Source organism: Novosphingobium sp., from assembly GCF_030696665.1.
In the GTDB taxonomy this organism is placed as follows: domain Bacteria; phylum Pseudomonadota; class Alphaproteobacteria; order Sphingomonadales; family Sphingomonadaceae; genus Novosphingobium.
Map to the genome: position 1 here is coordinate 57672 of NZ_JAUYRV010000028.1, position 192647 is coordinate 250318.

Below are 192647 nucleotides of genomic sequence, written 5' to 3' on the forward strand. Positions count from 1 at the left end.
AGTTTGGCGGGGCGTTCGAAGCCGGGATGGACCGGTATGAGGTGGGGCAGAAGGTGTTCCGGGGCATGGCCCGCAACGACGGGCTGATCCTGACCCACCCGGAGTTTCAGGATGACTTCCGCGAGATCTATGAGAAGTCGGTTGCCGCACTGCCACAGGAAGAAGCGCCGCCCGAGCGCCTGCACATCGAACGGCTGCGCCGTGAGGCGATGAAGGCGGCGGAGGCTGGGCAGATCATTCGGCTGGATGACCTGACGTAACCTTGAACGATGTCGCTCCCCCGCGCAGGCGGGGGCCTCGGGCGTGTTACGGAACGTTGGCGTAAACGGCCTGAGGCCCCCGCCTGCGCGGGGGAGCGGTTGAGGGAAGACGCGCTTTGGTGCGGGTGCTGCCAAGGCGCTTGCAGCCATCCGCCGCCCCGCTATCGTCCCGCCCGGACGGTCAAAGCGGAGAGTGCCCCATGTGCGACGAAATCACCGAACAGGAAAATGCCCTCTGGCTCAATCGCCGCCAGTTCGCCAGCGTTGGCGCGGGTGCTGCGGCGTTTGCTGCCCTGCCCGGCTGCGCCACCACGGCGGCTGACGGCAAGACCGCAAGCCGCACCGTTTCCATCGACACGCCCGATGGCAAGGCCGATGCGTTCTTCGTCTATCCAACCAAGGGCAAGCACGCTGCCGTTATAATGTGGCCCGACATTGCGGGCCTGCGCGATGCCTACAAGACGATGGGCACAACGCTGGCCGAAGCGGGCTATGCCGTGCTGGTGGTGAACCAGTATTACCGTTCCAGCCCCGCCCCGATCCTCAACTCGCTGATGGAATGGCGCACGCCCCCGGGGCAGGAAAAGCTGAAGCCCATGATCGCCGCGATCACGCCTGCGGGCACCGTGTCGGATGCCAGCGCCTTCGTGAAATGGCTCGACATGCAGGCAGAGGTCGACACGAAGAAGAAGATTGGTTCGTGCGGCTATTGCATGGGCGGCCCCTTCACCGTGCGCACCGCCTTTGCCAACCCGGAACGCGTAGGCGCTGCCGCCTCGTTCCACGGCGGCGGTTTGGTGGGCGATGCGCCCGATAGCCCGACCAGCCTGCTGGCAAAGACCAAGGCCGCCTACCTTATCGCCATCGCCAAGAACGATAATGAGCGCGCGCCAGACGACAAGGTGAAGTTCCGCGCGGCTGCCGATGCGGCAGGGCGACCTGCGGAGATCGAGGTTTATCCCGCGCAGCACGGCTGGTGCACGCTGGACGCACCGGTCTATGACAAGGTGCAGGCCGAGAAGGCATGGGGGCGGATGCTGGCGCTGTACCAAGCCAACCTCTGACGCTGCAAGGCGCGCAGGGGCAGGAACTTCTTAACCATATTTGCCTTAGGCTTTTCCCGTATCTGGTGGGGCTACGGGCAAAATGGGCACAGAAAAGCCGAAATTTGAACTTTTCCGACAGTTTTCCGGAAAGTTCGCACTGTTCTGGGTGATCCTGCCCAATATCTGCGCCATCGCCATGTGGCCGGTGGGCGGCCCATCGGCTGCGCACGGCATATTCGCTTCCGGCCTGCTGGCGATCCTGTTCTGCACGGTCGACCGTGTATGGGTGCGGCGGGTGGGGCTGGCTATATGCTTTGCGCTCAGCACGCTGCTGTTCATTGCCAGTTCGTTCAATCTGGAATTGACCAAGGCGCTGTCCTCACTTGTATATCTGAGCGAGTTGAACATCGGCACGTCGCCCGAATATGTGGCGGCAGCGCTGCTGATCGTCGTCGCACTGCTGGCGGGGCTGAAATTCGGCGCGCACGTGCCTAGGCTGGCGCTGCCGGGGCAGAAGCTGATGGCCCTTGCCCCGATCGCGCTGCTGGTCAACGTCGATATGGTCGCCACTGCGGGAACGCGCGGCTCGTACAAGTCCTCGGCCCCAGCCGATGCACCAATCGATTCCGCCGTGCTGCGCAACCAGATCTCGCCAAAAAAGATTGCTGCGCGCCATCTGGTGGTGATCATGGTGGAATCGCTGGGGACGCCCAACAACGATTACGACCGCGCCTTGTATGAAAAGGCATGGGGCAATGGGCGCTGGTCCGGGCGCTATGACGTGTCGAGCGGAACAACCACCTATTACGGATCAACCACCAATGCCGAACTGCGCGAATTGTGCGCGGTCTGGTCCGATTATCAGAGTTACGCGTTCGGGAAACCGGACTGCTTGCCCTGGCAATTCCGCAAGGCCGGGTTCGATACGACCGCGATCCATTCCTTCTCAGGATCGTTTTTTGATCGCCAGACCTGGTATCCCAAACTGGGCTTTGAACGGCGGATCTTCGAACCGGAACTGCTGGCAATGGGGGCTGCGAAATGCGGCGGCGTGTTTGGCGGGGTGTGCGATACCGACATTCCGCACCTGATCGGCGACCGTCTGCGGCAGGCAGGGAGCAAGCGCCAACTGGTCTACTGGCTAACGCTCAATAGCCACTTGCCGGTTGCAGCGGATGAGAGCCTCCACACTCAAACCTGCAGCACCGGCGATGCGCAATGGGATGCCAAGCGGCCAATGCTGTGCCGGGTCTATGCGATACACCAGAAACTGGCCGATGCAGTGGCCGCCGAAGTGATGCGGCCCGACTTTCCCGATGCCGACATCCTGATCGTTGGCGATCACATGCCGCCCTTCTTCCAACGCGACATGCGCACGCGCTATGACGACCGGCACGTGCCGTGGATCATGCTGCGCCGTCATCATCAGACGGCAGCGCCGCGTAGCTGAAACGTGAAGCACCCTCGTCTTCAGAGGAGGGGGCTATCTACCTCAATTCTTTGCCCCCCCGATCAAGATGGGGTGCAATGCTGCCATATCGAGATTGTCGATACAGCCTGCGTTTATCGCAAACTTGTCCGGTAACTTGCGCATCCGGTGGAAGGTGTAACACCCACATATCGAACAAAAATAGTGGATCGCCACACCGGTGTTGAAACTGTATTCGGTCAAGATCTCCCGCCCGGATGCGATGTCGAAATCAGACTCGTCACAACGCAACATGATGGAATTGCGCCGCCTGCACATCGAGCAGTCGCATTGGACCGAATAAGACGGATCGCACTTTACCGAAAAGCGCTCTGCCCCGCAGTGACAAGCCCCGCTAAAAGGTTGAAGCACGATGGTCGCTGTGTTGCACGTTCACGCCCCCCGCAGCATTTCGGCGTTCTCTTCAATCATCTGGCGGACCGAGCGCGCCATGCGGCCAGTGAGCCGCTCCACATCATCGGTGCAGAGTTCGAGGAAGCCTTCACGGATGGCTTGGCCAAAAGTGACCATGTCGTCGCTGTTCCACGGGATGCCGTTGACTTCGGAATCGTCCACCGGGCGGCGGGGAATGCCCATCGCGTCGAACATCGCATATTGGCCTTCGTCGTCCAGCGAGACGTATTCCACCGGACGGCCAGTGACTTCGGCCATGATCGCGGAAACTTCCTCGAAGGTCTGAAGTTCGGGACCGGTGATGTTGTAGGTCTGGTTTTCGTGACCCTCGCCGGTCAGCACGGCGACGGCGCTTTCGATGCAGTCATCGCGCCAGACCATCGCCTCGCGGCCCTGCCCTGCGTTTGAGAACCACTTGCCGGTTTGCATGACGCCGGGGCCGGCCATCAGGATCATGGCATCGGCATAGTGGGCATCGCGCAAGCAAGTCCACGCGCAGCCGCTGGCCTTCATCAGGGCTTCGGTTTCGATATGATCGTGCCGCACTTCGGCTGGGTTGGCAGGATCGTCTATGCCGATGAAGCTGGTGTAGACGATGTGCTTCACGCCATTGGCCGCCGCCGCATCAATCGCCGCCTTGTGCTGCACCACACGCGCGCCGACGCGGGTGCCGGAAATCAGCAGCATCCTGTCCGCGCCTTGCACGGCTGCGGCCAAGGTTTCCGGCTTGTCGAAATCGCCATAGCGGACAGTGCAGCCCTGCGCGGCGCGGTCTGCCAGCTTCTCGGGCTTGCGCGTGATCAGGATGAGGTCGGCAGCGCGACCCTGCGCGATCAGGCGGTCGGTCACGCCCCGGCCATAGTTGCCCGACGCTCCGGTGATGACGATACGGGTCATGTCAATTCATCCTGCTGAAAGTCCCTGCGCCCCCGCAGAGGCGGGGGCCGCAGTCGGTTTACGCCAGCGTTTCGTAACAGCACCGAGGCCCCCGCCTTCCGGCTTTGCCGGAAGTTTATCCTGAGCGACCGGCCTGTCGGTCAGTCGAAGGGCGGGGGCGCAAACCTGTTCTCGGCGCCCCTGTTCTAAACCAGCGCGTCCAGCTGAGCCTGCGGCACCCACCAGCCGTGGACTTGCGGGCGCAGGCGCGTGGGGATGTGGACCTTGGCCACCGGACCCGCTCCGATGTTTCCGGCATCGACCACCCATGCTTCATGGATGAACTGGTTGTCGCCCACCTGCTGGTCCATGATGAACACCAGCCAGCCGTCCTTTGCGGGATCGGCGGCGGGCACGTGGACCGGCTCGTTGAACCCCGCCATTGGCGGCAGGGCGAGTGCGTTGGTGACCTGCGGCGTTGGCGTATCCAAGCCATCCAGCCGGAGCAGCATGTTGAAGCTGACGCCCACGGGGCCTGCAAACAACGGCGGGCCTTGAAGTTCAGGGTTCATCGAAAGAATGAAACCGGTCTTGTAGGGACGGCCTTGCAGCTTGGCGGGGATCACCGGGAAATCGCCGGGCGGGCCGATGATGGTTTCGACCACCTCGCCGCCATCGGCCTTCGGATCGACAGTCCAGCGGGTAAGCGCGCCGAACACGTCCTGCGGCTGCATGTAGATGCCCGAAGGTTCGCGGATGAAGGCAAAGGCGTTGGTGCTGTTGAGACAGGCATCGAAGTGGAGCATGCCATCGGCATCCTCCCACGCGTTCATCATGTGGTAGGAATGGCAGCCCTTCGGTCCCTTGAACCACTTGATTTCAGATACATCGCCATAGCGCGGCATCACGCCGAGCCATGAGTCCAGCTCCGGCTGATGGTGCCAGTGCTCCCCGCCTGCCTTCAGCCGATCGAGGTCCGCCGTCGTCGGGTAGATGGGGAACAGCGCGTAGTTCTGGCTGATCGTGAAATCGTGCATCATCGCGCAATAGGGCGCGTCGAACCACTGTTCGGACTTCAGCGTGCCATCAGGCGCAACCACGCAATAGGCAACCTTGGTGGAAGCCTGTCCATCCGCCTCGTAGCCGTAGAAGAACAACTCGCCTGTGACGGCGTCGATCCGCACGTGTGCGGTCATCGTCTCGCTCTTCAGCGCGCCGCCGAAATCATAGGAGCCGAGCGTTTCCAGCGTCTTGGGGTCGACGCGGTAGGGGCGGCCGTCTTCCTTGGCCATCAGCATCCGGCCAGCGTGCCAGACCGGCGTGGTGTTGGCCACGGTGCGGTCTGTGCCCTGCACCTCAGCGTCATCGGTGAAGGGGTTGCGGTACTTGCCGAACAGCGCCGTTCCGGCAGCCTTTTCCGCCTTGTAGCGCGCGGTTTCGACGTATTTCTGGATGAAATCCGCCGTGCCATCGCCATTGAAAGACAGGCGGCTGACCATGCCATCGCCCGACAGGGTGTGGTCGTTTTCAAACTTGGGCGGGAACACCGGATCGGGCACGGCGCGATAGAAGCTGCCCCGCACTTCGGGCGGAAGTTCGCCTTCCACCTTCAGCCCGCGCAGGTCTGGCACTTCCCCGACCGGTTCGTTCGCACCCATGAAATAGATCGTCTGCGGAAACGCGCTCATGACCTTGCCTCACCCTATCAATTGTTATTGTTTGTGTAGCACCTCGCGCAGGCAGATCAAGCCCACCAATAGGCCGTCGCGCGCATTTCTATGCTGACGCGTGGCGGTGCATCGGCGGGGCAATCGGGCAGATCAAACGCAACGTGCGGCACGTGATGCGCACGGGTTGCATCGCTGTCGTTGGTCTTGAACAGCACCGCTTCATCAATCCGCATGTTGGGAAACCAGTGCCAGCGATGTGCGGGATTGTGCGCGACGACCAGCCCTTCGAACGACCATTCGGGCTTACCCGGTTCATCGAACACGGCTTCGGCAGCGATAAGGTCTTCCGCGCCAATGCTGCGCGCATCGCAGAACGCCAGCGGCACGTCCTGCGGCGGGGCGGAAATGGCACGCCACACGTTGTAGTGGGCGCAACGCAGGAAAGCGCGCCCGTTCGCGCCACGCTCGCCGAATTGCTGCGCCGTCGCATCAGAAATGTCGATGTGGGCAAAGCGTGCGGGCATCGAGTTGTTGAGGCTGCCCGCCTTCCCGCTGCGTTCGGAAAAGCGCAGCAGGCCCGGCGCGCCGACATGGACGAAATCGGCACCGGTCTGGGCCTGCACCAGTTCTTCGATCTCGCGCATGTGGATGCGGGCCACCTGATCGCGGTCAGCAAAGTCGGTGACGGCGCTGCTGTGCGCGACGATCTGGAAGCCTTCGCGGTCAATCGTCGTGCCAGCGGCGCGGGCATCGTGCATCGGCATGGGGGTGGGCACAATTTCCACCTCGTCGCGGTCATGCGCATTGGCGTAGTAGCGTGGCCGGGCGAACTTGCGGCCTGAATAGGCAATCAGCGCTTCCATCATACTCTCCTTTGACGGCCTGCATTGCGCGGGTCCATACCTGCCCACCCCCCCCTCCCGCCTGCGGGAGGGGGGGGAACAGGCGCTTCTCCTGCCCTCCCGCCTGCGCGAGAGGGCAAAACCGGTGCTTTCTTCTCCCCTCCCGCAGGCGGGAGGGGTCGGGGGTGGGCGCGGGGCATGCGCAACACCACCCCCAGTCACAAACAGCGTCAGATCAAAGCTTGCGCCCGATCAGCTCCTTCATGATCTCGTTGGTGCCACCAAAGATGCGCGTCACGCGCGCACCCCGCCATGCGCGGGCAATCGCATATTCGTTCATGTACCCTGCGCCGCCATGAAGTTGCAGGCACTTGTCCATCACTTCCCACTGCAGTTCGGTGTGCCACAGCTTGGCCGCTGCACCTTCTTCGGCGGTCAGCTCCTTCTTCAGGTGCCGTGCCAGTGCCCAGTCAAGGTGCGCCCAGCCCACTTGCAGCTTGGTCTTGAGATCGGCCAGCGTGAAACGCGTGTTCTGGAAATCAAGGATCGGCTTGCCAAACGCTTTGCGCTCACGCGTGAATTCCACCGTATCGTCAAACGCCTTCTGCGCCGATGCTTGCGCGCTAACGGCAATGGACAGGCGTTCCTGCGGCAGTTCGCTCATCAGGTAGATGAAGCCCTTGCCCTCTTCGCCCAGGCAATTGGTGATCGGCACGCGCACGTCTTCGAAGAACAGTTCCGAGGTATCGGCCTCGTCCTGTCCGATCTTGTCGAGATTGCGCCCGCGCTTGAAGCCTTCGCGATCGGCTTCGACCAGCACGATCGAAACGCCTTTCCACGCCGGTTCGATGTCGGTGTCTGTCTTGCAGCACACGAGGATCAGGTCGGCGTTCTGGCCATTGGTGATATAGGTCTTGGACCCGTTGATCACGTAATGGTTGCCGTCCTTCTTGGCCGTGGTGCGCATCCCCTGAAGATCGGACCCGGTGCCCGGCTCGGTCATCGCGATGGCGGTAACCACCTCGCCTGAAACCATCAGCGGCAGCCACTTCTTCTTCTGCTCGTCCGATCCATACGTGATCAGGTAGTTCACCACGATGTCTGATTGCAGCGAAAATCCGGTGGTCACCCGGCCGTAATAGGCGCTCTCTTCATCCACGATGGCGTTGTAGCCGAAGTCGAGTCCCAGCCCACCAAATTCCTCGGGCACGGTCGGGCACAGCATGCCAACGGCACCAGCCTTGGGCCAAACGGATTTCGGTACGATCCCTGCGTCGGCCCATTCCGCAGCATGGGGTGCGATTTCGTCCTGCAGAAAGCGGCGTACACTGCTGCGGAAAGCTTCGTGGTCTTCGTTATAGGCTGAGCGTGGAATCAGATCGAGCGACATGGAAATTCTCTCCCGGCATGGTCTTGTTGCGCACAGCCTATGCGCGACGCGGCCACCCGGTCAACGAGAATTTAAGCGACTGATTAATGCCCGATGGTGTAGGCGATCATAGCGCTGCTCAGAGGCGTAAATCACCTAAATTCATAGACTTAGAACTCACCACCCGTCAGCCGCTGGCACACCAGATCCAGCTGATCGAGATTCTTGTAGCGAATCGTCACTGCCCCGCTCACCGGATCGGCGTCTGGCTGGATCGTCACTTTCAGGCCAAGGAAGTCCTCAAGATGCTGCTGGATCGCTGAAAGGTCGGCTGCGCTCACCGAATCCTTCCCCGCCCGTGCCTGCCGACGCGTGCCTTCCGGGCGTGCGGCCTTGCGCACCAACTTTTCGACATCACGAACCGACAGATCCTTGGCCACCGCCTCGTGCGCCAGCTTGATCGGCTCCGGCGCATTGATCAGCGCGCGGGCGTGTCCCATCGAAAGCTCGCTGCGCACCACCATGTCCAGCACTTCGTCGGGCAGGCCGAGCAGGCGCATCATGTTGGCCACGTGGCTGCGCGATTTGTCGACGAACTTGGCGATGTCGGTCTGGCTCAGCCCTTCGCTGTCGGCCAGACGCTGATAGGCGCGTGCCTCTTCCACCGGGTTCAGGTCTTCGCGCTGCAGGTTCTCGATCAGTGCCAGCGCCGCCACATCGCGGTCATCCAGCTTGCGGACGATGGCTGGGATCTCATGGATCTGCGCTTTCTGCGATGCCCGCCAGCGCCGCTCACCCGCGACCAACTGATAACGCCCACCACCCAACGGTCGCACAACCACCGGCTGGATCACCCCACGCGCCGCGATGGACTGCGCCAGTTCCTCCAGCGCCTCTTCATCAAAGTGTCGACGCGGCTGGTCGGGATGCGGCTCGATCGAGGCGACGCTGAGCATGGCCAAGCCGCCATCACGCGCAACAGCAGCCTCGTCGCCCGAAACCGAAATTCGCGCAATCGGCTCCTCGCGCCGCACTTCGCCCATCAGCGCGCCAAGACCACGCCCAAGACCAGTCCGCCGCGCCGGAGCCTTCACTGCTGAATCTTCGCCGCTCATGCCGCTTTCCTCCGTTCGGGCAGCCGGCCAATCAGCTCGCGCGCCAACTTCATGTAGGCCTGCGATCCGGGGCAGGCATGGTCATAGATCAGCGCCGGAAGCCCGTGGCTCGGCGCTTCGGACAGGCGCACATTGCGCGGGATCACGCTCTCAAACACCAGATCGCGCAGGCAGGATCGCACGTCGTCTGCCACCTGATCGGTCAGACGGTTGCGCCGATCATACATGGTCAGCACGATACCAAGAATGCCAAGGTCCGAATTGAACCGCTCCTGCACCCGCTCCACCGTTTGCAAAAGCTGGCTCAGCCCTTCGAGCGCAAAAAACTCGCACTGCAAAGGCACCAGAATCGAATCCGCCGCCGTCAACGCATTGAGTGTCAGCAGCCCCAGCGAAGGCGGGCAATCGATCAGGCAGATGTCGTGCCCGGTATCGCCATTCAACACCTTGCGCAGCCGGTGCGTGCGGTCCTCGACGCTGACCAGCTCAACCTCGGCACCAGACAGGTCCACGGTGGCTGGCACAATGTCCAGCCCCGGAATTCGCGTCGTCATCATGCAGTCCGCAACTGCCGCCTGATCGATCAGCAGATCATACGATGACCGCTCGCGATCGCCTGCCGAAATGCCGATGCCGGTGGAGCAATTGCCTTGTGGATCAAGGTCCACCAGCAGCGTTTTCCAGCCTGTGGCGGCGAGGGCGGTGGCGATGTTGATTGCGGTGGTTGTTTTCCCCACCCCACCTTTCTGGTTTGCGACTGCAATGGTGATCATGTTCGCTTACCCTGAATGGCGTGTGCTTGTTGACGAAGCACGCGCGGGGGAGATGGTTTTGCGCCGAGGACGCGACCGGTGATGATCCCTGCCTGGGCATCGGTGAGCGAGTGTTCCACGTGGAACAGGTGATTCCATGATTCGGGGAGCATCTGCAATTCTTGCGCCGCCCCTGCCCCTTTCGGCAACAGCCAGAGCGTGTCGGGTGTGGAAAAGCGGACGGAAAGATTCACGAGTTTGTCCAACGGTGCAAAGGCGCGAGCGGAAATGACTGCATGTGGGTTGGACGGAAGATCCTCGACGCGGGAGAGAATGACGCGGACGTTGGCCAATTCCAGCGCATCGGCAGCGCGTTGGAGCCATTCGGTGCGCAAGCGGCGGGAGTCGACAAGAGTGACGGGGCGGTCCGGGTCTAGCGCTGCAATGACGATGCCGGGGAAGCCTGCACCGGTTCCGAGGTCGATCCATTCGCCTTGGGGAAGTGTTTCACGTGAAACATATAAAAGCTGCGCTGAATCAACGATATGGCGGACCCACACGTGCGGCAGGGTGCCGCGCGCGACGAGGTTCTGGCGCTGGTTTTCTTCAAGCAGCAGATCGACCAGTTGCGACAGCCGCGACATGCGGGAGGTGTCCACGCCGAGCGTATCGCGCAGCCATCCCTGTGCTTCAGCTTCGGTAACGAGCAGGGTCATGCGGCGATCTCGGCGTTTGCACGGCGACGTGCGTGGACAAGCAAGCTGGCGAGTGCTGCGGGGGTGATTCCGCCGATCCGCCCGGCAGCCGCAAGGGTCTCCGGCTGGGCCTTTTCGAGGCGTTCGACCATTTCACGTGAAAGGCCGGGGACGTCTGCAAAGGGAAAACCTTCACCGAGCGGCACTGCGTCCGATGCGCGCAAGTCTCGCAGCTCTGCATCTTGCCGGGCGAGGTAAGGCGCATAGGCGGCGTCTTCCTCTACTTCCTCGGCGAGGAGCGGATCGAAAGCTTCGTCACCGATCCACGGCTTGAGCGCCGCGAGACCGACTTCGGGGAAGCGCAGCCATTCATGCAATGGGCGGCGGGAGCCATCGGCGCGGACGGGCATTCCGGCGCGGTTGAGTTCGGTTGGTGTTGCCTGTTGCGCCAACGCGCCTTCCAGCTTCTCGCGCTGTGCCAAGCGTTGGTTGAACCACTGCGTGCGCTCGTCGCTGATGCAGCCGACTGCAAGGCCGAGCGGCGTCAGGCGCGAAGAGGCATTGTTGGCGCGCAGGCGCAGGCGGTATTCCGCGCGGGCGGTGAGCATCCGGTAGGGTTCGCTTACGCCGTGCAGCGTCAGGTCATCGACCATCACGGCCATGTAGCTGTTGGCGCGGTCAAGCTCCGGCGCTTCGCGGCCCAGCACATTGGCAGCGGCATACATCCCGGCGATCAGCCCCTGGGCGGCAGCTTCCTCATAACCGGTCGTTCCATTGATCTGGCCGGCGCAATAGAGGCCGGGGATAGCTTTGACTTCAAGGCTGCGGCGCAGCGCGCGCGGGTCAATATGATCGTACTCCACCGCATAGCCGGGGACAGTGATTTCGGCCTGCTCCAGTCCTTCCATCGAGCGGATCATTGCGATCTGCACATCGGTGGGGAGCGAGGTGGAGATGCCGTTGGGGTAGACGAGTGGGGTGTCCAGCCCTTCGGGTTCAAGGAACACCTGGTGCCCGTCGCGGTCTCCGAAGCGGTGGATCTTGTCTTCGATGGAGGGGCAATAGCGCGGCCCTTGCGCGCCGATGGCACCCGTGAAAAGCGGCGAGCGATCCAGCCCACCCCTGATGATATCGTGCGTGCGCGCGTTGGTGCGGGCAATGGCGCAGAACACTTGCGGCAGTGGGCGCGCAGTGTTGAGCGGCGACATGGTCCACAGGTCTGCGTCACTCGGCTGTTCGGGCAGACGTGCCCAATCGATGGTGCGGCCATCAATGCGTGGCGGGGTGCCGGTTTTCAATCGGGCCATCGGCAGATCAGCAGCGCGGAGTTGCTCGGCAAGTTTGTGCGCCGAATCTTCACCGATGCGGCCACCGTCCATCCGCTCTTCGCCACGGAACAGACGCCCGCCGAGGAACGTACCGGTGCACAGCACGACCGCCCTGCCCGTCAGCCGCGTGCCATCGGCAAGATCGATCCCGGCGACTCTGCCGTCTTCCACGTGGAGCGCAGCAGCTTCCCCGCCGATCAGTGTGAGGTTCGGCTGGGCCGCAATCATCTGCTGGATCGCGGCCTTGAAGCGTTTGCGGTCCGCCTGAACGCGCGGTCCTTGCACTGCGCTGCCCTTTGAGCGGTTCAGCATGCGGTAGTGGATCGCGCCTGCGTCTGCAGCGCGGGCGATGAGGCCGTCGAATGCGTCGACCTCGCGCACAAGATGGCCTTTGCCGAGTCCGCCAATCGCAGGGTTGCAGCTCATTGCGCCAACGGTTGCTGGATCGAAAGAAACCAGCGCGGTGCGCGCGCCCATGCGCGCTGCGACGGCAGCTGCCTCGACGCCGGCGTGTCCGCCGCCGATCACGATGATGTCGAACTGGTGCATGGATGCGCGATACGCGACTTGGGGATTCGCGTCAAAGATTTGGATGGGGTGTTTCACGTGGAACGGTTGGGGGTGGGTCTCGTCATTCCCGCGAAGGTGGGAATCCAGTTCCAACGGTAGCGGGCTGGATTCCCGCCTTCGCGGGAATGACGAATTTTGGTAACTGTTTCACGTGGAACACTTGGCGCGAGGGTGGCCCTCCACCATCCTGCGGATGGTCCCCCTCCCCGTTCCGGGGAGGAACTATTTGCCGATGCAGAATTTTCCGAAGAGGGTGTCGAGCATATCTTCGGTGCTGGTGCGACCGATCAGGGCATCGAGGGCGCGGCGGGCGAGGCGGAGGTTTTCGGCGGCGAGGAGCGGGTCGGGTTCGGTGGTGGCGTGGTGGAGGCTTTCGGCCACGTCGCTGAGCAGGGTGTGTTGGCGCTGGTTGAGCGCGGCTTGTCCCGGCGCGGGGAGTGATTGGCGGGCGTGGGCAATGAGCGCCTCGCGCAGTGTGGGCAGGCCTTCGCCGGTTCGGGCAGAGAGGTGGAGTGCCTTTGCGGATTTGCGCGCGGCGGTTTCATCGTCTGCTCGCGCGGAAACTTCCCACAAGGGGCGGCTGTCTGGCCCTTCACCTTCCGGGCCGAGCCAGAGGATGAGGTCGGCGTCTTCAGCGGCAGCTCGCGCGCGGGCTATGCCGATGCGTTCGATCTCGCCGGCGCCTTCATCGCGCAGGCCAGCGGTATCGACGAACACGAAGGGCACGCCGTCCAGCGCGCAGGCGTGTGTGAGCACATCGCGGGTGGTGCCAGGTTCAGCGGCGGTGATGGCTGCTTCCTGTTCTACCAAGGCGTTGAACAGGGTGGACTTTCCGGCGTTTGGTGGCCCGGCAAGAACGACGCGGAAGCCGTGCTTCAAGGGTTCGGCGCGGGGGCGGGTGAGCCACGCTTCGAGACTTTGGGCGAGTGTGGTGCAACCGGCGGTGAAGCCGGTAGGGAGTGTCTCCTCCCCATCCCCCACATCGTCCTCGTCCGAGAAATCGAGTGCGGCTTCGAGGCGCGCGGACAGTTGCAGCAGGGTGGTGCGCCAACCTTCCACTTCACGTGAAAGCACGCCTTCAGCCATCGCGAGGGCGGTGCGGCGTTGCAGTTCGGTTTCGGCGGAGAGCAGATCGGCAAGGCCTTCGGCTTCGGCCAGATCGATGCGGCCATTGGCGAATGCGCGGCGGGTGAATTCTCCGGGCTGGGCGCGGCGCAGGCCGGGGATGTGTGTGAGTGCGGCTTCGACGGCGGCAACAACGGCACGCCCACCGTGGAGGTGGAGCTCGGCACTGTCTTCCCCGGTCGCGGTGCCGGGACCGGGCAGCCACAGCACCATTGTGCGATCAAGGTGCGTGCCGTCTTGCGGATCGGCCAAGGTGGCGAGCGTGGCACGACGCGGTGTAGGGCGTTTGCCGGTGAGCGCGGTAAGCGCCGCACCTGCTTGCGGGCCGCTGATGCGGATGACGGCGATGCCAGCGGGCGGTGGGCCGGAAGAGAGGGCGAAGATGGTGTCAGTCACCCCTCTCCCCTACACCGTCAGATGCGAAACGTCAGTCCTTTGGCTTCTTTGAACCAGCGCCGCTCATCGCACCCATTGCGCTTTGTTCCATGAAGTTCTGGAACATTTTCAGGCCGATTTCGCCCATCGGGGCGATCTGTTTGGCGAAGGATTGCAACTGGTCGATATTGCTGACGCCTTGCATGGCCTTGGCGATATTATCGACATAGACATCATTCGCCTTCGACACATCGGGCAGGCCAAGGAAGCGGCGGGCCTCTTCCGGGGTGCAATCGACTTCCATTGTAACTTTCATTGGTGAATCCTTGCAGGCATCCCGGGCGTGGGGCGTAGACTGTCATGCACGCTTGGCAAAGTCCATGCTGGCGACCAACATGGCAATCGACCAACCCCTTTGAATCACAGGGTGAACGACGTTTTTGGACAATGGATTGCGCCTGATCAAGGTTGGTGTGGGCGCGCTGCCCTAGGCAGTAGTAGAGAAACGGGAGAATGGCGATGAAGCTCGGTCTGGCAGCGTGGCACCGGTATATGTTGAGTGGCGATCCGGCGCTGCTTGATGAGTTGGTGGCCGATGACGCGGTGTTTCATTCGCCCGTGGTGCATACGCCGCAAGCCGGGCGCGAAAAGGTGCTGATGTACCTGACGGCGGCGGGACAGGTGTTTGGCAACGGCACGTTCCGCTATGTGCGCGAACTGGTGGACGGACCGGAAGCGTGCCTGGAGTTCGAGTGCGAGATGGACGGGTTGAAGGTCAACGGCATCGACCTGATTCGCTTCGATCTGGAAGGGCGGATCGTGGACTTCAAGGTGATGGTGCGGCCGCTCAAAGCCATCAACAAGGTATGGGAGCTGATGGCGGTGCGGCTGGAGAATACGTGAAAAAAGCCCCGGGTTTCACGCCGGGGTTTTTTGCAAGACATTGATTTCAGTGGGAAATCAGCCCCAAAAATCAACCGTCGTAGTCGGCACCCAGCGAGGTGTTGCGCACTGGCGCAGCAGCTGTGATGCGCAGAGCTTCGGCCGACTGCGAGAGCGAGCCGATTTCATCGACTTCATCATCGTCATCCGGAAGGACGCGCTGGAGCGACTGGATCACGTTTTCCTTGAGCACGGCAGGACGCACGGTCTCTTCGGCGATTTCGCGCAGGGCGACGACGGGGTTCTTGTCACGATCACGGTCAATGGTGAGTTCCGCGCCACCCGAAATCGCGCGGGCGCGTTCGGCTGCGATCAGGACGAGATCGAAACGGTTGGGAACCTTGTCGACGCAATCTTCGACGGTAACGCGCGCCATCCGGGCACTCCGATATGCAAAAGGATCTGGAAAGAGCCGCAGCTAGGCCGGGGTTGTGGAAAAGTCAAGGATTCGTGGTAGTGAGGTTATTCATCCAGGGCGCCGGTTAGGCGAAACTTTGCATATTCAACGGCCTTCTTGGAAAAATGATCAGGATAAGCAACCACGGCTGCTTCAAGTGTCCAATCCTTAAGTCCTTCGCGCACCATTCGTTTGTATCCTGTCTTCGGATCAGAAGTAGATACCAAGTTCTCCAAAACCTTTGGCGAACGATCTGGATACCACATGCCCATGAAGGCCGTCGGGTGGTATCCGACAGCTTGAGCGCGCCGGATTCCCTCTTCTACAAAATCGTTTAAAGTCATTGGCTGCTCTATGTTCATTCGTCATCGTTGCCGTAAGCAGCGCGCAGGTCGTCCGACGCCAGATCGGAGAACCGGGTGATGCGGGCTTCGAAGCGCAGGCGCACTTTGCCGGTGGAGCCGTGGCGCTGTTTGGCGACGATCAGTTCGGCAAGGCCGAAGACGCGTTCCATTTCGGCCTGCCAGGCGGCGTGGGCTTCCTGCGTCTTGGCGTCGTCGTTGCCTTGGGGGACTTTGGGTTCCTTGGCGGCGACGTAGTAGTCTTCGCGGAACACGAACCAGACCATGTCGGCGTCCTGCTCGATCGAGCCGGATTCGCGAAGGTCTGACAGCATCGGGCGCTTGTCGTCGCGCTGTTCGACCGCGCGCGAGAGCTGCGAGAGCGCGATGACGGGGACCGCCAGTTCTTTGGCCAAGGTCTTGAGACCGCGCGAGATTTCGGAGATTTCGTTGACGCGGTTGTCGCCCGAGCGGCCCGAGCCTTGGAGGAGTTGGAGGTAATCGACGACGATCAGGCCGATGTCGTGGCGGCGCTTGAGGCGGCGGGCGCGGGCGCGAAGGCTGCCGATGGTGAGTGCCGGGGTATCGTCGATAAACAGCGGCAGTTCGGCGAGGCGCTGGCTGGCGAAGGACAGCTGCTGGAAATCCTCGCGGCTGATGCGGCCCATGCGCAACGCTTCTGAGCTGATGCCCGATTGTTCGGCAAGGATACGCGTGGCGAGCTGGTCCGCGCTCATTTCAAGGCTGAAGAAGGCTACGCCCGCGCCGACCGAATCCTTGAGCGTGATGCCATCGGCCATGTCGCGGCGCAGGCGATCGGCGGCGTTGAAGGCGATGTTGGTGACGAGCGAGGTCTTGCCCATGCCGGGGCGTCCGGCGAGGATGATAAGGTCCGAATCGTGGAGGCCGCCGATCTTTTCGTTGACCGAGGTGAGGCCGGTGGTCTTGCCCGAGATGTGGCCGCCCGAGAGCAGGGCCTTTTCGATCATTTCGAGCGAGGCGCGGGTGGCGGTGGCGAAGCTTTGCGCCTCGCTGCCGGTCTGCGCGCCTTCGGATACGGCGTAGAGTGCGGCTTCGGCTTTCTCCACCTGTTCGAGCGGGGCGACCGAATCGCTGGTGTCGAGCGCGCCTTCGACGAGATTGCGGCCCACGGTGATCAGTTCGCGCAGCAGGGCGAGATCGTAGATCTGTTCGGCCAGTTCGCGCGGGTTGAGCAGGCCCTGACCGTCCGACGTGAGTCGCGCGAGGTAGGCGACGCCGCCCAGTTCCTTCAGCCCCTCGTCGCTTTCGAAATAGGGCTTGAGCGTGACCGGGGTGACCACCGCCTTGCGATCCACCAGGGTGTGGATGCGTTCGAACACGCGGGCGTGGACGGCGGCGAAGAAGTGTTCGGGCTTTAGCGGGGTCTGCAGTTCTTCAAGGATGCGGTTGTCGATCAGGACCGCGCCGAGAAAGGCGGCTTCCGCCTCGACGTTGGAGGGGAGCGCGCGAATCTCGGTGGGTTCGCGGGTGAGGATGGCTTCGCTGGCGGACATGGGCGCATAGTGCCCCACCCTGCCCCGCACGGCAATTGGCACTGGGTGTGGATAGCGGGGATGAGCGTCCTTTTATCCCGCCAGCATGATGCGGTTGCGGCCTTCCTCCTTGGCGCGATAGAGCGCTTCGTCGGCGGCTTTGAGCGCATCGCGGGGGTTGGCGAAGGCGAAGACATCGGCGATGCCGCCGGAAAAGGTGATCTGGCCCATCGGTTCTTCGGTGGAGCGGTTGATGAAGTGGCGGGCGCCGAAGTTTTCGCGCACGGCATCGAGCTTGTCGAAAGCCTCCTGCGGGGTCTTGCCGCGAAACAGCATGACGAACTCCTCTCCGCCCTGCCGCGCGACGTGGCAATTGTCGTTGGTGATACGGGCGAGCGAATCGGCGATGGCGCGAATCACGCGGTCTCCGGTATCGTGGCCGTGGGTATCGTTGACGCGCTTGAAGTGGTCGATGTCGCAGAAGGCGACGCAAAGGTTCTCGGCTTCCTGCCGGGCTTCGCGGAAGTGGCGATCAAGCAGGCCTTCAAACGCGCGGCGGTTGGGCAGGCCGGTGAGGTGATCGACGTCGGCATCGTGCCGCGCCTTTTCCAGTTCCTTGCGCAGCTTCTGCGTTTCGGCCTCGCTGCGCTGCATTTCCGAGGCAAACTCGTTGCCGCGTGCGATCATTTCGGACGCAATCGCTTCGAGCGCGGCGACCATGCTGGCGGGGTCTGCCGAGGCGGGCGCGGATGATACCTGCTGTGCGATCTGCGAATTGTAGCTTTCGGCAGCGGCGTGGGCCGAGCGCGTGGTCTGGCTGAAGCTTTCGAGTGAGGTTTCCAGCGCGCCGACGATTTTCTTGACGCTTTCCTGCAGGCCGTCCGCAGTGCGGTTCTGATCGAGCCAGTCCTGCGTGATCGGCTGACCGGACTTGCGGCGATCAAGCAGCTTTCGCGCCAGTGCGGGATCTTCGCCCGAGAAGGCGGAATGTGCGGCCATGAGGTTGCTGGCGGTTATCGAAAGGCCGTTGCCGAGAAGGAAATCGGAAATCTCCTGCATCAAAATGGCGTGGGCTGCATTCAGCGGATGTGCAGGCGAACGTCCGGCTACCCCCTCGCCCTGTTCCGCGCCGGCCTCGGATGAATCATCCGTTCCCTTGCTGCTGCCGAACAGGCGAAAGAAGCGTGACCCTCCTTCGAACTCGATTCCCACTTTAGCCTCCGTCTGGTGTTTCCCGTATGCCTTTTAGGGTGTGGGGGCTGAGCCTGTCTGGAAAGCGGGATAGGTAGATTTACCATGATGCGGCCGAGATTGGCCCGATCTGGGCCGAACGCTGCCCCTCTTGCTTGCGCAGCGCGTGTCTGCAACACAGGTGGCCTGATGGCTGACCCGCGCATTTCGCATATCGAGCTGGACGATACGACGATCATCTGGCGCAATGCCGATATCGAGCAGGAGCGGCGCATTGCGATCTTCGATCTGATCGAAGAGAACACGTTCAAACCGCTGCGTGCGTTCGAGGCTGGGCATCACGGCCCTTATCGGCTGAAGCTTTCAGTGGACGACGGACGATTGGTGCTGGCGATTTCCGGCGAAGATGGCACTGCGCTGGAGACGGTGATTCTGGGCCTTGGGCGGTTCCGGCGGCCGATCCGCGAATATTTTGCGATCTGCGACAGCTATTATCAGGCGATCCGCAAGGCTACCGCCACCGAGATTGAAACCATCGACATGGCGCGGCGCGGCATTCACAACCACGCCGCCGATACGCTGCTGGAACGGCTGGAGGGCAAGATCGAAACCGATTTCCCCACTGCCCGGCGGCTTTTTACCCTGATCTGCGTGCTGCATATCAGGGGCTGACAAAAAACCGGGGCGCGAACTTCAAAAGCATGGCCAAGCAACCAAACAGGACACGTCCGAGCGGCGCGCGCCCGGCGGGCAAACGCAGGAGCAGCCTGAAGCGTCGGCTGCTGGCGGTGTTGCTGCTGGCGTTGCTGATTGCGGGCGGATTCGGCTGGTGGAAAGCACGCACATGGCTGCCTGACCGCAAGGACTTTCCGGTGCAGGGTGTGTGGTTGAGCGATGATGATGGCGCGGTGGATTGGCGGTTGCTGCGGGCGACTGGCGCAGACTTTGCCTATCTGACGGCAAGCGAGGGCACAAATGTGCGCGATACTGCCTTTGCCAGCGGCGTGGCAGGGGCGCGCAGCCGGGGCATGCAGGTGGGCGCAGTGCACGTTTATGACCTGTGCGCCCCCGCCGATGCGCAGGCGGCGAATTTCGTGACGCTGGTGCCGCGCGACGAGGCCATGTTGCCGCCCGCCATCCGCATCGACATATCATCGCGCACCTGCCCCGAAGTTCCCGGCGAAGCGCAGATGCAGAGCGAACTGACCACGTTCCTTAATCAGGTGGAAAAGCACGCCGAAAAGCCGGTGATCCTGATGGTGTCAAAATCCATCGAAAAGCAGTTCCACCTTGCCGCGCGGATTGATCGGAATATCTGGGTGGAGCAGGATTTCCTCGAACCCGCCTATGCCGGGCGGCCCTGGGTGATGTGGACTGCCAGCAGCCGGTTGCGGCTGAATGCGGCGAACACGCCCCTGCATTGGGTGGTGGTGCAGCAATGAGTGATGAAATGATCGCTGACAGGCGTGAAGAGCTGATCGCGGCAGCGCGCGGGGCAATGGGCAGTGCCTATGCGCCCTACTCCGGCTTTCACGTGGGCGCAGCGCTGCTGTTCGATGATGGCGCGATTGTGACGGGAGCGAACTTCGAGAACGCTTCTTATGGCTTGTCGCTCTGTGCCGAGACGGTGGCTTGCGCCAGCGCATCGCAGGCCGGGCGGCGCGGCGGATTGCTGGCCGTGGCCGTGCTGGGCGGCATGGGCGGTGCGGTGGAGGCGGCAATCAGCCCGTGCGGGCGGTGTCGGCAAGTGGTGAACGAACTGGCCGCGCTGGGCGGCACCGATCCGCTAGTGTTGTGCGTGGGCGCGCAGGAAACGGTGGAAATGCGGCTGTCGGTGCTCTTGCCCAATGCGTTCGGGCCTGCGAATCTGGCTTAGAGGTTTCGGGGTGATGCTTGCGCTGCGCAAGTGCCCACCCCGCTGCGACTAAGGCTTGCTACGCAAGCCCAAGTCTCGCGGCCCTCCCGCCTGCGGGAGGGCAGATGATGGGGTGGTGTTCTTCCCCCCTCCCGCAGGCGGGAGGGGTTGGGCTTACACAGACGTATCAAGGGAGAGCCAGTTGGCCATTCTTTCCGACAAGTGGATCCGCGAAAAAGCGCTGAACGAGGGGATGATCGAGCCTTTCGTTGAAACGCAGCGCCGCGATGGCTGCATCAGCTACGGGCTTTCGTCCTATGGCTATGATGCGCGGGTGGCGCGCGAGTTCAAGATCTTCACGAACGTCGATTCGGCCATCGTCGATCCGAAGAATTTCGATGGAGCCAGTCTGGTGGACCGCGAGACCGACGTCTGCGTGATTCCGCCCAACTCTTTTGCGCTGGCACGCACCGTGGAATACTTCCGTGTGCCGCGCGATGTGCTGGTGATCTGTCTTGGCAAAAGCACGTATGCGCGCTGCGGCATCATTGTGAACGTGACGCCGCTGGAGCCGGGCTGGGAAGGCCATGTGACGCTGGAATTTTCCAACACCACGCCCCTGCCCGCCAAGATCTATGCCAACGAAGGCGCGTGCCAGTTCCTGTTCCTGCAGGGCAACGAGCCATGCGAGGTGAGCTATGCCGACCGTGCGGGCAAGTACATGGGCCAGCGCGGGGTGACGTTGCCGAAGTTGTGAAAGGGGCAGGCTTGCTTCCCAAAACCCTCGTCATTCCCGCGAAGGCGGGAATCCAGATCCGGCGGTTGCGCGCTGGATTCCCGCCTGCGCGGGAATGACGAAGTTTGGTGGGTGGGCTGCCCGATCTGTTCCAGGCCGTCACTCCATCTCTTAACCCCGCGCTTAAATCCGGTTGCATTCGCCCCTGACTTCGCCAAGCTTGCCTGCACAACAAAAAGCAGGCGGAGAGGCAGATGGACAAGGCAGAGAGACCCTATGATATCGTCGTCTATGGGGCGACGGGGTTCACGGGGCGGCTGGTAGCGGAATATCTGGCGCGGCATTACGGGCAGGAAGGGCCGCGTTGGGCAATGGCCGGGCGCTCTGCAGCCAAACTGGCCGAAGTGCGGGCGCTGATCGATGCACCGAAGAACACGCCGCTGATTGTGGCCGATGCCGCCGATCCGGCCAGCCTTGCAGCGATGGTGGAACAGACGCGCGTGGTGGTGACCACGGTGGGACCGTACCAGCTTTACGGCGAGCCACTGCTGGCGGCGTGCATTGCGGCGGGCACCGACTATGCCGATTTGTGCGGTGAGCCGGTGTGGATGCGCCAGATGATCGACAAGTATGGCGATGCGGCGGAGCGGTCGGGCGCGCGGATCTGCTTCTCCAGCGGCTTTGATTCGATCCCGTTCGATCTGGGCGTGCTGATGCTGCAGAAGGAAGCGGTAGCCCGGTTCGGACGCCCTGCCCCGCGCGTGAAAGGCCGGGTACGCGGCGTGAAAGGTGGTGCTTCGGGCGGCACAGCGGCAAGTTTGAAGGCGACGCTGGCGGCGCTGGGCAAGGACCATTCGCTGATCCCGCTGATGCAGAGCGCGTTTTGCCTGACGCCGGGCTTTGAAGGGCCAGCGCAGCCTGCGGGCAACACGGTGCAGCATGACGATGCACTGGGCAGTTGGGAAACGCCGTTCATTATGGCGGCGATCAACGTGAAGAATGTGCATCGTACCAATGCCCTGCTGGGGCATCTGTGGGGCACCGACTTCGTCTATGACGAGATGGTGCTGACCGGTCCGGGCGAGCAGGGCAAGGCGATTGCCGAGCATATGGCCAAAACGCCGACGATCGGCCGTCCCGATGATCCGCTGCCGGGCGAAGGGCCATCGCCCGAAGAGCGCGAGACCGGGTTTTACGACCTGCTGTTTGTGGGCGAAATGCCCGATGGGCAGGTGGTGCGGTATGGCGTGAAGGGGCGTTACGATCCGGGCTATGGATCGACGAGCCGGATGATCTCTGAAACCGGGATTGCGCTGCTTTCCAGCGATGCGGCGGGCGTGATCGGCACTCCCGGAGCGATTCTGGGCGAGGCGCTGGTTGATAGGCTGCGTGCGCACGCGGAGATCAGTTTCGCGGTGGAGTGAAATGCAAAAAGCCCGCCTGCCATACAGAGGGTCTGGTGGCAGGCAGGCTTCGCTTTGACAGCTCGACCGTGCGGGGGCTGATCAGTCTGCCAAGGCGTAGGCTTCGGATTCGGCGGCGATGAGGATGTCGGCGAGCATCCAGTAGGCCTCACCCCAGGCGGCGAGCACTTCGTCAGTGGCGACTTCGGCCCCCACCACATCGCGAATCGCCGGCAGCAGCGCTTCGGCCACGTAGGGGTAGTGTTCGGCCTTCACCCCGCAATCAACATGGCGCTGAACCATGCGGCCAACGGCTGGGCCAAGGTTCTCCAACTTGTCGATGTTCTTGGCATAGGCGAGAATCGCGGCGGCCAGACGGCGTGGCTGTTCGCCCGATTCCTGCGCGGCCTGATCAAACATGGCCTTCACTTCATCGTTCTGGAACAGGCGCTTGTACATGGCGGTGGTGATGGCCAGCCCATGCTTTTCGATCACCGGGGCGGTGGCTTTGACGATGGTGCGGGCGTGTTCGGAAGCGGTGCGCATTGGGGGATCTCCAATCTGGTATTCCAAATACCGGTATTTGAATTGCTTGATTTAGGCAAGCGGAAATCCGATAGTCGCGCGATGCAACTGACCCAGCACACCGACTTTGGCCTGCGCTTGCTGATCGTGCTGGCGCGCAAGGCCGCGCCGGTCAGCCTGCCCGCGTTTTCAGCCGATCAGGGCCTGAGCTATCACCATGTCGCCAAAGTGGCGCAGGGGCTGGTGCAGGCGGGCTTTGCGGTGTCGCAGCGTGGGCGCAGCGGCGGGATCGCGCTGGCGCGGCCTGCGGGCGAAATCGGCGTGGGTGATGTGGTGCGCAAGCTGGAGCGCGGCTTGCGGCTGGCGGATTGCGGCACGTGTGCGCTCAGGGCCAATTGCGGGCTGAGCGGGGTGCTGGCCGAGGCGCTGGACGCGTTCATGGCGGTGCTGGACCGCTATACGCTTGCCGATGTTTCGCGCGAGGGGGTGCCTGCCTTTGCGCCCTGGGCAATGTTGCCGGTTACGCCGGGGTGCGCGGTTACTGGCTCTTCCTGAGCGCAGCAACGCAGGACGCGCGATCAACCTCGCGGCCATCGCCGCGCCGGGCGTCGGCATAAGTGGCGATGGGTTTGCTGCTGCCGGTTTGCGGGTAGAGGTAGATGTCGAGGATGCAGGCGGTGCCGCTCCATTGAAGCTTGCGCGCGTCGTCCTCGATCACATCAAGCCGGGGTGTGCCGAACACGCGGCCAAGCTGCAGCGCATCGGCGCCGATCACGCCTTCAAGGCCGGGAACCATCTGGAGCTGGGCTGAGGGCCGTTGGATCGGACCTGGGCGTGGCACGGTGGTGCGGGCGGGCGGGGTGGAGCGGACTTGCGCGGTCTTGCCCGCAGGCGCGGCCCCTCCCCCTCCGCACGAGGCGAGCAGCAGGGCGGCAGGCAGGGCGAGGATGGCGGGGCGCATGATCACGCTGCGGGGATGCAGCGTGCTTGGGGGGCGGTCAACTCGGTTCCGCACGGCACGGCGCGGTTGCGGGGCGTTCCGGCGCTTGCTGCGCACTCTTGCTGCACTGCGGTGAAAGCGCTAGGCCGTCGCGCGACTTATCTCGACTTTGGAGCCAATCCCGTATGTCCGAACCGCTTTACGACGTCATCGCCATCGGCAACGCCATCGTCGATGTGATGGCCCCTTGTGACGATGAAGGCATCGAAAAGCTGGGGCTGGCCAAGGGCGGCATGACGCTGGTGGATACCGCGCGGGCGCAGGAACTGTACGATGCAATGGGGCCGGCGCGCGAGATTTCGGGCGGATCGGCGGCCAATACGCTGGCGGGCCTTGCCGCGCTGGGGGCCAAGTGCGCTTTCATCGGACAGGTTGCCGACGACCAGCTGGGCGAGGTTTTCGCGCACGACATCCGTGCAGGTGGCATTGCTTTTGATACAGCGGCGCGTGCGGACGAGCCGCCGACGGCACGCTGCCTGATCTTCGTGACGCCCGATGGCCAGCGCACGATGAACACGTTCCTGGGAGCTTCGCAGTTCCTGCCTGCCGAGGCGCTGGACGATGCCACCATTGCGGCAGCCAAGGTGCTCTACCTCGAAGGCTATCTGTGGGACCCGGAAGAGCCGCGCAAGGCGATGCGCCGCGCGATCTCCGCTGCCCGCGATGCAGGACGCAAGGTGGCGTTCACGCTGTCGGATGCCTTCGTGATTTCGCGCCACGGCGACGATTTCCGCGCGCTGATCGCCGATGGGCAGATCGACATTCTGTTTGCCAACGAACACGAACTGGCCGCGCTGACCGGGATCGAGGATTTCGACGCCGGTCTGGCCGAGCTTTCGGCTAAGGTGCCAACGCTGGTGGTGACGCGCAGCGAAAAGGGCGCGCATGCCGTGAGCAATGGCGAGCATGCCCACGTTCCCGCTGAGCCGATTGCCAAGGTGGTCGACACCACCGGCGCGGGCGACCTTTTCGCGGCCGGGTTCCTGTTCGGCTATGTGCGCGGCAAGCCGTTGGCTGAAAGCCTGACGATGGGCGCGGTTTGCGCGGCGGAAGTGATCTCGCACTATGGCGCGCGGCCTGAAGCCGATCTCAAGGAATTGGTGGCCAAGCGGCTGGGGTGAACGCGGTTGTTCGGCTGACGCCGAATGCCCACCCCCGACCCCTCCCGCCTGCGGGAGGGGGGAGTGTGCGTCAGGCCTGCTGGATATAGACCCTCATCGCGTCGGCTTCGGCTTCGATCTTGTCGAGCCGGTGCTTCACCAGATCGCCGATGGAGACGAAGGCGACCATGCGGCCTGCTTCAACAACGGGCAGGTGGCGGAAGCGGCGTTGGGTCATCAGGGCCAACGCTTCCATCACCGTGGTCTGCGGGCCGACGGTGACGACCGGTGCGGTCATCATGTCGCGCACTTTCATGTGCAGGGCGGCTTCGCCGTGTTTGTGCAGGCAGCGGATCATGTCGCGTTCGGAGAAGATGCCGGCAACGCCGCTGGCGCCATCGTTGACCGGCAGCGCACCGATGCGGTGGCTGGCGAGCATGTCTATCGCATCTGAAACCTGAGCGTCGGCAGAAACGCTCCACACTTCGCCGCGTCCGGCAATGACTTGGGCAATGGTCATGGCATCCTCCGTTGAGGTGCGGCCGGTATGCCTTTTTGGCGTCTTGCCTGCCGCCTGTCTCCCGCCGCAATCATGACAGCTTGCGGCCTATTGTCAAAGCCGTTGCAAGCTCCATTTCCGATGGGCAAAGGACTCCGACGATGCATGGCCAATCTCCCCTTGATGATCCTGAAAACGCGCGCTTTGCCTGGGCGCGCTATCGCACGATCATGAAAGGCATGGCGGCGTTCAGCACGGTAGTGGTCGGCGTGGCGCTGGGGGTGCTCTATTTCCAGATCGGCTTCGTTTCGATCCACCTCTATATCGCCAGCGCATTGGGCATCTGGCTGACGATCATGCTGATGGCGGCATTGATGGGGCTGGTGTTCCTTTCCAGCGGTACCGGCCACGATGAATCTATCGAAGATCGGCTTGGCGACGAATGGAACCGTTGAGGTTGCGGCGGTTCATGCCTATCTTGTGCGCATGAGCGAAACACAGGTCACCCTAGCCGCCAACGCCGCCGCGCGCGTTTCTGCCATCGCGGCCAAGCAGGGCAAGCCCGCGATCCTGCGCCTGTCGGTTGAAGGCGGGGGCTGTTCTGGCTTTCAGTACAAGTTCGGCTTGGCCGATGCGCCGGAAGAGGGCGATACGATTGCCGAGACTGATGGTGTGCAGTTGCTGGTTGATGACGTGAGCCTTGGCCTGCTGGAAGGCAGCGTGGTGGAATATGTCGAATCGCTGGGCGGCGCTGCGTTCAAGGTAACCAATCCCCAAGCAGCTTCTGGCTGCGGCTGCGGGTCGTCCTTCGCGATATGATTGCGAGGTGGCTGTTTGCTGCAAGGCCTCTTTTGCCGTCACCCTGAACTTGGTTCAGGGTCCATTTGTCACGACGGACTGCGGCTTGTTCGGCACAATGGATCCTGAAACAAGTTCAGGATGACGAAGACCTGTAAACCGCCACATATCTTCAGAGTGCAAGATCGCCATGCTCAAGATCGCCAGCTTCAACATCAACGGGATCAAGGCCCGCTTGCCGCGCCTGCTCGAATGGCTTGAGGAAACGCGCCCAAGCGTCGCCTGCTTGCAGGAGATCAAGACGCAGGACGAGGGCTTTCCCGCCGCCGAGTTCGAAAAGATCGGCTATCACGCGATCTGGCACGGGCAGAAGGGCTTCAACGGTGTGGCGATCCTTGCCGATGGGCAAAAGCCGGTTGAAGTGCAGCGTGGCCTTGCCGGAGAGCCGGAGGATGAACACTCGCGCTATCTGGAGGCCGACGTTTTCGGGCTGCGCGTGGTGTGCATCTATCTTCCCAACGGCAATCCGCAGCCGGGGCCGAAGTTCGATTACAAGTTGCGCTGGATGGACCGGCTGCGGGCGCGGATGAACGCGATTGCGGCGGAGGAAGTGCCCGCGCTGGTGATCGGCGATTACAACGTGATCCCTGAGGACAAGGACACCTATTCGGTCAAGGCGATGGCCGATGATGCGCTGATGCAGCCCGAATCGCGTGATGCCTACCGCCGGTTGCTCAACGATGGGTGGACCGATGCGATTGACACGCTGAACCCGCAGGGCGGGGTTTGGACCTTCTGGGACTATCAGGCGGGTGCGTGGCAGCGCGATCATGGATTCCGCATCGATCACCTGCTGCTGTCGCCCGAACTGGCCGACCGCATGGCGAGCGCGGGCGTGGACAAGGAATATCGCGGGCGCGAAAAGGCCAGCGATCACACGCCGGTGTGGGTGGAGTTACGCGCCTGAGCGCCGTTCGTCGCATCTGGTGAACGCTTTGCAGAATCCACGGTGGCATACGCGCCTTGCTGTGCAGGGCGTCACCGAACGTTCATGCATGTTCGCCCAGACGGTGGACTACCGATATTCAGATGAAAGCTTCCTCATGGGCCTGTTCAAGCCTGACTTTTTCCGTTCGCTGGCCTTCGGGTTCCTGATGGGTGCTGCCGTGATGGCGGTAACTTCGGGGACGACCGCACTGGCCACGCCGGATACCGAACAGGTTTCGAACTAAGATGCGCCGCCCGGTCCTCTCCGCGATGGTGGCTCTGGGGATCGGCACGGCTGCAGCCCAGCAACCGGCCTTTGCCGAGGGCACGATGGCCACGCCTGCCGCCGCTGTTGAAGCGCGCGAGGAGCCGGGCAAGAAAACCGCCATTTTTGCAGGCGGGTGCTTCTGGGGCATCGAGGCTGTGTTCAGCCATCTGAAAGGCGTGAGCAGCGCCGTTTCAGGCTTTCATGGCGGTGAGAAGAACACCGCGCGTTATGACGTGGTGGACAGCGGCAAGACCGGCCACGCCGAGGTTGTGCGGGTGACCTATGACCCGACAAAGATCCGCTACGATCAGTTGCTGCGTGTGTTCTTTGCGGTGGGCGCAAACCCCACCCAGTTGAACTATCAGGGGCCGGATCATGGCACGCAGTATCGCAACGCGCTGGTGCCGATGAGCGTGGAGCAGAAGCGCGTCGCCGCAGGTTACCTGGCGCAGTTGAAGCGGCTGGACCTGTGGAAGCAGCCGATTGTGACGGCGGTGGAGCCTTACAAGGCATTCTACCTTGCCGAGGGCTATCATCAGGACTTTGCCGCCAACAATCCCGACCACGGCTATATCCGCCGTTGGGACGCGCCCAAGGTGCGGGCGCTGAAGACGATGTTCCCCGATCTGTACAAGCCGACGTTCACGCGGAACTGATTTGCGGTTCAGGGCGCGCATGCCTATCTAGGGCAGATGGCAACGCAGCATCACCACCATCGCGACCTTGAAGGCGAAACGCTGGTTACGGCGGCGCGCGATGCGTTGATCGAATCGGGCGAACAGTGGACCGATATGCGCGCCGACGTGTTCGACGCGCTGGCCGGGTGCGAAAAGCCCGCGAGCGCTTATGACATTGCCGAACGGGTGGGCAATGCGCGCGGAAAGCGCGTGGCGGCCAATTCGGTCTATCGCATTCTTGACTTGTTCGTGCGCACCAATCTGGCGCGGCGGGTGGAAAGCGCCAATGCCTATGTGGCGAACAGCCATCCGGGGTGCCGGCACGACTGCATCTTCCTGATTTGCGATCTGTGCGGCAAGGCCGTGCATAACGATGACGACAAACTGACCGGCGCGTTGCGGCTGGCGGCGCAGGCGGCAGGCTTTGCCGAAGTGCGCCCGGTGGTGGAGATTCGCGGCCATTGTGCCGAGTGTGCCAGCGGGGACTGAATGCAGCGCTGCTTGCGGGCGCGCGCTGGACGAATAGGCGGGGCCGTTTGGCATGATCCTGTTCGACACCGCCAAAGCATCGGTGTAAGGGCCAAGGGATGAATTCAGAACCGGCAACGCCGCTGCTCGACACGGTCAAGACACCTGACGATCTCCGCAAGCTCGCGCCATCGCAGCTTCGCCAGCTTTCGGACGAATTGCGTGCCGAAATGATTTCTGCCGTCGGCACTACCGGCGGGCATCTGGGATCAGGGCTTGGCGTGGTCGAACTGACCGTGGCAATTCACTATGTTTTCAACACGCCTGATGACAAGCTGGTGTGGGACGTGGGCCATCAGGCCTATCCGCACAAGATCCTGACCGGGCGGCGTGACCGTATCCGCACGCTGCGGCAGGGCGGGGGGCTTTCGGGCTTCACCAAGCGGAGCGAGAGCGAATACGATCCGTTCGGCACTGCACATTCCAGCACATCGATTTCCGCGGCGCTGGGCTTTGCCATCGCCAACAAGATCTCGGGCCGCGCGGGCAAGGGCATTGCCGTGATCGGCGATGGCGCGATGAGCGCGGGCATGGCCTATGAGGCGATGAACAACGCTGGCGCTGCGGGCAACCGACTGGTCGTGATCCTGAACGACAACGATATGTCGATTGCGCCGCCAGTGGGCGGGCTTTCGGCCTATCTGGCGCGGCTGGTATCGTCGCGTCCGTTCCTGGGTCTGCGCGATATTGCGCGGCGGCTTGCGCGCAACTTGCCGCGTCCGCTGCATCAGGCAGCGCGGAAGACTGACGAGTTCGCGCGCGGCATGGCGATGGGCGGCACGCTGTTCGAGGAACTGGGCTTCTACTACGTCGGGCCGCTGGATGGACACAACATCGACCAGTTGATCCCGGTGCTGGAAAACGTGCGCGATGCTGCCGAAGGGCCGTGCCTGATCCACGTGGTGACGCAGAAGGGCAAGGGCTATGGCCCGGCCGAGCAGGCGGCTGACAAGTATCACGGCGTCCAGAAGTTCGATGTGGTGACCGGCGAACAGGTGAAGGCCAAGCCCGGCGCGCCCGCTTATCAGAACGTGTTCGGTGAAACGCTGGCCAAGCTGGCCGACACCGACCCCACGATCTGCGCCATCACGGCGGCGATGCCCAGCGGCACCGGCGTGGACAAGTTCGCCAAGGCGCACCCGGACCGCACGTTCGATGTGGGTATTGCCGAGCAGCACGCGGTGACCTTTGCAGCGGGCCTTGCGGCAGAGGGCATGCGCCCGTTCTGCGCGATCTATTCCACCTTCCTGCAGCGCGCCTTCGATCAGGTGGTGCATGACGTGGCGATTCAGAACCTGCCGGTGCGCTTTGCGATTGACCGGGCGGGGCTGGTGGGTGCCGATGGGGCGACTCATGCCGGATCGTTCGACGTCACCTATCTGGCCACGCTGCCCAACATGGTGGTGATGGCTGCGGCTGATGAGGCCGAACTGGTCCACATGACCTATACCGCCGCCTGCCATGACAGCGGGCCGATTGCGTTCCGTTATCCGCGCGGCAATGGCACCGGCGTGCCCCTGCCCGACGTGCCGGAGCGGCTTGAGATCGGCAAGGGCCGCATCGTCCGCACGGGCAACAAGGTTGCGCTGCTGTCGCTCGGCACGCGTCTGGCCGAGGCGCTGAAGGCGGCGGACCAGCTTGAGGCCAAGGGGCTATCGACGACGGTGGCCGACTTGCGCTTTGCCAAGCCGCTCGACACTGATCTGATTCGCCAGCTGATGGCCACGCACGAAGTTGTCGTGACGGTTGAGGAAGGCTCCATCGGCGGGCTGGGCGCACACGTGCTGACGATGGCGAGCGATGAGGGGCTGACTGACGCTGGCCTGAAAATCCGCACGATGCGCCTGCCCGATGTGTTTCAGGATCACGACGCGCCGGACAAGCAGTATGACGTGGCGGGGCTGAACGCGCCGCAGATCGTCGATACGGTGCTGAAGGCGCTGCGGCACAATTCTGCGGGTGTGAGCGAAGCGCGGGCCTAGCGGCGTTCGCGGAAGAAGGTGCGTAGCATCGCAGCCGCCTCGGCCTCGCCCATGCCCGCATAGACCTCAGGCCGGTGCAGGCAGGTGGGTTGGTCAAAGATCCGCCCGCCGTGCTCTACAGCGCCGCCCTTGGGGTCGCTGGCGGCATAGTAGACGCGGGCGATGCGGGCATGGACGATGGCCCCTGCACACATCGCGCAAGGCTCAAGGCTGACCCACAGGTCGCAGCCTTCAAGCCGCTCCTGCCCCAGCGCGATGGCGGCGGCGCGAATCGCCAGCACTTCGGCATGGGCCGTGGGATCGCACATGGCTCGGGGCTGGTTATGGGCAGTGGCGATGACCTTGCCGTCCTTGACCACCACCGCGCCAATCGGCACTTCACCTTCATCCGCCGCGCGCTGGGCTTCATCAAGCGCCATGCGCATCGGTTCGGGCAGGGGCCAGCGGGTCATGGTGCGGGGTATATGAGGGTGAATGTCGCTTTCAAACTCCGAATCCTTGACTTCACCCGGTGAATCGATATGAGCCGCGCCTTCCCGATAAGTGTTATCGAACAACCGAAGCGAGTTTTAGCCATGTCGCGTATCTGCGAACTGACCGGTAAGGGCCGCCAAGTCGGTCACAACGTAAGCCACGCCAACAACAAGACCAAGCGTCTGTTCCTGCCCAACCTGCAGAACGTCACGCTGATGAGCGAGAAGCTGGACCGCAGCTTCAAGTTCCGCGTTTCCACGCATGGTCTGCGTTCGGTGGAACACAACGGTGGCCTCGACAACTGGCTGCTCAAGCAGTCGGACACCAAGCTGTCGTCGCGCGCCCTCAAGGTGAAGCGCGAGCTGGCCAAGGCTGTCGCTGCCTAAACCTTCTTCCCGCAAGGGACTGAACATCGATAGGCCCCCTGTCCCAAGCGGACCGGGGGCTTTTCGTTCGTCTGTGATCAGTGCGGCAGGCGCGCCATATCCAGCCGCAGCTTCATCAGCCGCGTTTCCTGAATGGCAGAGCCGTTCTCGTCGGAAAGCAGCCACACTTCCGGCCCGGCAGGCGTGAGTTTCACGACCATCGCCTCATAATTCTCGCGCAGGGCCGAGGTATCGATCCGCGCGAGTTCCTGCGCCTGCCAGGGGCGTTTGGGATCGAGTTTAGCCGGATCGGCCAACACCAGCCGTGATTCGAAATGTGGCGGGATCAGCGAAAGCCGTCGCGTGAGGATCAGCAGCCGCCCATCGGGCAGCGGGGCCATGTCTACCGGATCAAAGCCCACCGGCAGTTCGATGCCGAATGGCTGCGGCTGCGACCGGTCGGGCGTATCGGCAAACACCAGCCCCAGATGCAACCCGCCGCGCCGCGCGCCGCAAGTTTCGCACAGCAGCATCCAGCGCCCGTCCGTCAGCCGTGTCATTGCCTCTGGCCCGCCGTTGACCGGCCAGTCCTTGAGAGCCGGAATCGGCACGAATGCGCCCTTGGCGCGGTCGGCATCAATGCGGATCAGGCCGTCTTCATCCTCAAGCCCGAACCAGATGCTGCTATCGGGGGCGAGAACTGCCGATTCGATGTCGAAAACCTCCCAGTCGCCGTCTCGTTTCCGCTGGTAGATTGCCCGACGGATGCCAACCTGCTTCGCCCTGGGAATGTCCGGCGTAGCCATTCCCGGCGGAGTGAAGCGCACCCGCATGTTACGGTCCGAGAAGGCGAGGAATTGGCCGGTGCCCACGTCGATCATTGCAGACCAGCCACCGAACCGTGAATTGGGGCTGGTCATCCGCCACAGCCCTTCCAAGCGGAAGGGGCCGAGGCCGGTTACATCACCAGATGGCCCCACTTCATCAGCAGAAGGGGCGATATCGACAAAGCGCACCATCTGCTGGTGATTGCGCGACACTTCCTGCCACCCCCATGTGGTCCACAGGAGCGGTATCAGCAGGACGATAATGGCAAGCCCCCGACGCACCGGCAGGGGATTGCACGGGCCGAGTGGCCCTCATATGCGCAATTCATCCGTTTCGGTTGTTTCGAAGGAAGGCGCGCTCAGGCCGCTGGTATGAACTTCAGCGCCAAGCCATTGATGCAATAGCGCAATCCTGTGGGCGCAGGACCATCGTTGAACACGTGACCAAGGTGCCCGCCACACTGGTTGCAATGCACTTCGGTGCGCGACATCCCCAGTGAACGGTCAGTCGTGGTGCCCACCACGCGCGGCAGCGGCTTCCAGAAGCTTGGCCAGCCGGTGCCGCTTTCGAACTTGGTGGAGGATGCAAACAGCGCCGTCCCATCGGCAGCGCAGGTGAACACGCCCTTGCGCTTTTCCTTGTTCAGGGGTGAGGTAAAGGGCCGCTCAGTCCCTTCCTCGCGCAGAATGTGGAACCTTTCGGCCCCCAACTGCTGCCGCCACTCCGCGTCAGTCTTCGTAATCGGGAAGGTGCCCTTGGCCGCAGGTTTGGCGCTGCAGGCCGAGGCCCAGGGCATGACCGCGCCAGCGCCCAGCAGGGTGAGGAAACGGCGGCGATCAGATGTGTTGACGGTCATAAAAAACCTCGGATGTCCTGCCGACAGGCCAGGAGGCAAACCTCGGGGGGCGGCGGCCCACCGGCAGGACACGGCCCAGTCTAGACCCGCCCTGCCCCGTCAATCGTGACCCACATCATAGCACGCCAACCTGTCTGCAAGATTACCGCCTTTGCGGTTACCGCTTTTCAAGCATGACTTCCATCTTGCGGAAGCCGTGGACGAAGTTTGCCCGCACCCGTTCAACATCGCCTACCACACGCACGCGCATGCGGCGTTCGTGCATTTCTTCAAGCAGGATGCGCAGTTGCAGTTCGGCCAGACGCGCGCCCACGCAGCGGTGAACGCCATATCCGAACGACAGGTGCCGCCGCGCATTGGGCCGGTCGACGATCAGCTTGTCCGGGTTCTCGAACACGCTCTCGTCCCGGTTGGCCGAAATATACCACAGGATCAGCTTCTCGCCCGCCTTGATCTGCTGCCCGAACAGGTCTGCATCGGCCGTGGCGGTGCGGCGCATGTGCGCCAGCGGGGTGACGAAGCGCAGGCATTCCTGCACCGCATTGGGGATCAATGCGGGATTGCCTTCAAGCAGTTCGCGCTGGTCTGGGAACTGGTCGAGCGCGTGGACGATGCCCGACATGGTGTTGCGCGTGGTATCGTTGCCGCCCACGATCAGCAGCACCAGATTGCCCATGAATTCCTGCGGACTCATGTGGTTCATGGCTTCGGAATGAATCATCATCGAGATCAGGTCGCCCGAAGGTTCGGCGCGCATCCGTTCGGCCCACAGCCGCTGGAAATAGTGCGCCATCTCGCCCAGAAAGCCAAAGCGCGTATCGGCCAGATCCCGCGCCAGCGTCAGCTCCACATCGCCTGCCCAGTCTGACCAGAACGTCAGCAGGCGGCGGTCCTTCCACGGAAAGCCGAACAGCAGCGCCAGCATGCCGGTGGTCAGCTCGATGGAAACCTTGTCCACCCAATCGAACTTTTCGCCCCACGGCAGCGAATCGAGCACTTCGCCGGTGCGCTGGCGGATTTCAGCTTCCATCGCGGCCATCTTGCCCGGCGTGAAAGCGGGCGCCACGGTGCGGCGCTGGCCGGTATGGTCGGGCCGGTCCATTGCAATGAACATCGGCAATTGCCGTTCTGCCAGCACCGCCGGATCAACGTCTGACGGGGGATCGCCAATCGTGATGCCGCCATATTGCCACGAGGATGAGAACAGTTCGGGCAGCGATTCCACGTGCTGAATCGCCTTGTGATTCACCACGTTCCAGTATGGGCCATAGGGTGATTCGGGCACGTAATTGACCGGGGCTTCTGCCCGCATCTGCGCAAAGATCGGCTGCCAGCGATCCTCCATGTAGATGTCAGACCGGCTGACGTCCCATTTGTGGCTGTGTGCGGCGGCGCTTTGCGGATTGTCCCGCAACCACGCGCTGAAAGCTTCAATCGCGGTGGGCGAACTGCGGTAGGTGAATTGCTGCGCTTCGGGTGCAAGCTGCGTGGCCATTGGCTATCCTCCGTTAGGGGCCGCGTTGCTCACGCGGTCCTCCTCACGCTGATAAGCTGCCACAACCTACATTAATGTCAATAAGCCTTTGCACGTCGCAAGCGCGACCAGATGCTCCGCTTGGCGGTTGATGGCCCAGACTTCATCACGGTGCGGCGGAACAGTTGCGCGCCTGCCCGCACGATCACGATGACCCACAGCACCTGCCAGCCCAGCGCCACCACGTGCGGCCACACATCAGGATACTGCGCCGCCCGCGCCAGCATGGCGTAAGGCGAACTCACCGGGAAAATGATCGAGGCCCAGTCGATCCACGTGCCCGGCGATGTCAGCGCAAAGCTGGCAAAGAAGAACACCATCAGCTGGAACATCGATACCGGCATCGACAGCGTCTGCACCTCGCGCACGGTCGTCGCCATGCCGCCGATGGACAGGAACAGCGATCCCATCAGCAGATAGGCCATCGCGAAATAGAGGAAAGCCAGCGTCAGGAACAGCGGCCAGCCGACTGCCGGGACCGACATCGTGGGCAGATTGCGGGCGCCTGCCAGTACGATGGCACCGCCCACGCCGCCCCAGACCGCAATGCCGACAAGGCTGACGGCGAGCATGGCAAACAGCTTGCCCATGAACATCGCGTCCATCGGGATCGCGGCGGCCAGCACTTCGATGATCTTGTTGCCCTTTTCCTCGACCAGGTTGGACAGCACCATGCCCGCCAGCAGCATGGTCAGCAGGAACAGCATGACCTGCGCAGCTTGCGCGGTATAGATCTGCCCGGTCTTCACCTTGGCGACCGATGTGGTGACTTCCTCCACCGCTACTGCGGGATAGTCTGTCGGTGTGGCCGAACGCGCTCGGGCGGCAAGGTTGGATACCACGCCTACCCACTGCCGCGCCCGCTCACCCGGAGCGGTGAGCAGTGGCTTTTCCAGCGTGCCGCCAAGCACGGCGGAAACCGGGCGGTCGCCGTCGGCCAGCGCGGCGCGTGCATCGAATGTTTCGCCGGGCGCGATTTCGCGCAGGACCACGATCTCGGGGATCATCCCCGGCACGCGTCCTTGCAACTCTGTGCGCGCACCAAGCATCGCCCGCGAATCATCGGCGCTCATGGCAAGGCCGATGGTGGGGCGTTCCACGTTCTGCTGCACTTTGCCGCCGATGCTGCCTGCAAGCCCGCCAACCAGCACTGGAAACACCGGGCCGATCAGGAAGAAGATGAAGGTCTTGGAAAAGACCACAGCCACAAAATCACGCCGCGCAATGACCATCGCGGCGCGCAGCTTTTCAGCAAATCCGCTCATTTCGGTTCTCCCGCGCTTTCTTCGAGCGCCTTGGCCGCAGCCTCGCCTGCAATGGCGACGAAAGCATCGTGAAGCCCTGCGCGTTCGATGGACAGGCTGAGGATGCCCGCATTGCCTTCGATCAGCGCGCGCAGCAGCGGCTCCACACCGGTTTCGGGTAGAGTGAAGTGCCAGAACGCCCCTTCGTGCCGCGCATCGGCTGGCAAAGCCGCACGCCACACGCCATCCTGCGCGCGCGTTTCCAGCCGCACTTGCGGGCGCAGCCGGTCTCGCGCCACGTCCACCGGCCCGGCAAACGGCACTTTGCCGCCGGCGATGATCGCCACTTGGTCGCACAGCCGCTCGGCATGGGCGATGACGTGGGTGGAGAAGATCACCGTCGTGCCGCGCGCGGCCAGATCGCGGATCATCCGCTCCAGCTTGCCTTGGTTGAGCGCATCGAGGCCCGAAAACGGCTCGTCGAACACCACAAGATCGGGTTCATGCACCAGCGTGCCGAGAAGTTGCACGGTCTGTGCCATGCCCTTCGACATCTGCCGGATCTGCCGGTCTGCGGCATAGCCAAGGCCGTGCGCCTCCAGCAGTTCGCGCCCCTTGCGCCGCCCTTCCTTCAACGGCACCCCGCGCAATGCGGCAAGGAAGCCGATGGCTTCATAAGCCTTCATCGCGGGGTAAAGCCCGCGCTCTTCGGGCAGATAGCCGATGCGACGCGCCACATCGGTAGGGCGTTCATGCCCCAGTACGCGGCGATAGCCCTGATCGGGGTCGATGATGCCCAGCAGCATGCGCAAGGTGGTGGTCTTGCCTGCGCCATTCGGCCCGAGAATGCCGTAGATCGATCCCTTGGGCACCGAAATATCCACGCCATCAACGGCGGTAAAGCCGTCAAACCGCTTCACCAGCCCGCGCGCTTCGATGGCGAGTTCCGTCGAAGCAACTTCTACGCCGCCTGCGTCAATCCCGTTGCCTGTCAAAGGCCACTCCCCTAACTCAATCTTCACAGATCACGGCCCCGGCATGATGGATTAGACTCACATGTCAACACACCCGCCGTCACCCTGAACTTGTTTCAGGGTCCATTTCTTACCCACCACGGACAGAGTGTGGCGGCAGGATGGATGCTGAAACAAGTTCAGCATGACGGCTGATAAAGATGACAGCGCAAGGTCACTCCCTAGCGGCTGCGCATGAACGAGCGGGACAGCAAGTTTGGTTAACGGCGCGGTAGAAAGTCTGGAAGAACGACTGAAAGCCGAAGCCGCGCGCCTCGGCTTTGCTGCGTGCGGTTTTGCGTCCGCCGCCGACGATCCTGTGCTGGCCGAACGGCTGGAGCAATGGCTGGGAGACCAGCACCACGGCACGATGGAATGGATGGAAACCCGCCTCCACCACCGGCGCGGTCCGCAATCGCTATGGCCCGAAGCGCAAAGCGTGATCGCGCTGGGCATGAGCTACGCCCCCGCCGCCGATCCCCGCACGCTGGAAGACCACCCTGACCGGGCGCGCATCTCGGTCTATGCTCAGGGCGGCGATTATCACGATGTCGTGAAGCGCAATCTCAAAGCGCTTGCCCGCTGGCTGGTGGCTGAAGCACCGGGCGCACAGGTAAAGGTCTTCGTCGATACCGCCCCGGTCATGGAAAAGCCGCTGGGCCAACTGGCGGGCATCGGCTGGCAGGGCAAGCATACCAACCTCGTCAGCCGCACCCACGGGTCATGGCTGTTCCTTGGCGCAATCTACACCACGCTGGATCTGATGCCAGACCAGCCCCACGCAGACCGCTGCGGTTCCTGCACCGCCTGCCAGAGCGCCTGCCCCACACAGGCTTTTCCAGCGCCCTACCAACTCGATGCGCGGCGCTGCATTTCCTATCTGACTATCGAACACAAAGGTCCGATCCCGGACGAATTCCGCGCGGCCTTGGGCAACCGTATCTACGGCTGCGACGATTGCCTTGCCGCCTGCCCGTGGAACAGCTTTGCCGCTGCCGCACAGGCCAACCGCGCCTTCCTGCCCCGCGCGGAGCTGACTGCGCCAAGGCTGGCCGAACTGCTGGCGCTGGACGATGCCACGTTCCGCAAGGTGTTCAGCGGCAGTCCGATCAAGCGCATCGGGCGGGACCGATGGGTGCGGAACTGCCTTTATGCCGCAGGCAACAGCGGTGATGCCGCGCTGATTGCGCCGGTCACTGCATTGCTGGACGATCCTGACTCTGCCGTGGCGGATGCCGCACGATGGGCCTTGGAGCGGCTTGCCTAAGCCAGCATTTCCTTCAAAGGCACACCCGCGTCCGCCAGCATTTCAGGCGCGATGTGTGCGCGCGCTTCGACCAGCTTCTTGCCCTGCACATAGTCCTTGACCATGTTCACGCAGTCGAGCGCAATCACCTTGCCGCCCTTGAGGTAGACTACCGAGAACGACCGCGTGGCCGGATCGCCGCGCAGCACCGCGTTATCGTGGCCGGTGGAAAGGCCGACGGTTTGCAGCTTGAGATCATACTGGTTCGACCAGAACCACGGCGTGGCCGAATAGGCCACCGGTGCGCCACAGATGTCCTTCGCCGCTGTCGTCGCCATGTCATTGGCGTTCTGCACCGATTCCAGCCGGATCACTGCACCGTCGGCGAAATCGTTGGCATGGGCTGCGCAATCGCCGATGGCGTAAACGTCGGGCAGCGAGGTGCGGCAGAATTCATCCACGTCCACGCCATTCCCGCCCGCAGCCCCGGCGATCAGCAGCGGCCCGATGCAGGGCACGATGCCGATGCCCACGATCACGATGTCGGCGGGCACGATTGATCCGTCCTGCATTTTCACGCCGGTTACTTTGGTGCCGTCGCCCTCGATGCAGTCCATCGCTGCGCCCGTCCGCAAGTCCACGCCATGCGCGCGGTGTTCTGCCTGATAGAATTCCGAAAGCGCCTCTCCGGCCACGCGCGCCAGCACGCGCGGCAGCGCTTCCAGCAGCGTGACCGAGACATCGAATTTGGTCAGCACCGCTGCGGCTTCCAGCCCGATGTAGCCGCCACCGACGACCACAGCGCGCTTTGCCCCAGCATCAAGCTCGCGCATCAGCCTGTCGGCATCTTCCTTGGTGCGCACGGAATGCACGCCGACAAGGTCAGCGCCCATGCATGACAGCCGGCGCGGATCGCCGCCGGTTGCCCAGATGAGCTTGCCGTATTCGATCTCGGAACCATCACCAAGCTTGACCGTGTGCGCCGCCGGATCGAGTGAGACGACCTCGCTCGACAGCTTCATCTCGATGCCCTTGTCCACCCAGAACTGCGCCGGGCGGATGCAGATGCGTTCGAACGTCTTCTCGCGCGCCAGGTATTCCTTGGACAGCGGCGGACGCTCATAGGGAATCTCCGGTTCACGCCCGATGACCAGCACGCGGCCTTCAAAGCCGTTCTGGCGCAGCGCAATCGCTGCCTGCGCACCGCCGTGCCCGGCCCCCACGATGATGACGTCTGCGTGTTCCATGCGAATCCTCCCAGTTTCCATCTGCCGTTTGGCCAAAAGCGCCGTAGCGTCAACCGACCAGCGTCAAAAAGACCATCGCTGCCAAGCAAAGATCGTCGCTTGCACGCACGCCAAGCTGCGGTATGCTATATACCATAACACAAAACTGCCGGGAGTTGGGACACGATGCGCATGAAAGCCGCCAGAACCATGATCGCAGCCTCGTTGGCCGCGCTTTGCCTGCCCGCCAGCGCGGAAGGTCCGCCGCCGCTGCCGCAGGATCCGGTCATCGCCATGCGCCAACACTGGCTCGATGCCGACATCAACAGCTACAACTTCCGCAATTCGGCGCAGATCTTCGAAACGCGCACTGTCGCCAAGGGCGAACAGGTCTGGCCACTCGCCACCGGTCCTGCCGCCGCGATGCCCGCCGATTACGATGCATGGGCGCGCCGCACCTTCACCAACGCATTGCTGGTGATCCACGATGGCAAAGTGGTGTTCGAGGACTATCGCAACCGGACTGTGCCCGAGGACCGCTTCATCTCGTTCTCGATGGCCAAGACCATCACCGCCCTGTTGGTCGGCCTTGCGCTGGAAGATGGCAAGATCGGCTCGATCGATGATCCGGTCAGCCAATACGTGCCCGAACTGAAGGGCGGCGGGTACGAGGGCGTTTCGATCCGCCACCTGCTGCAGATGCGCTCGGGCGTGGCCTATGAAGAGCGCTACGATTTCGGTGCGAACCCCAGCCTCGCCGCGCTGATCCACATGAACGCCATCGTGGCCAACAAGGAGCGCTTTGCCGACCGCGCGCGCACCGTCGGCAAGGCCACCGCCCCCGGCAGCCGCTTCAACTACGCCACACTCGATACCGCCGTGCTCGGCTGGGTGCTGGAACGCGCCACAGGTGAAAAACTTGCCCCTTACATGAGCCGCCGCCTGTGGCAGCCGCTGGGCGCCGAGGCCGATGGCTTCTTCATCGCCGATGGGCCGGAAGGAGTGGGCCGCGAATTGTCCGGCATGGGTTACAACGCCCGCCTGCGCGATTTCGGGCGGATCGGGCTGATGCTGTTGAACAAGGGCAAGGTTGACGGGCGGCAGGTCGTGCCTGAAAGCTGGGTCACGCAGGCCACCACTATGGTGCCTTTCGATCCCACAGCGGCCAAGCCCACCCGCGATGCCTATGGGTTCCAGATCTGGAAGCTGGACGCAGAACCGGGTGCCTATTCCGCCATCGGCCTCGCCGGACAGTTCATCTATGTTCACCCGGCCAGCAATACGGTGATCGTCAAGCTCAGCCACTTCCCCAACCCGGAACCCGCAGGCGTGGTGGACGAGACGGTCAAGGGCTTCCACGCCATCATTGCCGGTCTGAAAAAGTAGCCGTCAAACTTCGATAATCGTCGCTGCGAGCCGCTCCACTTCGGCGCGGTCGTGGCTGACGTAGAGGATCGGCAGGCCCACTTCATCGCGCAATCGCTCGATCACGCGCAGCACGTCCTCGCGTCGCGCGCGGTCGAGGCCGGTCAGCGGCTCGTCCATCAGCAGGAAGCGCGGATTGCTTAGCAGCGCGCGCCCGATGGCCACACGCTGCGCTTCCCCGCCCGAAAGCGAGCGCGGCCAGCGGTCGAGCAGATGCGCGATGCCGAGAAACTGCGCCGCGTCTTCCAGCGTCATCAGGCCTTCGCCGCGCATCCCATAGGCGAGATTGGCGCGCACCCGCAGATGCGGGAACAGCCGCGCATCCTGAAAGACATAGCCCGCGCGCCGCGCCTGCACCGGCACGTCAACGCCGCTCGCGCTGTCGAACAGCACTTCGCCGCCCACCGCCACGCGCCCAGCATCGGGTTTCAGCAGCCCAGCCACCATGTTCAGCACCGACGTTTTGCCCGCACCCGAAGGCCCGAACAACGCGGTAAGTCCACCGCCTGTCTGAAACCCACAGGCCACCACGGTATCGCCAAGCCGCCGTTCCACCGCCACGTCAAAGGACATGCGTGGCCCTCCCCATACGCCGCGCCATCACTTCGGACACGACCAGCGCGGCGAGCGAAAGCAGCACCGAAACGACTGCCAACCGCGTCACCACAGCCTCTCCCCCCGGAACCTGAAGTGCACTGTAGATTGCCAGCGGCAGCGTCTGCGTTTCGCCGGGAATGTTGGAAACAAAGGTAATTGTCGCCCCAAACTCGCCCAAGGACCGCGCGAACCCCAGCACTGCACCCGCCACCACGCCCGGCAGCGCCAGCGGCAAAGTCAGTGTGCAGAACACGCGCCAGCGCGATGCACCCAGCGTCATCGCCGCCGCTTCCAACCGCAGATCTACCGCCTCAATCGAAAGCCGCATGGCCCGCACCATCAGTGGCAGCGCCATGACCGCCGCCGCCAGCGCCGCCCCGGTCCAGCGGAACATGAATGTCACGCCCAGCGTCGCCTCGAGCCAGCGCCCCGCCGGACCCTGCGGCCCGAAGGCCAGCAGCAGCAGCCAGCCTGTGACCACCGGCGGCAGCACCAGCGGCAGATGCACCACGGCATCAAGCAACACCAACCCCGCAAAGCGCCCGCGCGCCAAGACCCAGGCCAGCGCGAAGGCCAGCGGCAGGCACACCCCCACCGCCACCGCGCTGACTTTCAGCGAAAGCCAGACGATGCCCCAGATGTCAGGCTCCATCACCGACCGCCAAACCCGCGCCGCGCCAGAATCGCCCGCCCCTCGCGCGAGATCAGGAACCGCCGAAACGCGTCAGCCTCACGGTGCGCCGAAGCCTTGAGCAGCGCCACCGGATAGGTAATCGGCGGATGGCTGCCAGCCGGAAACACACCCACCACGCGCACGCCCTTCGAAGCTCTTGCATCGGTCGCATAGACGATCCCCAGCGGCGCAGCCCCGCGTTCGACCAGAGCCAGCGCAGCGCGCACATTCTCCGCCGCCGCCACCCTGCCCGCCACGCCGTTCCACACGCCGAGCGAAATCAGCGCCTCGCGCCCATAACGCCCTGCTGGAACCGCCGCCGGATCGGCCATCGCCAACCGCCCGTTGCCCAGCGCCCGCGCCAAGGGAAACCCGCGCCGAATGCCCAGTGTGACCTTGCTCGCAGCAGGCGCAATCAGCACCAGCCGGTTCTCGGTCAACCGCGCCCGCGTGCCCGCGCGCAGCAGGCCCTTGCCCTGCAGATACTGCATCCACTCTTCGTCAGCCGAGGCAAACAAATCGGCCCGTGCGCCAGCCTCAACCTGTCGCGCCAACGCAGAGGACGCAGCAAAGGACAACACCGGCCGCGCATGACCCTTGGCCGCCCAGCGATCCGCTGCATCGTTCAGCGCTTCCTGAAGGCTCGCCGCCGCCAGCACCAGCGGCCCGCGCGTCTGCGCTGCCACCGGGGTTTGGCCCGCCGCCATCAGAACCAGCGCCATAACAGCGCGGACAAGACCTCTCATGCAATCTCCGGCAAGCTATGTCCGGGCGTATATAGTACAAACGCGCCCCGACCAAGCTGTCTTGCCGTCCAAGCCGCCTTACCGCCCCAGCAACGTCCGCGCCTGACTTGCCACTTGGGCCAGCATGGCAGGTGCCACAGCCGGAGCCGCCTGCGCCCGTGCCACCAAACTGCGGAATTGCTTCACCGCCGCCGCATTCGCGCCCAGCCAGTCGCCCACGAACGTGTCGGGCGAAACGCCGTTTGAACGGGCCAGAAAGTCCAGCCGCATCTGTTCAAAATCGCGCGACAGCCCGGCCACCAGCAGGCGTTCCCACGGATCGGACGGGTTCATCCGCCGCGCCGCCTGTTGCGCCCAGTCCAGCCCGAGCGTTGCACCAAGATCGGCAAAGGCCCCGGTCAGCGCGGCGGCATCCACGTTCAGCTCGCCCGCCAGATGGGCGAGTCCCACCGCACCGTCCATATCGTAAAGATGCACCAGCCGCGCCGCGATGGCCGCAGGGGCACCGGCTGTTGCCAGTTCATCGGCCATCACCCGCGCCTGTTCCTGCGCTTCACCCCGCAGCAATTGCGCCGCCGTGTGCGAAAGCAGGCCCACGCCGCCAAACAGATCCTCGATCAGATCGCCCGGCTGCATCGAACCGTGCCCGGCACGCAGCACATCGGCAATATGCCCGCGCAGGCCCTGCGCCGTCCGCTCGAACAGCGCCAGTCGCAGTGTTTCAGGCATATCCGCCGTATCAAGCATGTCCCAGGTCTTGCGCAGATCCAGCAACCGCTCCGCCGCCACAAACGCCGCCGAAATCTGCGCCAGCGAAACGCCTTCCTCTTCGCACAGTTCGAAGGGCATGACCGGGCCAAGCCGGTTGATCACGCGGTTGGCCAGCTTGGTCGCGATGATCTCGCGGCGCAGGCGGTGGTGCGTGATCTCGTCCTCAAAGGCTTCCTGCATCTGCGGCGGGAAGGCCGCGATCAGTTCTTCCTCCAGCACCGGATCATCGACCACGGTGCTTTCCTCAAGCTCCCGCTGCAGCACCAGCTTGCTGCTGGAAAGCAGTACCGCCAGTTCGGGCCGGGTCAGCCCCTGCCCTGCCGCGGCACGCCGGGCGAGGTCTTCCGCGCCCGCCAACCCTTCGGTCTTGCGGTCCAGGTCGCCGCCCTCTTCCAGCACGTCGATCAGGCGTGACCACGATGGCATCGCCGCCGCCCCGCCGCGCTCGGCAATGGACAGCGCCAAAGCCTGAAGCCGGTTATCCTCCAGCACCAGATGCGCCACGTCCTCGGTCATCGACACCAGCAGTTCGACGCGGGCATCCTCGGTCAACTTGCCCGACCGCTTCGCCGCCGCCAGCGCGATCTTGATGTTCACTTCGTTGTCCGAACAATCGACGCCTGCCGAATTGTCGATGAAGTCGGTGTTGATCCGGCCGCCGTGGAGGGAAAATTCGATCCGCGCCGCCTGCGTGGTGCCCAGATTGGCCCCTTCGCCGATCACCTTGGCGCGCACTTCATCTGCCGAAACACGCACCGAATCGTTTGAAGGGTCGCCCACGTCGACGTTATTCTGGGTGCTGGCTTTCACATACGTGCCGATGCCGCCGAACCACATCAGGTCCACTTGCGCGCGCAGGATGGCGGTGATCAGCGAATCCGGGTCGATTTCCGCCACGTCCAGATCAAGCATCGCCTGAATCTCAGGCGAAAGCGGAATCGCCTTCATCGAACGCGGAAAGACCCCGCCGCCTGCGGAAATCAGGCTCTTGTCATAGTCGTCCCAGCTGGAGCGTGGCAGCGCAAACATGCGCGCGCGTTCGTCCCAGCTCTTGGCCGGATCGGGTTCTGGATCGAGGAAGATGTGGCGGTGATCAAACGCCGCCACCACTTTCAGTGCCTTGGACAGCAGCATGCCGTTGCCGAACACGTCGCCCGACATATCGCCGCAACCCGCCACACGCACCGACTCGCTCTGCACGTCCACGCCCAGTTCCAGGAAGTGCCGACGGACCGAAAGCCATGCGCCCTTGGCGGTGATGCCCATTGCCTTGTGATCGTACCCCTTCGATCCGCCGCTGGCGAACGCATCGTCGAGCCAGAAGTCGCGTGATTCGGCGATGGCATTGGCCACGTCAGAGAAAGTCGCCGTGCCCTTGTCCGCGGCGACCACGAAGTACGGGTCTTCGCCATCGCGCACCACCACGGCATCGGGATGGACCACCGCGCCTTCGACGATGTTGTCGGTCAGCGAAAGCAGCGTGCGGATGAATACCTGATAGCTGGCCTTGCCCTCGGCCAGCCAGCCTTCGCGGTCGCGCACGGGATCGGGCAAGTGCTTGGGATAGAAGCCGCCCTTGGCCCCGGTCGGCACGATCACCGCATTCTTCACGCGCTGTGCCTTCATCAGGCCGAGCACTTCGGTGCGGAAATCGTCGCGCCGGTCGGACCAGCGCAAACCGCCGCGCGCCACCGGCCCAGCGCGCAGATGGATGCCCTCAACGCGCGGCGAATAGACGAAGATTTCGCGCCACGGCAGCGGCTTGGGCAGGCCCGGAACCATTGCGGAATCGATCTTGAACGCCAGCGCCTCAGCCGCTGCAGGGGCAAAGGCATTGGTCCGCAGGATCGCACCCACCAGCGCGCGGAACTGGCGCAGCAGGCGGTCGTCGTTGATCGCGGCCACCCCGGCAAGGCCCGTCTTGATGCGCTCCTCAGCCTCGGCAAAAGCCGCATCGCGGTCACCGGTGACTGCCGGATCTTGGCGCGCCACGAACGCATCGATCAGCCCGCGCGTCACGGCAGGCGCGTTCTTCAGCGCTTCCACCACGGTCGGAATGCCAAAGGTCATGCCCGCCTGCCGCAGATAGCGGTAGAACGCGCGCAGCCAGTTGGCCTCGGTCGCAGTAAGGCCCGTGGCGACGATCAGGCGGTTGAACGCATCGTCCTCCGCCGCGCCATTCAGCACCGCCGCCAGCGATCCTTCGATGGATTCGGCGCGCGCCAGCAGATCGTCCACCGATGTATCCACCGGGTGCGAAACGAGGAAATCGTGGATGTAGCCCAGACGCCCGCCATCGAGCGGCGTCGGCATTTCTTCCAGCACGCGAAAGCCAAAGTTTTCCAGCACCGGCACCGCATCGGACAGCACGATGGCCCCTTCGCGCTGATACAGCTTCAGCCGCAATGCCAGTTCGCTGGTGTTGCGATGCAGGCGCGCGGCGCGGCGTGGGGCCTTGCTGCCCGAAAGCGTGCGCAGCACGCGGATGTCGCAGGCGGCCTCGGCTGGGCCGGATGCATTGCGATAGGAAATCGGGAAAGCATCGGCATAGCGCGCGGCGATGGCTGCGGCGCGCGAGGGTTCCTCGGTTGCCGCAAGTTCGGTTTCCACTGCGCCTGCCCAGCCGCGCACCATCGATTGCAATTGCAGGTCCAACGCATCTTCATCGACAGGGGCGTCTTGTTCGCGCACATCCAGCACAAAGCGCAGCATGGCGAGCGTGCTGCCGTCGACTTGCAGCGCCCAATCAAGCACTTGCGCGCCTACAGCGCTTTCCAGCATGGCCATGATCGAAAGCCGCACTTCGGTGGACAGCACATCGCGCGGCAGCCACACGAACGCGAACATATGCCGGGCCAACGGCGCTTCCACCAGCGCAAGGCGCGGGCGGGGGCGGTCCACCAGGCTCATCGTCGCGGTGACAACGCGCTCAAGATCGGCCTCGGCGAATGAGATCAACAGATCGTGCGGCAGCGCGGTCAAAGCATGGACCAGCGCCTTGCCGGCGTGGCCGTTGGGGGAAAATCCGAACTTGTCCATCAGCTCGGAAAGCTGTGTGCGCAGACGCGGAATGCGGTCCGGCGCAGCGCCCAGCGCGGCGCTGGTCCACACGCCCGCGTGGACGGAAAGCGCCACCACCGTGCCGCCCTCGATGCGCGGCACGATGAACAGGTCCAGCGGCACGCGGCGATGCACATTGGCGATGCGGTTCGCCTTGACGATCAGCGGCGCACGGCCCTTCCCGCTTTCAAACCACGCAAACGCGCGGGCATAGGACGAGGCGGCCAACAGGCTGCGGTCGCTCGCGCGGCAGATGCCTAGCGGCTTTTCCTCAGTGCCATCGCGCAGGCGAGTCACGCTGCCCAGTTGCGTGAGCATCCCGTCGGCCAGCCAGCGCAGCAGCGCCGCGCCTTCGGGATCGGCCAGCCCATCGGCATCGGCGCGCATCGCCGCCTGCATCATCGGCCAATCGGCGACGGCGGCGCGGACATCGGCCAGCGTTTCATCCAGCGCGGCAATCAGCGCGCGACGCTGGCGCGCATCGGCGCGTTCGGTTTCGAGGTAGACGATCGATTCGCGGCGCTCTCCGCTGGCATCGCCTGCCGGAAGATCGGTCAGCTTCCCTTCGGCATCGCGGCGCACGGCGGTGACGGGGTGGACCAGACGGTCGATGGTCAATCCTTGCGCAGTGATCGCAGAAGTAATTGAATCAACCAGGAAAGGCATGTCATCGTTGATGACCGCAATGCGCAAATGCCGCTCGGCACTGCCGGTTCCGCTGACGCTTTCGATGGCAATGGCCGGATCGCTGCCCTTGCGGATGGCAGCGGCCCCGGCAGCGAAGCGGGCGGCTTCGGCAAGGCGCGCGTTGTCGAAATCGCGGGCTTCATCGGGCAGCAGCGCTGCGGCGAAGCGCTCGGCGAGGGCGAAAGCGAGTGTGTCGGCGGGTTCGGACACGGTTGCGGATGTTGACGCCATGACGTTTTTCCGGCTCTCCAGCGAGAGAGGATTGTTACCCTCTCTTGTAATTATAGAATACAGTCTTGTATCATTGTTCCACATGCTAATCCAGACGGCGCGAAGCGACAAGTCCGGTTCACTGGCGTGGACGGCTTAACCTGCGGTTGTAACCCTTAGGGCGGATAATGGTGCCGCAGCGTTGCGTTTGCGTGTCGTGTTGTGCGCCCAAGTGCAGTTAGGTGCATCTAGGTGCTGTTCAGGAATGCACCGTTTCGCGGGCCGCTTCAGCCGTCAGCCGCAGCGATTTCAGCCGCGCCGCCTGATCGAAAATCGATGCCGCAGCAATCACTTCGTCCGCCCCTGTGCGTTCCTTGAAGGCATGCAGCCCCGCCCGCACCGTCGCTACCGTGCCGCAAGTGCTGACCTGCCGCACATGCTCCAGCATGGCGACCGCCTGAGGCGGGAGCGAATCGCGATAGCCGGGCACCGGCGGCCTAAGCTTCCCCGGCGTTCCGGTGCGCAGTGCAACAAAAGCCTGATCCATCGACGAGGCAAGCAACTGCGCTTCCTCGTCGGTATCGGCGGCCACCACGTTGATCGCGGCGGCGCAATAGGGCGCATCGAGGAACGCGGAGGGCTGGAACCGCTCACGGTAAATTTTCAGTGCTGCATCAAGGTGATCCGGCGCAAAGTGCGATGCGAAGGCATAGGGCATGCCGAGCATCGCGGCGAGCTGCGCACCGAACAGGCTGGATCCCAGAATCCACATCTGCACCTTTGCGCCCTTGGCCGGATAGGCCTGCAGCGGCACCCGCGCATCGCCTGCAAACAGGGCCTGCAGTTCCACCACGTCCTGCGGAAAGTCCTCTGCGGCTCGGTTCGTGTCCTTGTGCAACGCGCGCATGATGCGCTGGTCGGCACCCGGCGCACGGCCCAGCCCAAGGTCTACGCGGCCCGGAAACAGCGCGTCGAGCGTGCCGAATTGTTCAGCGATAACAAGGGGGTTGTGGTTGGGCAGCATGATCCCGCCCGCGCCGATGCGGATGGTTTTGGTGTCCCGCCCGATATGCGCCAGCGCGACGGCGGTGGCCGCTCCGGCCAGACCTTCCATCCCGTGATGCTCGGCGACCCAGTACCGTTCGAACCCGCATTCGTCGGCTACGCGTGCCGCTGCGGCAGAATTGTCGAGCGCTTGCCGCGCCGTCCCACCCTCGACCACGCTGACCAGATCGAGGATGGAGATTTTCATGGGTTGGGCTTTTCGGTTGTTGGAGAAGTACTTGATGTAGGCGCAGGCCCCAACTGTTCAAGGTAGCTTTTTGCAACCTTTCCTGCCTCGCCCTCGCCATCCACGGCCACGACCGATTCCCACGATTTGCGCGCGGCCTCATCCCGGCCTGAAAGCACGGCGATCACGCCTGCTTCAAGCCCGATGCGGGGATCGCGCGGATCGTATTTGCTGGCGATTTCAATGTCACGCTGGGCGCGGGGGAGATCGTCCGTGCGGCGCGCCAGTGTGGCCGAAAGCAGCCAGCCTTCAGGCGCTTCGGGCGTAAGGCGATGCACTTCATCGAGCGCCGAGGCTGCCTCGGCGTTGCGGGCCAACGCCACCAATGCGCGCGACCGGTCGAGCTGGATTTCGGCCAACGCGGGATAGTCTGCGCCGCCCTGTACAGCCACCGCGCGGTCCAGCCAGCCCAGCGCATCCTCCGGCTTTCCGGCGGCGAGCGCTGCGTTGCCCGCCATGCCCATCAGCGGCACGGCGGCCACTTCCTGCTCCTTCGGCACGCCCGCGATGGCTTGCGCAAAGGCTTCCAGCGCGCCAGCGAAATCGCCCGCGTTCGAGCGCAACATGCCAAGGCACTGGTTGGCGCGGACCTGCTGGCCGGTGTCGCGGCTTTCGCCCAGCCATGTCTGCACTTCGACCATCGCGGCATCGGGATTGGTCTTTGCCTTGGCAAGACAATCGGCAAGGCGGTCCTGTTCAGGCAAATCGGGGCGCTCCAATCCAGCCGCGCGTTCTGTCTCGCGCTGCTGTTCCGCGCTGCGGCGGCGCGGGATGGGCAGGTCCGAAGGGCGCATCGGCATGGTGGCCGGGCCGATCTGCATGAGCGAGGCCTCCTGCACTTGTTCCATTGCGAACAAGGGGGGCGGCAGATCGATCATGGGCGTCCTATCCTTCAAGGTCGGCAAGTTCGCGCAAGAGCAAAGCAATATCGACCGCACGCGAAAGCCGGTGATCGCCGTCCTTGATCAGGTGGACCTGCACATCGGCTGAACGCAAGGCGCGGGCGAGGCGCAGCGAAATGTCCCACGGCACATCGGCATCGGCCTGCCCGTGGAGCAGCCGCACCGGACCATCGAAAGCAATTTCCCCGCCCAACCGCCGGTGCTTTTCGCCATCGGAGAAGAACCCGGCATGAGTCGGCGTCGGCTCCGGCCCATAAGGATTGTCCTCATGGATCGTGCGGCCCGATGCGAGTTCGATCCGCTGCGACTGGGAAAAGCCCCATTCGGTGAAATCGGGCGCGGGCGCGATGCCGACGAGGGCCTTGGCGCGTTCACCCAACGCTTCGGCAATCAGCAGCATCAGCCAGCCGCCCATGCTGGAGCCGACCAACTGGACGGTTTCGATGCCCAGATGATCGATCAGCGCCACAACCTCGTCCCGCCACTTTGACAGGCGACCATCGGCAAAATCCCCGTCGCTCTGCCCGCAGCCGGTATAGTCGAGCAAAAGGCAGGCACGGCCCCTGCGCTGCGCCCATTCCATCACCGCCTGCGCCTTGCTGCCCGCCATGTCGGACATGTAGCCGGGGAGGAAGACCACTGTGGGAGCGGTGCCGGGCAGGTGGCGAAAGGCCATCTGCTGGCCCGAGGGCAGGGTGAAGCGGGTTACGTCGGTCATGCCCCCAGTCATGGCGCGGGGGCTGCGCGGGGGCAACAGGCAACAGAGTAATGACTTCGCAGCGAATCCTCGCTAAACACCCCAACATGGCACTGCGCACCACCCGCACACCAACCACTACCCCCGCGAGCCGGGGGCGGTCGCTGCTGGCATAAAGCCTGCCGCGATGCCGCCGCCCGGTTCGGGTGAGTTTGTGCATCGCCTCCCGAACCGACTTCAAATCCGATGCGCGCCCTTTCGGTGGCTGCGTTCCTGTGGCAAGGCACCGGCGAAATCGCGTTAGCCAGACCGCTTTAGAGAGTCCTGCATGTCCGAACTGCTGAAGATCACACTGCCCGATGGTTCCGTGCGTGAAGTTGCGCCGGGGAGCACTCCGGCTGATATTGCCGCTGCGATTGGTCCCGGTCTTGCCAAGGCGGCGCTGGCGGCGAAGGTGGATGGCGAACTGGTCGATCTTTCGCGGCCTTTCACGGCTGACGCGCAACTGGCGCTGGTGACGGCGAAGGATGAGGCTGAGGCGCTGGAACTGGCGCGGCACGATTTTGCGCATATTCTGGCCGAAGCGGTGCAGGCGCTGTTCCCGGGCACGCAGATCACGTTTGGGCCGAGTACGGACGACGGATTCTATTATGACTTTGCGCCTGCGGACCGGCCCTTCACCGAGGAAGATCTGCCCGCGATCGAGGCGCAGATGCGCAAGATCATCGGCGCGAACAAGCCGCTGCGGCGTGAAGAATGGAGCCGCGAGCAGCTGATTTCGCGCTGGAAGCAGCAGGGCGAGAGCTTCAAGGCGGAATGGGCGGCGGAACTGCCGGGGGACGAGCCGCTGACGGTTTACTGGTCGGGTGATGACTGGCTCGACATGTGCCGGGGGCCGCACTTGCCTTCGACTGGCAAGCTTGATCCCAATGCCTTCAAGCTGACGCGCGTTTCGGGAGCCTATTGGCGCGGGGACCAGAACAACGCGATGCTATCGCGCATCTATGGCACGGGCTGGCTCAACAAGAAGCAGCTTGATGCGCACATGACGCGGCTGGAAGAGGCGGCCAAGCGTGACCATCGCAAGCTGGGCAACGAGATGGACCTGTTCCATCTGCAGGCCGAGGCGCATGGATCGGTGTTCTGGCATCCCAAGGGCTATCTCATCTGGCGCGAGCTGGAAGCCTATATGCGCCGCGCGATCGATGGTGCGGGCTATCGCGAGGTGAAGACTCCGCAGGTGATGGACGCGCGCCAGTGGGAGCAGTCTGGCCACTGGGGCAAGTATCGCGAGAACATGTTCGTGATCCCCGATGAAGTGCCGAATGTGGATGACGAAGGCCCGGTTATCAGCGGTGAGGCCGACTGGATGGCGCTGAAGCCGATGAACTGCCCGGCGCACGTGCTGATCTTCCGGCAGGGGCTGAAGAGCTACCGCGATCTGCCGATGCGGCTGTATGAAAACGGGTGCTGCCATCGCAACGAACCGCATGGCGCGCTGCATGGGCTGATGCGCGTGCGGCAGTTCACGCAGGACGATGCGCACATCTTCTGCCGCGAGGACCAGATCGTGGACGAAGTGCAGGCCTTCTGCGAACTGGCCGACCGCGTCTACAAGCACTTCGGCTTTACCTATTCGATCAAGCTGGCGCTGCGCCCGGAAAAGCGCTTCGGCACCGAAGAGATGTGGGACATGGCCGAGAGCGAGTTGCGCGCCGCCGTGGTGCGCGCGGGACTGGCGACTGAGGAATATGGCTGGGAAGAACTTCCCGGCGAAGGCGCGTTCTATGCGCCCAAGCTGGAATGGCACCTGACCGATGCGATTGGCCGCACCTGGCAGGTCGGCACGATCCAATCCGATCGCGTGCTGCCCGAGCGGCTGGACGCGAACTATGTGGGCGAGGATGGCGAGAAGCACCGCCCGGTGATGCTGCACCGCGCGATCTTTGGGTCATACGAACGCTTCATCGGCATTCTGATCGAGCATTTTGCCGGGCGTCTGCCGGTGTGGCTGGCGCCGGTGCAGGCGGTGGTGGCGACCATCGTTTCGGATGCGGATGACTATGCAACAGAGGCGCTGGCCAAGCTGAAGGCGGCGGGTATCCGCGCCGAGAGCGACCTGCGCAACGAGAAGATCAACTACAAGGTGCGCGAGCATTCGGTGGCCAAGGTTCCGTACCTGCTGGTGGTGGGCAAACGGGAGGCCGAGGAAGGCACCGTGGCGATCCGCATTCTGGGCGAGCAGCATCAGAAGGTGATGCCGCTGGACGAGGCGATTGCCTTGCTGCGCGGTGAGGGCCTTGCGCCGGATCTGAAGTGAGCTTTTGAAGCGCTCGGCTGACCTTTCGCATCCTACCCGGCACGGGGAGGGGGACCATGCGCAGCATGGTGGAGGGGGTTATCCGCCACGCGCCGTGTTTTGGGGAGAACCCCCTCCACCACCCGTCGGGCGGTCCCCCTCCCCGTGCCGGGGAGGATGATGCTCGGCCTTCCCATCCTGTCGCTTGCACTGTGCGCGCTGGCGGCATTCGTTGCCGCCTTTGTGCGCGGGCTGGCGGGGTTTGGCATGGCGATCCTGCTGGTGCCGCTGATCGGGCTGGTGATCTCTCCGGGGGAGGCGGTGGTCGTCTCCAACATGCTCGGGTTGCTGATCGGGCTGGTCGGCGCGCGCAAGGTGTGGAACGCGGGCGAGAAGAGCGCCGGGGTGATCGGTGGGACCGCGATGCTGCTGACGCCGGTGGGGCTGCTGGTGCTGTTCGCCACGCCGCCGGGGCTGGCGCGGGTGCTGATTGCGGGGGTGGCAATTGCGGCATTCCTGCTGGTGCTGCTGCCCGCCAAGCCGGGGCACGCGCCCGGTGCAGTGGAGACCGGGTTGACCGGGGCGGCGGCGGGGCTGCTGACGGGCTTTGCCGGGATGCCGGGGCCGCCGGTGGTGCCATACTACTTGCGCCGTCCGATCCCGCGTGAAGTGGCGCGGGCTTCGATGCTCACGGTGTTTCTACTGACCTCGATTGCCAGCACGGTGGCGGCTTTGGCGCTGGGGCTGGCTTCGTGGCGCGATGCGTTGTTCGCGCTGCTGTTGTTCGGGCCGGTGCTGGCGGGCAATCATCTGGGCAGCATGGCCTTCGGCAAAGTGAGCGATGCGGCGTGGCGGGGGTTTGTGGGATTCCTGCTGGCGATGTCTGCCTTGATGGCCGTAGTGCGGCTGATAACGCCAAATTAAGCGCTTTCCCGTATCTCATCGTTCGATTGGACGCTTGAGGGACCGACACGCATGACCTTGCACTTCCGCGCTCTGGCCGCACAGGCCTATGAGGACAGCGCGATCTCCGCACAGGAAATTATGGCGCTGCGCCGCGCCGCGTGGCCCGATGGCAAGATCGATCCCGAAGAGGCCGAGGCGATCTTCATTCTGAACGACCAGATCGAAGCGCCAACACGCGAATGGTCGGACTTCTTCATCGAGGCGCTGGTGGAGTTCGTGGTGAACACCGCCGCGCCCAAGGGCCACATCTCGGTCGAGAATGCACGCTGGCTGATCGAGCGCGTTTCGCACGATGGCAAGGTGGGCAGCCTGACCGAGCTGGAACTGCTGGTGCGCGTGCTGGAAAAGGCCGAATCCGCGCCTGATGGGCTGCGCGTCTATGTGCTGCAGCAGATCGAGCGCGAAGTGTTGACCGGTGAGGGGCCGACGCGTGATGGCGGAATGCTCGATCCCGGCAGCATCACGGCCGCCGAATGCACGCTGATTCGCCGCACAGTCTTTGCTTCAGGCGGGGACCGTCCTGCGGGTGTGAGCCGGCGCGAGGCAGAGATGCTGTTCCGGCTGAAGGACGCCACGCTGGGTGCGGACAATGCGCCTGCGTGGGAGCGGCTGTTCGTGCAGGGCGTGGGCAACTACCTGCAGGGCTGGAACGGCGCGAAAGGCCTGACGCGCGAGCGCGCAGCCGAGCTGGAAGCGTTCATGAATGATCGCAGCAGCCATATCGGCAAGTTCTTTGGCCGCATGGCCCGGACCGATGTCAGCAGCTTTGCGCAGGCGCTGCGCGACGTGGGCTTTGGCCGCAAGCAGCCTGAGCGCGACGTGTTTGGCGAAGCTGCGCAGGATCACGCGGTGACCGATACCGAAAGCACGTGGTTGCAGGCGCGGATCGATGCGAACGATGAGGTAGACGCGCTGGATCAGGCTCTGCTGAAGTTCCTGGCTGAGGCCTAAACCGTAAAGCTTTCACCGCAACCGCATGCACCCTTGGCGTTGGGGTTCTGGAACACGAAACCGGCGGTGAAATCGTCTTCCTGCCAATCCATCGTGCTGCCGATCAGGTAGAGCACCGAGGCGCTGTCGATGAAGAACAGGCCGCCGGGGGTTTCGATCTTTTCGTCCAGCGGATCGGCCTGCGTCACATAGTCCACCGAATAGGCGAGGCCCGAGCAGCCCCGGCGCGGGGTGGACAGCTTTACGCCGATCGCGCCTTCGGGGGCGGTGTCCATCAGGTGCGTGACGCGCGCCTCTGCGCTGGCCGTGAGGATCACGGCGGCGGGGCGGGGGCGGCGGACTTTCACTTCGGTGTTCATTTCAAAATCTCCCCCCTCCCGCAGGCGGGAGGGGTCGGGGGAGGGCCTGTTCAATATAGGGATGGTTCGGGCCGCTGCCCACCCCCAACCCCTCCCGCCTGCGGGAGGGGAGCTACTACAACATTCCCAGCTCAAGCTTGGCTTCGTCGCTCATCTTGGCAGGATCCCACGGCGGATCCCAGACGAGATTGACTTCAGCATCGCGCACGCCGGGCACTGCCGAAACGCGCAGTTCCACTTCGCCGGGCATCGATTCGGCGACCGGGCAGTGCGGGGTGGTGAGCGTCATGTTGACGGTGACATCGGCATCGGGGGACACTTCGACGCCGTAGATCAGGCCGAGGTCATAGATGTTGACCGGAATTTCGGGGTCGAAAATCTCTTTCAGCGCATTGACCACGCCTTCGTAGATATCGCCGCCTGGCTCTGCGGGAGAAACGGGCTCGGGCTTGGCCGCAAGGAAGCCTTCGAGATAGTCGCGCTTGCGTTCGAGTTTGTCGGCAGCCGATTCCTCTGGTGCGTCTTCCACGAAGGCACGCTTGGGGGCGGCAACCGCTTCCACTTCCTCAACCACGAATTTGGATTCGTTCTCGCTCATCCGAAGATCCTCTTGGTCCTCTCGATGCCGCGCACGAGCGCGGCAATATCGCTTTTATCGCTGTAGATGCCGAAGCTGGCGCGCGCCGTGGCGGGCACGCCAAGGTGCGCCATCAGTGGCTGCGCGCAGTGGTGCCCGGCCCGGATCGCCACGCCTTCCTCGTCCAGAATGGTGCCCAGATCGTGCGGGTGGACGCCTTCCAGCGCGAAGCTGAGGATGCCGGCGCTGTCCTCTGGTCCGAACAGGTGGATGGAATTGAACGCCTGCAGCGCTTCGCGGGCCTTGGCCACCAGCGCGCACTCGTGCGCATGGATGGCGCGCAATCCCAGCGCTGTGACGAAATCGGCTGCTGCGCCAAAGCCGATGGCTTCGACGATGGCGGGCGTGCCGGCCTCGAACCGCTGGGGGGCGGGAGCATAAGTCGTGCGTTCGAAGGTGACCTTGTCGATCATCGCGCCGCCGCCTTGCCACGGGGGCATGGCGTCGAGAATCTCGGCCTTGGCCCAGAGAGCGCCGATACCGGTTGGGCCATAGAGCTTGTGCGCGGAGAAGACGTAGAAGTCTGCATCCAGCGCCTTTACGTCCACGGTCAGGCGGGCGACCGACTGGCAGCCATCAAGCAGGATCTTTGCGCCGACATTGTGGGCGAGCGCGACGGCGCGGGGCGCATCGAGGACCGAGCCGAGCACGTTCGAGACGTGCGCGAAGGACACCAGCTTGTGCGCAGGCGTAAGCATCCGTTCTGCTGCATCGAGATCGATCAAGCCGTCTTCGGTCAGCGGGCAGACGTCGATGTCCACGCCAGTGCGATCACGCAGCATCTGCCAGGGCACGATATTGGCGTGGTGTTCGAGCGTGGATATGAGGATGCGGTCGCCCGCCTTGAGGTTCTGCTGCCCCCACGTGTGCGCGACGAGGTTGATCGCCTCGGTCGCGCCGCGGGTGAAGACGAGTTCGTTTTCCTGCCCGCCGATCAGCGTGGCAACCTTGCGGCGCGCGGCTTCGAAGGCCAGCGTCATGTCGGCCGAGCGGGCATAGACGCCCCGATGGACGGTGGCGTAATCGCTGCCGAGCGCGCGGGTCATGGCGTCGATCACGACTTGCGGTTTTTGCGCGGTGGCGGCGGTATCGAGGTAGTGCCAGCGGGTGCCGTCAGGGTTGACGAGGCCGGGCCACTCTGCCGCTTGCTCCCCCGCGAAGGCGGGGGCCTCGGGAGAGGTGGCGCTTGATTGCCTGAGGCCCCCGCCTTCGCGGGGGAGCAGGGTGGTGTTGGTGGCGGGCTGCGTCACAGCATGGCCTCCAGCGCCTTTAGCGCGGTGTCGGTCAGGGCTTCCTCGTCCGCCGCACCGACGAAAGCTTCGGCGATGAAGGCTTGCAACATCAGCTTCTTGGCCTCGGCAGGCGGGAGGCCGCGCTGGGCGAGGTAGAACAGGCTTTGCGGATCGAGTTCGCCCACGGCGCAACCGTGCGCGCACTTCACATCGTCGGCGTAGATTTCGAGTTCGGGCCGCGCATTGGCGGTGGCAGTGCGATCGAGCAGCATCGCGCGGATCGATTGCGAGCCGTCGGTGCCGATGGCCCCGCGCGCCACGGCCACTTTGCCGAGGTAGGTGCCGGTGGCATGGCCAGCGAGAACCGAGCGCACGACTTGCGTTGAAATCGCGTCAGGTTCTGCGTGGATGACCTGCGTGACGACTTCCACCGTCTGGTCACCGCCTGCAATCTGCGCTGCGCCGAGGTGGAACTTTGCTGCCTTGCCCAGCGTGACGGTTACGGAGAGGCGGCCATAGGCGGACCCGGCGTTGAGCAGGCGCAGGTCAAATTCTGCACCGTCTTCCAGCGTGATGGCAATGTCTTGCGCGGTGTCGTTCGCGCCATCGAGGATCACCGCGAGCGCGCCATGCTCACCCGCTGCAACACGGATGTCCTGCACAGGCACCGGCCACAGCGGTTCCAGCGCGGTAAGATCGGCGTAGCGGTACGCCTCGTCCCGGCGCGTTGGCAGGGTGACCGCCTGGGTCATGCCGCCACGGCCTCATAGCCATGCTCTTCGAGTTCGAGCGCCAGTTCCGCGCCGCCGGTCTTGACGATGCGGCCACCGGCAAGGACGTGGACGAAATCGGGCTTCACGTAATCAAGCAGGCGCTGATAGTGCGTGATCAGCAGCACGGCCTTGTTTGGCTTGCGCATGATCGCGTTGATGCCTTCGCCGCAAATGCGCAGCGCATCGATGTCGAGGCCGGAATCGGTTTCGTCGAGGATTGCCAGCTTCGGATCGAGAATGCCCATCTGCACCATCTCGGCGCGCTTCTTTTCACCGCCCGAAAAGCCGACGTTTACCGGGCGCTTGAGCATGTCCATGTCCATGCGCAGCAGCGCGGCCTTTTCTTTGGCGAGCTTCAGGAATTCGCCGCCGGAAAGCGGAGCTTCCCCGCGCGCCTTGCGCTGGGCATTGGCAGATTCGCGCAGGAACTGGACGAAGGAGACGCCGGGAATTTCGACCGGATACTGGAAGCCGAGGAACAGGCCAGCGGCGGCGCGTTCGTGCGGTTCGAGGTCGAACAGGTCCACACCATCCAGCGTGGCGCTGCCGCCGGTCACTTCATAGCCGGGACGCCCGCCGAGCGTGTAGCCCAGCGTGGATTTCCCCGCGCCGTTCGGCCCCATGATCGCGTGGATTTCACCCGCGTTGATGGTGAGCGACAGGCCCTTGAGGATCTGCTTGTCGGCAATGGTGGCGGAGAGGTTCTGGATGTTGAGCATGGTCATTTCTCTCAGTCGCGAGCCCGGGTGTAGGGGGTGCGCTGCGGACGCGCGGCGGAGCGCGAGTAGCTGGGGCGTTGCGGGCGGGCGGCGCGCAACTCGTCGTAGCGGGCCTTCATTGCTGACAGCAGGGCGCGGGACGCGCCTTCAGGGTCGGCCAGCACTTCGGCGGCGTCATAGCGGATGACTTTAAGGCCGACGGCGGCAAGGCTGGCATCGCGGCGCTGTTCGATCTCGGGGTTTTCGTCACGGTTGAGCGCGACCACCAGCTTGAGCGGCTGGCTGGCGAAATCGACGATGGCCGAGCCGATCACGGCAAAGCGCTTGAACTTGAATTCGCCCAGGTCTTCCTTGGCCAGTTCATCGGCCAATGCGGTATGCGCAGCGTCTGGATCGCGACGCATTTCGCGCGCGGTATCGTGGATCGAATCGAGGCGCGAGCCGGAAATGGCCCAGCCGCGACCCTTTTTCTGGATCTTCGGCGCGTCGGCGCGCTCGCTGGCGGGGCGCAGGGTGAGGGTCTTTTTCATTCTGCGTACGCCTTGCCATTTATATCTTCGTCACCCCGGACTTGATCCGGGGTCCCGCTTTTTGTTTCGCCCGCTGCGAGAGGAAGCGGGACCCCGGCTCGGGGGCCGGGGTGACGGTGGAGGGTAGCGAAGCGCATTAGCCCACGCTCCCCTCAAGCGAGATGCCGAGCAGCTTCTGTGCCTCGACCGCAAATTCCATCGGCAACTGCTTCAGCACGTCACGCGCGAAACCGTTGACGATCAGGGCGACGGCGCTTTCCTGATCCAGCCCGCGCTGCATGGCGTAGTAGAGTTGGTCGTCGCTGATCTTCGAGGTCGTCGCTTCGTGCTCGATCGTGGCGCTGGGGTTGCGCACTTCGATGTAGGGCACGGTGTGTGCGCCGCAGTCTGCGCCCAGCAGAAGGCTATCGCACTGGGTGAAGTTGCGCACGCCTTCGGCCTGTGGGGCCACGCGGACGAGGCCGCGATAGGTGTTGTTCGATTTGCCCGCAGAGATGCCCTTCGACACGATGGTCGAGCGGCTGCCCTTGCCGTTGTGGATCATCTTGGTGCCGGTATCGGCCTGCTGGTAATTGTTGGTGACAGCGACCGAGTAGAATTCGCCCACCGAATCCTCACCATTCAGCACGCAGGACGGATACTTCCACGTGATGGCAGAGCCGGTTTCGACCTGCGTCCACGACACCTTGCTGCGCGCACCCTGGCAGAGAGCGCGCTTGGTGACGAAGTTGTAGATGCCGCCAAGGCCATCGGCATTGCCGGGATACCAGTTCTGGACGGTGGAATACTTGATTTCGGCATCGTCCATCGCAACCAGTTCCACCACCGCGGCGTGGAGCTGGTTTTCATCGCGCATCGGCGCGGTGCAGCCTTCTAGGTAGCTGACATAGCTGCCCTTTTCGGCCACGATCAGGGTGCGTTCGAACTGGCCGGTGTTTTCCGCGTTGATGCGGAAATAGGTGGACAGCTCCATCGGGCAGCGCACGCCTTCGGGGATGTAGACGAAAGTGCCGTCCGAAAAGACCGCGCAGTTGAGCGTGGCGAAGTAGTTGTCGTGCATCGGCACGATCTTGCCCAGCCACTTCTTCACGAGGTCAGGGTATTCGCGGATCGCTTCGGAGATGGAGCGGAAGATGACGCCTGCCTGTTCCAGCTCCTTGCGGAAGGTGGTGGCAACGCTGACAGAATCGAACACCGCATCGACTGCAACCTTGCGCGCGCCTTCGACGCCAGCGAGCACTTTCTGCTCTTCCAGCGGAATGCCGAGCTTTTCGTAGATGCGCAGGATTTCGGGATCGACCTCGTCAAGGCTGCCGAGCTTGGGCTTGGTCTTGGGTGCAGCCCAATAGTAGGCGTCCTGATAGTCGATCGGCGGGACGTTCAGCTTGGCCCAATCGGGCGTGGGCATGGTCAGCCAGTGACGATAGGCCTTGAGCCGCCATTCGAGCATCCACTCCGGCTCGTCCTTCTTGGCCGAGATGTAGCGGACGGTATCTTCGGACAGGCCCTTGGGGCCGTATTCCTGCTCGATGTCGGAAGACCAGCCGTGTTCGTAATCGGCTGCTCTTGCCGCTGCATCGTGCGCGGCCTGATCCTTGAGTTCTACGTTATCAGTCATGCCATAACCTCCGCCCCCAAGGCCGCAGTTGCGGCAGGACGGGACAATTGGGTGAGCGGGATTCCGGCCAGCGCACCGCGCAGCGCGGCGTCGACCGCAGGCCAGTGCGGACGGACGGTGCACGCGCTTTCGAGCGTGCAATCGTGGCGCCCATGATCGCTGCAGGGGGTGAGCGCAATAGGGCCTTCGACGGCCTCCACAATATCGGCGAGCGTGATTGCAGCGGCCGGGCGGGCCAGCTTCAGCCCGCCATGTGCGCCGCGCACCGCCTTGAGCAGACCTGCGGCGGACAATTTGCTGACCAGTTTCTGCACGGTGGGGGCGGGTAGGCCGGTTTCATCGGCCAGTTGCTGGGCCGAGACGCGCGCGTGTCCGCAATGGCGCGCGGCGGCGCTCATCGTGACGACGGCATAATCGGCCATGCTGGAAAGGCGCATCGGCGGGTGTCCCGGATTGACGATCTGTAAATCAGACCGAATCGTTCCGGTTATCTAGGCGCGGGGGCGGCAAGGTGCAAGAGCGGCCTTTATGGCTGGGGAGAAGGCCAAAAAAAGGGCGGCCGCGCTCCACAAAGGATCATCGGCCGCCTTGAAGTCGAGAACCCAGCACATCGCTGCACCGAGCCCTTCGGGTCGCAGCGCCTTCCTAGGCAGAAGCCCGGTTCAAGAATTGTATGGATTCGACAAATTCGGTGGCATTGTGGCAACAATCGCCGATCATTCAATTACAATTGCCGTCATTTCCGACAGATTCGAACTTGGCCCCCGGCACAATACGTCGCAAAGATGCAACACGGGGTGTGCGTACGGCCTTATGGATCGCGTGCCGGACTGACCCCGATTCGCTTCGACATCCTTCACCAGTTCGCAGAACCGGAACCGTTTGACCGTGACGCCTTATTCGCTGCTGCGCCCGCTGATTTTCCGCATTCCTGCCGAGCCTGCCCATCGCCTGACGATCAAGGCCCTTTCTTTGAGCCACGCTGGGGGCACCAAGGCTCCGACCCCGAGCCTTGCGCAGCGGGTGGCGGGGATCGCCTTTCCCAATCCGGTCGGCATGGCTCCGGGTTTCGACAAGAACGCCGAAGTGCCCGATGCGATGCTGGGGTTGGGCTTCGGCTTTGTGGAAGTGGGCACGGTCACGCCGCTGCCGCAAGAGGGCAATCCCAAGCCACGCCTGTTCCGATTGGTTGAAGACCGCGCGGTGATCAACCGCATGGGATTCAACAACGAAGGCGCGCAGGCAGTGGCGAACCGGCTGGTGCGGCGGCGTGAGATCGGGCCGCGCGGCCTGCCGGGCATCGTGGGTGTGAACATTGGCGCGAACAAGGACTCGGTTGATCGTATCGCCGATTATGCGCAGATGACGCGGCTGATGGCGCCGCTGGCGTCCTATCTGACGGTCAATATTTCCTCGCCCAACACGCCCGGCCTGCGCGCGTTGCAGGATGAAGGCGCGCTATCGGCGTTGCTGGATGCGGTGATCGAGGCGCGGGGCAATATCAATGTGCCGATCTTCCTGAAGCTTGCACCGGATCTTGAACCTTCGGACATCGATGGGATTTGCCGGATCGCGCTGGAAAAGCAGTTGGCTGCGCTGATCGTATCGAACACCACGATCACGCGCCCCGCGCTGCAATCGCGCCATGCCATTGAAGCAGGAGGGCTTTCGGGGGAGCCTCTGCGTGAGCTGGCGCTGCAACGCTTGCGTGATTTCCGCAAGGCGAGTGGCGGGGCGATTCCGCTGATCGGCGTGGGCGGCATCGCCACGGTTGACGATGCCTGGGCACGCATCCGTGCGGGCGCGAACCTGATCCAGATATACAGCGCGATGGTCTATGAAGGGCCGGGGCTGGCATCGCGGATCGTGGCCGGCCTTGAAAAGAAGGTGCGCGAAGCGGGCATGACGTCCATTGCCGAGGCGGTCGGCAGCGAATAGCCTTGGGCGCATGACATTACTGCGCGCCTTTCGCTTCCTGCCCGTTTCCGCTGTCCTGCTTGCCGGGGCCTGCGTTCCACCGCCGAGTGCTTCGGTGGCTCCGCCCAATCCCGCGCCGGTCGGCTCAGCGGCTGATGGCGTGCCGGTGGATGGGCCGGGGCTGGTTTCAGCTGCCGATGCGCGCGCGGCTGAGGCGGGGGTGCAGATGCTGCGGCTGGGTGGCAGCGCCACCGATGCGGCAATTGCCACGATGCTGGCGCTGACGGTGGTGGAGCCGCAAAGTTCCGGTATCGGGGGTGGCGGGTTCCTTGTTTTGGGCGATGCTGCGGGCACGGTTGAGACGATTGACGGGCGGGAAACCGCACCAAAGGCGGCGACATCGCAGTGGTTCTATGTCGATGGCAAGCCGTTGGTCTGGCCGGATTCGGTGATCGGTGGGCGCAGTGTGGGCGTGCCGGGCAACTTGCGGCTGGCAGCGATGGCGCACAACGAAAAGGGCAAGATCGCGTGGCGCACGCTGTTCCAGCCCGCGATCAGGCTGGCGCGCGAGGGCTATGCCATCACGCCGCGCATGCGGGCGATGTTAAGCGCGGCGAGCAGGACCGGCGCATTCGACCCGGCGGCACGGGCGCTGTTTTATGACGCGGCAGGAGAGCCGCTGCCGGTGGGCACCGTGGTGCGCAACCCAGCGCTGGCGGCGACGCTGGAAAGCATTGCCGCGCGTGGGGCGGACAGCTTCTACACCGGCGACAATGCGATGTTGCTGGCGAGCAAGGTTGGCACGAGTCCCAAAAATCCATCGCCGCTGACCACGGCTGATCTGGCGGCCTACAAGGCGGTTAAGCGGCCGCCGGTGTGTGGGGAATACCGCAAGTACCGCGTATGCGGGATGGGACCGCCGAGTTCGGGGGCGACCACTGTGTTCGCCATCCTGAAGCAGATCGAGCGGTTCGATATGAAGGCACTTGGCTCGACCAGTCCGGTGGCGTGGCACCTGATCGCCGAATCACAGCGGCTGGCCTATGCGGATCGCGAACAATATCTGGCCGACAGCGATTTCGTGCCGGTGCCGCTGGCCGGGCTGACCGATCCTGGCTATTTGGCCGGACGCTCGGCGCTGATTTCTGAAGGCGCGACGATGGCCACGGCGCTGCCGGGCAAACCTGCGGGCGCAAAGCTGGCCTTTGCGCGGCCCGGCCACCAGGAAGAACACGGCACCACGCACTTCGTGACGGTGGACCGCTGGGGCAATTCCACCAGCTACACCTCCACCATCGAAGGGCCGTTCGGATCGGGGCTGATGGTGGGCGGGTATTACCTCAACAACGAGCTGACCGATTTCAACATCGTGCCCGACAAGGACGGCAAGCCGACCGCAAACCGCGTGGAAGGCGGCAAGCGCCCGCGCAGTTCGATGGCGCCGACGCTGGTCTATGGCCCGGATGGAGCGCTTCGCCTCGCCGTGGGTGCGGCGGGCGGCACGACAATTCCAGCGCAAGTGGCCAAGGCGATCATCGGCGTGATCGACTGGGATTTGTCCGCGCGTGATGCGATTGCGCTGCCGGTGATCTATGCACCGGGCAATGCGGTTTCGGTGGAAAAGGGCACCACGTTGGAGGCCATGATCCCGGCTTTTCAGGCGCTGGGCCATGTGCAAGTGACGGCGCGCAGCCCGTCGTTCAAGGCGAACGCGATTGAGCGGGTGCGCGTGGGCGGCAAGTGGGTGTGGCGCGGTGCGGCAGATCCGCGTAGCGAAGGGGCGGCTGTCGCACCTTGACGTGATGCAACACAGGTTGCCGTAAGGGCAGCGCGCCACTAGGTTCCAGTGCAACCATCAGGAGCGGCCAGCAACGGTCGCCCGAAACGCAAATGGGCCGAGGAACCAGACGTGCAGCTTTCCGATTTCGCAGGCTTTCCCAATCTTGTTGCAATGTTCCTCGACCGCGCAGGGCATCGCGGTGACAGCCCGTTCCTGTGGGCCAAAAAGCAGGGTGCTTGGGCTTCAATCAGCTGGGCCGAGGCGGCACGGCAGGTTTGCGTGCTGGCCGAATCGTTGCGCATGCTGGGGCTGAACCCCGGTGACCGTGTGGCGCTGGTATCCGAAAACCGGCCCGAATGGTGCATTGCCGACCATGCGATCATGGCGGCAGGGCTGGTCACTGTGCCGACCTACATCACCAATACCGAGCGGGATCACCTGCACATTCTGGAGAATTCTGGCGCGCGGGCGGTGATCGTATCGACCGCCAAGCTGTCGCAACCGCTGCTGCCTGCGGCACTTTCGGCACCTGGGGTGGAGCACGTGATCGGCATGGAGCCGCTGCGGCAGATGCAGGCCGGGAAACTGGCGTTCCATGATTGGTCCGCTTTGACTGAAGGCGATGGCGCGGCGGCGCGGCGCGCGGTGGATGCGCGTATGGCGGGCGTGGGGCGGAACGATCTGGCCTGCATCATCTACACCAGCGGCACCGGCGGCAGCCCGCGCGGGGTGCGCCTGCACCACGGTTCGATCCTGTGCAATGTGGAAGGCGCAGCGTTCATCCTTGCGGAGGATCTGGGCTGGGGTGAGGAAGTGTTCCTTTCGTTCCTGCCGCTGTCCCACGCCTATGAGCATACGGGCGGGCAATATCTGCCGATCGGCATGGGCGCGCAGATCTACTATTCGGAAGGTCTGGAAAAGCTCGCCTCGAACATCGAGGAAGTGCGTCCTACGTTGATGGTGGTCGTGCCGCGCCTGTTTGAGGTGCTGCGCACGCGGATCATGAAGCAGGTGGAAAAGCAGGGTAAGGTTGCCAACTATCTGATGGACCGCGCGCTGGGCATTGGCGGACGCAAGGCCGCCGGCAAAGGCCGCATCGTTGATCTGCCGATGAGCCTGATCCTTGATCGCACGCTGCGGCCCAAGATCAAGGCGCGGTTCGGTGGGCGGATGAAAGCGATGGTTTCGGGCGGGGCACCGCTCAATCCCGATGTCGGCGTGTTCTTCGACGCGATGGGGCTGACCATGCTGCAAGGCTATGGCCAGACCGAGGCAGGGCCGGTCATCTCGTGCAATCGGCCGAGGGCGGGCATCGGGATGAACACGGTCGGCCCGCCGATGAAGGGCGTTGAGTTGAAGATTGCCGAGGACGGTGAAATCCTCGTTCGGGGCGAACTGGTGATGCACGGCTATTGGCAGAATGAGGCCGAGACTGCCCGCGCCATCCCCAAGGAAGGGCCGAATGCGGGCTGGCTGCATACCGGTGACATCGGGCATCTGGATTCCAAGGGCCGTATTGTGATCACCGACCGCAAGAAGGACATGATCGTCAACGACAAGGGCGACAATGTCTCTCCGCAGAAGATCGAAGGCATGCTGACGCTGCAGCCCGAGATTTTGCAGGCGATGGTGAGCGGCGACAAGCGGCCCTATATCGTTGGCCTGATCGTGCCCGATCCCGAGTGGGCGCTCGAATGGGCGCGCGCGCAAGGCGAGACGTTTGATTTCAGGGCCTTGCAGGATTTGCCGGCGTTCCGCAACGCAGTGCGCGCGGCGGTGGACCGGGTGAACAAGGAGCTTTCGGTGATAGAGAAAGTCCGCCAGTTCGCCTTTGCGGATGAGGCGTTCAGCATCGATAACGAGGAAATGACGCCGAGCTTGAAGATCCGGCGGCACAAGATCCGCGAGCGTTATGGCGCGCGGGTGGACGCGCTTTACAAGGCCTGACCTTCATCCTCCCCGCAGGCGGGGAGGTGGCAGCCGCAGGCTGACGGAGGGGCTTCTCCACAGAGTGCAGCGTTTCAGGCATGGCCCCCTCCACCACCCTTCGGGCGGTCCCCCTCCCCGCTAGCGGGGAGGATGAAAGTCAGCGTCCCGCCATTGCCTTTACCCGCGCCAGATAGGTCCGGCCGATACGCTGCAGCGATCCGTCCAGCAGTTCTGCCGACCACACGCCAAGGCCATCGTGCTTCAGCCCGGCGATGCGATCACGCCGCACGATGGTGGAGCGGTGGAGGCGGATGAAACATTCGGGATCAAGCCGGGCCTCCAGCCCTGCAATGGTGTGGAGCATCATGTAGCTGCGCCCTTGCCCGTTCTGATGGCCGACGTGGAGCCGCACGTAATCGCGCTCGGCATCGATGCGTTCAAGGTCGCTCGCTGCCACGCGGATCAGTTCGGAGCGGTGCGGCACCCAGAATTCCTCGATCCATTCGCTGGCGGGTTTTTCCGGGGTGAGCGGCGTTTCGGGCGGCGCGGCGCGGCGGGCCTGCGCGCGTTCGACTGCGCGCTCCAACCGCTCCTGCGCCACGGGTTTGAGGACATAGTCCACCGCGTCGCAATCGAACGCTTCAACCGCGAAATCATCGTGGGCGGTCACGAAGACCACGGCGGGGCGGTTGGCCTGTCCAGCCAGCGCGCGGGCCACGCCAAGGCCATCGACTTCGGGCATGGTCATGTCGAGCAGGACCAGATCGGGGGTCAGTGCCGCGATCAGGCGCAGCGCCGCAGCGCCATCGCTGGCGGTGCCCACCACCTGCAGCGCAGGGATGCGCGCGCACAGGATCTGCATGCGTTCAACCGCAAGCGGTTCGTCATCGACAATCAGCGTCCGCATTTCGTCCCCATCAGCATTCATTTCGCACCACCGGCATGGTCAGCACGGTGGCGTATCCGCCCGCCGGAAGCGGGCCGCTTTCCACTTTCGCCTCGTCGCCGAAGCGGGCGATCATGCGGCTTTTCACGTTTTCCAGCCCGATGCCGGTGCTGCCGCTGGCAAGGCCTTCGCCCGGTCCGTCGTCCGCCACGGTGAGGATCAGAAAACCGCCCGCCTCGCGCGCGGAAATGCGGATCGTGACCGGGCGGATTGTGGTGGAGACGCCGTATTTGATCGAGTTTTCGACCAGCGGTTGCAGGATCATGCCCGGCACGCAGGCGCTCATCAGATCGTCAGGCACATCGAATTCGCAGCGCAGCCGTTCGGGGAAACGCACCGCCTCGATTTCAAGGTAGTGGCGCTGCAACGCGATCTCGTCTTCCAGCGGCATGTCGGTGGTGGGATCACCGGCAAGGCTGTGGCGATAGAAACGGGAGATTGACTGGATCATCTTCTCGGCCTGTTCAGCGCGCCCGACCATGACCAAAGCTGACAGGGAATTCAATGTGTTGAACAGGAAATGCGGGTTCACCTGATAGCGCAGGGAGCGCAGTTCGGCGGCCTTGGCAGCGCGGCGATATTCGCCCTCGCGGTACTCCGCCGCGCGCAACTGTTCGCCATTGCCAAGCGCGAGGTAGAGCGCGGCCCAGGCGATCAGGAGGAAATAACGGCCCAGCGCCACATCGGTGAGTTGCCGCCACAGGCCTTCCTTTTCCACCAGTTTGCGGATCACGGTGACCTTGCTGGCGGTGGCGAGTTCTTCGGTTTCAGCAGCGGGCAAGCTTGCGGAGGGAGCGGGCACAGGCGGGGCGTTTGCAATCGCAGCCTTCGTTGCGGCTGATGCTGCAGGCGATCTCGCTGGTCGGGGAGATGATGCCGCATCAGGCTCTCGCGGGTCTGGTGCAATACGTTGCCGCGCAGCCTCTGCACGCGCCTGTGCCAGCGCGACCCTGCGCGCGACTTCGGCCTGACGGAGTGCGATCTGCGCGTCGCGGCGGGCAATGTCTCGAAGTGCCGTTGCATCGGAAATGGCGGGCGGCGCGGGAGGTACTGCGCTTGCGGCAGGCTGCGGTGGTTCAGGCGGGACTGGTGGTGCTACCAGCACGCTTGCGATTTCCCCATCGCCATCCACGCGGTAGATTTTGCCGCCGGTGCGCAATTCGGAGCGGCCATCGGCATATTGCCGAATGACCATGCCGGGTTGGGTGATCACCGTGCTGCCATCGGCATTGCGCACGATTCCGGCGATGCGCAGCGCGGCCTCTGCCCGGTCTTCGGTGAACTGCTCGATTTCTGCAAGGTCGTCCTCGTCCAGCAGCGGATCGGACGCGGGTGTGGGCGCGGCCTTTGGAGAGGGAGCAGGCGGGGGTTCGCGCCAGACGCGGGGCTCTGCGGGAGCGGGCGGGGCGGGGGGAGGCTCGGGGGGAACGAAACCTTCGTCGAGCACATCAACCAGCACGTTCCCGGCCATGTCGCGCCGGATCTTTACCGAGGGAACCTTGCTTCCATCAGCCGCCGTATCCTCATCAGAAGACGGCGCACCTTCGCCGTCTTCCTCATGCGCCAGATTTTCGAGCATGCGCTTTTCGACCGGGGCAAAGGCCCACTGGTTGACGGCGGCCAGCGCCAGCGCGGCGGGCAGCATGATCACCAGAGCCGCTCCACCACGCACGACCAGCGACCGTGCATCGAAGCGGCGGAGCAGGGGCCAGCAGGCGACGGTGACGATGATCCCCGCGCCCGTCACCAGACCGCGCCGCCACAGCAGATCGGTAAAGTCGCCCAGTTCCACCACCAGCCCGCGCACGGTGATGAGCACGAAATAGCACAGCCACAGCGCTGCGGCCGACAGGACTACCTGCCGGGCCGGTACGCGCGGGATTCCCGGATCGATTTGCGACGACGTCATTGGCGGGAGCCTAAACGCGAACCGCCCGACGCACCAGAACGGTGGTCGGGCGGCGTTTGCTGTTCATCGAAGCGAAAGGTTAGGCGGGAAGAAGGCCTTCTTCAGCAATCTTCTTCTTCCACACCAATGGCGCGGACTTGTGGACGTTTTCGCCCTCGCTATCGACGGCCACGGTCACCGGCATGTCCTCAACCGTGAATTCATAGATCGCTTCCATGCCAAGGTCTTCGAACCCGACGACTTTCGATTCCTTGATCGCGCGCGCAACAAGGTAGGCCGCGCCGCCGACCGCCATGAGGTAGGCGCTCTTGTGATTGGCGATGGACTGCGTCGCAGCGGGGCCGCGCTCTGCCTTGCCTACACTGGCAAGCAGGCCGAGGTCGAGCATGAGGTCAGAGAAGCTGTCCATGCGAGTGGCGGTGGTGGGGCCTGCTGGGCCGACCACTTCTTCGCGCACAGGGTCGACCGGGCCGACGTAATAGATCACGCGGCCCTTGAAATCGACCGGGAGTTCTTCGCCCTTGGCCAGCATGTCCTTGATGCGCTTGTGCGCGGCATCGCGGCCCGTCAGCATCTTGCCATTGAGCAGCAGACGGTCGCCCGCTTTCCAGCCCTGCACCTCGTCCTGCGTCAGCGTATCGAGATTGACGCGCTTGGCAGCCGAATCAGGTGCCCAATGGACCTGTGGCCATTCGTCGAGCTTTGGCCGTTCGAGATAGCTCGGCCCGGACCCGTCAAGGCTGAAGTGTGCGTGGCGGGTGGCGGCGCAGTTGGGGATCATCGCCACGGGCTTGCCCGCAGCGTGGCACGGCGCGTCCATGATCTTCACGTCGAGGATGGTCGAAAGCCCGCCGAGGCCCTGCGCGCCGATGCCCAGCGCATTGACCTTGTCGAAGATTTCGATGCGCAGCTTTTCGATATCGGTCTGGGCCCCGCGCAGCTTCAGCTGGGCCATGTCGATCGGCTCCATCAGCGCCTTCTTGGCCAGCAGCACGCAATGTTCCGCCGTGCCGCCGATGCCGATGCCGAGCATGCCCGGCGGGCACCAGCCAGCGCCCATCTGCGGCAGCATCTCGATCACCCAGTCGGCAATCGAATCGCTGGGATTCATCATCTTGAACTTGGACTTGTTTTCGCTGCCGCCGCCCTTGGCCGCCACATCGACGACGATCTTGTTACCCTTGACCATTTCCACGTGGAGCACGCAGGGCGTGTTGTCCTTCGTGTTGCGGCGGGTGAAGGCGGGATCGGCCAGCACCGAAGCGCGCAGCTTGTTGTCCGGGTTAAGATAGGCGCGGCGCACGCCTTCATCGACCACGTCCTGCAGCGAGAGGTCGCTTTCAAGGCGGCAATCCTGCCCCCACTTGATGAAGACGTTGACGATGCCGGTGTCCTGACAGATCGGACGGTGGCCTTCGGCGCACATGCGGCTGTTGGTGAGGATCTGCGCGATGGCGTCCTTTGCCGCCGGGCCTTGCTCGGCCTCATAGGCGTCACCCAGCGCGCGGATGTAGTCCATCGGGTGGAAATAGCTGATGTATTGCAGCGCATCGGCAACGCTATCGATCAGGTCTGCTTCCTTGATCGTCACCATTTCGGCCATCCGGAAATCCCTCCAATGCCTGAGAAACTGCGAACGCCCCTTACGCGTCGACAATCGACATGCAAATCCCTTGGAAACAGCAAGTCGATAATCTACAGGCTCTTGCCAGAGATCAATTGTGGGAACCGACATCTTGTCAGGCTCCCGTCTGGAACATGAGGGTTGCAATGACCGTGGTTGAAGACCGCCCGGCTGCGGATGAAATGCAGGTTGCGCGTCGTGCGATGATCGATAGCCAACTGCGCGTCAGCGGCGTCAACGCGCCCGGCATTCTGGCCGCTTTCAACGGTGTGCGGCGCGAGGATTTCGTGCCCGATGATCGCCGCGCTGTGTCTTATATGGATCGCGCCGTGCCGTTGGGCGAAGGCCGGTTCCTGTCGCCCGCGCTGACGTATGGCCAGATGCTTGAAGCGGCTGGGGTGGTGCAGGATGATAGCGTGCTGGTGCTTTCGCCCAACGGTTATCTTGCGGCGTTGACGGAAAAGCTGGCTGGCAGCGTGACCCGCGCCGACGCGCTGGGTGTGGCGCAGGGTGGCCCCTACTCGCTGATCCTGATTGATGGCGCGGCTGAGGTTCTTCCCGAATCGCTGGCGGCATTGCTGGCCGACGATGGCCGCGTGGTTACCGGGATCGTGGATCGCGGCGTGACCCGCCTCGCCATTGCGCGCAAGGTCTTGGGCAAAGTCATTGCCACCCCGCTGGGCGATGCCGATTTCGCGGTGCTCCCTGAATTTGCCGCGCCGAAGACGTGGAGCTTCTGAGCCTCATGCCAAAATACAAGGCGCTGCGCCTGCTGCTGGTGACCGGCGCTGCCGCTCTGGCGACAACCCCCGCGCTCGCCGATGACCTGCGTGAGGCGCTGACCAGCGCTTACAATACCAACCCGACGCTGCAGGCAGCCCGCGCCACCCAGCGCGCGACGGATGAGGGCGTGCCGATTGCGCGCGCGCGTGCCCTGCCAAGCCTGTCTGGCCAGGGTAGCTACAATCGCACACTCAAGGCCAACCCCAACTCGTTCCTGATCACCGACTGGTCGACCAGTGTCGATCTCAGCCTGCAGGTTCCGGTCTATTCGGGCGGGTCGGTCAAGAATTCGATCCGCGCTGCCAAGACTCGTGTCGAAGCAGGGCAAGAGGATTTGCGCGGCACTGAATCGGGCGTGTTCAGCGAAGTGGTTGCGGCCTACATGGACGTTATTCGTGATGGAGCGATCGTCGGATTGAACCGCAACAATGTTGAAGTTCTCTCAGTGAACCTTTCGGCCACCACCGACAGGTTCGATATCGGCGATGTAACGCGCACAGACGTCGCCCAGTCCAATTCCCGCCTTGCACTGGCCCGCAGCGATCTGCGCACGGCCGAAGCAAACCTGCAGTCCAGCCGCGAACGCTTCATCCAGGTGGTCGGCAATCCACCCGTCGATCTCGCACCGCCGCCGCCCCTTCCCGGGCTGCCCGAAACGCCGGACGATGCGGTCATCTTCTCGCTTGAGAACAATCCTGATCTTCTTGCCGCGCGCGAACGAAGCAAAGCTGCGGCTTTTGACGTGAAAGTGGCGGAAGCCGCGAAGAAGCCGACCGTTTCGGTTTCGGCCAATGGCAGCCGTCAGGAATTCAAGGGCAGCTTTCTGGGCACCAACGAAGTGCTGCGGCAGGCTAATACCACGGCGCAAACCGGCGTGACGCTCTCGGTTCCGCTGTTTCAAGGCGGTGGTCCAGCTGCCCAGACCCGACAGGCACAAGCCCGCGAATCCGCAACGCTTGAACAGGAAGTTGGCGTAGAGCGTCAGGTCATAGCCGCGGTGCGCTCGTCGTTTGCATCATGGCGCGCCGCGAACGAAATCATCGCGATGAACCAGACGGCGGTCGATGCTGCCGCGCTCAGCCTTGAAGGCGTGCGGGCGGAAAATTCCGTAGGCAACCGCACCATCCTGAACATCCTTGATGCCGAACAGGAACTGCTGCGCGCGCAAGTGCAACTCGTTGCCGCGCGCCGCAATGCCTATGTGGCAGGGTTCAACCTGCTGGCGGCGATGGGCAAGGCCGATGCCAACGATCTCGGCCTTGATGGCGGGGCGTTGTATGATCCGCAGGTCAACTATGAACGGGTGCGGGGCCGTATCTGGGATTGGGACCGTGACCCTGATCCGAAGGCCGTCTCAACGCGCACCGTTGACACGCCTGCACAGGATGCGACAATCCAGCCTACGCCGAGGCCCTGAGGGAATCGGTGCAACAGGGTTTGTGGGGGTAGCAGTTTCGATGCGTCAGGCCGGTGAACCGTCCGTCGAGGAAATCCTCGAATCGATCAAGAAGGTGATCGCGCGCGATAATCGCGCCGAGGCACAGACCCGCGCCCGTTCTGACCAAGCCCGCGTTGATCCTGCCCGCGTTGAACTGGCCCGCGCTGAACTGGCCCGGTCTGCGCCCCGCGCAGAAGTGCTCGAACTCACTGAGACCGATGAGGAAGACGACGCCGATACCGGCGGTCTGGTTGCCGATGCTGCGGCTGCTTCGATGCGTGAATCGCTGGCGGCGCTGTCGATGCTGGCCCAGCCCGGTGTTGCTCCGCAGATTGTTCGTTCCGGTGAAACCTCGCTCGAAGGGCTGGTGCGCGAACTGTTGAAGCCCATGCTGGCCGAGTGGCTGGACAAGAACCTGCCTGCGATGGTTGAAAAGATGGTTTCGGCAGAGATCGCCCGGATTGCCGGGAAACGCGGGTGAATTAGCGGTTTGCGCTGCACGCTTGTGGCGCTAATCCGGTTTCCATGAAAACCAACTCGTTGTTCTCGGCGGCAGCCATTCTTGCCGTCGCATTCGCCGCTCCCGCTGTTGCCCAGCAGGCCGCGCCATTCTCTCCGCAGGATCTGGTCACGCTGAACCGCCTTGGCGGCAGCGCGATTGCGTCCGATGGCAAGCTGATCGCCTATGTGGTCACCACCACCGATCCGGTGAGTTACAAGCGCACGCCTGCGCTGTGGGTGCGTAGTGCCGATGGCAAAGGTGAACCGCGCCGCATCGACACCGGCGGCAGCGCGAGCGACCCGGCATTCGGCCCGGACGGCGCGCTGTATTACCTGTCAGACCGCAAGGTGGGCGAGGCTGAGACCACGCAAGTGTGGAAGGTCGATCCTGCCAGCGGGGTGACCACGCAAGTTACGGCTTTCAAGGCCGAAGTTGCGGGTTTCGAGCTGTCCCCCAACGGAAAGCGCATCGCGGTGTGGGGTGATATCGCGCGCACCTGTTCGATGTTCGGCTGCCAGAGCGATGGCAACACAGCGTTGCCCGGTCCCGGCACCGGGCGGCACTACAAGGACGGCGCGGGCTTTGTGCGGCACTGGGATGCATGGGAAACACCGGGCAATTACAGCCGCGTCTTCGCGTTCGATCTTGGGGCGGATGGCAAGGTTGGTGGCGAGGGCAGGGCGGCTGACGGTCCGGTGGGGACACTCACTGGAGACAGCCCGAACAAGCCCTTTGGCGGCGGCGAGGATGTGGCGTGGGCGGCAGATTCGCAGTCGCTGTTCTTCGTGGCGCGGCAGGCTGACCGGAATGAGCCGACCTCGACCAATCTCGACATCTGGCATTCGAAGCTGGATGGCGGCGCGCCGACCAACCTGACTGACGCAAACAAGGCCACAGATAATACGCCCGCCCCATCGCCCGATGGCAAGTGGCTGGCCTATGCCGCAATGGCGCGCCCCGGTTACGAGGCCGACCGGCTGGTGGTGAACCTGATTGATCTGAAGACCGGCACCCGGCGCGAACTGACCGGTGCATGGGACCGATCGGTCGCGTCGCTGACGTGGACGCCCGATGGCAAGGCGCTGATCGCCACGGCGCAGGATGTGCTTGATAACCCCGCGTTCCGCATCGATCCGGTGAGCGGCAAGGTTACGCGGCTGGTGCTCAATCCGGGGCGGGAAGGGCACATCGGCGGCGTGGTGCCGCTGAATGATGGTCGCCTGCTCTACACGCGCGATTCGCTCGATGCTCCGGCAGAACTCTATATTGGCAAGCCGGGCAAAGCGGGGGCGCGGCTGACCGATGTTGCAGCCACGACGCTCGCTGCCCGTGCGCCGGTCGTCACGCAGCGCTTCAGCTTCAAAGGCGCGGACGGCGATACGGTATGGGGCCAGATTACCAAACCGAACTGGATCAAGGGCAAGATGCCCTCAATCCTCTACGTCCACGGCGGGCCGCAGGGTTCTTATAATGACAGCTGGTCAAACCGCTGGAACCCGCGCGTCTGGGCGAGCCAGGGCTATGCCATCGTCTCGATCGATTTCCACGGATCGACCGGATACGGGCAGGCCTTCACCGATGCGATCAACCGGCAGTGGGGTGGCAAGCCGTTGGAAGATCTGCAGAAGGGCTTTGCCGCAGCGATTGCGCTCGATGCGCAGATTGATGGCGACAATGCCTGTGCGGCGGGCGCGTCTTATGGCGGCTACATGATGAACTGGATCGCCGGCGTCTGGCCAGACCGGTTCAAGTGCCTTGTCCAGCATGACGGCGTGTTCGATGCCCGCGCGATGGCCTATGAAACCGAAGAGCTGTGGTTCGACGAATGGGAGCATGGCGGGCACCCCTATTACGAAGCGCCCGAAGAGTTCGAAAAGTGGAACCCGGTGAACCACGTGGCCAAGTGGAAGACGCCGATGCTGGTCATCACCGGCGAGAAGGACTTCCGCATTCCTTATACCCAAGGACTGGCCGCGTTCACCGCATTGCAGCGCCGGGGCATTCCGTCCGAACTGCTGGTCTTCCCGGATGAGAACCACTGGGTGCTCAAGGCCAAGAACTCGTTGCAGTGGCACCAGACTACGTTCAACTGGCTGGAGCGCTGGTTGAAGAAAGACGGTAAGTGAGCTTCACTCCCGACGAAATCCTGCAGGCTGAAATCGCGCTGGCCAAGCTGGGCGGTTTCAACCCGCAGCGCCATATCCTGCTTTGCGCCGGGCCGGACAAGGACAAGTGCGCCCCGCGCGAAGTGGGGGACGAGGCCTGGAACTACCTCAAGAAGCGCCTTGGGGAACTGAAGCTGGGCGGCGCGCAGGGCGTGCTGCGCAACAAGGTTGGCTGCCTGCGCGTGTGCCTCGTCGGGCCGGTCGCGGTCGTCTATCCCGACAACGTGTGGTATCACTCTTGCACCCCGCCGGTGCTGGAGCGGATCCTGCAGGAACACGTGATCGGCGGCATGCCGGTGGAAGAGTTTCAGCTGAAGCCGCCTGTCTTGGCGGGCTGACGGTTATCCCCGCATCGCGCGGTAGACACTGGCGGCGCGGCGGATGTGCGTGTTGGCCAATGCGCGCGCCCAGTCTTCATCGCGGGTTTCGAAAGCTCTGACCAGATCGCGGTGGTCGCGCTGGCTCTGCTCCATATCCGCGCGGGCATATTGTTCTGCCGTGCGGTGGACGACGATCTGGCTGACCACAAACTTCATCAATTGCGCCAGCCGTTCGGATTGTGCAGCAGCGAGGATGACCGCGTGAAAATGGCGGTTGCCTTCGACAAAGCCCGAAACGTCCGGCCCGTCGGTGTCGGCAATGGCGCGATCGATGAAATCGCAGTGCGCGCGCAATTGTATGATCTGTTCGTCCGAGATCAGCCGTGCAGCACGGGCGGCGCAGTGGCTTTCCAGCATGGCGCGCAGGCTGAACAGTTCTTCCTCGTCCTCATCGGACCAGACCGGCACGAAGACGCGGTTGGTGTCCGAACGCTGGAGCAGCATTTCGCTGACCAGTTCTGCGATGGCCTCTCGCACCGGCGTGCGGGACAGACCGCATAACTGCGCGAATTCATCTTCAGTAACGAACTGCCCTGCGGGAAAGTGCCCCGATAGAATCCCAGCGCGAATCTTGCGGTAGGCTTCCTGCGAGGCTTTGGACACGGCTGCTCCTGTATCAATCGGGAGGGTCGCGCATCCGCGCCCCTCCCCCGTCCTCTCATCAGAACGTTGCGCCCACTTCAACCCCGATCAGGCGGCGCGCGCCCGGCGTAATGAACGATCCGCCGAATTCAATCGCCGGAATGGCCTCGGAAATATAGCGGCGGTCCAGCAGGTTTTCAGCAAACACGGCAATGCGATAGCGCTCCAGATTGATCCCCGCGCGCAAATTCAGCACACCAAAGGCATCGCGCTGCGCCACGTCATAACGGGCATTGCCCACAAAACCGGGAGCTGCCAGCGCCGAGATCGGCAGCAGAGCCGAAAAGATCGTCGGCCGCTCCTGATCCTGCACCGAATGGAACCACGTTGGCCCGGTGATACGATAATCGGCGCGGAACAGCAGCTTGGCGCTATCCGTCAGCGGTGCGTTGATTTCGGAGCCGAGATTCAACGTCCAGTCGGCGGTGTAAGGCGATTTGTTGCCAACGGTGTAGGGGCGCGAGGCGTTCTTCTTGATTTCGCTGTCGGTGACGTTGAACGAGCCGAAGACCTTCCAGCCATCGACGATCTTGCCCGTCAGGTTGATCTCCGCACCCTTGATATCGACACGGTCGATGTTCGATACCACGCGCAGCAGGCCAAAGCTTCCGACAAAGAATTCGAAGAACTGCAGGTCCGTGACTCGGGTGTAGTATCCGGCCAGATCGAAGGTGATCCGCCCGTCCCACAGCTCGCCTTTGACGCCCGCTTCGAACGCGCTCGACCGCTCCTTGCGGTAAAGGTCGTTGATCGTCACGTCGGCGTCGATTGTGCCCGGTGTCACGCCATCGTTGAAGCTGGCGTTGACCACAGCAGACGAGCCTTGGTTGTTGAAACCGCCCGATTTGAAGCCAATGCCCCAGTTGGCATAGATGTTCAGGTCAGGTGTCGGCCGGAAGCTGAGCGTAACCTTGGGCTGGAGCTGTTTGAACGTGGCGTTCTTCGCCACGAACGGACCGAACGCGAGGCCCGGATTGATCGGTCCGCCGGTGAACGGGTCCAACACATTGGGCACGAGCGAGTTGGCAGCGCGGTCCTCGATGTCATAGCGCAGCGCAAGTCCGGCGGTGAACTGGTCCGATGGCTTCCACTCGGTGGAACCAAAAGCGGCATAGACATTCGTGCTAAACTTGTCGGCCAGAAGCAGCGAGGTCGGATTGGCCGAATTGGGCGCGTTATAAAGCTGCTTGATCACGCCTTGCCCGGTGTCGGCACCAAGGCTGACGCCGGTCTTACGGTCGATATGCAGGTAATAGGCACCCAGTTGCCAAGTCAGCGGGCCATCGGTGCTGGATAGCAGGCGCACCTCGGCGCTGATGTCTTCCTGCTGGCGCAACTGGTACTGCGTGCCGTCGCAGGTCGTCGGGCTGTAAGGACCGAAGGTGGAGCCGTTGGCAGGGGCAAAGATGAACGGCACCGGGATGGCGCCGATGCCTCCCGGCGGATTGACCGGGAAGCCGGTGAGCGCCGCCGTGCTGGCAAAGCAGCTGTTCACCGAACTGGCAACGGCGGGGTTGGCGGCGCTGATGAAGCGCGCAAAGTCTGCCGACGTTCCATCGGCGACCAGGTCTTGGTCGGTATCGGAATAAAGCGCCCAAGCGGCCACTTTCATGCCATTGCCGAATTCGTGGTCCAGCTTGATCGAGGCGTCGATGCTCTTCTGGTCGTTGGTGGCGCGGATGTTGTTGTAGAAGTTGAAGGGGTGCTTGTTCACGTCCTCGTAGAATGCACCACCGAACAGCGGCAGGTGGAACGCGGCGTTGAACGGCAGCGAGGCGCCCTTGAACTCGGCATAGCGAGCCTTCACGTCAAGCTGCGTCGACGTGCCCTGCCCGAGCATCACGCGGCCATCGACGGCCCAGTTTTCCTTGTCGTCGACCGTCTTGGTGTTGTTCAGGAAGGTGTTGCGCCACCAACCGTCGGTGGTGAAGTAGTAGCCTGAGAGAACAAAGCCAGCGTTCTCGCCCAGCGGTCCGGCGATGTGCGCGGTCGCCTCATAAGTCGCCTCGTTGGCGTAGGAAGCGCGCAAGCCACCGGTCAGCGTATCGGTGGGCTTCATCGTCTGCAGCACGATGGCACCGGCTGCGGCGTTGCGGCCATAAAGCGCGCCTTGCGGGCCTTTGAGGATTTCGACCTGCGTCAGCGTGCCCTGCGGCTGGTTCAATTGCGCGGTGTTGGTCTTGAGGATGCCGTCAACGACCAGCGCAACCGAGCTTTCGGCATCGCGCGCGCCGTTGATGCCGCGAATGTTGATCTGGGTGTCACCCGCCTCGGCGGTGCCGGTAACGATGGTGACGCCGGGGGTGAGCTGGGTAAAGTCCTCGGCCTTGACGGCGCCGGTGTTTTGCAACGCGCTGGCGGTGAGGACCGAGACGGAGGCCGGCACATCTTGCAACCGCTCATTCTGGCGGCGGGCGGTGACGATGATGGCATCGCCCTCTTCCTGAGCGGCGGCGGTATCCTGAGCGGATTCCTGCGCAAAAGACGGCGTGGCCGCAGCCAGCAGACCGAGTGCAGCGGTATTCAGCAGAAAACGGTTGGCACGCATTTTCAAACCTCCCTGATGGTTCGACGTCGCTGGTCTGGTTACGACCTGATATGGTTTCCGCGCACGCTTGGGCTTTTGCCCCCCTCTTGACGCACGCTTGTGACGCAGGCAGCTTATTGTATACAAAGCATCTGGGTCAAGGCACTTGCAAACATGCACTATCGGGTATGTTTCGGGGGTGTAGGCATTGAACGCAGAGTTTTTTTGAATACCAAGTGAGACGGAAAACCATGATTCCCGACCGAACGCACATCCTTTGTCGAGCACGGCCATGAGCCCGCCAATCAGCCGCCGGGCGATCACGTTCGTCGAGGTTGGCCCGCGTGACGGGCTGCAGAACGAGAAGACGTTGATTGGGACGGCGGACAAGCTGGAACTGGTCCGGCGTAGCATCGCAGCGGGTGCAAAGCGGATCGAGGTGACCAGCTTCGTCAATCCCAAGCGCGTGCCGCAGATGGCCGATGCCGATGAGGTGTGCGCCGGACTGCCGGACGTGGAGGGGGTGAGCTACATCGGCCTCGTGCTGAATGCGCGCGGAGCGGAGCGGGCCATTGCTACAGGCCGCCTGCACGAACTGGGCGCGGTGTGTGTTTCAACCGATGGCTTTGCGATTGCCAATCAGGGCCAGACCAGCGACGAATCAGTTGTCGCGGCCAAGGCCATCCTCGCGATGGCAAAGGCTGCCGGGGTGAAAGGGCAGGCAACCATCGGCGCGGCCTTTGGCTGTCCGTTTGAAGGCGAAGTCAGCCAAGACCGCGTTGTGGCAATGGCTATGTCGCTTGCACAAGCCAACCCCATCGAAATTGCACTGGCTGACACGATTGGCGTGGCTGATCCGGCGCATGTGTCGCGCCTTGTGCGCCGCGTGGTGGAAGCCATCGGTCCCATCCCGGTGCGCGTCCATTTCCACAACACGCGCGGCACCGGCATCGCCAATGTCTGGGCGGCGATAGAGGCAGGGGCCACGGTGGTGGACGCTGCGCTGGGCGGCCTTGGCGGTTGCCCCTTTGCGCCGGGTGCGGCGGGCAATGTGTCTAGCGAAGACGTGGTTTACATGCTCCACCGCGCCGGGGTTGAAACCGCCATGGACCTGCCCGCGCTGATCGAAGCCAACCATTGGCTTGCCGAAGTGATGGGCCGCAAACTTCCCGGAATGGTGGCGCAAGCGCCAGCCTTTCCGAAACCTGTTCAGGAGTAACAACAGATGGGTTATCGCCTTGGCGTGGATGTGGGCGGCACGTTTACCGACCTTCTGCTGTTCGACACGGCATCGAGCGCGTTCTGGCGGCACAAGACGCCATCAACGCCGCACGACAGCTCGGAGGGTATCCTGAACGGCGTCACCGCGATCTGCGCGAAGGCGGGGATCGGGGCAGGGGACATTGACTATTTCCTGCACGGCACGACCGTTGCGACCAACGCCGTGCTGGAAGGCAAAGGCGCACGGGTCGGCCTCGTGGCGACCGAGGGCTATCGCCACGTCATGCAGATCGCGCGCAGCTTTGTGCCGGGAGGCCTTGCCGGATGGATTGTCTGGCCCAAGCCGCAGCCGCTTGCCGCGATGGAAGATACAGTGACGATCAAGGGCCGCATGAGCGCTGACGGCGCGGAAATCCGGCCTATCGACGATGCTGACATCCGCAGCCAGCTTGGCCTGCTGAAGGCCAATGGGGTGGAAGCTCTCACCGTTAGCCTCATCAACGCCTATACCAACGGCGCGCATGAAAAGCGCGTGGGCGAACTTGCTGCCGAAATCCTGCCGGGCCTGCCCGTGTCACTCAGCCACGAAGTCCTGCCCGAAATGCAGGAGTACGAGCGCACGTTGACCACCGTGGCCAACGCCGCAGTCCGCCCGATCGTGAGCAAGTATGTGTCGAACCTGCGCTCGCGCCTTGCCGATGCGGGAATGAACGGAAAGCTCTCGCTGCTGCGCTCAGACGGCGGGCTGATGAGCGCGCAGAAGGCTGAGGAGCATCCGGTCAACATCCTGATGTCTGGGCCTGCGGGCGGCGTCACCGGCGCGATCTGGGTGGGTCGCAATGCGGGCATCAGGAATATCCTGACGCTCGACGTTGGCGGCACGTCCACTGACGTTGCCTTGATCGAGAACCTTGAAGCGCGCCGCCAGCGCACGACAGAGGTGGGCCATCTTTCGGTTCGCGCCTCGGCGCTTGATGTGAAGACCGTGGGCGCAGGCGGCGGGTCCATCGCCTATGTGCCCGAATTGACCGGCGCCTTGCGCGTCGGCCCGCAGAGCGCGGGTGCGGTGCCGGGGCCAGTGGCCTATGGCAAGGGCGGCACGCTACCGACAGTGACCGATGCGAATGTGGTGCTGGGCTATCTGCCTGAGAACCTGCTGGGCGGCACCTTCAACCTTGACCGCGAAGGTGCCAAGAAGGCCGTGCAGACCATTGCCGATGCACTGGGCATCGATCTGATGGCTGCAGCGCGCGGGATCATCGATATCGTGAACGAGAACATGTTCGGCGCGCTGCGCATGATTTCGGTGCAGCAGGGCTATGACCCGCGTGACTTTGCGCTGATGGGCTTTGGTGGAGCAGGTCCGCTTCATGTGAACGCCGTGGCGCGGCTTATGGGGTCATGGCCTGCAATCTCGCCGGTCAGCCCCGGCGTGCTTTGCGCGCTGGGCGATGCGACAACGCGCATGCGCACCGAAACCGCGCGGTCATTCAGCCGCCTTGCCAGCCAGACCGAAGCGGCGGATCTTGTCGCGATACTTGAGGAAATGGCGGCGCAGACCCGCGCCGAACTCGTGGCAGATGGCGTGCCGGAGGATGAAATCACCAGCGCGTTCGAGGTCGATGTCCGTTATGCAGGCCAGGCCTTCGAAGTGCCGCTGACGATCACTGCCGACGTTCTGAACGCCGATGGCATTGCCGGAATCCTCGCCCGCTTCGATGCAGAGCACAAACGCCTGTTCACTTTCAACATGGAAACCCCGCACGAGATCGTGAACTTGCGCGCGGTCGCTATGGGCCGTGCGCTTGATCTGCCCGCAGCGGAACTGGAGAAGGGGGACGGCAACCCGATTGCTGCAAAGATGCGCGACCACGTGCTGTGGATGGACGGCCGCGAGCAGCCTGCGGTGATCTATGACCGCGCCAAGCTGCGCGCCGGAGACGTGATTCCCGGCCCCGCCATTGTCTGTGAAATGGATTCGACCACGCTGATCGAATCCGGCTGCACCGGCATTGTCGACGCTGTCGGCAACATCCTGATCAACTTGAAGTGAACGGCCTTCCCCCTCCTTCGTTCGACACGAACGGGGGTTGGGCAGCAATTGATGGAGCATTCTAATGCCCGCACAGATCATCCAGACCAACGAAACGCCCTTCAACCGCATCCCCATCGATCCCGTCACGCTCGACATCATCGAGAACGCGCTGCGCAATGCGCGCATCGAAATGGACGCCACGCTGGTGCGCACCGCGATGTCTCCGGGCATCCGCGAACAGGGCGATGCTTTCCCCCTGATCGCCGATCACACCGGCAAGATGATCGTCGGCCAGTTCGGCAGCTTCATCGGCGGCTTCCTCGATAACTATGCGGGCACGCTTGAAGACGGCGACATGATCTTCCTGTCCGATCCCTATTCGGTCGGCGGCGCGGTCAGCCATTCGAACGACTGGCTGGTGCTGCTGCCGGTGTTCAAGGACGGACGCCTGATCGCCTATACCTCGATGTTCGGCCACCAGTCCGATATCGGCGGCAAAGTCGTCGGCTCCATGCCGATCAATGCGCGGTCGATCTTCGAAGAAGGCGTGCGTATCCCGCCGGTGAAGATCTGGAAGAAGGGCGAATACAACGAAGACCTGATCCGCCTCGTCATGCACCAGACGCGCAAGCCCGATTGGTGCGCGGCCGATCTCAATGCGCTGATCGCCGCCTGCCGCGTGGCAGCGCGTCGCGTGGTGGAAATGGCCGAGCGCTTTGGCGATGACGTCTATGTCTCGGCCACGCAGGAACTGCTGGCGCGCAACCACCGCGCGATGAAGGCGCTGATCGGCATGGCCATCGCCGAAGAGCCGGTCAGCTTCGAAGACTACATCTGCGATGATGGCATGGGCTTTGGCCCTTACAAGATCAAATGCACTATGTGGCGAGAGGACGGCCGGGTGGTCCTCGACTTTGCAGGCACCGATCCGCAATCTGTCGCCTCGATCAACTTCCTGCTGAACGAGAACATGTTCAAGATGTTCTTCGGCATCTACATGATCATGGTTTTCGATCCGCAAATCCTGTTCAACGACGGGTTCTATGATCTGATCGACGTGCGCATCCCCGAAGGATCGCTGCTCAAGCCCAAATTCCCTGCCGCGCTATCTGGCCGCACCCATGCACTGGGCCGTATCTTCGATATTCTGGGCGGATTGCTGGGGCAGAAGACCCCGGAATTCCTCAACGCCGCCGGGTTTTCGTCCAGCCCGCACCTGTTCTACTCGGGCAATGACGAACGCGCGGGCAAGAATGCCGAATGGTTCCAGCTGTTCCAGATCGGCTTCGGCGGCATTCCGGGGCGTCCGATGGGCGATGGGCCGGATGGTCACTCGCTGTGGCCGGGCTTTACCAACGTGCCCAACGAGTTCCTCGAACGCTACTTCCCTATGGTGATTGAGCGTTATGAATGTGAGCCGGATTCGGGCGGCGCAGGCCTGCATCGCGGCGGGAACGGCATTCGCATGACCTACCGCTTCCTGTCCAAGGGCACCATCGCGATCCACGATGACCGCTGGTTCGTGCCGCCGTGGGGCGTCAACGGCGGCGAGCCAGGTGCGCGGGCGCGCAAGATCCTTGAAAAGCCCGATGGCACGCAGACCATTGTTGGCAACAAGGTGGAAGACCTTGAGGTGGAAGCCGGTGACATGCTGCACTTCATCACGTGGGGCGGCGGTGGCTGGGGTGATGCGTTGGCGCGCGATCCGGCGCTGGTCGGGCTTGAGATCCGGCAGGGGCTGATCACGGCACAAGGTGCGCGGGCCTATGGCGTGATCGCTAATGACCACGGTGTGGTCAATATCGAAGCGAGCGAGGCACTGCGCGCGGAAATGCGCGAGGCTCGCGGTGAATTGCCGCTGTTCAATTATGGCCCGGGCATAGAAATGCTGCGTGCCAATTGTGAAGCGGAAACCGGCCTGCCTGCGCCGATCCAACCCGAATGGCCGCTATTGGAAGCGGCGGAGTGAAGATGATGCCATCACGAAATCCCGGGACTGCACACAATCCCGGTGCCCTGCGCGATATTCGCGTCCTTGAACTGGGCCAGCTTCTGGCCGGACCCTTCTGCGGACAGCTGCTGGGCGATATGGGCGCCGATGTGATCAAGGTGGAGCCTCCTGTGACCGGCGATCCCATGCGCGATTGGGGGCAGGGCGCAGAGAAGGTGCAGTGGGAAGTGATCGCCCGCAACAAGCGCTCGGTCAGCGCCAACTTGCGCGTGGCCGAAGGTCAGGCTCTGGTGAAGAAGCTGATCGCCCATGCTGATGTACTGATCGAGAATTTCAAGCCCGGCACGATGGAAAAGTGGGGCCTTGGACCCGATGTGCTGCTGGCCGAAAAGCCCGATCTGATCATCGCGCGCATGTCGGGCTATGGCCAGACTGGCCCCTATTCCAACCGCGCAGGCTTTGGCGGCATTGGCGAAGCGATGGGCGGCTGGCGCTATATCGTGGGTGAGCCGGACCGCGCGCCTTCGCGCATGGGCGTGTCCATCGGCGATACGCTGACCGCCACTTATGGCTGCATGGGCGTCCTGGCCGCACTGCACGAACGCGCGCAAACCGGACGCGGGCAGGTGATCGACGCTGCGCTTTATGAATCCGTGCTGCAGGTGATGGAAGGCCTCGTCCCCGAATATGACCGGACGGGCTTCATCCGCGAACGCTCAGGCTCGGTGCTGAAAGGCATTGCCCCGTCGAACGTCTATTCGTGCAAGGACGGCGAGTTCATGATCGGCGCGAACAAGGATTCGCTGTGGAAGCGGCTTGCCAGTGCGATGGGGCGTGAGGAACTGGGCGATGATCCGCGCTATGCCACGCACATTGCACGCGGCGAGAATCAGGACGAGCTGGACGTGTTGATCAACAACTGGACCAAAACGCTCACCATCGACGAGGTCGACGCGTTGATGATCGAACATTCGATCCCCGCAGGCCGCGTCTATCGCGCACCTGATATGCTGGAAGACCCGCACTTTCAGGCGCGTGAGGCCATCATTGAGGTTGAGACCGAGCGCTTCGGTCCGCTCAAGATGCAGTCCAGCTTCCCCAAGCTTTCGCTTACTCCCGGATCGGTCCGCCGCCCGGCCCCGTCAAAGGTCGGGCAGCACAATGCCGAGATCTATGGCGAGCTGCTGGGCCTTGGCGAAGCGGAACTGGCGGAGATGGAGGGCCGGGGCGTCATCTGACGCGCCGGCTTCACGGTCATTCGAACCCGATCTTCTTCATGTAGTTGGCGCTGCCGGTGATCGCCACGATCAGGTCATCGGCACGGTCCTGCTCAACGAAGAAGTGTTCCACGCCTGACTCCTTTGCAGCGGCGATGATGCCCGCCATGTCGAGCGAGCCATCGCCGAGATAGGTGAGGTGCGGGAACATTGAAATCCAGTCGGAAGGCGCGCCGCCGTCTCCGGCAAAGCGGTGCTGCCCCTTCATGTCCTTCAGGTGCATCATCCGGTAGCGCCCCTTGTAGCGCGCCAGATAGTCCTTGGGATCGGCACCGCCAGCCGTGGTCCAGTAGGTATCCATTTCAAAGAACACGTGGGCCGGATCGGTCGCATCAAGCAGCGTGTCGAGTGGCACTTTGCCATCCACCGGCACCAGACCATAGCCGTGGTTGTGATAGGCAAAGCGGACGCCGTGGCGGGTTGCATCCTCGCCGATGCCGTTGAACAGGTCTGCGGCGCGCTTGTAATCGTCAACCGTGGCGCGCTGGTCCGCCGGGAGGCTGGGCAGCGTCACATAGGTTGCGCCAAGTGCGCGTGCGGCTTCTGCCAGCGGTCCCATGCGCGTTTGCAGCGTGAACAGGTCGGTGTGCATCGACGGCACGGTCAGGTCATGCTCTGCGAACACGGCGTTGATCTGTGCGGTGCTTTGCCCGAAGAAGCCGCTGCCCGAAAAGCCGACCATTTCTGCGGTCTTTTTCCAGCCTTCGATCTGGCGCGGATCGCTGAACGTGTACGGCCCGTAGGTTTCAAGCTCACGATAACCGAGGCCCGCAAGCATCGCGATGGTGCCCTCAAAGTCCGTGCTGAGCATCTTCGCGACGGACCACAGCTGGATGCCGAAGCGGCGCTTGCCGTCCATCGCGAAGGACGGTGCGACTTTCATCGCGGCGCCAGTGATGGCGGCAGCGCCCGCAGCGCCAAGGAATGTGCGACGGTTCATGCGTTCAGGCTCCCGGTCATGCGCATTGTCTTGCGCTGTCTGACCGGACATTGACCGCAGGCACGTCCTGCGGTCAAGGCCTTACGTTCAAGCCTCGGCTTCTTCGCGCTCAATCTCGCGCCAGCCGATGTCACGGCGGCAGAAGCCTTCGGGGAAGCTGATGGCGTCAACCGCTGCATAGGCTGCATCGCGCGCCGCCTTCACGCTTGGGCCTTTTGCTGTCACGTTCAGCACGCGTCCGCCATTGGCAGAAAGCACGCCGTCCGCCGATAGCGTGGTGCCTGCGTGGAACACTTTCGCTCCGCCTGCCTCCGCTGCCGGAATATGGTCAATCCGCCCGCCCTTCTTTGGCGTGCCGGGATAACCCTGCGCGGCCATGACCACCGTCATCGCCACATCGCCCGAAAACCGTGGAGGCTGGATGCTCGACAGCTTGTTGTCGGCGCAGGCCAGCAGCAGTTCCACCAGATCGCTCTCCAGCCGCATCATCAGCACCTGGCATTCGGGATCGCCGAAGCGCGCGTTGTATTCGATCAGCTTCGGTCCCTGTTCGGTCAGCATCAGGCCCGCATAGAGCACGCCTGAATAGGACATGCCTTCATCCGCCATCGCCTTCACCGTGGGCGCAACGATCTGGGCAATCGCCAGTGCTTCCAGCTCAGGCGTCAGCACGCGCGCCGGGCTGTAGGCTCCCATGCCGCCGGTGTTGGGACCGGTATCGCCATCGCCCACGCGCTTGTGATCCTGCGCCGAACCGAACGCCACAATGGTGGCGCCATCGGTGAGCGCAAAGAAGCTCGCTTCTTCGCCGGTCAGGAATTCCTCGACTACCACTTCCGCGCCGGCAGACCCGAACGCACCGTCGAACATGTCGTCAACCGCGGCCTCGGCCTCGGCCATGCTCATCGCCACGACAACGCCCTTGCCCGCCGCCAGCCCATCGGCCTTGATCACCACCGGCGCGCCGAATTGTTGCAACGCTGCGCGTGCCTCTTCCAATGACTTCGCCCGTACATAGCCCGCCGTCGGGATGTTGGCGCGCGTACACAGATCCTTGGTGAAGCCCTTGGACCCTTCAAGCTGCGCCGCCACCCGGCTCGGCCCGAACACCGAAAAGCCTGCCGCCCGCAGCGAATCCGTCAAGCCATCGACCAGCGGCGCTTCCGGCCCTACCACGATCAGCCCAACGCGATGGCTCTCGCAAAAGGTCACCACTGCCGCATGATCGGTAAGGTCCAGCGCAACGATCTGTGCATGATCGGCGATGCCGGGGTTGCCGGGGGCCGCATAGAGCTTGCCCGCCAGTGGCGATTGGGCCAGTTTCCATGCAAGGGCGTGTTCGCGCCCACCCGATCCCAGCAGCAGGATATTCATGGCATTCCCTTCCGCGCCTTATGATGACGACGATGCAAGTGGCTCGGGCGGGCTAGTAGCGAGGGAATCGGCTGGCGACAACGCTCCGGCGCTTTCCATCTCCGAGATTTCGGCACTGCTGAAGCGCACGGTTGAGGATCGTTTCGGCTTCGTGCGCGTGCGTGGAGAACTTTCAGGCGTCAAACGCGCAGCATCTGGCCACCTCTATGTCAGCCTCAAGGACGAGAGCGCGCGGCTGGATGGTGTGATGTGGCGCGGCAATGTGCAGCGCCTTGGCTTCCGGCCCGAAGACGGCGTGGAAGTGATCGCCACCGGCAAGCTGACGACTTATCCCGGCCGCTCGAACTACCAGATCGTGATTGATCGCATGGAGATCGCGGGCGAAGGGGCGCTGCTGGCGCTGCTGGCCAAGCTTAAGGCACGGCTTGAGGCCGAGGGGCTGTTCGACCCGGCTGCCAAGAAGCCCCTGCCTTTCCTTCCGCGCGTGATCGGCGTGGTCACATCGCCCACCGGCGCGGTGATCCGCGATATTCTGCACCGTTTGTCCGACCGTTTCCCCACGCGCGTGGTCGTTTGGCCTGTCTTGGTGCAGGGCCAGGGGGCAGGCGCGCAGATCGCCAACGCGGTGCGCGGCTTCTCGTCCTTGCCCGAGGGCGGCGAGATACCCCGCCCTGATCTGGTCATCGTCGCACGCGGCGGCGGCTCGATCGAGGACTTGTGGTGCTTCAACGAGGAGGAGGTCGTCCGCGCCGTGGCGGAATGCACCATCCCGATCATCAGCGCCGTGGGGCATGAGACCGACACCACGCTGTGCGATTTCGCCGCAGACTTGCGTGCGCCCACCCCTACTGCGGCTGCCGAACTGGCGGTGCCGGTGCAGGCCGAACTCGCGGCCTTCGTTGCCGACCTGAATGCCCGACAGCGCCGCGCGCTGGCCCGGCAGCTGTCGCAGGCCAAGGAGCGGCTGGCTGCCCGCAGTGACCGCCTGCCGCAACCGCAGGCGCTGCTGCAAGGTCAGGCCCAGCGCGTTGACGATCTGGGTGAGCGCCTGCGCCGCGCCCTGCTCCATCGCACCGAAATTGCCGGATCGCTGCTGGCCCGCCATGCCGGAGCGCTGCGCCCGGCCATGCTCACCGCGCGGCTGGAGCGAGAGGCCGAACGCCTTGCCGCGCGCCGGTTGCGGCCCGAAGTGCTGCTCCAGCGCATCGAACACGCGCGGGGCAAGGTTGTCGCGCTGGACCGGTTGCGCCTGTCGCTTGACCCTGAAGCACCGCTGAAACGCGGCTATGTGCTGGTGACGGATAGCGAGGGCCAGTTGGTCAAAGATCGCGGCACCGCTGCCAATCGGCCCAGCCTTACGCTGAAATTCGGTGATGGTACGCTGGACGTCAGCACCGGCGATGCGCCTCCGCCCGCACGCCCATTACCAAAGCCGCGCCCACCCGCGCCGCGCGCCGGACAGCAGGAATTGTTCTAGGCGCGTAGAGGCGCTACATTGCACTCATGTTGATGTCCCAATCCGGCCGCCTTGCGCGCCTTCACTACCTCCCCGGCAGCTTCCGCCAGCTTTCGGGCGGTGATCATGTCCTGTGCGCGGTGAGCGGTGTGCAGATCCCGCTTGACGCTTTGCGCTACTGGTGCGCCCAACGGCAGGAGGCCTATGCCACGGCGGATATCTCCACGAAGCGGCACCTTGAAGGGTGATCGGGCAGGGATGATCCTCCCCCGCCGCCAATTCATTGCCGTGTCCGCGTCGCTGTTGGCGGGATTGTCGCTCGGCAATACTCCAGCCCGCCCGATTACGCTCGAACCCGGTGGCCGGATGACGCAAGGCGGCTGGCTGCGCGGGCGGCTTGCACCCGGCGCATCCGCGCTGGCGCTCGATGGCAAGGCGGTGCCGTTCGCCCCGGATGGCGCGTTCCTGATCGCATTTGATCGTGACGCGGGTGCTTCGGCGCAACTTGTTGCCACTTTCGCCAATGGCAAACCGGTTGCCGAAACGCTGACCATCGCGCCGCGCGCATGGAACATCGAACACATCAATGTCGCGCGCAAACCCGGCGGCGTGACCGACGAAGCCTATATGCGCCTGCGCAAATCCGAACTGGCGCGCATCGGCGCTGCTCGCAGCCACGATAGCGGCGCGCAAGGGTGGCGGCAGAACTTCGTGCGCCCTGCCCCCGGCCGCCTGTCGGGCCGTTTCGGATCGCAGCGCATCTATAAGGGTGAGCCTGCCGCCTACCATTCGGGCCTCGATATCGCAGGTGGGGCGGGAACGACCTATGTTGCGCCTGCCGATGGCGTGGTGATCCTTGCAGCGGCGGACAAGGCATTCAGCCTCGAAGGCCACCTGCTGATGCTCGATCACGGCATGGGGCTGAACAGCGCGTTCCTGCACAGTTCCGCGCTGCTGGTGAAGGAAGGCGACTTCGTCAAGCAGGGCGATCCCATCGGTCGTATCGGCGCTACGGGCCGTGCTACCGGGCCGCATCTGCACTGGTCGATCAAGTGGGGCGGGAGTCGCCTTGACCCGCTGCTCTTGCTCAACCCGGCCATCTGAACCTTCGCATCACGACGCGGCTTCGCCGCAACAACATCCGTCCAGACGCAAAAAGGGGCGCCGAACCTTGGTTCGGCGCCCCTCCTTATTTGGTCTTCGTAACGGATCAGAAGCGGAACTGAGCCGAGATGAAGAAGTCGCGACCAAGCACGTCGAAAGTGCTCGGGTAGGTGTTGGCCTGCTGTGCGTTGGAACCGATAACCGGCGGTGCCTTGTTGAACAGGTTGTTCACGCCCATGTTGATGGTGGCGCCTTCGGTGACTTCAGCCGACAAGCTGAGATCGAAGACGTTGTATGCACCGATGCGATCAACGATGAAGTCCGTTGCATCATCATCGTCATCGGTTGCACCAACATGACGCCAGCGTACCGACGTGGTCAGCGGGCCGTCGATCCAGCTCAGACGGCTATTGGCCTTGAACTTCGGAATTGGGTCGCCGCAGTTCAGGCCGAACTTGCCAGCGCACTGCACGTTGTCTTCCGGCAGATCAACCAGCGGAGTAAACGTGTACTTGTCGGTGTAGGTCGCCAGGAAGTTGAAGGCGAGGCGCGATTCTTCGCCGAACATGCCAAAGCCCATGCGGGTGGCATAGTCGAGCTGGAAGTCGACACCGCGTGTCTCCAACGACGCCAGGTTTGCATTGTTGGCGCTGACCACGAACGGAGGTCCAGAGATGATACCTTGGCTATCGCGGCTGATAAGGCCGCAAATGGCGCTGTTGGCATTCTGGATGACGTTGTAGCACAGGTTGAGGATGTTGTTGACGCCACCACCGGCAGTCGAGATCGACTTGTCGATGCTGATGTCATAGAAATCGACCTGCAGCGTCAGACCGCGAACGAAGCTCGGCTGAATGACGACACCGGCCGTCCAGGTATCCGAAACTTCTTCGCTCAGGTTCGGGTTGCCACCAAAGGCACCCTGAATCTGGGCGTTGGGCTGAAGCGCCAGACCGGTCCCGACCGACGAACCTGGTACGCCCGTTGCGATGCAGAGATCGCGAATGGTCGCATTGCTGGCCGACGATGCAAGCGAGCACGGATCGGTTGCCGCCGGGAAGCCGACCGACTGGCCACCGAACAGTTCACCCACGTTAGGTGCACGGATGGCGCGCTGGTACTGGCCACGGAACGTGATGTCACGAACCGGTGCGAAGCGGACGCCGGCCGAATAGGCCCAAACGCCGCCAACGGCTTCAAGCGAGTAGTCGGAGTAGCGCACTGCACCATCAATTTCCAGACGGTGGATGAAGCCGTCCTGGATCAGCGGCACCGAAAGTTCACCGAAGAATTCGGTCGCGGTGTAGCTGCCTTCGGTGGGCTGACCGGCGTTGAAGCCAACAACGTCACCTGAGGAAAGCGCAGTATCAGGGATGAACTCGCTGCCCATCTGACGCCATTCGGTGCCAACTGCGAAGCGGATCGGTTCGTTCGACGTACCGAGCTTGAACAGATCACCAGTGATGCTTGCCTGTGCAACCTGCAGTTCCGAGATCACAGTGTTCTGTGCCAGAATTGCGATCGAGTTGAGGCACGAGTCGCTCAGCTGTTCAAAGCCGAACACGTTGCAGGTGCCGTTGCCAGCCAGACGCGTGAAGGCGCTGCGCGAGACGTTGCCTTCCTGGATCTGCGAGTTCCGGGTGCGCGAGTACATGTAGTACGCATCGTAGCGGATCGAGTCGGTGATATCGCCACGCAGACCGCCCAGAGCGCGGAATGCACTGCGATCATCCGAAGCATTACGCGACGAGATGCCGGTGGTGCGGGTGTTCACCTGGATACGCGCAGAACCCGGCTGAAGCGCACCAAAGTCGCTGGTGCCAGCCCTGAATGCGCCAAATGGGTTGGTGCAAACGCCTGTGGGGTTGGTTGCGGTCACTGCGGCACAACCAGGGGTAGCGGCAGCAGCAATTGCAATCTGCTGGTTGGCAGCAATCTGAGTCAGCTGAGCAAAGTCGCTTGCCGAAACCAGACCCTGAATGCGGCTCAGCTGGAAGTCGACGTTCTGGGTGATCGGAGTTGCGGCCAGTTCATTCTCGACGCGGTTGTTGACGTAGGAGAATTCGAAGTAAGCCTTGGCGTTGGCGTTGATTTCGTAGTCGCCATAGCCACCAAGCAGCCAGCGCTCCTGCGGGACCATCAGGTAGTTGACGGGCGCGAAGTTATAGCTGTCCGAGCCAGCATAGGGCCGGCTGGTGCCCGGCGTGGAAAAGAATGCGCCGAGACCGGGATAGTTGGTGCCAGCAGCGATCGGGAAGCAGTTCACTTCCGAACCGGCGGTGCAGCTCGAACCGATACCGATGGCGAGGCTCGGCGTGGCCACGAGACGGCCCTGCGGTACGCCTGCAGAACCCAGCGGAACGAGGCTGGTTGCACCGTCGCCCAGAGCAGTGCGCGAGAAGTCACGCGCCGATGCGAACACGCTGCCGCGCTTGTTGTATTCACCGTAAACCGTGACATTGCCGCGATTGTCAGCAAATTCAGTGCCCATTGCGATGTTGGCGTTGAAGCGACGACCGTCACCCTGGCCGGTCAGGCTCTGCTGCACGCCCACTTCGAGGCCCTGCAGATTGTCGCGCAGCTGGAAGTTGACGACGCCAGCCAGCGCGTCCGAACCGTACACGGCCGAACCGCCACCGGTCACGACTTCGACGTTCTTCAGCAGGAAGGTCGGGATGGTGTTGAGATCGACGGTCTGGTCGGTGCCGTAGAACATGTAGCGACGGCCGTTGACCAGCACCATCGTGCGCTGCGCGCCCAGACCGCGAAGGTCGAGCGTGGCGACGCCGCCACCGGGGTTGTTCGAGAACGAGGTGGTGCCGGGAATGACCTGTGGCAGGGCGTTGAGGACCTGTTCAGCGTTGACCGTACCGGTCAGGCGGAATTCTTCAGCACCGACGATCGAAACCGGAGCAACGCTGGTGACGTCGCTGCGTGCGATACGCGAACCGGTGACGACGATAGCCTGTGCCGGCTCTTCACCTTCGGCCTGGGCTTCCTGAGCAAACGCGACTGGCGATACCAGCGCGAGAGTGACGGCGGCAATCGCCGTCGAGCGCTTCAGCGCCGCGCGCTTGAGCATGCTAGATTGAATCACTAATCAGTCCTCCTGTTAAGTCTGACAGCGCACCTGTGGATGCGCCAGCCCAACCCTGTCTTGTAGATTGCAACGGCGTGGTCCCTGGCGAAAAGTTTCGCCTGCAACAACCGAGCGCCCGCAAACTAACGGCTCTTTCGCCACACTGCGGGAATGCTGTAAAGCTAATGCAACATAGCGTACCGCCTAAGCCAACGGGTTGTTGCAACTGCGCAACACCCCTCGAATCCGTACAAATTACCGGATTGACAGCATTCGGGGCGCACAAGCGGGTATTTTGGCCACAATCTTGCGTTCAGGCGCGGTGCATCTTCTCAAATCTTGCCACGTGTGGGTCAATTTCATCTGCAACCACACTGCGCCCGATTTAGTGCAGAATTGACTTCCATTGCCACACCGGACTAGCATCGTCGCCATCATGAGGCCCTGTTACGGATGATCCGGATTTTCGACCTTGATTCCGGGATCGATCGCGCTGCGGCCGCACGGCGGTTTGCCCGCGATGGCCGTGTACAGATTCGCAACCTGCTGACGCCGCAGTCCGCTGCAAACCTTCAAGACATCATCGCCCGGCAAACGCCGTGGGGCATCGCTTGGCAGGCTGGCTCTACTGGACCGCAGCGGCTCGATGCGCGCCAGATTGCCGCCATGCCACCGCCCAGGCAGCGCGAACTGATCGAAACGATCCACCGTTCCGCCGCCAAGGGCGAATATGCGGTGCGCTTTACCCAATACGCCATTTTGGATGCCTATTTGCAGGCAGGGGCACCCTCAGGGCCACACGATCTGGCGCTGGAACATCTTAACGATACACCATTCCTTGAACTGGTCCGCGAAGTGACCGGTATTCCCGAACTGGCGAAGGCCGATGCGCAAGCGACGCTTTACGGGCCGGGAGATTTCCTTTCGGTCCACAACGACAGCCACGTCACGGAGGGCTGGCGCGTTGCCTATGTCCTCAATCTGACATCAGCGGACTGGCAGCCGGATTGGGGCGGCTACCTCAATTTCCTTGATGAGGACGGTGACGTGATCTGCGGCTGGAAGCCCCGCTTCAACACGCTCAACCTGTTGCGGGTGCCGCAATTGCATCAGGTGACCTATGTGCCGCCGTTCGCCCAGCGCGCACGTTATGCGATAACAGGCTGGCTGCGGGACCGGTGAGCCTGACTGCGCAGCAATGGCGTGATCGTGCAATGGCGGCAAAGGCGGCGGGCGATCTGGCGGGGGCCGAGGCGATCTTTGCGCAAGCCATCGCTGCTTTTCCCGGCAACGCGCAGTTGCTCAATAGCGCTGGCAGCTTTCTGGCCAGCCAAGACCGTCACGCCGAAGCGCTGGCCCGGTTTGAGGCTGCGCTGGCTGCCGATCCGAACCATGCTGAAGCCATGTGCAACAGCGCAATCTCGCTCTCACGCCTTGGCCGGGCGGCGCAGGCGCTGGAGCTGCTGGCCGGGCAGGAAAAGTCCCTCGCCAAGGTTCCGCGCTACTGGGCCGTCCGCGCGGCGACGGCGCGCGAACTGGGCCAACTTGACGAGGCTGCCCGCGCCTATGACGCGCTGCTTCGGATTGAGGCGGCGCATCCACGCGGCCTGCACGGACGCGCACGCGTGGCGCTTGAGCGTGGCGAGGGCGATATGTGCGCCCGTTTCGAAGCGGCCCTGCCGCACAATCGCGCCGATGCTACCGCCTTCCTCGGTTATGCGCAGGCACTGGCCTGTTCGGGCAGGCTGGCCGAAGCGCGCGATCTTGCCGAAACGCTGATCAGGCAGTTGCCCGCGTGGACCGACGGCCTCTCCTTCCTTGCCCAGTTGCGCTGGGGTGCAGGCGAGGCGGACCGTTTTTGCGATCACTTTGCGCAGGCTGCCGCCGCAGCGCCGCATGATCCCGCCATTGCCTTGGCATGGGCAAACGCACTTTCGGGGACAGACCGTCACGCCGATGCCGCCGCCGTCGTCGGTCGCGCTGTCGCCGCGCAGCCCGGCAATGTTGCGCTGGCATTGGCCGAGGCTGAACATGCGGGCGCTGCTGGCGATCTTGCCCGGGCCGAGCAGATCTTTGCCGCGCTCGTCGTGCAGACGCCGGAACGCAAGCTTCAGGAAGCCCGCCACCGCCTCCGCCAGCGCGCGCCCCACCGGGCCGAAGTGCTCTTAGCCGAAGTCATCGCCGAACGGCCCGATACGATCGCAGCATGGGCCTTGCGCGATCTGGCGTGGCGGATGCTGGACGATCCGCGCGCGCAATGGCTGCACGGCCAGCCCGGCCTTTATGCGCAGCGTCGGCTTGGCCTGTCGCCCGCGTTTCTGGCCGATCTGGTCACCCTTTTGCGCGATCTTCACGCCAATTCGCTGCCGCCGGTCGGCCAGTCCGTGCGCAGCGGCAGCCAGACATGGGGCGGCCTGTTTGATCGCATGGAGCCGGAGCTGCGCACCCTGCGCGCGGCCATCAAGGATATGATTGCCGATTTCCGCGGTGGCCTGCCGCCTGCTGACGACACCCACCCCCTGCTGCGCCATCGCGACCAGCCGTGGTTCATGCGCGGAAGCTGGTCGATCCGCATGACAGGCGCGGGCCGCCATACCGAGCATGTCCACCCGCAAGGCATTGTGTCATCCGCCGTGCATCTGGTGGTTCCGTCCGACGCAGGGGTTGGGGATGCAGGGTGCCTGGAACTTGGCCGCTCGCCGCCCGATCTTGGGCTGGATCTGCCGCCGCTCGCTACGATCATCCCGGTGACAGGCAGCGCGGTGCTGTTCCCCAGCACGTTCTACCACGGCACGCGGCGCTTCGGTTCGGGTGAGCGGATGTCGGTTGCGTTTGACGTGGCAACTGCAGCGGGATGACGGCGCTTCAGCGCACGCGCCAGACCTTGACCCCGGATTGCGGATCGACTGGCACCGGCTCCAGCCAGTCCGGGGCGCGGCCCTTTACAAGGTGCGCCATGAACCCATTGGGCGCGAGTTTGCGATAGACGCGGGACTCTCCACCACTTGGGCACACCACCACCAGCGTCGCCCCGCGCTGCGCCATGATCTTGCGCGCGCCGTGATCGGGGCCGAGGAACGCGACGATCAGATCGCGCATCGCGGCGCTGGCTCGGTGGTGCGCAGTGGCGATCACGGTGTGATTGCTGGTGACCAGCAGGGTCGGCCCGATGTCCAGCCCGGACAGGATGGTTGCGCGCGGCATGGCCGCAATCTGCGGGGCAAGCGCGGCGAAATCGCATGTCTGGATCAATTTTCCGGAGGGTGGCTTGGGCGGATTGATCGCCGAAGCAGCCATGCCGACCAGCGCCCCAGGCACGAACAGCGCCACGATCAGCAGCACGCGCGCAAGGCGGCGCAGCAGCAGCCGGTCGGCAGACCAGCGCGCGATCTGCTCTTCGATTTGCCAAGCAGCCGGAACCGCAGCGAACAGGCACGCCACCGCCGAAGCGCGAGCCACCAGCAGGCCGACCAAGGTCGCCCCGGCCAGCAGCAGCGCTGTGTCCACCCAGAAATCGCGTGCCTGCCGGTTTTGCGCCATGCACCACAGCCGCCAGCAGGCCAGAAGGCCAAGCGCGGGCAGCAGAACCATTGTTGCGCCCAGCACCAAGCCCTGCCGCCAGAAGGGCAGTCCTTCCACCACTGACTGCAGCCATACCGTCTTTACCAGCGGATCGAGCGCGCCAAAGGCATCGGCAGAAAGGCATTGTGGTGCGCGCAGGCCCATGATTGCAACGGCACCCAGCCCGGCAATCCCCAACACGGCCATGCCCAGCGCCGGAGGCCGCGTGCGCAGCCGGGGCAATGCCAGCGCGCACACGCCCGCAACCCACAGCAGGACCGCCACATGTACCGGTGACAGAGCATCGCAATAGTCGGCAAGATCGCCCAGGCCGCGCGTCAGCAGGAACAGTCCCGCCCCGCCCAGTGCAAGGCTTGCCATGTAGCTCACCAGCCAGCGGTCATCGCCGCGCAGCAAGCGCAGCGCGCAGACGCCTGCGAAGATCACCGCCAGCGGCAGCGATTCGAGGGAGATCGCGAGTGAAAGCGCCAGCGCCAACCCTGCCACCGCGCCGCCACCCCTGACAGAGCGTGAGGCCATGCCGTTGAGCGCCACCAACGCCAGCACATATTGCCAGCCATGATGATCGATGCGCAGCGGCATCATTCTGAAAGATGCGGGTACTGCGGTCAGCACCAGCAGTGCCGCAATCGCGCCCGCCTTTGCGCCGAATTGCCGTGCTGCCAGCCGCGCCGTCAGCGCCATTGCCGCCAGCAACGTCAGCAGTGGCACCAGCACGATGGCAACCACTTCGGCCTGCGCCATGCCGAGCAGCGGACGCAGCAGCACGATCACCGTCGCAATTGGCAGGTCAACAATGCGTGTCCAGTGCATGGGCACGCCGTCGGGCGGGGCGATGCGATTTTGGGTAAGGTCAAACCAACCTTGCCCTGCCAACAGATCGCGCACTTGCTGCAATCGCAGCGCATCATCGCCATCAAGGAAATGCGTGGGTGAGAATGCACCCCAACCCGCGAACAGCATCAGCGCGGCACCCAGCAGCCAAACGGCCAGCACAGCAGCCCACGGGGTGGACGTGCCGGAACTTCCTGACGAGGGACTGTCGACAGCCCCCCTCATCGGTTGCGGCTCACTGAAACACCACCCGTTTGCGCAGCAGCCATGTGGCAGTGAAGCTCGCGCCGATGGCGGCGATCTTGGCAAGACGCGAATCCACGCCAATCATCGTTCCGGCCGCCACGATCAGCGTGGTCAGCCCAAGGCCGACCAGTGCAGACCCCACGAACAAGGCCTTCTGCCGGTTGCGCGCACCACGCTCCGAAGCGACCTCGTCGGTGAACACAGTGCGGCTGGACAGCAGCCAATGCGCCACGATGCCCAGCGAATAGCCCGCAGCCGATGCCGCCACCGGGATCGTCCCCAGCGCCAGCAGCGCAAGGAACGAACCCATGTCCACTGCCAGCGCCCCCACGCTGGCAAGCAGGTAGCGCAGAAGTGTGATGCGGCGCAGGCGGTCGATCATCGGCAGGATCATCCCGTTCAATTCGGACACCAGTATTACCGTCAGGCAGCCTTTGCGGGCTTTTCAGGCGCGATCCGCTCGGGCACTGCGCGCACCGAAGCCAGCGCTGCAGCCTGATCCTCGCTCAGCGTTGCGCGTGCGGGGATCGCGTTCTGCGCACCCTCATCACCCGCTTCGTGGTACTCTGCGTCCTCGTTGACGCACCACGTGTCATAGACCCGCGCACCCGCCGCGATGTTTTCCACCGTCAGCATCGCGGTCATCATCGCGTGATCCTGGTTGTTGTAGCGGTGCATGCCGTTGCGGCCCACAAGGTGCAGCGTCGGGTGTGCAGCTTCCAGTTCGGTGCGCATTGCGGCCACGTTGGCGGCATATTCGTCGTCGTAAACCGGATAGGCCTTTTCCTGACGCACCACCACGCCGCCAATCACCTTGTCCGGGCTGACAAGGCCGAGGATCGCCATTTCTTTGGTCGCCAGCGCAATCAGATCATCGTCGGTCGAATCCCACAGATCGTCGCCTTCGAAGCAGAAGTATTCCAGCCCCACGCAGGCCACGCTGTCATCGGGCACCATTTCGGGCGACCATGAACGGAAGTTCTGGATGCGGCCCACCTTCACCTTGCTGTCGTGAATGTAGATCCAGTTGTCGGGGAACAGTTCTTCCGACCGGATTTTCAGCGCCACGGTCAGAAAATCACGATAGCGCAAGCGGCTGCCCTCCAGCGAGGTTGCCGGTAGCGGGTGCAGGCGCGCGCCCAGTTCGCGCATCGGCGCAGAACTGATGGCGTGGCCAGCCTCAATCATCACATCGCCATCCGGGCCGGTGGCAGACAGGCGCCAGCCGCCCTGCCCATCAGCCGCCAGTTGCTTGAAGGAATGGCCCATCAGCACTTCGCCGTTGCCGGTGGCCAGAATCTTGTCGCGTGCAGCATCCCACATCATGCCCGGGCCGAGGCGCGGGTAGCGGAAGGTTTCGAGCAGGGTCTTGGTCTGCATCCCGTCATTCGGGCGCTTGTTCAGCCCAAGGCTGCGCTTGAGGCCATCAGTGACAGCGCCCCAGAGCGAAAGCCCCTTGATGCGCTGCGCCGCCCAGTCTGCGCTCATCTCGTCACAGGGCATGCCCCACACCTTCTCGGTATAGGTCTTGAAGAAGATCGAATAGAGCTTGCTGCCGAACTGGTTGATCGTCCAGTCCTCGAAGCTCTTCACCGTGCGGTTCGGGAATGCCTTGGCCTTGGCAAAGCTTGCCATGCACAAGGTTGAGCGCACCAGCCCGAGGTTCCACAGCGCTTCGAACGCACGCAGTGGATAGGAGTAGAACTTGCCCTCATAGTAGATGCGGCTCATGCGCGGGCGCTGGATGAAATCGTCCGGCAGGATCTCGTTCCACAGATCGACCACCTGCTGCGATTTCGAGAAAAAGCGGTGTCCGCCGATGTCGAAGCGGTAGCCTTCGTGCTCCACCGTGCGGCTGATCCCGCCGACGTAAGTGTGGTCCTTCTCGATGATTGCCACCGAGAAGCCGCGCTTCGTCAGGAGGTATCCGGCGGTAAGGCCGGCTGGCCCTGCGCCGATGATTGCAACGTCAACCTTGCGGCTCTGGTTCGCTGAAGTCGCACCCGTGGCACGAATCGTCCCGTTAACCATTAAAACCCCCGTCTAAAGCGCTCTTCGCTGGGGTCAGAGGTGAAGGAAAATGGATAAAGGATGGTTAACGATGGGCGCGGGTTTGGCGAAAGTTTGCCTGCCCATAGGCGTCACACGGATCAAGGACGCCGAAAGCGCTCCGGATGGTTGCGCGCGTCGTGTTCATGCTCACCGGTCTGCAGTGGTGCAGCGATACGTGCCAGTTCGTCCAGCTTGAACGTCTGTTCAAACAGCAGGCCATAGCGCGGGTGGCTGCGCCAGCGCACTTTGGCATAAAGCGGCGGCATGACATCCGTCTCGATCCGCACCAGTTCGTTCATCAAGAGCCACTTGTCGCTCTCGATCTGCGCGCCTTGCTGCGAGATGTCCCGGAAAGCCACGCGCAGTGCCTCGCCACCTGAATGCAGAATCCCGTCAAGAAGGATGCGCAATCGCACCTGACGCTTGGGGAAGGCTCCGTGGCTTTCGTCAAGCAGACGCTGCACATCAACATCGGCGCCAAAACGGAAGCCGGCGAACTCGCCTTCTTTCCACACCAGTTCTACGGGATAACGGTCACCATTGCTCATCTCCACGGCCAGCGTGCGATGGGGTGGCAGCGGATTAAACAGGCGGATTTTAAGGCCGGTGGATGAAGCATCGCGAATAACGCAGAGAAATTCGCGTGAATCGTCAGCAATCAGCTTGGCAGCCCTGATCAACAGCATGAAGCGGGGGGCGGCGCGCTGTTCCGCTCCCCGTTTGTCTTCACCGCTATTTGCGGCTTGCGGTATCTGGTCTTCTGGCTGGGCCAAGCCCTGTCCCCTTGCGCATTGGTCCCCGCTTCCGGGACTCGCGCAAGTCCCGGACAGGACAAGCTTAGGCTACAAAGTCCTACCGTGAAGTTACCTAGCGCACATTGTCGCTGATTTTAATGTCATTCATCTTTGTAATGCTTGGACAATTTCATCCCAGCCGAGCAACTTGAAGTTCTGTGCTGCCGGTGCATTGTCGCCGTCCTGCGCTACGAATAGCCCGCCGGGAAATGCGGGACCGAAATCCCCCAGCGCCAGTTCGATCCCATCGGTGTCGCTGGTCGCCCCAAAGCGTCCAGCGGCAATGCGGAACCGTCCCCTTGGGGCAGCCGTGGCCAGATCGAACAGGACATAGGCGTTGTCGCCTTGGCTCGATGCAACGAGGAACCCGCCGTCTTCGCCCGCAGGGGCCAGCGCAAGGCCTTCCACGTCATCGACCAGGCCCTTGTCCGGCCCGACCATCGCAAAGGCTTGTGCGCTCAGCGACGCTGGCTTCAGATCCACCTTCCAGATGCCGACGTCTTCCTCGGCAACGTAGAGAATGCCTGTCCGGTCATCCACCACGCAGCCTTCGGATTGCGTGGCAAACTTCACCGAACGCACATATTCCGCACGGATCGTTTCGCCAGCATCGATCAGGCGGCTTTCAGCCACTTCGCCGTCCTTGAGCACGACATAGGCCCGCGCCAGCTCTCCAGCACCCAGCGCCTTGCCCATGCAGAAACCATAGGCCTGCACCGGCGCGCGCCCCGCCGCCATGAAGGCCTGCGCGCCCAGAGCGGTCAGTTTGCCACTTGCGCCATCCAGCGTGAACAGCGCGATCTTGGGCACTGCGCCATCGGTCCGGTCACTGGCACCCACCAGAATGCGCCCCGGCGCAACTTCGCGCAGGTCCACATTGTTGAGCAGCCCTGCGGCCACAAAATCGCGCACTTTGCCGTCCAGCCCATAGACGTAAAGCCCGGCCTTCTTGTCCGTCCCCAGGATCAGGCTGGCCGCAGGATTGGCCGCATTGCGCCAGATCGCCGGATCGTCCGCCGCATCAGCCTTGCCCGTGCCCACCGGTGCGGTTTCACCCGTGGCCTGAACATCGACGGCTGGATAGGAGGGGCGCGGAGCAGCCTGCATCCCGGCGCAACCGCCCAGCAGGCCCGCGCAAAGCGAAACGGCCAAAGCCGAGAGCAACGCCCCCGGCCCTGGCTTTACGATAGCGTTCCGCCCCATCAGAACGCGTACCGTGCGACGATCTGGAACACTGGCCCTGCTTCTTCGGATTCGAGTTCGTATTCATCAAAGTCGCGCGCGATCTGGTCACCCGTCGTCGCAAACTTGTTGAACACTTCGTCCTTGCTGCTGTTGAGCAGGTTTGAACCCACCGCGCGGATGGTGAAGCTCTTGCCGATGCGCTTCTCGACGAAGATTTCGAGGTCGGCACCGTACGTCGTGGTCACTTCTTCGCCCACGGTGCGGTCATAGGCCGAACCCTGCTTGCGATAGGTTGCGCCGAACGAAGCGCCAACGCTTGGCAGGTTCTGGATGACGCCGAAGTTGTAGACGAACTTCGACTGGCCGTTGAAGCGGCGGCTGCCGAATTCGTCTTCGATGGAGCTGTCAATCAGCGACAGGTTGCCGAACACACCGGTGTCTGGCAGCCCCACCGCGCCAAGGTCAGCCGAAAGATCGAACTCCACGCCCCACACTTCGCCATCACCCACGTTGCGCGGCTGATAGACGAACGTGCCCGGTCCTTCAGAACCCTCAACCTGCGTGTTGGTCAGCTCGACCAGATCCTGCACCTTGCGGTAGAACACGTTGACCCCGATCACTCCGGTTTGGCCAAGGCGATATTCATAGCCAAGATCGCCACCCCATGCTGTTTCCGGGCGCAGGCTGGTGTTGCCGAGCAGATCGTTGTCACCCAATTCGGCTTCCAGCAGTGCAGGCGAGATATAGTCGAAGCGCGGGCGACGCACGGTGCGCGCAGCCGATGCTGTCAGGCGTCCGTCACCCAACTGAACCTTGACCGATGCCGATGGCAGCAGGAAGTTGTACTTCACGCGGGTCTGCGTTGCGGCAGTCAGGTCGTTGATGTTGACCGTGGTGTTTTCCCAGCGAACACCGGCTTCATACTTCACCCCGCCATTGCTGCCTTCGACCAGCGCATAAAGATCGCGGCGATCTTCCTCGATGGTGTTGAGGCCGCCCGGCGTGTTGGTGGTGGCCGGAAACGCGATAGCAAACGCGTCAGGATTGTTGGTGAACTGGTTGTACGTCAGCAGCGAAGCGCGCGGCACGTTGAAGCGGTTGCGCACGTCCGAAATGTCGGTGTCACGGTCCTTGTTCTGGGCAAAGCCGCCCAGCGCAAGCTCAAGGCCTTCGCTCAGCTTGAAGGTCTGCTCCAACTGCATCGAAAGTTCATCGTCGCGGATATCGGTCAGCGAGTAGTCGCCGGTATAGCGCGGCGTGGAGCGGTCGAACTCGATCTCGTGCTCGAACTCTTCTTCCTTGTTGTCAAACCGGGCAAATCCGATGCGCGCCGTGGTCTTGCCAAGGTCTGTTTCCTTGATGAACTTGGCAGTTGCGGCCCAGCTTTCCTGTTTGATGAACAGCGGGTTGTAGTTGTCATAGGTCAGGTTGCCATTGGCGTTGATGCGAATGGGACCGGTCGTCGATGTCGGATCGTTATAGCCCGACGAACGCTCGATCTGGTCGCGATCCGTGCGCACATAGTTGCCCGCGATCTCGAACTTGTTCTCGCCGTCGTCATAGGCCCAGCTCAGGTTGCCGGCATAGTCGGTGCCATTGCGGGTATCGGCCTGATCTTCCCGGTCGGCAAAGTCGTCGGTGGCGTAGTTCGGGTTGTTCTCGGGCGAATCGCCATAACGGAAGCTGGTCTTCTTCTTGGGGTTGTAACGTCCCTGCACGTTCACGCCCGCCAGCAGACGGCCGGGACCGAACTTGCCGCCATAGTAAAGGCCGCCCGAAGGCTTGATCTCGCCATCGTCAAAGATCAGCGCACCGCCGCGAACATAGCCGCCGTCCATCGAAAACGCATCGCGCAGCACGATGTTGAGCGTTCCCGCCACCGCATCGCCAGTACGGCGCGCCGAGTTGGAGCGCACGATCTCGACCTGCTTGATCAGTTCGGCCGGAACGCGATCAAGGAAGAACGAGCGGTCGACGTTCGATCCGGGAATGCGGTCCCCGTTGATCAGGATCTGGGTGTAACCCGGATCGAGGCCGCGCAGGCGTGCGCCGTCAGATTCCAGCACGTCCGAAAGGAACGTCACCGAAGGCACGCGCTTCAGCGCATCGCCTGCGGTCAGCGGTTCGAAGCGGCGGAAGTATTCCTCGTCATAGACCAGAACCGGTTCGGCCTGATCGCTGTGATTGCGGAAACCGATTGTGCCCTGCACCACGATTTCGCGCGCCGTGCGGGTTTGATCGTCTGCCATGTCAGCAGCCGCATCGGGCGCAACCTGTTCATCGGCAGCGTATGCAGGAGTGGCCAGACAAAGGGCAGCGCTGCACAGCAGGATCGCGCGGCGCGATCGCTCAAAAATCTCGGTCATGGTCTTGGTATCCCTCATGGAAACGCTTTGCTTGGCGTCGCCTCTAGGGATGGTTCCTGACCGTTTTGCGACGGTTCCGGGACGGATTTACGACAAGCGCGCGGCGCGAGTCGCACAACTGCAATATGGTGCGGACGGCGGGACTCGAACCCGCACGATCAAGGATCAAGGGATTTTAAGTCCCTGGCGTCTACCATTCCGCCACGTCCGCGTTGATTTGCGCCTGCCACAGCGCAAAGGGCGCGGCAACTTTCGTTACCGCGCCCTTTGCCGTTTTTTCAATAAATATGCGTCAGTCCGCGTTCAGCCGAACCCGCATTTCCTTGCCTGCCTTGAAATAAGGCACGCGCTTGCCCGGCACTTCCACCGTTTCCCCGGTGCGCGGGTTGCGGCCCTTGCGGGCATCGCGTTCCCGCGTGGAAAACGCGCCAAAGCCGCGCAGTTCCACGCGTCCCCCTTCGGCGAGACGCTTTGCGATCTCGTCGAAGAAGACATCGACAACGCGCTCGATTTCCTCGCTGCGCATCCCCGGACTCTCTTTGGTGAGCGCCTGCAGCAGCTCCGATCGTATCATGATATTCCCTCCGCCTGGCATTCGCGTGGAATGCCCCCCAGTTATTGACGATCCCCGCGCCCGAACCCCCGTTACAGGCACGTTTCTTCCACTTGCCACGGTAGTACGATCATTACAATCTGTTGATAGTATCACGCGTGACCGAAAATGGACCGGTTCAGGTGTTTTCCGTTACGTCACGAAGAGTGATTCCAAGGCGCTGCATTCGCGTCGCAATCTCTGGCCATTCCTCCCGAATGAAGGCTTCGCGCTCGCGTGCGCGCAGCGCCGTCACCGCGCCGGGGGCCACAAACATGCCGATGCCGCGCTGCACATTGACCAGCCCCTCATCCTGAAACTGCTGATAGGCTTTGGCCACGGTCAGCGGATTGGCGCCTTGCTGCGCGGCATAGGCGCGCACCGATGGCAGCATCGCACCTTCCGGGTAAAGGCCATCCAGAATGGCCGCGCAAATCTCGTCGCGCAGGCGCAGATAAACCGGGCGGTTGGCGTGATTCATGATTTGCCTAGTTCATGATTTGATTGGGCTACTGGTGATGCACTGCCATAATACAGTCAGACGCACAACGGCCCGTCGGTCAGGCGTGATCCACACCCTGAGCGCGAGCGACCAATCTGGTTGCGAATGAAAATAGTTTCTTGCCATTGCCGAACGTGCGACTAAAGCGCGTGCCTTTGCTGCGCGGGAGAGGCGCGGCACTTGCATTATTGACACGACAACCACAACCACGAGGCCGCCCGCTCGCATGGCTCAGGATAACATGACGACCGCTCCGATCAACGGCGCCCAACCTGCAACTGCCCCCGCGCCTGACGAATGGTTCGGCCATCCGGCGCAACTCAAGCGCCTGTTCACCACCGAGATGTGGGAACGCTTCGGCTACTACGGGATGCGGGCGATCCTGACGCTCTATCTGGCCAAGCATTTCCTGTTCAACGATGCCACCAGCACAGGCATTTATGGCGGCTTTACCGCACTGGTCTATCTTACTCCGCTGATCGGCGGACTCCTCGCAGACCGCTATCTCGGCTCGAAGCGCTCCGTCAAATTCGGCGCGATTCTGATGGCCATTGGCTACTTCATGCTCTGCTTCGGCGGCGAGGCAGCGAAGCCTTATGCCGTGATCGAAGGCCAGCGTTATGACGTGGCTGTTTCAGAAATTGCCGGCCCTGAAGGCGCGACCAAGGAAGTTCGCTCGCTGGAAATGGGCGGCCAGCGGCTCGAAATCGTCGGCAACGATGACAAGTCGGTCTCGCTAAAGGCTGCCGATGGCACCGAGACAAAGCGTGTCGCGCCCGGCGGCTTTGAATCCGATGGCGAACGCTCCCCCTTCCACATCGGCATTCTGCTGATTGGCCTCTCGCTCGTCACCGTCGGCAACGGCTTTTTCAAACCCAACATCTCCACCATCGTCGGTACGCTCTACGCCGATGGAGACCGCCGCCGCGATTCAGGCTTCACCATCTTTTACATGGGCATCAATCTCGGCTCGCTGATTTCACAGTTCTTCTGCCCGATCCTTGCCGAAGCAGTCGGCTGGTGGGCGGGCTTCGGCCTTGCGGCGCTGGGCATGACCTTTTCGTGGGTGCTGTTCCAGTTCGATGGCGGACGCCTTGATGGCTATGGCGAACGTCCTGCCGGGGCCGATCCGCGCAAGGATTGGCTGATTTATGGTGCGGCTGTGGTCTGCGTCCCGCTGTTCTTCTTCCTGTTTACCAACCTGATGGCCTATGTGCCACCAGCTGCTGGCGAGGGACTGGTCGGATACTTCCTTGGCCTGCCGATCATGGGCAAGATGATGTTCGGCACTTTCCTCATCGCAGTTCCCGGCATCCTGATCTGGGCGCTGACCGCAGGCAACCGCGTTGAATTCCAGATGATGCTGGCGGCGATGGTGCTGATCGTGTTCAACACCGTGTTCTGGACGCTGTTCGAACAGGCCGGATCGTCGCTCACCCTGTTTGCCGAACGCAACACCATGCTCGAAGTGGGCTGGACGCGCCCGCTCTTCGCCATGTTCCGCGAAACGCCTGCCAGCTATTACCTGTTCTTTGCCCTGCTTCTTGGCGGGCTTGGCTGGGCGCTGACGTGGTTTTTCGGCAATGGCGAGGCGCCTGAAACAAAGCGCAAGATGGCAATGGCCTTTGGTCTGGTCATGCTCGCAGGGTTCGGCGGAATGGCCTATGCGCGCAGCCTCGGCTTTGGCAACGATGCGGTTTATGTCATGCCTGCAGGCCAGACGCAGATCTTCAACGCGCTGTTCATCGTCACGCTCGCCCCGCTGTTCAGTGTGATGTGGAACGCAATGGCGCGGCGAGGGGTTGAGCCTTCAATCCCGATCAAGTTCGCTATCGCGCTGATGGGCGTGGGCGGCGGGTTCCTGCTGCTGGTGTGGGGCGCGCAGTTCGCCGATGCGCAGTTCAAGGTCGGGCTGATGTGGCTTGCCGGGCTTTATCTCATCCATTCGATGGCCGAGCTGTGCATCTCGCCGGTCGGCCTGTCGATGATCACCAAGCTGTCAATGGCGCGCATCGTGGGCATGATGATGGGTGTGTGGTTCCTGTCCATTGCGGTCGCGCAATATGTTGCAGGGATGGTGGCCCAGGTTGCCAGCGTCGAAACGGTCGGCGGGCAGGTTACCAACCTCAAGGTCAGCCTCGATACGTATGTCGGGGTGTTCACCACGATTGGCCTGGTATCGGTCTGTGTCGGAGCTGTGCTGCTCGTCATAGCGATCCCTCTGAAAAAGCTTATGCATGGCGTGACTTGACCGGAACTGGTTTGTTGGCAGTAAACTTGGTCCAGATCGGAACAAATCGGCGGTAACGCTGGTTGCCAGTGTTCGGTCGTCAAACTAGGCGAAGACATCAAAACGATACGGTTCGGGTCGCAGCGAACCGACGGAGATGGGGGATCAAATGGATGCTTCGTTGGTCCACCTTCTGGTGGCGACTTGTGCTTTTGTGGCAAGCCACTTTATCATGTCAGGGCCATTGCGTGGCGCGCTGACATCTAAATTCGGTGCCCAAGCCTTCCTGCTGTTCTACTCGTTCGTGTCGATTGGCACCTTGGCGTGGGCCATAGTCGTGTTTGATCGTACTGATGCGGGTGCGGCGCTGTGGGACGGGATGCATCCGCTTTCGTGGTTTGTTGCCAGTGTGCTGACAGTCGTCGCCACGGCTTTCCTGCTGCCCTCGTTCGCCCGCAATCCGGCGCTTCCGGGCAAGAATGCAGCGGGGCTTGGCACCGTGATCCCCTCGGGCGTGTTCAAGATCACCCGCCACCCGATGATGTGGGGCATCGCACTGTGGGCTTTGGGTCACATCATCGCCGCGCCCACTGGCCGCTCTATCGTGTTGATGGCCGGGATGATCGTGCTCGCGCTCCTCGGCTCGCACTTTCAGGACAAGCGCAAGGGTGCATGGAACAAGCGCGAATACGGCCCGTGGCTGCGTCGCACTTCGTTCTGGCCGCGCTTTGAACACTTCGGCGCGATCGGCGTGATCTGGATTATCGCCTTTCTGGTGTGGTTCCTGATCACATGGGCGCACTATCAGTTCTTCGGCGTGCCCGCCGGCCTGTGGTTGTGGATCGGCTGATCTCAAGGCGGCTGCCAATCAGTCCGCCCGCATCGCCGCTGCCGCCAACGTTTCCGCTTCCACCAACAACTCATCGTCTGCCGCTCCGGCAGGCGTGGTTTCGCGCCCGATCATCACCAGCACCGGCACGGCCAGCGGGCTGACGCGGTCCAGTTCGACATGGACCAACTGGCCCACCGCCCTGTCGAGCAAGTCGCCCAGCCGCCCCACATCGGTCATCCGTGCCCGCGCATCGGCCCATGCCGCCTCAATCAGCAGGTGATCCGGCTCATACCGGCGCAGCACGTCATAGATCAGGTCGGTCGAAAACGTCACTTGCTTGCCCGATTTGCGCTTGCCCGGATGTTGCCGCTCCACCAGCCCCGAAATCACCGCCACTTCGCGGAAAGCGCGGCGCAGCAGGTGCGATTCCTGCACCCATTCCACAAATTCATGCGCCAGAATATCGGGCGATAGCAGCGGTGCAGGATCACCCACCGGCCGCGCGCCCCACACCGCGAGCGAATAGTCGTTGGCCACAAACCCCAGCGGCACCAACCCGCGCTCGTTCATTCGCCGCGTGATCAGCATGCCGAGCGACTGGTTCGCGTTCCACCCCTCGAAGGTGTAGTAGACTGTATAGTGCTTGTTCTGATGCGGAAAACTCTCCGCCAGCAGCATCCCCGGTCCCGGCAACTTGCTGCGCCAGTCCTGCATTTCCAGCCATTCGCGCACGTCATCGGGAAACCGCGCCCAGCCCGCGCGGTCCACCAACAGCCCCCGCACCCGATCCGAAAGGTGCGTAGTCAGCGGCAGCCGCGCGCCCATGTAGCTCGGAATCTGCCCGGGCTTCTTCGCCGCCCGCACGATCAGTTCCAGATCGCGCACGCCCTCAACCTCAAGGTCCATCCCCGCAAACCGGATCGTATCGCCCGGCGATAGAGACGCGCCGAACCCTTCCTCGACCTTGCCCAGCGAACGCCCGTTGCGGAACCGCACGTCCAGCATCTCGGAATCGACGATGATCCCCGCGTTCAACCGATGCCGTGCCGCGTGCTCAGGATGCGTCAGCCGCCACGTGCCGCTCCGGTCCCGCACGATCCGCTTGAACCTGTCATAGGCGCGCAGCGCGTATCCTCCGGTAGCCACGAAGGCCAGCACCCGCTGCCATTGCGCGTCATCAATCCATCGATAAGGATGGGCCGATTGCACTTCGGCCAGCAGCGCCACCTCGTCAAAAGGCCCCGCACAGGCACAAGCCATCACATGCTGCGCCAGCACGTCCAGCCCGCCCGCGCGGAACTCCTCGCCATCGCGCTTGCCTTCATGCACCGCTTCCTGCGCCGCAAACGCTTCCAGAAATTCAAAGCGATTGCCCGGCGCTAGCAGCGCCCTACTGGGGCAGTCGAGCCGGTGGTTGGCCCGCCCGATCCGCTGCAAAAGGCGCGACGAACCCTTGGGCGCGCCCATCTGCACCACCAGATCGACGTTGCCCCAGTCCACGCCCAGATCAAGGCTGGCGGTGCAGACCAGCGCACGCAATTCGCCCCGCGCCATCGCGCCTTCCACCTTGCGCCGCGCTTCCTTGGACAGCGACCCGTGGTGGATGCCGATGGGCAGCTTGTCTTCGTTCACATCCCACAGCAGCTGGAAGATATACTCCGCCAGAAAGCGCGTGTTGGTGAAGATCAGCGTGGTGTTGTTGCGCCGGATCTCGTCATACAGCTGCGGCACGGCCCACGCTGCTGCATGTCCGCCCCACGGCACGCGCTGGTCCTCGGGGTGCAGGATCGAAAGCTCCGGCTTTGCGCCCTCCTCACCCTCCACCAGCCGCACCGAAGCGGCATTGCCATCGGGCGCAAGCCACGCACAGAAGTCCTGCGGATCGGCCACCGTGGCCGAAAGAGCCACCCGCCGCATGTCCGGCGCAATCCCCTGCAACCGCGCGAGCGCCAGCGCCAGCAAGTCCCCCCGCTTGCCCGTGGCAAAGGCATGGACCTCGTCCACGATCACTCGCCGCAGCCCGGCGAACATCGTTGCCGCCTCAGGATAGCTCAACAGGAGTGACAGCGATTCCGGCGTGGTCAGCAGCACATGCGGCGGCTTGGCCCGCTGTCGTGCCTTGCGATCAGACGGCGTATCCCCGCTGCGCGTCTCGATGCGAACCTTCAGCCCGATCTCGTCCACTGGCGTCAGCAGATTGCGCTGCACGTCATGCGCCAACGCCTTCAGCGGCGAGACATAGAGCGTGTGCAGCCCATCGCCCGGCGGATCATCGCCCGCAAAGTCCGCCAGTGTCGGCAGGAACCCCGCCAGTGTCTTGCCAGCCCCGGTATCGGCCACCAGCAGCGCATGCTGCCCTGCACGTGCGGCCTCAAGCATCTCGGTCTGATGCCGCCGCACGCGCCAGCCCCGCGCGGTGAACCATTGGGTGATCGATGCGGGGAGTGTCATTGCCCCTTTATGTAGGCGCGCGCTCACAGAACCGAAAGGATGGCCTCGCGTTCCTTGCCCGGCCACGCCAGCGCCGCGTCGATCAGCGCAATCGTCACCGCACACTGGTCGGCATCAGAACCCTGACCATTCATCGCTTTGCGGATACGCTCTTCGGGAATGCCGGACAGCGTCATCACCTTGTCCACCAGCGCGCCGGGCACTTGCGCATTGCCCGGCGCAATCCGCGCAGGCGGACCAAGCTGGCTGGCATCAAGCATCCGCACCGCCAATTTGCGCTCCGCGCCCAGCACTGCATCGGGCACCGCCACTTGCCGATCCATCCTGCGCGTGCGGACAAAGGCCATGCACTGCGCCGCACCCACCTCGCGCGCGGCCCGCAGCAGGTCAGCGCGCACCTGTTGCACATCGGCTAGCAGCGGCCCTTTCTCCACCAGCGCGGTGGCATACATCCGCTCTCGCACCAGATCGTGAACCTTGGCCGTATAGGCCGCCGCGTCGCTGCCATCGCTGCGCGCAATCGTGCGGTTGGCGGTGAACAGGGCGGCAAGGTCTGGCTGGAGCGATTTCAGCCCGTCCAGCGTGATTTCCGGGCCGAAGATCCGGTTCAGTGCGCCCTGGATTGCCTTGCCATCCTCGGCAATCTCGCTGGCCGATAGCGCGACCGGCGGTGGCGGGGTTGATCCGTCGGGCGTCCGGTCGGCCAGCGCAAAGCGCAGGATCTGCACCACCAGAATCGCTGCAAATATCCATAGCCGCGTTTTGCTGAACCAGCCAGAACCCGTGTCCGCACCCTCGGGCTTGTCCCAAAGCGCCACACGCCACGGATCAAAGTGATGTTCGATTTCGGGAAAGTTCTTGCGCACGCCCGCCAGCAATTGCTCCACATCGGCGCGCTTCACGAACCAGCCCTTGCGACTGCCCTGCTGCGCCGGCGTGGTCAATTCCACCCACGCCTTGTGCAGCGGATGCTTTGGTTCCAGCACTTTCTCGCGGAACCGCAATCCCCGCAGCCGCGCATTCAGGAATGCCACCGATGGCCGCTCTGATACCTGCCCGCGCTCGCTTTCCCAGCCGAACACTGCCGCCGCAGGCTCCAGCAACGGGGCGGAACGTGGCCAAGCCCCGGTCAGCAGGCGCGCCAGCCAGTTGTCGATCTCGTCAAAGGCGGTCACGCTTACCGTTTCGGCATGGCGCAGCACCGCTTTCAGATGGCCCAGCGCCATCGCCTCTTCCCACCCTTCCAGCGGGGGTGGCGTGGCGTCTCTGGCATCCTGCGGCTCGTCCACATAGAGCAGCCGGTGCAGGGCCTGTTCGTGCGCCCACGCGGGCATGACCGCATCGGACGTGGCTTCCAGCCCCAGCAGGACGGGCCGCGCAAAGGGATCGCGCCCCACCCCGATGGCCTGTTCCGCCGGCGCCTGCGCTGCCGAAAAGCCCGTCGTCACGTCCAGCTTGGGCGCGTTATCGCCCAGCCGCGTCGTCAGGCTCGGATCGGCTTCACCCCGCGCGGAAGGTGCAGCATAAAGCCAACTTGAGGTTTCGGATTCTTGATGCGATTCCAAAGCCCTGGCCGGTTGTGGGTCCGGCTCGGACGCGTCTATTGGCGTCACCCCGGCGAAGGAATCAAATTCATCCTCCACCGCCGGCTTTGCCTGCATCCTTGCCCAGCGCAGCGCTGCATCACGTGCCTCGCGCAGGCGGGCATAGCCATCGACGTCCTTGTCGATGTCCATTGCCTTCAGCCGCTCGGCATAGGCGCGACGGATCGCCGCCACGTCGGGCGTCTTTTTGATCCCGAGGACTTGCCAGGCCTGAGTCGGTGTCAAAGCGGCGGGTTCGCTTCCAGCATGTCGAGCAGCCCGCTAAGGTCCGCCGCTGCATCGGCAATCCGGCGCGGGTCCTGGCTGTCGAGAGCGGTCACGAACATGCGCGTGCGGTCACCCACCACCGCGCGCACATCGCCCAGAAACTCCTCGTAACACCGCTCTGCCCGCGCCAGCAGCATCTGGTTGGTCGCCTCTTCGCGCGGATGGTGCTTCAGCGCGGCCAGCGCCTTGCGCCGCGATTCCAGATCGCTGGCGGCCTTGCGATCTTCCTCGTCGATGATCACCAGATTGTGCTTCGCGCCGGTCAGTGGCACTTCCACGTCCACTTCCAGCAGCCCCGAACTGTCATAGGAAAAGCGCACATCGATGGCCACTTCCCCCGCAGGGCGCGGCGGCACCGGCACTTTCAGCTGGCCCAGATGGACATTGCCCGAAACTTCGCGCGCCTCGCCCTGATAGATCTTCACCTCGATCTGTTTCTGCCCATCACCCATCGTGCTGAACACGCCCGATCGGCTGACCGGCACCGGCGTGTTGCGCTCTATAATCGGGGAAAACAGCCCCTGCTGCACCGTGCCCCGCGCTGAATGCTCTGCCGTTTCAATGCCCAGCGTGAACGGGCAGACATCGGTGATGCGGATTTCCTCAAGACCGCTATCGCGTGCGATCAGACCGCCCTGAATTGCCGCGCCCAGTGCCACGGCGTGGTCAGGGTGGACCGATGAATTGGGGAACCGCCCGAACAGCCGCGTGATCGCCTTGCGCACCAGCGGCATGCGCGTCGCCCCGCCCACCAGCACCACTTCGCTCAAACTCGCAGCGTCGATCTGGCTGTCGCGCAAGGCCCGCACCACCGGATCGCGCAAACGCCGGATCAGCCCTTCGGCCTGCGCTTCAAACTCGCTGGCGGTGACGGTGGTGGAAAGCCGCGCGCCCTCCACGGTCAGTGCAAACTCCGCGTCCTGCCCGTCGCTCAACCCCCGCTTGGTGCGCTCGGCTGCCTGCAACAGCAGCGCTTCGGCGCGGCGTTCATCGATCTTGCCCAGCAGGCCATCGGGATCGAGCCGCCCGCGCACCGCTGTGGCAATGGCGCTGTTGAAATCGTCCCCGCCCAGCCGGTTGTCTCCGGCAGAGGCGCGCACTTCGACAATGCCTTCGAACATCTCGACGATGGACACATCGAACGTGCCCCCGCCCAGATCGAACACCAGAAACGGCTCGCGCTCTTCCTTGTCCTGCAATCCAAAAGCCAGCGCGGCAGCCGTCGGCTCGTTGATCAGGCGGCGTACCGTCAGCCCCGCCAGCTCGCCCGCCCGGCGCGTCGCCTTGCGCTGGCGGTCGTTGAAATAGGCAGGAACGGTAATCACAGCCTCGGTCGGGCGCGTGCCGGTGTGGGCGGTTACGTCATCGCGCAGGGACATCAGCACCAGCGCGGACAATTCTTCGGCAGAGAATTCCTTTTTGCCCAGCTTCTGCTTGCGGTCCGTGCCCATCAGGCGCTTGAAACTGGTCGCGGTCGCCCCGTCTTTCAGGCCCACACGCTCCAGCGCGGCGGCGCCGACCAGCGTATTGCCATCGGGCAGGACCGAAACTGCAGACGGCGTCAGCGCCGCGCCCAACGCGTTTGGCACAAGGACGGCCTCGCCGCCGTCTTCATTGTTCTGCCATAGGGCCACCGCGCTGTTGGTGGTCCCCAGATCGATCCCGATGAGCATTCGTCTTCCCGCGCTTTCAAGGCAGAGCGTGATGCGTCAGCGGCTGCGGATTTGGCAAGCGCAAAGCGGCGGTTCAGCCGCGTTTGAGGCCGACAGCGGCAAGACGCGCGTCCACTTCGGCCAGCAGGCCCGCCAAACCCTCGTCGCTGGTGCTTTCGGCGCGCACCACCAGCACATCCTGCGTGTTCGATGCGCGCAGCAGCCACCAGCCATCGGGCGTTTCCACGCGCACACCATCAATCTGGTGTACCTGGACCCCGTCGGGCACGCCATCGGCGATCAGTTGGCCCAGCACTTCGTCCACAACCGCAAACTTGCGCGCTTCGTCCACCTGAAAGCGAAGCTCGGGCGTAGCGATCCTTTCAGGCATCGCATCGCGCAGCGCGGTGAGGCTCATTCCGATTCGGACCGTGGCCGCAATCAGGCGGACGGCAGCATAAAGCGCGTCATCGTAGCCGAAGTATTTGTCGGCAAAGAACATATGCCCGCTCATTTCACCGGCGAGCGGGGCACCAGTCTCCTTCATTTTGGACTTTAGCGGTGAGTGCCCGGTCTTCCACATCAGTGGTTTTCCACCCAGCTCTGCGATGCGCTCAAACAGCGTGGAACTGGCCTTTACATCGGCGATAACCATTGATTCCGGGGCATTCCGCAGCAAGTCTTCGGCGTAGATGCCCAGCAACTGATCACCCCAGATCACCCGCCCCTTGCTGTCCACCGCTCCTATCCTGTCGCCATCGCCGTCAAATGCCACTCCAAAGTCGAGGCATTGCTCCGCGACAGCGGCGCAAAGATCGGTGAGGTTGCCCTCAATCGTTGGATCAGGATGATGGTTGGGAAAATGGCCGTCCACGCTCGTATAAAGAAGGACATGGTATCCCGGCAGGCGCGCGGTCAGCGCGTCGATGATGGGACCAGCCGCGCCGTTTCCGGCATCCCAGCCGATGCGCAAAGCGTTGAGGGCTCCGCGATCGATCCCATCCAAAGCGCCGAGCAAGCAATCGACATAGGCTTCAGCAATGTCGGCGCATTGGACGCTGCCGTTCCCGCTCACCCATGCGGCTTCATCAGCGATGCGCCCGAGATCGATTATGTCGGACCCAAAGAACGGAGCGCCTTCAAGTACCATCTTGAAGCCATTGTGATTGGCGGGATTGTGGCTGCCGGTTACGTGAACGCCGCCCTGCACATCTGGAAATAGGGCTTTTGCGGCAGGTGTCGCCGCAAAATACAGCATCGGGCTTGGCCCCAATCCGATCCGCACCACATCCAAGCCACTCGCCGTCAGCCCTTCGACCAGCGCGTGTTCCAGCATGGGTGAACTGAGCCGGCCGTCATACCCCACCGCCACCCGATTGCCGCCGCGCTGACGCACCACGCTGCCAAAGCTGCGGCCCACCGCATGGGCATCTTCAACTGACAGCGTCTCGCCAAAAACGCCGCGAATGTCGTATTCGCGCAGGATCGAGGGGTGGAATTTATGCCCCGTCATGCGGGATCAGGAGCCGCGCCGGTCGGACAGGCGGGCGAGCAGCAGGTCGCGCGCGGCGTTGGCTTCGTGAACCGCCTCGTTGGTGCCGCCACGGTCGGGGTGGACTTTCTGGATCAGGCGGCGGTGCGCTTCGATCACATCATCGTAGGCTGCATCTGCGTTCAGGCTGAGCAGATTGCGTGCCTTCTTCTCGTTCCGGTCGCGCGGATCGCCAGCCAGAAGTTCCCACGGCCATCGCCCGGCGAGCAGCTTGCAGGCAACGCACGCCAAGGCGACAATCGTGAGCAGTTTGATCATCAGGCTGCGCTCTCAAGTGCGATCTTGGTGCTCCTAGGTGCATCTAGAGGCAGTTCAGGATTAAGCTTCGGAAGGTTCAATCCGCCGACCAGAGTGCGCAGTTCCTGACGCGCCACAAGGTGGCTGGTGCCCAGCTCTCCCAAGTGGCCTTTATCCAGCAAAGTCAGGCCACTGGGGAACAGTTCGCGGTAGATCACGCGCTCCGAAAGGCCGCTGGCCACACGGAAACCTACACGCTTGGAAAGCTCGGTCAGCGCGGTGTCGATGCGCTTCTGGTTGCGCGCTTCGGTAAAGCCGGTGCGGTTGCGCACGACCACCCAATCCATCTCCCTGCGCGCATCTTTGATCGTCGCCATCGCCCGCTTCTTGCGCGCTTCCCAGATCAGTTCGGCGTAGAATGACAGGCGGCGCACCTTGAAAGTCTCAGCGTCCACCTGTCCGATCAGATCGAAGTCCACAAAGCTGTCGTTCAGCGGCGTCACCAGCGTATCGGCGCGGGTGGCGACGTGGCGGGCGAGGGGATCATCGCGGCCCGGCGTGTCGAAAATCAGGAAATCGTGGGACTCGGAAAGCCGCGCGGTCATTGCGTCCAGTTCTTCGATGCTGTCGCCCGAATAGACTTCGAAAGTGGCGGTTGGCAGCGAAATGTCGCGGCGGCGCATGGTTTCGGCGCGGTTTTCGAAATAGCGGTGCATCGTGCGCTGGCGGGAATCGAGATCGATTGCGGCCACGCGCGCGCCCTGACAGGCCAGCGCAATGGCGACGTGGACCGCCGTGGTGGATTTGCCGGTTCCGCCTTTTTCGTTGGCGAAGACGATGCGATGCGGACCGGTGGACAAGGCTGGATACTCTCTGTTGTGCAGATCAGGCGGGCTTGCGAGAGGCTGCCTGCCCCCCTATCGCCCTTGTGTTCCGACTTAGTGGAGTGGGTGCCAAGGTGCAAACGATCAACCGGCTGGAAGACCTGCGCAACGCGGTCGACGCGCTTAAAATCGGGGGAAAAACCATCTCCTTCGTGCCCACAATGGGCGCGTTGCACGAAGGCCACCTGACGCTTGTGCGCGAGGCCCGCCGCGCCGCAGACCACGTGGTGTCCTCGATCTTCGTCAACCCGCGCCAGTTCGGCCCGACCGAGGATCTGGACGCCTATCCGCGCCGCATGGCCGCCGATGCCGCGCTGCTTGAGGCAGAAGGCGTTGCCATTCTGTGGGCACCCACCGTCGATCAGATGTACCCGGATGGCTATGCCACAAACATCAGCGTTTCGGGCGTGAGCGAAGTGGCATGTGGTGCCGCGCGGCCCGGCCATTTCGATGGCGTGGCCACGGTGGTGTGCAAGCTTTTCAACCAGGTGCGGCCCGATGTGGCGCTGTTTGGTGAAAAGGACTGGCAGCAACTGGCGGTGATCCGCCGCATGGCCCGCGATCTGGACCTGACGCAGCCGCACGCAGGCAACATCATCGGCGTGGAAACGGTGCGTGAAGCCAGCGGCTTGGCCCTCAGCAGCCGCAACCAGTATCTGACCCCGGCTGAGCGCGAGCAAGCCGCGCAGCTTTCGGGCGCCATGCGCCGCGCGATTGCTGCGATCGAGGGCGGGGCAGACGTGACCGAAAGCCTCGATACGATGAAGGCCGAAATCCTCGCCGCCGGGTTCAACTCGGTCGATTACGGCGATCTGCGCGATGCGGCTACGCTGGAAAACCTGTTCGCATGGGACGGGCGCAAGGCGCGCCTCCTTGTTGCTGCGCGGATCGGTGCGGCACGATTGATAGACAACATGGGTGTGGGCTGATTTTATGGCGATTATTCAACCAGGCGCGTCGTTCAAGGACAACCTTGCGCAACTTCCTTCGATCGAAGGCGTCGCGCGCATCGACCTGATCGACGCAAGTGGCGCGGTGGTGGCGCGCATTCCCAATGAAGCGGGCAAGCAAGGCTCGCTGTCGGTCTATCAATATCTTGGCCAGCACTTCGGCGCGCTGACGCCGGAAGCTGCCGAACACGGGCTTGCGATTTTCGGCGAGCATACCGCAGACGCCAAGGCCAGACCGGGTGCCCATCCGAATATCGACCGATTGCTGGATGTCATTGCGCGTGGCGTCCCGCTCAACATCGAGGTGGCGCTCGTCGGCTCCGATTAAGGACCGGCGGTTTCAGGCCTTCTCGGCACAACTCTCGCTGATGATCGTGACTTTTGTCCCCGGGCCGTTGTCGGTGATCACGATTTTGCTGTGAAGCTGCTTTGCCAGAGCATGGATGATGCCCGTTCCCAGACCCGCATCTGCCGGGTCCGGTTCGCTGTCCATGCCTATGCCGTTGTCCGCGACCGACAGGCTCCATCCATCAGATGACGAGCCATATTCGACCGCGATGGCACAGTCCTTTGCGCCTTCGGGGAAGGCGTGTTTCAGGCTGTTGATGACCAGTTCGGTCACGATCAGGCCAAGGCTGACCGAAATCGCGCTGCTGGTGACCGTAGCATCGGCTTTCACCGTCAGGCTGATCGGCACGGCATCGCTGATCATCGATGCCCCTATGCTGTTGCACAGATCGGTAAAATAGGGGCCAAGCGCAACTTCGTCGGCACTGCTGAGGGCCAGCTGATGCTGGAGCGTGGCGATGGACATGACCCGGCGGTGCGCATCGCGCAGATGCGTGCGGGTTTCTTCGGACTGCACCCGGCGCACGCTTTGCATCAGGATGCTGGCGATGATCTGCAGGCTGTTGGCAACGCGGTGCTGCAGTTCCTGCAGCAGCAAATGCTTGTCCCGGACAAGATCGTCGTTGACCCGCTGGGTATGCCGAACCTCGGTCACGTCTGTTGCGCCGAGCACGAGGTAGGTTCCTTCGCCTTCGGGCATGCCCAGCAGGTGCGCGCTGATGATCAACTGGCATGGCGTCCTGCCTGGCCGCACAAGGTCGATCTCATAGGCTTCGACTGCGGCCCGGCCGGCCACTGTCGTCTGCAAAAGCGAGCGTAACTGGGGCAAGTTCCATTCACCTGCGCCAAGCGCAAACATCGATTGGCCTACCACTGTGGAAGCATCGAGCGCAAAGGCGCGGCAGAACGACCCGCTGGCCGCCAGCACCAGAAGACCTTCATCCAGCAGCAGCAAGGGTGTGCTGGATGACATGACCAGCGCCATGCCAAGGCTGTTTGCAGCCGAGGAGGGAGCGCCGGGCTTCGAGATATCCATGCCCTGCGGCCTTAGGGTGCCCGGAGACCTGCGCAGCGCAAGCCATAAACCGGGTGGTCAAACAATGGAGCAATGACCTGCGTCTTTTGTTCGCAGGATCAGGCGCTGGAAGTATTCACGCCGCTATCCAACCAGTTGTTGGGCTGTAGCACGTGTGCGCCGGGTCAACCAATTATAGTTTGCCATTCAATAGACTGGCGGATCAAACTTGGGCACAGCCCCGATCGGGGCGACCGGCTCGCCTTCGGCCCTTGGCGGAAGCGCATTCTCGGGCACATCCTCAATCATCATGTCGCGGCTGGACACGTGTTCGAGGTTGCGGACGCGGACCGTGATCTGGCCATCGTGCAGCGTCAGTTCGTTGAAGCTGGGCGGCGTGGAGCGGACGCGCTGGCTGAGCGTGCCCGCGCCGATCATGCGCACGGGACCGTTCTTGGTCGGGTGGATCAGATCGAACGGATCATGGACATGGCCGGACAGGACGGCGAGGACGTTGCGTTTGGCGAGTTCGGCGAGTGCCTTGTTCCCGCCGCGCGTCAGGGCCTTGCCGCGCGTGCCTGCTTCCACCAGCGGGTGGTGGCAGGTAACGACGGCGCGGGTGCCGGGGGGCAGGGCGTCTATTGCCGCAAGGGTGTGGCGCAGGGCGGCCGCGCCGACATTGCCCTTTGACCAGTTGAGCCGCAATTGTGCGCGGGCGGTGGTTTTCAGCGGGACCACGGCGACTCCGGGCAGATCGATCTCGCGTTCCAGCACCGATTCTATCGCGCGGAACCGGCGGTAGGGATCGGTGAACCGCTCTATCAGGTTGAAATAGGGCAGGTCGTGATTGCCGACCTCAACCGTGACGGGCACAACCAGCGCCATGATCCACTGGCAAGCAGCGGTGAATTCGCGGTGGCGCGCGCGCATCGTCAGATCGCCGGTGATCGCCACCACATCGGGCTTTTCGCGCGCGATGCATTGCGCCACCCAATCGAGCGCGTCGCGATCTTCAAGGCCGAAGTGAATATCGCTGATGTGGAACAGACGGGTCATAATGGTGGCGTGATCGACGTTGGGATGCCGATGGTCAAGCTTTTGGAGGGGGGCAGGTGCTGAGGAAGTCGAGGCCGAATTCCTCGCACACGAAGGTTTCCTCGGTTTCGCCAGTCCGCCGCTCGCCATCAATCATCAGCGCGATTGGAGCGTTGCTGCGCACGGCGACTTTGGGAAAAACGCCGATATCGTCGTGCGGGCCTTCGCGGAAATTGCGTTTGACGAGCATGGCAAAGCCTTGCGCGGCAAATTCGCCAAGGTCTGCAAAGTCGTAACCCTCAACCAATACGCCGTTGTTATCGGGCGCGAGCAGCACGGCGCGGTAGCCTTCGGCCTTGCCCGCCTGTGGATCGGCGAGGTGGACGGCGGGGCCTTCGCGGGTTTCGCGCAGGGCATTGCCAAACGTTTCGGCCATCGCGCCAAGATCAAGGTCGCGCACGCTTTCGCGCACGTCGGCCCACATCGCGCCGGGACCGGCCAGCACTTCGATCAAGGACATGCCCTGCGATGTGCGGATACCACGGCGGCGGGTGCGGTGGGCATGCAGAAGGTCTGCAAGGATCGCATCGAGCGGGCGATCCCCGTGGAGCGCCTTTGACAGCAGGTTCTGCGTGCCGCCCGGCAGTACCAGCAGGGCACCGTCCCAACCTTCCAACGCGGCAGCGGCAGAATTGATCGTGCCATCGCCAGTGAACACGGCGAGTGTGCCGACCCCGGCAGCGTCGAGATCGGCGCGGGTGGGCAGCGGATCGTGGGGGAAGGCAATGGTGCGTGCAGGTGCCAGCGCGGCGCAAAGCGTCTCGACGGTCGCAGGGGTGTTGCTGCCGCTGGCGGGGTTGGTCACCAGCCAGATCGGTGCCAGTGCCGAGATCGGAGAATGGGTCATGCCTCGCCTAACCGGCAAAAGGCCCGGTAGTTCCTCATACGCGGTTCCTCATCGTGCGGTCTCACACTCTGTCGGTCAGAATCAGCCAGGCTGAGAAGCTGTTGAGCACCGAGTAGATGACATAGGCAATCGGGCCACCGGCGTTGCCTTCCGATGCAAACATGAGGGCGGCGAAGAGCAGCAGGAATTCGACCACCAGCGTCACCCGCCCGCCAAGCGAGTGGGCCAGCCACGGCACACGTCCAAGCAGCGGGTGGCCGCTGGCCATGACCGCATGATGGAGCGCGAAGTTGCCCACACCGAGAAGGAAGATGATCAGAATCGCCATGCGTTGCGTGCAGCTTATGGAAACGCCGCGTGATTGTCACACCTGCAGTTCATGGACCCACCACTGTCGTTCGTCGGAGGATGTAAACCTTTGTCGGACGTAGCGGAATTCTGGTCGAGGGAGGCGCGCTTCGGGCAGGGCGCAGGCGTAGGGAGAATGCATGCGGTGACTGGCAAGGCCCTCTGACCAGACCCCGAACCCCCGGCGAGATGCCTTGAGGTCACCGCAGCAACAAACACCGGCCGGACATCTTCCGGCACCCATGTCGAAGGATGTAGCCATGTTCACCAAGCCCATGATCGCCGTTGGCCTCTTCGGCCTTGCCCTTTCTGCCAGCCAGCCCGCGTTTGCCGGCACGCGCGTCGTCGGTTACGCCGACCTCGACCTGTCGACCAAGGAAGGCCAGTCCAGCCTGGACAGCCGCCTGCGCATCGCCGCCAAGCAGGCCTGTGAATTCGACCGCAAGGATCTGCCGCAGGTGGAATTCGAATCCGCCCGCCAGTGCTACTTCAAGTCGCTGGCCGATGCGCGCCGCGCCAAGAATGACCTGCGCCCGCGCACTGTCATGGCGAAGTGATTGGGGCGCGCTGATCGGCCTTACCCGATTGAGCTGGAGCGATAGTGCGCCAGCCCAACCCGCCCGGAGGAAATCAGTCCCCCCCGGGCCAAACTAAAGGGGCCACCGCTGCAACCGGTGGCCCCTTCTTCATCCAGGAAGCAGGATTAAGGAACTTTGCGCAGTGCGGCGGGCGCAGGATCGGCCTGAAGCTCGCTGAGATCGCGCCACGTCAGGTCTTCGGGTGCAAGGACGCGGCCATCGTGCGCGACGATGCTGATTGTTGCGATCGGCTGGCCATCACGACTGTCGCACATCACCGGGTTGGCTGGCACGCCAAGCTCCCACTTTTCGCCCCATTGGCGCAGGGCGAGCATGGCAGGCAGCAGGTCCAGCCCCTTGGGCGTGAGGCGATATTCGATGCGGCGGCGATCATTGGCGCAATGTTCACGCTTGAGGATGCCCGCCTCGACCAGCCTTGACAGGCGGTTGGAAAGGATGTTCCGGGCGATGCCCAGCGCTTCGAGGAAATCTTCGAAGTGGCGAACACCATTGAATGCGGCGCGCAGGATCATGAACGACCAGCGCTCCCCCATCGCTTCAAGCGCGAGGGGAAGGCCGCACTGGGCGATTTCGCAAAGTGGTTCGCGCATGTGATGGGCGTTAGGCTTTTCCATATCGTCTTCAGCATAACCCATCTGCGGCACCTATTTAAGTTTCTAGTTGCAACCTAAAACCTACTCGGATAAGTAGTGATTCGCAACGGAAATAGCATCCTCTCCAAACGCACGTTTCCGAAGCCCCAAACACTAGTTGATCCAGGGGAAACACGATGTTCGCAAAATCCGATGGCGCATTTCGCCAAATCCTTCCGGCTGCCCTCGCGCTTGTTGGCACGGCCGCCAGCTTCGCCTTGACCGCCGCCCCCGTGCGCGCAGCCAGTGGCCCGTTCTATTCCGCCACGCTGACCCGCCCGATGGATGGCCAGCAGAAGCTGGTCCAGAAGGGCCTGCTGTGGAAGTGCGAAGGCGCGCAATGTTCGGCAGGCCGCGATACGTCGCGCCCGGTGATCGTTTGCGCCCGGCTGGTCCAGAAAGTTGGCCCGGTAGCACGCTTTACCACGCCGCAAGGTGAACTTGCCGCCGAAGACCTTGCCCGCTGCAATGAAGCTGCGGCTGGCTGATTGTTCCAGAGTCTCCAGCGCGTGCTCTACCCGATACCCTGTAGAACACGCCGAAACTGACCGTCATGGTCAAGGGCCGCGAACGGGAAACCCTGTTCGCGGCCCCTTTTTTGCGGCAATGGCGGCCGCATGCGATTTCTTGCCCTTTTGCCCGCCCAGTTTCTTGCATCCGCGCTTATTGCCGCTTCGCCGGTGGTGGCCCAGCCCGCTGTGTCTGCCTTGAGCGAGGATCATCGCACGGACCTGCGTTGTTCTGCCGCGTTCGCCATCGTCGCGATGCAGCAGGCGGGCGGTGACGCGCTGCCGGGGTGGCCGCAGCTGGCGCTGCGGGGCAAAACCTTCTTTGCTGATACCGGCGAGCGCGTGATGCGCGAAGCCGGGCTTAAGCGTGAGGCCGTGCGGGCGCAGATCGCAGGCGAAGTGCAAGCGTTGCAGGCTGCCCCCGATCCCGATGTGGCCTTGGCGGCTTTGGCGGGGCCGTGCGTGGCAAGGCTTGATGCGACGGTGCCGCCGCTGAAGACGCCAAGTCTGGCGCAATGCGCTGCGATCCTCGACCTTGCCTATGAGGAAATCCACGCGCGCGAGGGGATGAGCGCGGCGGCGCGCGACATGAAGACCTTGGCAATGGTGCTGGCCGACCGGCAGCGCAAGGCAGTGACCGGCGCGGGCGGCAGTGGCGAAGCGGCCGACCGTTCGATTGCCGAAGGGCGCACGGCAATCACGGCCGAAGGTGCAATCGACCAGTTCGATATCGCGCACTGCTATGAACTCGCCAAGCCGGAAGAAAAGACGCACTATTGAGCAGCGCCGGTCTGCAACCCATATTGGGCGGCAAAGGAGATTCCCCATGCCCGACAAGCTGAACCTGACCGAGGCCGAATGGCGTGAACGGCTTTCGCCCGAGCAGTACCAAGTGCTGCGCCAAGGCGGGACTGAACGTGCGTTCACCGGCGCTTATGAAAAGAACAAGGCCCAAGGCGAATACCACTGCGCCGGGTGCGGCGCGCCGCTGTTCACGTCGGGCACCAAGTATGACAGCGGATCGGGCTGGCCCAGCTTCTATGCCCCGATCGATGCATCGGCGGTGGACGAGCACTCCGACGTGACGCACGGCATGGTCCGCACCGAAGTGCGCTGCGCCCGCTGTGACGGGCATCTGGGGCACGTGTTTCCCGATGGCCCGAACCCCACCGGGCTGCGGTATTGCATGAACAGCGCCTCGCTCGACTTTACGCCCGACGACTGAGAAACGCATCTCGGCGATTAGCGGTTAACGCTGTGTTCCGTTTGGCCTATGCAATGAGCCGCAAATTTGTGCCGGGGCGATTGGCCGCCCCCTGTGAATTGAGGGAAGCGGTAAAAGACTGATGGCCAGACGGGATATTCCCCGCCGCCCCGATGGCGGCCGGTCCGATCCGCAACCCAAAAGTGGCTCCAGACTGATGCGCTGGCTGCGCAGTCTGTTGATGTGGGGCACCGGCTTTGCGCTGCTGGGGATCATCACGCTGGTGGTGGCCGTGGCGGTTACCATGCGGTCGCTGCCGGGCTACCAGGAACTGAAGTCCAGCCAGACCGGGCAGATGATCGTGGTGCGCGCCGCCGATGGCACGGAAATCGTCACGCTCGGGCCGAGTTACGGCAAGTGGGTGCCGTATGAGCGCATTCCGCAGCCGATGCGCGAAGCGATGATTTCGGTCGAGGACCGGCGCTATCGCAGCCATTGGGGCGTCGATCCCATCGGTATCGTGCGATCACTGATGGTGCGCGTGGAAAGCGGCAGCTGGAAGCAGGGCGGATCAACGATCACGCAGCAGTTGGCGCGCAACATCTTCCTGAACAACACCAAGACCTTCGCTCGCAAGGCGCGGGAATGGGTGCTGGCGCTGGCACTGGAGCAGAAGTTCTCGAAGGACCAGATCCTCGAGCTTTACCTGAACAAGGTCTATTTCGGCGGCGGGGCTTATGGCATCGACAGCGCCGCGCGAAAATTCTTTGGCCATTCGGGCGAGGAAATCACCCTGCCCGAAGCTGCGATCATTGCAGGTTTGGTCAAGGCCCCCTCACGCTATTCGCCGACGGCCGATGCCAAGGCCGCTGTTGGCCGCGCGGGCGTGGTGCTGCAGACGATGGAGTCCAACGGCTACCTGACCGCGCAGGAAGCGCAAGGCGTGGACCTGAAGAAGGTCAAGATGGTGGAGGACCGGGCCGGGCAGAACTCCGCGCGCTACTTCACCGATTGGGCCTTGCCGCAGCTGGACATCATCCTGCCCGAAAACGACCAGCCCATCGAAGTGTGGACCACGCTCGATCCAGTGATGCAGAAAGCGGCGACCAGCGCGATTGCCGGGTTTGCCCCCAAGGGCGCACAGGGCGCACTGGTTTCGCTCGACCGTGATGGCGCGGTGCTGGCGATGGTCGGCGGCACTGACTACCTCTCATCGAACTACAACCGCGCGGTAAATGCCGTGCGCCAGCCGGGATCGGCTTGGAAGTTGTTCGTCTATCTCACTGCGCTGGAAGCCGGCTACACGCCGGACGACCGCGTGGTGGATGAGCCGGTGACGATCGAGGGCTGGACCCCGCGCAACGATGGCGGGCGCTATGCCGGCGAAATCGATCTGCGCACTGCCTTTGCCTATTCCAAGAATACCGTGGCGGCCCAGCTGGGCAACGAGGTGGGCTTTGGCCAAGTGGCCAACATGGCGCGGCGGTTTGGCATCACCACCCCGATCAACACACTGCCCTCGATGGTTCTGGGATCGTCCGAGGCGCGCGTGATCGACATGGTGCGCGCTTTCGCATCGGTTCAGGCCAAAGGCATGTCGGTCATGCCCTATGGCATTCGCAAGGTAACGACGACCGAGGGCGAGCTGCTTTATCAATACCGGCCCGAATCGTCGCAGCAACTGGTGCCGAGTTATGTTGCGGCGGGCATGACCGATCTGATGCAGACGGCGGTCAACATCGGCACGGGCCGTGCGGCGCAGATCGGGCGACCGGTGGCCGGAAAGACCGGGACGACCTCGTCCAACAAAGACGGCTGGTTCTTGGGCTTTTCCAGCGGGATTACCACCGGGGTGTGGATGGGGCGTGACGATGCCAAGGCCGTGCCCGGCCTGCAGGGCGGTGCGGCCCCCGCGCGCGCCTTTGCCGCTTATATGAAGGTTGCCACGGCCAAGCGACCGGTCGAAAAGTTCGATACCGAATTGAAGCTGCCGCAATGGCAGCTTGAGCCTGATGACGAGGCGATGCTGGGCAATCCCGACGACTATTTCTATGTCGACGAGCAGGGCAATCTGGTCGATCCGGCACGGCGGCGGGGCGGCGAAGAGGAAGACAATGTCTTCAATCCCGATGCCCTGCCTGAAGACCCGCAACTGGACGTTCCACAGGCCGCCAATGACGATTTTCTCAGCCGCGCCACTGGTCGGCGGGACAACGAGACCGCACCATCGGTGAACGTCCCGCGCGTGCGCCCGGTTCCGCCGCAACGGCCGCCGTCGAACACGAATCCCTGAACCTTTTCAGGCACTCGTTCGTTGGGACTCCTGATGAAGGCATCGCCAATGACGGCGGGGCCTTCGCCGAGAGGAGACGGGCAATGGGCTTGTTGCAATGGGCTGTCGCGGGTGCGGCGGGATATGGAATCTGGCGTGTGATGCAAAAGCAGAAGGAGGAACATTCCCCCGCTGCCTTTGCTGAGGGCGAAAATTCGGGCGGGAATTTCTCGCAAGTTCGCTCAGCCGGGGTTGAAGGCATGCGGTCAAATCCAAAGCGCTGGGACAAGGTTGACGAAGCCTCGGACGAAAGCTTCCCGGCCAGCGACCCACCTTCGACGTATTGAACCAAACAAAAAAGGGCCGCCCCGGAAGGAGCGGCCCTTTTTCGTTGCGCTGCGGCGCCCGATCAACGCCCGTTTAGCGGATGCGCACCGGCGTGTAGATCGGCTGCTGGCCACGACGCTGGATGCGCAGCAGCACGGCTTCGCGGCCCTCGGTCTTGGCTGTGCGGACGATCTTTTCGAAGTCCGCCACGCTCGCCACCGCGATGTAATTGGCCGAAAGTACGATGTCGCCGCGCTGAAGACCCTTGGCCGCAGCATCGGAAGATGCGCTGACCGCGGAGATCACCACGCCCTTGGTATCTTCACCCACGCCAAGCTGGCGCGCGATTTGCGCGTTCAGCGGGATTGCGGCGATGCCAAGGTTGGCTTGCAGTGCGCCCGGACCCTGCTGCTGTTGCGGCTGGTTTTCGGCGAAGCTGTCTTCGTCCGGCGCGGCATCGGGATCGAAGCTCTGCTGGGCGAGTTCCTCTTCGGTCGGGCGCTTGCCCACCACGGCCTGCACCGTCAGTCGCTGCCCGTTGCGGAGCAGTTCCACCGGAATGCGCTTTCCGGGCATGGCGTTGGCCACGATGAACGACAGTGTCTGATCGGGCGTCACATCCTTGCCATCGACCTTAACCACGACGTCACCCGCCTGGATGCCAGCCTTGGCTGCGGCCTGGTTCGGCTCAACCGCCTGGATGAACTCACCGCGTTTCTTGGGCAGGCCCAGCGATGCCGCAAGATCATCGGACAGTGCCTGAATGCGCACGCCAAGGTAGCCGCGCTCAATCGCCTGACCCGCACGCAGCTTGTCCACGATCGGCGCGGCAATCTCTGCCGGAATGGCAAAGCCGATGCCGACTGAGCCGCCCGTGGGCGAGAAGATGGCGTTGTTGATGCCGATGACGTTGCCTGCCATGTCGAACATCGGACCGCCCGAATTGCCCCGGTTGATCGAAGCATCGGTCTGCAGATAACGGTCATAGGCCGAACCCGAACCGGTGTTGCGATAGACTGCCGAGACGATGCCCTGCGTCACCGTGCCGCCAAGTCCGAACGGGTTGCCGATGGCGATGACCCAGTCACCCACGCGCGCTAGACGCGAATCGCCGAACTTGACGAACGGGAAGGCCTTGGGCGCGCTGATCTTCAGCACGGCAAGATCCGATGCGGCGTCCTTGCCCACCAGCTTGGCGGGATATTCGGTGCCATCAGGCGTGGTCACGGTGATCGATTCAACCTCGCCCTGCCCGTCAGCGGTGATGACGTGGTTGTTGGTCACGACATAGCCGTCGGCCGAGATGATGAAGCCCGAACCCAGCGACTGCGCTTCGCGCGTCTGTGGTCCGCCGCCCTGTCCGCCGCCGAACAGATCGCCAAAGGGCGTTCCGGCGAACGGGTTGTTGTTCTGCACCTTCACGCGCTGGCGGGTGGAGATGTTCACCACCGCAGGCTGCAATTGCTGCGTCAGATCGGCAAAGCTGGACGGCGCGCCCGCACGGGGAACGACAGTCCGCATCTCGGACTGGTCATTCTGCGCAACTTGTGCGCCAGCGGGAAGGCCTGTCACCAGGGTCAGTGCGCTGCCTGCAAGCAGCAGCGCCGAAGTCACACCATAAGCGTATCGCACGTGGCCTGGTCCTCTTTGTATCAATGTGCGCCGGGGGCGGCGGTGTTTGAGTCACTCGAAATCGATTCAGCGGTTTTGCGATGAACGGACTTTGAATGACGCTGTTCCATTTTGTTCAGCAAAAGGGTTGGGGCGGTCCCTACTTGCCCTTGAACTGCTTCAGGTACTCGTTGTCGGGCGACAGCACGATCGAGGTGCTTGAACCCTTTTGCGCGAACGTCGTGTCATAGCTCTGCATCGCGCGGTAGAAATCGTAGAACGCCGGATCCTTGTTGAAGGCGTCGGCATACGTCTTGGCAGCGGTAGCTTCTGCAGTGGCGCGGATGATCTGCGCCTGCTTCTGGCCCTGCGCGCGGATCGTGGCGGCTTCCTGCTGGCGCGCGGTGGCCATACGGGTGAACGCGGATTCAAGCGGCGTGCCTTCGGGAAGATCGGCGCGCTTGATCCGCACATCGATGATCTGCGCGCCATATTCGCGCGCCTCACGATCAAGCCCTTGACGGATCTGCTCCATCGCGCGGCCACGGTCTGCGGTCAGTAGTGAGCCGAACGTGCGCTTGCCCAGTTCCTGCCGCAGCGCCGAGTTCATGATCGGCTGAAGCTGCAAGGCCACGCGTTCGGTCGTTCCGGCGGTCTGCACCATGCGCACCGGATCGATGATGCGGAAACGTGCGAAGGCGTCCACTTCAAGGCGGCGCTGGTCGGCTGAAAGCACCTGCTGACGCTCCATGTCCAGATCGAGGATGCGTTTGTCGACCTCGACCACCTGTTCCATGAACGGGATACGCCAGATCACGCCCGCGCCGGTCTGGCCGAAATCGGCGTCCGGCTTGAAGCGGTTGACCACGCGATCGGGCTGGCCGAGCCGCACGATCACCGCCTGCGTCGATTCGTCCACCACCTTGAGGCAGCTGGCGGCGGCCAGCAGGGCGATGATCGCCGCGATGATGACGGCCTTCTGTTCCTGCCAGAATGTTTGCAAAGCGGTCATCTTACTGCCCTCCTGCGGCGGCGGCGGGGGCTGCTGGTTCGGTGCGCTTCAATGCGGGCAGCGGCAGATAGGTCTGCACGCCGGGCGCTTCTAGCACGACCTTGTCGGTCTGGCTCAGCACACGCTCCATCGTTTCGTAATACATGCGGCGGCGGGTGACTTCAGGGGCGAGCCGATACTGTTCATAGACCTTGTCGAACGCGGTAGCCTCGCCACCAGCGCGCGCGGTGAGCTGCTGCGCCCATGCCTGCGCACGGTTCACTTCGCTCTGCGCATCCTGCTGCGCGGCCAGAACTTCCTTGAAGGCATCGACCACCTTGGTCGGTGGGTCGGTCTTCTTGATGTCCACGCCCTGGATGATCACGCCCGAACGATAAGCGTCGAGCACGGCCTGCATCCGTTCACGCACGTTCTGTTCGATCTGCTGACGGCCCGAACCCATTGCATCGTTCAGCGTCACTTCGGCAATCGACTGGCGCATTGCGGCCTCGGCCACTTCGCGCACGGTCTGCTGCGGTTCGGCCAGCTGGAACATGTACTGCTTCAAGTCCTTGATGTTCCAGCGGACAAGATAGGTCAGGTCGACAAGGTTCTGATCGCCTGTCAGCATCAGCTTTTCGCCATCGCCTTCGGGGATGGATTCGCTGCGCACGGATGTAACGTCATCCAGCGTGACCGACTGGATCGGCCAAGGCAGCGTGAGCGCGGTGCCCGAATCGAGCGTGCGGCTGTACGCGCCGAACGTGGTGACCACGCCCTTTTCCTGCGGCGAAATCAGGTGAACCATCGATGTGGCAAGCCACAGCACCACGACCACAGCGATGCCCACCGGGAGCCATGATTTGCCATCGGGCCGCTGCGGCAGGCGGGGCATGGTGGGACCACGGCCGCCACCGCCTCCGCCCCCACCCTTGCGGTTGCGGAAGATGTCTTCGATGTTGGGGCCACGGCGCTGACCTGCGCCGGGCGCATCCTTGCCGGGTGTGCCCGATTGGGGCGGCAACCACGGGTTGCGCGGGCCATCCTTTGAAGGCGGGGTTCCAGCAGGCGGCGGCGCTTCGGGCGCTTCCCCTGATCCGCCTTCACCCGGAGGCGCGGCATCGTTGCCGCCCCCCGAACCCCACGGGCTTTTCTTCCCGGTCATGAAAAGGCCCTTCTCCCGGCCAATACGCGCGATTAGTCCACCCAAATCTGTCATGCCTTCGTTATAGGAACCCTTGCGGCGAAAAACAGTGTCCATTCCCGAAAATTCATCTGCTAGGGGCAGTCAAACCGCTCGGTTGCCGAGCAAAGCAGGGAATTGGCGTGAGCATTGACGAAACGGCGCTGCGTGAAGCGCTTGAACAGGTGGCTGCAGACCGGCTGCAATCGCTGAAACTGGCGGGCGATGTGGCCACCGTCATGCTTGAAGTAGGCGGGCTGGAGCGGCTGGACCGGGACAAGCTGGAAATGGCCGTGCGCGATGCGGCGCGCAAAGCGGGCGTGGCCGATCTGCGGCTGGGCATGACGGCAGAGCGCAAGGCGCGCGTCATCATCGCGGTCGGGTCGGGCAAGGGCGGCGTGGGCAAGTCCACGCTCTCGGCCAATCTGGCGGTCGCGATGGCGCGCTTGGGGCGCAAGGTGGGGCTGGTCGATGCCGACATCTATGGCCCATCGCAGCCACGTCTGCTGTCGACCGAAGGCCGCAAGCCCGAGGCCGAGGGCAACAAGATGATCCCGATTGCATCGCCCTATGGCGTGCCGATGCTGTCGATGGGGCATCTGGTGCAGCCGGGGCAGGCGATCGCGTGGCGCGGGCCGATGGCAGGCAATGCGCTGAACCAGCTGATCGATGCGCATTGGGGCGATACCGAGATTCTGGTGGTGGACCTGCCGCCGGGCACCGGCGACGTGCAGCTGACCATGCTGGCCAAGCACAAGCCTGCGGGCGCAGTCATCGTCTCCACCCCGCAGGATCTGGCCCTGATGGACGCCACCCGCGCCATCGGCCTGTTCGAGCAGGGGCAAGTGCCGCTGATCGGCATGGTCGAGAACATGGCAGGCTACATCTGCCCGCACTGCGGCGAGGAGAGCGATCCTTTCGGCGTGGGCGGCGCGGAAGCTGCGGCCAAGGTCATGAAGCTGCCCTTCCTCGGCCGCGTGCCATTGGACATGGCGATCCGGCGCGAAAGCGACGCGGGCAACCCGCCTGCCGCCGGAGACAGCCCGCAGGCCGAAGCATTCCTGAGCATCGCGCGCGGGGTGCTTGCCTGGCTTGACGGGAAGCGCTGAGACCCATGCGGCTGACGCGGCGAGGGCTGCTGGTAGGAGCAGGGGCGGGGGGCGCATTGCTCATCGCCTTCCCGCTGCTGCCGCGCCGCCATCCCGTGCCATTGGTGGCGGGCAAGGGTGAGCATGTCGTCGATGCGTTCCTCAAAGTGGGACGGATCAGGGGCGGTAAGGACTGCATCCTGACCATCGCCGTGCCGCTGTGCGAGATGGGGCAGGGGATAACCACCCTCGTCGCGCAGATCGTGGCGGACGAGGCGGGTGCGGACTGGCGCAAAGTGGCGGTCGAGGCCGCGCCGATCAGCCCGGCCTATGCCGATCCGGTGCTGTCCGCCAAATGGGCACCGCTGTGGATGCCAGCGTTCGCTTCGCTGGGTGCGGACGCCGATGGAACTCTGGCGCGGCTCCATGCCGAGCGCGGCCCGCTGATGGTCACCGCCGATGGCACTGCGCTGGCCGCTTTCGAGGCTCCCTTGCGCGAGGCAGGCGCGGCATTGCGCGCGATGATGGCGCAGGCGGCGGCGGACAAGTGGGGCGTCGGCTGGGAAGAGTGCGATACGAAGGACAGCTTCGTGACGCATGGGAAGAAGCGCCTGTCCTTTGCCGAACTGCTCGATACGGCGGTGGACTACGATCCTCCCTCGGTCCCCGTGCTGCGCGCAGAACCCCCGCGTGAGGCACCGGGCCAGTTTCCCGAAGGCGCCCCTGCGCGCCATCCCCGGCTTGATCTTCCGGCCAAAGTCGATGGCAGCTTCACCTTTGCGGGCGATGTGCGCCTGCCCGGCATGGTCTTCGCCGCCATTGCGCACGGTCCGCAAGGCGCGAGCGTTTTGTCCAGCTATGACAAGCAGGCCGCCGCCGGTGTGCGCGGCCTCGTCACCGTGGTCAAAGCCAAGCGCTGGCTCGCCGCTGTCGCCACCGGCTGGCACGCAGCGGACAAGGCTTTGCGCGCAATGGAGCCGCGCTTCAAGGCGGACGGCCCGATTGCCGATAGCGAAAAGGTACTCGTCGCGCTCGACAAGGCGCTGACCAAGGGGGAACCGACGCGCCTGTTCAGCGAAGGTGATCCCGATGCGTTGCTCGCCAAACCTTCGCTCACGGCGCGCTACGATGTGGAAGCCGCCTTCCACGCCCCGCTCGAAACCGCCAGCGCCACAGCGCGGATGCGGCACGGTAAACTGGAACTGTGGATCGCCACGCAGGCGCCCGAACGCGCCCGGCGCGCAGCAGCAAGGGCGGCGGATGTCGCGCGGGCCGATGTGGTCGTCTACCCGATGCACGCAGGCGGCAGTTTCGATGCGCGGCTCGATACCCGCATTGCGGCGCAAGTCGCCACGATCTGCAAGATCGTCGGCAAGCCGGTGCAACTGACCTACTCGCGCTGGCAGGAAGCGCTAACAGGCATCCCTCGCACCGCGCTTTCGGCGCAACTGGATGGCGCGCTGAGCATGGACAAAACGCGCGTGCTCGGCTGGCGGGCGCGGCTGGCGGTTCCGGCCACGGCGTTCGAATCGGGCGCGCGCCTGCTTGATGGCTGGGGTGTGAAAGCCGCGCTCGATCTGCAGGACCAGGCCGACCCGATGGCCTGCGAAGGGGCGATGCCGCTCTACCACATCCCCGAAAAGGCGGTGGATCACGTCCCGCTCGCCCTGCGCCAGCCGACTGCGCGGTTCCGGGGGCAGGCACATGGCTACACAGCCTTCTTCACCGAAAGCTTCATCGACGAGCTGGCCGATGCGGCGGGCAAGGAGCCGCTGTCATTCCGCGTCGCCATGCTTGAGGGCGAGCCGCGCCTTGTCGCCTGCCTGCAAGGGGCAGGCCGTCTGGCGCAATGGGGTGGCGGGATTGAGGCTTCGGGGCAGGGCATTGCCTGCCACCAGATGGAATTGCCCACCGGCAGCGGCGCAGTCCGCAAAGGCGTGATCGCCGTCGTCGCAACCGCGCGGCAGGAGGCGGGCGTGGTGCGGGTTGAGCGGCTCAGCGCCTATGTCGACATTGGCCGCATCGTGAACATGAGCCTTGCGCGCCAGCAGATCGAAGGCGGGCTGATGTTCGGCCTTGCCCATGCGGTCGGCGGGGCCAGCAGCTATGCCAAAGGGCGGCCCGTTGCGGGCAGACTTGGGCAATTGGGGCTACCCCTGCTTGCCGATTGCCCCAAGGTTGATATTGCCTTTGCCGACAGCAACGAAGACCCGTTCGATCCCGGCGAACTGGGCATGGTCGCGGTGGCGCCTGCCATTGCCAATGCCCTGTTTTCCGCTACGGGCGTGCGCTTCCGACGTTTGCCACTGATTTCCGAAGGCCTTTGAGCCTCTCCGCTAAGGACTCCGATGCAGCGCCCTGCCGATCACCCCAATGTGCTTACCGGCAAGGTCGGCGTTCTCGTCGTCAACCTCGGCACGCCCGATTCGCCCGATGTTCCGGCGGTGAAGCGCTACCTCAAGGAGTTCCTGTCGGACTCGCGCGTGGTCGAGATCCCCAAGCTGATCTGGCAGCCGATCCTGCGCGGCATCATCCTCAACACCCGGCCCAAGAAGTCGGCCCATGCCTATTCACAGGTATGGAGCGAGGACGGCTCGCCTTTGGCCGCCATCACCAAGGCGCAGGCCCGTGCGCTGCAGGAGCGGCTGGGCGATGCGGTGATCGTGCGCCACGCCATGCGTTATCAATCGCCCGCAATGGCGCAGGAACTCGATGCGCTGCTGGCCGCCGGGTGCGAACGCATTCTGGTTGCCCCACTCTATCCGCACTATTCTGGCGCAACCACAGCCTCCGCGCTGGACGCCGTGGCAGACTGGATCAAGGCCCGCCGCCGCCTGCCCGCGCTGCGCACCCTGCCGCCCTATCACGATGATCCGGCCTATATCGGCGCGTTGCACACGCAGATGGCGCGCGAGATGGCGGCGCTACCCTTCACGCCTGAACTGTTGCTGTTGAGCTACCACGGCATGCCCGAGCGCACGCTGTTTCTGGGCGATCCCTACCACTGCCATTGCCGCAAGACCTCGCGCCTGCTGGCTGAACGCTTTGCCCAGAGCCATCCCGGCCTGCGTATCGAAACCACGTTCCAGTCACGCTTCGGCCGCGCCAAGTGGCTCGAACCCGCGACTGACACGGTGCTGCTCGAAGAAGCCGCCAAGGGCACGCGCAGCATCGCCATCGCCGCGCCTGCGTTCTCCGCCGATTGCCTCGAAACGCTGGAAGAACTGGCGATTCGCGGGAAGGAAGACTTCTTCGAAGCAGGCGGTACCCACTTTGCCACGCTCACCTGCCTCAACGCCGGGCCTGAGGGCGTGGACATGCTCGAAGCCCTGACCCGGCGCGAGCTTTCGGGCTGGATCTGAACAACAGGCTTGGCCCCTGCTGACAGCTATGTTAATTGACCGGTTAAATCGTAAACCGGGAGATACTATGGCCAGCTTGGCGCCGGACGTCGGCACGAACCTGCACACAGACCGCGCCAACCCGCACTGGGTGCGTCTGGGCGATGACAGCAAGCTCGACCACATCCCCGGCGAGGACGGCTGGCCGGTGCTTGGCACCACGATGATGCAATTGGCCGATCCCTTGGGCTTCCAGAAGCGCATGGTAGATACTTACGGCCCGGTGTTTCGCACGCGCAGCTTTGGGCGGCGCGGGGTGAACCTGATCGGTGCGGATGCCAACGAACTGGTGCTGTTCGATCGCGACAAGCTGTTCTCCAACGAACAGGGCTGGGGCCCGGTGCTGAACCTGCTGTTCCCGCGCGGGCTGATGCTGATGGACTTCGACGCGCACCGGGTGGACCGCCGCGCGCTGTCCATCGCCTTCAAGCCCGAACCGATGCGCGCCTATTGCTCGGTGCTCAATACCGGCATCGCCTCGGCCATGAGCGGCTGGGGCGGGAAGATGCAGTTCTATGATGCGATCAAGGCGCTGACGCTCGATACCGCCGCCTCCAGCTTCCTCGGCCTGCCGCTGGGGCCAGAGGCCGACCGGCTCAACAAGGCGTTTGTCGATATGGTGCAGGCCTCGGTCGGCGTGGTGCGCAAACCGCTGCCCTTCACCAAGATGGGCAAGGGCGTGGCCGGGCGGCGCTTGATGGTCGAATACTTCGGGCGTCTGGTGCGCGAACGCCGCGCCAATCCGCGGCAGGATATGTTCAGCCAGTTCGCGCTGGCGACTCGTGGCGACGGTTCTCTCTTGGCAGAGGACGTGGTGGTCGATCACATGATCTTCCTGATGATGGCCGCGCACGATACGATCACCTCTTCGGCCACGGTGCTGTTCTGGCAACTGGCGAAGAACCCCGAATGGCAGGAGAAGCTGCGCGCCGAAGCCCGCGCGGTGACCGGCGGAGATGGTTTGCCGCTGGCATATGAAGATCTTGGCCGGATGGACCTGACCGAAATGGCCTTCAAGGAAGCGCTGCGCTTCATGCCCCCGGTGCCCAACATGCCGCGCCGCGCGTTGCGCGATTTCCGCTTTGGCGGATACGATATTCCCGCAGGCACCCCTATCGGCATCAGCCCCGCCGCCGTTCACGTTGATCCGGCGCACTGGGAAGCGCCGCAGGTGTTCGATCCCCTGCGCTTCACGCCCGATAAAGTGGCCGCGCGGCACAAATATGCCTGGGTGCCCTTTGGCGGCGGCGCGCATATGTGCCTTGGTCTGCACTTTGCCTATATGCAGGTCAAACTGCTGGCCAATCACATCCTCACGCGCTTTGAAATCGTCATGCAGCCGGGTGCAGAGCCGCAATGGCAGGCGTGGCCGATCCCCAAGCCGCGCGATGGCCTGCGCGTGGAGCTGCGCCCGATCATCTGATGTGCCGAATCTGTTGACGATTCGCCCAGTCACGGTTAAGGGCCGCGCTTTCCGGTGGGACATCCCACCACCCCACAGGAATTCACGCGGCCGCCCTGTGCGCCCGCTAAGGCACGAGAAACAGGAAAATCATGGCCAACACGCCGCAAGCCCGTAAGCGTATCCGTCGCAATGATCGCCGCGCCGAAATCAACGGCAACCGCCTCTCGCGCATCCGCACTTTCGTCAAGAAGGTCGAATCCGCGCTCGAAGGTGGTGACAAGACGGCTGCATCGGAAGCGCTGAAGGCTGCACAGCCTGAACTGGCTCGTGGCGTTGCCCGTGGCGTGCTGCACAAGAACACCGTTGCGCGCAAAATGTCGCGTCTGACGAAGCGCGTCGCCGCTCTCTGATTCGCCCTATTCGGACCAATCTGACGAATCACGGACCACAGTGGTTGTGATTTGAGGGTTGGACGAGCACAAAAATGGAATGTGGCCGGCGATTGCTTCGCCGGCCTTTTTCATTTGTGCCGCTTGTAAATGTGACAACACTGCATTGTTACAGTGTGCAGTCGCAGCAAGTCACGGAAACTACGCGATTCGCATGATCTAAGGGTTACGCATAAGTAAAAACCGTTATAAAACAGTATCTTGATGCATCTCTGCGGGTTAGCGGGAGTCAAGGGCATTTATTTCAGTTTTTTTGCGATGTCCCCGCTTGCGCGATAGGCCTCCGGGCCAATAGACAGAGCGGACCGGAAGCGGGAATCACTGCCAGCCGGTGTCACTGGAAATCTTTCGAACATGGCCTGCTACGCGTGGCGCGGCAGGGCGGGGTAATTTGTGCCTGCGCAACGTGGGCGCGCGCAGAACAGACAGTCGGGGCAACGACGAGTGAAGATGGACGATTTCTCAGGGGGCAGCGTGAGCAGTTCGGCAAACCTCTCCCCGGTCGGCAACGATCGCAACACGACAGCTGCTGTTAACGCAGGCAACAATACAGCGGGCAAGAAAGGCAAAGACAACACGATGATCGAGGACCAGGAAGCGCTGGATCTGGCAGCAGACTGGGCCGACATCAGCCAAGGGCTGAAGAAGGATCTCGGATCGCAGTTGCACGCCCAGTGGATCAAGCCGATTCAACTCGGTGCGTTCTGCAAGGAAACCGGCACGCTGGATCTGTTCCTGCCCACCGAATTCTCCGCCAACTGGGTCGCTGATCGCTTTGCTGATCGCCTCAGTCTTGCGTGGAAGATCGCGCGTTCAGAAGTGCGTCAGGTGCGCATCACCGTCCACCCACGCCGCCGTTCGATGCCCGAACTGCGCGTCGGTGCAGATGTCTCCGCCCCGGTACGCGTCACTGCACATCACAATTCCGGCCCGGCGATGATGGACACAGCGCTGTCCGGTCTCGATCCCTCGCTGACTTTTGCCGAATTCGTTTCCGGATCGGCCAATGTGCTGGCGGTAAACGCTGCGCAGCGCATGGCGGCTATTGAAACGCCGCAGTTTTCGCCGCTGTACCTCAAAGGCTCGACCGGCCAGGGCAAAACCCACCTGCTGCACGCCATCGGCCACGCCTTTGCCGCCAACAAGCCCGGCGCGCGGATCTTCTACTGCTCGGCCGAACGCTTCATGATCGAATTCGTGCAGGCCATGCGCTCGAACGAGATGATCGAGTTCAAGGCCCGTCTGCGCGGCTTTGACATGCTGCTGGTCGATGACATCCAGTTCATCATCGGCAAGGCCAGCACGCAGGAGGAATTCCTCCACACCATCGATGCACTGATGAGCGCGGGCAAGCGCCTGATTGTGGCCGCAGACCGCGCGCCGCAGGCACTGGACGGCGTCGAACAGCGCCTGCTGTCGCGCCTGTCGATGGGCCTTGTCGCCGACATCCAGCCCGCAGACATCGAACTGCGCCGCAAGATTCTCGAACACCGCCTTGCCCGTTTCAACAGCACGCAAGTGCCCGCAGACGTGATCGAGTTTCTCGCGCGCACCATCAATCGCAACGTGCGTGAACTGGTCGGCGGCCTCAACAAGCTGATCGCCTATGCCCAGCTCACCGGCCAGCCGGTGTCGTTGCAATTGGCCGAAGAACAGCTGACCGACATCCTCTCGGCCAACCGTCGCCGCATCACCATCGATGAAATCCAGCGCACGGTCTGCCAGTTCTACCGCGTCGACCGCACCGAGATGGCCTCAAAGCGCCGCGCCCGCGCCGTCGTGCGCCCGCGTCAGGTGGCGATGTACCTCGCCAAAGTGCTGACCCCGCGCTCCTACCCCGAAATCGGCCGCAAGTTCGGCGGACGGGATCACTCGACCGTGATCCACGCCGTGCGCCTGATCGAGGAACTGCGCACGCGCGATGCCGATATGGACGGCGATGTGCGTACGTTGTTGCGGCAGTTGGAAGACTGAGAAGGATAGGTGCGAGGGTCATAGCCCTCGCGCTCCCGGGAATTGGTGCGTGACCGCGCAAGTTGCGCCCCGGCGAAGCCGGAATATTGAAACCGCTTCGCGGATTGGCGCTGTGCCTCGAAAGGATGCGCCAACTAATGGGAGCGCGAGGGTTATGACCCTCGCATTTCCCCTTTTTCTTCCCTAATTGCGTCGCATGACGCCAGACCGCCTCGACCGCTTCGCCCGCCACATCGTCCTGCCCGAAGTCGGCGCGCTGGGGCAGGCAAGACTGGCGGCGTCACATGTTGTGCTGGTCGGCATGGGCGGCATCGGCAGCCCCGCCTTGCAGTACCTTGCGGGCGCAGGTGTCGGCCGCCTGACTTTGATCGACGATGACGTGGTTGAGGCAAGCAACCTGCAACGCCAGACAATCTACACACAGGCCGATATCGGCAAGCCCAAGGCCGAGGCTGCGGCGGCTTGGCTGGCAGAGTTTGACCCTGCTTTGGCAGTCACTGCCCATGTCACTCGTATCACGCGTGAGAACGCTCCTGAGCTGATCGCCGGGGCCGACGCGGTGCTCGATGGCTGCGACAACTTCGCCACGCGCCTTGCCGTCTCTGATGCATGTGTAAAGGCCGGTGTGCCGCTCACCAGCGCGGCGCTGGGGCGCTTTCAGGGGCAGGTGGCCAACTTTGCCGGGCATCGTCAGGACCACGCCTGCTACCGCTGCTTTGTCGGCGATGCCTTCGATGCCGAGGATTGTGACAGCTGCGCCGATCTGGGCGTGCTGGGTGCGATGGTCGGCATGGTCGGCGCGTTTGGCGCTATGGCGGCGATGCGCGTGCTGCTGGAAGGCGTCTCGACGCTGGGCGATCCGCAATGGGGCCAGTTGCACGTGCTGGACGGCCTCAAGCCCTCGCTGCGTACGATGCGCATAGCGCGTGACCCGGAGTGCAGCGGGTGTGGGTCGCGCCACTGACACGGCGTGAGCGGCCCACCCCGCTGCGACTAACCTCGCCTCCGGCTCGCCAAGTCTCGCGGCCCTCCCGCCTGCGGGAGGGCATAACCCCCTCCCGCAGGCGGGAGGGGTTGGGGGTGGGCAATCCCACACGCAACGGCTGCACAACAAAAAGCCCGCCGGAAATGATCCGGCGGGCTTTTGTCTTTGGCCTAACGCCGCTCCTTACGAAGCGAGCTTGCGCAGCACGTAGTGCAGGATGCCGCCGTTCATGAAGTACTCGACTTCGTTGGCGGTATCGATGCGGCACAGCGCGGTGAAGGTCAGCTTGGTGCCATCGGGGCGCGTCACTTCCACTTCCACGTCCTGACGCGGCTGCAGGCCGGCCACGCCCTTGATCGTGAAGGTATCGTCACCGGTCAGGCCCAGCGAGGAGCGGTTCTGGCCTTCCTTGAACTGCAGCGGCAGCACGCCCATGCCGACCAGGTTCGAGCGGTGGATACGCTCGAAGCTTTCGACGATGACCGCGCGCACGCCCAGCAGGTTGGTGCCCTTGGCCGCCCAGTCGCGCGATGAACCGGTGCCGTATTCCTTGCCTGCTATCACCACCGTCGGCGTGCCGTCGGCCTTGTGCTTCATGGCCACGTCGTAAACCGAGCCGGCCTCGGCGCCATAGCGCGAGAAGCCGCCTTCGGTGCCGGGGACCATTTCGTTCTTGATGCGGATGTTGGCAAAAGTGCCGCGCATCATCACTTCATGGTGGCCACGGCGCGCGCCATAGGAGTTGAAGTCCGACTTGGCGACCTGATGCTCCATCAGCCACTTGCCCGCCGGGCTGTCGGCCTTGATCGACCCGGCCGGGCTGATGTGGTCGGTGGTGATCGAATCACCCAGGATCAGCAGCGGCTTGGCTTCGATGATGTCGTTCACCGGAGCCGGCGTCATGCTCATGCCTTCGAAGTACGGCGGGTTGGCGACATAAGTCGACCCGGCACGCCACGAGTAGGTTTCCGAGCCGGTAACATTGATCGCCTGCCAGTGCGCATCGCCCTTGTAGACGTCGGCATAGCGGGCCTGGAACATCGCGCGATCCATGCAGCCTGCCATCGTGGTGGCAACTTCGCTGTTCGAAGGCCAGATGTCCTTCAGGTAGACGTCAACGCCGTCCTTGCTCTTGCCGATCGGGGTGGTGGTGAAGTCTTCGATCACCGTGCCTTTGAGCGCATAGGCAACCACCAGCGGCGGGCTGGCGAGGAAGTTCGCACGCACGTCAGGCGAAACGCGCCCTTCGAAGTTGCGGTTGCCCGAGATCACGGCGGCGGCAACAAGGCCGTTGTCGTTGATCGCCTTGCTGATCGGCTCGGCCAGCGGGCCGGAGTTGCCGATGCAGGTGGTGCAGCCATAACCCACGAGGTTGAAGCCCACCGCATCGAGATGCTCCTGCAGGCCTGCACGCACGAGGTAGTCGGTCACCACCTGGCTGCCGGGGGCGAGCGAGGTCTTGACCCACGGTTTGGGCTTCAGACCCAGTTCGTTGGCCTTCTTGGCCACAAGCCCAGCCGCCACCAGCACACTGGGGTTCGATGTGTTGGTGCACGATGTGATGGCCGCAATCGTTACGTCGCCATCGCCGATGTCAAAGTCCATGCCTGCCACCGGAACGCGCTGCTGCGCCTTCTTGTAGGTGTTGGCCATGTCGGCGTTGAACACGTCGTCCACTTCGGGAAGCGATACGCGGTCCTGCGGGCGCTTGGGTCCGGCAAGCGACGGCACCACGGTGCCAAGGTCCAGTTCCAGCGTCGAGGAGAAGATCGGCTCGACCGCAGGGTCGATCCAGAAGCCCTGTTCGCGGGCATAGGCTTCGACCAGCGCGATCTGCGCTTCCTCGCGGCCCGTCAGGCGCAGGTAATCGAGCGTCTTGTCATCGATGCCGAAGAAGCCGCAGGTCGCGCCATATTCCGGTGCCATGTTGGCCAGCGTCGCACGGTCGGCAAGGCTCAGCGCGGCTAGGCCGGGGCCGAAGTATTCGACGAACCGGCCCACCACGCCATGCTTGCGCAGCAGGTTGGTGCAGGTCAGCACGAGGTCGGTCGCGGTCACGCCTTCCTTCAACTCACCCGTGAACTTGAAGCCGACCACTTCGGGAATGAGCATCGATACGGGCTGGCCCAGCATCGCGGCCTCAGCCTCGATCCCGCCAACGCCCCAGCCCAGCACGCCAAGGCCGTTGACCATCGTGGTGTGGCTGTCGGTGCCGACGCAGGTGTCGGGATAGGCAACCGTGACGCCATCCTGATCGGTCGAGGTCCACACCGTCTGCGCGATGTTTTCGAGGTTCACCTGATGGCAGATGCCGGTGCCCGGGGGCACGGCGTAGAAGTTGTTGAGGCTCTTCGAGCCCCACTTGAGGAAGTCGTAGCGCTCCATGTTGCGCTCGTACTCGATCTCCATGTTCTGTTCGGCGGCCTTGGGGTGGCCGAATTCGTCCACCATCACCGAGTGGTCGATCACCAGATTGACCGGCACCAGCGGGTTGATGCGCGAGGTATCTCCGCCCAGCGTGGCAATGGCATCGCGCATCGCGGCCAGATCGACCACGCAAGGAACGCCGGTGAAATCCTGCAGCAACACGCGCGCGGGGCGGTACTGGATTTCCTTGTTCGTATCGGTCGGGTTCTGCTGCCAGTCGATCACCGCCTTCACATCGTCTGTTGAAACGGTGAAGCCGCCGTCCTCAAAGCGCAGGAGGTTTTCGAGCAGCACCTTCATCGAGAAGGGCAGGCGCGAAATATCGCCATACTTTGCTGCGGCCTTGCTGAGCGAGTAGTAAGCGAAATCCTTGCCGCCCACGCTCATCGTGCTGCGGGTGCCGAGTGTATCCTGTCCGACCTGGGTCATGGCTGTGCGTCTTCCCTCTGTGTCGCGGCCGCAGCGCGAAAGTGCCACGCGGGGAATAGCCAGGGCGTCAAGCCCGATGGCTGCGCGGCGGTTTACGGCCTGAAAGCCTGTGCGCGATGCGCGTAAAGCCGCCACGCGTCAAGGGCGGGAAGCCGCCATTTTGCGCAGGTGCAACACAATTTGCCGCGCAATTCGCCGTATTGATTTTCAATAGCAATAACATGGGTTCACGACGCTGCTGCACCGCCCCGCGTGGCATAAAGACACCCTGCGACGATCAGCGCCACACCCGCCAGCATCGGCATCGTCACCGGCTCTGCAAAGGCGATCCAGCCGACGATGGCCGCCCAGATGAAGGCGGTATATTCCAGCGGCACCAGCACTTGCGCCTCGGCCCGGCCATAGGCCCAGCTCAGCAGCATGATGGAAACGGCGGAAAGCGCTGCCGAGGCAACCAGCAGCCACCACACCGCACCCGTCGGGAACGGCGCGAACCACCACGCGCCAAGGCCAAGAAACAGGAACGTCACCAGCGCCTGAAAAAACGCCACTTCCTCGGGCCGCGCAAGCAGCGCCTGCTGCCGTTGCAGCACCAGATTCCACGCATAGAGCACAGCGGATACCAGCGTGGCGACCAAGCCTTTGACCGCTTCGGCATCGGCGGGGCCATCAAACTTCCCGCCCGCAATCACCGCCACGCCCAGCAGCGCCAGCACCGATCCGCCAATGGCAGCGGGCCGCACTTTCTCACCCAGCAGCAGCGCTGCCAGATAGAGCGCAATCAGCGGCGCGATAAATGACAGTGCGATTCCCTCGGCCAGCGGCAACCGCACGATGCCGTAGAAGAACAGCGTTGCCATGACGGATGCCACCACCCCGCGCAGCACATGGACCTTCAGCACGGCGGGCGCTGGCCAGCCCTGCCCGCGCCACAGCCACAGGGGAAACATCATCGCCGCCCCCGCCAGCCCGCGCCAGCACATCGCGGCATAGGCGCCCACGGCAATCGAGGTGGCCTTCATCACCCCGTCCATCAACGAAAAAAGCGCAAGCCCCAGCATGGCTGCAAGGATCGGCAGCAGCAGGCTCGGGACCAAAGCGGCGGGTTTGTCGTTCATGGCACGAGCCATAGGCAAACGGGTTGCAACGTGAAACTGCCTTCTCGCCCCTTCACAGCAATTCAGCCTGTAGAAAGGCAGGATGCTTGATCGTGCGATAGGCTTGGGGCAGGACAGGAATGCACCGGCGGACTGGACCTTGAAGGCCAAGCGCCTACAATTTTAGCGCCGACAAGGCGAACAGGGAAATTGCGAACGTGAAGCGTGAAATCGAAGGCACCGGCCTTTCCGGCAAGATGGGCGTCACTCTGGCCGCCGCCGCCGCTCTGCTTGCCCCTGTCCCGGCCCTTGCACAACGCGCCGCCGCACCGGTTGATCTGACCAAGCAGGTCCAGCCAGTCACACCTCCGGCCCCCACGCCGGTTGCGCCCGTGGTCACCGCCCCGATCGCACCCACCCCGGTGCCCACGCCGCACTGGACGCAGGCCGATGCGCAGGCACTGCTCGTGGCGATCAAGGCCGTCGGCAGCGAAGGCCTGTTCCCCAAGGACTATCAGCCTGAAGCGCTCTCCGCCGCGATCGTGAAGGGCGAGGGCGAGGAACTCGACAAGACCGCAACCCGCCTGTTCAGCTGGCTGATCGAAGACCTGCGCGATGGGCGCACACCCATGACCGCGCGTGTGCAGTGGTTCGCGGTAGACCCCGATCAGGATATGAACCCCACCCAGTTGATCGTCGCATCGGCGCTGGAAAAGCATGACATCAAGGGCGCGCTGACCGCACTGCTGCCCACCCACCCCGATTACGCCGCGCTTAAGGAAGCCCTGCCCAAGGCCACCACGCCCAAGCAGACCGCGCAGATCCGTGCCAACATGGACCGCTGGCGCTGGCTCGCGCGGGATCTCGGCTCGCAATACCTGCTCACCAACGTGCCTGAACAGATGCTGCGGCTGACCGTGCGCAATCGGATCATCAAGAGCTACAAGGTCGTCGTCGGCAAGCCCGGCCGCACGGCCACGCCGCAGCTGGCCGAAACGGTTGAAGGCGTGATCTTCAACCCCACCTGGACCGTGCCGCAGTCCATCGTCGCCGGCGAAGGCCTTGGCGCGCGTCTGGTCAACAATCCCAAACAGGCCGAGCGTGAAGGCTACAAGGTGACGAAGGCGGCGGACGGCACGATCTATGTCGTCCAGCAGCCCGGAGACAACAATTCGCTGGGTCGCATGAAGCTCGACATGCCCAACGAACACGCGATCTTCCTGCACGATACGCCCAGCAAGGCCGCATTCAACCAGCCCGTCCGCGCCCTCAGCCACGGCTGCATCCGCGTGCAGGGCGCGGTGGAACTGGCGATGACGATGGGCATTCTCGGCGCCGCCATGACGCCAGAGGATGCCGCGCTGGCGCATACGTCAAAGGTCTACACCAAGGTGCCGATGACCAAGACCTTCCCGGTCTACATCACCTATTTCACGGTCGCGCGCGATGTAACCGGCATGTTGCGGTCGTTCACCGACGTCTACGGTCGCGATGCGCCGGTTCTCGCCAGCATGGCCAAGCCGCGCGAGGCGCACACGACCCAGCGCAAGAGCACTGAAGAGGTCGTGAAGCTGGACAATCCGCTCTGAGAACGAGGCTCAGCGTCTGCCAGCGCAAGGCGCGCTATGTAAGCCGTGAGGACGCCAGCGAGGCCGCGATAAAGAGCGGCCTTGTCCTCCACCCCTACCACTGTGACCGCTGCTTTCGCTGGCACCTGACCAGCCGCACCAAGGGGCGGCGGATCGCGCACCCCTGAGATTCACACAGACTGCCGCTCCCCCGCGCAGGCGGGGGCCTCAGGCCGTTTAGGCAAGCTTTCCATAACAACACCGAGGCCCCCGCCTGCGCGGGGGAGCGGGACAGTCGGGGAGGGCGCTAAACTACCCCAACCCCAGCCGGTCCGCGTAAATCAACCGCCCGCCGGACAGATGCCACAGCGCCTCGTTGAAGTCTGCCTCGCCCATCGCCAGGCAGCCATCTGACCGGCCCAGCTTGCCCCATTTGGTCAGCATGTCCTCGTTTGCATACCATGCCGGGTGCATCACGATGGCGCGGTCCAGCGCGTTGGAATTGTCGGGCATCAACCCGCCCAGCCGGATCGAGGTGCCGTATTTGCCCTTGTACCATTCGTAGGTGACATAGGCCCCGCGCGATGTGGCAAGGCTGCCCACTTCGTTGGAAAAGGTCTTGAGGAACCCGTCATGCTCCGGGTCAGACCCGCGACCATGCGCGACGAGGAATGACCGCACGCTGCCGCTTTCCAGATTGGCAAAGTGGAAGCGCGGCAATGACGAAGGCATGGCAAAATCGGCAATCCCGACAATGTCGGTGCGCCACAGCGCGGCGCGATGCTGCTCGACCTTTTCCTTGGCCAGTTCCAGAACGCGGCGGTGCTGGTCGTTCGGATAGTAGACCGCAGCCGCCACACGCGCTGGCACAACAGCAGCAACGGCACTTGCCGCAACGCCTGCCAGAACCGTCCGCCGGTCAACTTTCAGGTTTTCTGCCTTGATGCTCATAACCAGTCCCGTACCACGCCGCCCCCTTCTCGGGCGTGAACAGCGGGCAGTCTACCCAATTGCGCCAGAATTTCCAGCCTGCGCGCCAAGCTGGGCCCCAAGGCGGACCAAAGCGGGTCCATCCACGCGCATCACCGTCCACTCATCCATGAACCGTGCGCCGAGGGATTTGTAGAACCCGATGGCAGGCTCGTTCCAATCGAGCACCGACCATTCCAGCCGCGCACAATCCCGCTCCACCGCCAGCGCGGCAAGGTGTGAAAGCAGCGCCTTGCCAAGACCTGATCCGCGTGCCTCTGGCTGCACGAACAGGTCTTCCAGATAGATCCCCGGCTTGCCTTCGAAGGTCGAGAAATTGTGGAAGAACAAGGCAAACCCCTGCGCCACGCCCTCAACCTCACCAATCACCACTTCAGCATAGGGCCCATGACCGTTATTCTGGCCGAAAAGCTTTTCGCGCAGCACGGCTTCATCGAACCGCACTTCGTGGGCCAGCTTCTCATACTCAGCCAGCGCACGGATCAGGCTGGCGATCAGGGGCACATCGTCGGCAATGGCGGGGCGGATGGAAAGCGTCATCGCGAAAACCTCTGTCTTATCAGCGGGAAAAGCATCCCCAGCGCCAGCCCTGACATCACCAGCGCGAAGGCTCCAATCTTCCACCCTTGCACCGGTTCGCCCAACGCCAGCGCCGACGTTGCCAGCCCGAACACCGGCACCATCAGCGCCATCGGTGCCACTTGCGCGGCGGGATGCTTGCCCAGCAGCCAGCCCCATGCGGCATAGCCGAACATGGTGTTGCCCACCGATTGCCATGCCACCGCGCCCCAGGTTGCCGCATCGGCCGCCGCGATGCCCGATAGCATTGCCTGCGGACCCTCCAGCACCAGCGCGAAGACCAGCAGGGGCGGTGCGGCAAAGATCGCTGCCCAAACGACATAGGCCAGCATGTTCAAGGTCGGATCGGCACGCACCGCGTTGCGCGCCACGATATTCCCGCAACCCCACGAAAACGCAGCCGTAATGCACAGGCCAAGGCCCAGCGGCGTGGCGCTTCCGTCGGTGTGGGCAAGGATGATCACAAGGCCTGCACTGGCCAGCAGCAGTGCGATGACCTGCGCTTTGGCGAGCCGTTCGGCGGTCAGCCACATTGACAGGCCGATGGTGAAAAACACCTGCATTTGCAGGATCAGGCTGGCGATACCGGGCGTGATGTCGGCCCGCATTGCGGTGAACAGCAGCCCGAACTGCCCGGCACCGATCAGCAGGCCATAGGCAGCAAGGTTGCCCCATGAAACCTTGGGGCGCGGCAGGAAAAAGATCAGCGGAAAGGCAACGAAAACAAAGCGCAGCAGCGCAAAGGTCAATGGCGGAAGGTGCGCCAGACCCAGCTTGATCACGGTGAAGTTGCTACCCCACACCGCCATGATGGCGATGGCAAGCGTGATGTGAAGGGCGGGAAGCCCCTGCCGTTCAGCCAATTATTCCGCTGCCTCGGTCACGTTCCCCGCATCACTCGTCGCCGCTTCCATCTCGGCGGCCTTCTTTTCCACCAGCGCCACGATGTGTTCCAACATTTCTTCGGACTGCACGGTGTGGTCGGTCACGCCTGAAAGGTAGACCATGTGCTTGCCGTTGCCGCCGCCGGTCAAACCGATGTCGGTTTCGCGCGCTTCGCCGGGGCCGTTGACCACGCAGCCGAGGACCGAGAGCGAAAGCGGGGTCTTGATGTGGGAAAGGCGGCTTTCGAGCGCCTCCACGGTGCGGATCACGTCAAAGCCCTGCCGTGCGCAGCTTGGGCAGGAAACCACGCGAACGCCGCGCGTGCGCAGGCCCAGCGATTTCAGGATTTCGAAGCCGACGCGCACTTCCTCTTCCGGTTCGGCCGAAAGCGAGACGCGGACGGTGTCGCCGATGCCTGCCCAAAGCAGGTTGCCGATGCCGATGGAAGATTTGACCGTCCCGCCGATCAGTCCGCCTGCCTCGGTAATGCCAAGGTGCAGCGGGCAATCGACTGCGTCGGCAAGGCCCATGTAGGCCGCGACGGCGAGGAACACGTCGGAGGCTTTGACTGCCACCTTGTATTCGTGAAAATCGTGGTCCTGCAGCAGCTTGATATGGTCGAGCGCGCTCTCCACCAAGGCTTCAGGGCAAGGCTCGCCGTACTTTTCCAGCAGGTCTTTTTCAAGGCTGCCCGCGTTCACGCCGATGCGAATGGCGCAGCCGTTGGCCTTGGCGGCGCGGACCACTTCGGCCACGCGGTCGCTGCTGCCGATGTTGCCGGGATTGATGCGAAGGCACGCCGCGCCAGCATCGGCGGCTTCAAGCGCGCGTTTGTAGTGGAAATGGATGTCCGCGATGATCGGGATGCGCGCTGCCTTCACGATCTTGCCTAGCGCCGCCGTGCTTTCAACATCGGGGCAGGACACGCGAATCAGGTCAGCGCCTGCATCCTCGCACCGGCGGATCTGGTTGATCGTGGCGACCGGGTCGGACGTGAGGGTGTTGGTCATGGTCTGTACGGTGATCGGCGCATCGCCGCCAACGGGAACCGCGCCAACCATGATCTGGCGGCTCTTGCGACGCGCGATATCGCGCCAGGGACGGATTGAGGACATGGCCCTGCTATAGGCGCTAACCGTGAATCCTGAAAGGCACCTAGATGCACCTAGCAGCACCTAAGTGCGTTTAAAGTGGCCCTGCGAACATGAATTCGGGGTCAATATGGTCGCCAACCGCGAATGTAATCTCGGCGACTTTCTCCAATCCGTAGCGCCGGTAGAATCGCTGGGCTTCCGGATTGTGCGCATAGACCGAAAGCTGCATTTCATCGGCCTGCCACCCGCGCGCCTCCGCCAACGCCCAATCCATCAACCGCGCGCCGTGGCCGCGTCCGATCAGGTCGGGGTCGGTGTAGAGCTGCTTCAACTCCATCGGAGATTTGGCGGCGGTGTGGGCGGGCAAGGTGCTGGTGCGCACGATCTTGCAGAAGCTGGCGAGTTTGCCGTCTTCCTCGATCACCGCGATTTGCATTTCGGGATTGGCGAGTTGCGCCGTTACCGTCGCTTCCGAGTGCGAATCGTCAAGGAATTGCGCAAGGTTTTCAGCACTATACAGATGCCCAAACTTGGCGATGAAGGCGCGGCGGCCAAGATCGGACAGGGCGGGGACATCGGCGGGAGCAGCAGTGCGGAGCGTCATGGCTCCGCCTTACACCGCCAATGTGGGCAATTCCAACCCCGTCAGCCCGCCTTTTGCGCCTTCACCTTGGTATAAGGCACAAACTGGCCGAGGCCGACCGAGCCGCGCCAGAAGCCGACATTGCGATCGATCATGCGCACGATATCGACATTGCACAGTTGCGATCCCCACGGCGTGGTGACCATGATGTTGCTGTCATCCAACGAGGAAGCACCTGATTCCGGGCGATTAACCCAGATCGTGTTGCCCGCTTCATAAGCAATCGCGGTCTTGTCGTAGATGCGCGTGGTGTTGACGCGGGGGAGGTAGATGCAGCTGACCGGTTCCCCGGCGACGCGGCCTTCCAGCGACTTTTCAAGCTGTTGTTCGGGGGTAAGACGCGGCTTGGCGTCGGCGGCGACTCCGACAAGGAGTAGCGATCCGGCGGCCAGTGCCGCAGCGATGGTGCTGGCGGTTTTCATCATGACTGGCACTTCCTTTCGTTCGATCTGTGATCGATGCGCCGATTCGGCTGAACCAGCGCTGAAAAATCAGCCGGTGCCGCCCACCGTCAGCCCTTCGACCAGCAAAGTCGGCTGGCCAACGCCTGCAGGCACGCTTTGCCCGCCTTTGCCGCAAACGCCCACGCCTTCGTCAATCGCCAGATCGTTGCCGATGCCGGTGACTTTGGTGAGGCAGGTGGGACCGTCGCCGATCAGCGTGGCGCCCTTGATGGGGGCGCCCAGCTTGCCGTTTTCGATGCGATAGGCCTCGGTGCAGGAGAACACGAACTTGCCGCTGGTGATGTCTACCTGCCCGCCGCCGAAGGATTTGGCGAAGATGCCGTTCTTGACGCGGCTGAGCAGTTCGGCGGGATCATCGTTCCCGGCGCGCATGAAGGTGTTGGTCATGCGCGGCATCGGGGCGTGGGCAAAGTTTTCACGCCGTCCGTTGCCGGTGGGAGCCACGCCCATCAGCCGCGCGTTCAACCGGTCATGGATATAGCCCTTGAGGATGCCGTCTTCGATCAGCACGTTTTCCTGCGTGGGCGTGCCTTCATCGTCGATGGAGAGCGAACCGCGACGGCCTTGACCGTTTACGCCGAGCAAGGTGCCATCATCGACCACGGTGACGCCCGGCGCGGCCACGCGTTCACCAATGCGGCCTGAAAAGGCGCTGGTGCCCTTGCGGTTGAAATCGCCTTCCAGCCCGTGGCCGACCGCTTCGTGCAGCAGCACGCCGGGCCAGCCGGGGCCGAGCAGGACGGTCATTTCGCCCGCCGGAGCGGCAACCGATTCGAGGTTCACCAGCGCCTGCGCCAGCGCCTCGTCAATCGCGCGGTTCCAGGTTTCGGGCGCGAACAGATCGTCATAAAGGCGGCGGCCGCCGATGCCGAACGAGCCGGTTTCGCGCCGCCCGTTCTGTTCTGCCACGATGGACACGTTGAGCCGGACCAGCGGGCGCACATCATGCGCGACGAAGCCATCGGCGCGGACGATTTCCACCACCGACCACGATGCCGCCAGCGAGGCCGAGACTTGCGCCACGCGCGGATCGCGGGCGCGGGCGGCGGCGTCGATCGATTCGAGCAGCTTGACCTTGGCCTCGAACGGCACCGCATCGAGCGGTGAGGCTTCGGTATAGAGGTGGCGGTTGCTGTTGCGCGGGGCGGGTGCGGGCTGGCCCTGCGCCGGATCGAGCAGCTTGAGCGTTTCCCCGGCCCGCGCGATGGCGGCGGCGGAAATCTCGTTGGCGTGGGCAAAGCCGGTCATCTCACCCGAAACGCCGCGCAGGCCGAACCCGGCATCGCGCGAATAATCGGCGGTCTTCAGGCGACCGTCATCGAAGCCGAAGCTCTCGCTGGCGATGAACTGCAGGTAAAGCTCACCATCGTCGCATGATTTCAGCGCGTTGGCGGTGAGGGTCTGCGCTTCAGCGGGCGTGAGCAGGCCGGAGCGGTAGAGCAGCGAGCGGGTGTCGATATCGGTCATGGCACCGATATAAGCGCTCATCCAGCAAAGGCCATAGCGGCCTGTTCAGGCAGCCTGTGCAGTATCCGCCGGGCCGCCCTTGAGCACGAAGCGCTTGTCGCAATAGCCGCATTCGACATAACCGCGCTCGTCAATTTCGAGCCAGACGCGGGGGTGGCCGAGTGCCACGCCGCCCCGAATATCGGAAGCGCCATCGCATTTGACGCGGTGGTGATCGGTAAGAACGGTTTCTGGTGCCTGCATCATGGGGCAAGCGGCTAGCAAATCTGCGGCGTTCAGACAATTGCGTTTTGGCGCGTGGTGGTGCAGGCAGCGGGGCATGTCTTCCGCTGAAAATCCCGCCCCCGCCATCCGTATCAAAGATCTGGTAAAGCGCTATGCGCCCACTGGAAAATCTGCTGGCAAGCTGGCGCTGGATGGCGTGAGCTTTGATGTGCCGCAGGGGCAGATATTCGGGCTTCTGGGGCCGAACGGCGCGGGAAAATCGACGCTGATCAATACCCTGGCGGGTCTTGTCATGAAAACGTCGGGCACAGTGGAGATCTGGGGCCACGATATTGACCGCGATGTGCGCAACGCCAAGGCGTCCATCGGCATCGTGCCGCAGGAAATCGTGTTCGATCCGTTCTTTACCCCTGCCGAAGTGCTGGAGATTCAGGCGGGCCTTTACGGCGTGCCCAAATCGATGCGGCGCACGATGGAACTGCTGCGCGCGGTGCATCTTTCCGACAAGGCCGATGCCTATGCCCGATCACTTTCGGGCGGGATGAAGCGGCGTCTGCTGATTGCCAAGGCAATGGTCCATGCCCCGCCGGTGCTGGTGCTGGACGAGCCGACCGCAGGCGTGGACGTGGAACTGCGGCGGCAACTGTGGGAACTGGTGGGCGAGATGAACCGCGACGGGGTGACCGTGGTGCTGACCACGCATTACCTTGAGGAAGCGGAAGAACTTTGTGACCGCATCGCCATCATCAACCACGGCAAGCTGATCGCGAACAAGCCGACGCGCGAGTTGGTAGACATGGCGCGCGAGAAAATCGTGGTGCTGACGCTGGACCGCGATGTCGATGTTGCGCCGCAACATCCGGTGTTCCTGAAGAGCATTGTTTCGGGCGAGCGGCAGGTTGAGATCGGATATGACAAGGACAAGATGACCGCAGGCGAAGTGATGAGCCTGGTGCAGGGGCAGGGCTATGCCATTGTCGACGTTTCAACCCGCGAGGCTGACCTTGAGGACGTGTTCGTGACGCTGACCAGCCAGCCGCGCGAGACCGCTTGAGAGCTGACCTTGCGCGCGTGTTGAAGGCTTGATTGGTGCTGCAAGCGCTTATTGCACCTTGAAGATTGGCTCTTCAGTCGCAGTCTGGCGACGCCAGCCACCCTCATCGCGCCGACGGATTTCAGCGTCGCAACGCTTGCACTTCCCGACGAAAGCATGACCGTTCCATGCAACGGTCTCCCGCGCCGGACGATGCCGGTTGAACAGACACAATAGTCTTGAGCCGAGCATTGGCCCTCCGTTCGAGCAGGTGGTTTGTAAGTGATAATACTTATCATGCTGCGGCTGCGAAGAACAGGTGCAGCGTTGTTAACATGGATTAAAATTGGCCTGCACTTTCTATGCGCAAAATGTGACGGGCGGTCCTTGTGGGCATAGCGCCGCACTTTCCACTTTGCCGGGCAACCGCTAGGGCCAAAGCAAGCGGGCCAAAGCAGCCTGCCTTTTGCGCGGCGAAAGGACGGACGGAACAGTGAACGAGACTCCGGGGCCAGAAGAGGCGGGCTATGACGTCCTGATCATCGGTTCGGGCGCGGCGGGGCTGACCGCCGCGCTGGTGCTGGCCGAAAAATGCCGCGTGCTGGTGCTGGCCAAGGGCGGGCTGGATGGCGGATCGACCAATTGGGCGCAGGGCGGGATCGCCGCCGTGCTCGATGCGGGCGATACTTTTGACGATCACATCCGCGACACGATGATCGCAGGCGCAGGTCTTAACCGGCGCGAAACGGTGGAATTCGTGGTCGAGAACGCGCCGCAAGCAATCCACCGGCTGGAAGAGCTGGGCGTGCCGTTCAATGCCGAGGCGGGATCGCTGCACCTGACGCGCGAGGGCGGGCATTCGCACCGGCGCATCGTGCATGTTGACGATGCCACCGGGGCGGCAGTGCAACAGGCGTTGCTGAAGGCTGCGCGTGAGCACCCGAATATCACATTGCTGCCGGGACAGACCTGCATCGACCTGATTACCGGGCGGCATGAAGCGGCACGCTATTCCGGGTCAGGCCGGGTGTGGGGCGTTTATGCGCTGGACGAGGCGAGCGGCAAGGTGGCGGCGCATACCGCGCGCGCCACGATCCTTGCCACTGGCGGGGCAGGCCGCGTCTACCAGTTCAGCACTGCGCCGCGCGGCGCGACGGGCGATGGCATTGCGATGGCGTGGCGGGCAGGGGCGCGCGTTTCCAACATGGAGATGATGCAGTTCCACCCGACGTGCCTTTACCATCTTGAGGTCAAGAACTTCCTGATTACCGAGGCGGTGCGCGGCGAGGGTGGGCGGCTGATCAATCCGCGCACCGGCAAGCGCTTTATGACACGGTATGATGCAGAGCGCATGGAACTGGCCCCGCGCGATGTGGTGGCGCGTGCGATTGATGCCGAAATCAAGAAGTTCGGACTTGATTACGTGCATCTGGACATCAGCCATATGCCGCCGGACTTTGTGCGGGGGCATTTCCCCAATATCTATGAAAAGCTGATGGGCCTCGGGATCGACATGACCACCGGCCCGATCCCCGTGGTGCCCGCGCAGCATTATACCTGTGGCGGGGTGCTGATCGATCTGGACGGGCGGACCGATCTGCCGGGGCTTTATGCCGCCGGGGAATGCACCGAGAGCGGGCTGCACGGGGCGAACCGGCTTGCGTCCAATTCGCTGCTGGAATGCTTTGTGTTCGGCGATGCGGCGGCGCGTGATATTCTGCGGCGCTGGGACAGTTTCGATGCGCCGCCCGCCGTGCGCGGCTGGGACGAAAGCCGGGTTACCGATTCCGATGAGGAAGTGGTGATCAAACAGAACTGGACCGAAATCCGCCGCTTCATGTGGAACTATGTGGGGATCGTGCGGACTGACAAGCGGCTGGAACGGGCGGCGCACCGCATCGCCATGCTGACTGACGAGGTGGCCGACTATTACGGGCACTTCCGTGTGACCACGGACCTGATCGAACTGCGCAATCTGTTGCAGAGCGCCGAACTGATCGTGCGATCAGCGCGCGCGCGGCATGAGAGCCGGGGATTGCACTATACGCTGGACTATCCGCAGACCGATACTGAGGCGAAAGACACCGTGCTGGTGCCTTGATGTCTGGACCGGAACGCCTTTGGCGTTCCTGACGCGGCACCGGCCCGCTCCCCCGCCCGACCACCCATAGGGTACTAATGTTGGGTGGTCGGGCGGGGGAGCGGGCCGGTGCCGCGTCAGGAACGTCAGTTTGGGCTCAGCAAACTACGCGGCTTCGGCTTCCACGAATTCAGGGTAGAACACCGGCGGGCGTGTGGACCAGCCGTGCGCAGTGGCGGCGGCTTCGCTGATGGACTGGAGCAGGTGGCGGCGGCGGTCAGGCCGGATCATCGGCAGCGCAGCGGCTCCGCAGAAGGCACCGGGCAGCCAGGGACGTGCGTCGGCTCCGAGCAGGCGTTCGTAGAGGAAGCGGTAGGCCGAAAAGCCGGTGATGCGGCCTTGCGCCAGATCGAAGGCGGAGAGGCGGATCAGCGGTCCCATGAAGGGTTCGAGCGTGTCCAGCCCTTCGACGTGGGGCAGCAACTGGCGGAGCATCGGGATTTCGGCATAGAGCGCGGCCTGCTGGCAGATCGACATGACTTCATCGCCCGTGCGTGCCCAACGCTGCTGTGCATCGCCCCGGCCCAGCGCGATGTCCAGACTGCGGCGGATGTAGCGCTGTTCGCAGGCTGCGAAGCTGGCGAATTCACGCATTTCGGAAATGGTCATGCCGCTTGCGTCATACCGAGCCATCGTCTTGCCCTCCTGCCGCGCGGTGGAGAATTCAACCCTTGCGGCAGGAGGATAATGACAGATCGTGGTTAACGGTGCGTAACCATTGCCGCCTGCGTGAGCACTCACGCGGCGGTAACGGTCATGAAAACGCGCTGTAGGCTCCGTAGAGGCTGGTCAGCGTGAGCACGATGCCCACCATGATCAGCATGGCCTTGGCAGGGATGTGCTTTGCCGCCCATGCCCCGAACGGAGCCGCAGCCACGCCGCCAATCAGGAAGCCGAGCGTTGCGCCCGCAAGGTCAGCTATACCGATCTGCCAGATAAACGTGGCCGAAATGGTCAGCGTGAGGAAGAATTCGACCGTGTTGACCGTGCCCACAACCTTGCGCGGATCGGCACCCTGGATCAGCAGGTTGGACGTAACCACCGGACCCCAGCCGCCGCCGCCAGCAGCATCAAGGAACCCGCCGATCAGGCCGAGCGGCGCGACGTGCTTGGCGTCCTTGATCTTGGGCGGATAGAGAATGCCGCGCGTGAGCAGGTAGATGCCGATGCCCGAAAGATAGAGCAGCACCCACGGTTTGACCACCGAGGCATCGACCGAAGTGAGCGCATAGGCTCCCAGAATACCGCCTGCCATCCCGGGCAGCAGCAGGCGGAAGAACAGTTTCTTGTCGATATTGCCGTGGATCAGATGGCTCACACCTGACGTGGCGGTGGTGAAGCATTCGACGATATGTACCCGCTGCGAGGCCAGCGCGGGGGGAATGCCCAGAACGCCGACCATCAGCGTGTTTGAGATAACCCCGAAGGCCATGCCCAGCGCGCCATCGATCATCTGCGCGGCAAAGCCGATCGCGATGAACGGCAGCAGCGCGTTCAGATCAAACCCAGCCAAAAAATCCATCGCGAATCCCACCCTGTTGTCCGCCTCGTGGCGGCGCAGTGAGGTAGCGTGAGGGAATCTCTACCGGAAAGGAAGAATTTAAACTCTACCATAAAGGGAGAGTTTTTTGCGACGAACCGTTGCGCGGGCCGTTACGCAGCTTTGCGGCGGTAGCGGAAGTACCAGACTTCGTGGCCGTAGACAGTGCGCGCCTTGTGTTCGTAGCGGGTTTCGGGCCAGCCGCCGGGGCGGACCTGAAAGTCCTTGGCCTCACCGGCCAGCCAATCAAACTGGTGCTTGTGGCGGCGCATGACCATCAGCGCGTGGCGCAGATAGACGTCGTGATCGGTGCCGAAGCGGAACTCTCCGCCGGGGCGCAGCTTGGCGGCGATGAGATCCAGCGGGCCGTCGTTCATCATGCGGCGTTTGGCATGGCGGGCCTTGGGCCAGGGATCGGGGTGGAGCAGGTAGACGAAGGACAGTGCGCCATCGGGGATGCGGCGCAGCACTTCCAGTGCATCGCCGTGATGGATGCGGACGTTGCCGAGCGGGGTGGATGCGCCGTTGTCACCGGAAACGTGCGTGAGCGCCTGCGCCACGCCGTTGAGGAACGGTTCGGCCCCGATGAAGCCGTGATCGGGGAGCATATCTGCGCGGAAGGCCATATGCTCACCCCCGCCAAAGCCGATCTCGAAATGCAGCGGGCGGGCTTCACCGAACAGTGCCTCTGCCGTGATCGGTCCTTCGGCAGGCATGGCAATCTTGGGCAGAAGGTCATCGACCAAGCCCTGCTGGCCCTGCCGCAAGGGCTTGCCCTTGGCGCGGCCATAGAGGCGGTTGATCGTGGTGGGATCGCCGGATTTGTACGCAGTCATAGGGCGCGCCGATGGCAGGAGCCAAGCGAACCGTCAACGAAAACGGGCACAAACGAAAACGGCCCGCCGGGGAGGGCGGGCCGTTTCATCGGGACGCGATCAGGGCCGGGAAGAATCAGGCCGCTTCGGTTGCGCTCATGTCATCCGGGTCGCGCAGCACATAGCCGCGTCCCCAGACGGTTTCGATGTAGTTTTCACCACCGCAGGCATGTGCGAGTTTCTTGCGCAGCTTGCAGATGAACACGTCGATGATCTTGAGTTCGGGTTCGTCCATCCCGCCATAAAGGTGGTTCAGGAACATTTCCTTGGTCAGCGTGGTGCCCTTGCGCAAGCTGAGCAGTTCCAGCATCGCGTATTCCTTGCCGGTCAGATGCACGCGGGCGCTGTCAACTTCGACGGTCTTGGCATCGAGATTGACCGAAAGCTTGCCGGTGCGGATGACCGACTGCGAGTGGCCCTTTGACCGGCGCACCACGGCGTGGATGCGGGCAATCAGCTCTTCGCGGTGGAAGGGCTTGGTCACGTAATCGTCGGCACCGAAGCCGAACGAGCGGACCTTGGAATCCATTTCGGAAATGCCGGAAAGGATCAGGACAGGGGTTTGCACTTTGGCGACGCGCAACTTCTTGAGCACATCATAGCCGTGCATGTCCGGCAAGTTGAGATCAAGCAGGATGATGTCGTAATCATACAGCTTGCCCAGATCGAGGCCTTCTTCGCCAAGATCTGTAGAATAGACGTTGAAGCCTTCGGTCGTGAGCATAAGCTCGATCGCCTTGGCCGTGGTCGGTTCGTCCTCGATCAGCAGTACACGCATTGATCGCCCCTTGTTTGCCATGCCCCAGTAGGGTTTCCGATGGCAATTAACCCGTCTTCAATTCGAGTTGATCGCCATTAACCATAGGAGGAATGAACATGAAAGGTTAATTTGTTGTAAAGGCGGCCGATACTCAGCGCGCGGTTAACCACCGACAGGGGCGGAAATGAATCGGTTCGGGGGCGAAGTGATTCAGAACGGGGCAGAAAAGTTCGGGATTCCAAGAGTCTCGGAATGAATCACCGGGGTGCAACGATCTCATCCATATTGGTGGCAGGTTAACGCAGAGCTACCCAAATCCGAGCGAATGCCGATTCGCGCCTATCGAATCAGGCCCCTGCAATGCCCAGGCTCGACGCCGCTTCACGCAGTTTGCGTGCCCCTGCACTGTCATTGCGCAAGGCGGTGAGGCCTTTTTGCAAAGATGCGGCGGCCTTTTTCGGCTCACCCAGTTGCATCCGGCTGCGCAAAAGCATGATCCAGCCGTCGGCATTTGCCGGATTTGCGTCAAGCTTTGCCTCAAGCCCATCGACCATGCCCCGGATCATCGCTTCCTGCTGACCCTTGGGCAGACCGGCAGCGGCTTTCATCTGTTCGGACGTGGGACCGGGAATGCCGGCGGCAGCCTTGAGCGGCCCATCCGTGACTGCGCCGCCTGCGGGGGCGGCAAACTGTGCTTCGGCCAGCCGCTTTTCCACCTCGATCTTGTGCTTTTCCCCCACCGCGCGGATCACAGAACGGATGTCTTCGGCATAGGGCGCATCGGCGGGCGTATCTTCGAGCAGGCCGAACCACGCGTTGATCGCCTGACGGTGCCGCCCGGACAGGTCCATCGCCACGGCCTGGAAATAGCGGGCGCGCGCATCTTTGGGATCAAGCTTGATCGCCTTGTCGAACGCGGCGCGCGCATCGCGCGGCATGCGGCCTTCTTCCTTGCTGGCCAGAACCAGCGATTCGCCCAGAAATGACCATGACTGTGCGTTTTCGGGATCGAGCGTGGTCGCCTTTTTCAGGGCGGTGGCCGCTTCTGCATAGCGTTCGGTCTGGAAATAGGACCAGCCAAGCATACGCCAGCCTTCGGCGTCATCGGGCTTTTCCGCCAGCTTTGCCTCAAGCTTGGCAATCACATCATCGACCGAGGGCTGCTGGCTGGGCGCGGCGGGGGGCGGTTCGACCGCTGGGGGCGGCGTCTCCGGCCCGCGCATCATCGCCACGCCGCCTGCGCCAAGTGCGATCAACCCTGCACCGATAAGGGCAAACCGGCCAAGGCGCGATGAACCGTCCGCCTTATCGCGGGGTTCAGGGGCTGGCTTCGGCTCGGTCATCATCAACTCCTGCCGGATCACAACTGCACCCCTTGGGCGAGGGCAAGGCTTCCGGTCTTCATGCGCATATCGCGCCGAACGGGGAGCGCGCAAGGCGTTGCTGCAACAACGTGTGGGGGCCTGCGGCAACAACAAGGGTGGCAGTAATGTGTGACTGCAGGAGGCATGGTTGCAATTTGTTTCTGGCAATGCGCGGTGCATCGGTTAATGTCAGTCAACAGGGGTCGCAAATCGGTACGGGAGACAGGCAGGCGCAGGGACATGCGCCGTCGGTCGGCGATGCGGGGGACGCACACCGGTGGGCGAGATTTTCAAGGTTGCAATCATTGGTTCAGGCCCTGCGGGGATGAGCGCGGCCAGCCGTGCGGCGCAGCTTGGCCTCAGCCATGTGCTGCTGGAAAAGACGGACCACCTTTCCGACACGATCTTCAAATACCAGAAGGGCAAGCATGTGATGGCCACGCCATCGCAACTGGTCCTGCGGTCCGATCAGGAATTCGACGCTGGCAAGCGCGAAGACATTCTGGACCGGTGGAACGGACGCACGGCCGAACTCGGCGTCAATGTGATGTACAACGCCGATGTGAAGGCGATCAAAGGCACGGGTGAGGCGATTGCCGGATCAGTCCAGAAGATCGTTTCCCGCGCGCGCGATGGATCGACCACCACCACCGAACTGCAGCGCCACGCCCCGCCCTATGCCATCACGCTGACCAATGGTGAGACGGTGATGGCGGAAAACGTCGTTCTGGCCATCGGCACGCAGGGCAACCCCAACCTGATGCGCTGCCCCGGCGGCGATCTGCCGCACGTTACCTATCAACTCGATGATCCCTATGCCGTGCTCGATCAGCACATCATCGTGATCGGCACGGGCGACGCCGGGATCGAGAATGCGCGCGGGTTGGTGGAGGATCAGGCGCAGGGCAACACGGTGACCGTGCTGAACCGCAGCCCGAAATCAACCAACGTGCGCGAAAGCTTTGCCACGGCCAAGGAGCCGAATGCCAAGGCGCTGATCGAAGATGATGCGGCGGGCAAGCTGGCGATCCGTTACGAGACCGAGACCAAATCAGTAGAGCCGGGCTGGATCACGCTTTCCACGCGCGATGGCGAGGAGCGCATCCGGTGTGACCGGATCATCGCGCGAATCGGGTCTGCCCCGCCACGCGCCTTCGTTGAAGGGTGCGGTATCGAATTTGCCAGCGCCGACCGGCTGGCCTTCCCGACACTGTCGCCGCAGTTCGAATCGACCGCGCCGGGCATTTTCGTGATCGGTGCGCTGGCGGGCTACCCGCTGATCAAGCACTGCATGAATCAGGGTTATGACGTTGTTGAATTCATCAACGGCAACACCGCGCTGAAACCGGCGGACGAGCCGCTGCTGGAGGCCAAGTTCGCAGGCCTTCCGGGCAGGCGGTCGGTCAACGAATGGCTGGAATTCCTGCGGGCGAACGTCGCAATCCTTGAAGGCATGACCACGCTGCAGCTGCGCGAATTCATGCTCGATTCCGAAGCGCGCGCCTACAAGGCGGGCGACGTGATCTTCGAAAAGAATGATCCGGGTTCGTCGCTGTTTGCCATCGCATCGGGCGGGGTCAACGTGCGGCTCGATCCCAAGGATCCGTCGAAGATCGTGCCAATTTCTTCGGGATCGATCTTTGGCGAAGTGGGCCTGATTTCCGGCCGCAAGCGTGGCGCCACCGTTGTGGCTGCACAGGAAACGGTCTGCGTCGAAATCAGCCGCAACGCCGCGCTGAAACTGCAAAGCCAGGTGCCGACCGCCAAGCGCGCGATCGAGCGTATCTCTACCGAGCGGCAGATCCTGCAGATGTTCGGATCGGGCCTGACTCCGGCGGACATCATCGAAGTGGTCGACGGATCGAAGATCGTGCAGGTGCGCGCAGGCGATGCGATCATCAAGGAAGGCGATGATGACCGCGACATCTATGTGATTCGTGTCGGGTCGATGATCGTCGAAAAGGAAGTCGGCGGAAAGCCGGTGTTCCTGTCCTACCTGCCCGCCGGTTCCTATGTGGGCGAAATGGCGGTGATCGATGGCGGCACCCGCACTGCCACGGTGCGCGCCGCGATCAAGAGCGAAGTCATCCGCATCGATGGCAAGGCCTTCCGCCGCGTGCTGGCGGCCAAGCCTGCGCTGCTGGACCGCGCGCGCAAGGAAATGGAAGTGCGACGCGCGACGAATGCCTTCATCGAAACAAAGAAGGACACGTTCTCGGGGATCGTCGATCTCTATTCAGAACAGGCCAAGTTCCTCGTTTCACAAGGGCTGGGTGAGGCGACCGACGTTCTGCTGATCGATGAACGGCTGTGCGTGGGCTGCGACAACTGCGAAAAGGCCTGCGCCGACAGCCATGACGGGCTTTCGCGGCTGGACCGCGAGGCCGGGAAGAGTTTTGCCAACCTCCACGTGCCGACATCGTGCCGCCACTGCGAACACCCGCATTGCATGGCCGATTGCCCGCCCAACGCGATTCAGCGCGGGCCGGACGGCGAAGTGAAGATCAACGATACCTGCATCGGCTGCGGCAATTGCCAGCGAAATTGCCCCTACGGCGTGATCCGCATGGACAAGGTGCCGCCGAAGAAGCCGTCGCTGCTTTCGTGGCTGTTCTTTGGTGCCGGGCCGGGACCGGGCGAGCCGCCCTATAAATGGTCGAAGAAGAACACCAAATACACCGGCGATCCGGCAATCGATGAAGCGCTTGACCGCAAGAAGGCGATCAAGTGCGATATGTGTTCAGGCATCGAAGGCGGGCCAAGCTGCGTGCGTGCCTGCCCCACCGGTGCCGCCATCCGCGTATCGCCCGACGAGTTCCTGACCGTCGCCCGGCTTGAGAACGAGGGGGCCTGAGCGATGGCATCGACCGCAAACAAGCCTGCGCCGGGCAAGAAGACCGGCTCTTCACGCAAGCGCCAGAACACGCACGAAGGGTTCCTGACCCACAACCGCATGTACTGGGCCAAGCTTTCGGGCGCGCTCGCGCTGGCTTTGATCCTGCTCTACATCTTCGTGCCACTGCCGGGCACGCATTTCGGATCAAGCTGGCTGGGTTATACCTTGGGCACCATCGGCGCGTTGCTGATCCTGTGGCTGACCATGCTGGGTATGCGCAAACGCGCGATCACGCCGGGGCGGTGGAGCCTGAAGGCGTGGACCAGCGCGCATGTCTATCTTGGCCTGCTGGTCACGGTAGTCGGCACGCTGCATTCGGGCTTCTACTTCGGCTGGAACGTCCACACGCTGGCCTGGGCGCTGATGCTGCTGGTGGTGGGATCGGGGATTTTTGGCATCTATGCCTATGCCACGCTGCCCCGCGCGCTGTCGGCCAACCGCTATGACGAAGAGGGCGCGATCACGGAAAAGCAGATGATCGAGGCTCTGCGCTCGCTCGACCGGCAGATCCACGATGCGGCGCAGCCACTCGACGCGCAGGCTGCCGTGCTGGTGGGGCAAAGCCTTGAGCAAGACCCGTTCGGCGGCAGCTTCTGGAACCGCGTGACCGGCAATTATCCCAATTGCGCCACGCGCCATGCGATCAACGAACTCCGCGCAATCCGCGCCTCGCGCCAGCGCACCAAGGAAGACCTGCTCGGCAAGATCGATGCGCAGCTGACGCGCAAGGAATCCATGCTCGAACGGTTGCGACAGCATCTCAAGCTGAAGTCCTGGTTGCAAGCGTGGCTCTACATCCACGTCCCCGTCACTTTTGCGTTGATCGCCGCGCTCTCTGCGCATGTCGTCAGCGTCTTCTTCTACTGGTGAGCGAACGATGAGCTTTGTTGTCCGCCAGATCGCGCTCAAATCCAGCGGTGAGGAGATTGTCCGCTCCTCCAACTACGGCATGCGCGAGATGACCGTTGGCCGAGATTCGGCCTGCGCGATCCATTTGCCCGACCTTGCAGTGAACCCGGTCCACGCGCGCATCGCGTTGGGTGCAGACGGTCTGTTGACCGTTACCGCCACTACCGAGCAGCCGTTTGAAGTAAACGGACGCAGCACACGGCAGGCCGAGGTTGATCCTGCCGTTGGCGGTGAACTGGCGTTTGGTGGCCACCGCATCGCCGTGTCGCAGGATGAGGATGGCGCAACGCCAGTGCTCACCGTGCGCCGCGTGGAGGCCGTGTCGGATTCCGCCGAGGACCGCGATATTGGCGCGGCCTATTCGCTCAAAGGGCTGTTGCCGGGAAAGCGGCTTTCGGCATGGGGCTTCTCGCTGCTGGTGCTGTTCGCGTTTCTTGCCCTGCCGCTTTACAGTTATATGTCGGCAAAACCGCTGGCGATGCAGGCCGATGCGCGCCGGGCCGATGGCTTTCACGCTGATGAGACGTGGACGTCTGGCCCCTTGAGTGTGTCGCACAAGGCGCTGAATGATGATTGCCAGGCCTGTCACACGCAGGCCTTTGTCGCGGTGACCGACAAGGCATGCCTCACCTGCCACACCAAGGACGCGCACGACCACATTTCGGACAAGGCGCGGCTGGTGCAATCGCGCGGGGAGCCGACCGGCATGGCGGCGATGCAGCGCGCGGTGGCAGGGGCTTTCAACCGTCCGGCAGGGCGCTGTGTCGATTGTCACACCGAGCATGAAGGTGCCGGTGCTATGCCTGCCACGCAACAGCAGTTCTGCGCGGATTGCCATAACGGGATGAAGGGGCGCTTGCCAGACACCAAGATCGCTGATGCCGCCGATTTCGGAACGGCCCACCCCCAGTTCAGGCCCATGATCATCAGTGGCATGGACGGGGACAAGCCGTTGTTGAAGCGCGTGGCGTGGAGCGCGGATCTGCAAGAGGACAACGGCCTGAAATTCACCCACGGCCAGCACCTGTCCAAAACCAATGGCATCGCCCAGATGGTGCGTCGCATGCCCGGCCAGTTCACTGGCAAAGACGCGCTGCAATGCGCCGATTGCCACGCGACGGATTCCAGCGGCACGCGGTTCCAGCCGGTGAAGATGGAGGAATCCTGCCAGTCGTGCCATTCGCTAAGCTTTGATCAGATCGGCGGCACCACCCGCACGCTGCGCCACGGCGAACCGGCGATGGTCGTGGCCGATCTGCGCGCGTTCTATCGCGGCACCGCGCCTGCGCGCCCGGCCAACCTTTCGGGCATGGCGCGGCGCGTGCCGGGCGATGCGGCCCTGCGCTCAACCGCGGCAGATTATGCGCGGGCAGTGCGGTTCTATCCGGGCGGGGCGGATCAGGCGATCAATCAGGTCTTCTCGAAGGGCGGCATGTGCAACGATTGCCACGTCGTCACGCGCGGTGGAACGACACAGACGGCGGGCTTTGCGATTCAGCCGGTGGCCCAGAACGATCGCTATTTCCGCAAGGGCTGGTTCGATCACAAGGCCCACGTGCAAGCCGATTGCGCGGAATGCCACACCGGTGCCGCTACATCGAACAAGGCGACCGATCTGCTGGTCCCCGGTATCGATGGCAAGGGCGGCTGCCGTACCTGCCACGTTGGCGGAGAGGGCGCGAAGCTTGCATCCGTATCCGTGAAAGACCCGGTCGATTCTTCCTGCGCAATGTGTCACTCCTATCACATGGATGCAGGCGCTCCGTGGGTGCCGAAGAATGATCGCAAGAAGGCAGCGGGGCAAACGGTGGCGATTGCGGAGCGTCCGCGCTTCCCCGTGAAACTGCACTAGGAGGCACCCGGGGGGACGATGCTGATAGCGCAGGTCACCGATATTCACCTGGGATTCGAACCCGATTCCCCCGGTGAATTCAACCGGCAACGGCTTGATCGCGTGCTGGATGAACTTGCGGCGATGCAGCCTCGGCCGGACATGCTTGTCGCCACCGGAGACCTGATCGACCGGGGTGACAGGGAAAGCTACGAACGCCTGCGCGAAGCATTTTCGGAACTGCCGTTTCCGGTCCACTATGCGCTGGGCAACCACGATGCCCGCTCAACCTTCGCTGAAGTCTTTCCCGAGGCGGTGTTCGATGGTGGCTTCCTGCAATATGTGGTCGAAGCAGGGCCGCTGCGGCTGATCGTGCTCGATACCCTGGAAGAAGGCCGCCATGGCGGAGCCTTCTGCGACGCGCGCGCTGCATGGCTGAACGCACAGCTTGATGCTGCGCCCGATGCGCGCAACCTGATCGTGCTGCATCACCCGCCGTTCGAAGCGGGTATCCCGTGGATGAACACCGATCCGGCTGAACCGTGGGTCGAACGGCTTGGTGCCTGCGTACGCGGGCGGAGCAATATCGTAGGGCTGGTTTGTGGCCACATCCACCGCGCCATCGCTACCGCGTGGGAAGGCACGATTGTCGCCACCTGCCCGTCCACCGCGCCGCAAGTGGCGCTCGATCTGCGGCCCATTGACCCGGACCAGCCGGACGAGCGCAACCTGATCGTCGCCGATCCCCCGGGCTATGCGCTGCACTGGTTCAACGGGCGCGAACTGGTGACCCACTGGGACACGGCAGAGGATCATCAGGTGCTGGCAAAGTTTGATGCCAACTTGACCGACATGGTGCGCGAAATGCTATCCGAGCGTCCCGGCGCGTTTTAACGCACGCTCCTCTAACGCACCCCGGCCAGCGCCTTCTGCCGCCGCCGCTGCACCGAACTGCCAAGCCCGATCGCCTCTCGATACTTCGCCACCGTGCGCCGGGCGAGATCGAAGCCCTTGGCCTTCAGCAGATCGACCAGCGCATCGTCAGAAAGGATTGCCTTGGGATCTTCTGCATCGATCAGCGTGCGGATCGCCGCTTTCACCGCCTCTGCCGAAGCACCCTCGCCATCGGATGAGCCGACGCCAGAGGTGAAGAAATACTTCAGTTCAAACGTGCCGCGATTGCAGTGCAGATACTTGTTTGAAGTCACGCGGCTGACGGTCGATTCGTGCATCTCGATAGCCTCGGCCACTTGCCGCAGCGTCAGCGGGCGCAGATGGGCCACGCCGTGGCGGAAAAAACCGTCCTGCTGCTTCACGATTTCCGCTGCCACTTTCAGGATGGTCTTCTGCCGCTGGTCCAGCGCCTTCAGCAACCAGTTGGCATCGGCCAGCTTCTCGCCCAACCACGCCTTGGCCTCCTTGCCCACGCAGGCCCCGCGCATTTCTACGTAATAGCTGCGGTTGACGATCAGGCGCGGCAGCGTGGCCTGATTGATCGCAATGTCCCAGCCACCGCCTGCGGTGCTGCGGATCAGGATATCGGGCACCACCGATTCCGCCGCGCCCCCGCCAAAGCGCAGGCCGGGGCGCGGATCATAGCTGCGCAGTTCGGCCAGCATGTCGGCAAAGTCTTCGTCATCCACCTGGCACAACCGCTTCAGCCGCGCGATTTCCCCGCGCGCCACCAGTTCCAGATTGGCGATCAGCCGCGCCATGCACGGGTCGTATCGGTCCGCTTCCTTGGCCTGCAGCGCAATGCATTCGGCCAGATTGCGTGCGCCGATGCCCGTCGGATCAAGCGATTGCACCAGCCCCAGCGCGCGTTCCACCACCACGGCGGAAAGCCCCAGCGCGTCGGCCACTTCGCCAAGGCTGATGCGCAAATATCCGGTCTCGTCCAACTGGTCGATCAGCCACCGCGCCACGAACAGCAGTTGCTGGTCAGACGTGGCCGCACCGATCTGGCCGTGGAGGTGTTCGGCGAGCGTTAGGTCAAAATGGCCGTGTTCATCGATATCCGGCCCTTCGCCGCCACTGCCGGTGCTTTCGCGTGCAGAAGACAGTTCAAGCCGCGCACCGTCCCCGGTATCGCGGTCCCGGTCGAGCGCCGACGCGTCGATATCAAGCGGTCGGTCCTCTGCCACGCGCCCTTCGGACACGAGCTGATCCACCGGCGAGGATTCCAGATGCGTGCGGCGCAATTCCTCAGGGATGCCTTCCCCGATTTCGACCGGCGCGGAATCGCCCACATCCAGCAGCGGATTGGCGTCCAGCGCCTCACCTATGAACGTCTCAACCTCAAGGTTGGACAGCGCCAGAAGCTTGATCGCCTGCTGCAACTGCGGCGTCATCACCAGCGACTGGGTTTGCCGGATATCCAGCCTTGGCCCCAAAGCCATAATCTAGATCCCCCCCGAGACCTGCATTACAGCGTAAAGCCCTCGCCAAGGTAGAGGCGCCGCACGTTGGCATCGGCCACCAGCGCCTCGGGGCTGCCGGCAAACAGCACCTGCCCGCCATAAATGATGCAGGCGCGGTCCACGATGTCCAGCGTTTCGCGCACGTTATGATCGGTGATAAGCACACCGATCCCGCGCTCCGACAGGTCTTTCACCAGATGGCGGATATCGTTGATCGATAGCGGATCGATGCCTGCAAAAGGTTCGTCGAGCAGGATGATCGAAGGCCGTGCGGCAAGCGCGCGGGCAATCTCGCAGCGGCGGCGTTCGCCGCCTGAAAGCGCCATCGCCGGGCTGGCGCGCAGCCGGGTCAGGCCGAATTCGTCAAGCAGCCGCTCCAGCTCCGCCTCACGCGTGGCCTTGTCCGGTTCGATCAGTTCGAGCACGGTGGAGATGTTCTGCTCGACCGTCATCCCCCGGAAAATCGAGGTTTCCTGTGGCAGATAGCCGAGACCCAGGATCGCGCGGCGGTACATCGGCAGCTTGGTAATATCCACGCCATCGAGCAGGATGCGCCCCGAATCCGGGCGGACAAGTCCCATGATCGAATAGAAGCACGTGGTCTTGCCCGCGCCGTTGGGGCCAAGCAGGCCCAGCACTTCGCCTTTGCCCACCGACAGCGAAATATCGGTCAGGACCGCCCGCTTGTCATAGCTTTTGGCGATGGACACGACCTCCAGCCCGCCCTGCGGAATCGGGGGGGCCGCGTTGGCAGGGGCTGCGGTTTCTTCGATCGTGGTCATCAATCAGCTCGGCAGTTTCAACAGCTTGGGGTGCAACCATTAGCGGGTCGGCCCCGCAGTTCAAACCCCGCGCTGCAAGTTTGGCAGGATTTATGCATGCCGGTGTCTAGGCCGGTGTAACGCGTCCACATTAAATCCCGGTGAAGGACACTTGAATTGCAATAGGCCTTGCAGGGCGCGTCTGTGCATGATTTATTCGATACGGAGCAGGACAACAGAGGCAAAGAGCCATGAACAAGGCCTTAAACTCGCAAAGTGCACAGGTCGCATCAGTACAGGCCGCCTCGTCGGCCAAGGTAGATTGGCGCAAGAAGATGAGCGACAATGTCGCCTATGGCCTGCTGGTCTATACCGGCCTGCAAATCTTCGTAACCATGCACGAAATTCAGGGGACGAGCGCGTCGATCCTGCCGCTGTTCGTGCTGGTGGTGCTCGTCGCCGCGATCATCCCGTTGTTCCGCCAGTTTGAACGCCGCTGGGAAGCGCTGACCGATGAACAGGCGCACAACATGGCCTATAAGGCCGCATTCCGGCGCGATCAGATCCGCGTGTGGCTACTCGCCGCGATCCTGCCGCTGGTGATTACCGGGGTCTATCGCGGGCTATCGATGCTTTTCTGACGCAGGCTTGTTCCACCCATGATTGCTAGCAGGCCGTCCCTGTTCTAGACCGCGCGACCTTGCTGTTGCGAAAGGTCAATCCATGCTTTCACTCGCCGATGCCCGCGAACGCTGCGAAGCGCTGATCCAGCGCGCGCGCCGCGCAGGCGCAGAGGCGGGCGATGCGGTCTATGTTGGCAGCGCTTCCGAATCGGTGTCGGTCCGGCTGGGTGCGCTGGAAGATGTGGAACGCTCTGAATCCGAAAGCGTGGGCCTGCGCGTGTTTGTCGGCGGCGCATCGGCCTCGATCGGATCGACCGACCTTGGCGATGCTGCGCTGGATGAACTCGCCAGCCGGGCAGTGGCAATGGCGCGGCTCGCTCCGGCGGACAAGTTTGCAGGGCTTGCGGCCGAAGAGCTGTTGCTGCGCGGCGAAGCGCTTGACCTTGATCTGGACGATGCCACCGAACGCAGCCCGGCAGAACTGCGCCGCCTTGCCGAGGAGGCAGAGGATGCCGCGCGCGCCATTCCGGGCGTGACCAACAGTGAAGGCGGCGGGGCCAGCGCCGGGCGCGGGCTGTTCGCGCTGGCCACCAGCCACGGCTTTTCCGGGGCGTATGCCGCCTCCAGCCACAGCGTTTCGGCCAGCGTCGTTGCGGGCGAAGGCAGCACGATGCAGCGCGACTATTCGTGGCGCAGCACCCGCCATGCCGCCGATCTGCCCAGCCCCGATGTGATCGGACGCGAGGCGGGTGAACGTGCCGTGCGCCGCCTCAATCCGGGGCGGGTCAAAAGCGGGCCAATGCCGGTGGTGTTCGATCCACGTGTCGCCAACTCACTTGTCGGCCACCTGATCGGCGCAATGTCGGGCGCGTCCATTGCGCGCCGGGCCAGCTTTCTGCTTGATCGCGATGGCCAGAAGCTGTTCGATTCGGCGATCACCATTACGGACAATCCGCTCGTCCAGCGCGGCATGCGCTCGCGACCGTTCGATGGCGAAGGCCTGCCTACCGGCCCGCGCAAACTCGTCGACGCAGGACACATCACCGGCTGGCTGATGGATGCCGCCGCCGCGCGCCAACTGGACGCCATGCCCACCGGCCACGCTTCGCGCGGATCATCGGGTGCGCCGCATGTCACCTCCAGCAATGTGGTCCTGCAACCAGGCAGCCTGACCCCGGCCGAACTGATGGCTGACATTGCCGATGGCGTTTATGTGACCGAACTGATTGGGCACGGCGTCAACAGCGTAACCGGCGATTACAGCCGGGGCGCTTCGGGCTTCCGCATCGTGAATGGAGAACTGGCCGGGCCGATTGCCGAGTTTACCGTAGCGGGCCACCTGATCGAAATGTTCGCCGCGCTGACGCCTGCAAACGACCTTGAAATCTATCGCGGCATCGATTCGCCCACGCTGCGGGTGGACGGGATGAGCATTGCGGGGGATTGAGCGAAAGCCCACCCCCAACCCCTCCCGCTTGCGGGAGGGGGGAAGCAGTCCTGCCTTTGCCCTCCCGCAGGCGGGAGGGCCGCGAGACTTAGCGAGCCGAAGGCGAGGTTAGTCGCAGCGGGGTGGGCAAAGCCGCAAACGCAAAAAAGGGGGCGCGGGTTCAGCTGTACCCGCGCCCCCTTTTCAACTCTGGCGAAACCGCTCAGCCCTTGGCGTTCTTGGCGCGCTCAATGGCTTCCAGCGTGATCTGGCGGGCGTCTTCTGCGCCGCCCCACGTGCCCACGCGCACCCACTTGTCCTTTTCCAGGTCCTTGTAGTGCGTGAAGAAGTGTTCGATCTGCTGCATCACGATCTCGGGCAGATCTTCGCGTTCCTTCACGTCCGAATAGTACGGGAAGGTCGAATCGACCGGCACGCAGACCAGCTTTTCATCGCCGCCATGCTCGTCTTCAAGGTTCAGCACCGCAATCGGGCGAGCGCGGACGACCGAGCCTGCCAGGAACGGCGAACGCGCGATGACCAGCGCATCCAGCGGATCGCCATCGGGCGAAAGCGTGTGCGGGACAAAGCCGTAGTTCGCCGGATAGCGCATCGGCGTGTGCAGGATGCGGTCCACGAACAATGCGCCTGAAGCCTTGTCGAACTCATACTTCACCGGCTCACCGCCGATGGGAACTTCGATGACCACGTTCAGGCTTTCCGGCGGATTATCACCGGTGGGAATCATGTCGATGCGCATCTTTGCCCCTGTTCGTTGGGTGGAGAGAATGCGCAGGCCCTAGCGAAGCGGCTTGTGCGCCGCAACAAGACTTATGGCGAAATGGTCCCCGCACTGGCGCGAGGACCATTTCGAGTCATTTCTTCGCGGCTGTAACGGGCCGCTTGGGTTCAAGCAGCAGGTCCAGCCCGGTTGGTGCCTTGCCAGGGGCCACGCGCTCCAGCCACGGGTAGCGCAAGCCGTCCTTGTAATCGATGCGGATGGTGTCGAACCGGTCGCCGCGCTTGACCAGCAGGTCGAGCGGCGTGCCCTTTTCCCCCTTGGCCGCAGTGATGGCCTTCTTCAGGTCGTCCGCACTATACGTCACGCCGTTCACCGCCATCACTTGGGCGCCCGTCACGATCCCGGCGTTGAAGGCGGGGCTGTCCCACCGCGTTCCGGTGACCTTGCCGTCCTTGTCCAGCGAGATGCCGATGGAATTGCCAAGGCTCAGCCCCTTGCCAAACTCCATTGCCGCCTTGGTGAAGGGGTTCGGCTCTTCCTTCCACACCAGCTTGTAGCCGCCCTTGGCGATCCCGTTCAGCGGCGCGGGCTGGCCCGGCTGGTTGATGCGGGTGTCGATCAGCTTGGCCCAGTCATAGGGGTAAAGCGCGTTCAGCTTGGTCACGATCTCGTCCACCTCGAACGGGATCTGGCCATAATCACCCGGATTCATGCCGAAAAACGCCTTGGCGAAATCGTCGATGGATTTCTTGCCGCCGGTGCCTTCGCGCAGGATCTGGTCAATCTCCAGCCACACCAGCGCGCCTTCGGTGTAATAGTCCTCGTTGCGGGCGAGTGAAGGATAGGGCTTGGGCTTGCGCGATGCGAAGACCGGATCGAACCCGGTGTCCTCGACCGAACGCCATTCCCGCCCCGGCTGCTGCGTGTAACCACCGGCCCAGCCCGCCAGCATGCCCAGCACGATGTCCTTGCCCTGCAATCCCGACCGCGCGGCCAGCACGGCCCCCCAGAACTGGTCCTGCCCTTCATAGGTCCACAGCAGATCGCCCTGCATCGGCTGGCGATAATCGGGCGTCCACAGCCGCGCCGGGCGGCGGAACTTGCCCGACCACGAATGCGCATATTCGTGCGGCAGCAGGTTGCGGTCCCACTCCTGCTTGTCCCACGCGGTAAAGGCTTCCGGCTCCAACTGGTTCTCGCTCGACCGGTGGTGCTCCAGCCCGATCCCGCCGATCTTGTCCGAAAGCGCGAGCAGGAATTCGTAGTGGTCGAAGTGGTTTGCCCCAAACGCCAGCTTCGCCTCGTCCACCAGCGCCGAATGCGCGGCGATGTGTTCGGGCTTGGCCTCAAGCTGCTCGGGCTTGTCCGCCACGACATTGAGCGTGACCTTCTGGCCCAGATCCCACTTCTTGAAATAGCGCCCCGCAAAGATCGGCGAATCGACCAGCGTCTCGTAATCCGTCTCGGCCCACGTCGCGCGGTTTCCGTTCAGGCTCATACCGTCCAGCGCGGTCGCAGCGGTCCAGCCCTGCGGCAGGGTTACGCTGGGCTTCACCTTGATCTGCCGCACGTAATGACCCGCCGGATAAAGGCTCATCTTCTCCCACTGCAGGTTCAGCATTTCGGGCGTCATCGTCACACGCCCCTCGGCAGAGGCGAGCGGCGAGGTGTGGACGAACTTGGCGGTCACCGCCTTTGCGCCAGCGGGCAGCATTACGTGGAAGGCATATACCTCTACGCGGTCCCGCTTCCACTCCACCGGCTTGCCATCGACAAAGAACTGCACGCCCACCAGCTCGGACAGCGGACCGCGCGGGCCGTGGTTGCCGGGCAGCCATTGCGGGAACAGCAGGATCAGCTCTTTGGCGCCCGATGCCACCGGGATCACCTGCGTCACGCGATAGGCGCGGCGCATCGTGTCAGACGCATCAATATCCAGCGTCATCGTGCCGGGATAGGCCACGTCCTGCGCATCGGGCACGGTCTGCGTGATCGGCACGGCCATCGGCGCGGAGTTGGCAGCAAGCGCTTGTTGCGAGACGGAAAGGGCGAGGAGGAGCGGGGCGACCGCGAGTTTCTTCAGCATGGGGCAGTTCATGGCGCGATGCGGTCACAATCGCAACCATCGGCAAGCGCCTTTTTTGCAAGACTTTCCGTTTGCGCGCTTTCCGGCTAATCGCGCGGCATGAGCACCCAGACCCCACAAGCAATCCGCGGCACCCAGGACATCTTCGGCCCCGATGCCGAAGCCTTCGCCTTCGTCGTCGAAACGTTCGAGCGCGTTCGCAAGCTCTACCGCTTCCGCCGCATCGAAATGCCGGTGTTCGAAAAGACCGCCGTGTTCAGCCGCTCGCTGGGCGAGACGACCGATGTTGTCTCCAAGGAAATGTACAGCTTCGAGGATCGCGGCGGGGAATCGCTGACCCTGCGCCCCGAATTCACTGCCGGCATCGCGCGCGCCTACCTCACCGACGGCTGGCAGCAGTACGCGCCGCTGAAAGTCGCCACCCACGGCCCGCTGTTCCGCTATGAACGCCCGCAAAAGGGCCGCTACCGCCAGTTCCACCAGATCGATGCCGAAGTGATCGGCGCGGGCGAACCGCAGGCCGACGTCGAACTGCTGGTGATGGCCGACCAGTTGCTCAAGGAACTGGGCATTCAGGACGGCGTGACGCTGCAACTGAACACGCTGGGCGATGGCGCCAGCCGCGAAGCATGGCGCACCGCATTGATCGACTATTTCCGCGCCGTGAAGGGCGATCTTTCGGAAGATTCGCAGGACCGTCTGGAACGTAACCCCTTGCGCATCCTCGACAGCAAAGACCCGCGCGACAAGGTGTTTATGGCCGACGCGCCCAAGATCGACGATTTCCTGAGCGATGAAGCACAGGACTTCTTCGCCAAAGTGAAGAGCGGGCTGGATGCCGCCGGGGTCAAGTATGATCGCTCACAGTCGCTGGTGCGCGGGCTGGACTACTACCGCCACACGGCCTTCGAATTCGTCACCGACCGTCTGGGCGCACAGGGCACCGTGCTGGGCGGTGGCCGCTATGACGGGTTGATGGAAGCGCTTGGCGGCGCGGCGACGCCTGCGGTCGGCTGGGCAGCGGGGATTGAGCGGTTGGCGATGTTGGTTGGAGATAGAGGTGAGCCCAAGGCTGATGTGATCGTGGTCGTGGAAGATGACACGCTGCTTTCAAGGGGTATTGCACAAGTCTCTAGGCTGCGCCGCGAAGGATTTTCCGCTGAGCTTTTAGCGTCAGGATCGCTGCGCAAGCGTTTTGATAAGGCTGTGAAAATGGGCGCTAGCGCCATCCTTGCACTTGCTATTCGAGATGGTCAGCCAGCAGCCAGAAGGCTTGTCGAAGAGACTGCGTCTTCATCGCTTCGGGAGCAACTCGAAGCAATCGCTGCAGACTTTAAGTGACCAACTCAACCCCCGTCACCCCGGGCTTGACCCGGGGTCCCGCTTTTCTTCTCGCGACGGGTAACGACCAAGCGGGATCCCGGGTCAAGCCCGGGATGACGAAGTGTGGGGGCAGCGCATGAGCGTATCCGACACCCGCCTCGGCCACCTCACGCACCGCTTCGCCGAACTCGAAGCGCGGCTTGCGTCGGGCACGCTCGAAGGCGCAGACTTCATCGCCGCCAGCCGCGACTATGCCGAACTCGAACCCGTTGCGCGCATCGCGCAGGAAATCGCGGCGATGCGCGAGGAACTGGTCAGCCTCGCCACGCTTGACGACCCGGACATGCGCGAACTGGCGGATGAAGAACTCAGCCGCATCCACGCCGCGCTGCCCGACGCCGAACTCCGCCTCGCCATCGCGATGCTGCCACGCGATTCGGCAGACGTGCGCCCGGCCATGCTGGAAATCCGCGCAGGCACCGGGGGCGATGAAGCCGCGCTTTTCGCCGCCGACCTGTTCCGCATGTACGAAAAGTATGCGGCAGAGCAGGGCTGGCGGGTTGAAGTCGTCTCGGTCAACGCCAACGACATCGGTGGCTACAAGGAAATCGTCGCCAACGTCGCGGGCAACGGCGTGTTCGCCAAGCTAAAGTTCGAAAGCGGCGTTCACCGCGTGCAGCGCGTGCCCGTCACAGAATCCGGCGGGCGCATCCACACCTCTGCCGCCACCGTCGCTGTTCTGCCCGAGCCTGACGAAGTGGACATTCGCATCGAGGACAAGGATCTGAAGATCGACGTCTATCGCGCCAGCGGCGCGGGCGGGCAGCATGTGAACACCACCGATTCGGCGGTGCGCATCACCCACTTGCCCACCGGCACCGTCGTCACCTGCCAGGACGGCCGCAGCCAGCACAAGAACAAGGACAAGGCGATGCAAGTGCTGCGCGCGCGCCTGTTCGAGGCACAGCGCGATGCCGCGCAAGGTGAAGAGGCCGAGGCGCGCAAGGCGATGGTCGGATCGGGCGACCGTTCCGAACGCATCCGCACCTACAACTTCCCGCAAGGCCGCGTGACCGACCACCGCATCAACCTCACGCTCCACCGCCTGCCCGAAGTGCTGGAAGGCACCGGCCTTGCCGAACTGATCGACGCGCTGATCGCCGAAGACCAGTCCAAGCGGCTGGCCGCGCTGGATGGGTAGCCCATCAATCCAAACGCCACGGCGTCCCCGCGAAGGCGGGGACCTCAGGCCGTTTACACTGATGTGCCGTAACACGCCTGAGGCCCCCGCCTTCGCGGGGGAGCAATGCGTTTGAAGATAGCAGATACCCTCCGCGCCGCCGCCGAACGCCTGTCCGCCACCAGCGACACCGCCCGGCTCGATGCCGAACTGCTGATGGCCCATGCGCTTGGCTGCACCCGCACTGACGTGCTGCTGCGCCACATGCAGGCCGAGACGCCAGCCGCCTTTGCCCCGCTGGTCGAACGCCGCCTGACCCACGAACCCGTCGCCTACATCACCGGCAGCGCCGAATTCTACGGCCTCGAACTCACCGTCAGCCCCGCCGTGCTGATCCCTCGTGGCGACACGGAGACCTTGGTCGAGGCAGCCCGCCAAGCCTTCGCCCATCGCCCCGCGCCCCGCCGCATCCTCGATCTTGGCACCGGCTCGGGCGCGCTCCTCCTCGCCGCGCTCTCGCTCTGGCCAGATGCTGAAGGCGTAGCCATCGAGCGTTCGCCCGAAGCCCTCGCCGTCGCCCGCGCCAACGGCCAGCGCCACGCACCCGCCGCACGCTTTCTCCCCGGCGATTGGACCCAGCACGGATGGGCCAAAGACCTCGGCCAGTTCGATCTGGTCCTGTCCAACCCGCCCTATGTCGAGGACGCCGCCGATCTCACCCCCTCCGTCCGCGCGCATGAGCCGGCACAAGCGCTGTTTTCCGGTCCCGATGGTCTTGATGATTACCGCATTCTGATCCCGCAGATCCCCGGCCTTCTGGCGGAAAACGGCATCGCCATCATCGAGATCGGCTGGACCCAAGGGCAAGCTGTTACCGCCCTCGCACAGGCCTCCGGCATGACGGCAAAGCTCCACCAAGACCTCGCCCTGCGCGAAAGGGCAGTGGAAATGGCGAAAATGGCCAATATTCTGCTTGGCAAGGTCTCTTTGGATCACTAATCGTGTTGTCAGGCAGGGGACGGATGAGGCTTCCCGTCCCGGCCAGCTCCACCATTTGCAGGGATGAACGACCAAACGGTCGGGATAAGCGCAGATGCTGGAAACCCCGATTCGCCCATCGTCAAACGTGGGGTGGGCCGGTGGCAGAGGGTTTCGCTGCAATACCCTTGCACCAAGTTTTCGAGAGGCCGCCTCAATTAAGGAAGTGCCCGAGTTGAATAACAATCGTGGTAACAACCGCCGTCGCGGGCGTAGCAATAACAGTCGCCCGCAAAATGGTGGTCAGCAGCTAAACCGGATCGACAGTCGCGCACGGGGCAATGCCCCCCAACTGCTCGAAAAGTATCGCAAGCTCGCGCAGGACGCCCACATGAATGGCGATCGCGTGCAGGCGGAATACTATCTGCAGTTCGCCGATCACTACTTCCGCGTGCTTGCCGACGCCCGCGTCCGGCAGGACGAACAGCGCGCCCGCCCCGCTGGTGCCAACGGCGGTGAACGCTGGCAGGAGCAGGACGGCGAGGATGACGGCGGTGATTTCAGCGTCGAAGGCGATTTCCTCGGCTTTGATCGCCCCCCCACCCGGCGCGAACGTGAAGAGCGCGAAGAGCGGGCAGAACGTCCGGAGCGCGTTGAACGTCCCGAGCGGGCCGAACGTCCCGAGCGCAATGACCGCCCGGAGCGCAACGAGCGACCGGAAGGTCGGCGTGATCGTGAAGATCGTCCCCGTGAAGATCGTCCCCGTGAGGATCGTCCGCGTGACGACAGGCCCCGTGATGATCGCCCCCGCGAAGACCGAAACGAAGGTCGGCGTGACGGCAATCGCCGCTTTGACCGCAATCGCAACCGCGATGCCGAAGGTGCCGCTGTCGAAGCGCTGCCCGGCGAAGGCATTCCTGCGATTGAGGGTGAGCCAATCACCGAAGCGGCCGAAAATCCCTTCGTTCGTGAACCGCGCCCCGCGCGCGGCCTTCGCCTGCGCACCGAACGCGGCCCGCGCCCGGTAAGGGATGGCGCCAAGGGTGATGATGACGCTCCGGCAACGCTCGACGCATCGTTCCTGCCGCCTTCGATCAACGTAAGGGCCGATCCAGAACCGGAGGCTGCCCCTGCTCCTCGCCCCGCTCCTGCAGTGGCTGCCGAAGAGGCCGCACCTGCACCCAAAAAGCGCGGCCGCCCGCGCAAGGTCGTTGCGACCGAAGCCAGCGAGCCGGTTGAAGGCTGATTGTTTGCAGGATGGGCGTTGGCCTATCCTGCTGCGACCAGCACGGTGCTAACTTGATCCTCCCCAGCCCTTCCCGCAAGCGGGAGGGGCTGGTCTTGCGTTCTCCCCTCCCGCAAGCGGGAGGGGTTGGGGGTGGGAAACGGCAAAGCGCCGCATTCGATAACCAAACCTTGCGCAATGCCCTGCGCGCTTGCGGCCAGCAGCGCGCCACCCCATAGCGGGCAGGTATGAGCCGCTTTCGCCTCCCCTTTCGCCCGCTTCCCCGCGATAATCTGTTGACCATCGCCGCCGGTGGCCTTGCCGCCTGCGGGTTCCAGCCGCTCGGCCTCTGGCCGCTGACGCTGGCTGCGCTGGCATGGCTGATCCATCGGCTTTACGTGGTGAAAACGTGGCGGCAGGCGCTTCTGGCTGGTTGGCTGTTCGGCCTTGGGCACTTCACCGTGGGCAACGGGTGGATCGCCACGGCATTTACCTATCAGGCCGAAATGCCCGCGTGGCTCGGCTGGATCGCGGTGCTGTTGGTCGCACTTTACCTTGCCGTCTATCCGGCCATCGCCACGCTGCTCGGCTGGTGGCTCGCCAATACGCGCCGCGCGATGCTGCTCCCCGCCTTTGCGGCATCATGGATATTTGCCGAATGGCTGCGCGCATGGGCTTTCACCGGCTTTGCGTGGAACCCGCTGGCGATGGTGACGCTGGGCGGGTTTGATCGCCCCGGCCTTGCCCTCGCCGCGCAGTGGACGGGCACTTATGCGCTTTCGGGCCTCGTTGTCGTGCTCAGCGGCTGGTGGCTGTTTGCGCTGCGGTCTTGGCGGCAGGAGCAAAAGTGGGCGGCGCTGGCCTATGCGCTTGCCCCTGCGCTGCTGATGGTTCTGCCGCTTCACGGAGAGCGCCGCGAAGGTACACTCGCTTACACCCTCGTTCAGCCCGATGTGCGGCAGGATGTGCTCAACGATCCCGCCAACTACGAAAGCCAGTTCCAGACGTCCGCCACCCTCTCGTTGCCGCGCAAGCCGGGGGAAACGCGGCTGGTGCTCTGGCCTGAAAGCGGCGTGCCCGATTTCCTGCGCCCCGGCTACGCGCAGTTCTGGTATGATGAAACGACCTATGCCGCAGACCCGGTGCTGGCGCGGGAGCGGCTGGGCCGCGTGGCGGGCAAGGGCGGGTTGCTGCTGACCGGGACAACCGATCTTGCCATGCAGGGGCCGAAAGTGGCGGGCGCGTGGAACGTGGTAACTGCGCTCGATTCGGGCGGCGCGATTCGCGGCTCCTATGCCAAGGCGCATCTGGTGCCTTATGGCGAATATCTGCCGATGCGCGAGATTCTGGAACCCATCGGTCTGTCACGACTGGTGGCGGGCAGCCTCGACTTTTTCGCAGGGCCGGGGCCGCGCACACTGGATTTCGGCGCGCAAGGAAAGGCCGGAATCCAGATTTGTTACGAGATCATCTTTTCCGGCGAAGTCGTGGATCGTGCCCACCGGCCCGACTACCTGTTCAACCCCTCGAACGACGGCTGGTTCGGTGCGTGGGGACCGCCGCAACATCTGGCGCAGGCGCGGATGCGCGCGATTGAGGAGGGGCTGCCAGTGTTGCGCTCCACCACCACCGGGATCAGCGCGGTGATCGATGCCGATGGCGTTGTCCGCCAGTTCGTGCCCCCGCTGCGTGCAGGGCGGCTTGATGGCAAAGTGCCGCCCGCCCATGCGCCCACGCCGTTTGCCACGTTCGGCAACATGCTCGCGCTTGCGTGGGGGATAGCGCTTCTTTTCATCGCACTGGTTGCAAGCGCTACGCGGAAACGCTAAGCGGGGGCAGACATAAAGGTTTCTTTATATCGCCTCGGCCCGTTTCGGGCACGGCCATCAGCATAGGACCGCCAATGCGCAGCGATTACCTGTTCACTTCCGAAAGCGTCTCCGAAGGCCACCCGGACAAGGTTTCCGACCAGATCAGCGACGGCATCGTCGACCTGTTCCTGTCGAAAGATCCCGAAGCCCGCATCGCCTGCGAAACCCTGACCACCACGCAGCTCGTCGTCCTCGCCGGTGAAATCCGCTGCAAGGGCGTTTACGAAAACGGCGCATGGGCACCGGGCGCGCAGGAAGAGATCGAGAAGACCGTGCGCGAAACGGTCAAGCGCATCGGCTATGAACAGGACGGCTTCCACTGGGAGAAGTTCGAATTCATCAACCGCCTGCACGGCCAGTCGGACCACATCGCGCAGGGCGTCGATGCTGGCGACAACAAGGACGAAGGCGCAGGCGATCAGGGCATCATGTTCGGTTACGCGACCGACGAAACGCCCGACCTGATGCCCGCCACGCTGTACTACAGCCACAAGATCCTCGAACGCATGGCGGCTGACCGCCACTCCGGCGCGGCCCCGTTCCTTGAGCCTGACGCCAAGAGCCAGGTTACGCTGCGCTATGAAGGCTCGCTCCCCGTTGCGGCCACCGCGGTCGTCGTCTCCACCCAGCACGCGCCGGGTTATGACGAGGGCGCGAACGAAGCCGAGCTGCACGATTATGTGAAGCGCGTGATCGCCGATGTGATCCCGCCGGTCCTGCTGCGCGACACGACCTACTACATCAACCCGACCGGCTCGTTCGAAATCGGTGGTCCTGATGGCGATGCCGGCCTGACCGGCCGCAAGATCATCGTTGACACTTACGGCGGCGCAAGCCCGCACGGCGGCGGCGCGTTCTCGGGCAAGGATCCGACGAAGGTTGACCGTTCGGCTGCCTACATCACGCGCTATCTGGCCAAGAACGTGGTCGCCGCTGGCCTTGCCACGCGCTGCACCATCCAGATCGCCTATGCCATTGGCGTGTCCGAGCCGCTGTCGCTCTATGTCGACACGCACGACACCGGCTCGATCGGCGATGACAAGATCGAAGAAGCGATCAAGGGCATTGCCAAGCTGGGCGGCCTGACGCCACGCGGCATCCGCACGCATCTGGGCCTCAACAAGCCGATCTATCAGCCGACCGCGGCCTATGGCCACTTCGGGCGCAAGCCGGATGGTGACTTCTTCCCGTGGGAACGCACCGATCTGGTGGACGATCTGAAGGCCGCTCTGGCCTGAAATCCTGAAGTGCACCTAGATGCACCTAACTGCACCTAGGCGCACCTGAAGGTCACACAATGGCCCGCTTCGCACCCCGAAGCGGGCCATTTTGCGTTGTGATGTTTCCTGCCTCTCCCCTCCCGCAGGCGGGAGGGGTTGGGGGTGGGTTTCTGATGGGTTTCATCTCGCATTTCCTACAAGCCGTCCCTGCGCGCACGACTCTGGTTTTTGCAACGGAGTCGGACCCTCATGCGCGAACTCACCCCCCGCATCGCTCTTGAACTGATCGCCCACGAAGGCATCGTGACCGAAGCCTACAAGGACAGCGTCGGCGTGTGGACGTGGAGCGTCGGGATCACCGATGCGAGCGGGCACAAGGTCTTCCCGCGCTACAAAGACAAGCCGCAGCCGCTGGAGCACTGCATCGGCGTGTACCTGTGGCTGCTGCGCGAAAAGTACCTTCCGCCGGTCCTCGCCGCCTTTGGCAAGCATGAGCCGAGCGAGGCTGAGCTGGGCGCGGCGCTGTCGTTCCACTGGAATACCGGCGCGATTGCGCGGGCCAGCTGGATCGGGCGGTTTGTGAAAGGCGACGTGGACGGCGCGCGCAAATCGATGCTCGACTGGGCGCGGCCCAGGGAACTGCTGGCGCGGCGGCGCAAGGAACAGGCGTTGTTCTTTGACGGGCAGTGGAGCGAGGACGGGATGGCGCTGGTCTATGGCGTGGCCAAGCCTTCGTACACACCGGTGCGGGGCAAGCGGGTTGAGGTGCGGGGGCTGATTGAGGGGTTGTTTGTGGATGCCCCAGCGCCCGCTCCGGTTCCGGTGGCCAAGAAGAAGACGTGGTTTGATCGCCTATTCGAGTGATCCCTCTTTCGTCATTCCCGCGCAGGCGGGAATCCAGCTACGGGAATGCCGTCGCTGTGCGACGACGTTCTTGCGGGCTGGACCCCCGCCTGCGCGGGGGTGACAAGCGGTCAGTTACCCGAACATCCCCTTCCGCGGCCCAAGGTATCCGAACAAAAACGCCCCCACCTTGCGTATCTGAATCTCCTCGGCGCCTTCGGTGATGCGGTAGCGGCGGTGGTGGCGGTAGATGTGTTCGAAGGGTTTGTGGCGGGAATAGCCGATGCCGCCGTGGACCTGCATCGCCCGGTCCGCCGCCTCGCAGACCAGCCGGTTCGCCCAGTAATTGCACATCGAGACCTTGTCTGACAGTTCGCGTTCGATGCGCTTGTGACCACCCTCTTCGGCCTCCAGCCGGTCCATGTCCCATGCGGTCTTGCGGATCAGCAGGCGCAGCATTTCGCACTGGGTGGCAAGTTCGACGAGCGGGAACTGGATCGCCTGATTGCGCGCCAGTTCCTCGCCGAAGGGCTTGCGTTCGCGGGCATAGCGCACCGATTCCTCGACGCAGAATGTGGCTGCGCCCAGTGACGAGGCTGCCTGCCGGATGCGGTTCTGGTGGACGAAGCTTTGCGCGATGGACAGGCCGCCGCCCACGGGGCCGAGGATCGCGCTGTCCGGCACCCAGACATTGGTGAACGACACGCGCGGGTGGTCTGTCGGCATGTTGAACGTCCACAGGTACTCCTCGATCACCAGCCCCGGCGCGGGGTTGGGAACGAGGAAGCAGGTGATGCCGCGTGCGTCGCCATTCTCGCCGCTGGTGCGGGCGAAGGTGGCGCAGTGGGTGGCCACGTGCATGCCGGTAGTCCACATCTTCTCGCCATCGATGCGCCAGCCCGCCACGCCATCGCGCACTTCGGGCACGGCGCGGGTTTCCATGTGGGTGGCGTCCGATCCGTGGTTCGGCTCGGTCAGCCCGAAGGCGGTGCGGCGAGTGCGGGCAAAGCCGCCGTTGATGAATTCGGCCTTCTGATCGTCTGTGCCGAAGTGTTCGAACATGGCGACGAAGGGGAAATTCCCGACGATGGAATGTTCGTTCTGCAGATCGTTGTGCAGGCCAAGGCCCTTGGCGGCGAAGTGCTCTCGGATAACCGCCATCCACAGGTTCTGGCCGTCCTTGCCGCCGTACTTCTTGGGCGCGGAAAAGCGCCAGTGTCCGGCGGCATCGGCGCGGCGCGTGGCTTCGATCAACAGCTCTTCCCATTCGTGGCGCGGCAACCCGCCGTTGTCGAAATCGGTGCGCGCCCATTCGCGGCGGTGATCGAAGAAGCGGATGTTGTCGTCCGCCTGCTCCAGCGGCTTGATCTCGGCTTCGATGAAGGCATCAAGTTGGGCGAGGTAGGCAACGAGGGATTCGGGAAGGTCGAAGTCCATCAGGTTTGCTCCCAGAGCGTGCGGGCGGCGGCGAGCGCCGGGTATTTGGGCATGTCGGCGGAAAGGGTAGACAGCGCGCGGCGGCGCAGATCGGTCAGCAGGCCGGGGGTGGCGAGGGTCTGGCGGCCTGCCAGCAGATCGTCAGCCAAGGTCTTGTCGGCGGGGTCTGCGCGGGACGTGAGTTCACGGCGGACGATGCCCAACGCGTTTTGCGCGACGGCCAATTCCCAGCGCTCGCGGCCTGCCAGCTTGTCCTTCACCGTGGCGGCGAGCCATTCGGACACGGCAGTGAGGACTTCGGCGGTTGTGGGTTCGCCGGTGCTGGCAGGCGATGGCGGCGGGGCTGGGGGCAACGGGCGGACGCGTTCGGCCTCGGGGGCTTCGCTTTCCAGCAGGAGCAGCAGGTCCAGTTCCTGTTCGGCGCAGCGCCTTGCCACGACGACGCGCTCCAAGGAGCGGTCTGTGCCGCTGCGCCACGATTGTCCCATCGACAGGCAGCCTAGCGCCCACCACACGGTGCGATAGACCAACCAGAAGCGGAAGCGGGCGGGGCTGAATGGCTCGCCGCCGGCGGCCTGATAGGCAGCTGCCAGAGTTTCGATGTCGGTGAGGCCGAACGCTGGTTGATCGAGCCGTCCGAAACGCCACACGGTCATGCAGCCATAGGCGAGGTCTTCGTGGCCATCGCCCAGATGGGCCAATTCCCAATCGATCACGCCCGACAGCCGCCCTTCGTGGACCATCAGGTTGCCGATGCGGAAATCGCCGTGGACCACCACCGGTTTGGCGGGCGGTGGGAGGTTGGCGCGCAGCCATGCAAGGCCGAGTGCGATGAGGGGACGGTCACCGCCTGCCTCTGCGAACTGGCAGGCGAGGGCTTCGACGCCCTCTGCCGGGTCGAGACGGGGCAGGACGGTGAGGGTGGCGGTATCGAGCGCGTGGATTCGCGCCATCGCCTCGGCAAGGTCATCCGCCAGTTCAGGCGGCGATGAAAGCGCCGATTCGGGATCGGCCGTGCCGGGCAGGCAGCGCATGATGAAGCCGATGCCGAGGCTGTCCTCGGCGGTGAGTTCAGCAATGACTTCAGGCGCAGCGACCCCGGCGGCGTGGGCGCGGCGAATCACTTCGGCCTCTCCCGCCATATCCAGCGGGCGCGCGGCGATCCATTCGGGCGAAGGTGCGCGACGCAGGACGAAGCGCTCTTCCCCGCTGGCGAAGAGCCACGATTCCATGTTGGCCCCGCCTGAGAGGCGTTCGAGGCCGGACACCGATCCCGGTACGCCTGCGCGGCGCATTACGGCTTCCAGCAGCCTTTCCATCGCCTCTCCCGCTTGCGACTGTTTTGCCGCTGGCCAGACTATTCTTAACCGTCCAATTAAAGTCCAGAGCGAATCATTGTCCGATTGCTTGGAAACGATTGGTTCCCGAAGATCGGTTCACCCGCGCTGTGGCTGCGCCGAGATGATCAGAAGGGCACTTTCCCGCTGAATCACAAACGGTTAGTTTTGTTAAAGACGCATAAACCGGGATCGGGGTAAGTGAGGGCATGAAGTTTCGTACCGCTCGATTCGTTGCCGCACTGTTCACTGCAGTGCCCGCGCTGGTTGCCACTGTTCCGCAGGTGCAGAGCCGTGATGCGATTACGCTGCTCGATCAGCGCGATCAGATCATCCAGCAGCAGGTTGCCGCCATCGCCGCCGAAGGGCGCGGGCGGATCGGCGTTGCTGCGATGGACCTTGATGGTGGCGGCCAGATCTTCGTCAATGCTGACATGCCGTTCCCGATGGCCAGCACCGCCAAGATTGCGGTAGCGGCAACTTTTCTGGAGCAGGTTGAAAAGGGCAATTACCGGCTCGACCAGCAGTTCCCGATGATGCTGCGCGTGCGCGAAACCGGCGCGTTCAGCCCTGAGGCACCGCTGCGTGCAGGCAGCGTGATGACCGCGCAGAGCCTGATGGAACTGATGATTACCCGCAGCAGCAACGAGGCGACTGACGGGCTGATCAAGGTTGTTGGCGGGTTTGAGAACGTGAACCGCTGGTTGACGCGCAATGGCATTGCCGGGCAGCGGCTGGACCATACGATGGCCACGCTGGTGCGCGATGATGGCAAGGTTGATCCAGCCAAGGTGATCGACACCCGGACATCCAGCACGCCGCGCGCGATGATTGCGCTGCTGGCGGCGATTGACCGCGGCGGTGTGCTCAGCCCGGAAAGCCGCGCGGTTCTGCTGGATACGATGACCCGCACCAGCACCGGCAAGACCCGCATCCGTGCAGGCGTGCCCGAAGGCACGCTGGTGGCGCACAAGACCGGCACCCTGTGGGGCGTGACCGACGATGTTGGCATCGTGCGCCTGCCCGATGGCCGGCATCTGGCCGTGACGTTCTTTGTGACCGGGCCTGAGGGCCATGCAGCCCATGCCAAGCTGATCGCGCGGATGATGCGCACGATTTATGATGGCTACAGCACACCGCTGGGCAATGGCACGCAGGATCTGGTGCGCCGCCGCTGATTTGGGTAGGGTTGGTGCCATAGTCGGCCCACCCCGCTGCGACTAACTTCACTACGTTCAGCAAGTCTCGCGGCCCTCCCGTTTACGGGAGGGCTGGATTCGTTGTGCGCGTAGTCTCGTTCCAAAACCGTCCGCGCAAAGAGAAAGGGGCGCGGTCCGAAGACCACGCCCCTTCTATCTCATGTAATCTGCCAAAAAGGCAGAAATTACATAGCAGCTTCTGAAGCTTCAGCAGCAGCTTCCGAGGCAGCGCCCGAAGCGTCAACTGCGGCAGCCGATGCATCGGCAGCAGCTTCGGTTGCTTCAACAGCAGCTTCGGTTGCTTCTTCAGCCGGCTTTTCCGAGCAGCCAGCGAGAGCGAAGGCGGTGCCGGCGACAGCGGCGAGAATGAGCTTGCGCATGCGTTACAATCCCTGGATTGAAGTGAACAGCGCCGGGCAAGCAGCCCGCCGCAAAGCCTACTCAGCCGGTAGACTTCGCGACCCAATTAATCGGCAATTCATCGCGTTGCAAGCACAAGACGTATGCATTCCGTCGCAACCTGCATATCGTGCAGGCGGGCTTGCCTTTTTTTCGCCCGATTTCCGGGGGTTTCGGCCTTGTAAAATGTTGCAACAAAGTTGCGGCAGCAACCCCATGACGCAGGCCAATTGCCCTGCTAACACCCCTGGATGAGCGAAAAACAGCACCTTTATCTGGTCGATGGGTCGGCCTACATCTTCCGCGCCTATCACCGGTTGCCGCCCCTGACGAACCCGCAGGGAACCCCGGTGGGTGCCGTCTACGGCTATACCACGATGCTGTGGAAACTGGCCGAAGACCTGCACAAGGCCGATGGGCCAACGCACCTTGCAGTGATTCTCGACAAGGCGGGCACATCTTTCCGCAACGACCTGTACGACCAGTACAAGGCCAACCGCCCGCCCGCGCCCGAAGACCTTGTGCCGCAGTTCCCGCTGATCCGCGATGCCACGCGCGCGTTCAGCCTGGCCTGCATCGAGGAAGAGGGAGTTGAGGCGGACGATATCATCGCGTCTTATGCCCGCGCGGCCACGCTGCGCGGCTGGGACGTGACGATTGTGTCTTCGGACAAGGACTTGATGCAGCTTGTCGGCACATGCGGCGTGGGTGGCGGCTGCGTCGACATGCTCGATACGATGAAGAACTTGCGCATCGACATTCCCGAAGTGGTCGAGAAGTTTGGCGTGCCGCCGGAGAAGGTGGGCGACGTGCTGGCGCTGATGGGCGATTCGGTCGACAACGTGCCGGGCATTCGCGGCATCGGGCCGAAGACGGCTACCAAGCTGATTCAGGAACACGGCGATCTCGAATCAGCGCTGGCGGCTGCGCCTGCGATGAAGGCGAGCAAGCTGCGCGAGAGCCTGATCGAGCAGGCCGACATGGCCCGGCTATCGCGCGTGCTGGTGCAGCTGAAGGAAGACTGCCCGCTGCCGGTGCCGATTGAGGATTTCAAGCTGGACGTGATCCCGCGCGATCCGCTGGCAGCGTTTCTGGAAGTCCACGGCTTCACCAGCCTGCTGCGGCGGCTGGACGACGGCAAGGGCAGTCCGGGGCCGAATACGCAGCTGAACCCTGCCAAGCCCGAGACTGCCGGTGCGGTTGCCGCGCCTGCGGGTGAGCGCATAGCGTTGCCTTCATGGCCGGCGGTGGACCGTGAGGCCTATCCTTGCGTGCAGACGATGGAAGCGCTGGAACAATGGGTCGCCCGCGCCTTTGCCGCGCGCGTAGTGGCGGTGGACACCGAAACGAGTGCATTGGATGCGATGCGCGCCGATCTGGTGGGGGTGAGCCTTGCGCTTGGCCCCAACGACGCCTGCTATATCCCGCTGGGCCACGGCGGGTCGGACATGTTCGCTGAAAAGCCCGATCAGGTGAACCGGGCCGAGGCGCTGGCCGCGCTCAAGCCGCTGCTGGAAAGCGATGCGGTGCTGAAGGTGGGGCAGAACATCAAGTACGACCTGAACGTGCTGGCGCGTTATGGCGTGAACGTTGGCCCTATCGATGACACGATGGTGATGAGCTTCTGCCTTGATGCGGGCCGCAGCGAAGCGGGCGTGGGCGGGCATGGCATGGACGAGCTGTCCGAACGCCATCTGGGCCACACCACGATGGCGTTCAAGGACGTGTGCGGCAGCGGCAAGAAGGCGATCTCGTTTGCCGAAGTGCCGCTGGCCGATGCCACTCGCTATGCCGCCGAGGATGCGGACGTGACATGGCGCTTGCACCGCCTGTTCCAGCCCCGGCTGGTCGATGAAGGCGGCATGCGCGTGTACCAGCGCGTAGACCGTCCGCTGGTGCCGGTTGTCGCCATGATGGAGCGAGGCGGCATCAAGGTGGACCGGGAGCGTCTGGCGGGCCTCTCAGCCGAATTCGCAACGCAGATCGCGCGGCTGGAAGGCGTGATCCACGAGAAGGCGGGCATGGCCTTCACCATCGGCAGCCCCAAGCAGCTGGGCGAAGTGCTGTTCGACAAGCTGGGCTACAAGGGCGGGAAGAAGGGCAAGACCGGGCAGTACTCCACCGACCAGTCGGTGCTGGAAGGGCTGGCGTTGCAAGGTGCCGAGGTGGCCACGCTGGTGCTGGAATGGCGGCAGCTGTCGAAGCTGAAATCGACCTACACCGATGCTCTGCAAGCCGCGATCAATCCCGATACCGGGCGGGTGCATACCAGCTACTCTCTGGTCGGGGCGCAGACCGGGCGCTTGTCGTCCAACGATCCCAACCTGCAGAACATTCCGATCCGCACCGAGATTGGCCGCCAGATCCGCGAGGCTTTCGTCGCCGAACCCGGCAACGTGCTGCTGGCGGCGGACTACAGCCAGATCGAACTGCGTCTGGCCGCGCACATGGCCGATGTTCCGGCGCTGAAGGAGGCCTTTGCGGCGGGCGAGGATATCCACGCGCGCACGGCAATGGAGATGTTCGGGCACGTGGACCGCGATACGCGCGGGCGGGCCAAGACGATCAACTTCGCGATCCTCTATGGCATCAGCCGCTGGGGCCTTGGTGGGCGTCTGGGTGTGAGTGCGGACGAGGCGCAGGCGATGATCGACCGCTATTTCGAACGCTTCCCGGGTATCCAGCGCTATATTCACGAGACTTTGGAAAGCGTGCGTGAGCGCGGCTATTCGGAAACGCTGTTCGGCCGCAAGACGTGGTTCCCGCGCATCGGTTCCAAAAACCAGGCCGAACGGCAGGGCAGCGAGCGCGCGGCGATCAACGCGCCGATTCAGGGCACCAGCGCCGATATCATCAAGCGTGCGATGGCGCGGATGATGCCTGCTTTGGCTGAAGCGGGGCTGCCCAATGTGCGGATGCTGCTGCAAGTGCATGACGAACTGGTGTTCGAACTGCCTGCGGGGGATGTGGACGCGGCCAAGCCGGTGATCGAGCGGGTGATGGCTACGGCGGCGGAGCCTTCGGTGACGCTGACGGTGCCGTTGGGCGTGGAGATCGGCACGGGGCTGTCTTGGGGGGCGGCGCACTAAGGGGCTGCGTTCCAGCCCACCTCCAACCCCTCCCGCCGGCGGGAGGGGAGGGCGAGCGTTGTTATTTGCCCACCCGCAGGCGGGAGGGCCGCGAGACTTGCTGAACGCAGTGAAGTTAGTCGCAGCGGGGTGGGCTTTGGCGCTCGCCGATCAGTTCAACGCCGCAAACTTCTGCAGATCGCCGGTGCCCAGCATCAGCACGTCTTCGTGCGGCACCGAATTGGTCAGCGCATAGAACGCTGCAGCCTTGTCGGCGGGGAGGCCCATTTCGCGGTAGTAATCGACATAGGCGCGGTTGACCGGGTCACTGGCGCTGAAATCGTCCGGTTCGCGGCCATCTTCGTCCATCCACGCATGGACGACGAACGAGGCATCGGGCGCGGCGCTGCGGCTGGCCCCTGCAAGGAACAGTTCGACCGCGCCTGAACGGACCGAACCGTGCTCAGGCACATGCGTCGCGATGCCTTGCGCGCGGATCATGCGGCCAAGGCGGAGGTTGGCGAAATCATCGACCGTGCCGGGGCAATCGGGCATTTCCAGCACGCGGATGCCGGGGAACGCGCGCAGCATCTTCTGGAAGTCAGCCGGGGAGTAGCTGTCGGTTTCGGCCACCAAGGCGGCGCGGGTGCCGTCGAGCACTTCGAAGGGGCCGAAGCTGGCCACGCCCTTCACATCGGCGCGGGTAAGGCCGACGATGCGTTCGGAGCCGGGTTCGAAGACTTCGACGGTGGTCGTCTCGGTCCAGGTAACGCCGTCTTCCACCCACGTGCGCGTGCTGACCTCGCGCGCTGATGCCGGTTGGCAGGCGAGCAGGGCGCAAAGCGCGGGAAGGGCGAGGCGGCGAAGCATGGCCTTTGCTTTCGGGCCAAGCGGATTGCCGAACTGCCAAGGAATGCGGTTAAATTGCGTTCACTGTGTTTTGTGTATCACACCAAGATGCTTCGAAAATGGCAGCATCCCGTCCCCGTGCCTGAAGCGCGCGCGCTACGCTAAGGTTTGGCCCTTATCGGGCAGGCCCTTTGGCGGGCAGGAGGATGAATGGTCGCGCTGGTTTCCACGGTTGCCTATTTGGGGCTGGAGGCACGCGGGGTCGAAGTGCAGTGCCAGGTCTCGCCCGGCATGCCTGCGTTCAAGCTGGTGGGCCTGCCGGACAAGGCGGTGGGTGAAAGCCGGGAGCGGGTGCAATCGGCGCTGTCGGCGCTAGGGCTGGCGCTGCCGCCCAAGCGGATCACCGTGAACCTGTCGCCCGCCGATCTGCCCAAGGAAGGTTCGCACTACGATCTGCCCATTGCGCTGGCGCTGCTGGCGGCGATGGGAGTGATCGATCTGGAACAGATTGCCGATTACGTGGCCGTGGGCGAACTGGCGCTGGATGGGCGTGTGCTGCCCTCGCCCGGCGTGTTGCTTGCCGCAATCCACGCCAGCGGGCAGGACAAGGGGCTGATCTGCCCCGCCGCGCAGGGGCCAGAGGCGCGCTGGGCGAGCGGGATCGACGTGATCGCCGCGCCTGATCTGATCGGGCTGCTCAACCATTTGAAAGGCACGCACCGCCTGCCGCAGCCTGCGCAAGGCGTGGCGGAACCTGCGCGGCGGATGGCCGACCTGAAGCAGGTGAAGGGGCAGGAAACCGCCAAGCGCGCGCTGGAGATTGCGGCGGCGGGCGGACACAACCTGCTGATGATCGGGCCGCCGGGTGCGGGCAAATCGCTGATGGCATCGTGCCTGCCGGGTATCCTGCCCGAACTGACCCCGGCAGAGGCACTGGAAGTGTCGATGGTGGCATCGGTTGCAGGCACGCTGGAGGATGGACGGATCAGCCGGGCGCGTCCGTTCCGCAGCCCGCATCATTCGGCCTCGATGGCGGCGCTGACCGGCGGCGGGCTGAAGGTTCGGCCCGGAGAGGTGAGCCTTGCCCATCTGGGCGTGCTGTTCCTTGATGAACTGCCCGAATTCCAGCGTGCCGTGCTGGATTCGCTGCGCCAGCCTCTGGAAACGGGCGAGGTGACGGTGGCGCGGGCCAATGCGCACGTGACCTTCCCGGCGAGGGTGCAGCTGATCGCGGCGATGAACCCGTGCCGCTGCGGGCATCTGGGTGATCCGGCACTGGGCTGCAGCCGCGCGCCGCGCTGTGCGGGTGATTATCAATCGAAGGTGTCAGGGCCGCTGCTCGACCGGATTGACCTGCACGTTGAGGTCGATCCCGTGTCCGCCGCCGATCTTGCCTTGCCGCCGCCCGCCGAGGGTTCGGATCAGGTGGCTGCGCGGGTGGCGCGGGCAAGAGCGGTGCAGGTTGCGCGGCTGGAAGGCAGCGGCATGCGCAGCAATGCCGAGTTGAACGGCGACATGCTCGACACCCACGCCACGCCGGACGAACCGGGGCGCAAGCTGCTGGCCCAAGCCGCCGAAGCGATGCGCCTGTCCGCGCGCGGCTATACCCGCATGCTGCGCGTGGCGCGCACGATTGCGGACCTTGCGGGGGCGGAGACGGTGGGGCGCATCCATGTGGCCGAGGCGCTCAGCTATCGGCGGATCGCGCCGAGGGCGTAATTCCGCCTCTTGCCCTGCTCTCCGCCGTTCGTGTCGAGCGAAGTCGAGACACGCTGCGCAAGGTGTCTCGACTT

General features: G+C 63.4%; 170 protein-coding genes and 1 tRNA gene (1 of these 171 only partly in view). 77 read left to right on the top strand and 94 right to left on the bottom strand.

What is annotated here, in order from left to right; translation table 11 throughout:
* The 3 genes from Q8R81_RS06935 to Q8R81_RS06945 form a co-directional block, all read left to right on the top strand.
* Positions 1-260: the final stretch of an SDR family oxidoreductase gene (locus Q8R81_RS06935; protein WP_305616696.1), read on the top strand. Its footprint begins 658 nt before the window's first position; the window shows 260 of its 918 coding nt (coding positions 659-918); its start codon lies off the left edge, out of view; the stop codon is at positions 258-260.
* 200 nt (positions 261-460) lie between these two features.
* Positions 461-1324 (top strand): dienelactone hydrolase family protein, encoded by an 864-nt coding sequence (locus tag Q8R81_RS06940; RefSeq protein ID WP_305616697.1) that lies wholly within the window; start codon positions 461-463, stop codon positions 1322-1324.
* Between the two features lie 82 nt (positions 1325-1406).
* A complete protein-coding gene (locus tag Q8R81_RS06945) occupies positions 1407-2756 on the top strand; it encodes a sulfatase-like hydrolase/transferase (RefSeq protein ID WP_305616698.1) in 1350 nt (449 codons plus the stop codon).
* Positions 2757-2798: 42 nt separating this feature from the next.
* Here Q8R81_RS06945 and Q8R81_RS18380 read toward each other — a convergent pair whose 3' ends face one another.
* The 11 genes from Q8R81_RS18380 to Q8R81_RS06995 form a co-directional block, all read right to left on the bottom strand.
* Positions 2799-3146, bottom strand: coding sequence for a GFA family protein (locus Q8R81_RS18380; protein WP_371135322.1), 348 nt, complete (start codon positions 3144-3146; stop codon positions 2799-2801).
* A 21-nt stretch (positions 3147-3167) separates the two neighbouring features.
* Positions 3168-4085: an SDR family oxidoreductase gene (locus Q8R81_RS06950; protein WP_305616699.1), complete on the bottom strand. Its 918-nt coding sequence runs from the start codon at positions 4083-4085 to the stop codon at positions 3168-3170.
* Between the two features lie 185 nt (positions 4086-4270).
* The gene (locus Q8R81_RS06955; RefSeq protein WP_305616700.1) at positions 4271-5752 is read right to left on the bottom strand and encodes a carotenoid oxygenase family protein; all 1482 of its coding nucleotides are present in this window, start codon (positions 5750-5752) and stop codon (positions 4271-4273) included.
* Positions 5753-5808: 56 nt separating this feature from the next.
* Positions 5809-6597, bottom strand: a complete 789-nt coding sequence (locus Q8R81_RS06960; RefSeq protein WP_305616701.1) for a CmcJ/NvfI family oxidoreductase — start codon at positions 6595-6597, stop codon at positions 5809-5811.
* Between the two features lie 214 nt (positions 6598-6811).
* Positions 6812-7966: an acyl-CoA dehydrogenase family protein gene (locus Q8R81_RS06965; RefSeq protein ID WP_305616702.1), complete on the bottom strand. Its 1155-nt coding sequence runs from the start codon at positions 7964-7966 to the stop codon at positions 6812-6814.
* A gap of 149 nt (positions 7967-8115) precedes the next feature.
* Positions 8116-9060 carry a ParB/RepB/Spo0J family partition protein gene (locus Q8R81_RS06970; protein ID WP_305616703.1) on the bottom strand — a complete coding sequence of 315 codons (945 nt, stop codon included), beginning with the start codon at positions 9058-9060 and terminating at the stop codon, positions 8116-8118.
* Complete coding sequence (locus tag Q8R81_RS06975; RefSeq protein WP_305616704.1) at positions 9057-9833, bottom strand: ParA family protein; 777 nt, start codon at positions 9831-9833, stop codon at positions 9057-9059. Before Q8R81_RS06975 ends, Q8R81_RS06970 begins: the two co-directional genes overlap by 4 nt.
* Positions 9830-10528 (bottom strand): 16S rRNA (guanine(527)-N(7))-methyltransferase RsmG, encoded by a 699-nt coding sequence (gene rsmG / locus Q8R81_RS06980; RefSeq protein ID WP_305616705.1) that lies wholly within the window; start codon positions 10526-10528, stop codon positions 9830-9832. The genes Q8R81_RS06975 and rsmG overlap by 4 nt, the downstream gene beginning before the upstream one ends.
* Positions 10525-12384 (bottom strand): tRNA uridine-5-carboxymethylaminomethyl(34) synthesis enzyme MnmG, encoded by a 1860-nt coding sequence (gene mnmG, locus Q8R81_RS06985; RefSeq protein WP_305616706.1) that lies wholly within the window; start codon positions 12382-12384, stop codon positions 10525-10527. Before mnmG ends, rsmG begins: the two co-directional genes overlap by 4 nt.
* Positions 12385-12627: 243 nt before the next feature.
* The gene (mnmE, locus tag Q8R81_RS06990) at positions 12628-13926 is read right to left on the bottom strand and encodes a tRNA uridine-5-carboxymethylaminomethyl(34) synthesis GTPase MnmE (RefSeq protein ID WP_305616707.1); all 1299 of its coding nucleotides are present in this window, start codon (positions 13924-13926) and stop codon (positions 12628-12630) included.
* 31 nt (positions 13927-13957) lie between these two features.
* Positions 13958-14221 (bottom strand): DUF6489 family protein, encoded by a 264-nt coding sequence (locus tag Q8R81_RS06995; RefSeq protein WP_305616708.1) that lies wholly within the window; start codon positions 14219-14221, stop codon positions 13958-13960.
* A gap of 203 nt (positions 14222-14424) precedes the next feature.
* Here Q8R81_RS06995 and Q8R81_RS07000 point away from each other — a divergent pair, with 203 nt between their 5' ends.
* Positions 14425-14808, top strand: a complete 384-nt coding sequence (locus tag Q8R81_RS07000) for a nuclear transport factor 2 family protein (protein ID WP_305616854.1) — start codon at positions 14425-14427, stop codon at positions 14806-14808.
* 70 nt (positions 14809-14878) lie between these two features.
* Here the strand turns inward: Q8R81_RS07000 and rpoZ are convergent, their stop codons facing one another.
* The 4 genes from rpoZ to Q8R81_RS07020 form a co-directional block, all read right to left on the bottom strand.
* Positions 14879-15223, bottom strand: coding sequence for a DNA-directed RNA polymerase subunit omega (gene rpoZ / locus Q8R81_RS07005; RefSeq protein WP_305616709.1), 345 nt, complete (start codon positions 15221-15223; stop codon positions 14879-14881).
* 86 nt (positions 15224-15309) lie between these two features.
* Positions 15310-15588 (bottom strand): hypothetical protein, encoded by a 279-nt coding sequence (locus Q8R81_RS07010; protein ID WP_305616710.1) that lies wholly within the window; start codon positions 15586-15588, stop codon positions 15310-15312.
* 14 nt (positions 15589-15602) lie between these two features.
* Positions 15603-17120 carry a replicative DNA helicase gene (locus Q8R81_RS07015; protein ID WP_305616711.1) on the bottom strand — a complete coding sequence of 506 codons (1518 nt, stop codon included), beginning with the start codon at positions 17118-17120 and terminating at the stop codon, positions 15603-15605.
* 72 nt (positions 17121-17192) lie between these two features.
* Positions 17193-18158 (bottom strand): GGDEF domain-containing protein, encoded by a 966-nt coding sequence (locus tag Q8R81_RS07020; protein WP_305616712.1) that lies wholly within the window; start codon positions 18156-18158, stop codon positions 17193-17195.
* Positions 18159-18479: 321 nt separating this feature from the next.
* Between Q8R81_RS07020 and Q8R81_RS07025 the strand changes: the two genes are divergently transcribed.
* The 5 genes from Q8R81_RS07025 (at position 18480) to Q8R81_RS07045 (ending at position 22305) form a co-directional block, all read left to right on the top strand.
* Complete coding sequence (locus Q8R81_RS07025; RefSeq protein WP_305616713.1) at positions 18480-18962, top strand: UPF0262 family protein; 483 nt, start codon at positions 18480-18482, stop codon at positions 18960-18962.
* Positions 18963-18991: 29 nt separating this feature from the next.
* The gene (locus Q8R81_RS07030) at positions 18992-19732 is read left to right on the top strand and encodes a glycoside hydrolase family 25 protein (RefSeq protein WP_305616714.1); all 741 of its coding nucleotides are present in this window, start codon (positions 18992-18994) and stop codon (positions 19730-19732) included.
* Positions 19729-20166, top strand: a complete 438-nt coding sequence (locus Q8R81_RS07035) for a cytidine deaminase (RefSeq protein ID WP_305616715.1) — start codon at positions 19729-19731, stop codon at positions 20164-20166. The genes Q8R81_RS07030 and Q8R81_RS07035 overlap by 4 nt, the downstream gene beginning before the upstream one ends.
* Positions 20167-20347: 181 nt before the next feature.
* Positions 20348-20902 carry a dCTP deaminase gene (gene dcd, locus Q8R81_RS07040; RefSeq protein WP_292623587.1) on the top strand — a complete coding sequence of 185 codons (555 nt, stop codon included), beginning with the start codon at positions 20348-20350 and terminating at the stop codon, positions 20900-20902.
* 233 nt (positions 20903-21135) lie between these two features.
* Positions 21136-22305: a trans-acting enoyl reductase family protein gene (locus Q8R81_RS07045; RefSeq protein WP_305616716.1), complete on the top strand. Its 1170-nt coding sequence runs from the start codon at positions 21136-21138 to the stop codon at positions 22303-22305.
* An 81-nt stretch (positions 22306-22386) separates the two neighbouring features.
* Here the strand turns inward: Q8R81_RS07045 and Q8R81_RS07050 are convergent, their stop codons facing one another.
* Positions 22387-22830 (bottom strand): globin domain-containing protein, encoded by a 444-nt coding sequence (locus Q8R81_RS07050; protein ID WP_305616717.1) that lies wholly within the window; start codon positions 22828-22830, stop codon positions 22387-22389.
* Positions 22831-22911: 81 nt separating this feature from the next.
* Between Q8R81_RS07050 and Q8R81_RS07055 the strand changes: the two genes are divergently transcribed.
* Positions 22912-23364, top strand: a complete 453-nt coding sequence (locus Q8R81_RS07055; protein ID WP_305616718.1) for an Rrf2 family transcriptional regulator — start codon at positions 22912-22914, stop codon at positions 23362-23364.
* Here the strand turns inward: Q8R81_RS07055 and Q8R81_RS07060 are convergent.
* The gene (locus Q8R81_RS07060) at positions 23348-23770 is read right to left on the bottom strand and encodes a hypothetical protein (RefSeq protein WP_305616855.1); all 423 of its coding nucleotides are present in this window, start codon (positions 23768-23770) and stop codon (positions 23348-23350) included. The two genes, Q8R81_RS07055 and Q8R81_RS07060, sit on opposite strands and share 17 nt — an antisense overlap.
* A gap of 164 nt (positions 23771-23934) precedes the next feature.
* On the opposite strand from Q8R81_RS07060, the gene Q8R81_RS07065 reads away from it, so the two are divergent.
* Positions 23935-24930, top strand: coding sequence for an adenosine kinase (locus Q8R81_RS07065; RefSeq protein WP_305616719.1), 996 nt, complete (start codon positions 23935-23937; stop codon positions 24928-24930).
* Positions 24931-25000: 70 nt separating this feature from the next.
* Here the strand turns inward: Q8R81_RS07065 and Q8R81_RS07070 are convergent, their stop codons facing one another.
* The gene (locus Q8R81_RS07070; protein WP_305616720.1) at positions 25001-25429 is read right to left on the bottom strand and encodes a CBS domain-containing protein; all 429 of its coding nucleotides are present in this window, start codon (positions 25427-25429) and stop codon (positions 25001-25003) included.
* Positions 25430-25569: 140 nt separating this feature from the next.
* Between Q8R81_RS07070 and Q8R81_RS07075 the strand changes: the two genes are divergently transcribed.
* The 7 genes from Q8R81_RS07075 (at position 25570) to dxs (ending at position 30648) form a co-directional block, all read left to right on the top strand.
* Positions 25570-25863 (top strand): hypothetical protein, encoded by a 294-nt coding sequence (locus Q8R81_RS07075; protein WP_305616721.1) that lies wholly within the window; start codon positions 25570-25572, stop codon positions 25861-25863.
* Between the two features lie 31 nt (positions 25864-25894).
* Positions 25895-26227, top strand: a complete 333-nt coding sequence (locus Q8R81_RS07080) for an iron-sulfur cluster assembly accessory protein (protein WP_305616722.1) — start codon at positions 25895-25897, stop codon at positions 26225-26227.
* 169 nt (positions 26228-26396) lie between these two features.
* A complete protein-coding gene (gene xth, locus Q8R81_RS07085) occupies positions 26397-27173 on the top strand; it encodes an exodeoxyribonuclease III (RefSeq protein ID WP_305616723.1) in 777 nt (258 codons plus the stop codon).
* Between the two features lie 19 nt (positions 27174-27192).
* On the top strand, positions 27193-27438 hold the full coding sequence (locus Q8R81_RS07090) for a hypothetical protein (protein ID WP_305616724.1): 246 nt from the start codon (positions 27193-27195) through the stop codon (positions 27436-27438).
* A gap of 1 nt (position 27439) precedes the next feature.
* Complete coding sequence (msrA, locus tag Q8R81_RS07095) at positions 27440-28117, top strand: peptide-methionine (S)-S-oxide reductase MsrA (RefSeq protein ID WP_305616725.1); 678 nt, start codon at positions 27440-27442, stop codon at positions 28115-28117.
* A 36-nt stretch (positions 28118-28153) separates the two neighbouring features.
* Positions 28154-28627, top strand: coding sequence for a Fur family transcriptional regulator (locus Q8R81_RS07100; protein ID WP_305616726.1), 474 nt, complete (start codon positions 28154-28156; stop codon positions 28625-28627).
* A 98-nt stretch (positions 28628-28725) separates the two neighbouring features.
* Complete coding sequence (gene dxs, locus Q8R81_RS07105; protein ID WP_305616727.1) at positions 28726-30648, top strand: 1-deoxy-D-xylulose-5-phosphate synthase; 1923 nt, start codon at positions 28726-28728, stop codon at positions 30646-30648.
* On the opposite strand, the gene Q8R81_RS07110 is transcribed toward dxs, so the two are convergent.
* Positions 30645-31100: a nucleoside deaminase gene (locus Q8R81_RS07110; RefSeq protein WP_305616728.1), complete on the bottom strand. Its 456-nt coding sequence runs from the start codon at positions 31098-31100 to the stop codon at positions 30645-30647. The genes dxs and Q8R81_RS07110 overlap by 4 nt on opposite strands.
* A gap of 123 nt (positions 31101-31223) precedes the next feature.
* Here Q8R81_RS07110 and rpmB point away from each other — a divergent pair, with 123 nt between their 5' ends.
* A complete protein-coding gene (gene rpmB, locus Q8R81_RS07115; RefSeq protein ID WP_305616729.1) occupies positions 31224-31508 on the top strand; it encodes a 50S ribosomal protein L28 in 285 nt (94 codons plus the stop codon).
* Between the two features lie 77 nt (positions 31509-31585).
* Here the strand turns inward: rpmB and Q8R81_RS07120 are convergent, their stop codons facing one another.
* From Q8R81_RS07120 to Q8R81_RS07140, 5 genes are all read right to left on the bottom strand, one after another.
* On the bottom strand, positions 31586-32527 hold the full coding sequence (locus Q8R81_RS07120; RefSeq protein WP_305616730.1) for an esterase-like activity of phytase family protein: 942 nt from the start codon (positions 32525-32527) through the stop codon (positions 31586-31588).
* 146 nt (positions 32528-32673) lie between these two features.
* Positions 32674-33171, bottom strand: a complete 498-nt coding sequence (gene msrB, locus Q8R81_RS07125) for a peptide-methionine (R)-S-oxide reductase MsrB (RefSeq protein ID WP_305616731.1) — start codon at positions 33169-33171, stop codon at positions 32674-32676.
* Between the two features lie 157 nt (positions 33172-33328).
* On the bottom strand, positions 33329-34666 hold the full coding sequence (locus tag Q8R81_RS07130) for a cytochrome P450 (RefSeq protein ID WP_305616732.1): 1338 nt from the start codon (positions 34664-34666) through the stop codon (positions 33329-33331).
* Positions 34667-34743: 77 nt separating this feature from the next.
* A complete protein-coding gene (locus Q8R81_RS07135; RefSeq protein ID WP_305616733.1) occupies positions 34744-35970 on the bottom strand; it encodes an ABC transporter permease in 1227 nt (408 codons plus the stop codon).
* Positions 35967-36944 (bottom strand): ABC transporter ATP-binding protein, encoded by a 978-nt coding sequence (locus tag Q8R81_RS07140; protein WP_305616734.1) that lies wholly within the window; start codon positions 36942-36944, stop codon positions 35967-35969. Before Q8R81_RS07140 ends, Q8R81_RS07135 begins: the two co-directional genes overlap by 4 nt.
* Positions 36945-37179: 235 nt before the next feature.
* On the opposite strand from Q8R81_RS07140, the gene queG reads away from it, so the two are divergent.
* A complete protein-coding gene (queG, locus tag Q8R81_RS07145) occupies positions 37180-38229 on the top strand; it encodes a tRNA epoxyqueuosine(34) reductase QueG (RefSeq protein WP_305616735.1) in 1050 nt (349 codons plus the stop codon).
* Here the strand turns inward: queG and Q8R81_RS07150 are convergent.
* On the bottom strand, positions 38226-39455 hold the full coding sequence (locus Q8R81_RS07150; protein ID WP_305616736.1) for an NAD(P)/FAD-dependent oxidoreductase: 1230 nt from the start codon (positions 39453-39455) through the stop codon (positions 38226-38228). The two genes, queG and Q8R81_RS07150, sit on opposite strands and share 4 nt — an antisense overlap.
* A 171-nt stretch (positions 39456-39626) precedes the next feature.
* Between Q8R81_RS07150 and Q8R81_RS07155 the strand changes: the two genes are divergently transcribed.
* Positions 39627-40820, top strand: coding sequence for a serine hydrolase (locus tag Q8R81_RS07155; protein WP_305616737.1), 1194 nt, complete (start codon positions 39627-39629; stop codon positions 40818-40820).
* 3 nt (positions 40821-40823) lie between these two features.
* Here Q8R81_RS07155 and Q8R81_RS07160 read toward each other — a convergent pair whose 3' ends face one another.
* From Q8R81_RS07160 to Q8R81_RS07190, 7 genes are all read right to left on the bottom strand, one after another.
* Entirely contained in the window at positions 40824-41432 is a 609-nt protein-coding gene (locus Q8R81_RS07160) for an ATP-binding cassette domain-containing protein (protein ID WP_305616738.1), read from the bottom strand.
* Positions 41422-42108 carry a molybdate ABC transporter permease subunit gene (gene modB, locus Q8R81_RS07165; protein ID WP_305616739.1) on the bottom strand — a complete coding sequence of 229 codons (687 nt, stop codon included), beginning with the start codon at positions 42106-42108 and terminating at the stop codon, positions 41422-41424. Before modB ends, Q8R81_RS07160 begins: the two co-directional genes overlap by 11 nt.
* Complete coding sequence (gene modA / locus Q8R81_RS07170; RefSeq protein WP_305616740.1) at positions 42108-42851, bottom strand: molybdate ABC transporter substrate-binding protein; 744 nt, start codon at positions 42849-42851, stop codon at positions 42108-42110. The genes modB and modA overlap by 1 nt, the downstream gene beginning before the upstream one ends.
* A 102-nt stretch (positions 42852-42953) precedes the next feature.
* The gene (locus Q8R81_RS07175; protein WP_305616741.1) at positions 42954-47624 is read right to left on the bottom strand and encodes an NAD-glutamate dehydrogenase domain-containing protein; all 4671 of its coding nucleotides are present in this window, start codon (positions 47622-47624) and stop codon (positions 42954-42956) included.
* Positions 47625-47862: 238 nt separating this feature from the next.
* Positions 47863-48855: an LLM class flavin-dependent oxidoreductase gene (locus Q8R81_RS07180; protein WP_305616742.1), complete on the bottom strand. Its 993-nt coding sequence runs from the start codon at positions 48853-48855 to the stop codon at positions 47863-47865.
* Positions 48852-49772, bottom strand: coding sequence for a tetratricopeptide repeat protein (locus tag Q8R81_RS07185; RefSeq protein WP_305616743.1), 921 nt, complete (start codon positions 49770-49772; stop codon positions 48852-48854). The genes Q8R81_RS07180 and Q8R81_RS07185 overlap by 4 nt, the downstream gene beginning before the upstream one ends.
* 7 nt (positions 49773-49779) lie before the next feature.
* Positions 49780-50514 carry an alpha/beta fold hydrolase gene (locus Q8R81_RS07190; protein WP_305616744.1) on the bottom strand — a complete coding sequence of 245 codons (735 nt, stop codon included), beginning with the start codon at positions 50512-50514 and terminating at the stop codon, positions 49780-49782.
* A 307-nt stretch (positions 50515-50821) separates the two neighbouring features.
* Between Q8R81_RS07190 and thrS the strand changes: the two genes are divergently transcribed.
* The 3 genes from thrS to Q8R81_RS07205 all read left to right on the top strand — a co-directional run bounded on the left by thrS (position 50822) and on the right by Q8R81_RS07205 (position 54709).
* Positions 50822-52813, top strand: a complete 1992-nt coding sequence (gene thrS, locus Q8R81_RS07195; RefSeq protein ID WP_305616745.1) for a threonine--tRNA ligase — start codon at positions 50822-50824, stop codon at positions 52811-52813.
* A gap of 159 nt (positions 52814-52972) precedes the next feature.
* Positions 52973-53716, top strand: coding sequence for a sulfite exporter TauE/SafE family protein (locus Q8R81_RS07200; protein ID WP_305616746.1), 744 nt, complete (start codon positions 52973-52975; stop codon positions 53714-53716).
* Positions 53717-53767: 51 nt separating this feature from the next.
* A complete protein-coding gene (locus tag Q8R81_RS07205; RefSeq protein WP_305616747.1) occupies positions 53768-54709 on the top strand; it encodes a hypothetical protein in 942 nt (313 codons plus the stop codon).
* Here the strand turns inward: Q8R81_RS07205 and Q8R81_RS07210 are convergent.
* From Q8R81_RS07210 to Q8R81_RS07245, 8 genes are all read right to left on the bottom strand, one after another.
* On the bottom strand, positions 54706-55068 hold the full coding sequence (locus tag Q8R81_RS07210; protein WP_305616748.1) for an iron-sulfur cluster assembly accessory protein: 363 nt from the start codon (positions 55066-55068) through the stop codon (positions 54706-54708). The genes Q8R81_RS07205 and Q8R81_RS07210 overlap by 4 nt on opposite strands.
* A 115-nt stretch (positions 55069-55183) precedes the next feature.
* Complete coding sequence (locus Q8R81_RS07215; RefSeq protein ID WP_305616749.1) at positions 55184-55666, bottom strand: SUF system Fe-S cluster assembly protein; 483 nt, start codon at positions 55664-55666, stop codon at positions 55184-55186.
* On the bottom strand, positions 55663-56955 hold the full coding sequence (locus Q8R81_RS07220; RefSeq protein ID WP_305616750.1) for a cysteine desulfurase: 1293 nt from the start codon (positions 56953-56955) through the stop codon (positions 55663-55665). Before Q8R81_RS07220 ends, Q8R81_RS07215 begins: the two co-directional genes overlap by 4 nt.
* A complete protein-coding gene (locus tag Q8R81_RS07225) occupies positions 56952-57689 on the bottom strand; it encodes a SufD family Fe-S cluster assembly protein (RefSeq protein ID WP_305616751.1) in 738 nt (245 codons plus the stop codon). Before Q8R81_RS07225 ends, Q8R81_RS07220 begins: the two co-directional genes overlap by 4 nt.
* Positions 57686-58429, bottom strand: coding sequence for a Fe-S cluster assembly ATPase SufC (gene sufC, locus Q8R81_RS07230; RefSeq protein ID WP_305616856.1), 744 nt, complete (start codon positions 58427-58429; stop codon positions 57686-57688). Before sufC ends, Q8R81_RS07225 begins: the two co-directional genes overlap by 4 nt.
* 11 nt (positions 58430-58440) lie before the next feature.
* Entirely contained in the window at positions 58441-58959 is a 519-nt protein-coding gene (locus Q8R81_RS07235; RefSeq protein WP_305616752.1) for a DUF559 domain-containing protein, read from the bottom strand.
* A gap of 136 nt (positions 58960-59095) precedes the next feature.
* Complete coding sequence (sufB, locus tag Q8R81_RS07240; protein WP_305616753.1) at positions 59096-60577, bottom strand: Fe-S cluster assembly protein SufB; 1482 nt, start codon at positions 60575-60577, stop codon at positions 59096-59098.
* Complete coding sequence (locus Q8R81_RS07245; RefSeq protein ID WP_305616754.1) at positions 60574-61014, bottom strand: SUF system Fe-S cluster assembly regulator; 441 nt, start codon at positions 61012-61014, stop codon at positions 60574-60576. The genes sufB and Q8R81_RS07245 overlap by 4 nt, the downstream gene beginning before the upstream one ends.
* Positions 61015-61465: 451 nt before the next feature.
* Here Q8R81_RS07245 and Q8R81_RS07250 point away from each other — a divergent pair, with 451 nt between their 5' ends.
* The 3 genes from Q8R81_RS07250 (at position 61466) to Q8R81_RS07260 (ending at position 66221) form a co-directional block, all read left to right on the top strand.
* The gene (locus tag Q8R81_RS07250; RefSeq protein ID WP_305616755.1) at positions 61466-62515 is read left to right on the top strand and encodes a quinone-dependent dihydroorotate dehydrogenase; all 1050 of its coding nucleotides are present in this window, start codon (positions 61466-61468) and stop codon (positions 62513-62515) included.
* A gap of 10 nt (positions 62516-62525) precedes the next feature.
* Positions 62526-64292, top strand: a complete 1767-nt coding sequence (gene ggt / locus Q8R81_RS07255) for a gamma-glutamyltransferase (RefSeq protein WP_305616756.1) — start codon at positions 62526-62528, stop codon at positions 64290-64292.
* Positions 64293-64403: 111 nt separating this feature from the next.
* Positions 64404-66221, top strand: coding sequence for a long-chain fatty acid--CoA ligase (locus Q8R81_RS07260; RefSeq protein ID WP_305616757.1), 1818 nt, complete (start codon positions 64404-64406; stop codon positions 66219-66221).
* A gap of 139 nt (positions 66222-66360) precedes the next feature.
* On the opposite strand, the gene Q8R81_RS07265 is transcribed toward Q8R81_RS07260, so the two are convergent.
* The 3 genes from Q8R81_RS07265 to Q8R81_RS07275 all read right to left on the bottom strand — a co-directional run bounded on the left by Q8R81_RS07265 (position 66361) and on the right by Q8R81_RS07275 (position 70661).
* On the bottom strand, positions 66361-67110 hold the full coding sequence (locus tag Q8R81_RS07265) for a LytTR family DNA-binding domain-containing protein (RefSeq protein WP_305616758.1): 750 nt from the start codon (positions 67108-67110) through the stop codon (positions 66361-66363).
* Between the two features lie 10 nt (positions 67111-67120).
* Positions 67121-69058 (bottom strand): sensor histidine kinase, encoded by a 1938-nt coding sequence (locus Q8R81_RS18385; protein WP_371135324.1) that lies wholly within the window; start codon positions 69056-69058, stop codon positions 67121-67123.
* A 79-nt stretch (positions 69059-69137) separates the two neighbouring features.
* Positions 69138-70661: a fumarate hydratase gene (locus Q8R81_RS07275; protein ID WP_305616759.1), complete on the bottom strand. Its 1524-nt coding sequence runs from the start codon at positions 70659-70661 to the stop codon at positions 69138-69140.
* A 167-nt stretch (positions 70662-70828) separates the two neighbouring features.
* Between Q8R81_RS07275 and Q8R81_RS07280 the strand changes: the two genes are divergently transcribed.
* From Q8R81_RS07280 to Q8R81_RS07300, 5 genes are read left to right on the top strand one after another with little or no spacing between them, the layout of a single operon-like run.
* Positions 70829-71422: a protein-L-isoaspartate O-methyltransferase gene (locus Q8R81_RS07280; protein ID WP_305616760.1), complete on the top strand. Its 594-nt coding sequence runs from the start codon at positions 70829-70831 to the stop codon at positions 71420-71422.
* A gap of 5 nt (positions 71423-71427) precedes the next feature.
* Positions 71428-72882 (top strand): TolC family outer membrane protein, encoded by a 1455-nt coding sequence (locus Q8R81_RS07285; protein WP_305616761.1) that lies wholly within the window; start codon positions 71428-71430, stop codon positions 72880-72882.
* A 40-nt stretch (positions 72883-72922) separates the two neighbouring features.
* Positions 72923-73384 (top strand): DUF2497 domain-containing protein, encoded by a 462-nt coding sequence (locus Q8R81_RS07290; RefSeq protein WP_305616762.1) that lies wholly within the window; start codon positions 72923-72925, stop codon positions 73382-73384.
* 44 nt (positions 73385-73428) lie between these two features.
* Entirely contained in the window at positions 73429-75531 is a 2103-nt protein-coding gene (locus Q8R81_RS07295; RefSeq protein ID WP_305616763.1) for a S9 family peptidase, read from the top strand.
* A complete protein-coding gene (locus Q8R81_RS07300) occupies positions 75528-75908 on the top strand; it encodes a ferredoxin (RefSeq protein ID WP_305616764.1) in 381 nt (126 codons plus the stop codon). The genes Q8R81_RS07295 and Q8R81_RS07300 overlap by 4 nt, the downstream gene beginning before the upstream one ends.
* Positions 75909-75911: 3 nt before the next feature.
* On the opposite strand, the gene Q8R81_RS07305 is transcribed toward Q8R81_RS07300, so the two are convergent.
* Entirely contained in the window at positions 75912-76553 is a 642-nt protein-coding gene (locus Q8R81_RS07305) for a GntR family transcriptional regulator (RefSeq protein WP_305616765.1), read from the bottom strand.
* A 58-nt stretch (positions 76554-76611) separates the two neighbouring features.
* Entirely contained in the window at positions 76612-79140 is a 2529-nt protein-coding gene (locus Q8R81_RS07310) for a TonB-dependent receptor (RefSeq protein WP_305616766.1), read from the bottom strand.
* Between the two features lie 271 nt (positions 79141-79411).
* Here Q8R81_RS07310 and Q8R81_RS07315 point away from each other — a divergent pair, with 271 nt between their 5' ends.
* From Q8R81_RS07315 to Q8R81_RS07330, 4 genes are all read left to right on the top strand, one after another.
* Positions 79412-80338: a hydroxymethylglutaryl-CoA lyase gene (locus Q8R81_RS07315; protein WP_305616767.1), complete on the top strand. Its 927-nt coding sequence runs from the start codon at positions 79412-79414 to the stop codon at positions 80336-80338.
* 6 nt (positions 80339-80344) lie between these two features.
* Positions 80345-82393 (top strand): hydantoinase/oxoprolinase family protein, encoded by a 2049-nt coding sequence (locus Q8R81_RS07320; RefSeq protein ID WP_305616768.1) that lies wholly within the window; start codon positions 80345-80347, stop codon positions 82391-82393.
* A 64-nt stretch (positions 82394-82457) separates the two neighbouring features.
* The gene (locus tag Q8R81_RS07325; RefSeq protein ID WP_305616769.1) at positions 82458-84344 is read left to right on the top strand and encodes a hydantoinase B/oxoprolinase family protein; all 1887 of its coding nucleotides are present in this window, start codon (positions 82458-82460) and stop codon (positions 84342-84344) included.
* 5 nt (positions 84345-84349) lie between these two features.
* Positions 84350-85564, top strand: coding sequence for a CaiB/BaiF CoA-transferase family protein (locus Q8R81_RS07330; RefSeq protein WP_305616770.1), 1215 nt, complete (start codon positions 84350-84352; stop codon positions 85562-85564).
* A gap of 16 nt (positions 85565-85580) precedes the next feature.
* On the opposite strand, the gene Q8R81_RS07335 is transcribed toward Q8R81_RS07330, so the two are convergent.
* Together Q8R81_RS07335 and purD are read right to left on the bottom strand one after the other, a co-directional pair.
* Positions 85581-86594, bottom strand: coding sequence for a sugar phosphate isomerase/epimerase (locus tag Q8R81_RS07335; protein WP_305616771.1), 1014 nt, complete (start codon positions 86592-86594; stop codon positions 85581-85583).
* Between the two features lie 36 nt (positions 86595-86630).
* Positions 86631-87917, bottom strand: a complete 1287-nt coding sequence (purD, locus tag Q8R81_RS07340) for a phosphoribosylamine--glycine ligase (protein ID WP_305616772.1) — start codon at positions 87915-87917, stop codon at positions 86631-86633.
* On the opposite strand from purD, the gene xseA reads away from it, so the two are divergent.
* Genes xseA through Q8R81_RS07355 form a run of 3 tightly spaced genes read left to right on the top strand, consistent with a single transcriptional unit; the run spans position 87916 to position 90477 of the window.
* Positions 87916-89394, top strand: a complete 1479-nt coding sequence (gene xseA / locus Q8R81_RS07345) for an exodeoxyribonuclease VII large subunit (RefSeq protein ID WP_305616773.1) — start codon at positions 87916-87918, stop codon at positions 89392-89394. The two genes, purD and xseA, sit on opposite strands and share 2 nt — an antisense overlap.
* Before the next feature lie 26 nt (positions 89395-89420).
* Positions 89421-89621, top strand: coding sequence for a DUF2093 domain-containing protein (locus Q8R81_RS07350; protein ID WP_305616774.1), 201 nt, complete (start codon positions 89421-89423; stop codon positions 89619-89621).
* A 10-nt stretch (positions 89622-89631) separates the two neighbouring features.
* Positions 89632-90477: a M23 family metallopeptidase gene (locus Q8R81_RS07355; RefSeq protein ID WP_305616775.1), complete on the top strand. Its 846-nt coding sequence runs from the start codon at positions 89632-89634 to the stop codon at positions 90475-90477.
* A 106-nt stretch (positions 90478-90583) separates the two neighbouring features.
* Here Q8R81_RS07355 and Q8R81_RS07360 read toward each other — a convergent pair whose 3' ends face one another.
* Entirely contained in the window at positions 90584-93574 is a 2991-nt protein-coding gene (locus Q8R81_RS07360; RefSeq protein ID WP_305616776.1) for a TonB-dependent receptor domain-containing protein, read from the bottom strand.
* A gap of 435 nt (positions 93575-94009) precedes the next feature.
* On the opposite strand from Q8R81_RS07360, the gene Q8R81_RS07365 reads away from it, so the two are divergent.
* Together Q8R81_RS07365 and Q8R81_RS07370 are read left to right on the top strand one after the other, a co-directional pair.
* Entirely contained in the window at positions 94010-94738 is a 729-nt protein-coding gene (locus Q8R81_RS07365) for a 2OG-Fe(II) oxygenase family protein (RefSeq protein ID WP_305616777.1), read from the top strand.
* Positions 94735-96414: a tetratricopeptide repeat protein gene (locus Q8R81_RS07370; RefSeq protein ID WP_305616778.1), complete on the top strand. Its 1680-nt coding sequence runs from the start codon at positions 94735-94737 to the stop codon at positions 96412-96414. The genes Q8R81_RS07365 and Q8R81_RS07370 overlap by 4 nt, the downstream gene beginning before the upstream one ends.
* Before the next feature lie 7 nt (positions 96415-96421).
* Here Q8R81_RS07370 and Q8R81_RS07375 read toward each other — a convergent pair whose 3' ends face one another.
* The 9 genes from Q8R81_RS07375 to Q8R81_RS07415 form a co-directional block, all read right to left on the bottom strand.
* Positions 96422-98197, bottom strand: coding sequence for a hypothetical protein (locus tag Q8R81_RS07375; RefSeq protein WP_305616779.1), 1776 nt, complete (start codon positions 98195-98197; stop codon positions 96422-96424).
* A 10-nt stretch (positions 98198-98207) separates the two neighbouring features.
* On the bottom strand, positions 98208-98630 hold the full coding sequence (locus Q8R81_RS07380) for a GtrA family protein (RefSeq protein ID WP_371135326.1): 423 nt from the start codon (positions 98628-98630) through the stop codon (positions 98208-98210).
* Between the two features lie 11 nt (positions 98631-98641).
* On the bottom strand, positions 98642-100249 hold the full coding sequence (locus Q8R81_RS07385) for an NAD(P)/FAD-dependent oxidoreductase (RefSeq protein ID WP_305616780.1): 1608 nt from the start codon (positions 100247-100249) through the stop codon (positions 98642-98644).
* A gap of 119 nt (positions 100250-100368) precedes the next feature.
* Positions 100369-101043 (bottom strand): PilZ domain-containing protein, encoded by a 675-nt coding sequence (locus Q8R81_RS07390; protein ID WP_305616781.1) that lies wholly within the window; start codon positions 101041-101043, stop codon positions 100369-100371.
* A 126-nt stretch (positions 101044-101169) separates the two neighbouring features.
* Complete coding sequence (locus Q8R81_RS07395) at positions 101170-102267, bottom strand: phytase (protein WP_305616782.1); 1098 nt, start codon at positions 102265-102267, stop codon at positions 101170-101172.
* A complete protein-coding gene (locus tag Q8R81_RS07400) occupies positions 102267-104615 on the bottom strand; it encodes a TonB-dependent siderophore receptor (protein WP_305616783.1) in 2349 nt (782 codons plus the stop codon). Before Q8R81_RS07400 ends, Q8R81_RS07395 begins: the two co-directional genes overlap by 1 nt.
* A 126-nt stretch (positions 104616-104741) precedes the next feature.
* A tRNA-Leu gene (locus tag Q8R81_RS07405) sits at positions 104742-104826 on the bottom strand.
* Positions 104827-104907: 81 nt separating this feature from the next.
* On the bottom strand, positions 104908-105189 hold the full coding sequence (locus tag Q8R81_RS07410) for an integration host factor subunit beta (protein WP_305616784.1): 282 nt from the start codon (positions 105187-105189) through the stop codon (positions 104908-104910).
* Between the two features lie 157 nt (positions 105190-105346).
* Entirely contained in the window at positions 105347-105688 is a 342-nt protein-coding gene (locus Q8R81_RS07415) for a GntR family transcriptional regulator (RefSeq protein WP_305616785.1), read from the bottom strand.
* A gap of 247 nt (positions 105689-105935) precedes the next feature.
* Between Q8R81_RS07415 and Q8R81_RS07420 the strand changes: the two genes are divergently transcribed.
* Both Q8R81_RS07420 and Q8R81_RS07425 read left to right on the top strand, forming a co-directional pair.
* The gene (locus Q8R81_RS07420; protein ID WP_371135327.1) at positions 105936-107960 is read left to right on the top strand and encodes a peptide MFS transporter; all 2025 of its coding nucleotides are present in this window, start codon (positions 105936-105938) and stop codon (positions 107958-107960) included.
* 148 nt (positions 107961-108108) lie between these two features.
* Entirely contained in the window at positions 108109-108789 is a 681-nt protein-coding gene (locus tag Q8R81_RS07425) for an NnrU family protein (RefSeq protein ID WP_305616786.1), read from the top strand.
* Positions 108790-108807: 18 nt separating this feature from the next.
* On the opposite strand, the gene Q8R81_RS07430 is transcribed toward Q8R81_RS07425, so the two are convergent.
* The 6 genes from Q8R81_RS07430 to Q8R81_RS07455 form a co-directional block, all read right to left on the bottom strand.
* Complete coding sequence (locus tag Q8R81_RS07430) at positions 108808-111222, bottom strand: ligase-associated DNA damage response DEXH box helicase (protein ID WP_305616787.1); 2415 nt, start codon at positions 111220-111222, stop codon at positions 108808-108810.
* A gap of 23 nt (positions 111223-111245) precedes the next feature.
* Positions 111246-113051, bottom strand: a complete 1806-nt coding sequence (locus Q8R81_RS07435) for a hypothetical protein (protein ID WP_305616788.1) — start codon at positions 113049-113051, stop codon at positions 111246-111248.
* Positions 113048-114766 carry an Hsp70 family protein gene (locus Q8R81_RS07440; protein ID WP_305616789.1) on the bottom strand — a complete coding sequence of 573 codons (1719 nt, stop codon included), beginning with the start codon at positions 114764-114766 and terminating at the stop codon, positions 113048-113050. The genes Q8R81_RS07435 and Q8R81_RS07440 overlap by 4 nt, the downstream gene beginning before the upstream one ends.
* A gap of 73 nt (positions 114767-114839) precedes the next feature.
* Positions 114840-116258, bottom strand: coding sequence for a phosphoglucomutase/phosphomannomutase PgmG (gene pgmG, locus Q8R81_RS07445; protein WP_305616790.1), 1419 nt, complete (start codon positions 116256-116258; stop codon positions 114840-114842).
* Positions 116259-116264: 6 nt separating this feature from the next.
* The gene (locus Q8R81_RS07450) at positions 116265-116555 is read right to left on the bottom strand and encodes a molecular chaperone DnaJ (RefSeq protein ID WP_305616791.1); all 291 of its coding nucleotides are present in this window, start codon (positions 116553-116555) and stop codon (positions 116265-116267) included.
* Positions 116555-117394: a division plane positioning ATPase MipZ gene (locus Q8R81_RS07455; protein WP_305616792.1), complete on the bottom strand. Its 840-nt coding sequence runs from the start codon at positions 117392-117394 to the stop codon at positions 116555-116557. The genes Q8R81_RS07450 and Q8R81_RS07455 overlap by 1 nt, the downstream gene beginning before the upstream one ends.
* Before the next feature lie 98 nt (positions 117395-117492).
* Between Q8R81_RS07455 and panC the strand changes: the two genes are divergently transcribed.
* Both panC and Q8R81_RS07465 read left to right on the top strand, forming a co-directional pair.
* The gene (gene panC, locus Q8R81_RS07460) at positions 117493-118347 is read left to right on the top strand and encodes a pantoate--beta-alanine ligase (RefSeq protein WP_305616793.1); all 855 of its coding nucleotides are present in this window, start codon (positions 117493-117495) and stop codon (positions 118345-118347) included.
* Positions 118348-118357: 10 nt separating this feature from the next.
* Positions 118358-118696 (top strand): DUF2322 family protein, encoded by a 339-nt coding sequence (locus Q8R81_RS07465; protein ID WP_305616859.1) that lies wholly within the window; start codon positions 118358-118360, stop codon positions 118694-118696.
* A 12-nt stretch (positions 118697-118708) separates the two neighbouring features.
* Here Q8R81_RS07465 and Q8R81_RS07470 read toward each other — a convergent pair whose 3' ends face one another.
* From Q8R81_RS07470 to Q8R81_RS07485, 4 genes are all read right to left on the bottom strand, one after another.
* Positions 118709-119752: a sensor histidine kinase gene (locus Q8R81_RS07470; RefSeq protein WP_305616794.1), complete on the bottom strand. Its 1044-nt coding sequence runs from the start codon at positions 119750-119752 to the stop codon at positions 118709-118711.
* A 186-nt stretch (positions 119753-119938) separates the two neighbouring features.
* The gene (locus tag Q8R81_RS07475; RefSeq protein ID WP_305616795.1) at positions 119939-120787 is read right to left on the bottom strand and encodes a metallophosphoesterase; all 849 of its coding nucleotides are present in this window, start codon (positions 120785-120787) and stop codon (positions 119939-119941) included.
* A 34-nt stretch (positions 120788-120821) separates the two neighbouring features.
* On the bottom strand, positions 120822-121673 hold the full coding sequence (locus tag Q8R81_RS07480) for a diacylglycerol kinase family protein (RefSeq protein ID WP_305616796.1): 852 nt from the start codon (positions 121671-121673) through the stop codon (positions 120822-120824).
* 61 nt (positions 121674-121734) lie between these two features.
* Entirely contained in the window at positions 121735-122001 is a 267-nt protein-coding gene (locus tag Q8R81_RS07485; RefSeq protein WP_305616797.1) for a hypothetical protein, read from the bottom strand.
* 280 nt (positions 122002-122281) lie between these two features.
* On the opposite strand from Q8R81_RS07485, the gene Q8R81_RS07490 reads away from it, so the two are divergent.
* Positions 122282-122578 (top strand): UrcA family protein, encoded by a 297-nt coding sequence (locus Q8R81_RS07490; RefSeq protein WP_305616798.1) that lies wholly within the window; start codon positions 122282-122284, stop codon positions 122576-122578.
* A 146-nt stretch (positions 122579-122724) separates the two neighbouring features.
* Here Q8R81_RS07490 and Q8R81_RS07495 read toward each other — a convergent pair whose 3' ends face one another.
* Positions 122725-123255: a helix-turn-helix domain-containing protein gene (locus Q8R81_RS07495; protein ID WP_305616799.1), complete on the bottom strand. Its 531-nt coding sequence runs from the start codon at positions 123253-123255 to the stop codon at positions 122725-122727.
* A gap of 134 nt (positions 123256-123389) precedes the next feature.
* Between Q8R81_RS07495 and Q8R81_RS07500 the strand changes: the two genes are divergently transcribed.
* The 5 genes from Q8R81_RS07500 (at position 123390) to Q8R81_RS07520 (ending at position 127584) form a co-directional block, all read left to right on the top strand.
* Entirely contained in the window at positions 123390-123740 is a 351-nt protein-coding gene (locus tag Q8R81_RS07500; RefSeq protein ID WP_305616800.1) for a hypothetical protein, read from the top strand.
* A gap of 129 nt (positions 123741-123869) precedes the next feature.
* Entirely contained in the window at positions 123870-124541 is a 672-nt protein-coding gene (locus Q8R81_RS07505) for a hypothetical protein (protein ID WP_305616801.1), read from the top strand.
* Positions 124542-124587: 46 nt separating this feature from the next.
* Positions 124588-124986 carry a peptide-methionine (R)-S-oxide reductase MsrB gene (gene msrB / locus Q8R81_RS07510; RefSeq protein WP_305616802.1) on the top strand — a complete coding sequence of 133 codons (399 nt, stop codon included), beginning with the start codon at positions 124588-124590 and terminating at the stop codon, positions 124984-124986.
* A gap of 121 nt (positions 124987-125107) precedes the next feature.
* Positions 125108-127258, top strand: coding sequence for a transglycosylase domain-containing protein (locus Q8R81_RS07515; RefSeq protein WP_305616803.1), 2151 nt, complete (start codon positions 125108-125110; stop codon positions 127256-127258).
* A 140-nt stretch (positions 127259-127398) separates the two neighbouring features.
* Entirely contained in the window at positions 127399-127584 is a 186-nt protein-coding gene (locus tag Q8R81_RS07520; protein WP_305616804.1) for a hypothetical protein, read from the top strand.
* A gap of 73 nt (positions 127585-127657) precedes the next feature.
* Here Q8R81_RS07520 and Q8R81_RS07525 read toward each other — a convergent pair whose 3' ends face one another.
* From Q8R81_RS07525 to Q8R81_RS07535, 3 genes are all read right to left on the bottom strand, one after another.
* Complete coding sequence (locus tag Q8R81_RS07525) at positions 127658-129196, bottom strand: Do family serine endopeptidase (protein WP_305616805.1); 1539 nt, start codon at positions 129194-129196, stop codon at positions 127658-127660.
* A gap of 139 nt (positions 129197-129335) precedes the next feature.
* On the bottom strand, positions 129336-130187 hold the full coding sequence (gene hflC, locus Q8R81_RS07530; protein ID WP_305616806.1) for a protease modulator HflC: 852 nt from the start codon (positions 130185-130187) through the stop codon (positions 129336-129338).
* A gap of 1 nt (position 130188) precedes the next feature.
* The gene (locus Q8R81_RS07535; RefSeq protein ID WP_305616807.1) at positions 130189-131331 is read right to left on the bottom strand and encodes a protease modulator HflK; all 1143 of its coding nucleotides are present in this window, start codon (positions 131329-131331) and stop codon (positions 130189-130191) included.
* A 359-nt stretch (positions 131332-131690) separates the two neighbouring features.
* Here Q8R81_RS07535 and Q8R81_RS07540 point away from each other — a divergent pair, with 359 nt between their 5' ends.
* From Q8R81_RS07540 to Q8R81_RS07570, 7 genes are all read left to right on the top strand, one after another.
* Positions 131691-132458 carry an Mrp/NBP35 family ATP-binding protein gene (locus Q8R81_RS07540; RefSeq protein ID WP_305616860.1) on the top strand — a complete coding sequence of 256 codons (768 nt, stop codon included), beginning with the start codon at positions 131691-131693 and terminating at the stop codon, positions 132456-132458.
* Positions 132459-132463: 5 nt separating this feature from the next.
* Positions 132464-134764 (top strand): molybdopterin cofactor-binding domain-containing protein, encoded by a 2301-nt coding sequence (locus tag Q8R81_RS07545; RefSeq protein WP_305616808.1) that lies wholly within the window; start codon positions 132464-132466, stop codon positions 134762-134764.
* Between the two features lie 21 nt (positions 134765-134785).
* Positions 134786-135799, top strand: coding sequence for a ferrochelatase (gene hemH / locus Q8R81_RS07550; RefSeq protein WP_305616809.1), 1014 nt, complete (start codon positions 134786-134788; stop codon positions 135797-135799).
* Positions 135800-135866: 67 nt separating this feature from the next.
* On the top strand, positions 135867-137261 hold the full coding sequence (locus tag Q8R81_RS07555) for a cytochrome P450 (protein WP_305616810.1): 1395 nt from the start codon (positions 135867-135869) through the stop codon (positions 137259-137261).
* 131 nt (positions 137262-137392) lie between these two features.
* Positions 137393-137653 carry a 30S ribosomal protein S20 gene (gene rpsT / locus Q8R81_RS07560; RefSeq protein ID WP_305616811.1) on the top strand — a complete coding sequence of 87 codons (261 nt, stop codon included), beginning with the start codon at positions 137393-137395 and terminating at the stop codon, positions 137651-137653.
* 618 nt (positions 137654-138271) lie between these two features.
* The gene (gene dnaA, locus Q8R81_RS07565) at positions 138272-139666 is read left to right on the top strand and encodes a chromosomal replication initiator protein DnaA (protein WP_305616861.1); all 1395 of its coding nucleotides are present in this window, start codon (positions 138272-138274) and stop codon (positions 139664-139666) included.
* A 196-nt stretch (positions 139667-139862) separates the two neighbouring features.
* Positions 139863-140630, top strand: a complete 768-nt coding sequence (locus Q8R81_RS07570; protein ID WP_305616812.1) for a HesA/MoeB/ThiF family protein — start codon at positions 139863-139865, stop codon at positions 140628-140630.
* 204 nt (positions 140631-140834) lie between these two features.
* Here Q8R81_RS07570 and acnA read toward each other — a convergent pair whose 3' ends face one another.
* Both acnA and Q8R81_RS07580 read right to left on the bottom strand, forming a co-directional pair.
* Positions 140835-143507 (bottom strand): aconitate hydratase AcnA, encoded by a 2673-nt coding sequence (gene acnA / locus Q8R81_RS07575; protein ID WP_305616813.1) that lies wholly within the window; start codon positions 143505-143507, stop codon positions 140835-140837.
* A 227-nt stretch (positions 143508-143734) separates the two neighbouring features.
* Positions 143735-144625, bottom strand: coding sequence for a DMT family transporter (locus Q8R81_RS07580; protein ID WP_305616814.1), 891 nt, complete (start codon positions 144623-144625; stop codon positions 143735-143737).
* Between the two features lie 197 nt (positions 144626-144822).
* Here Q8R81_RS07580 and Q8R81_RS07585 point away from each other — a divergent pair, with 197 nt between their 5' ends.
* Complete coding sequence (locus tag Q8R81_RS07585; RefSeq protein ID WP_305616815.1) at positions 144823-146193, top strand: L,D-transpeptidase family protein; 1371 nt, start codon at positions 144823-144825, stop codon at positions 146191-146193.
* Positions 146194-146484: 291 nt separating this feature from the next.
* Here the strand turns inward: Q8R81_RS07585 and Q8R81_RS07590 are convergent, their stop codons facing one another.
* The 8 genes from Q8R81_RS07590 to Q8R81_RS07625 all read right to left on the bottom strand — a co-directional run bounded on the left by Q8R81_RS07590 (position 146485) and on the right by Q8R81_RS07625 (position 152540).
* A complete protein-coding gene (locus Q8R81_RS07590; protein WP_305616816.1) occupies positions 146485-147123 on the bottom strand; it encodes a murein L,D-transpeptidase catalytic domain-containing protein in 639 nt (212 codons plus the stop codon).
* A 51-nt stretch (positions 147124-147174) separates the two neighbouring features.
* Complete coding sequence (locus Q8R81_RS07595; RefSeq protein ID WP_305616817.1) at positions 147175-147702, bottom strand: GNAT family N-acetyltransferase; 528 nt, start codon at positions 147700-147702, stop codon at positions 147175-147177.
* Entirely contained in the window at positions 147699-148604 is a 906-nt protein-coding gene (locus Q8R81_RS07600) for an EamA family transporter (RefSeq protein ID WP_305616818.1), read from the bottom strand. The genes Q8R81_RS07595 and Q8R81_RS07600 overlap by 4 nt, the downstream gene beginning before the upstream one ends.
* Positions 148605-149741 (bottom strand): flavodoxin-dependent (E)-4-hydroxy-3-methylbut-2-enyl-diphosphate synthase, encoded by a 1137-nt coding sequence (gene ispG, locus Q8R81_RS07605; protein ID WP_305616819.1) that lies wholly within the window; start codon positions 149739-149741, stop codon positions 148605-148607.
* 70 nt (positions 149742-149811) lie between these two features.
* On the bottom strand, positions 149812-150324 hold the full coding sequence (locus Q8R81_RS07610; protein ID WP_305616820.1) for a GNAT family N-acetyltransferase: 513 nt from the start codon (positions 150322-150324) through the stop codon (positions 149812-149814).
* A 41-nt stretch (positions 150325-150365) separates the two neighbouring features.
* Entirely contained in the window at positions 150366-150788 is a 423-nt protein-coding gene (locus Q8R81_RS07615; RefSeq protein WP_305616821.1) for a hypothetical protein, read from the bottom strand.
* 66 nt (positions 150789-150854) lie between these two features.
* Complete coding sequence (gene tldD / locus Q8R81_RS07620) at positions 150855-152294, bottom strand: metalloprotease TldD (protein WP_305616862.1); 1440 nt, start codon at positions 152292-152294, stop codon at positions 150855-150857.
* 45 nt (positions 152295-152339) lie between these two features.
* Entirely contained in the window at positions 152340-152540 is a 201-nt protein-coding gene (locus Q8R81_RS07625; protein WP_305616822.1) for a zinc-finger domain-containing protein, read from the bottom strand.
* A 73-nt stretch (positions 152541-152613) separates the two neighbouring features.
* Between Q8R81_RS07625 and Q8R81_RS07630 the strand changes: the two genes are divergently transcribed.
* Both Q8R81_RS07630 and nadB read left to right on the top strand, forming a co-directional pair.
* A complete protein-coding gene (locus Q8R81_RS07630) occupies positions 152614-153573 on the top strand; it encodes an ABC transporter ATP-binding protein (protein ID WP_305616823.1) in 960 nt (319 codons plus the stop codon).
* A gap of 472 nt (positions 153574-154045) precedes the next feature.
* Positions 154046-155653, top strand: a complete 1608-nt coding sequence (gene nadB / locus Q8R81_RS07635) for an L-aspartate oxidase (protein ID WP_305616824.1) — start codon at positions 154046-154048, stop codon at positions 155651-155653.
* A gap of 144 nt (positions 155654-155797) precedes the next feature.
* Here the strand turns inward: nadB and Q8R81_RS07640 are convergent, their stop codons facing one another.
* From Q8R81_RS07640 to Q8R81_RS07660, 5 genes are all read right to left on the bottom strand, one after another.
* A complete protein-coding gene (locus tag Q8R81_RS07640) occupies positions 155798-156325 on the bottom strand; it encodes a hypothetical protein (RefSeq protein WP_305616825.1) in 528 nt (175 codons plus the stop codon).
* 121 nt (positions 156326-156446) lie between these two features.
* The gene (locus Q8R81_RS07645) at positions 156447-157214 is read right to left on the bottom strand and encodes a sulfite exporter TauE/SafE family protein (protein WP_305616826.1); all 768 of its coding nucleotides are present in this window, start codon (positions 157212-157214) and stop codon (positions 156447-156449) included.
* 131 nt (positions 157215-157345) lie between these two features.
* Entirely contained in the window at positions 157346-158068 is a 723-nt protein-coding gene (locus Q8R81_RS07650) for a tRNA (guanosine(46)-N(7))-methyltransferase TrmB (RefSeq protein ID WP_305616827.1), read from the bottom strand.
* Between the two features lie 115 nt (positions 158069-158183).
* Positions 158184-158885 carry a response regulator transcription factor CtrA gene (gene ctrA / locus Q8R81_RS07655; RefSeq protein ID WP_305616828.1) on the bottom strand — a complete coding sequence of 234 codons (702 nt, stop codon included), beginning with the start codon at positions 158883-158885 and terminating at the stop codon, positions 158184-158186.
* 329 nt (positions 158886-159214) lie between these two features.
* Positions 159215-160210 carry a tetratricopeptide repeat protein gene (locus tag Q8R81_RS07660; RefSeq protein WP_305616829.1) on the bottom strand — a complete coding sequence of 332 codons (996 nt, stop codon included), beginning with the start codon at positions 160208-160210 and terminating at the stop codon, positions 159215-159217.
* 346 nt (positions 160211-160556) lie between these two features.
* Here Q8R81_RS07660 and Q8R81_RS07665 point away from each other — a divergent pair, with 346 nt between their 5' ends.
* From Q8R81_RS07665 to Q8R81_RS07680, 4 genes are read left to right on the top strand one after another with little or no spacing between them, the layout of a single operon-like run.
* Positions 160557-163085 carry a cyclic nucleotide-binding domain-containing protein gene (locus Q8R81_RS07665; RefSeq protein WP_371135328.1) on the top strand — a complete coding sequence of 843 codons (2529 nt, stop codon included), beginning with the start codon at positions 160557-160559 and terminating at the stop codon, positions 163083-163085.
* A 3-nt stretch (positions 163086-163088) separates the two neighbouring features.
* Positions 163089-163997, top strand: coding sequence for a hypothetical protein (locus Q8R81_RS07670; protein WP_305616831.1), 909 nt, complete (start codon positions 163089-163091; stop codon positions 163995-163997).
* Positions 163998-164004: 7 nt separating this feature from the next.
* Complete coding sequence (locus Q8R81_RS07675) at positions 164005-165888, top strand: cytochrome c3 family protein (protein WP_305616832.1); 1884 nt, start codon at positions 164005-164007, stop codon at positions 165886-165888.
* Positions 165889-165906: 18 nt separating this feature from the next.
* Positions 165907-166761: a phosphodiesterase gene (locus tag Q8R81_RS07680; RefSeq protein WP_305616833.1), complete on the top strand. Its 855-nt coding sequence runs from the start codon at positions 165907-165909 to the stop codon at positions 166759-166761.
* 11 nt (positions 166762-166772) lie between these two features.
* On the opposite strand, the gene rpoN is transcribed toward Q8R81_RS07680, so the two are convergent.
* Positions 166773-168266 carry an RNA polymerase factor sigma-54 gene (gene rpoN / locus Q8R81_RS07685; protein WP_305616834.1) on the bottom strand — a complete coding sequence of 498 codons (1494 nt, stop codon included), beginning with the start codon at positions 168264-168266 and terminating at the stop codon, positions 166773-166775.
* 26 nt (positions 168267-168292) lie between these two features.
* On the bottom strand, positions 168293-169069 hold the full coding sequence (lptB, locus tag Q8R81_RS07690; protein ID WP_305616835.1) for an LPS export ABC transporter ATP-binding protein: 777 nt from the start codon (positions 169067-169069) through the stop codon (positions 168293-168295).
* A gap of 230 nt (positions 169070-169299) precedes the next feature.
* Here lptB and Q8R81_RS07695 point away from each other — a divergent pair, with 230 nt between their 5' ends.
* Both Q8R81_RS07695 and Q8R81_RS07700 read left to right on the top strand, forming a co-directional pair.
* A complete protein-coding gene (locus tag Q8R81_RS07695) occupies positions 169300-169689 on the top strand; it encodes a hypothetical protein (RefSeq protein ID WP_305616836.1) in 390 nt (129 codons plus the stop codon).
* An 82-nt stretch (positions 169690-169771) separates the two neighbouring features.
* Complete coding sequence (locus Q8R81_RS07700; RefSeq protein WP_305616837.1) at positions 169772-171118, top strand: TldD/PmbA family protein; 1347 nt, start codon at positions 169772-169774, stop codon at positions 171116-171118.
* Between the two features lie 202 nt (positions 171119-171320).
* On the opposite strand, the gene ppa is transcribed toward Q8R81_RS07700, so the two are convergent.
* Both ppa and Q8R81_RS07710 read right to left on the bottom strand, forming a co-directional pair.
* Positions 171321-171857, bottom strand: a complete 537-nt coding sequence (gene ppa, locus Q8R81_RS07705) for an inorganic diphosphatase (RefSeq protein ID WP_305616838.1) — start codon at positions 171855-171857, stop codon at positions 171321-171323.
* A gap of 115 nt (positions 171858-171972) precedes the next feature.
* Entirely contained in the window at positions 171973-173925 is a 1953-nt protein-coding gene (locus Q8R81_RS07710; protein ID WP_305616839.1) for a M61 family metallopeptidase, read from the bottom strand.
* Between the two features lie 99 nt (positions 173926-174024).
* Here Q8R81_RS07710 and hisS point away from each other — a divergent pair, with 99 nt between their 5' ends.
* The 7 genes from hisS to Q8R81_RS07745 all read left to right on the top strand — a co-directional run bounded on the left by hisS (position 174025) and on the right by Q8R81_RS07745 (position 182586).
* Positions 174025-175266 (top strand): histidine--tRNA ligase, encoded by a 1242-nt coding sequence (gene hisS / locus Q8R81_RS07715; protein WP_305616840.1) that lies wholly within the window; start codon positions 174025-174027, stop codon positions 175264-175266.
* 118 nt (positions 175267-175384) lie between these two features.
* Entirely contained in the window at positions 175385-176449 is a 1065-nt protein-coding gene (gene prfA, locus Q8R81_RS07720) for a peptide chain release factor 1 (RefSeq protein ID WP_305616841.1), read from the top strand.
* Positions 176450-176554: 105 nt separating this feature from the next.
* Positions 176555-177427: a peptide chain release factor N(5)-glutamine methyltransferase gene (gene prmC, locus Q8R81_RS07725; protein WP_305616842.1), complete on the top strand. Its 873-nt coding sequence runs from the start codon at positions 176555-176557 to the stop codon at positions 177425-177427.
* A 205-nt stretch (positions 177428-177632) separates the two neighbouring features.
* A complete protein-coding gene (locus Q8R81_RS07730) occupies positions 177633-178652 on the top strand; it encodes a DUF4167 domain-containing protein (RefSeq protein WP_305616843.1) in 1020 nt (339 codons plus the stop codon).
* Positions 178653-178879: 227 nt separating this feature from the next.
* Entirely contained in the window at positions 178880-180460 is a 1581-nt protein-coding gene (gene lnt / locus Q8R81_RS07735) for an apolipoprotein N-acyltransferase (RefSeq protein WP_305616844.1), read from the top strand.
* Positions 180461-180534: 74 nt separating this feature from the next.
* Positions 180535-181740, top strand: a complete 1206-nt coding sequence (metK, locus tag Q8R81_RS07740; protein WP_305616845.1) for a methionine adenosyltransferase — start codon at positions 180535-180537, stop codon at positions 181738-181740.
* Positions 181741-181971: 231 nt separating this feature from the next.
* Positions 181972-182586: a lysozyme gene (locus Q8R81_RS07745; protein WP_305616846.1), complete on the top strand. Its 615-nt coding sequence runs from the start codon at positions 181972-181974 to the stop codon at positions 182584-182586.
* Between the two features lie 114 nt (positions 182587-182700).
* Here Q8R81_RS07745 and Q8R81_RS07750 read toward each other — a convergent pair whose 3' ends face one another.
* Together Q8R81_RS07750 and Q8R81_RS07755 are read right to left on the bottom strand one after the other, a co-directional pair.
* Positions 182701-184002 (bottom strand): acyl-CoA dehydrogenase family protein, encoded by a 1302-nt coding sequence (locus tag Q8R81_RS07750; protein ID WP_305616847.1) that lies wholly within the window; start codon positions 184000-184002, stop codon positions 182701-182703.
* Positions 184002-185321: a phosphotransferase gene (locus Q8R81_RS07755; protein WP_305616848.1), complete on the bottom strand. Its 1320-nt coding sequence runs from the start codon at positions 185319-185321 to the stop codon at positions 184002-184004. Before Q8R81_RS07755 ends, Q8R81_RS07750 begins: the two co-directional genes overlap by 1 nt.
* A gap of 227 nt (positions 185322-185548) precedes the next feature.
* On the opposite strand from Q8R81_RS07755, the gene Q8R81_RS07760 reads away from it, so the two are divergent.
* Positions 185549-186517 (top strand): serine hydrolase, encoded by a 969-nt coding sequence (locus Q8R81_RS07760; RefSeq protein WP_305616849.1) that lies wholly within the window; start codon positions 185549-185551, stop codon positions 186515-186517.
* Positions 186518-186723: 206 nt separating this feature from the next.
* On the opposite strand, the gene Q8R81_RS07765 is transcribed toward Q8R81_RS07760, so the two are convergent.
* A complete protein-coding gene (locus Q8R81_RS07765; protein WP_305616850.1) occupies positions 186724-186918 on the bottom strand; it encodes a hypothetical protein in 195 nt (64 codons plus the stop codon).
* Positions 186919-187188: 270 nt separating this feature from the next.
* On the opposite strand from Q8R81_RS07765, the gene polA reads away from it, so the two are divergent.
* Positions 187189-190026, top strand: a complete 2838-nt coding sequence (polA, locus tag Q8R81_RS07770) for a DNA polymerase I (protein ID WP_305616851.1) — start codon at positions 187189-187191, stop codon at positions 190024-190026.
* Between the two features lie 150 nt (positions 190027-190176).
* Here polA and Q8R81_RS07775 read toward each other — a convergent pair whose 3' ends face one another.
* The gene (locus Q8R81_RS07775) at positions 190177-190875 is read right to left on the bottom strand and encodes a hypothetical protein (RefSeq protein ID WP_305616852.1); all 699 of its coding nucleotides are present in this window, start codon (positions 190873-190875) and stop codon (positions 190177-190179) included.
* Positions 190876-191064: 189 nt separating this feature from the next.
* Between Q8R81_RS07775 and Q8R81_RS07780 the strand changes: the two genes are divergently transcribed.
* Complete coding sequence (locus tag Q8R81_RS07780) at positions 191065-192573, top strand: YifB family Mg chelatase-like AAA ATPase (RefSeq protein ID WP_305616853.1); 1509 nt, start codon at positions 191065-191067, stop codon at positions 192571-192573.
* Positions 192574-192647: the final 74 nt, after the last annotated feature.

Bases quoted from the DNA above. Each gene is read 5' to 3' on its own strand.
- dxs (WP_305616727.1), top strand. From the start codon at position 28,726: ATGAATTCAGAACCGGCAACGCCGCTGCTCGACACGGTCAAGACACCT.
- Q8R81_RS07350 (WP_305616774.1), top strand. From the start codon at position 89,421: ATGTTGATGTCCCAATCCGGCCGCCTTGCGCGCCTTCACTACCTCCCC.
- Q8R81_RS07135 (WP_305616733.1), bottom strand. From the start codon at position 35,970: ATGAGCGGATTTGCTGAAAAGCTGCGCGCCGCGATGGTCATTGCGCGG.
- Q8R81_RS07615 (WP_305616821.1), bottom strand. From the start codon at position 150,788: ATGATGAAAACCGCCAGCACCATCGCTGCGGCACTGGCCGCCGGATCG.
- rpoZ (WP_305616709.1), bottom strand. From the start codon at position 15,223: ATGGCGCGCGTTACCGTCGAAGATTGCGTCGACAAGGTTCCCAACCGT.
- Q8R81_RS07400 (WP_305616783.1), bottom strand. From the start codon at position 104,615: ATGACCGAGATTTTTGAGCGATCGCGCCGCGCGATCCTGCTGTGCAGC.
- Q8R81_RS07420 (WP_371135327.1), top strand. From the start codon at position 105,936: ATGGCTCAGGATAACATGACGACCGCTCCGATCAACGGCGCCCAACCT.
- Q8R81_RS07290 (WP_305616762.1), top strand. From the start codon at position 72,923: ATGCGTCAGGCCGGTGAACCGTCCGTCGAGGAAATCCTCGAATCGATC.
- Q8R81_RS07780 (WP_305616853.1), top strand. From the start codon at position 191,065: ATGGTCGCGCTGGTTTCCACGGTTGCCTATTTGGGGCTGGAGGCACGC.
- Q8R81_RS07315 (WP_305616767.1), top strand. From the start codon at position 79,412: ATGAGCCCGCCAATCAGCCGCCGGGCGATCACGTTCGTCGAGGTTGGC.
- rsmG (WP_305616705.1), bottom strand. From the start codon at position 10,528: ATGACCCTGCTCGTTACCGAAGCTGAAGCACAGGGATGGCTGCGCGAT.
- xth (WP_305616723.1), top strand. From the start codon at position 26,397: ATGCTCAAGATCGCCAGCTTCAACATCAACGGGATCAAGGCCCGCTTG.
- Q8R81_RS07310 (WP_305616766.1), bottom strand. From the start codon at position 79,140: ATGCGTGCCAACCGTTTTCTGCTGAATACCGCTGCACTCGGTCTGCTG.
- Q8R81_RS07625 (WP_305616822.1), bottom strand. From the start codon at position 152,540: ATGATGCAGGCACCAGAAACCGTTCTTACCGATCACCACCGCGTCAAA.
- Q8R81_RS07485 (WP_305616797.1), bottom strand. From the start codon at position 122,001: ATGGCGATTCTGATCATCTTCCTTCTCGGTGTGGGCAACTTCGCGCTC.
- Q8R81_RS07070 (WP_305616720.1), bottom strand. From the start codon at position 25,429: ATGACCATTGCCCAAGTCATTGCCGGACGCGGCGAAGTGTGGAGCGTT.
- Q8R81_RS07695 (WP_305616836.1), top strand. From the start codon at position 169,300: ATGAACAAGGCCTTAAACTCGCAAAGTGCACAGGTCGCATCAGTACAG.
- msrB (WP_305616731.1), bottom strand. From the start codon at position 33,171: ATGACCGTCAACACATCTGATCGCCGCCGTTTCCTCACCCTGCTGGGC.
- ctrA (WP_305616828.1), bottom strand. From the start codon at position 158,885: ATGCGTGTACTGCTGATCGAGGACGAACCGACCACGGCCAAGGCGATC.
- Q8R81_RS06995 (WP_305616708.1), bottom strand. From the start codon at position 14,221: ATGAAAGTTACAATGGAAGTCGATTGCACCCCGGAAGAGGCCCGCCGC.
- thrS (WP_305616745.1), top strand. From the start codon at position 50,822: ATGTCCGAACTGCTGAAGATCACACTGCCCGATGGTTCCGTGCGTGAA.
- prmC (WP_305616842.1), top strand. From the start codon at position 176,555: ATGCGTTTGAAGATAGCAGATACCCTCCGCGCCGCCGCCGAACGCCTG.
- Q8R81_RS07100 (WP_305616726.1), top strand. From the start codon at position 28,154: ATGGCAACGCAGCATCACCACCATCGCGACCTTGAAGGCGAAACGCTG.
- Q8R81_RS07365 (WP_305616777.1), top strand. From the start codon at position 94,010: ATGATCCGGATTTTCGACCTTGATTCCGGGATCGATCGCGCTGCGGCC.
- pgmG (WP_305616790.1), bottom strand. From the start codon at position 116,258: ATGACGGGGCATAAATTCCACCCCTCGATCCTGCGCGAATACGACATT.
- Q8R81_RS07045 (WP_305616716.1), top strand. From the start codon at position 21,136: ATGGACAAGGCAGAGAGACCCTATGATATCGTCGTCTATGGGGCGACG.
- tldD (WP_305616862.1), bottom strand. From the start codon at position 152,294: ATGACCGATATCGACACCCGCTCGCTGCTCTACCGCTCCGGCCTGCTC.
- Q8R81_RS07030 (WP_305616714.1), top strand. From the start codon at position 18,992: ATGGCCAAGCAACCAAACAGGACACGTCCGAGCGGCGCGCGCCCGGCG.
- modA (WP_305616740.1), bottom strand. From the start codon at position 42,851: ATGGCGCTGGTTCTGATGGCGGCGGGCCAAACCCCGGTGGCAGCGCAG.
- purD (WP_305616772.1), bottom strand. From the start codon at position 87,917: ATGAATATCCTGCTGCTGGGATCGGGTGGGCGCGAACACGCCCTTGCA.
- Q8R81_RS07155 (WP_305616737.1), top strand. From the start codon at position 39,627: ATGAAAGCCGCCAGAACCATGATCGCAGCCTCGTTGGCCGCGCTTTGC.
- Q8R81_RS07210 (WP_305616748.1), bottom strand. From the start codon at position 55,068: ATGAACACCGAAGTGAAAGTCCGCCGCCCCCGCCCCGCCGCCGTGATC.
- Q8R81_RS07430 (WP_305616787.1), bottom strand. From the start codon at position 111,222: ATGACACTCCCCGCATCGATCACCCAATGGTTCACCGCGCGGGGCTGG.
- Q8R81_RS07765 (WP_305616850.1), bottom strand. From the start codon at position 186,918: ATGCGCAAGCTCATTCTCGCCGCTGTCGCCGGCACCGCCTTCGCTCTC.
- Q8R81_RS07385 (WP_305616780.1), bottom strand. From the start codon at position 100,249: ATGGTTAACGGGACGATTCGTGCCACGGGTGCGACTTCAGCGAACCAG.
- Q8R81_RS07675 (WP_305616832.1), top strand. From the start codon at position 164,005: ATGAGCTTTGTTGTCCGCCAGATCGCGCTCAAATCCAGCGGTGAGGAG.
- Q8R81_RS06940 (WP_305616697.1), top strand. From the start codon at position 461: ATGTGCGACGAAATCACCGAACAGGAAAATGCCCTCTGGCTCAATCGC.
- Q8R81_RS07025 (WP_305616713.1), top strand. From the start codon at position 18,480: ATGGCTGACCCGCGCATTTCGCATATCGAGCTGGACGATACGACGATC.
- Q8R81_RS07590 (WP_305616816.1), bottom strand. From the start codon at position 147,123: ATGAGCATCAAGGCAGAAAACCTGAAAGTTGACCGGCGGACGGTTCTG.
- Q8R81_RS07185 (WP_305616743.1), bottom strand. From the start codon at position 49,772: ATGATCGATCTGCCGCCCCCCTTGTTCGCAATGGAACAAGTGCAGGAG.
- Q8R81_RS07775 (WP_305616852.1), bottom strand. From the start codon at position 190,875: ATGCTTCGCCGCCTCGCCCTTCCCGCGCTTTGCGCCCTGCTCGCCTGC.
- msrA (WP_305616725.1), top strand. From the start codon at position 27,440: ATGCGCCGCCCGGTCCTCTCCGCGATGGTGGCTCTGGGGATCGGCACG.
- dnaA (WP_305616861.1), top strand. From the start codon at position 138,272: ATGATCGAGGACCAGGAAGCGCTGGATCTGGCAGCAGACTGGGCCGAC.
- Q8R81_RS07660 (WP_305616829.1), bottom strand. From the start codon at position 160,210: ATGACCGAGCCGAAGCCAGCCCCTGAACCCCGCGATAAGGCGGACGGT.
- Q8R81_RS07650 (WP_305616827.1), bottom strand. From the start codon at position 158,068: ATGACTGCGTACAAATCCGGCGATCCCACCACGATCAACCGCCTCTAT.
- ggt (WP_305616756.1), top strand. From the start codon at position 62,526: ATGACATTACTGCGCGCCTTTCGCTTCCTGCCCGTTTCCGCTGTCCTG.
- xseA (WP_305616773.1), top strand. From the start codon at position 87,916: ATGGCATTCCCTTCCGCGCCTTATGATGACGACGATGCAAGTGGCTCG.
- Q8R81_RS07515 (WP_305616803.1), top strand. From the start codon at position 125,108: ATGGCCAGACGGGATATTCCCCGCCGCCCCGATGGCGGCCGGTCCGAT.
- lnt (WP_305616844.1), top strand. From the start codon at position 178,880: ATGAGCCGCTTTCGCCTCCCCTTTCGCCCGCTTCCCCGCGATAATCTG.
- Q8R81_RS07375 (WP_305616779.1), bottom strand. From the start codon at position 98,197: ATGAGGGGGGCTGTCGACAGTCCCTCGTCAGGAAGTTCCGGCACGTCC.
- Q8R81_RS07200 (WP_305616746.1), top strand. From the start codon at position 52,973: ATGCTCGGCCTTCCCATCCTGTCGCTTGCACTGTGCGCGCTGGCGGCA.
- sufC (WP_305616856.1), bottom strand. From the start codon at position 58,429: ATGCTCAACATCCAGAACCTCTCCGCCACCATTGCCGACAAGCAGATC.
- msrB (WP_305616802.1), top strand. From the start codon at position 124,588: ATGCCCGACAAGCTGAACCTGACCGAGGCCGAATGGCGTGAACGGCTT.
- Q8R81_RS07415 (WP_305616785.1), bottom strand. From the start codon at position 105,688: ATGAATCACGCCAACCGCCCGGTTTATCTGCGCCTGCGCGACGAGATT.
- hemH (WP_305616809.1), top strand. From the start codon at position 134,786: ATGCAGCGCCCTGCCGATCACCCCAATGTGCTTACCGGCAAGGTCGGC.
- Q8R81_RS07395 (WP_305616782.1), bottom strand. From the start codon at position 102,267: ATGGGGCGGAACGCTATCGTAAAGCCAGGGCCGGGGGCGTTGCTCTCG.
- Q8R81_RS07285 (WP_305616761.1), top strand. From the start codon at position 71,428: ATGCCAAAATACAAGGCGCTGCGCCTGCTGCTGGTGACCGGCGCTGCC.
- Q8R81_RS07235 (WP_305616752.1), bottom strand. From the start codon at position 58,959: ATGAAAAAGACCCTCACCCTGCGCCCCGCCAGCGAGCGCGCCGACGCG.
- Q8R81_RS07745 (WP_305616846.1), top strand. From the start codon at position 181,972: ATGCGCGAACTCACCCCCCGCATCGCTCTTGAACTGATCGCCCACGAA.
- Q8R81_RS07010 (WP_305616710.1), bottom strand. From the start codon at position 15,588: ATGACTTTAAACGATTTTGTAGAAGAGGGAATCCGGCGCGCTCAAGCT.
- Q8R81_RS07500 (WP_305616800.1), top strand. From the start codon at position 123,390: ATGTTCGCAAAATCCGATGGCGCATTTCGCCAAATCCTTCCGGCTGCC.
- Q8R81_RS07520 (WP_305616804.1), top strand. From the start codon at position 127,399: ATGCAAAAGCAGAAGGAGGAACATTCCCCCGCTGCCTTTGCTGAGGGC.
- Q8R81_RS07015 (WP_305616711.1), bottom strand. From the start codon at position 17,120: ATGTCCGCCAGCGAAGCCATCCTCACCCGCGAACCCACCGAGATTCGC.
- Q8R81_RS07275 (WP_305616759.1), bottom strand. From the start codon at position 70,661: ATGGCCGAAATGGTGACGATCAAGGAAGCAGACCTGATCGATAGCGTT.
- Q8R81_RS07180 (WP_305616742.1), bottom strand. From the start codon at position 48,855: ATGAAAATCTCCATCCTCGATCTGGTCAGCGTGGTCGAGGGTGGGACG.
- hflC (WP_305616806.1), bottom strand. From the start codon at position 130,187: ATGACCGCTTTGCAAACATTCTGGCAGGAACAGAAGGCCGTCATCATC.
- Q8R81_RS07205 (WP_305616747.1), top strand. From the start codon at position 53,768: ATGACCTTGCACTTCCGCGCTCTGGCCGCACAGGCCTATGAGGACAGC.
- Q8R81_RS18385 (WP_371135324.1), bottom strand. From the start codon at position 69,058: ATGACGTCGTCGCAAATCGATCCGGGAATCCCGCGCGTACCGGCCCGG.
- hisS (WP_305616840.1), top strand. From the start codon at position 174,025: ATGAGCACCCAGACCCCACAAGCAATCCGCGGCACCCAGGACATCTTC.
- Q8R81_RS07410 (WP_305616784.1), bottom strand. From the start codon at position 105,189: ATGATACGATCGGAGCTGCTGCAGGCGCTCACCAAAGAGAGTCCGGGG.
- Q8R81_RS07545 (WP_305616808.1), top strand. From the start codon at position 132,464: ATGCGGCTGACGCGGCGAGGGCTGCTGGTAGGAGCAGGGGCGGGGGGC.
- rpmB (WP_305616729.1), top strand. From the start codon at position 31,224: ATGTCGCGTATCTGCGAACTGACCGGTAAGGGCCGCCAAGTCGGTCAC.
- Q8R81_RS07630 (WP_305616823.1), top strand. From the start codon at position 152,614: ATGTCTTCCGCTGAAAATCCCGCCCCCGCCATCCGTATCAAAGATCTG.
- Q8R81_RS07710 (WP_305616839.1), bottom strand. From the start codon at position 173,925: ATGCTGAAGAAACTCGCGGTCGCCCCGCTCCTCCTCGCCCTTTCCGTC.
- Q8R81_RS07335 (WP_305616771.1), bottom strand. From the start codon at position 86,594: ATGTCCGGTCAGACAGCGCAAGACAATGCGCATGACCGGGAGCCTGAA.
- Q8R81_RS06970 (WP_305616703.1), bottom strand. From the start codon at position 9,060: ATGAGCGGCGAAGATTCAGCAGTGAAGGCTCCGGCGCGGCGGACTGGT.
- Q8R81_RS07440 (WP_305616789.1), bottom strand. From the start codon at position 114,766: ATGCTCATCGGGATCGATCTGGGGACCACCAACAGCGCGGTGGCCCTA.
- Q8R81_RS07480 (WP_305616796.1), bottom strand. From the start codon at position 121,673: ATGACCCATTCTCCGATCTCGGCACTGGCACCGATCTGGCTGGTGACC.
- Q8R81_RS07750 (WP_305616847.1), bottom strand. From the start codon at position 184,002: ATGGACTTCGACCTTCCCGAATCCCTCGTTGCCTACCTCGCCCAACTT.
- Q8R81_RS07755 (WP_305616848.1), bottom strand. From the start codon at position 185,321: ATGGAAAGGCTGCTGGAAGCCGTAATGCGCCGCGCAGGCGTACCGGGA.
- Q8R81_RS07570 (WP_305616812.1), top strand. From the start codon at position 139,863: ATGACGCCAGACCGCCTCGACCGCTTCGCCCGCCACATCGTCCTGCCC.
- Q8R81_RS07050 (WP_305616717.1), bottom strand. From the start codon at position 22,830: ATGCGCACCGCTTCCGAACACGCCCGCACCATCGTCAAAGCCACCGCC.
- Q8R81_RS07035 (WP_305616715.1), top strand. From the start codon at position 19,729: ATGAGTGATGAAATGATCGCTGACAGGCGTGAAGAGCTGATCGCGGCA.
- Q8R81_RS07320 (WP_305616768.1), top strand. From the start codon at position 80,345: ATGGGTTATCGCCTTGGCGTGGATGTGGGCGGCACGTTTACCGACCTT.
- rpoN (WP_305616834.1), bottom strand. From the start codon at position 168,266: ATGGCTTTGGGGCCAAGGCTGGATATCCGGCAAACCCAGTCGCTGGTG.
- Q8R81_RS06975 (WP_305616704.1), bottom strand. From the start codon at position 9,833: ATGATCACCATTGCAGTCGCAAACCAGAAAGGTGGGGTGGGGAAAACA.
- Q8R81_RS07495 (WP_305616799.1), bottom strand. From the start codon at position 123,255: ATGGGTTATGCTGAAGACGATATGGAAAAGCCTAACGCCCATCACATG.
- Q8R81_RS07555 (WP_305616810.1), top strand. From the start codon at position 135,867: ATGGCCAGCTTGGCGCCGGACGTCGGCACGAACCTGCACACAGACCGC.
- Q8R81_RS07505 (WP_305616801.1), top strand. From the start codon at position 123,870: ATGCGATTTCTTGCCCTTTTGCCCGCCCAGTTTCTTGCATCCGCGCTT.
- Q8R81_RS07595 (WP_305616817.1), bottom strand. From the start codon at position 147,702: ATGACGCTTTCCATCCGCCCCGCCATTGCCGACGATGTGCCCCTGATC.
- Q8R81_RS07425 (WP_305616786.1), top strand. From the start codon at position 108,109: ATGGATGCTTCGTTGGTCCACCTTCTGGTGGCGACTTGTGCTTTTGTG.
- Q8R81_RS07130 (WP_305616732.1), bottom strand. From the start codon at position 34,666: ATGGCCACGCAGCTTGCACCCGAAGCGCAGCAATTCACCTACCGCAGT.
- Q8R81_RS06955 (WP_305616700.1), bottom strand. From the start codon at position 5,752: ATGAGCGCGTTTCCGCAGACGATCTATTTCATGGGTGCGAACGAACCG.
- Q8R81_RS07020 (WP_305616712.1), bottom strand. From the start codon at position 18,158: ATGCAGGAGATTTCCGATTTCCTTCTCGGCAACGGCCTTTCGATAACC.
- Q8R81_RS07610 (WP_305616820.1), bottom strand. From the start codon at position 150,324: ATGACGCTCCGCACTGCTGCTCCCGCCGATGTCCCCGCCCTGTCCGAT.
- Q8R81_RS07245 (WP_305616754.1), bottom strand. From the start codon at position 61,014: ATGCGCCTTTCCAGCATGGCCGATTATGCCGTCGTCACGATGAGCGCC.
- Q8R81_RS07490 (WP_305616798.1), top strand. From the start codon at position 122,282: ATGTTCACCAAGCCCATGATCGCCGTTGGCCTCTTCGGCCTTGCCCTT.
- Q8R81_RS07640 (WP_305616825.1), bottom strand. From the start codon at position 156,325: ATGGCTCGGTATGACGCAAGCGGCATGACCATTTCCGAAATGCGTGAA.
- Q8R81_RS07280 (WP_305616760.1), top strand. From the start codon at position 70,829: ATGACCGTGGTTGAAGACCGCCCGGCTGCGGATGAAATGCAGGTTGCG.
- Q8R81_RS07055 (WP_305616718.1), top strand. From the start codon at position 22,912: ATGCAACTGACCCAGCACACCGACTTTGGCCTGCGCTTGCTGATCGTG.
- Q8R81_RS07670 (WP_305616831.1), top strand. From the start codon at position 163,089: ATGGCATCGACCGCAAACAAGCCTGCGCCGGGCAAGAAGACCGGCTCT.
- Q8R81_RS07355 (WP_305616775.1), top strand. From the start codon at position 89,632: ATGATCCTCCCCCGCCGCCAATTCATTGCCGTGTCCGCGTCGCTGTTG.
- Q8R81_RS07175 (WP_305616741.1), bottom strand. From the start codon at position 47,624: ATGGCGTCAACATCCGCAACCGTGTCCGAACCCGCCGACACACTCGCT.
- Q8R81_RS07000 (WP_305616854.1), top strand. From the start codon at position 14,425: ATGAAGCTCGGTCTGGCAGCGTGGCACCGGTATATGTTGAGTGGCGAT.
- polA (WP_305616851.1), top strand. From the start codon at position 187,189: ATGAGCGAAAAACAGCACCTTTATCTGGTCGATGGGTCGGCCTACATC.
- sufB (WP_305616753.1), bottom strand. From the start codon at position 60,577: ATGACTGATAACGTAGAACTCAAGGATCAGGCCGCGCACGATGCAGCG.
- Q8R81_RS07680 (WP_305616833.1), top strand. From the start codon at position 165,907: ATGCTGATAGCGCAGGTCACCGATATTCACCTGGGATTCGAACCCGAT.
- Q8R81_RS07450 (WP_305616791.1), bottom strand. From the start codon at position 116,555: ATGATCAAACTGCTCACGATTGTCGCCTTGGCGTGCGTTGCCTGCAAG.
- mnmG (WP_305616706.1), bottom strand. From the start codon at position 12,384: ATGCACCAGTTCGACATCATCGTGATCGGCGGCGGACACGCCGGCGTC.
- Q8R81_RS07065 (WP_305616719.1), top strand. From the start codon at position 23,935: ATGTCCGAACCGCTTTACGACGTCATCGCCATCGGCAACGCCATCGTC.
- Q8R81_RS07535 (WP_305616807.1), bottom strand. From the start codon at position 131,331: ATGACCGGGAAGAAAAGCCCGTGGGGTTCGGGGGGCGGCAACGATGCC.
- Q8R81_RS07540 (WP_305616860.1), top strand. From the start codon at position 131,691: ATGACGGCAGAGCGCAAGGCGCGCGTCATCATCGCGGTCGGGTCGGGC.
- Q8R81_RS07060 (WP_305616855.1), bottom strand. From the start codon at position 23,770: ATGCGCCCCGCCATCCTCGCCCTGCCTGCCGCCCTGCTGCTCGCCTCG.
- ispG (WP_305616819.1), bottom strand. From the start codon at position 149,741: ATGTCCTCAATCCGTCCCTGGCGCGATATCGCGCGTCGCAAGAGCCGC.
- lptB (WP_305616835.1), bottom strand. From the start codon at position 169,069: ATGACCACGATCGAAGAAACCGCAGCCCCTGCCAACGCGGCCCCCCCG.
- Q8R81_RS07225 (WP_305616751.1), bottom strand. From the start codon at position 57,689: ATGACCCAGGCGGTCACCCTGCCAACGCGCCGGGACGAGGCGTACCGC.
- metK (WP_305616845.1), top strand. From the start codon at position 180,535: ATGCGCAGCGATTACCTGTTCACTTCCGAAAGCGTCTCCGAAGGCCAC.
- Q8R81_RS06945 (WP_305616698.1), top strand. From the start codon at position 1,407: ATGGGCACAGAAAAGCCGAAATTTGAACTTTTCCGACAGTTTTCCGGA.
- Q8R81_RS07645 (WP_305616826.1), bottom strand. From the start codon at position 157,214: ATGGATTTTTTGGCTGGGTTTGATCTGAACGCGCTGCTGCCGTTCATC.
- Q8R81_RS07110 (WP_305616728.1), bottom strand. From the start codon at position 31,100: ATGACCCGCTGGCCCCTGCCCGAACCGATGCGCATGGCGCTTGATGAA.
- acnA (WP_305616813.1), bottom strand. From the start codon at position 143,507: ATGACCCAGGTCGGACAGGATACACTCGGCACCCGCAGCACGATGAGC.
- prfA (WP_305616841.1), top strand. From the start codon at position 175,385: ATGAGCGTATCCGACACCCGCCTCGGCCACCTCACGCACCGCTTCGCC.
- Q8R81_RS07190 (WP_305616744.1), bottom strand. From the start codon at position 50,514: ATGACCGACGTAACCCGCTTCACCCTGCCCTCGGGCCAGCAGATGGCC.
- Q8R81_RS07330 (WP_305616770.1), top strand. From the start codon at position 84,350: ATGCCATCACGAAATCCCGGGACTGCACACAATCCCGGTGCCCTGCGC.
- Q8R81_RS07665 (WP_371135328.1), top strand. From the start codon at position 160,557: ATGAGCGCGGCCAGCCGTGCGGCGCAGCTTGGCCTCAGCCATGTGCTG.
- Q8R81_RS06960 (WP_305616701.1), bottom strand. From the start codon at position 6,597: ATGGAAGCGCTGATTGCCTATTCAGGCCGCAAGTTCGCCCGGCCACGC.
- Q8R81_RS07475 (WP_305616795.1), bottom strand. From the start codon at position 120,787: ATGACCCGTCTGTTCCACATCAGCGATATTCACTTCGGCCTTGAAGAT.
- Q8R81_RS07265 (WP_305616758.1), bottom strand. From the start codon at position 67,110: ATGCGGACGCTGATTGTCGATGACGAACCGCTTGCGGTTGAACGCATG.
- modB (WP_305616739.1), bottom strand. From the start codon at position 42,108: ATGGAGCCTGACATCTGGGGCATCGTCTGGCTTTCGCTGAAAGTCAGC.
- ppa (WP_305616838.1), bottom strand. From the start codon at position 171,857: ATGCGCATCGACATGATTCCCACCGGTGATAATCCGCCGGAAAGCCTG.
- Q8R81_RS06950 (WP_305616699.1), bottom strand. From the start codon at position 4,085: ATGACCCGTATCGTCATCACCGGAGCGTCGGGCAACTATGGCCGGGGC.
- Q8R81_RS07160 (WP_305616738.1), bottom strand. From the start codon at position 41,432: ATGTCCTTTGACGTGGCGGTGGAACGGCGGCTTGGCGATACCGTGGTG.
- Q8R81_RS07075 (WP_305616721.1), top strand. From the start codon at position 25,570: ATGCATGGCCAATCTCCCCTTGATGATCCTGAAAACGCGCGCTTTGCC.
- Q8R81_RS07215 (WP_305616749.1), bottom strand. From the start codon at position 55,666: ATGAGCGAGAACGAATCCAAATTCGTGGTTGAGGAAGTGGAAGCGGTT.
- Q8R81_RS07150 (WP_305616736.1), bottom strand. From the start codon at position 39,455: ATGGAACACGCAGACGTCATCATCGTGGGGGCCGGGCACGGCGGTGCG.
- Q8R81_RS06965 (WP_305616702.1), bottom strand. From the start codon at position 7,966: ATGTCGCTCGATCTGATTCCACGCTCAGCCTATAACGAAGACCACGAA.
- Q8R81_RS07700 (WP_305616837.1), top strand. From the start codon at position 169,772: ATGCTTTCACTCGCCGATGCCCGCGAACGCTGCGAAGCGCTGATCCAG.
- Q8R81_RS07470 (WP_305616794.1), bottom strand. From the start codon at position 119,752: ATGGATATCTCGAAGCCCGGCGCTCCCTCCTCGGCTGCAAACAGCCTT.
- Q8R81_RS07760 (WP_305616849.1), top strand. From the start codon at position 185,549: ATGAAGTTTCGTACCGCTCGATTCGTTGCCGCACTGTTCACTGCAGTG.
- Q8R81_RS07080 (WP_305616722.1), top strand. From the start codon at position 25,895: ATGAGCGAAACACAGGTCACCCTAGCCGCCAACGCCGCCGCGCGCGTT.
- Q8R81_RS07325 (WP_305616769.1), top strand. From the start codon at position 82,458: ATGCCCGCACAGATCATCCAGACCAACGAAACGCCCTTCAACCGCATC.
- rpsT (WP_305616811.1), top strand. From the start codon at position 137,393: ATGGCCAACACGCCGCAAGCCCGTAAGCGTATCCGTCGCAATGATCGC.
- Q8R81_RS07580 (WP_305616814.1), bottom strand. From the start codon at position 144,625: ATGAACGACAAACCCGCCGCTTTGGTCCCGAGCCTGCTGCTGCCGATC.
- Q8R81_RS07295 (WP_305616763.1), top strand. From the start codon at position 73,429: ATGAAAACCAACTCGTTGTTCTCGGCGGCAGCCATTCTTGCCGTCGCA.